General features: G+C 63.6%; 221 protein-coding genes and 1 tRNA gene (2 of these 222 running past the window's edge). 121 read left to right on the top strand and 101 right to left on the bottom strand.

What is annotated here, in order from left to right:
• The 6 genes from HV765_RS08850 to HV765_RS08825 form a co-directional block, all read right to left on the bottom strand.
• Positions 1-718 carry the 5' portion of an ABC transporter permease gene (locus tag HV765_RS08850; protein WP_054424801.1) on the bottom strand. 206 nt of this gene lie to the left of the window's left edge, so only the first 718 of its 924 coding nucleotides appear in the window; the start codon lies at positions 716-718; the stop codon falls past the left edge of the window.
• Between the two features lie 143 nt (positions 719-861).
• On the bottom strand, positions 862-2,394 hold the full coding sequence (locus HV765_RS08845; protein WP_054424803.1) for an ABC transporter substrate-binding protein: 1,533 nt from the start codon (positions 2,392-2,394) through the stop codon (positions 862-864).
• Between the two features lie 52 nt (positions 2,395-2,446).
• A complete protein-coding gene (locus HV765_RS08840) occupies positions 2,447-4,300 on the bottom strand; it encodes an ABC transporter ATP-binding protein (RefSeq protein ID WP_054424806.1) in 1,854 nt (617 codons plus the stop codon).
• Positions 4,301-4,309: 9 nt separating this feature from the next.
• Positions 4,310-4,822 carry a winged helix DNA-binding protein gene (locus tag HV765_RS08835; protein WP_054424809.1) on the bottom strand — a complete coding sequence of 171 codons (513 nt, stop codon included), beginning with the start codon at positions 4,820-4,822 and terminating at the stop codon, positions 4,310-4,312.
• A gap of 45 nt (positions 4,823-4,867) precedes the next feature.
• The gene (locus HV765_RS08830; protein WP_175169422.1) at positions 4,868-6,613 is read right to left on the bottom strand and encodes an ABC-F family ATP-binding cassette domain-containing protein; all 1,746 of its coding nucleotides are present in this window, start codon (positions 6,611-6,613) and stop codon (positions 4,868-4,870) included.
• A 246-nt stretch (positions 6,614-6,859) separates the two neighbouring features.
• A complete protein-coding gene (locus HV765_RS08825; protein WP_054424814.1) occupies positions 6,860-7,345 on the bottom strand; it encodes an Lrp/AsnC family transcriptional regulator in 486 nt (161 codons plus the stop codon).
• 151 nt (positions 7,346-7,496) lie between these two features.
• Between HV765_RS08825 and HV765_RS08820 the strand changes: the two genes are divergently transcribed.
• Positions 7,497-8,984 (top strand): aminotransferase class V-fold PLP-dependent enzyme, encoded by a 1,488-nt coding sequence (locus HV765_RS08820; protein WP_054424817.1) that lies wholly within the window; start codon positions 7,497-7,499, stop codon positions 8,982-8,984.
• 6 nt (positions 8,985-8,990) lie between these two features.
• Here the strand turns inward: HV765_RS08820 and HV765_RS08815 are convergent, their stop codons facing one another.
• Entirely contained in the window at positions 8,991-9,368 is a 378-nt protein-coding gene (locus tag HV765_RS08815) for a hypothetical protein (RefSeq protein ID WP_175169421.1), read from the bottom strand.
• A 315-nt stretch (positions 9,369-9,683) separates the two neighbouring features.
• On the opposite strand from HV765_RS08815, the gene fmdA reads away from it, so the two are divergent.
• A complete protein-coding gene (fmdA, locus tag HV765_RS08810) occupies positions 9,684-10,913 on the top strand; it encodes a formamidase (protein ID WP_175169420.1) in 1,230 nt (409 codons plus the stop codon).
• Positions 10,914-10,923: 10 nt separating this feature from the next.
• Complete coding sequence (locus tag HV765_RS08805) at positions 10,924-11,256, top strand: FmdB family zinc ribbon protein (protein WP_054424827.1); 333 nt, start codon at positions 10,924-10,926, stop codon at positions 11,254-11,256.
• Between the two features lie 202 nt (positions 11,257-11,458).
• On the opposite strand, the gene HV765_RS08800 is transcribed toward HV765_RS08805, so the two are convergent.
• Together HV765_RS08800 and HV765_RS08795 are read right to left on the bottom strand one after the other, a co-directional pair.
• Positions 11,459-12,208, bottom strand: a complete 750-nt coding sequence (locus tag HV765_RS08800) for an ABC transporter substrate-binding protein (RefSeq protein ID WP_175169419.1) — start codon at positions 12,206-12,208, stop codon at positions 11,459-11,461.
• 88 nt (positions 12,209-12,296) lie between these two features.
• A complete protein-coding gene (locus HV765_RS08795) occupies positions 12,297-12,722 on the bottom strand; it encodes a copper resistance protein NlpE (RefSeq protein WP_175169418.1) in 426 nt (141 codons plus the stop codon).
• A gap of 194 nt (positions 12,723-12,916) precedes the next feature.
• Here HV765_RS08795 and HV765_RS08790 point away from each other — a divergent pair, with 194 nt between their 5' ends.
• Together HV765_RS08790 and HV765_RS08785 are read left to right on the top strand one after the other, a co-directional pair.
• Positions 12,917-13,150: a DUF3820 family protein gene (locus HV765_RS08790; RefSeq protein ID WP_054424837.1), complete on the top strand. Its 234-nt coding sequence runs from the start codon at positions 12,917-12,919 to the stop codon at positions 13,148-13,150.
• Between the two features lie 179 nt (positions 13,151-13,329).
• Positions 13,330-13,668: a hypothetical protein gene (locus tag HV765_RS08785; protein ID WP_175169417.1), complete on the top strand. Its 339-nt coding sequence runs from the start codon at positions 13,330-13,332 to the stop codon at positions 13,666-13,668.
• A gap of 195 nt (positions 13,669-13,863) precedes the next feature.
• Here the strand turns inward: HV765_RS08785 and tssM are convergent, their stop codons facing one another.
• From tssM to tssH, 5 genes are read right to left on the bottom strand one after another with little or no spacing between them, the layout of a single operon-like run.
• Entirely contained in the window at positions 13,864-17,814 is a 3,951-nt protein-coding gene (gene tssM / locus HV765_RS08780; RefSeq protein ID WP_175169416.1) for a type VI secretion system membrane subunit TssM, read from the bottom strand.
• Between the two features lie 15 nt (positions 17,815-17,829).
• Positions 17,830-19,287 carry a type VI secretion system protein TssA gene (gene tssA / locus HV765_RS08775; RefSeq protein WP_175169415.1) on the bottom strand — a complete coding sequence of 486 codons (1,458 nt, stop codon included), beginning with the start codon at positions 19,285-19,287 and terminating at the stop codon, positions 17,830-17,832.
• The gene (locus HV765_RS08770) at positions 19,275-20,039 is read right to left on the bottom strand and encodes a type VI secretion system-associated protein TagO (RefSeq protein ID WP_175169414.1); all 765 of its coding nucleotides are present in this window, start codon (positions 20,037-20,039) and stop codon (positions 19,275-19,277) included. The genes tssA and HV765_RS08770 overlap by 13 nt, the downstream gene beginning before the upstream one ends.
• Positions 20,036-21,604, bottom strand: coding sequence for a sigma 54-interacting transcriptional regulator (locus tag HV765_RS08765; protein ID WP_175169413.1), 1,569 nt, complete (start codon positions 21,602-21,604; stop codon positions 20,036-20,038). The genes HV765_RS08770 and HV765_RS08765 overlap by 4 nt, the downstream gene beginning before the upstream one ends.
• 9 nt (positions 21,605-21,613) lie before the next feature.
• Positions 21,614-24,214, bottom strand: coding sequence for a type VI secretion system ATPase TssH (tssH, locus tag HV765_RS08760; protein WP_175169412.1), 2,601 nt, complete (start codon positions 24,212-24,214; stop codon positions 21,614-21,616).
• A gap of 240 nt (positions 24,215-24,454) precedes the next feature.
• Here tssH and tssB point away from each other — a divergent pair, with 240 nt between their 5' ends.
• The 12 genes from tssB (at position 24,455) to HV765_RS08700 (ending at position 36,849) form a co-directional block, all read left to right on the top strand.
• Positions 24,455-24,964, top strand: coding sequence for a type VI secretion system contractile sheath small subunit (tssB, locus tag HV765_RS08755; protein ID WP_054424850.1), 510 nt, complete (start codon positions 24,455-24,457; stop codon positions 24,962-24,964).
• A gap of 47 nt (positions 24,965-25,011) precedes the next feature.
• Positions 25,012-26,484: a type VI secretion system contractile sheath large subunit gene (gene tssC, locus HV765_RS08750; protein WP_054424852.1), complete on the top strand. Its 1,473-nt coding sequence runs from the start codon at positions 25,012-25,014 to the stop codon at positions 26,482-26,484.
• 13 nt (positions 26,485-26,497) lie between these two features.
• Positions 26,498-26,926: a type VI secretion system baseplate subunit TssE gene (tssE, locus tag HV765_RS08745; protein WP_054424854.1), complete on the top strand. Its 429-nt coding sequence runs from the start codon at positions 26,498-26,500 to the stop codon at positions 26,924-26,926.
• A gap of 28 nt (positions 26,927-26,954) precedes the next feature.
• Positions 26,955-28,721: a type VI secretion system baseplate subunit TssF gene (gene tssF, locus HV765_RS08740; RefSeq protein ID WP_054424856.1), complete on the top strand. Its 1,767-nt coding sequence runs from the start codon at positions 26,955-26,957 to the stop codon at positions 28,719-28,721.
• Complete coding sequence (tssG, locus tag HV765_RS08735; protein ID WP_175169411.1) at positions 28,685-29,704, top strand: type VI secretion system baseplate subunit TssG; 1,020 nt, start codon at positions 28,685-28,687, stop codon at positions 29,702-29,704. The genes tssF and tssG overlap by 37 nt, the downstream gene beginning before the upstream one ends.
• Entirely contained in the window at positions 29,701-31,092 is a 1,392-nt protein-coding gene (gene tagH / locus HV765_RS08730) for a type VI secretion system-associated FHA domain protein TagH (protein ID WP_175169410.1), read from the top strand. The genes tssG and tagH overlap by 4 nt, the downstream gene beginning before the upstream one ends.
• The gene (gene tssJ / locus HV765_RS08725) at positions 31,089-32,198 is read left to right on the top strand and encodes a type VI secretion system lipoprotein TssJ (RefSeq protein WP_175169409.1); all 1,110 of its coding nucleotides are present in this window, start codon (positions 31,089-31,091) and stop codon (positions 32,196-32,198) included. Before tagH ends, tssJ begins: the two co-directional genes overlap by 4 nt.
• Positions 32,195-33,532 (top strand): type VI secretion system baseplate subunit TssK, encoded by a 1,338-nt coding sequence (gene tssK / locus HV765_RS08720; protein ID WP_175169408.1) that lies wholly within the window; start codon positions 32,195-32,197, stop codon positions 33,530-33,532. The genes tssJ and tssK overlap by 4 nt, the downstream gene beginning before the upstream one ends.
• A 1-nt stretch (position 33,533) precedes the next feature.
• Entirely contained in the window at positions 33,534-34,361 is an 828-nt protein-coding gene (icmH, locus tag HV765_RS08715) for a type IVB secretion system protein IcmH/DotU (protein WP_175169407.1), read from the top strand.
• A gap of 94 nt (positions 34,362-34,455) precedes the next feature.
• The gene (locus HV765_RS08710) at positions 34,456-35,709 is read left to right on the top strand and encodes an Hsp70 family protein (RefSeq protein ID WP_054424864.1); all 1,254 of its coding nucleotides are present in this window, start codon (positions 34,456-34,458) and stop codon (positions 35,707-35,709) included.
• A 177-nt stretch (positions 35,710-35,886) separates the two neighbouring features.
• Positions 35,887-36,474, top strand: a complete 588-nt coding sequence (locus HV765_RS08705) for an NUDIX domain-containing protein (RefSeq protein ID WP_175169406.1) — start codon at positions 35,887-35,889, stop codon at positions 36,472-36,474.
• 39 nt (positions 36,475-36,513) lie between these two features.
• Positions 36,514-36,849, top strand: coding sequence for a 2Fe-2S iron-sulfur cluster-binding protein (locus tag HV765_RS08700; RefSeq protein WP_054424869.1), 336 nt, complete (start codon positions 36,514-36,516; stop codon positions 36,847-36,849).
• Between the two features lie 107 nt (positions 36,850-36,956).
• On the opposite strand, the gene HV765_RS08695 is transcribed toward HV765_RS08700, so the two are convergent.
• From HV765_RS08695 to HV765_RS08660, 8 genes are all read right to left on the bottom strand, one after another.
• Positions 36,957-37,427, bottom strand: coding sequence for a hypothetical protein (locus HV765_RS08695; protein ID WP_254600500.1), 471 nt, complete (start codon positions 37,425-37,427; stop codon positions 36,957-36,959).
• Positions 37,378-38,079, bottom strand: a complete 702-nt coding sequence (locus tag HV765_RS08690; RefSeq protein ID WP_175169405.1) for a DUF899 domain-containing protein — start codon at positions 38,077-38,079, stop codon at positions 37,378-37,380. Before HV765_RS08690 ends, HV765_RS08695 begins: the two co-directional genes overlap by 50 nt.
• A 95-nt stretch (positions 38,080-38,174) precedes the next feature.
• Positions 38,175-38,639 (bottom strand): SRPBCC family protein, encoded by a 465-nt coding sequence (locus tag HV765_RS08685; protein ID WP_175169569.1) that lies wholly within the window; start codon positions 38,637-38,639, stop codon positions 38,175-38,177.
• On the bottom strand, positions 38,525-39,001 hold the full coding sequence (locus HV765_RS08680) for an ArsR/SmtB family transcription factor (RefSeq protein ID WP_175169404.1): 477 nt from the start codon (positions 38,999-39,001) through the stop codon (positions 38,525-38,527). Before HV765_RS08680 ends, HV765_RS08685 begins: the two co-directional genes overlap by 115 nt.
• 67 nt (positions 39,002-39,068) lie before the next feature.
• Positions 39,069-40,370: an MFS transporter gene (locus tag HV765_RS08675; RefSeq protein ID WP_175169403.1), complete on the bottom strand. Its 1,302-nt coding sequence runs from the start codon at positions 40,368-40,370 to the stop codon at positions 39,069-39,071.
• Positions 40,371-40,465: 95 nt separating this feature from the next.
• Positions 40,466-41,713 (bottom strand): hypothetical protein, encoded by a 1,248-nt coding sequence (locus HV765_RS08670; protein WP_175169402.1) that lies wholly within the window; start codon positions 41,711-41,713, stop codon positions 40,466-40,468.
• 14 nt (positions 41,714-41,727) lie between these two features.
• Positions 41,728-42,456: a helix-turn-helix domain-containing protein gene (locus tag HV765_RS08665; RefSeq protein ID WP_054424877.1), complete on the bottom strand. Its 729-nt coding sequence runs from the start codon at positions 42,454-42,456 to the stop codon at positions 41,728-41,730.
• Positions 42,457-42,555: 99 nt separating this feature from the next.
• Positions 42,556-42,993, bottom strand: coding sequence for a gamma-glutamylcyclotransferase family protein (locus HV765_RS08660; protein WP_175169401.1), 438 nt, complete (start codon positions 42,991-42,993; stop codon positions 42,556-42,558).
• A 208-nt stretch (positions 42,994-43,201) separates the two neighbouring features.
• On the opposite strand from HV765_RS08660, the gene clpB reads away from it, so the two are divergent.
• On the top strand, positions 43,202-45,808 hold the full coding sequence (clpB, locus tag HV765_RS08655; RefSeq protein ID WP_175169400.1) for an ATP-dependent chaperone ClpB: 2,607 nt from the start codon (positions 43,202-43,204) through the stop codon (positions 45,806-45,808).
• Positions 45,809-45,898: 90 nt separating this feature from the next.
• On the opposite strand, the gene HV765_RS08650 is transcribed toward clpB, so the two are convergent.
• Positions 45,899-47,560, bottom strand: a complete 1,662-nt coding sequence (locus tag HV765_RS08650; RefSeq protein ID WP_175169399.1) for a CehA/McbA family metallohydrolase domain-containing protein — start codon at positions 47,558-47,560, stop codon at positions 45,899-45,901.
• Between the two features lie 101 nt (positions 47,561-47,661).
• Positions 47,662-48,309: a TetR/AcrR family transcriptional regulator gene (locus HV765_RS08645; protein WP_175169568.1), complete on the bottom strand. Its 648-nt coding sequence runs from the start codon at positions 48,307-48,309 to the stop codon at positions 47,662-47,664.
• 162 nt (positions 48,310-48,471) lie between these two features.
• Between HV765_RS08645 and HV765_RS08640 the strand changes: the two genes are divergently transcribed.
• The 3 genes from HV765_RS08640 to HV765_RS08630 are packed head-to-tail and all read left to right on the top strand — an operon-like array spanning position 48,472 to position 50,995.
• Positions 48,472-49,686 carry a Tm-1-like ATP-binding domain-containing protein gene (locus tag HV765_RS08640; protein WP_175169398.1) on the top strand — a complete coding sequence of 405 codons (1,215 nt, stop codon included), beginning with the start codon at positions 48,472-48,474 and terminating at the stop codon, positions 49,684-49,686.
• Positions 49,687-49,697: 11 nt separating this feature from the next.
• Positions 49,698-50,528, top strand: a complete 831-nt coding sequence (locus tag HV765_RS08635; protein ID WP_175169397.1) for a phosphoenolpyruvate hydrolase family protein — start codon at positions 49,698-49,700, stop codon at positions 50,526-50,528.
• Between the two features lie 11 nt (positions 50,529-50,539).
• On the top strand, positions 50,540-50,995 hold the full coding sequence (locus HV765_RS08630) for an SRPBCC family protein (RefSeq protein ID WP_054424890.1): 456 nt from the start codon (positions 50,540-50,542) through the stop codon (positions 50,993-50,995).
• Between the two features lie 70 nt (positions 50,996-51,065).
• Here the strand turns inward: HV765_RS08630 and HV765_RS08625 are convergent, their stop codons facing one another.
• Entirely contained in the window at positions 51,066-52,037 is a 972-nt protein-coding gene (locus HV765_RS08625) for a LysR family transcriptional regulator (RefSeq protein WP_175169396.1), read from the bottom strand.
• An 89-nt stretch (positions 52,038-52,126) separates the two neighbouring features.
• Here HV765_RS08625 and HV765_RS08620 point away from each other — a divergent pair, with 89 nt between their 5' ends.
• Both HV765_RS08620 and HV765_RS08615 read left to right on the top strand, forming a co-directional pair.
• A complete protein-coding gene (locus tag HV765_RS08620) occupies positions 52,127-53,575 on the top strand; it encodes an N-acyl-D-amino-acid deacylase family protein (protein ID WP_217483348.1) in 1,449 nt (482 codons plus the stop codon).
• Positions 53,576-53,690: 115 nt separating this feature from the next.
• The gene (locus HV765_RS08615) at positions 53,691-54,650 is read left to right on the top strand and encodes a tripartite tricarboxylate transporter substrate binding protein BugE (RefSeq protein ID WP_175169395.1); all 960 of its coding nucleotides are present in this window, start codon (positions 53,691-53,693) and stop codon (positions 54,648-54,650) included.
• Positions 54,651-54,727: 77 nt separating this feature from the next.
• Here the strand turns inward: HV765_RS08615 and HV765_RS08610 are convergent, their stop codons facing one another.
• The 5 genes from HV765_RS08610 to HV765_RS08590 form a co-directional block, all read right to left on the bottom strand.
• The gene (locus tag HV765_RS08610) at positions 54,728-56,191 is read right to left on the bottom strand and encodes a sulfite reductase subunit alpha (protein WP_175169394.1); all 1,464 of its coding nucleotides are present in this window, start codon (positions 56,189-56,191) and stop codon (positions 54,728-54,730) included.
• Positions 56,192-56,195: 4 nt separating this feature from the next.
• Positions 56,196-57,158 carry an FAD:protein FMN transferase gene (locus tag HV765_RS08605; RefSeq protein ID WP_175169566.1) on the bottom strand — a complete coding sequence of 321 codons (963 nt, stop codon included), beginning with the start codon at positions 57,156-57,158 and terminating at the stop codon, positions 56,196-56,198.
• Between the two features lie 79 nt (positions 57,159-57,237).
• The gene (locus tag HV765_RS08600; RefSeq protein ID WP_175169393.1) at positions 57,238-58,038 is read right to left on the bottom strand and encodes a DUF4198 domain-containing protein; all 801 of its coding nucleotides are present in this window, start codon (positions 58,036-58,038) and stop codon (positions 57,238-57,240) included.
• Between the two features lie 32 nt (positions 58,039-58,070).
• On the bottom strand, positions 58,071-58,586 hold the full coding sequence (locus tag HV765_RS08595) for a DUF2271 domain-containing protein (protein ID WP_054424901.1): 516 nt from the start codon (positions 58,584-58,586) through the stop codon (positions 58,071-58,073).
• Positions 58,587-58,614: 28 nt separating this feature from the next.
• Positions 58,615-59,241: a PepSY-associated TM helix domain-containing protein gene (locus tag HV765_RS08590; protein ID WP_175169392.1), complete on the bottom strand. Its 627-nt coding sequence runs from the start codon at positions 59,239-59,241 to the stop codon at positions 58,615-58,617.
• A gap of 240 nt (positions 59,242-59,481) precedes the next feature.
• Here HV765_RS08590 and crcB point away from each other — a divergent pair, with 240 nt between their 5' ends.
• Positions 59,482-59,874, top strand: coding sequence for a fluoride efflux transporter CrcB (gene crcB / locus HV765_RS08585; RefSeq protein ID WP_054424905.1), 393 nt, complete (start codon positions 59,482-59,484; stop codon positions 59,872-59,874).
• Positions 59,875-59,922: 48 nt separating this feature from the next.
• On the opposite strand, the gene hpnE is transcribed toward crcB, so the two are convergent.
• The 3 genes from hpnE to hpnC are packed head-to-tail and all read right to left on the bottom strand — an operon-like array spanning position 59,923 to position 62,952.
• Positions 59,923-61,245 (bottom strand): hydroxysqualene dehydroxylase HpnE, encoded by a 1,323-nt coding sequence (gene hpnE, locus HV765_RS08580; protein WP_054424906.1) that lies wholly within the window; start codon positions 61,243-61,245, stop codon positions 59,923-59,925.
• Positions 61,242-62,105 (bottom strand): presqualene diphosphate synthase HpnD, encoded by an 864-nt coding sequence (hpnD, locus tag HV765_RS08575; protein WP_054424908.1) that lies wholly within the window; start codon positions 62,103-62,105, stop codon positions 61,242-61,244. The genes hpnE and hpnD overlap by 4 nt, the downstream gene beginning before the upstream one ends.
• Positions 62,106-62,121: 16 nt before the next feature.
• On the bottom strand, positions 62,122-62,952 hold the full coding sequence (gene hpnC, locus HV765_RS08570; protein WP_054424909.1) for a squalene synthase HpnC: 831 nt from the start codon (positions 62,950-62,952) through the stop codon (positions 62,122-62,124).
• A 199-nt stretch (positions 62,953-63,151) separates the two neighbouring features.
• On the opposite strand from hpnC, the gene alr reads away from it, so the two are divergent.
• Positions 63,152-64,279: an alanine racemase gene (alr, locus tag HV765_RS08565; protein ID WP_054424911.1), complete on the top strand. Its 1,128-nt coding sequence runs from the start codon at positions 63,152-63,154 to the stop codon at positions 64,277-64,279.
• 164 nt (positions 64,280-64,443) lie between these two features.
• Complete coding sequence (locus HV765_RS08560; protein WP_054424913.1) at positions 64,444-65,163, top strand: SDR family oxidoreductase; 720 nt, start codon at positions 64,444-64,446, stop codon at positions 65,161-65,163.
• A 66-nt stretch (positions 65,164-65,229) separates the two neighbouring features.
• On the opposite strand, the gene hpaI is transcribed toward HV765_RS08560, so the two are convergent.
• Genes hpaI through HV765_RS08540 form a run of 4 tightly spaced genes read right to left on the bottom strand, consistent with a single transcriptional unit; the run spans position 65,230 to position 68,681 of the window.
• Positions 65,230-66,030 carry a 4-hydroxy-2-oxoheptanedioate aldolase gene (gene hpaI, locus HV765_RS08555; protein ID WP_175169391.1) on the bottom strand — a complete coding sequence of 267 codons (801 nt, stop codon included), beginning with the start codon at positions 66,028-66,030 and terminating at the stop codon, positions 65,230-65,232.
• A gap of 15 nt (positions 66,031-66,045) precedes the next feature.
• On the bottom strand, positions 66,046-66,849 hold the full coding sequence (gene hpaH / locus HV765_RS08550) for a 2-oxo-hept-4-ene-1,7-dioate hydratase (RefSeq protein ID WP_175169390.1): 804 nt from the start codon (positions 66,847-66,849) through the stop codon (positions 66,046-66,048).
• Positions 66,850-66,868: 19 nt separating this feature from the next.
• Positions 66,869-67,618, bottom strand: a complete 750-nt coding sequence (locus HV765_RS08545) for a fumarylacetoacetate hydrolase family protein (RefSeq protein WP_175169389.1) — start codon at positions 67,616-67,618, stop codon at positions 66,869-66,871.
• A 10-nt stretch (positions 67,619-67,628) separates the two neighbouring features.
• Positions 67,629-68,681: a fumarylacetoacetate hydrolase family protein gene (locus HV765_RS08540; protein WP_175169388.1), complete on the bottom strand. Its 1,053-nt coding sequence runs from the start codon at positions 68,679-68,681 to the stop codon at positions 67,629-67,631.
• A 257-nt stretch (positions 68,682-68,938) separates the two neighbouring features.
• On the opposite strand from HV765_RS08540, the gene hpaE reads away from it, so the two are divergent.
• Together hpaE and hpaD are read left to right on the top strand one after the other, a co-directional pair.
• Complete coding sequence (gene hpaE, locus HV765_RS08535) at positions 68,939-70,405, top strand: 5-carboxymethyl-2-hydroxymuconate semialdehyde dehydrogenase (protein WP_175169387.1); 1,467 nt, start codon at positions 68,939-68,941, stop codon at positions 70,403-70,405.
• 26 nt (positions 70,406-70,431) lie between these two features.
• Entirely contained in the window at positions 70,432-71,283 is an 852-nt protein-coding gene (gene hpaD / locus HV765_RS08530; protein ID WP_054424925.1) for a 3,4-dihydroxyphenylacetate 2,3-dioxygenase, read from the top strand.
• Positions 71,284-71,286: 3 nt separating this feature from the next.
• On the opposite strand, the gene hpaR is transcribed toward hpaD, so the two are convergent.
• Positions 71,287-71,751 (bottom strand): homoprotocatechuate degradation operon regulator HpaR, encoded by a 465-nt coding sequence (hpaR, locus tag HV765_RS08525; RefSeq protein WP_175169386.1) that lies wholly within the window; start codon positions 71,749-71,751, stop codon positions 71,287-71,289.
• A gap of 188 nt (positions 71,752-71,939) precedes the next feature.
• Positions 71,940-72,590 carry a hypothetical protein gene (locus tag HV765_RS08520; RefSeq protein WP_175169385.1) on the bottom strand — a complete coding sequence of 217 codons (651 nt, stop codon included), beginning with the start codon at positions 72,588-72,590 and terminating at the stop codon, positions 71,940-71,942.
• Positions 72,591-72,932: 342 nt separating this feature from the next.
• On the opposite strand from HV765_RS08520, the gene radA reads away from it, so the two are divergent.
• From radA to HV765_RS08505, 3 genes are all read left to right on the top strand, one after another.
• Positions 72,933-74,294 (top strand): DNA repair protein RadA, encoded by a 1,362-nt coding sequence (radA, locus tag HV765_RS08515; protein ID WP_054424929.1) that lies wholly within the window; start codon positions 72,933-72,935, stop codon positions 74,292-74,294.
• A 13-nt stretch (positions 74,295-74,307) separates the two neighbouring features.
• The gene (locus HV765_RS08510) at positions 74,308-75,117 is read left to right on the top strand and encodes a sulfite exporter TauE/SafE family protein (protein WP_054424932.1); all 810 of its coding nucleotides are present in this window, start codon (positions 74,308-74,310) and stop codon (positions 75,115-75,117) included.
• 173 nt (positions 75,118-75,290) lie between these two features.
• Positions 75,291-75,530: a hypothetical protein gene (locus HV765_RS08505; protein ID WP_050730069.1), complete on the top strand. Its 240-nt coding sequence runs from the start codon at positions 75,291-75,293 to the stop codon at positions 75,528-75,530.
• Positions 75,531-75,654: 124 nt separating this feature from the next.
• Here the strand turns inward: HV765_RS08505 and HV765_RS08500 are convergent, their stop codons facing one another.
• The 3 genes from HV765_RS08500 to HV765_RS08490 all read right to left on the bottom strand — a co-directional run bounded on the left by HV765_RS08500 (position 75,655) and on the right by HV765_RS08490 (position 78,823).
• On the bottom strand, positions 75,655-76,611 hold the full coding sequence (locus HV765_RS08500) for a 2-hydroxyacid dehydrogenase (RefSeq protein ID WP_175169565.1): 957 nt from the start codon (positions 76,609-76,611) through the stop codon (positions 75,655-75,657).
• A gap of 115 nt (positions 76,612-76,726) precedes the next feature.
• Positions 76,727-77,698: a Bug family tripartite tricarboxylate transporter substrate binding protein gene (locus HV765_RS08495; RefSeq protein WP_175169384.1), complete on the bottom strand. Its 972-nt coding sequence runs from the start codon at positions 77,696-77,698 to the stop codon at positions 76,727-76,729.
• Positions 77,699-77,821: 123 nt separating this feature from the next.
• Positions 77,822-78,823 carry a Bug family tripartite tricarboxylate transporter substrate binding protein gene (locus HV765_RS08490; protein WP_175169383.1) on the bottom strand — a complete coding sequence of 334 codons (1,002 nt, stop codon included), beginning with the start codon at positions 78,821-78,823 and terminating at the stop codon, positions 77,822-77,824.
• A gap of 226 nt (positions 78,824-79,049) precedes the next feature.
• On the opposite strand from HV765_RS08490, the gene HV765_RS08485 reads away from it, so the two are divergent.
• From HV765_RS08485 to garL, 5 genes are all read left to right on the top strand, one after another.
• Positions 79,050-79,979: a dihydrodipicolinate synthase family protein gene (locus HV765_RS08485; RefSeq protein ID WP_175169382.1), complete on the top strand. Its 930-nt coding sequence runs from the start codon at positions 79,050-79,052 to the stop codon at positions 79,977-79,979.
• Between the two features lie 104 nt (positions 79,980-80,083).
• On the top strand, positions 80,084-80,857 hold the full coding sequence (locus HV765_RS08480) for a FadR/GntR family transcriptional regulator (RefSeq protein WP_175169381.1): 774 nt from the start codon (positions 80,084-80,086) through the stop codon (positions 80,855-80,857).
• A 65-nt stretch (positions 80,858-80,922) separates the two neighbouring features.
• A complete protein-coding gene (locus tag HV765_RS08475) occupies positions 80,923-82,035 on the top strand; it encodes an Ldh family oxidoreductase (protein ID WP_175169380.1) in 1,113 nt (370 codons plus the stop codon).
• A 94-nt stretch (positions 82,036-82,129) separates the two neighbouring features.
• Positions 82,130-83,143 (top strand): Bug family tripartite tricarboxylate transporter substrate binding protein, encoded by a 1,014-nt coding sequence (locus HV765_RS08470; RefSeq protein WP_175169379.1) that lies wholly within the window; start codon positions 82,130-82,132, stop codon positions 83,141-83,143.
• A gap of 97 nt (positions 83,144-83,240) precedes the next feature.
• Positions 83,241-84,008 (top strand): 2-dehydro-3-deoxyglucarate aldolase, encoded by a 768-nt coding sequence (garL, locus tag HV765_RS08465; RefSeq protein WP_054424946.1) that lies wholly within the window; start codon positions 83,241-83,243, stop codon positions 84,006-84,008.
• A 148-nt stretch (positions 84,009-84,156) separates the two neighbouring features.
• On the opposite strand, the gene lysA is transcribed toward garL, so the two are convergent.
• The gene (gene lysA / locus HV765_RS08460) at positions 84,157-85,389 is read right to left on the bottom strand and encodes a diaminopimelate decarboxylase (RefSeq protein ID WP_175169378.1); all 1,233 of its coding nucleotides are present in this window, start codon (positions 85,387-85,389) and stop codon (positions 84,157-84,159) included.
• A gap of 113 nt (positions 85,390-85,502) precedes the next feature.
• Here lysA and HV765_RS08455 point away from each other — a divergent pair, with 113 nt between their 5' ends.
• Entirely contained in the window at positions 85,503-86,408 is a 906-nt protein-coding gene (locus tag HV765_RS08455) for a LysR family transcriptional regulator (protein ID WP_175169377.1), read from the top strand.
• 104 nt (positions 86,409-86,512) lie between these two features.
• Here HV765_RS08455 and rpsT read toward each other — a convergent pair whose 3' ends face one another.
• The 7 genes from rpsT to HV765_RS08420 form a co-directional block, all read right to left on the bottom strand.
• Positions 86,513-86,776, bottom strand: coding sequence for a 30S ribosomal protein S20 (gene rpsT / locus HV765_RS08450; protein WP_025135824.1), 264 nt, complete (start codon positions 86,774-86,776; stop codon positions 86,513-86,515).
• A gap of 292 nt (positions 86,777-87,068) precedes the next feature.
• Positions 87,069-88,040 carry a FecR domain-containing protein gene (locus HV765_RS08445; RefSeq protein ID WP_054424951.1) on the bottom strand — a complete coding sequence of 324 codons (972 nt, stop codon included), beginning with the start codon at positions 88,038-88,040 and terminating at the stop codon, positions 87,069-87,071.
• A 193-nt stretch (positions 88,041-88,233) separates the two neighbouring features.
• Positions 88,234-89,793 (bottom strand): murein biosynthesis integral membrane protein MurJ, encoded by a 1,560-nt coding sequence (gene murJ, locus HV765_RS08440; RefSeq protein WP_054424953.1) that lies wholly within the window; start codon positions 89,791-89,793, stop codon positions 88,234-88,236.
• Positions 89,794-89,900: 107 nt separating this feature from the next.
• A complete protein-coding gene (locus HV765_RS08435; protein WP_054424954.1) occupies positions 89,901-90,659 on the bottom strand; it encodes a 3-hydroxyacyl-CoA dehydrogenase in 759 nt (252 codons plus the stop codon).
• A gap of 133 nt (positions 90,660-90,792) precedes the next feature.
• Positions 90,793-91,449, bottom strand: a complete 657-nt coding sequence (adk, locus tag HV765_RS08430) for an adenylate kinase (RefSeq protein ID WP_054424956.1) — start codon at positions 91,447-91,449, stop codon at positions 90,793-90,795.
• A 91-nt stretch (positions 91,450-91,540) separates the two neighbouring features.
• Positions 91,541-92,305, bottom strand: coding sequence for a 3-deoxy-manno-octulosonate cytidylyltransferase (gene kdsB / locus HV765_RS08425; protein WP_175169376.1), 765 nt, complete (start codon positions 92,303-92,305; stop codon positions 91,541-91,543).
• Between the two features lie 12 nt (positions 92,306-92,317).
• The gene (locus HV765_RS08420) at positions 92,318-92,500 is read right to left on the bottom strand and encodes a Trm112 family protein (RefSeq protein WP_054424959.1); all 183 of its coding nucleotides are present in this window, start codon (positions 92,498-92,500) and stop codon (positions 92,318-92,320) included.
• A gap of 194 nt (positions 92,501-92,694) precedes the next feature.
• Between HV765_RS08420 and HV765_RS08415 the strand changes: the two genes are divergently transcribed.
• Entirely contained in the window at positions 92,695-94,944 is a 2,250-nt protein-coding gene (locus HV765_RS08415; protein WP_175169375.1) for an IgaA/UmoB family intracellular growth attenuator, read from the top strand.
• Here the strand turns inward: HV765_RS08415 and lpxK are convergent.
• The 3 genes from lpxK to HV765_RS08400 are packed head-to-tail and all read right to left on the bottom strand — an operon-like array spanning position 94,941 to position 97,020.
• The gene (lpxK, locus tag HV765_RS08410; RefSeq protein WP_175169374.1) at positions 94,941-95,990 is read right to left on the bottom strand and encodes a tetraacyldisaccharide 4'-kinase; all 1,050 of its coding nucleotides are present in this window, start codon (positions 95,988-95,990) and stop codon (positions 94,941-94,943) included. The two genes, HV765_RS08415 and lpxK, sit on opposite strands and share 4 nt — an antisense overlap.
• Entirely contained in the window at positions 95,987-96,400 is a 414-nt protein-coding gene (locus HV765_RS08405) for an ExbD/TolR family protein (RefSeq protein WP_054424966.1), read from the bottom strand. Before HV765_RS08405 ends, lpxK begins: the two co-directional genes overlap by 4 nt.
• On the bottom strand, positions 96,397-97,020 hold the full coding sequence (locus tag HV765_RS08400; RefSeq protein ID WP_054424968.1) for a MotA/TolQ/ExbB proton channel family protein: 624 nt from the start codon (positions 97,018-97,020) through the stop codon (positions 96,397-96,399). Before HV765_RS08400 ends, HV765_RS08405 begins: the two co-directional genes overlap by 4 nt.
• A gap of 352 nt (positions 97,021-97,372) precedes the next feature.
• On the opposite strand from HV765_RS08400, the gene xseA reads away from it, so the two are divergent.
• From xseA to pcaF, 6 genes are all read left to right on the top strand, one after another.
• Positions 97,373-98,740, top strand: a complete 1,368-nt coding sequence (xseA, locus tag HV765_RS08395) for an exodeoxyribonuclease VII large subunit (RefSeq protein ID WP_175169373.1) — start codon at positions 97,373-97,375, stop codon at positions 98,738-98,740.
• 137 nt (positions 98,741-98,877) lie between these two features.
• The gene (locus HV765_RS08390; RefSeq protein ID WP_254600499.1) at positions 98,878-101,919 is read left to right on the top strand and encodes an ankyrin repeat domain-containing protein; all 3,042 of its coding nucleotides are present in this window, start codon (positions 98,878-98,880) and stop codon (positions 101,917-101,919) included.
• Positions 101,920-102,060: 141 nt separating this feature from the next.
• Entirely contained in the window at positions 102,061-102,639 is a 579-nt protein-coding gene (gene sodB / locus HV765_RS08385; RefSeq protein WP_006227881.1) for a superoxide dismutase [Fe], read from the top strand.
• Between the two features lie 282 nt (positions 102,640-102,921).
• Positions 102,922-104,628, top strand: coding sequence for a methyl-accepting chemotaxis protein (locus HV765_RS08380; protein ID WP_175169372.1), 1,707 nt, complete (start codon positions 102,922-102,924; stop codon positions 104,626-104,628).
• Positions 104,629-104,746: 118 nt separating this feature from the next.
• A complete protein-coding gene (locus HV765_RS08375) occupies positions 104,747-106,168 on the top strand; it encodes a chloride channel protein (protein WP_054424974.1) in 1,422 nt (473 codons plus the stop codon).
• A gap of 214 nt (positions 106,169-106,382) precedes the next feature.
• Positions 106,383-107,588 carry a 3-oxoadipyl-CoA thiolase gene (pcaF, locus tag HV765_RS08370; protein WP_054424976.1) on the top strand — a complete coding sequence of 402 codons (1,206 nt, stop codon included), beginning with the start codon at positions 106,383-106,385 and terminating at the stop codon, positions 107,586-107,588.
• Between the two features lie 113 nt (positions 107,589-107,701).
• Here the strand turns inward: pcaF and HV765_RS08365 are convergent, their stop codons facing one another.
• A complete protein-coding gene (locus tag HV765_RS08365; protein ID WP_156336713.1) occupies positions 107,702-108,220 on the bottom strand; it encodes a DUF192 domain-containing protein in 519 nt (172 codons plus the stop codon).
• A gap of 91 nt (positions 108,221-108,311) precedes the next feature.
• Positions 108,312-108,557, bottom strand: a complete 246-nt coding sequence (locus HV765_RS08360) for a cold-shock protein (protein ID WP_054424977.1) — start codon at positions 108,555-108,557, stop codon at positions 108,312-108,314.
• A gap of 227 nt (positions 108,558-108,784) precedes the next feature.
• Between HV765_RS08360 and clpS the strand changes: the two genes are divergently transcribed.
• The 13 genes from clpS (at position 108,785) to HV765_RS08295 (ending at position 131,857) form a co-directional block, all read left to right on the top strand.
• Positions 108,785-109,099, top strand: coding sequence for an ATP-dependent Clp protease adapter ClpS (gene clpS, locus HV765_RS08355; protein ID WP_006220276.1), 315 nt, complete (start codon positions 108,785-108,787; stop codon positions 109,097-109,099).
• 151 nt (positions 109,100-109,250) lie between these two features.
• A complete protein-coding gene (locus HV765_RS08350) occupies positions 109,251-114,476 on the top strand; it encodes an alpha-2-macroglobulin family protein (protein WP_156336716.1) in 5,226 nt (1,741 codons plus the stop codon).
• Positions 114,473-116,692 carry a penicillin-binding protein 1C gene (gene pbpC / locus HV765_RS08345; protein ID WP_054424979.1) on the top strand — a complete coding sequence of 740 codons (2,220 nt, stop codon included), beginning with the start codon at positions 114,473-114,475 and terminating at the stop codon, positions 116,690-116,692. The genes HV765_RS08350 and pbpC overlap by 4 nt, the downstream gene beginning before the upstream one ends.
• A gap of 37 nt (positions 116,693-116,729) precedes the next feature.
• Positions 116,730-119,060, top strand: a complete 2,331-nt coding sequence (gene clpA / locus HV765_RS08340; RefSeq protein WP_245636393.1) for an ATP-dependent Clp protease ATP-binding subunit ClpA — start codon at positions 116,730-116,732, stop codon at positions 119,058-119,060.
• On the top strand, positions 119,060-120,394 hold the full coding sequence (locus tag HV765_RS08335) for a paraquat-inducible protein A (RefSeq protein WP_175169371.1): 1,335 nt from the start codon (positions 119,060-119,062) through the stop codon (positions 120,392-120,394). Before clpA ends, HV765_RS08335 begins: the two co-directional genes overlap by 1 nt.
• 42 nt (positions 120,395-120,436) lie before the next feature.
• Positions 120,437-122,101 carry a PqiB family protein gene (locus HV765_RS08330; protein ID WP_054424983.1) on the top strand — a complete coding sequence of 555 codons (1,665 nt, stop codon included), beginning with the start codon at positions 120,437-120,439 and terminating at the stop codon, positions 122,099-122,101.
• Between the two features lie 6 nt (positions 122,102-122,107).
• Positions 122,108-122,758 carry a PqiC family protein gene (locus HV765_RS08325; protein ID WP_254600498.1) on the top strand — a complete coding sequence of 217 codons (651 nt, stop codon included), beginning with the start codon at positions 122,108-122,110 and terminating at the stop codon, positions 122,756-122,758.
• A 155-nt stretch (positions 122,759-122,913) separates the two neighbouring features.
• The gene (putA, locus tag HV765_RS08320) at positions 122,914-126,735 is read left to right on the top strand and encodes a trifunctional transcriptional regulator/proline dehydrogenase/L-glutamate gamma-semialdehyde dehydrogenase (RefSeq protein ID WP_054424988.1); all 3,822 of its coding nucleotides are present in this window, start codon (positions 122,914-122,916) and stop codon (positions 126,733-126,735) included.
• 268 nt (positions 126,736-127,003) lie between these two features.
• Complete coding sequence (locus HV765_RS08315; protein ID WP_175169370.1) at positions 127,004-128,149, top strand: branched-chain amino acid ABC transporter substrate-binding protein; 1,146 nt, start codon at positions 127,004-127,006, stop codon at positions 128,147-128,149.
• A 156-nt stretch (positions 128,150-128,305) separates the two neighbouring features.
• Positions 128,306-129,235, top strand: coding sequence for a branched-chain amino acid ABC transporter permease (locus HV765_RS08310; RefSeq protein WP_054424991.1), 930 nt, complete (start codon positions 128,306-128,308; stop codon positions 129,233-129,235).
• Complete coding sequence (locus tag HV765_RS08305; RefSeq protein ID WP_175169369.1) at positions 129,232-130,320, top strand: ABC transporter permease subunit; 1,089 nt, start codon at positions 129,232-129,234, stop codon at positions 130,318-130,320. Before HV765_RS08310 ends, HV765_RS08305 begins: the two co-directional genes overlap by 4 nt.
• Positions 130,317-131,120 carry an ABC transporter ATP-binding protein gene (locus HV765_RS08300; RefSeq protein WP_054424995.1) on the top strand — a complete coding sequence of 268 codons (804 nt, stop codon included), beginning with the start codon at positions 130,317-130,319 and terminating at the stop codon, positions 131,118-131,120. Before HV765_RS08305 ends, HV765_RS08300 begins: the two co-directional genes overlap by 4 nt.
• On the top strand, positions 131,117-131,857 hold the full coding sequence (locus HV765_RS08295) for an ABC transporter ATP-binding protein (protein WP_054424997.1): 741 nt from the start codon (positions 131,117-131,119) through the stop codon (positions 131,855-131,857). The genes HV765_RS08300 and HV765_RS08295 overlap by 4 nt, the downstream gene beginning before the upstream one ends.
• Positions 131,858-132,096: 239 nt before the next feature.
• On the opposite strand, the gene HV765_RS08290 is transcribed toward HV765_RS08295, so the two are convergent.
• On the bottom strand, positions 132,097-133,380 hold the full coding sequence (locus HV765_RS08290) for an MFS transporter (RefSeq protein WP_175169368.1): 1,284 nt from the start codon (positions 133,378-133,380) through the stop codon (positions 132,097-132,099).
• 126 nt (positions 133,381-133,506) lie between these two features.
• Here HV765_RS08290 and HV765_RS08285 point away from each other — a divergent pair, with 126 nt between their 5' ends.
• Positions 133,507-134,124, top strand: a complete 618-nt coding sequence (locus tag HV765_RS08285) for a TetR/AcrR family transcriptional regulator (protein ID WP_175169367.1) — start codon at positions 133,507-133,509, stop codon at positions 134,122-134,124.
• Positions 134,125-134,304: 180 nt separating this feature from the next.
• Positions 134,305-134,526 (top strand): XRE family transcriptional regulator, encoded by a 222-nt coding sequence (locus HV765_RS08280; RefSeq protein WP_175169366.1) that lies wholly within the window; start codon positions 134,305-134,307, stop codon positions 134,524-134,526.
• A 68-nt stretch (positions 134,527-134,594) separates the two neighbouring features.
• Here the strand turns inward: HV765_RS08280 and HV765_RS08275 are convergent, their stop codons facing one another.
• The gene (locus tag HV765_RS08275; protein WP_054425005.1) at positions 134,595-135,884 is read right to left on the bottom strand and encodes an Nramp family divalent metal transporter; all 1,290 of its coding nucleotides are present in this window, start codon (positions 135,882-135,884) and stop codon (positions 134,595-134,597) included.
• Between the two features lie 152 nt (positions 135,885-136,036).
• The gene (locus tag HV765_RS08270; protein ID WP_054425007.1) at positions 136,037-136,462 is read right to left on the bottom strand and encodes an OsmC family protein; all 426 of its coding nucleotides are present in this window, start codon (positions 136,460-136,462) and stop codon (positions 136,037-136,039) included.
• A gap of 292 nt (positions 136,463-136,754) precedes the next feature.
• Between HV765_RS08270 and HV765_RS08265 the strand changes: the two genes are divergently transcribed.
• The 6 genes from HV765_RS08265 to HV765_RS08240 all read left to right on the top strand — a co-directional run bounded on the left by HV765_RS08265 (position 136,755) and on the right by HV765_RS08240 (position 142,349).
• Entirely contained in the window at positions 136,755-137,909 is a 1,155-nt protein-coding gene (locus HV765_RS08265; RefSeq protein WP_175169365.1) for an ABC transporter substrate-binding protein, read from the top strand.
• A 179-nt stretch (positions 137,910-138,088) separates the two neighbouring features.
• Positions 138,089-139,003, top strand: a complete 915-nt coding sequence (ehuB, locus tag HV765_RS08260; RefSeq protein WP_175169364.1) for an ectoine/hydroxyectoine ABC transporter substrate-binding protein EhuB — start codon at positions 138,089-138,091, stop codon at positions 139,001-139,003.
• A 12-nt stretch (positions 139,004-139,015) separates the two neighbouring features.
• Positions 139,016-139,669, top strand: a complete 654-nt coding sequence (gene ehuC / locus HV765_RS08255; protein ID WP_054425014.1) for an ectoine/hydroxyectoine ABC transporter permease subunit EhuC — start codon at positions 139,016-139,018, stop codon at positions 139,667-139,669.
• Entirely contained in the window at positions 139,666-140,337 is a 672-nt protein-coding gene (ehuD, locus tag HV765_RS08250) for an ectoine/hydroxyectoine ABC transporter permease subunit EhuD (RefSeq protein WP_175169363.1), read from the top strand. The genes ehuC and ehuD overlap by 4 nt, the downstream gene beginning before the upstream one ends.
• Positions 140,334-141,104, top strand: a complete 771-nt coding sequence (gene ehuA, locus HV765_RS08245; RefSeq protein ID WP_175169362.1) for an ectoine/hydroxyectoine ABC transporter ATP-binding protein EhuA — start codon at positions 140,334-140,336, stop codon at positions 141,102-141,104. Before ehuD ends, ehuA begins: the two co-directional genes overlap by 4 nt.
• Before the next feature lie 132 nt (positions 141,105-141,236).
• Complete coding sequence (locus tag HV765_RS08240) at positions 141,237-142,349, top strand: NADH:flavin oxidoreductase/NADH oxidase (protein WP_175169361.1); 1,113 nt, start codon at positions 141,237-141,239, stop codon at positions 142,347-142,349.
• 71 nt (positions 142,350-142,420) lie between these two features.
• On the opposite strand, the gene HV765_RS08235 is transcribed toward HV765_RS08240, so the two are convergent.
• From HV765_RS08235 to HV765_RS08225, 3 genes are all read right to left on the bottom strand, one after another.
• Entirely contained in the window at positions 142,421-143,071 is a 651-nt protein-coding gene (locus HV765_RS08235) for a dUTPase (RefSeq protein WP_175169561.1), read from the bottom strand.
• A 137-nt stretch (positions 143,072-143,208) separates the two neighbouring features.
• Positions 143,209-143,742 (bottom strand): hypothetical protein, encoded by a 534-nt coding sequence (locus tag HV765_RS08230; protein ID WP_175169360.1) that lies wholly within the window; start codon positions 143,740-143,742, stop codon positions 143,209-143,211.
• A gap of 15 nt (positions 143,743-143,757) precedes the next feature.
• Positions 143,758-144,396: a DedA family protein gene (locus HV765_RS08225; RefSeq protein WP_175169359.1), complete on the bottom strand. Its 639-nt coding sequence runs from the start codon at positions 144,394-144,396 to the stop codon at positions 143,758-143,760.
• A gap of 107 nt (positions 144,397-144,503) precedes the next feature.
• Between HV765_RS08225 and HV765_RS08220 the strand changes: the two genes are divergently transcribed.
• Positions 144,504-145,544 (top strand): metal-dependent hydrolase, encoded by a 1,041-nt coding sequence (locus tag HV765_RS08220; RefSeq protein WP_175169358.1) that lies wholly within the window; start codon positions 144,504-144,506, stop codon positions 145,542-145,544.
• Positions 145,545-145,554: 10 nt separating this feature from the next.
• On the opposite strand, the gene HV765_RS08215 is transcribed toward HV765_RS08220, so the two are convergent.
• Together HV765_RS08215 and HV765_RS08210 are read right to left on the bottom strand one after the other, a co-directional pair.
• The gene (locus HV765_RS08215) at positions 145,555-146,190 is read right to left on the bottom strand and encodes a CerR family C-terminal domain-containing protein (RefSeq protein ID WP_175169357.1); all 636 of its coding nucleotides are present in this window, start codon (positions 146,188-146,190) and stop codon (positions 145,555-145,557) included.
• A 31-nt stretch (positions 146,191-146,221) separates the two neighbouring features.
• Positions 146,222-147,472: a M24 family metallopeptidase gene (locus HV765_RS08210; protein ID WP_175169356.1), complete on the bottom strand. Its 1,251-nt coding sequence runs from the start codon at positions 147,470-147,472 to the stop codon at positions 146,222-146,224.
• A gap of 232 nt (positions 147,473-147,704) precedes the next feature.
• On the opposite strand from HV765_RS08210, the gene HV765_RS08205 reads away from it, so the two are divergent.
• From HV765_RS08205 to HV765_RS08185, 5 genes are all read left to right on the top strand, one after another.
• Positions 147,705-148,472, top strand: coding sequence for an IclR family transcriptional regulator (locus HV765_RS08205; protein ID WP_175169355.1), 768 nt, complete (start codon positions 147,705-147,707; stop codon positions 148,470-148,472).
• A gap of 112 nt (positions 148,473-148,584) precedes the next feature.
• Entirely contained in the window at positions 148,585-149,289 is a 705-nt protein-coding gene (pepE, locus tag HV765_RS08200; RefSeq protein WP_175169354.1) for a dipeptidase PepE, read from the top strand.
• On the top strand, positions 149,286-150,215 hold the full coding sequence (locus HV765_RS08195) for a DUF1177 domain-containing protein (protein ID WP_054425034.1): 930 nt from the start codon (positions 149,286-149,288) through the stop codon (positions 150,213-150,215). The genes pepE and HV765_RS08195 overlap by 4 nt, the downstream gene beginning before the upstream one ends.
• Positions 150,212-150,901, top strand: coding sequence for an AroM family protein (locus tag HV765_RS08190; protein WP_175169353.1), 690 nt, complete (start codon positions 150,212-150,214; stop codon positions 150,899-150,901). The genes HV765_RS08195 and HV765_RS08190 overlap by 4 nt, the downstream gene beginning before the upstream one ends.
• A gap of 115 nt (positions 150,902-151,016) precedes the next feature.
• On the top strand, positions 151,017-152,009 hold the full coding sequence (locus HV765_RS08185) for a Bug family tripartite tricarboxylate transporter substrate binding protein (RefSeq protein WP_054425038.1): 993 nt from the start codon (positions 151,017-151,019) through the stop codon (positions 152,007-152,009).
• A 177-nt stretch (positions 152,010-152,186) separates the two neighbouring features.
• Here the strand turns inward: HV765_RS08185 and coaBC are convergent, their stop codons facing one another.
• The 4 genes from coaBC to HV765_RS08165 form a co-directional block, all read right to left on the bottom strand.
• Positions 152,187-153,383 (bottom strand): bifunctional phosphopantothenoylcysteine decarboxylase/phosphopantothenate--cysteine ligase CoaBC, encoded by a 1,197-nt coding sequence (gene coaBC, locus HV765_RS08180; RefSeq protein WP_054425040.1) that lies wholly within the window; start codon positions 153,381-153,383, stop codon positions 152,187-152,189.
• A 212-nt stretch (positions 153,384-153,595) separates the two neighbouring features.
• Positions 153,596-154,129, bottom strand: a complete 534-nt coding sequence (lspA, locus tag HV765_RS08175) for a signal peptidase II (protein ID WP_054425042.1) — start codon at positions 154,127-154,129, stop codon at positions 153,596-153,598.
• A 2-nt stretch (positions 154,130-154,131) separates the two neighbouring features.
• The gene (gene ileS / locus HV765_RS08170) at positions 154,132-156,993 is read right to left on the bottom strand and encodes an isoleucine--tRNA ligase (protein WP_175169352.1); all 2,862 of its coding nucleotides are present in this window, start codon (positions 156,991-156,993) and stop codon (positions 154,132-154,134) included.
• Entirely contained in the window at positions 156,983-157,948 is a 966-nt protein-coding gene (locus tag HV765_RS08165) for a bifunctional riboflavin kinase/FAD synthetase (protein WP_054425045.1), read from the bottom strand. Before HV765_RS08165 ends, ileS begins: the two co-directional genes overlap by 11 nt.
• Before the next feature lie 168 nt (positions 157,949-158,116).
• On the opposite strand from HV765_RS08165, the gene purN reads away from it, so the two are divergent.
• Together purN and HV765_RS32115 are read left to right on the top strand one after the other, a co-directional pair.
• On the top strand, positions 158,117-158,782 hold the full coding sequence (gene purN, locus HV765_RS08160; protein WP_054425047.1) for a phosphoribosylglycinamide formyltransferase: 666 nt from the start codon (positions 158,117-158,119) through the stop codon (positions 158,780-158,782).
• A 1,318-nt stretch (positions 158,783-160,100) separates the two neighbouring features.
• Complete coding sequence (locus tag HV765_RS32115) at positions 160,101-161,573, top strand: RsmB/NOP family class I SAM-dependent RNA methyltransferase (RefSeq protein WP_175169560.1); 1,473 nt, start codon at positions 160,101-160,103, stop codon at positions 161,571-161,573.
• Positions 161,574-161,597: 24 nt separating this feature from the next.
• Here the strand turns inward: HV765_RS32115 and HV765_RS08150 are convergent, their stop codons facing one another.
• Positions 161,598-161,939: a hypothetical protein gene (locus HV765_RS08150; RefSeq protein ID WP_420840105.1), complete on the bottom strand. Its 342-nt coding sequence runs from the start codon at positions 161,937-161,939 to the stop codon at positions 161,598-161,600.
• Between the two features lie 414 nt (positions 161,940-162,353).
• Between HV765_RS08150 and HV765_RS08145 the strand changes: the two genes are divergently transcribed.
• From HV765_RS08145 to HV765_RS08135, 3 genes are read left to right on the top strand one after another with little or no spacing between them, the layout of a single operon-like run.
• The gene (locus tag HV765_RS08145; RefSeq protein ID WP_054425049.1) at positions 162,354-163,562 is read left to right on the top strand and encodes a DesA family fatty acid desaturase; all 1,209 of its coding nucleotides are present in this window, start codon (positions 162,354-162,356) and stop codon (positions 163,560-163,562) included.
• Positions 163,559-165,853, top strand: coding sequence for a UvrD-helicase domain-containing protein (locus tag HV765_RS08140; protein ID WP_054425050.1), 2,295 nt, complete (start codon positions 163,559-163,561; stop codon positions 165,851-165,853). The genes HV765_RS08145 and HV765_RS08140 overlap by 4 nt, the downstream gene beginning before the upstream one ends.
• A 2-nt stretch (positions 165,854-165,855) precedes the next feature.
• Entirely contained in the window at positions 165,856-166,161 is a 306-nt protein-coding gene (locus HV765_RS08135; protein ID WP_054425052.1) for a chorismate mutase, read from the top strand.
• 65 nt (positions 166,162-166,226) lie between these two features.
• On the opposite strand, the gene HV765_RS08130 is transcribed toward HV765_RS08135, so the two are convergent.
• The 9 genes from HV765_RS08130 to dapC form a co-directional block, all read right to left on the bottom strand.
• Positions 166,227-167,534, bottom strand: coding sequence for a cytochrome-c peroxidase (locus HV765_RS08130; protein ID WP_175169350.1), 1,308 nt, complete (start codon positions 167,532-167,534; stop codon positions 166,227-166,229).
• A complete protein-coding gene (locus HV765_RS08125) occupies positions 167,534-170,167 on the bottom strand; it encodes a TonB-dependent receptor (RefSeq protein ID WP_175169349.1) in 2,634 nt (877 codons plus the stop codon). The genes HV765_RS08130 and HV765_RS08125 overlap by 1 nt, the downstream gene beginning before the upstream one ends.
• Before the next feature lie 123 nt (positions 170,168-170,290).
• Entirely contained in the window at positions 170,291-171,217 is a 927-nt protein-coding gene (locus HV765_RS08120; protein ID WP_175169348.1) for a FecR family protein, read from the bottom strand.
• The gene (locus HV765_RS08115; RefSeq protein WP_175169347.1) at positions 171,217-171,705 is read right to left on the bottom strand and encodes an RNA polymerase sigma factor; all 489 of its coding nucleotides are present in this window, start codon (positions 171,703-171,705) and stop codon (positions 171,217-171,219) included. Before HV765_RS08115 ends, HV765_RS08120 begins: the two co-directional genes overlap by 1 nt.
• Positions 171,706-171,831: 126 nt before the next feature.
• Positions 171,832-173,766, bottom strand: a complete 1,935-nt coding sequence (locus HV765_RS08110; protein WP_175169346.1) for an ABC-F family ATP-binding cassette domain-containing protein — start codon at positions 173,764-173,766, stop codon at positions 171,832-171,834.
• Entirely contained in the window at positions 173,763-174,659 is an 897-nt protein-coding gene (gene prmB / locus HV765_RS08105) for a 50S ribosomal protein L3 N(5)-glutamine methyltransferase (RefSeq protein WP_054425063.1), read from the bottom strand. Before prmB ends, HV765_RS08110 begins: the two co-directional genes overlap by 4 nt.
• Before the next feature lie 89 nt (positions 174,660-174,748).
• Entirely contained in the window at positions 174,749-175,888 is a 1,140-nt protein-coding gene (dapE, locus tag HV765_RS08100) for a succinyl-diaminopimelate desuccinylase (protein ID WP_175169345.1), read from the bottom strand.
• Positions 175,889-176,710: a 2,3,4,5-tetrahydropyridine-2,6-dicarboxylate N-succinyltransferase gene (dapD, locus tag HV765_RS08095; protein WP_054425067.1), complete on the bottom strand. Its 822-nt coding sequence runs from the start codon at positions 176,708-176,710 to the stop codon at positions 175,889-175,891.
• Between the two features lie 24 nt (positions 176,711-176,734).
• Positions 176,735-177,931, bottom strand: a complete 1,197-nt coding sequence (gene dapC, locus HV765_RS08090; protein WP_175169344.1) for a succinyldiaminopimelate transaminase — start codon at positions 177,929-177,931, stop codon at positions 176,735-176,737.
• 47 nt (positions 177,932-177,978) lie between these two features.
• Between dapC and HV765_RS08085 the strand changes: the two genes are divergently transcribed.
• Positions 177,979-178,065, top strand: a tRNA-Leu gene (locus HV765_RS08085).
• A gap of 140 nt (positions 178,066-178,205) precedes the next feature.
• Entirely contained in the window at positions 178,206-179,189 is a 984-nt protein-coding gene (locus tag HV765_RS08080) for a tyrosine-type recombinase/integrase (RefSeq protein WP_175169343.1), read from the top strand.
• On the opposite strand, the gene HV765_RS08075 is transcribed toward HV765_RS08080, so the two are convergent.
• Genes HV765_RS08075 through HV765_RS08030 form a run of 10 tightly spaced genes read right to left on the bottom strand, consistent with a single transcriptional unit; the run spans position 179,163 to position 184,495 of the window.
• Positions 179,163-179,405 (bottom strand): helix-turn-helix domain-containing protein, encoded by a 243-nt coding sequence (locus HV765_RS08075; protein WP_175169342.1) that lies wholly within the window; start codon positions 179,403-179,405, stop codon positions 179,163-179,165. The genes HV765_RS08080 and HV765_RS08075 overlap by 27 nt on opposite strands.
• Entirely contained in the window at positions 179,402-180,532 is a 1,131-nt protein-coding gene (locus tag HV765_RS08070; RefSeq protein WP_175169341.1) for a hypothetical protein, read from the bottom strand. Before HV765_RS08070 ends, HV765_RS08075 begins: the two co-directional genes overlap by 4 nt.
• Positions 180,529-180,963 carry a hypothetical protein gene (locus HV765_RS08065; protein ID WP_175169340.1) on the bottom strand — a complete coding sequence of 145 codons (435 nt, stop codon included), beginning with the start codon at positions 180,961-180,963 and terminating at the stop codon, positions 180,529-180,531. Before HV765_RS08065 ends, HV765_RS08070 begins: the two co-directional genes overlap by 4 nt.
• A 1-nt stretch (position 180,964) precedes the next feature.
• On the bottom strand, positions 180,965-181,219 hold the full coding sequence (locus HV765_RS08060; protein WP_175169339.1) for a hypothetical protein: 255 nt from the start codon (positions 181,217-181,219) through the stop codon (positions 180,965-180,967).
• A complete protein-coding gene (locus HV765_RS08055; RefSeq protein WP_217483347.1) occupies positions 181,219-181,746 on the bottom strand; it encodes a hypothetical protein in 528 nt (175 codons plus the stop codon). The genes HV765_RS08060 and HV765_RS08055 overlap by 1 nt, the downstream gene beginning before the upstream one ends.
• Entirely contained in the window at positions 181,743-182,477 is a 735-nt protein-coding gene (locus HV765_RS31705) for a hypothetical protein (RefSeq protein ID WP_217483346.1), read from the bottom strand. Before HV765_RS31705 ends, HV765_RS08055 begins: the two co-directional genes overlap by 4 nt.
• The gene (locus HV765_RS08045) at positions 182,474-183,427 is read right to left on the bottom strand and encodes a ParB/RepB/Spo0J family partition protein (protein WP_175169338.1); all 954 of its coding nucleotides are present in this window, start codon (positions 183,425-183,427) and stop codon (positions 182,474-182,476) included. The genes HV765_RS31705 and HV765_RS08045 overlap by 4 nt, the downstream gene beginning before the upstream one ends.
• Complete coding sequence (locus tag HV765_RS08040) at positions 183,424-183,711, bottom strand: helix-turn-helix domain-containing protein (RefSeq protein WP_175169337.1); 288 nt, start codon at positions 183,709-183,711, stop codon at positions 183,424-183,426. Before HV765_RS08040 ends, HV765_RS08045 begins: the two co-directional genes overlap by 4 nt.
• A gap of 2 nt (positions 183,712-183,713) precedes the next feature.
• Complete coding sequence (locus HV765_RS08035; RefSeq protein WP_175169336.1) at positions 183,714-183,959, bottom strand: hypothetical protein; 246 nt, start codon at positions 183,957-183,959, stop codon at positions 183,714-183,716.
• A complete protein-coding gene (locus tag HV765_RS08030) occupies positions 183,956-184,495 on the bottom strand; it encodes a hypothetical protein (RefSeq protein WP_175169335.1) in 540 nt (179 codons plus the stop codon). The genes HV765_RS08035 and HV765_RS08030 overlap by 4 nt, the downstream gene beginning before the upstream one ends.
• A gap of 423 nt (positions 184,496-184,918) precedes the next feature.
• Between HV765_RS08030 and HV765_RS08020 the strand changes: the two genes are divergently transcribed.
• A complete protein-coding gene (locus HV765_RS08020) occupies positions 184,919-185,269 on the top strand; it encodes a hypothetical protein (RefSeq protein ID WP_175169333.1) in 351 nt (116 codons plus the stop codon).
• A 40-nt stretch (positions 185,270-185,309) separates the two neighbouring features.
• On the opposite strand, the gene HV765_RS08015 is transcribed toward HV765_RS08020, so the two are convergent.
• From HV765_RS08015 to HV765_RS08005, 3 genes are all read right to left on the bottom strand, one after another.
• Positions 185,310-185,546 (bottom strand): hypothetical protein, encoded by a 237-nt coding sequence (locus HV765_RS08015; protein ID WP_175169332.1) that lies wholly within the window; start codon positions 185,544-185,546, stop codon positions 185,310-185,312.
• 237 nt (positions 185,547-185,783) lie between these two features.
• Positions 185,784-186,005, bottom strand: a complete 222-nt coding sequence (locus HV765_RS08010; protein ID WP_175169331.1) for a hypothetical protein — start codon at positions 186,003-186,005, stop codon at positions 185,784-185,786.
• A 39-nt stretch (positions 186,006-186,044) separates the two neighbouring features.
• Positions 186,045-186,320, bottom strand: a complete 276-nt coding sequence (locus HV765_RS08005; protein ID WP_175169330.1) for a hypothetical protein — start codon at positions 186,318-186,320, stop codon at positions 186,045-186,047.
• Positions 186,321-186,435: 115 nt separating this feature from the next.
• On the opposite strand from HV765_RS08005, the gene HV765_RS08000 reads away from it, so the two are divergent.
• Entirely contained in the window at positions 186,436-186,795 is a 360-nt protein-coding gene (locus HV765_RS08000) for a hypothetical protein (RefSeq protein ID WP_175169329.1), read from the top strand.
• 411 nt (positions 186,796-187,206) lie between these two features.
• Here the strand turns inward: HV765_RS08000 and HV765_RS31835 are convergent, their stop codons facing one another.
• Positions 187,207-188,235 (bottom strand): S24 family peptidase, encoded by a 1,029-nt coding sequence (locus HV765_RS31835; protein WP_254600495.1) that lies wholly within the window; start codon positions 188,233-188,235, stop codon positions 187,207-187,209.
• A 70-nt stretch (positions 188,236-188,305) separates the two neighbouring features.
• On the opposite strand from HV765_RS31835, the gene HV765_RS32055 reads away from it, so the two are divergent.
• From HV765_RS32055 to HV765_RS07940, 12 genes are all read left to right on the top strand, one after another.
• The gene (locus HV765_RS32055; protein ID WP_175169328.1) at positions 188,306-188,548 is read left to right on the top strand and encodes a transcriptional regulator; all 243 of its coding nucleotides are present in this window, start codon (positions 188,306-188,308) and stop codon (positions 188,546-188,548) included.
• Between the two features lie 151 nt (positions 188,549-188,699).
• Positions 188,700-188,867, top strand: coding sequence for a phage regulatory CII family protein (locus HV765_RS32170; protein WP_254600494.1), 168 nt, complete (start codon positions 188,700-188,702; stop codon positions 188,865-188,867).
• Positions 188,864-189,142 (top strand): phage regulatory CII family protein, encoded by a 279-nt coding sequence (locus HV765_RS31820; RefSeq protein ID WP_254600493.1) that lies wholly within the window; start codon positions 188,864-188,866, stop codon positions 189,140-189,142. Before HV765_RS32170 ends, HV765_RS31820 begins: the two co-directional genes overlap by 4 nt.
• 26 nt (positions 189,143-189,168) lie before the next feature.
• Positions 189,169-189,444, top strand: coding sequence for a hypothetical protein (locus tag HV765_RS07980; protein WP_175169327.1), 276 nt, complete (start codon positions 189,169-189,171; stop codon positions 189,442-189,444).
• Positions 189,437-189,742, top strand: a complete 306-nt coding sequence (locus tag HV765_RS07975; RefSeq protein WP_175169326.1) for a hypothetical protein — start codon at positions 189,437-189,439, stop codon at positions 189,740-189,742. The genes HV765_RS07980 and HV765_RS07975 overlap by 8 nt, the downstream gene beginning before the upstream one ends.
• Positions 189,733-190,227: a nuclease domain-containing protein gene (locus tag HV765_RS07970; RefSeq protein ID WP_175169325.1), complete on the top strand. Its 495-nt coding sequence runs from the start codon at positions 189,733-189,735 to the stop codon at positions 190,225-190,227. The genes HV765_RS07975 and HV765_RS07970 overlap by 10 nt, the downstream gene beginning before the upstream one ends.
• On the top strand, positions 190,224-191,081 hold the full coding sequence (locus HV765_RS07965; RefSeq protein ID WP_217483345.1) for a helix-turn-helix domain-containing protein: 858 nt from the start codon (positions 190,224-190,226) through the stop codon (positions 191,079-191,081). Before HV765_RS07970 ends, HV765_RS07965 begins: the two co-directional genes overlap by 4 nt.
• Complete coding sequence (locus HV765_RS07960) at positions 191,053-191,817, top strand: replication protein P (RefSeq protein ID WP_175169324.1); 765 nt, start codon at positions 191,053-191,055, stop codon at positions 191,815-191,817. The genes HV765_RS07965 and HV765_RS07960 overlap by 29 nt, the downstream gene beginning before the upstream one ends.
• A gap of 8 nt (positions 191,818-191,825) precedes the next feature.
• On the top strand, positions 191,826-192,239 hold the full coding sequence (locus tag HV765_RS07955) for a putative PDDEXK endonuclease (RefSeq protein WP_175169323.1): 414 nt from the start codon (positions 191,826-191,828) through the stop codon (positions 192,237-192,239).
• Complete coding sequence (locus tag HV765_RS07950; protein WP_175169322.1) at positions 192,239-192,883, top strand: hypothetical protein; 645 nt, start codon at positions 192,239-192,241, stop codon at positions 192,881-192,883. Before HV765_RS07955 ends, HV765_RS07950 begins: the two co-directional genes overlap by 1 nt.
• 208 nt (positions 192,884-193,091) lie before the next feature.
• Positions 193,092-194,081, top strand: a complete 990-nt coding sequence (locus tag HV765_RS07945) for a hypothetical protein (protein ID WP_175169321.1) — start codon at positions 193,092-193,094, stop codon at positions 194,079-194,081.
• 12 nt (positions 194,082-194,093) lie between these two features.
• Positions 194,094-194,669, top strand: coding sequence for a hypothetical protein (locus HV765_RS07940; RefSeq protein WP_175169320.1), 576 nt, complete (start codon positions 194,094-194,096; stop codon positions 194,667-194,669).
• A 34-nt stretch (positions 194,670-194,703) separates the two neighbouring features.
• On the opposite strand, the gene HV765_RS07935 is transcribed toward HV765_RS07940, so the two are convergent.
• From HV765_RS07935 to HV765_RS07915, 5 genes are all read right to left on the bottom strand, one after another.
• Positions 194,704-194,937, bottom strand: coding sequence for a hypothetical protein (locus HV765_RS07935; protein ID WP_175169319.1), 234 nt, complete (start codon positions 194,935-194,937; stop codon positions 194,704-194,706).
• 262 nt (positions 194,938-195,199) lie between these two features.
• Positions 195,200-195,433, bottom strand: a complete 234-nt coding sequence (locus HV765_RS07930; RefSeq protein WP_175169318.1) for a hypothetical protein — start codon at positions 195,431-195,433, stop codon at positions 195,200-195,202.
• Positions 195,434-195,580: 147 nt separating this feature from the next.
• On the bottom strand, positions 195,581-195,943 hold the full coding sequence (locus tag HV765_RS07925) for a response regulator (protein ID WP_175169317.1): 363 nt from the start codon (positions 195,941-195,943) through the stop codon (positions 195,581-195,583).
• A gap of 14 nt (positions 195,944-195,957) precedes the next feature.
• Entirely contained in the window at positions 195,958-196,371 is a 414-nt protein-coding gene (locus HV765_RS07920) for a type II toxin-antitoxin system HicB family antitoxin (protein ID WP_175169316.1), read from the bottom strand.
• Between the two features lie 69 nt (positions 196,372-196,440).
• Positions 196,441-196,626, bottom strand: coding sequence for a type II toxin-antitoxin system HicA family toxin (locus HV765_RS07915; RefSeq protein ID WP_175169315.1), 186 nt, complete (start codon positions 196,624-196,626; stop codon positions 196,441-196,443).
• Between the two features lie 262 nt (positions 196,627-196,888).
• On the opposite strand from HV765_RS07915, the gene HV765_RS07910 reads away from it, so the two are divergent.
• From HV765_RS07910 to HV765_RS07800, 23 genes are all read left to right on the top strand, one after another.
• A complete protein-coding gene (locus HV765_RS07910) occupies positions 196,889-197,230 on the top strand; it encodes an HNH endonuclease (RefSeq protein ID WP_217483344.1) in 342 nt (113 codons plus the stop codon).
• A gap of 234 nt (positions 197,231-197,464) precedes the next feature.
• Positions 197,465-197,983, top strand: a complete 519-nt coding sequence (locus HV765_RS07905) for a terminase small subunit (RefSeq protein ID WP_175169314.1) — start codon at positions 197,465-197,467, stop codon at positions 197,981-197,983.
• 3 nt (positions 197,984-197,986) lie between these two features.
• Positions 197,987-199,690 carry a terminase large subunit gene (locus HV765_RS07900; protein ID WP_175169313.1) on the top strand — a complete coding sequence of 568 codons (1,704 nt, stop codon included), beginning with the start codon at positions 197,987-197,989 and terminating at the stop codon, positions 199,688-199,690.
• Positions 199,690-201,030 (top strand): phage portal protein, encoded by a 1,341-nt coding sequence (locus HV765_RS07895; RefSeq protein WP_175169312.1) that lies wholly within the window; start codon positions 199,690-199,692, stop codon positions 201,028-201,030. The genes HV765_RS07900 and HV765_RS07895 overlap by 1 nt, the downstream gene beginning before the upstream one ends.
• Positions 200,996-201,736, top strand: coding sequence for a head maturation protease, ClpP-related (locus HV765_RS07890; protein WP_175169311.1), 741 nt, complete (start codon positions 200,996-200,998; stop codon positions 201,734-201,736). The genes HV765_RS07895 and HV765_RS07890 overlap by 35 nt, the downstream gene beginning before the upstream one ends.
• Before the next feature lie 68 nt (positions 201,737-201,804).
• Positions 201,805-203,043 carry a phage major capsid protein gene (locus HV765_RS07885; RefSeq protein WP_175169310.1) on the top strand — a complete coding sequence of 413 codons (1,239 nt, stop codon included), beginning with the start codon at positions 201,805-201,807 and terminating at the stop codon, positions 203,041-203,043.
• Positions 203,044-203,107: 64 nt separating this feature from the next.
• Complete coding sequence (locus HV765_RS07880; RefSeq protein ID WP_175169309.1) at positions 203,108-203,443, top strand: hypothetical protein; 336 nt, start codon at positions 203,108-203,110, stop codon at positions 203,441-203,443.
• 2 nt (positions 203,444-203,445) lie between these two features.
• Positions 203,446-203,865 (top strand): head-tail connector protein, encoded by a 420-nt coding sequence (locus tag HV765_RS07875; protein WP_175169308.1) that lies wholly within the window; start codon positions 203,446-203,448, stop codon positions 203,863-203,865.
• A complete protein-coding gene (locus tag HV765_RS07870; protein ID WP_217483343.1) occupies positions 203,862-204,212 on the top strand; it encodes a phage head closure protein in 351 nt (116 codons plus the stop codon). The genes HV765_RS07875 and HV765_RS07870 overlap by 4 nt, the downstream gene beginning before the upstream one ends.
• Positions 204,202-204,705, top strand: coding sequence for an HK97 gp10 family phage protein (locus tag HV765_RS07865; protein WP_254600492.1), 504 nt, complete (start codon positions 204,202-204,204; stop codon positions 204,703-204,705). Before HV765_RS07870 ends, HV765_RS07865 begins: the two co-directional genes overlap by 11 nt.
• On the top strand, positions 204,695-205,051 hold the full coding sequence (locus tag HV765_RS07860) for a DUF3168 domain-containing protein (RefSeq protein ID WP_175169307.1): 357 nt from the start codon (positions 204,695-204,697) through the stop codon (positions 205,049-205,051). Before HV765_RS07865 ends, HV765_RS07860 begins: the two co-directional genes overlap by 11 nt.
• A 62-nt stretch (positions 205,052-205,113) precedes the next feature.
• Entirely contained in the window at positions 205,114-205,767 is a 654-nt protein-coding gene (locus HV765_RS07855) for a phage tail protein (RefSeq protein WP_175169306.1), read from the top strand.
• Positions 205,767-206,078 (top strand): phage tail assembly chaperone, encoded by a 312-nt coding sequence (locus HV765_RS07850; RefSeq protein WP_175169305.1) that lies wholly within the window; start codon positions 205,767-205,769, stop codon positions 206,076-206,078. Before HV765_RS07855 ends, HV765_RS07850 begins: the two co-directional genes overlap by 1 nt.
• A complete protein-coding gene (locus HV765_RS07845; protein ID WP_254600491.1) occupies positions 206,078-206,386 on the top strand; it encodes a DUF1799 domain-containing protein in 309 nt (102 codons plus the stop codon). Before HV765_RS07850 ends, HV765_RS07845 begins: the two co-directional genes overlap by 1 nt.
• A gap of 2 nt (positions 206,387-206,388) precedes the next feature.
• Positions 206,389-209,187 carry a phage tail tape measure protein gene (locus tag HV765_RS07840; RefSeq protein ID WP_175169304.1) on the top strand — a complete coding sequence of 933 codons (2,799 nt, stop codon included), beginning with the start codon at positions 206,389-206,391 and terminating at the stop codon, positions 209,185-209,187.
• Entirely contained in the window at positions 209,184-209,675 is a 492-nt protein-coding gene (locus tag HV765_RS07835; protein WP_175169303.1) for a hypothetical protein, read from the top strand. The genes HV765_RS07840 and HV765_RS07835 overlap by 4 nt, the downstream gene beginning before the upstream one ends.
• On the top strand, positions 209,668-210,186 hold the full coding sequence (locus HV765_RS07830) for a DUF1833 family protein (protein WP_175169302.1): 519 nt from the start codon (positions 209,668-209,670) through the stop codon (positions 210,184-210,186). The genes HV765_RS07835 and HV765_RS07830 overlap by 8 nt, the downstream gene beginning before the upstream one ends.
• Positions 210,183-210,527: a hypothetical protein gene (locus HV765_RS07825; protein WP_175169301.1), complete on the top strand. Its 345-nt coding sequence runs from the start codon at positions 210,183-210,185 to the stop codon at positions 210,525-210,527. The genes HV765_RS07830 and HV765_RS07825 overlap by 4 nt, the downstream gene beginning before the upstream one ends.
• Positions 210,524-213,409, top strand: coding sequence for a host specificity factor TipJ family phage tail protein (locus HV765_RS07820; RefSeq protein WP_175169300.1), 2,886 nt, complete (start codon positions 210,524-210,526; stop codon positions 213,407-213,409). The genes HV765_RS07825 and HV765_RS07820 overlap by 4 nt, the downstream gene beginning before the upstream one ends.
• An 85-nt stretch (positions 213,410-213,494) precedes the next feature.
• Entirely contained in the window at positions 213,495-216,017 is a 2,523-nt protein-coding gene (locus tag HV765_RS07815; RefSeq protein WP_175169299.1) for an SGNH/GDSL hydrolase family protein, read from the top strand.
• 93 nt (positions 216,018-216,110) lie between these two features.
• The gene (locus HV765_RS07810; RefSeq protein WP_175169551.1) at positions 216,111-216,554 is read left to right on the top strand and encodes a hypothetical protein; all 444 of its coding nucleotides are present in this window, start codon (positions 216,111-216,113) and stop codon (positions 216,552-216,554) included.
• Between the two features lie 2 nt (positions 216,555-216,556).
• A complete protein-coding gene (locus HV765_RS07805) occupies positions 216,557-217,051 on the top strand; it encodes a hypothetical protein (RefSeq protein ID WP_175169298.1) in 495 nt (164 codons plus the stop codon).
• Positions 217,035-217,301, top strand: a complete 267-nt coding sequence (locus tag HV765_RS07800; protein WP_175169297.1) for a hypothetical protein — start codon at positions 217,035-217,037, stop codon at positions 217,299-217,301. The genes HV765_RS07805 and HV765_RS07800 overlap by 17 nt, the downstream gene beginning before the upstream one ends.
• 147 nt (positions 217,302-217,448) lie before the next feature.
• Here the strand turns inward: HV765_RS07800 and HV765_RS07795 are convergent, their stop codons facing one another.
• The 4 genes from HV765_RS07795 to HV765_RS07780 form a co-directional block, all read right to left on the bottom strand.
• Entirely contained in the window at positions 217,449-217,700 is a 252-nt protein-coding gene (locus tag HV765_RS07795; RefSeq protein WP_175169296.1) for a hypothetical protein, read from the bottom strand.
• 783 nt (positions 217,701-218,483) lie between these two features.
• Positions 218,484-218,702 carry a hypothetical protein gene (locus HV765_RS07790; protein ID WP_175169295.1) on the bottom strand — a complete coding sequence of 73 codons (219 nt, stop codon included), beginning with the start codon at positions 218,700-218,702 and terminating at the stop codon, positions 218,484-218,486.
• 49 nt (positions 218,703-218,751) lie between these two features.
• Positions 218,752-219,417, bottom strand: a complete 666-nt coding sequence (locus HV765_RS07785; protein ID WP_175169294.1) for an SOS response-associated peptidase — start codon at positions 219,415-219,417, stop codon at positions 218,752-218,754.
• Positions 219,418-219,655: 238 nt separating this feature from the next.
• Complete coding sequence (locus tag HV765_RS07780; RefSeq protein ID WP_175169293.1) at positions 219,656-219,841, bottom strand: hypothetical protein; 186 nt, start codon at positions 219,839-219,841, stop codon at positions 219,656-219,658.
• 212 nt (positions 219,842-220,053) lie between these two features.
• Here HV765_RS07780 and HV765_RS07775 point away from each other — a divergent pair, with 212 nt between their 5' ends.
• Both HV765_RS07775 and HV765_RS07770 read left to right on the top strand, forming a co-directional pair.
• The gene (locus HV765_RS07775) at positions 220,054-220,257 is read left to right on the top strand and encodes a cold-shock protein (protein ID WP_175169550.1); all 204 of its coding nucleotides are present in this window, start codon (positions 220,054-220,056) and stop codon (positions 220,255-220,257) included.
• Between the two features lie 165 nt (positions 220,258-220,422).
• Positions 220,423-220,668, top strand: a complete 246-nt coding sequence (locus HV765_RS07770) for a hypothetical protein (RefSeq protein ID WP_054425071.1) — start codon at positions 220,423-220,425, stop codon at positions 220,666-220,668.
• 113 nt (positions 220,669-220,781) lie between these two features.
• Here the strand turns inward: HV765_RS07770 and HV765_RS07765 are convergent, their stop codons facing one another.
• On the bottom strand, positions 220,782-221,018 hold the full coding sequence (locus tag HV765_RS07765) for a hypothetical protein (RefSeq protein WP_054425073.1): 237 nt from the start codon (positions 221,016-221,018) through the stop codon (positions 220,782-220,784).
• Positions 221,019-221,473: 455 nt separating this feature from the next.
• Here HV765_RS07765 and HV765_RS07760 point away from each other — a divergent pair, with 455 nt between their 5' ends.
• The 4 genes in view from HV765_RS07760 to HV765_RS07745 are tightly spaced (each overlapping or abutting the next) and all read left to right on the top strand, a layout consistent with a single transcriptional unit that may run on beyond the window.
• On the top strand, positions 221,474-222,931 hold the full coding sequence (locus HV765_RS07760; protein WP_175169292.1) for an MFS transporter: 1,458 nt from the start codon (positions 221,474-221,476) through the stop codon (positions 222,929-222,931).
• Positions 222,928-224,469, top strand: a complete 1,542-nt coding sequence (locus HV765_RS07755; RefSeq protein WP_175169291.1) for an FGGY family carbohydrate kinase — start codon at positions 222,928-222,930, stop codon at positions 224,467-224,469. The genes HV765_RS07760 and HV765_RS07755 overlap by 4 nt, the downstream gene beginning before the upstream one ends.
• Positions 224,466-226,145 carry a glycerol-3-phosphate dehydrogenase/oxidase gene (locus HV765_RS07750; protein ID WP_175169290.1) on the top strand — a complete coding sequence of 560 codons (1,680 nt, stop codon included), beginning with the start codon at positions 224,466-224,468 and terminating at the stop codon, positions 226,143-226,145. The genes HV765_RS07755 and HV765_RS07750 overlap by 4 nt, the downstream gene beginning before the upstream one ends.
• A protein-coding gene (locus tag HV765_RS07745; RefSeq protein ID WP_175169289.1) for an FAD-binding oxidoreductase crosses the window boundary here: on the top strand, positions 226,142-226,164 show its 5' end (the start). The gene runs 1,534 nt beyond the window's last position; only the first 23 of its 1,557 coding nucleotides appear in the window; the start codon lies at positions 226,142-226,144; its stop codon lies beyond the right edge, outside the window. The genes HV765_RS07750 and HV765_RS07745 overlap by 4 nt, the downstream gene beginning before the upstream one ends.

Genomic DNA, 226,164 nt, shown 5'->3' with positions numbered 1-226,164 from the left:
ATTGCAGGCCCAGATACGTGATGAGCGGAATCGCGCAATTGCGCAGCGCATGCTTGTACAGCACCACGCGTTCCTTCAGGCCCTTGCTGCGCGCCACCATGATGTATTGCGCCGACAGCGTTTCCAGCATGGTCGTGCGCACCAGACGGATGTTGGTGGCGCTAAGAATGATGGCCATCGTCAGCGACGGCAGCACCAGGCTGGCCGGGCCGCTCCAGCCTGAAGGCGGCAGCAGCGGGAACGTGATCGACAACAGCAGCACCAGCATCAGCGCCAGCCAGAAGTTGGGAAACGACAGCCCCACCAGCGACAGGATGCGAATGGCCTGGTCGGTGGACTTGCCGCGCTTGATGGCTGCCTGGATGCCCAGCGGCAGCGAGATCAGGATGGACACGATCAGCGACGTGAAGGCCAGCATCAGCGTGGCGGGCAGGGCGTCGCCGATCAGCTTGGCGACAGACGTGCCGCCCATGAAGCTGCGGCCGAAATCGCCGTGCAACAGGCCCTGCATGTACGACAGGTATTGCTCGTGGAATGGGCGGTTCAGGCCCAGCGCCTGGCGGATGTTGGCCAGGTCTTGTTCGGTGACGCTGCCCGAACCCTGGCTGAGCATCAGCGCGGGGTCGCCGGTCAGGCGTACGGCATAAGAGACAAGCAGTGTCACGGCGACAATCACGAAGACGGCCTGCAACACGCGTTTAATGAGAAATCCGGTCATGAGGCGCCGCCCCGGTTTGCACCCGGGCGGATCAGTAATGTTAATGCTGCAAGTGCCCCGCTAGCGGGATGCCGCGGAGCCGGCTTTGCCGGTCCGCAGGCATGCCCCTTTGAGGGGGAAGCGCGGTAGCGCTTCGGGGGGATTTACTCCACGCTGGTTTCAAGGAAACGGAAGCGGATGTCGCCCGGAACTTCCAGATTCTTCACGCGCTTGTTCACGCCCACGATCGTGTTCAGGCTGTACAGCGGCAGTTCCAGCGCCTGGTCGGCGACGTACGCGGCAATTTCCTGCAGCATGGCTTCGCGCTTCTTCACGTCATAGACGGTGCGTTGCGCTTCCAGCATGCCGTTGAGCTTGGCGTCGTTGTCATACGGGTTCCACTTCTGGCCCGTGTGATACATCAGGTACGCGGTGTTGTCGTAGTCATACGTCCAGCCGCCCCATTGGTTCTGCCACATCTCGCCCGTCTTGCCACCCGGGATGATGTCGTTCAGCAGCACGCCGGTTTCATACGGCTTGATGGTGGCGCGCACGCCCACGGCTTGCAGGTAGCCCGACACGGCTTGGGCGACTTCACGGAAGTTGGAATCGCTGCCGCGCACGTCGATCTGCACGGTGGCGCCCGGCTTCACGCCGGCCGAGGCCAGCAGCTTCTTGGCTTCGGCGGGGTTGAAGGGCAGGGGCTTTTGCTCGGGGTTGTAGCCGAACGATTGCGGGCCCTGGAAGCTGGCGATGACTTTGGCCTGGCCCAGCAGCAGCTGCTTGACGATGGCTTCGCGGTCAACGGCCATGATCAGTGCGCGGCGCACGTCACGGTTCTGCGTGATGCCGCCCGTGGTCTTGTAGCGCAGCGCGAAAGCGACGGGGCCGCCGGTCGAGATGACGTCGGCGTTGCCGGACTTCTTCACGGTGTCGATCAGGCCCAGCGGGATCAGCGTGGCCACGTCGATGCGGCCGGCCTGCAGCTCGGCGACTTGCGTGCCGGGTTCGCTGATGAAGCGGTAGACCACCTTGTCCAGCTTGGGCTTGCCGCCCCAGTATTCGTCGTTGCGGGCCAGCGTTACGTTGACCTTGGGCTGGTAGCTTTCAAACTTGAACGGGCCGGTGCCGACCGGGTTCGTGTTGAAGAAGTCTTCGCCCTTTTCCTTGATGTACTTCGGCGGCACGATCATGGCGCCGTAGCCGGCCAGCTTGGTCAACAGAACCGGGTCGGGCTGCTTCAGAATGAAGTCCACGGTGTATTCGTCCACGACCTTGATCTCGCCGATGGAGTCGTAGTTGGACTTTTGCGGGCCCTTGGCGCCTTCGGCGCCCAGCAGGCGTTCGAACGTGAACTTCACCGCTTCGGCGTTGAAGGGTTCGCCATTGTGGAACTTGACGCCTTCGCGCAGCTTGAAGCGCAGGCGCTTGTTCTCGTCCAGGTATTCCCAGCTGGTGGCCAGGCCCGGTTGCAGCTTCAGGTCGGCGCCGCGCATCGTCAGGCCGTCATACAGGTTGCCGCCGACGGAACCCCAGAAAGTCACGAAGGTGTCGATGGGGTCCCAGCTGCCCGGGTCCTGGTTGATGGCCACGCTGAGCGTGCCAGCGGCATGCGCGGTCGAGAAGACGGCGGGCAGCGCGCCGCCCAGCGCCAGGGTCAGGGCGGTGGCGGTGAAGGTGGTGCGTAGGAATTGCATGTTCGCTCCAGGGACGGGAACTCGGATCACACCGAGGAAAAGAGGGTTGTCTTCAAGCCGCGCGGGCCACTTGATGGCCGGGCGCGAATTCGATCAAGGGAATGATGGCCGGCTCGTCGCCCACGCGGCGCACCGGGCTGGGGATTTCGCCTTCGATCAGCGACGTATCAATATGGCGGCCGGGTTCGGCCACCGGCACGGCGGCCAGCAGCTTGCGGGTATAGGCATGCTGCGGCGATTCGAAGATCTGCCGGCGCGTGCCCAGCTCCACGATCTGGCCCAGGTACAGCACCGCCACGCGATGGCTGACTTTCTCCACCACCGCCATGTCGTGCGTGATGAACAGGTACGACAGGCCGCGGTCTTTTTGCAGATCCATCAGCAGGTTCAGGATCTGCGCCTGAATGGACACGTCCAGCGCCGACACGGATTCGTCGGCAATGATCAGCTTGGGGTTGCTGGCAAGCGCGCGCGCGATGCACACGCGCTGGCGCTGGCCGCCCGAGAATTCATGCGGGTAACGCTTGGCGTGCTCGGGCTTCAAGCCCACTTGCTCCAGCAGTTCGCCCACGCGGCGGGCGATGGCGTCTTCGCCACTTAACAGCCCGTGCGTGCGGATGGGTTCGGCAATGCTGAAGGCCACCGTCTTGCGCGGGTCGAGCGACGCGTACGGGTCTTGGAAGATGTACTGGATTTCCTGGCGCAGGCGTTGGCGGCCTGCGGCGTCCATCGAGAAAATATCCTGGCCGTTGTAGCGCACGGCGCCAGAGGTCGGCGCGACGAGCTGCTGCAAGGTCTTGCCGATGGTGGACTTGCCGCTGCCCGATTCGCCCACCAGCGCCAGCGTTTCGCCGGGGTAGACGTCAAAGCTGACTTCTTCCACGGCGTGCACGCGGTGCGTGACGCGGCCAAACAGGTTGTGGCCCACGTCAAAGCGGGTGGTCAGCTTGTCCACGCGCAGAACGGGTTCGTCGTAACGTGCGGTGTCTTGCTCGCGGGTTTCGCCCACTTCGCGCAGCGTGTCGCCGTCCAGCACGGTTTGCGGCGTGCGCAGCGGCAGGTCGCGGCCGGTCAGGCTGCCCAGACGCGGCACGGCGGCCAGCAGCGCACGCGTGTACGGATGCTTGGGCGCGTTGAAGATCTCATCAACGGTGCCTTGCTCGACCTTCTTGCCGCGCAGCATCACGACCACATCGTCGGCCATCTCGGCCACCACGCCCATGTCGTGCGTGATGAAGATGACGGCGGTGCCCAGGTCGCGCTGCAATTCGCGGATGGTGTTCAGAATCTGCGCCTGGATGGTGACGTCCAGCGCGGTGGTGGGTTCGTCGGCAATCAGCAGGCGCGGCTGGCACGACAGCGCCATCGCAATCATCACGCGCTGGCGCATGCCGCCGGACAGTTGGTGCGGGTAGCGGTCCAGCAGTTGTTCGGCGTCGGGCAGGCGCACCTTGTCGAGCAGCTTGCGCGCCGATTCGCGCGCGGCGGAACGCGACAGCTGCTGGTGCAGCATGATGGCTTCGATGATCTGGTCACCGATCGTGAACACCGGGTTCAGCGACGTCATCGGCTCCTGGAAGATCATCGCGATGTCGTTGCCGCGGATGGCGCGCATCTGCTCGTCGCTGGCTTTGGTCAGATCGGTTTCACGGCCGTCGTCGCCGCGAAACAGGATCTGGCCCGTGGAGATGCGGCCGCTGGAGTAATCCGTCAGCCGCATGATCGCCATGGACGTCACGGATTTGCCCGAACCGGACTCGCCAACGATGGCCAGCGTTCTGCCCGGCCGGACATCGAAATCCAGGTTGTCGACGGCGCGGAACACACCGTTGTCGGTATTGAAATCAACCGAGACGCCGCGCACGGATAGCAGCGGGGCGGAGGAGGCGGGGGTGGTGCTAGACAACGTGGATTCTCACAGCGAGGTGGCGGCGCGGGCTGCCTGGTCGTACAGGCCCGAGAGCGCGCGCAGGGTGTTGGCCAACTGGTGGCTGGCGTCGTCCGCCGCGGGCGAGTCGATGAACGATTTGACGAGGCATTGCTCGCGCACTTCGGCGTAACGCTGAATGGCGGCGGCGCCGGCATCGGTGGTGGTGTAGATGACTTCTTTGCCCGTCTTGGCGCTTTGCACCACGCCCAGCCGCTCCAGTTTCTTCAGCGAATAGTTCACCAGGTGGGTGTCTTCAACATTCAGCGTGAAGCAGATGTCGGCCAGCTTCTTGCCGCGTCCGCGATGGAACACGTGGTTCAGCACCAGGATGTCCAGCGAGGTCAGATCGGGCAAACCGGCGCACGCCATGCAACGCACCATCCAGCGATTGAAGGCGTGGGACGCGATGATCAGGCCGAACTCCACCTCGGACAACTGCGGGGCGGAGGTGGCCAGATGGGCTGAGGAAACTATGGCGTCCCGAAGGGAAACAGACATGGGCAAGACGGACCAGGGACGGATCGATGACAAAATGTTGGCGAATTATTGACGATTTGTTGGTATGGCGGCATTCGGGATAACCCCAGGAAATATAGGATCGTCTTCGAACAGCGTCCATTTGCCGTCCTGCTCCCATCGCAATTGGTGCGTGGGCGCCAGCGCCGCCAGGAACTGGGTGTCATGCGACACCACGATCAGCGCGCCGGGGTATTCCGCCAGCGCTTCCTCCAAGGCTTGCGTGGCGGCCAGGTCCAAATGGTTCGTGGGTTCGTCCAGCAGCAGCAACTGGGCGGGGTGTTGTCTCCATAGCGCGCAGGCCAAGGCGGCCTTGATGCGTTCGCCACCGCTTAGCGTGGCGGCAGGCGCATCAACGAGCGCCGGGCCCAGCCCCAGCAAGGCCAGCCGGCTGCGCAGTTCGCCTTCTGGCAGCGGCGCATGCAATACGTTCAGCGTTTGCAATAACGACTGTGTGGCGGGCAAGCCGGAGGCTCGCTGGTCCAGCAGGGCGGTCGACACGCGCACGTCGCACGTGCCGCGCAGGGGTTTCAGGTCCCCCGCCAGCATCGACAGCAGCGTGCTCTTGCCGCAGCCGTTCGGACCAAAGATGGCGAGCCGGAACGGGCCGCTCAGGCTTAGCGTCAAGGGCTGCGCGTGCAGCGGATAGGGCGGCGTGGCGTCTTCCAGGTGCAAGACCCGCCGTCCGCGAGGCACGGCCGTGTCGGGCAGTGCCAGCGCAACACCCGGGGTGGCGGCGACGCGCTTGGCGGCTTGCGTGACTGCGTCGTCCAGCGCGGCGGCGGTTTCCTGGCGCCGCAGCCGGTCACGGCCCGCATGGCCTTCGGCGCTGGCTTTCTTCATGCCAAGCAGGATGGCCGCCTGATTGGTATCGCGGGCGTTTCGCGCATTGCGGGCGCTGCGCTGCTGTTGCGCGTCGTGCTGGGCCCGTAGTGCGCGCCGCCCTGCCGCGCGTTCGTTGCGGGCATGCGCCAGCGCGGCCTCGGCGGCAGACTGCTGCATGTCGCGCTGCGCACGCCAGACACGGTAGTTACCGGCATGCCCGGACAGCGCGCCGCGGTCCAGTTCGACAATGGCGGACATGGCGTCCAGCAGGCGGCGGTCATGGCTGACGACGATCAAGCCGCCGCGCCATGCGTGGATTTTCTCCATCAGCCAATCGCGCGCGCGGGCGTCCAGATGATTGGTGGGTTCGTCCAACAGCAGCCCGTCCGCGTGTTGCAAGAGTGCGCCCGCCAGCGCCACCCGGGTCAGCTCGCCGCCGCTGGCTGCGTGGGCAGGGTGTTCCGGCGCCCAGCCGGGCAGACCCGCGTCGGTCAGCATCCGCGCCCAGTCTTGGCGGATCAGCCAATGGCCTTCGGCTAGATCGAAATCCGCGCTGTGGGTGCTGCCGGCTTCAATGCGCGACAGCGCACGCAGAATCGTGCCGATGCCCGCTACGTCGGCCATCGTGGCGTCTGGGGCAGGCATTTGAATTTGGGGAAGATAGGCGATTTGCCCGTGGCGCACGACGCTGCCCGATTGCGCGGGCAAGCCCCCTTGCAGCACGCGCAACAGCACGGACTTGCCCGCGCCGTTGTGGCCGATCAAGCCATGCCGCGTGGGCGCGAAGTCATGGCTGACGTCATCCAGCAAGACGCGGCCATCGGGCAGCGCGAAGCTGACGTGCCGCAAACTGATGAAGGAAGGCGCGGAAGACGGCGTGGAACGTGCGGAAGACGGCGTGGAATGCGCCGCGTTCGGCGGGGTGGGTGCGTAGGAAGACTGGGCCATGGATAGCTCTCCGGGTCGGCAAGACGCTTTGCGCGCAATGCGGCAAAGGGCGACAGGGGGGGAGGGCTTAAAGAATCATGGCCGTGCGGGTCTCCAGGAGGGCAGTCGTAAGGGTGGGCGGTCGTGAGTGTGGGCAGTCGTGAGTGTGGGCACTCGTAAAGGTGGGCAGTCTCACGCTTGCACAGTTTGAACGCGTGGGCAGTTCGAACCCGCCTGTTCGGGAAAGTTCCCCAGCTACCGGCTCGTTCAGTCTTCCAGCATCCGAAGATCCGGCGGCCGGTTTTCAATAATGGCCTCCATGCTAAAGAACCCGGTCACGGTCGACAACTCAAAATCCGTAATCAGCCTTTGATAGAAGCGGTCATAGCCCGCCATGCCCCGGCAGACAACCTTGATCAGATAATCCCAGTCGCCGCCGATGCGATAGAACTCCGTCACTTCAGGCAGGCGTTCAACGTGCTGGCGGAACCCGTCGGCCCAGGCCTTGGCGTGGTGGCTGGTTCGGATCATCACGAACACCGTCAAGTCCAGGCCCAGCGCCACCAGACTGACCTCGGCGCGCGTGCCACGAATGATGCCGACCGCGTTCAAGCGCTGAAGCCGGCGCCAGCAGGCGTTCTGCGACAAGCCCACCCGATCCGCCAGCTCGCGTTGCGACAGCGCGCCGTCTTTTTGCAGGCAACTAATGATGCTTAGATCAAGCTTGTCTATTTTTTCAAGTTTGTCGTTCATATGATCTGTTTTGGCCGGTTTTAAGCAAAAAAACGGTGATGTTTCAACTTGGCATCCATCGTATGATATTTCGCATCACATCGCACATTGCGCGTTCCCCCGCGCCTGACATCGCGAACCTCACCGCGCACCGCTCCGGATACCCCATCTCATGACTACGCACCACGCAACGGCTCCCGTATTGACCGGGCCATTGCAGCAGTTTCAAGACAGCCTCAACACCGGCGATATCGCCGCCGCCCTGGCCGATGGCCTGATCGGCAAGGACGCGATGATGGACGGCCCCTTTGGCGCCAAGCCGCTGGTCTACGCCGACTATGTGGCGTCAGGCCGCGCGCTGATGCAGGTTGAGCGCTTCGTGCTGGAACATGTGCTGCCGTACTACGCGAACTCACACACCGAAGCCTCCTACTGCGGCGGCTTCATCACGCGCTTGCGCCGCGAGGCGCGCTCGGCCGTTGCCCAATGCTGCGGCGCCAGTGAAGAACACGCGGTGATTTTCGCGGGCTCGGGCGCCACGGCCGGCATCAACCGCCTGGTGCATCTGTTTGGTGTAGACGCCGCAGTGCGGGCGGGCAGAAAGGTCCGCGTCATCATCGGCCCGTACGAACACCACTCCAATATCCTGCCCTGGCGCGAATGCGGCGCCGAGATCATCGAATTGGCGGAAAGCCCCGAAGGCGGGCCAGACCTGGCCGAACTGGCCACGGCGTTGGCCGTCTCGGACGACACGCTGGTGGTCTGCGCGCTGTCGGCCGCTTCCAACGTGACGGGCATCGTCGCCGACGTGCCCGCCATCACGCGGATGGTGAAGCAATCGGGCGCGAAGATGCTGTGGGACTACGCGGGCGGCGCGCCCTACCTGCCCATCCGCATGTCGCCCGCCAGCGATGCGCAGATCGACGCCATCGTGTTCTCGCCGCACAAGTTCATCGGCGGCCCCGGCGCGTCTGGCGTGCTGATCGTGCGGCGCGATGCCGTGGTGACGGCAACGCCCACCTGGCCGGGCGGCGGCACCGTGAAGTTTGTGTCACCCACTGGCCACGATTACAGCGGCAGCCTGGAATCCCGCGAAGAGGCGGGCACGCCGAATGTGGTGGGCGATATCCGCGCGGCGCTGGTGTTGCTGGTGAAGCACGCGCTGGGCGCGGACGTCATGCAGCAGCGCAACGCGCACTTCGTGCAGCAGGCGCTTGCCGCCTGGAAAGACAACGAACACCTGGAATTGCTGGGGTCCTTGACCGCCGCTCGCCTGCCGATCTTCTCGTTCCGCGTGCGCAACGGCAAGGGCGGCTATGTGCATCAGCAGCTGGTGACGCGCATGCTGAGCGACCGTTTCGGCATTCAGGCTCGTGGCGGCTGCGCGTGCGCGGGGCCGTACGTGCATCGTCTGTTGGACATTGACGCTGAACAGTCGCAGCAGATGCGTCAGGCCATTCTGGATGGCCGCGAAATTGAAAAGCCCGGCTTTGTCCGCTTGAATTTCAGCGTGCTGCTGTCGGACGCCAAAGCGGCATTCATTCTGGAGTCGGTGCGGGCGCTGGCCTCGGATGCGACTGAATTCGAAAGCCTTTATGGATTCGACCCCAGCCGCGCCATCTTCAAGCCGCTGAGCGCCCGCCTGGAAGTCGCGGCCTGAGTCGGATCAGTCCTGCATTTGCTTGCCGCACGTGCGTATCCAGGCGGCTTTCAGATCGGTAAGTTCGTCTGACGCCTGGGTCAGCGTGCGCACAACGCGATCTGAAAACGTCACGCCCTTGCGGCGGCACGCTTCGAAGTCATCGCTAAGCGCGAAGCGGGCATCCAGCAAGTCCAGCCGGCCTTGGCAGAGTTCGCGGTTCAGTTGCAAATCGTTGGCGGCTTCGCGCGTGCGCTGCACGTCTTGCGCACGCTTGATGCTGGCCAGGCCGTCATCAATGCGGGCGGCGCAGTCGTCGGCGGCGTGCGTGGGCGCTGCGGAAAACGCGGCGAGGGCGGCGATGATCAGAAGGCCGGCCAGGGGCCGGCGGGGCGTTGCTGCCATGCGTAAAACCTTGGTGTCGCGGTAAGAATGCTCTGCATCATAACTGCTGCGAAATGGCGTCGCGTCATGTTGCGCTGCGCGGCTGACACTGCATGGAAAACCAGTATGGCAAAACGCGGCAACGCGTCTACCATCGCTGACAGGTCAATGATTCATATCGGTTGACCGAGAGATCCCACGAAGAGATCCCGCCAAGGGAGCCCACTAAGAGATCCAACCCAGAGATCCAACCCAGAGATCCAACTCGCAAGGGATTGGACGCGCATCCGGCTGAAGTTCTGTTTTATCAACACGTTACGTTGGAGATGAAAGAGAATGGCGAACACGCTCATCGAAGTCGATCTGGAACAATCCCCTTACGAGAACCCGAAGATCCACAACCGTTGGCATCCCGACATCCCCATGGCCGTCTGGGTGAAGCCGGGCGACGATTTCGTGCTGGAAACCTATGACTGGACCGGCGGCGCAATCAAGAATGACGACAGCGCCGACGACGTGCGCGACGTGGATTTATCGACCGTGCACTTTTTGTCTGGCCCCGTCGGCGTCGAAGGCGCTGAGCCCGGTGACTTGCTGGTGGTAGACCTGTTGGATATCGGCGCCAAGCCCGACAGCCTGTGGGGCTTCAACGGCTTTTTCAGCCGCAACAATGGCGGCGGCTTCCTTACTGAACATTTTCCGCATGCGCAGAAGTCCATCTGGGATTTCCACGGCATGTTCACGTCTTCGCGTCATATTCCCGGCGTGAACTTCGCGGGCCTGATTCATCCCGGCCTGATCGGCTGCCTGCCCGACAAGAAGTTGCTGGACACCTGGAACCGCCGCGAACAGGCGCTGATCGACACCAACCCTAATCGTGTTCCGCCGCTGGCGAATCCGCCTGCGCCCAAGACGGCGCACATGGGGGCGCTGCAAGGCGCCGAGCGTGACAAGGCGGCGGGGGAAGGGGCACGCACGGTGCCGCCGCGCGAACACGGCGGCAACTGCGACATCAAAGACTTGTCGCGCGGCGCCCGCGTGTTCTTTCCGGTGTACGTCAAGGGCGGCGGCCTGTCGGTGGGCGACCTGCACTTCTCGCAAGGCGATGGCGAGATCACTTTTTGCGGCGCCATCGAAATGGCGGGGTGGGTGCACATGCGCGTGTCGCTCATCAAGGGCGGCATGGAAAAGTACGCCATCAAAAACCCCATCTTCAAACCCAGCCCGATCACGCCCGCCTATAAGGATTACCTGATCTTCGAAGGCATTTCGGTGGACGAAGAGGGCAAGCAGCACTACCTGGACGTGAACGTGGCCTACCGGCAAGCCTGCCTGAACGCCATCGAATACCTGAAGAAGTTCGGCTATTCAGGCGCACAGGCGTATTCGCTGCTGGGGTGCGCGCCGGTGCAGGGGCATATCAGCGGGGTGGTCGATATTCCGAACTCGTGCGCCACGCTCTGGCTGCCCACTGAAATCTTCGACTTCGATATCCAGCCCTCGGCGTCGGGGCCCATCAAGCACATCAAGGGCGGGGTGGACATGCCGCTGTCGCGCGACCGCTAGGAGACTCACGATGCCCATGTACGACTACGCGTGCGGCGGCTGCGGCGAATTTGCCGCGTTGCGTCCGCTGGCGCAATGGCGCGACCCGGCCGCCTGCCCGCAATGCGGGGAAATGTCTGGCCGCATCATCGGCGGGGCGCCTGCCATCTCGGCGCTATCTTCCGCCGTGAACCGGGCGCGCGCCGTCAACGAGCGCAGCGCGAACGAGCCACGCAGCTCGCGCGCCGGCCACGGCATGAATTGCGGATGTTGTTCGGGCGGACGCGCATCGGGCAAAACGCGCACCACCGCCGACGGCGCAAAGTCATTCGCGGGCGCCAGGCCCTGGATGATCAGCCACTAGCCTTGCGGCCAGGCAATCGCTGGCCAGCCCGCAGCGGCGCGTACCGGCTTGTTGCCGGGCGTGCCGTTTTTCGTTCCGGTGATGGACTCGCGCGCGGCGGCCTGCGGGGCGTCTTTGTGCTTCGGCTGATTCTTGGAGCGTTCAGGCCGACGCCGCGCTTACCAGCGGCGCAAGTTTGTGCTTCGGCTGATTCTTGGAGCGTTCAGGCCGATGCCGCACTTTCCAGCGGCGCCACCGCCGCGCCCTGGATCTTGTGGCGCGCCAGTGCGTCGGCCACGAAGCCTGATTTCTTCATGGCTTCCACATACGCGGCCAGATACGCGCTGGCCTTGTCGCCACGGCTCTTGGGCACACCCATGGCCTGGCGGATCAGCATGAAATGGCCGTCCAGCAAACGCAGCCCGCCCAGGCGCTGCGCGTCGGCTTCCAGCTGCTGCTTCACGCCGGCGGCCACTTCCATGTTTTCCTGCATGAACGTGTCCACGACAGCGGGCGAGGTCGGAGCGCGGAAGATCTCGGCATGCTTGAGTTCGCGCGTCAGGTAAAGGTCATAGGCGCTGCCTTTGCCGACCACGACGCGCTGGCCCTGGGTGTCGACCTGATCCATGGCGGTGATCGGCGAATCTTGACGCACCAGATACGCGCCTTCGATCACCACATAGGGCGCGGTGAAGGCGATCTGCTCGCCGCGCAACGGGTCGATGGCGAAGAAGCCCACGTCCGCCTGTTCGGCGGCCACCGCGTTGACGGATTCGCCCGCGGACTTGAACACCACAAGTTCCAAAGTCACGTCCAGGCGCCGCGCAAGCTCCGTAGCCAGGTCCACCGACACGCCGCAGGGCTTGCCGGTGGCAGGGTCGGTGTTAGCCAGGATGGGGTTGCCCAGGTTGATGGACGCGCGCAGCGCGCCGGTGGGGGCGAAGGCGGAGAGCAGCTCGTGGTCGGTCTTCATGGCTTCCTTGGGGGTGGGCCGCACGCCAGGGCGCGGGCGATTGCAGAAGAATAGCCGGAAGCGTGGGCGTTGCGCGATGGCCGTTTTGCTATTGCGCGCGGCGCAGCACGTAGTGCGGGGCGAGCGGGCCAGTGGGCCGGGTGCCATCGCGATACAACATCGTGACCTGGTTCTCACCCACGAAGTAGCGCTGGCTGTCACCCGCGGCGTCCAGGCGTATCGTGCTGCCATCCGACTCCCAGCTGAACGTGCCGGTCACGATTTCCGGCTGCGGCTCGCGGTCCAGATATTGGGTCTGGCGTTCGTAGCGGTCATCCTTGAACAAGGTCAACCGGGTCTTGATGCCCGGGCAGTCCGCGCAAGGCAGCGTGCCGTCATAGCTGCCCGGCCAGTCCAGCGCGTTGCGCGCCGTGTGATTGTCCGCCGGCGTATCGCGGGCATTCGGACTTTTTGGCGGGGCGCAGCCGGCAAGCAAGGCAAGACTCAGGGTGCAGGTCAGGGTGGTTTTCATCATGGCGAGCTCCTGTGGGTAGACGCGTTCACGATACGGACAGCAACGGGGCGATGCTGAAACGGGATGTAAAGCGGAATTGCGCTACGCTTGGCGTCTTTTCTGCCAGACTGGCGCTTGCCCGCGAGCCATCATGACGAAAGCAAAAGGCGAACGCCGCAACATCGTCACCCGGCCTTTCGGAATGCCCCGACCCTATGGACCCTGAACTGTTGAATTTGCTGGTGACCCGCGACATGCCTTTTGGCAAGTACAAGGGGCGCCTGATCGCCGACCTGCCCGGCCCGTATCTGGCCTGGTTTGCGCGCAAGGGGTTTCCGCCCGGAGAACTGGGCCGCTTGCTGGCCTTGATGCATGAGCTGGACCACAACGGCTTGTCATCGCTGCTGGCGCCGTTGCGAAAATCCCGGCCCGCTTCGCCGCGCGGGTAGGACGGCTTGGGTATCGCCGGCAATGCGTGGCCGGCCCATGCTGCTCCGAAACGTAGGGAAACAACTCTAGGGGGCGCCGCCGCATTTTGGCCTGTGCCCGGCGCTACGATAGGCCGGCGCGCCAGGGCGGACCCTTGCTTCTCCGTCTCCGCGCGCTTGTTCATTGAAGAGAGGTTGCCATGAAGAAACGCCACATCACCGCCTTCCTGTTTGCCGCGTTGTGCGCCGCAGGCGCCGCGCAGGCCCAGTACGCCCCGGCCGCCCCGGGGTCGCAGGAAATGCAGTTTCCCAGCTTGCCGTCCAAGGATGGCAGCCAATCGCCGCCGTCGACCTTGCGCATGACCGTCACGCCTGAACAGGCCCCGCCCGCGGTGATCCGGGACTCGGCGGAGAGCCAGGCGCAGTATGTGCGCTGCCGCGAGGTGTCAGACCGCGCAGCGGTGTCGAACGCGCAGATGCAGGCGGGCGTGGCGCAATGCCTGAAAGAACTGGAACAGCGCCGCCAGCAACAACAGTAGCAGCGCCGCTAGCAATAACGGTAGCAGCGCCGCCAGCAATAACCGTAGCAGCGCCGCCAGCAATAACGGTAGCAGCGCCGCCAGCAATAACCGTCGCGCCGCCGGCGATAACCAGCAGCGCCACCTGGGATATCCGGCGGTGCGACAGCAGAAATCCCGCGGCGTGGCGAGCCATCGCCCGCGGTTTGATTGCGATTACCGCGCCGCCATTTTGATTTCTCTTTCGGCATGCCCCGCATCGGCCTTGGGGGGAGACTTCATCGGCCCCTTGGGCGGCGCCGCGCGCGGGCCCGCGTTGGTGCCGGTGACGGGTGCCGGCTTTTGGGCGCCGCGCGGCATGGTTTTTGGCACGGCCGGCACGGGCGGCGCAGCCGGCGTGGCCACGGAAGCCTCGGCCAGCAACGTGCGCGGCAGCGCGAAGCCGTCGAAGCTCGCCTGCGTAAACGGGTTGTTGGATTTTTCAGCGGTGATCCGGTAGCGCATGGCCCCGTCATTGGCCGAAAAACTCAAATCAACGCTGTTGGCCGTCGCGCTTTCCAGCCGCGCCTGACTCAACAGGCGGAACATCGACCACGACCCCCGGTACGCCAGACCGCTGCTGGTTCCCGTCGCGCCAACCAGCGTGATGCGGCTTTCGGTGGAATCGCCCAAGTTGTTGGGCCAGATCAGGCCGACGCTGTTGCTTGCGCCGTGGCTATAGGCGATCAGTTGGCCTTCGACGCTTAGCACGCTGCTGCGCCGGCTCGCGGTCAGCCCCAGCGGCGTGATGCTGAACTGCACGCCCAGCGCGCCCCGGCTGTTGAAGAAGGCGTCGCGGATACGGTCGGCGGCTTCCAGCTGCGTCAGCACATCCATACGTACCAAGTAGCCACCGCGCCGTTCCGAATACAGCGCCTCAAGGTTCTCGTCAAAGAACAGCTTCAGATATTGCTCTTTGAACTGCGCCAGCCGGCCCTGCGGTCCGAACAGCGCGGTGAAGTCTTCCAATGACGCATCAACGCGGCTGCCCGGGTTGAACGGATAGCGGCTGGCCAGGCGCTCGTGGTAGTAGCGGTACACGTCGGTTTCCCAGCGCCGCTCCAGCTCCTTCAAGGCTTCGATCAACAGCACCTGCGACGACTCGTCGGCCAGTTTCTTGACCTGCCGGTTCAGGGGTTCAGGAAGCCCCGCCGCCACGCGTTGCAGGTTGGCGATGGGGTCGGCGCCCTTCAGCGCGAAGCGGTCCAGTACCACTGCCAGCGCCGCCTTGCCCGGTTCGGGGCTGTCGTGCACACGCTTCATGGTTTCGTGCACGCGCGCCACGGCGGCCATGCTCTCGTCCAGGTAGGAAGGCTTGTCGCCTTTGGCCACCAATAGTTCGGATAGCGGCGCAAAGGGGCGCGCGATAGCCGCCACCTGCGGCACATTGGCGCCTGCTGACGCGGTCGCGGTCGCGGATGCGGACGCAGATGCTGACATCGACGCCGCCGCACCCGCCGCCACGTCCGGGCTCTTTTCGGCGGTATCGCCTGCGGTGGCGACAGCAGGCAGTGGCGGATTCAGCACGGTGTTGTCGCGCACGGTTTCCACCAGCCGGCGCAAGGGCGCCGCGGGGCTCGTCACGCTGCCCAGCACATCCACCGCCTGGCCCAGATCGTCAAAGTCCACCACTTCCAGATGGTTCAAGCTGCGCTGCCACGTGTTGATGTAATCGCTGCTGTAAAGCGCGCGCACGCGTTCGGCCAGCACCTGTTTGTCGGCTTCCGAATAATCAATGCGCTGGCGTTCGCCCAGCGTCCAGCGGTCGATCAGGGCCAGGTCGGTGAAGTCTTTGCCGTGCGCCGCGAAGTAGCTGTGATAGCCCGTGGCCGTCAGCAGCGGGTCTATGCGTGTGGCGGGATCGGTTTGGGCGTCCAGGGGCGCGGCGGCCTTGTACACGATGTCGAAGGCGGGGCCCACTTCATTGCGCAAGTCCAGCGGCGTGTGCAGAATTTTTCCCGCCTGTTCGCGCATCGTCATGTAGACGCGCTGCGGCATCGGGATTTGACGCAGGCGCTGCTGCACTTCCTCGACCCGTGCGCGATGCTGCGGCAAGACCGCATCCGCGTACGTCAAGGCGTAGTCCAGATGGCGGCGCAAGCCGTTTTGCACCGCGCCTTCGCCGGGGAACGCGGCTTGCCACTGCTGCGTCATCCAGTCTTCCACGATGGGTGAACGGCGGTTGTGGCGGTCTTCGATCATGCGGTAGACGCGCAGTGCCGCCAACTGCTGATTGCTGCCCGAGGGCGCACTGTTGATGGCGTTCATGACACCGCTGGCCAGCTCGGGCAGAAAGCGCTTGGACAGCAGCTGCAGATAGGCCTCGTCAACCTTGGGGCCGATCTTGCGGCCTTGGTACAAACCCAGCTCGGATACCAGCGGCCACGCCTGACGGTAGTCTCCCACCACGGCGACCGCGCTGCGGATCTGATCCAGCGGTTCGAGCAGATTGCGTCCCGTCGGGTCGCTGCTGCCGTCGATTTTGTGCGTGCTGAATTCGCGGCTCTTGTCCAGCACCGACATCGCCATTTGCCGGTTGACACCGTGGTAGTGATACCAGCCGCCCGCCAGCAACAGGCTGCCCAAGGCCGCGACGCCAAAGCCAACCATCAGCGTGCGGCGCTTGTCGGCCATCACCTTCAGGTTGTCGCCGGCCAAGCCGGCCTCGGGGTAGATGATGCGCTGGAACACTTGCTGCGCGAAGTACACCGCCGAGCGGCCGCTGGGCTTCACATTGGTGGCGGGGGGCGTCAGGCTGTAGGACGCCGCCGCCGCGCTGATGAACGCGTCGCACAACAGGCCTTGCTGATACACCGACGAAAAATACACGCCACGCGGCAAGGCGGGCGTGATGTAGCGGTCGCTGCCCAGCACGTCTTCCAGGAAGCCCAGCAGCACCGGCCGCATACCCGCCAATTGCCGGACCAGCGAGAACAGCGCTTCTCGGGCTTCCATGTTGGCTGCCTCGGCCATGGCGTCGAAGATCTGTTCGTTCAGATGCTGGATGAAGCCGTCATAGCGTCCGGCCAGCTCATCAAGCCAGGCATCGTAGTCATGCACGGAATCCAGCGTGAACGTAAAGCCGAAAATGTCTTCGCGCACGTTGCGCGGCAGCCGCGCGAAGAAGGGCTCGAAGCCATTGAGCAAATCGAATTTGCTCAGCACCACGTACAGCGGCGGGCGGGTCCCCAAATGGCGGCTCAGTTCGGACAAGCGCGTGCGCAGCAGAATCGCCAACGCCTTGCGGTCGCTGGCTTTCTGGTTCAGCAGCGTCACCAGATCCACCATCAACACCACGCCGTTGAGCGGGCGGCGGCTGCGGTTGCGGCTCAGCCAATCGACCAGCCCAACCCACAGGCGCGCGTGCGCGCCGATAGGCAGCGCCACCCGCGAGGTGGCACGGGCGGGTGCGGCGTCGGCGGTGGAGTCTGGCGGCGAGCTGCGGACCGGATCGGGCGTGGCCGCCGAGCTTGGGCCGGGGTCAGGCCCGGCTGCGGTTTGGGCCAGGGGCTCCGGTGCAGACGCGGCTTCGATCTGGCTGATCAGTTCGCCCGGCGGGTCGATCAGCACGGCCTCGTCGCCCATCCACCAGTCGATGTCGTACGCCAGGTCCGGGTCGGTAAACGCGCGCCTGGCGCCAGCCTTGACCTCGTTACTGAGCGAGAAGCTTTGGCTGGAGCGGTTGATGAAGCTCGTCTTGCCGGTATTTTCCTGGCCCAGCACCAAGTACCACGGCAGTTGGTACAACGCGTTGCGGCCCTTCAAGTTGCTGCGCAACACATGCAGGCTCTGGTCCAGCGCGCGGTCCTGCGCCTGCACAAAGCGCAGCACCGGATCTTCTTCGCGCTGCTCGGCTGCGCCGCGTTCGGCTTCCAGGCGGCGGTTGCGGCGGCGAAGCGTCCAGACCCAGGCCAGCACCGGCAGCATCAGAACGACGAGCGTGCACAGGACGCGCATGGACAGATCCGCCAAGGGCTGGTGATTGCGCCACGTCCAATGCGGACCCAGCCACCAGATGCCGATCAGCACGAAAGTGATCGCCAATGCGGCCAGCACGGGCATCGCGCTCTTGAAATGGCTCGCTACCGGCAGACCGTAGCGCTTGAGGTACGACCACACATTCTTCATCGGGAGACTCCTTCCTTAGCTCTTGCGGTCCGCCTCGGCGGGCGGACGCGCGGGCAGGTATTTGTTCAACTGTTCGGACAACTCAGGCTCCCATTCGTGGGCGGGCAGCGTGTGCAGCGTGATGCCGACGTTCGTATATAGGGTGTCTGCCAGCCACGACAGTCCGCGCGCGGCCAGCAGGTCGGCCGCGATGACGGCCGCGTACGAGCGCTGGCGCGGCGATTCCGAATGGCCCTGCATGTCTTGCAAGCGGCGCAGCACGGTTTCCACGCCTTCGGTGTCCAGCTGCGCAACCAGCTCTTCGCGCAACGCACCGAATTCCTGCAAGGGGCCGCTGGCCGCGCCTTCGGCGTCCGCACCGCTCAGCCACGCCAACGTCTCGCTGTCCACAAAGGGGCGGCCGTCGTTGAAGCTCAGATCGACCAGCGACGGAATGCGGCGTACGAAGCGTTCCGTGGCCAGACGGATCGCCGTTGCCACGTCTTTCATTTCCAGCCGCGCCGCCATACCTGCCGCCAGAAAGCTGCCGCGTATCCAATAGGGCGAGGCGACGACGCTTTTCTCTACGCGCTGCAACAACGCGGGGTTGACGGCATTGCCCGCCAACGCCTCGCTGTAGCCGTCCGCGATGTCGGCCGGCACCGCCATGAGTTCCGTGCGCGTGCCATGCCGCGTGGGCGGTGCGGCATGCAGATGCGCCCAAAGCGCGAAGCGGCGCAGCTGATAGCCGGTGGGGTCGTACGCATCCTGCTGGTTGACGAAGTCGGCCACCCCCAGCAGCGACCGCCGGTTCTCGCGTTCGTCACCCGGCTTCAAGCGGGTGTTGTCCGTGTTGAAGAACGCTTCGGTGATGGCCTGCCCGCCTTGTTGGCCAGCACTTCGGGCGGGCGCGGGGCTTTCCGGAAACCGGGTTTGTTCGACGCGGCGCGAGAAGTGCGCCTCGAGCCCGGTCAGTTGCGCTTGATCCAGTTGGGCGGCAACGGCGCAGGCTTGCAGGCGGTCAAGCGCTTGTTGCGCCCGGGCGTGATCCGCCTTGCTGAAACCGGTGGCGGACAAGGCGTCCAACGCGCTGCGCAGACGCTCCGCCTGCACGGCCACCAGCCGGCGCTTGCCCAGATAGCCGGTGGGGCCGGGCTTGGGGTGTCCGGTCTCCCAATAGTGTTCGACCATGCCCGCCAATACCTCCGCGGCCTCGGCCCAGCGTGGCCAGGAGGGGGCCTTCAGGCGCGCGGATATCAAATGGCCGGCGATGCGGAAATGCTTGCATTGCGTGCTCAGGTATTGGCGCGACGCTTCATCCACGTACAGCCAGTCCAGCCGCGCTTCCTGCAAGCCGCCCAGCTTGATCATTTCGTGGTCGATCGCCTGAAAAGTTTCGTCTTCGGGATCAAAGTGGCCCGCCGGATGGCGCGCGTCCAACGGGGCCAGCAACGCGTCGAGTGCAAGAGGGGCGTAGTCCGTCACCAGTGACATGCCTCGCGCTGGCGGGACAGCAGGGCCTGCAAGCCGGTGGCGTTGAACGTCAGGCCATTCAGCGGGGCGTAGTCGCTTTCCACCCGCAACTGCGCGCCCGCCACGAAGGGGCGCAACTGTTCAATGGCCACCAGGCCCCGGCCCGCATCCACGACGTTGCCTTCATCCAGTACGCGCCATCGCCGGGCGGCGGACAGCGGGCGTTCATCGATGTGAAGACGGATGCTGATTTGATTGCGTTCGAACGGCTGCTCGGCCACCAGTTGCAGGCGCGAGATGTTGGACAGGCAACTGATCGCCAGATACGTGGGTGGGCCGGCGGCTTGCGCGGGCGCGGAGATCATCACCCGGTGTTGTCCCGCGTGCTCGTCTTGCGTGTGAGACAGCAGAAAGGCGGTGTCGCCGGCTTGCCGGGCGGCTTCGTTCATGCGGACAAGATCGGACGCCAGGGTGGGCGCCGGCAAAAAGGGCGGCGGCTGCTCGGCGGCGACGGGCGGTGCGATGTCGAGGGCGGGCGCCGGCTCATCTGGCAGCAGGCTCGGCGGACTCATCGGCGCAGGGTCGATTGACACGGTGCGCGCGGGGCGCTCAACCGGGCGGGGTGGCGTGCCCGCCAGAGCGTCAAAGCAGGCCAGCCGTTCAATGGCCGAGATGATCTGCGTGCAGGCGGCGGCGTCGGGGCCGGACACGGACACCGCGTGGCTGGCCAATGGCGCCAGCAACAACAGGGGCAGAAGGGTGAAACGCTTCATAAGGGGTGGTCCTCCCGGTCCAGATTCCAGGCCTGGCAGCGGCGTGCCAGCGTGCGTTTGGGGATACCCAGGCTCTGCGCGGCGCGGCTGCGAGACCCATTGACCTGGCGCAGCCGGGCTTTGATCACCAGGCTTTGGAACGTGTCCAGCGCCTGGGGCAGGTTGTCGGTATGCAGCAGCCCTTGCAGCATCGCGCTGCCCGGGTCGGCAAGCGGCGGGGCGTCCAGGTCCGGTTGCGACAAGTCCAGCATGCCGGCACTGATGCGTTGCCCGGGGGGCGTGCGTTCTGCCGCCACCAGCACCACGCTGCGCAACTGGCGCACGTTGCCGGGCAAGGGCTGTGCCGCCAACATCGCCAGCGCCTCTGGCGTGATGCCCGCAACGCGCGACTGGCGTTCACGGTTGTGCTGCAACACCGTATGAAAGGCCAGCGCGGGAATGTCCTCGGGGCGGTCGCGCAGCGCGGGCAACGCCAGCGTCAGTTGCCGGATGCGGAAATACAGGTCTTCGCGGAAATGCCCGTCGCGCACCCGTTGGGGCAGCGGCTGATGGGTCGCGCAGATCAGGCGGAAGTCGGAACTCAGTTCACGCGTGGCGCCCAATGGCCGATATTTCTTTTCGTTCAACAGACGCAGCAGGGTGCCTTGCAGCGCCAAGGGCATGTCGCCGATTTCGTCCAGGAACAGCGTGCCGCCATCGGCTTCGGCAACCAGCCCGGACCTGGCCTGCAAGGCGCCCGTAAAGGCGCCGCGCACATTGCCGAACAGCTCCGCTTCAATCAGCTCCTTTGGGATGGCGGCGCAATTGACGGGCACGAACTTGCCTCGGCGCGGCGAGGCTTGATGAATCAGCCACGCGGCATGGTCTTTGCCCGTGCCGGTTTCGCCGGTCAGCAGGACGGCCAGCGCGGAATCCGCAAAGCGCAGCATGTCTTCGCGCATACGCCGGGCCGCAGGGCTGACGCCGATGAATTCGGCCGCCAGCAGGCGCGCAGCGCGCATCCGGCTTTGTTCGACGGCCGGCTCTGCGTGCTGGCTGCGTTGGTAGCGCGCATCATCGGCCACGTTGGCCTGCCGATGCAGACGCGCGTAAAGGGATTCGTGGGCCGCAAGCAGCGCGCGCCAGAGGGAATCATCGCGCCACGCCGACAGCACCGCGGGCGGCCCGGCCAGCGCCAGTACGGTCAAGGGCTGGCGGCGCTCGTCGCGCAGCGGAATCGCCAGCAACCCGAATTGCGCACCCAGTTCATCGCGCAGCCGTTCATACCCCGTGCCCACATCGACCAGCCCGGACATCTGATCGATCAGACAAGACTTTGCACTGGTCATGGTGTAGACGAGGGGGTCGTCAAGCGCGTCCATGCTGATGTCGGGAAGGGGATTGGCCGCCGACCCCGCCTGCACAAGCGGAAACAGCCGGTCTCCTGTGGCGTCTCGCGCGTACAGGCATGCGCCGGCCATGCCCGGCACGTTCAGGCACGCGTCGAGGAACACGCGTGACAGCGCGTCCACGCGTGAAGCCATGGCCATGTCCCGGGCGATGTCCGCCACGCTTTGCGCATCCATCGCGGACCTTTAATCCAGCGTGGCGGCGAAGCCGCCTTGCGACCATTCCAGCCGGGCGCTGCCAAAGGCGAGCCCGGCGGCCAACTGTTGCAGCACCGCCAGCGAAAGGGGGGGCAAGAGTTCGCCATCGATGGTGGCGTCCAGCAGACGCGCGCCGTTCTCGTGGCGCGCGCAGCGGCCACGCAGTTCATCGCGCGCGCTGGCGCTGAGGTGCAGCGTGGCGTTGTAGCGCGTCGCGAATTGGACGCGCAAACGTTCCAGCCGGCTTTGGATGATCTGGTCCAGCACACTTTCGTCCAGATACCGGTATGGCACCACCTGCATGCGCGCAAGCAGCGCCGGTTTGAAGAATGCGGCCAGCCGGATGCGCAGCGCGTCTTCGGACAGATCGGCCAGATCGCCGTCTTGTTGGTCGAATCCGAGGTTGGAAGTCAAGAAGAACAGGACGTTCTTGCAATCAATCTGGCGCCCTTCGCCGTCAGCCAGTTCGCCCTTGTCGAAGGCCTGGTAGAACAGGCTCATGACCTCGGGGTGGGCCTTCTCGACTTCGTCCAGCAACACCACCGAATAGGGCTGCCGCCGGATTGCCTCGGTCAGCACGCCGCCTTCGCCGTACCCGACATAGCCGGGCGGCGCACCCAGCAGGCGCGACACCGTATGCCGCTCCTGGAATTCGGACATGTTGATCGTGGTCAGGAACTGCCTGCCGCCAAATAGTTCGTCGGCCACCGCCAACGCGGTTTCGGTCTTGCCAACGCCGCTGGGGCCAACGAGCAGGAACGCGCCCAGGGGCGTGCCGGGGCGGCGCAAGTCGGCCATGGCCGTCAGCAAATGCTTGTGCAAGCGATCAATGGCGCCATCCTGGCCCTTGATACGTTCACCCAGTACGGCAGGCAACCGGGCCAGGCGTTCTATCTGGCCACGATTGAGCGTGGTGGCGGGAATGCCGGTCCAGTCGGAAATGACCTGGGCGATCTGCGCGTGGCCGACATCGGCATGCAACAACGCGCCATCGCGTTGGAGCGCGGTCAGCGCCGCCACCTGTTGGCGCAATTCGTCGGAGGCAGGGTGGCCCGGCGAATCCGGGTCATCGTCATCCAGCGCGCCGCGCAAGCGCAAGATGTCATCGACCAGCGCCTTCTGCTGTTCCCACGCCTGTTGCAGCTGTGTGATGCGGCCGGCAACCGCGGCGGCATCGGCCTGGAGTTCGGCCAGACGGCGCGGCGCGGCGTCGCGGCCGGCGCGAGCATCGCGATGCAACTGCTGGAGTTCGGCTGCGATTTGCAATTGTTCATGTTCCATCGCCGTGAGCCGGCGCGGAGGCTCTGCCAACGCCGTCGCCACGCGGGCGCTGGCGGTGTCCAGCACATCAATGGCCTTGTCGGGCAATTGCCGGCCCGACAGGTAGCGTGCTGACAACGTCACGGCCGCCTGCAAGGCGTCGTCGCCGATGTAGACACGATGCGCCTGTTCGTAAATGCGGCGCAAGCCACGCAAGATGTGAACCGCCTGTTCCTGGCTGGGTTCATCCAGCTTCACCAGCTGGAATCGTCGCGTCAGGGCCGGGTCTTTCTCGAAGTACTTTTTGTATTCGGTCCAGGTCGTGGCCGCGATGGTGCGCAATTCGCCGCGCGCAAGCGCGGGCTTGAGCAAGTTGGCGGCGTCGCTGCCGCCGGCGGCATTGCCCGCGCCAATCAGCGTATGCGCCTCGTCGATGAACAGGATGATGCGCTGGGCCGATGCCTTGACCTCGTCAAGCACGGCCTTCAGGCGCTTTTCGAATTCGCCCTTGACCGACGCGCCCGCCTGCAACGCGCCCAGGTCCAGCCCCCATAGCGACACATGACGCAAGGGCGCCGGCACACGTTCTTGCACGATGCGCAACGCCAGGCCCTCGACCACGGCGCTCTTGCCGACGCCCGCGTCGCCCACCACGATGGGGTTGTTTTTGCGGCGGCGTGACAGGATGTCGATCATCTGGTCGATCTCGGCATCGCGGCACAGCACGGGATCAATCTTGCCGGCACGCGCCTGTGCGGTGAAGTCGTGCCCATACTTCGCCAGCGCGCTGTCGGACGACACCGATGATGCGTGAATCGCGTCGGCATTGCCTGCCGCGGGTTCACCGGCCGGTGATTCGCAGGAGTGTTGAAACACGCTGCTGAATTCTTTGCGCAAGGCCTCGCGGTTGATGTGTTCGAACAGCGTGATGGCGGAAAGGGGAAGATAGCGCCCCGGATTCAGCAGCGCGGCCAGCGTCAGGCTGCCCCCGCGCAACTGTGTATGGCCGAGCTCCAGCGACGCCAGCAGCCACGCTTCCTGTAGCCACTCGATCAGCAGCGGCGAGAACGTGGGGTATTGGCCCGGCGTTTCACTGCGATAAGGGCTGGCGTTAGCCAGCGCCTGGCGGACCGAATCCGGGTCGAGTTCGGCGTGCTTGATCAGCATGCGCATATCCGACAAGGGCTGGTCGACCAGCTTGAACAGCACGTGCGCCACGGTGATCTCGGCGCAATGCTGGCTGATGCACAGACTGGCGGCTTCTTCCAGGGCCTGGCGGCTGATCGGATTCAAGCGTTCGATCAGGGCGGAGAGGTCAATTCTGATCATGGCGTCACACGCGTTCGAGGAATCCACAACGAGACCATGCCACTCAAATTAATTCCATAGGAGGACTATGAAACCGCGCCCGGAACGCGCTCACCGTGCCAAAGATGTCTCACTTGGCGCACGTGCTCAAGCACATTTAGTAGTCGTCCTATTGCGACTCATCCTTCAGCCCTCTTAGCATCAGCCCACTGGTTCGAGGCCGCCAAAAACGGCTTCCCAAACTCTCCAAAGGAGCTTGTCATGGCGAAGAAATCGGTGTCCGTCGCCCCGCCGGAACGGATCAACATCAAGTACGTGCCCGCCACGGGCGACCAGCAGGCTGAGATCGAGCTTCCCCTGAAATTGCTGATCACGGGCGACTTCAAGGGGCACGGCGAAGAGACGGCGCTGGAGGAGCGGCCGGTGGTGCGCATCGACAAAGACAACTTCGACGATGTCATCGCGGAAGCCGGCATCGCCTTGACGATGCAAGTGCCGTCTCGGCTGGGTGAAGCAGGCCAGGAAGACGACACCTTGAATGTGTCGCTGGACTTCAAACGCATGCGTGATTTTTCGCCGGATGCCATTGCGCGGCAGGTGCCGGAATTGAACAAGCTGCTGGAATTGCGTGAAGCGCTTGTCGCGCTCAAAGGCCCCCTGGGCAACGTGCCGGCGTTTCGCAAGCAGCTTCAGACCTTGCTTGCCGATGACAAGGCGCGCACCGCGCTGGCCAAGGAACTGAATCTGGTCCTGGAAAAGCCGGCCGCCTGAGCCTGCCGTTTCGCTGCAACGCCAACCCGCAAAAAAAGGATACGAGCATGAAGGCTCAAGCTGCCGCCAAGTCAGAAGACAACCCGTCGATCGGCCTGTTGGACCAGATCATGGCCCAAACCCGCATCGAACCCAGCCACGAAGGTTATGCCGTTGCCGAACGCGGCGTCGCGGCGTTCATTTCAGAAATACTGAAAACACAGGAACGCGAGCAGCCCGTCAACAAGCAGCTGGTGGACCAGATGATCGCGCAGATCGACCGCAAGCTTGGCTTGCAGATGGACGCCATCTTGCACCAGCCGCCGCTGCAAGCGCTGGAGTCCGCATGGCGCGGGCTGAAGCTGCTGGTAGACCGCACCGACTTCCGCGAGAACATCAAGATCGAAATCCTTCACGTCACGAAGGAAGAGATGCTGGAAGACTTCGAAAGCGCGGGCGACATCACGCGCAGCGGTCTGTACAAGCACGTTTACACCGCGGGCTATGGCCAATTCGGCGGCGAGCCGGTGGCCAGCATCGTCAGCAACTACACGTTCGGCCCGTCGTCGCCCGACATCAAACTGCTGAGCTATGTGGCGTCTGTGGGCGCCATGGCGCATGCGCCGTTCCTGGGCGCGGCGGGCGCCGAGTTCCTGAACATCGACGGCTTTCAGGAACTGCCCAATCTGAAGGAAGTGCGCGACATCTTCGAAGGCCCCCGCTTCACGAAATGGCGCGGCTTGCGCGAGTCCGAAGACGCGCGCTATCTGGGCCTGACGATGCCGCGTTTCCTGCTGCGCCAGCCCTACGATCCGCTGGAAAACCCCACCAGCAGTTTCGTCTACCGCGAAACCATCGACGGTCAGCACGACAACTACCTGTGGGGCAATACGTCGTACCTGCTTGCCAGCCGCATCACCGACAGCTTCGCCAAGTACCGCTGGTGCCCCAACATCATCGGCCCGCTGTCCGGCGGCGCGGTGGACGATCTGCCGGTCCACCTGTACGAGTCGCTGGGTCAGCTGCAAGCGAAGATCCCCACCGAAGTGCTGGTGTCCGACCGCAAGGAATTCGAGCTGGCCGAAGAAGGTTTCATTGCGCTGACCATGCGCAAAGACAGCGACAACGCTGCGTTCTTCTCGGCGAACTCGGTGCAAAAGCCGAAGCTGTTCCAGAAGACGCCCGAAGGTCAGGCCGCACAGACGAACTTCAAGCTGGGTACGCAATTGCCCTACATGTTCATCGTCAACCGTCTGGCGCACTACATCAAGGTGCTGCAGCGCGAGCAGATCGGCAGCTGGAAGGAACGCCAGGATCTCGAACGCGAATTGAACACGTGGCTCAAGCAGTACATCGCGGATCAGGAAAGCCCGTCGGCGGATGTGCGCAGCCGCCGCCCGTTGCGCGCCGCGCAGGTGCAGGTGCAAGACGTCAGCGGTAACCCCGGCTGGTATCAGGTGTCGCTCGCCGTGCGTCCGCACTTCAAGTACATGGGCGCCAACTTCGAACTGTCGCTGGTCGGCCGTTTGGACAAGGAATAAGGAGGCGCTCCGCATGCCGAGGTCGCGGGGACAGGGCAGTTTGTTTGAACGGCTGGTGCCCGACGCCTTGCCTCGGCGCAGCCGCTCCCGGCAAGAGCTGGCCGCCGAGCGCGTCCTTGCCATCAAGCGGCATCTGGAACGCATCCTCAACAGCCGCCGGGGCTGCTCAATGAGCAGCCCCGGGCTGGGCTTGCAGGACTTCAACGACGCGTCGATGGGCAGCGCCGACTTGCTGTTGCAGGTCAGCCAGGACATCCGGGCCTCGGTCGCGGCTTACGAACCCCGCGTCAAGGTGATGAGCGTGCGATCGCGGCCCGATCCTGCCCAGCCGCTCAGCCTGAACTTCAGGCTGGATTGTCTGGTGCCTATCTTCAATAAGGAAGAGCAGGTGGAGATCGATCTGGTGATTCACCATCAGGACGGCTATACGCGGATCGTTTGATCCCTGTGGGCCACGGAGGCAGGAAAACATGCCGTTGCGAGGAAAATTCCGCGAGGAGATCGACTATCTGCGCAGGCTCGGACGCGAGTTCGCGCGCGACAACCCGCAGCTGTCGCAATTCCTGGGGGACGAGGCTGCCGACCCGGATGTCGAGCGGCTGCTGGAAGGGTTTGCGTTTCTGACGGCCAAGCTGCGCCTGAAGATTGAAGACGACCTGCCCGAACTCACCCATTCGTTATTGCAGCTGCTGTGGCCCAACTACTTACGGCCCTTGCCCAGCGCGACGATCATGCGGTTCGACCCGGTGGAACGCGCCATCACGACGCGTCAAGTCATCCCGAAGGGCACGCGCGTGTTGTCGCGCCCCGTGGACGGCACGCGTTGCCAGTTCCGGATCAGCACGGATGTGGTGATTTATCCGCTGCATATCGTTGACGTCAGCGATGCCCACACGCGCGAGAAATCCATCCTGCGCGTGGATCTTGAACCCATCGCTGGCAACGCCATCGATACGTTTGACTGCGACAAGCTTGATTTCCACCTGAGCGGCGACGACACCACCGCGTTGACGATGTACCTGTGGCTGTCTCGCTATCTGGGCGAAATCCGGCTGGAGATCGGCGGCCAAACGCGAACGCTGTCCGCCAGGCAGGTGACGTTTCCCGGGTTCTCGCCCGAAGAGTCCTTGTTGCCGTATCCCAAGAACGTATTCGACGGCTATCGGATTCTTCAGGAATATTTCATCTTCCCGAGGCGGTTTCTGTTCTTCAGCTTGGCTGGCCTGCGCGCGCTATGGCCCGAAGGCACCACGCAGCGCGTGCGCTTCGAATTCCATTTCAACCGGCCCATGCCGGTTGACATCCGGCTGCGCCCAAACGACTTGTCCTTGTATTGCGCGCCCGCCGTCAACCTGTTCGAGCAAGACGCCGAACCCATCAACTTGAACGGACGGGCGGTAGATCAACGGCTGATGCCGGGCGGGCAAGACCCCGGCGCCTACGAGATCTTCAGTATTGACGATGTCACCGGCTGGCAGCGGGTGGCGGACGGACAGCGCGGTCGCTTTCTGCGCACGTTTCATCCCTTTGAATCCCTGCAACACGAAATCGAACATGCGCAGGGACGCAGCGCGCTGTACTACCGCAGCCGGATCGAGAACGCGATGAGCGAAGAGGGCGTTGTGCACCGCATTGCCTTCATTCGGGGCGACGAAACCGATTACATCGACGAGGATGAAACCGTGTCGTTGGCGCTGACCTGCACCAACCGCGATTTGCCGCTGGCGCTCGGCGTGGGCGACATCTGTGTGCAGACCCAGACGACGCCCACCTTCGCCACCTACACCAACATCACCCGGCCCACCCCGCCTTACCGGCCCGTGTTGGACGGCGCGCTGCAGTGGACGCTGATCTCGAATCTGTCGCTGAACTACCTGTCGTTGCTGTCGACCGAACCCTTGAAGGCCGTGCTGCGCGCCTACGACTTTGCGGCGCTGCATGACATTCAGCACGCGCGCGCCGGCAGCAAGCGCCTGGACGGCATCGGCGATGCCGTGACGCAGCCGGCCGATCTGTTGATGAAGGGGCTGCCCATACGCGGGCTGAAAACGCGTTTGAAGCTCGACCCTGCCGCGTTCCTGTGTGAAGGAGACCTCTACCTGTTCGGCACGGTGCTAAGCCATTTCTTTGCGCTGTACGCAAGCATCAATTCCTTTCACCTGCTGGAAGCCACCAACACCGGCAATAACGAGCACTACGAATGGCCATTGCAGACCGGAAAACAACCGCTGATCTAGCGGACCTTCTGCTGGCCAGTGCGAAGAACTATGACTTCTTCAGGTTGCTTGAGCAACTGCACGGCCTGCACGAAGATGACCTGGAATCCCGGGACACCCACGAGCCCGAGCATCAGCGTGTCCGCCTGAGCAGCTATGCGGGGCTGGGGTTTCCGGCGTCGGATGTGGCGGTGGCCGAACGCATGCCTGAAGGCGCCCGCAGCCACTATCACGTGCAGGCCACGTTCTTCGGCATGCATGGCCCGGACTCGCCCCTGCCGGGCTACTACCTGGACCGGCTGGCATACGAATACGGCCAAGGCGTCGGCATTCGACCCGCGTTCCTGGATTTCTTCAACCATCGCCTGCTGACGCTGCTGCATCAAGCCTGGCGCAAATACCGCTACTACGTGCGCTTTCGCCGCGAGGCGCACGATCGCTTCTCGCGTTATGTGTTTGCCATGGTGGGCTTGGGTGACGTTGAGCTGCGCGGCGTGACGCCGATTCCCTGGAGCCGCCTGCTGAGCTACGCGGGCGTGATCGCCAGCCGCAGCCGTTCACCGCAGGTGGTGGCGGGCATCGTTTCGCATTGCTTCGACTTGAAGCAGGTGCAAGTGCGCGAGTTCGAGCTGCGCTACATGCATGTGGCCGAGCCGCAGCGCTTGGGGCTGGGGCGGCGCAATGGTGTCCTGGGCGACAGCTTTGTCATCGGCAGCCGCGTCCGCACCCGCTACAGCAAGTTTTCGATTGTTATTTCCAACCTGGATCAATCGCGTTTCCGGGAGTTCCTGCCTAGCGGCGAGAACTTCGAACGCTTGCGCAAGCTGATCGATTTTCTGCTGCGCGACCCCGCGGCCTATGACCTTGAACTGGGGTTACGGCATGACCAGGTGCCGCCGTTCAATCTGGGGCGCGACACCGGCGCGCATCTGGGCTGGACAAGCTTCGTCCAGCACACGGCGGCGCGCCGGCCGTTCATCGTTCGCATAAAGGCCCGTCTATGAAACCCGAATCGCTTCCGAGCCGGCTGGCGCTTGTGGTCGCCAACCCCGAACACCTGCAACATGGCAGCACGCCCCGGCACGGCTTTGATGCCGCGGGCGGAACCATCGGCGGCGAGGGCGCCGATTGGGCGCTGACCGACCAGGCGGGCCGCATCGAGCGCATCCACTGCGAAATCCGCTATGAAGACGCCGCGTTCTGCATCGTTGACCGCAGCGGGAAAACGCGCGTCAACGATGCCAACGAGCCACTGGGCGCTCTGGTGATGGCGAAGTTGCGGGATGGCGACGTCTTGCACATCGGCCCTTACCGTGTCGCCGTGCATTTGCACGATCCCCATCAAGAGCTGCTGGAGCCGGGGCGGCATCTGGCGCAATACGGGGTTGGCGAATTGTTAAGCAACGCGGCGGACGGCCATGACGGCTTGCCGACTGGCGCCTATGTCTTTGAAACCGAGCACGTGTCGGCCCCCCTGGATGCCACCTACCAGGCCCTGAGCGCGCCGCACGACGCTCGCGCGGACACCGACCCCTTGCGTGCCTTGGACGCGGCCGAGCGCACAAGCGAACTCCCGCCTGTCGTGATGGACCCTTGGGATGTGCGCCGCGGCGGCGCCTTGGCCCCGACCCAGGCTGATCTTGCCTCGACCCGGTTTGAAGCCGTGACCGGAACGCCCCTGCCATTTCCTGGAGATTCCCGTATGCCGAAGTCACATGACCGACCCGATGTCCACAGCGGAACCCACAGCGGAACCCGCACTGGGTCCCCCTATCGATTGCGCAACCGGCAGGCCATGGCGGGAGACCCCACCGACGCTGTGGATGCATTGATGCAAGGCCTGGACGTTCCGTTGGGGCCGCTTGACCCGCAAGCGGGGCAGGCGCTGCTGCTGGAAGCCGGCCAGGCGCTGAATGCGGCCATCAAGGGCATCGCCGGGTTGTATGCGGACCAGGCGGGTTCGGCTGCGCCGCGCAAATTGCTGGGACGCAGCTTGCAGCCCATTGAAGACAACCCGCTGCGCCTGGGCCAAAGCTACGCCGACACCGTGCGGGCAATGTTCGCCGCCAATCGCAGTGTGGTGCACCTGTCTCCCAAAGATGCGGTCGACGAAAGTCTGGCGCAGTTGCGCACGCATCACGACGCGGTCACACAGGCGATCGAAGCAGGTCTTCAAGCGTTGTTACGCGCCTTTGCGCCGTCGGTGCTGATGCAGTGCTTTCGCCGCTACCGCCCTGATCAAGATGCGCCGGCCGCCGACGATTGGGCATGGGGCATGTATACGCACTACTACGACGAGTTGGCGTCAGCACGTCAACGAGGGTTCGAGAAGCTGTTCTGGGAAGTGTTTGAACAAGCCTACGACCGGGCTTTGCGGGTGGAGGCCGAATGAAGCGGATGGTTCCTGCTTTGCTGGCGACAACGCTGCTGGCGGCGTGTGGCACGGTTGCCGATGTGGTGACGAAGACAGGGATGGTGCTGATGGACCCGTCCATCCAGATCGGGCCACCCGACGAACAGCTGTCGCTCATCGGGCTCAGCCTGTACGCGGCGGCAGACGTCAATCCCAACCCGGCAAGCATGCCCGATGAAGAACCCGAATCCGCAGCGCCGCCGTCGAACCGGGAAGCGGGGCCTTACGAGGTCAAGCTCAATAGCGGGAATCGCGAAGAGCTGATCGAGCATCTGCGCGGATTGCTGGACGAACTGGAAGAGGGCCGGCCTTCGTTGCATCCGTTGCGGCGGGTGGACACCGGCCCATCGACGATCCAGCGCATGCCGGGTGAAACCGCCGCAGAACCTGGCGCGGCGGATGCCGTGGCGAAGCTGGACCTGTTGCTGGCGATAGGCGTGTCAGAGCACTTCGTGCCGGGCCGGCAGTTTGGCGCGGGCAAGCAGGTAATCGAGCAGGGGTTCTCGGGGGTGCCGCTGCCGCTGGGCGGATTGGCCGCGCCAGGACCGAAAGGCATGGGCGGGTCAGAAAGTCTTGGCGGGCAGGGCGGATTTGGCATGTCCAGCGCGTCCAACGAGTTCAGCGGGGCCGGCGAGTCCGACGAGGCCGCCGGGCTGGGCTTGGGGCAGTACAGCCGCGCGCACAGCCTCCCAACCATGGAACCCACGCCCGCGCCGCGCGGCGCGCCCACCCCGATTGCGTTCAAGGTGCTTCAACTGAAAGACGATTCCCTGCTGCTGAACGCCGACCCGGACCAGCTGGCCAAGGATTTGAAGAAGGCGCTGGGCAGCACCTATGTGGTTGAAGACGATTACGTGCTGCAACCCGGCCAGTTCAAGTTCATTGACTTCGCCCGGATCGAACCCGCCACCCGCTATGTGGCGATCATCGCCGACTTCCATGATCCGAATGGCGCGGTCTGGAAGCACGCATTCCGGCTGGAGCCCACGGGCCGGCGCTACGCCTTGCTGATGACGCTGCATGGCAACCGCGTGGCCATCACCGATGAAAGCTACCGTCCGCCGCAACCGAGATCCCAACCATGACCTCCCGCAATCCCGTTATCTGGAGTGAAGGGCTGTTCGTCAAGCCCCAGCACTTCCAGCAGCAGACCCGCGCGCTTGAACACCATGCCAACCAACGCATTGCGGGCGTCAGTGAGCATCTCTATGGCTTGAGCGAGCTGGAGCTGAACCAGGAATACCTGAGCTTTGGCAAGATCGCCATCGTGCGCGCGCGCGGCGTCATGCCTGATGGCACGGTGTTCGACATCCCGAACGATCAGCCGCCGCCGACACCACTGGCGGTGACCGATACCTCATCCGTCAATCAGACCGTCTACCTGACCTTGCCGCTGCGCTCGGACGGCGTGCTGGAAGTGCAATGGCCAGACACCTACGCCAATGCGCGCTACGTGACGCGTAGCGAAGAGGTGCGCGACACGCATAGCCACGAAGGCGATTACGTGTCGATGGATCTGGCCGCCCCGAACTTGCAGCTGACGCTCGAGCGTGAAGACCGCAGCGCATTTACCGGCATGGCGTTGTGCCGGCTGCTGGACCGTCGGCCTGACGGCAGCCTGCTGCTGGACGACGCGTTCTACCCCACGGGCATGTCCATCAATGCGATCCCGCCGTTGAAACGCTACTTGGGGGAAATCGCCGGCCTGATGCGGGAACGCGCGAAGAACATTGCCGAACGCATCGGCTCGCCCGGGCAGGCCGGCGTGGCGGACGTAACGGACTTCAATCTGCTGCTGGCGTTGAACCGGCTGCATCCGTGGTTTCTGCACTTGTCGCGCCTGCGCCATCTGCACCCCGAGCAGCTCTACATCGCGTTTAGCCAGGCCTGCGGCGAACTGGTCACATTCACCGACGAAGGGCGGCTGCCGCAGGAATATCCGGCCTATCGGCACGACGATCCCCGCCAATCGTTCCGCATGCTTGAGGACACCTTGCGGCGCACGCTCAGCACCGTGTTGCAGCCGCGCGCCGTGTCGCTGCCGATCGAACGCCAGCAGTACGGCGTGCTGACCGCGGCGGTGCACGACCGCAGCCTGTACGCAGACGCGGATTTCGTTCTGGCCGTGCGCGCCCGCATGCCGCTTGACCGGTTGCGTCAGCAGTTCATGCAGCAGGCCAAGGTGGCCTCGATGGAAAAGCTGGGCGAGCTCGTCAGCCTGCAACTGCCCGGCATCCCGCTGCAGCCGCTGCCGGTCGCGCCGCGCCACCTGCCGTTCCATGCCGGCTTTACCTATTTCCAGTTCGACCGCAGCCATCCTTCGTGGCAGATGCTTCGGGATACGGCGGGCTTCGGCCTGCATATTGCCGGCGACTACCCCGAGCTGGAGCTGCAGCTGTGGGCCATCAGGAGCCAATGACATGAACACGACCTCTACCGCCGAGCGCGGCGAAGCCGAATTCCTGCGCACGAGCGTAACGGCAGCCGTCCACGACAAAGAACAGATCGGCTTCAACACCATTCAAAACCTCGATACGGACGAAGACCTGGCGTTTCAGCTTCGGGGCCATGGCTACAACCCGTTGGTGGATGCAGCCTTGCCACTCTTCGGCATGGTGATCCGCGTACGCAAGATGACCAACTACGAATCCATCGGCAAGCTGTATTCCACGGTGCGGGACCAGATATCCGCGCTGGACGAAGAAATCCGCCAGCACGGCTATGACAGCGCGACGCAATTGGCGTATCGATATGCGCTGTGTACGTTCATCGATGAAGCGGTGATGGGAACCGCATGGGGGTCCAACTCGATCTGGGCCGAGCGCTCGTTGCTGAGCGTCAACCATAGCGAGACCTGGGGAGGCGAGAAGTTCTTCACGGTGCTGTCGCGCATGATGATGGACCCCGCCCGATACCGCGACGTCCTGGAATTCAAATACCTGTGCCTGTGCCTGGGGTTCAAGGGCAAGTACGGGTTGCAGCACAACCAGAACGATGCGTTGCAGACCATCCTCGTCAAGCTTCACCGCATCTTGCGCGAGCTGCGCGGAGACACGCCAGAGTCGCTGACCGACGCCGACGCCAACATCGCATCGCGCCGCTATCGGGTGGGACGCCAATGGCCGTGGTGGACACCCTGGGCCAGCGCACTGGTCGTGCTCTCGGGGGTGTACGCCGCCTTTGCGCTGAACCTGGGAAGCACGACGGATGTCGTCCTGCATGCGTTGGACGGCATTTTGAAGAATTGAACAATTGGCAGGGTGGGGGACGGGTCATGACCGCTTCGCCCGCTCGAAGCGAGTACACTTGTCCGCCGTTTTGCTTTCAGCCCCAGAATTCTCCATGATTTCCTCCGCATGCGGCGTCGACTTCGGCACCTCCAACTCCACCGTAGGCTGGAGCCGCCCCGACCAGCGCGCGCTCCTCGCCCTGGAAGACGGCAAGACCACCTTGCCGTCGGCCATTTTTTTTCATGACGAAGACGCCGAGGTCAGCTATGGCCGCGCCGCCATTTCCGACTATCTGGCGGGCTACGACGGGCGCTTGATGCGGTCAATGAAAAGCCTGTTGGGCAGTTCGCTGATCGATGGGTCCACGGAAGTGCAAGGGCGTTCGATTCCGTTTCGTGTGCTGTTGACGCGCTTTATCGCGGAATTGAAGCGGCGCGCCGAAACCGCCGCTGGCCGGGATTTCACGCGGGCGGTGCTGGGCCGGCCGGTGTTCTTTGTGGATGACAACACCGCCGCCGACCAGACCGCGCAAGACACGCTGGGCGAAATTGCGCGTAGCGTCGGCTTCACCGATATTGAATTCCAGTTCGAGCCGCTGGCCGCCGCATTTGATTACGAGTCGCAGATTGACCGGGAAGAGCTTGTACTGGTCATCGACATCGGTGGCGGTACGTCGGACTTTTCTTTGATTCGTCTGGGACCGGACCGCGCCGGCAAGGCGGATCGCCGTGAAGACATCCTGGCCTATGGCGGTGTCCACATCGGTGGGGTGGATTTCGACAAGCAACTGAGCCTGGCGCACGTCATGCCCTTGCTGGGTCTGGGCAGCCAACTGCGCAGCGGCAAGGATGTGCCGTCCACGCAGTACGGCAACCTGGCTTGCTGGCACACGATCAACCAGGCTTACACGCGTAAGGCCGCAGAGCACTTTGCGTACATCCGGGCTGAAGCCGGCGACCGCGAGAAGATCGATCTGCTGTTGAATCTGGTCAAGCAGCGCGCCGGCCACTGGGTGGCGGTGCAGGTGGAAGAGGCCAAGATCGCGCTGTCGGAAACGCCGTTGGCACGCATTGATTTGTCGCGCATCGCGCCGGAACTTGGGGTGGACGTGACCCGTCCGTCGTTTGACGCCTGCGTGGGCCGGCTGATCGAAAAGGTCGAAACCACCGTGGGCGCGCTGCTGCGCGATGCGGGCGTGGCCACGGCCGACGTGGACACGGTGTTCTTCACCGGCGGCTCCAGCCGCGTGCCGCGCTTGCGCGAAACGGTGTCGGCACTGGTGCCGGGCGCGCGCAGCGTGGAAGGGGACCTGTTTGGCAGCATCGGCGCCGGTCTGGCGCTGGACGCCCGCCGCAAGTTCGACTGATCGGCCCAACGCCGAGGGCGGCGGGTGGCGGGTGACGGAGCAAGCAGCATGCGGCAGGCAACAAGTAGCAAGTAGCAGGCAGCGCGCAGCAGTTACCCCGCCAGGCAGATGGTAAGCTCCTTGGCTTGGTGCCCGCCGCGCTGCGCCGCGCGTTGTTTACGATTCCGACACGCCCTCATGACCCGCCCATCCGAACCCCATCTTGTTGAAACGCTGGTCACCAGCGAAGCCCCCTACGAGGGCAGTTTCCTGAAGATCCGCCGCGACACGGTCAGCCTGCCCAATGGCAACACGGCTACGCGCGAGTACGTCGTGCATCCCGGCGCGGTCGTGGTGATTCCCTTGCTGGACGATGGCCGGGTGTTGCTGGAGCGCCAGTTCCGCTACCCCATCGGGCGCGTCATGACGGAATTTCCGGCTGGCAAGCTCGACCCGGGCGAAGACCCGCTGGTGTGCGGCAAGCGCGAACTGCTTGAGGAAACCGGCTATACGGCCGATCAATGGGCGCATGCTGGGGCATTGCACCTGGCTATCGCTTACTCGACAGAAATCATCCATATCTTCTTCGCCCGCGGCTTGCGCGCGGGGCCGCGCCAGCTGGACCAGGACGAATTCCTGGATGTGATCAGCGCCGACCCTGCCGAATTGCTGGCGGCTTGCAGCAAGGGCGAGGTCACCGACGCCAAGACCTTGACGTGCGTGCTGTGGATGCAGAACGTGCTGTCGGGCGCCTGGAAGCTGGACTGGCAGGACAACGCGGGCTGACGGCCGTCCGCGTCCACGTTCCGCTTATCTGATTGCGCCATGGCCGCTTTTCCCGTTCTGGTCCAGCCCGCCGGCCTGCGCTTTGACGCGGGTGAAGACACTTCCTTGCTGATGGCCGCGCAAGCGGCGGGCGTGAAGCTGCCGAGCTCATGCCGCAACGGCACTTGCCGGGCCTGCATGTGTTTGCTGCTGGAAGGGGCCGTGGATTATCTGATCGAATGGCCAGGCCTGTCGCGCGACGAAAAAGAAGAGGGCTGGATCTTGCCCTGCGTGGCGCGTGCGGTCTCGGCGCTTGAGATCCAGGCGCCGCTGGCCGCGCCAATCGAACCGGCGGTGACGCCGGCTGATCGGCCGCTGACGGGCGCTCGGCGCTAAGACGGCATTCAGCATCAAGCACGCATCCCGTACCAAGCGGCGATCTGTCGCCAAGCAGCAATCTTTTGCCATGCCGGCATCCAGCGCCACGGAGCTATCTAGCGCTCCTACGGCAACCGGCCGGCTCCCCTCCAAATGCCTAGCCCCGCCGGTAACAGGCCCGCCGCCATGCCGGCCGCCATGCCTATCACCATGCCCGCGAAGGGCGGCGCGGTCCAAGCAAGCGCCGCCATGGCACCCAGGCGGGCGCCCAGCACCATCCCGATCGCCATGAACACAGCGCAGAGCAACCGCCGGCCAGCTGCTGGCGCATGCCGGCGCGGCCAGGGCGCCAGCGCGGCCAGCATCATCGCCGCGCTGCTGGCGGGCATGAGGGTGGTGTGCCGCCATGCCATGTCCCACAGGCTTCCGGGCGCGCCGCACTCACTGGCGAGCAGCGCCGCAGGCGTCTGGCGGGTGTCAAGCCACAGGCCTAGCGCCATGGCCGCCAGACAGGCCAGCCACAGCGCCGTCATCGCGCGCGCCGGGCTATGCGCAGGCGTGGCAGGAGGCGGGCTTGGCGTCGTCGTACCGGTCATGGTGGCGCACCCAGTCGCCCAGGTTGAAGTGCGGGCCGTTTTCGTTGCGTCCCAGCGGCGCGAAGTCCAGATAGTTGTACGCGCCAACCAGCCGTTCCACGCCGCGCTCGAAGGCGGAATAGGTGTGGAAGATTTCGCCATCGGGGTCACGGAAAAACGCGCTGGCGCCTGAGCGTTCTTCGACACTGCCGTCGGCAAGCGGCACCGACGCGTGCATGTCGAAATTGAAGTCGCAGCCCTCGGAAGACAGCCAGTCAAACCGCCAGCCCATGCGCCGCTTGAAGGCGTCCAGCTTGGCGAATGGCGCGCGCGATACGGCTACGACGGACACATCGTGATGGCGCAGATGCGTGATGGCGCTGTCCAGGTGGTCGGCCAGAAACGAGCAGCCCACGCAGCCTTCTTCCCAGTCCGGGCCATACATGAAGTGGTAGATGATCAGTTGGCTATTGCCGCCAAACAGGTCGGCCAGGCCGAGCGGCCCGTGCGCGCTTTGAAATTGATACGCCTTGTTCACCAGAACCCAAGGCAGGTCAAGGCGTTCACGGGCCAGCGCGTCCTGGCTGCGGGTCAGCGCTTTCTCACGGCTGAGCAGGGTCTCGCGGGCGGCCTCCCATTGGGGGCGGGATACGACGGCGTGTTGGGTCTGCATGGTGCGGCTCCTTCTTGGATCGGGCCAATGCGGCCCGTGAACGGTAAGCGGCAAGCGGTGCGTAGAAAGTGCAGTCAGACTGCGCTTAAGTGAAGTCAGACTGCGCTTGCCAGATGGTCCGCCAGCCGGTCCATGGCGCCCGCCCAGCCGGTTTCATGGCCGTCACGGGTGGCTTGATCGACAAACGGGGTTTGCAGGAAGGCGAGGTCGGTGCCGCCCTGCGCAGGGGTCAATTCAAGGGTGATCAACGAGGTTTCGTCGGGGGTGTCGCGCCAGGCCCAGGTGAACACCAAGCGGCGCTGGGGCTCGACTTCGCGGTACACGCCGCTGGCGTAATGGGCCTGGCCGTCGTCGGTGACAAAGCCCACCTGGTAGACGCCGCCCACCCGCACATCGGTTTCCGCCAGCAGCACGCGCTGGGTGCCGGCGGGGCCGAACCAGCGCATCAGCGCTTGCGGGTCCGTCCAGGCGCGCCAGACGCGCTCGGCGGACGCGGTGAAGCGGCGGGTGAGCCGGAGCTCAAGGGGGGCGTTGCCAGAGGTGCCGTGGGGGCTGGGGATGTCTTCGGGGCGTTGGGTGGCCATGGATGGATCTCCTCGTCGTGATACAGGTATCGGGCCAGTGAATCCAGTTGGCCATTCCAGAACTTCTCGTAGCGCGCCAGCCAGGTGGATGCGGCCTGCATGGGTTCGGGCGACAGCGTGCAGCTGACGACCCGGCCGTCCTTGGCGCGGGCAATCAGCCCGGCGTCTTCCAGCACCCGCAAGTGCTTCAGGAAGGCGGGCAGGGACATGGCGTGAGGCCGGGCCAGGTCGCTGACCGATGCCGTGCCTTGTTCCAGATCGGCCAGTACCCGCCGCCGGGTGGCGTCGGCCAGGGCGGAGAAGATGCTGTCCAGCGTGTCGTCGTTTAAGTTAACCATAAGGTTAAGTATTGATCCGAAAAACTGCCGGCGTCAAGCCGGCAGCATTGGGAATTTCCCGAAGGGCTCAGTCGTGCCGGTGCATGGCCGATTGATGTTTGGTGTCGCGCATCGTGGCGTAGACCAGCAGAGACACAAAGATCACGCCGGCCAGGTAGTAGTAGAACCACTCTTCATGCCCTTGCTGCTTGAAGAACAGCGCAATGGCCGGGGCCGTGCCGCCGAAGATGGACACGGTCACGGCGTAAGGCACGGCCACGCCTGTTGCGCGGATGTTCGTGGGGAACAGTTCGGCCTTCACCACCGCGTTGATGGACGTGTAGCCCGCCGTGAACACCCACGCGCCGCAGATCAGCAGGAAGGCGATGAACGGCGAACGCGTATGCGACAAGGTCATCAGGATGGGCACGGTCAGCAGCGCGCCCGCCACGCCGAAGAAGATCAGGAGCGGCTTGCGGCCGACCTTGTCCGACAGCGCGCCATACAGCGGTTGCAGGATCAGGGCGAAGATGAGCGAGGCCGCGATGATGTAGGTGGTGGTGATGTCGGAAAAGCCCGACGTCTGGCGCACGAAGGTCTGCATGTACGTCGTGAACGTGTAGAAGGCCGCGGTGCCGCCCGCGGTCAGCCCGACGACGATGGCCACTTCACGCGGATACTTCGTCAGGCCGCGCAGCGAACTCGTTTTCGGCTTGGTCTTCTGGGCTTCCTTGTACGAGTCGGTCTCGGGCATGTCGCGCCGCATCAGCGCGGTCACAATCGCCAGCATGGCGCCGATCACGAAGGGAATGCGCCAGCCCCATTCGACCAGTTGTTCGTGGGTCAGGAACACGTTCTGCAAGAGCAGCAGCACCAGGATCGCGCAGAGCTGTCCGCCGATCAGCGTCACGTACTGGAAGCTGGAATAAAAGCCGCGATGCTCGGGGTCGGCGATCTCGGTCAGGTAGGTGGCGCTGGCGCCGTACTCGCCGCCCAGGCTCAAGCCTTCGATCACGCGGGCCAGCGCCAGCAGCGCGGGCGCGGCGAAACCGATGCTGGCGTAGGTAGGCGTGACGGCGATGATCAGCGAGCCCACGCACATCATCACCACCGACACCATCAGCGATATTCGGCGCCCGTGCCGGTCGGCAATATGGCCGAACAGCCACCCGCCCAGCGGACGCACGATGAAGCCGGCCGCAAACAGCGTGGCGGCATTCAGTTGCTGGACGACGGGATCGTGCGACGGGAAAAAGGCGGGGGCGAAGTACAGGGCGAAGGCGGTGTAGGCGTAGAAGTCGTACCACTCAACCAGGTTGCCCATGGAGCCGACGAAGATGGCCTTGATGCGGCGCTTTGCGTCGGGCATGTCGAGATACGTTTGCGTCATAGCGGCTCTCGGGAGGAACTCGTTGACGTATCTTGCGCCTGCCCGGCGCGAAATGCAGCACCGGTAAATAGTTGTTATTCAGGAAAATGTCAGGCTTAGCGGCCGCGCGGCTTGATGATGTCGCACGCGGCGGCGCGGTCGCCTGTTTGCGCGCCGCTGCCCAACAGCGCTTGTGCGCCGCAGACCGAGCCGAACATGCGCGCGTTGTCGTGCCCCACGCCGCCCACTTCGAAGCTGCTGCGATGCAGCGTGACGGGTTTGGGGCCACGGGCGGCCAGCACGTATTCGTATTGCAGGTAGCCCGTGCCGCGAGCCAGCCGCGTGGCGCCTTGCGCTTCGGCGCCGCAGGTCTTGTCCAGCAGCCGGTGTTCGGGGTTGTTGTCGGCGCCGCCCAGCAGATAGATGACGTCGCGCGCGGCGTAGCGGACAAAGAGCCGGGTGTCGTCGGTGTCGCGCGCATTGGGAGATACCGACCCCGACACATAGGCGGATACGTACGCGGGCAGCTTGTCCGTGCCGTACTTGTACTGGTTGTAGGTGGGGCAGATGCCGCGTTCGTAGGGCGCGTAGCCCTTGCCATCGGCGCGCGGCCGTTCGTTGGTCAGGTACAGGTAGGACGAGGGGTTGGCGATGACGTAGCGCAGGGCCAGGCCATCGCGCCGCAGCGGGCCGTCGACGTTGTTCAGCACGGCATAGCGCTGCACCAATTGGCCGCCGGCCGAGTGCCCGGCCAGCACGATGCTGGCCAGCGTGGGCAGGCGCTTGCGGTCGTCCAGACTGCGCAGCAGGTCGTCCAGCACCTGGAACGACGAGACGGGCGCGGGGCGGCCGCTGGCCTGCACGCTTTCATCGCCGTCTTCCCAGCTGGACTTGCGCCACGCGGCCATGCCGCCAAACCCTGAATCAATGGAGCCGGAGAAGCGCGGCGCCAGAATCAGCGTGTCGCGCGCCCGGTCGGGGTTGTGCGTCAGCAGCTCGGCGGCGGTTTCGTAATAGCGGTCGGCATCGCGTTTGACGCCGTGGATGATGACGATGACCTGCTTGATGTCGCGCAGGTCGTCTTTCGTCAGATTGCGATTGGCGTAGACCGGAATTTTGTATTTATGGCCGGGTTTGCCCAGCTCTACGGTTTGCCAGCGCAAGGGCGCGGCGCGTTTGGGCGCGGGCACGGCCTCGTCGTAATCGTAGGGGTCAGGCAGCGGCGTCTGCGCATGCGCGGCCCAGGGGGCGAGCACGGCAATCAAGGCCAGCGCCGCACCCAGCCGGCGCCCGGACGCTCGGCGCGCTGCGGCGTGTGTAGCGTGGGAGCGGTGGGAGACGGAAGAGGCAGGTGCGCGGCGCATGGCGCGGCGGGTAATCAGCAGCCCTCGTGACCCAGCAGCTGCTTGAGCGCGGGCAAGTCCAGGATGCGGACTTCGCGCTGGTTGATCTTGATCAGGCCCTCACGTGCGAAACGCGAGAACAATCGGCTGACGGTTTCCAAGGTCAGGCCCAGGAAGTTGCCGATTTCTTCGCGGCTCATGCGCAGCACGAACTCGGTCGACGAGTAGCCCAGCGAGGCATAACGTTGCGACAGGTTCAGGAGGAAAGCGGCCAGGCGCTGTTCAGAGCGCATCGAGCCCAGCGACGCCAGCATCTGATGCGAACGCGTGATTTCGCGGCTCATCAGACGGCGGAATTGCTGTTGCAGCGACGGCAGGTGCGTCGCGACGCGGTCGACTTCGGTCAGGCGGATGACGCAGACTTCGGAGTCTTCCAGCGCCACGGCGGCGGACACGTGCTTGCTGTCCAGCATGCCGTCCATGCCGACGATTTCGCCGGGCAGGTGAAAACCGGTGATTTGAATCTGGCCGGTGGCGTCTTCGAGCTGAGTCTTGATGCTGCCGAAACGCACGCCATAAACGGCGTCCAGCGGTTGATCCAGCGAATACAGCGTTTTGCCCTTTTCCAGGCGCACACGCTCTTTCACCAGCTCGTCCAGCTTTTCCACTTCGGCGGCAGCCATGCCCACGGGAACACACACGTGGCCCAACATGCAGGTGGAACAGTGGGCGGCATCAGGGGCAACGGGAACCCGTTTTTGCATACGATGACCTCTAGAGTGCCCGTCGCACCGCAAAGGGCAGGGACGGGTGTAAAAGCGTGAAGACAAATTCCATTGTAGTCGGTTGTTACTACGCCCGTCTTACGGGGCGTCTCCACCGGTTCGGCTGCGGCGGTGCGCGATCCAGTCGTCGCCCGCGATATCGATGGCTGCGGCTCGCAGCGCGGGGTCGATCGGGTAGTACTGGCAGGCGATGTCATGGACGCCGTCGGCGGGCGTATCCAGGCGCGCGGTGACGTCGCGGCGCACAAAACAGCAGGGCTGGCCGGGCACATATTCTTCGATCTCGTCCATCAAGGCGATCAGGCCGGGATCGACCCGGTAGACGTCGCCGCGCACCCGCCGCCCATCGGCCACCGGGATCAGCCCGGGCCAGTCGCCGAAGTCGACCAGCACGCCCGGCACGGTGGCCGCGCCGACCCATTCGGCGGCGGGCAGCCCGCGCTGGGCGGCGGCTTTGGCCAGGTCATTGATTTCGCCGGCACGTAGGGTGCCGTAGACAAAAACGTATATGCTCATAGGTCGGTTTATTGATCCATGTCCGGATGGATGTCTGGATAGATGTCTGGATCTGCGTCTGAATGCACGTCTGAATGCACGTCTGAATGAATGTCGAAGCAAACCCGTGTGCGGCAGGTGTTGAAATTCTCTCATCCGACCGCATATTCAGGATATCGAGCCAGCCGGCACGTATCGGTCAGGCTCCCCAACAAGCCAAACGACCATTATGCGATTCGACAAACTGACTACCAAGTTCCAGCAAGCCCTGGCCGACGCCCAAAGTCTGGCCGCCCGCAACGACCACCCCTACATCGAGCCCGTACACGTGCTGTCGGCGCTGTTGTCCGATCCGGACAGCGGAGCAAGCAGCCTGCTGGCGCGCGCCGGTGTGGCGGTGAACCGCCTGCAACCCGCCTTGGAAAGCGCCCTGAAGTCGCTGCCCCAGGTGCAAGGCGACGACAACGTCCAGGTCGGCCGTGACCTGAACGCCGTGCTCACGCGCACCGACAAGGAAGCCGCGCGCCGGGGCGACACCTATATCGCCAGCGAATTGTTCCTGCTGGCGCTGGCCGACGACAAGGGCGAAGCCGGCCGCATCCTGCGTGATGCCGGCCTGCAAAAGAAGGCCCTGGAGTCCGCGATCGACGCCGTGCGCGGCGGCGAAAACGTCTCGGGCGCCGAAGGCGAATCCAACCGCGAAGCCCTGTCCAAGTACACGATGGACCTGACCGAGCGCGCCCGCCAAGGCAAGCTCGACCCGGTGATCGGCCGCGACGACGAAATTCGCCGCACCATCCAGATCCTGCAACGCCGCACGAAGAACAACCCGGTCCTGATCGGTGAACCCGGCGTGGGCAAGACCGCCATCGTCGAAGGCCTGGCGCAGCGCATCGTCAACGACGAAGTGCCCGAGAGCCTGCGCGGCAAGCGCGTGCTGTCGCTGGACCTGGCTGCGCTGTTGGCCGGCGCCAAGTTCCGCGGTGAATTCGAAGAGCGCCTGAAGGCCGTGCTGAAAGAGCTGGGCCAGGACGACGGCAGCAACATCGTCTTCATCGACGAGCTGCACACCATGGTGGGCGCGGGCAAGGCCGAAGGCGCGATGGACGCCGGCAACATGCTCAAGCCGGCGCTGGCGCGCGGCGAGCTGCATTGCATTGGCGCCACCACGCTGGACGAATACCGCAAGTACATCGAAAAGGATGCGGCGCTGGAGCGGCGCTTCCAGAAGGTGCTGGTCGACGAACCCGATGTGGAATCCACCATCGCGATCCTGCGCGGTTTGCAGGAACGCTATGAAATCCACCACGGGGTTGAAATCACCGACCCGGCAATCGTGGCCGCGGCCGAGCTCTCGCACCGCTACATCACCGACCGCTTCCTGCCCGATAAGGCCATCGACCTGATCGACGAAGCCGGTGCGCGCATCCGCATGGAAATCGATTCCAAGCCCGAGGTGATGGACAAGCTTGACCGTCGCATCATCCAGTTGAAGATCGAACGCGAAGCCGTCAAGAAGGAAACCGACGACGCGTCCAAGCGCCGCCTGGGCGTCATTGAAGACGAACTGGAAAAGCTGCAACGCGAATACAACGACTTCGAAGAAATCTGGAAGGCCGAAAAGGCCGCCGTGCAAGGCACGCAGGCCATCAAGGAAGAGATCGACAGCGTGCGCGCCGAAATGGCGGAGTTGCAGCGCAAGGGTCAATTCGACAAGCTGGCTGAACTGCAATACGGCAAGCTGCCGGACTTGGAATCGCGCCTGAAGGCCGCCGAAGTGGGCGCTGCGCAGGCCGCTGAAAACGCCGAGGGCGACGAAAGCCGTCCGCGTCTGCTGCGCACCAAAGTCGGCGCCGAAGAAATTGCCGAAGTCGTGTCGCGCGCCACCGGCATTCCCGTGTCGAAGATGATGCAGGGCGAACGCGAAAAACTGCTGCACATGGAAGAGTTTCTGCACAAGCGTGTGGTGGGCCAGGACGAGGCCGTGCGGCTGGTGTCCGACGCCATCCGGCGTTCGCGTGCGGGTCTTGCCGACCCGGCGCGGCCTTACGGTTCGTTCCTGTTCCTGGGCCCTACCGGCGTGGGCAAGACCGAACTCACGCGGGCGCTGGCCGAGTTCATGTTCGACTCCGAAGAGCACCTGATCCGCATCGACATGAGCGAGTTCATGGAGAAGCATTCGGTGGCGCGGCTGATTGGCGCGCCGCCGGGATACGTGGGCTACGAAGAGGGCGGCTACCTGACCGAAGCCGTGCGCCGCAAGCCGTATAGCGTGGTGCTGCTGGACGAGGTCGAAAAGGCCCATCCGGACGTGTTCAACGTGCTGCTGCAAGTGCTGGACGACGGCCGTCTGACCGATGGCCAGGGCCGCACGGTGGACTTCCGCAACACGGTGATCGTGATGACGTCGAACCTGGGTTCGCATCACATCCAGAGCCTGGCCGGCCAACCGTATGACGTGGTGAAGGAAGTGGTGTGGGGCGAGTTGAAGCAGACGCTGCGGCCCGAATTCCTGAACCGTATCGACGAAGTGGTCGTGTTCCACGGACTGGAAGCGCAGCACATCGAGTCCATCGCCCGCATCCAATTGCGCCGCCTTGGCGCGCGGTTGGAAAAGCAGGAGATGCGCCTGGAAGTGACCGAGGCCGCCTTGGCGGAACTGGCCCGCTCCGGTTTCGATCCGGTGTTTGGCGCGCGCCCCTTGAAGCGCGCGATCCAGCAACAGATCGAGAACCCGGTGGCGCGCCTGATCCTGGAAGGCAAGTTCGGGCCGCGCGATGTGGTGCCGGTCGATTGGCAAGACGGGGAATTCATCTTCACCCGCACCTTGCAGTAAGTGCTGCAAACGAAAAAGCCCAGCGCCATGTGTGCGCTGGGCTTTTTTTTGCCTGCGACGGGATTCACATCCAGTCTGCTTCCACCAGCGTTACTGCGCGACCGTCACGAACACCGGGTTCGAGTAGAACCACAGGTCGTTGTAGTTGCGCGCGTTGATGGCGTTGAAGCGGGCGGCGTTATCCGCCAGGTCCACCTTGGCGTCGGGCAGCGGTTCGCCCGCTGCCGTTTCGCCCGCCACGTCCACGCCCAGGTTCGTGCCGCGCAAGCGCAGGTACTGGCTCTTGTCCGCCGTCACCGTCGTCTTGATGACGTTGTAGCCTTCGGCGTCCACCGTCCAATCGGCGCGCGTGAAGCGAGCCAGCACGCGGGTCGTGGGGTTGGTGTCGGCGTCGTAACCCGCGGTGCCGGCGGCGGCGCGCGTGCCCACGTCGCCCACGATCAGGTCCACGTGGTTGACGGTGGGCTTCACGTAGGTCGGGTTGCCGCTTTCGATCGGGTATTCGTAGTGGTTGCTGTCGGGGCTGCGAAAGCGGATGGTGACTTCCACTTTCTCGCCCTTGGCGGCTTGCAGTTCGCCGCCCATGTGCACAGCGCCCGCCGCGCCCTTGGCCTGGAAGTCCAGCGCGTCGATCAGGTCGCCGAACACACCGAACACGCGGCCGCTCTTCAAGCCCGCGACCACGGCCGCCATGTCGTTGCCGTCTTTCCAGACGTGCGTCTTGGCGTATTCGCCGGGCGCGTAGCCAGAGCTGTACAGGCCCGATGCGGTGCGGAAGTGGAAGTCGGAATCAGCCACCGTCCAGATGCGCCGGCCTTCACCCAACAGCGCGTCCCACGTGCCGCCCAAGTGCGCGACCAGATAGTCCACGCCGCCATACGTGCGGTTGGGCAGGAAGGCGTTGGTGTAGGCCGTGGCGTAGCCGCCGCGGTCCGGCTCCATCTGGTTGCCCACCATGCCTTCAATGGCGAAGAAGACGGACGGAGCCAGGTCGTTCATCTCGCGCAGTTGCGCGACCGTGTACTTGCCGGCATAGCGCGACGGGTGATTCAGCAGCATGTAGCTGTCGGGGTGCTTGTCGCGCAGCCACTTCAGCGCGGCCAGCGAATCGGCATGCGTGGTGAACGCGCGGGTTTCGCCCGACAAGCGCGATACCAGCAGCGGGTCGAACAGCGCGGGGTCGCGGTTGGTGAACAGGTATTCGAATTCGGCCACCGCTTGCAGCGACTTGGCCGACATCGGGTCGTTTGTGCCAATGCCGATGTTCACGTGGTCATGCGTGGGCATGTCCCATTCGAACGACGAGAAGATGATCTTGCCGACATAGCGGCCTGCGGCCTGCGCGCTTTGGATGAAAGGCACTTCGTACTGCGCCATGCCGCTGGAAAACGGAATGGAGCCGCCTGCCAGCGCGGTGCCGGTGTGGTCACGGCCAGACAGGCGCAAGTGGTTCGAAATGGCGGCCCAGTCCAGCTTGTAGCGGTCAAAGGCCTGGTCCAGCGCGCTTTCCAGGCTGACTTGCGCGTCGTCCGATTGGTACGTGTGCACATGCAGGTCGCCCGCGCTCCAGGCGCCGGTTTCAACCGGCGGCTTCGGCTCAACGGGCGGCGCGGGTTCGGTGACGGCCGGCGGGGTGGGCGCTGTCACGGTTTCGTCATCGTCATCACTGCCGCCGCACGCGCTCAACAGGGTGACGCAAGCCAGCGACAAGGGCATGATGGCCCGCCGCAAGCGGGATACTTCGAACTGCATGGACACACTCCAACGTTTGGCGGCATGCGAAAGGCATGGCCGCAAAACGCGGAACTATGCAGGCGGCGGGTGACGCGGCCATGACAGCCGCGCGTCAGGGGCTACGGCTTCGCTGCGTTCGCGTCCGCCAGCGCCTGGTTGATGATGGCGTTGGCCGTCCAGCGCACCACGTCCGTCACCGCGGGCAGGTCCAGATTCCAGATGTCTTTCAACACCAGAAACACCTCCGTGCCGTACACCAGCGACAACGCTTGCGCCACGCGCGCCTGCTCGGCCGCCGACAGCTCTGCCGCCAACGGCGCGATGGCGCGCTTCAGGATGTCGACACGGTGGCCGCGCACCAATCGCGGTTCGGCGGTGGACTTGCCCGCAGCGGCTTCGGCGTGCTGCTGCAAAGACACCATGATGGCGGCGCGCAGCGGCGCTTCGTGCGATGCCAGCCGGGGGTAGGCAAAGCGCAGCAGCTCATCGACCCGCGTCGCGGCATCCGGCGCGGTGGAGTCCCACGCCAGGATGGGGCCCAGGCTCTCGTCCACCACGGCGGCGATCAGCGCGCTTTGGCTGGGAAAGTAGCGGTAGGCGGTGGCGCGCGATACCTGGGCGTGTTCGGCCAGTTCCGCGACCGATGGCGTAATGCCTTGAGCCATCAACTGCTGCGCGGCGTCCAGCAGCGTCTTGCGCATGCGGGCGCGCGGGCCGTGAGGCGGTTCGCCGCTGGCCGCGGCCTGCGGGCTGGCGGGTGCGATCAGGCGGGCAGCCGCGCCCGATCCGGCGGCGGGTTTGGCAGGGGCTAAGGTTTGACGTGAGACAGGTGTCTCAGTATGATTCTTTCGTCTCATTTCTTGATTCTACAGGCCTAGCGGCCTCACATATCGAGGCGCGCACCGAGTGTAGCCGCCCGCGGAGGAGCCATGACGCATTCGAATCGGCGGGTCTTTGTTGCCGCCACCTACGACACCAAGGGCCACGAAGCCGAGTACGTCGTGAATCTGCTCAAGCGCGACGGGCTGGACGTGGTGTCGGTAGACGTGTCCACCTCGGGCGCCGCCAGCGCGGCGCAGGTGCAGGCGCAAGAGGTGGCGCGCAGCCATCCCGATGGCGTTGACGCCGTCTTCACCGGCGACCGCGGCACCGCAATCGCCGCCATGGCGCTGGCCTTTGAGCGCTATGCGGCCGGCCATGACGGCATTGGCGCCATGCTGGGCCTGGGCGGCTCGGGCGGCACCGCGCTGATCACCCCCGCGATGCGAGCCATGCCCATCGGCACGCCCAAACTGATGGTGTCGACGATGGCCTCGGGCAATGTCGCGCCGTATGTCGGGCCCTCTGATATCGCCATGATGTATTCCGTGACCGACGTGGCCGGTCTTAACCGCATTTCACGCCGCGTGCTGGCCAATGCGGCAGGCGCCGTCGCAGGCGCGTTCCGGATGGCGGATAGCATTGCTGCCGAAGACGACAGCCGGCCTGCCGTTGGCATCACCATGTTCGGTGTGACGACCGCCTGCGTGCAGCAGGTAACGCCTTTGCTGGAATCGCGCTACGACTGCCTGGTATTTCACGCCACGGGCACGGGCGGGCAGTCGATGGAAAAGCTGCTGGACAGCCATCTGCTGGGCGGCGTGCTGGACCTGACGACAACGGAAGTGTGCGACTTCCTGTTCGGCGGCGTCTTGGCCTGCACCGAAGACCGCTTCGGCGCGGTGGCGCGCACGGGCGCGCCTTATGTTGGATCTTGCGGCGCGCTGGACATGGTGAATTTTGGCGGTATGGAGACCATTCCCGAACGCTATCAAGGCCGCCAGTTCTATCCGCACAATCCGCAGGTGACGCTGATGCGCACCACGGTCGAGGAAAACACGCGGCAGGGCGAATGGATCGCCGCGAGGCTGAATCAATGCAACGGGCCGGTGCGCTTTTTGATTCCCGAAGGCGGCGTTTCGGCGCTGGACGCGCCGGGCCAGGCGTTCTGGAACCCCGAGGCCGATGCCGCCTTATTCGCCGCGCTGGAAGCGCATCTGGTGCAGACGCCCAACCGCCGCCTGGTGCGCGTGCCGTGCCACATCAACGACCCGCTGTTCGCCAAGACGGCGGTCGATCACTTTCTTGACATTGCTACACACTAAGGATTGCCGTCATGCCGCGTTTTGACCGTAACGAGCTGCTGGACAAGTTTCGCGCCATGGTGCGCGCGCGCACGCCCATCGTGGGCGGCGGCGCAGGCACGGGGCTGTCAGCCAAGTGCGAAGAAGCGGGCGGCATCGACCTGATCGTGATCTATAACTCGGGCCGCTACCGCATGGCCGGCCGGGGCTCGCTGGCCGGCTTGCTGGCCTACGGCAACGCCAACGAGATCGTGGTCGACATGGGCCGCGAAGTGCTGCCGGTGGTGAAGCAGACGCCGGTGCTGGCCGGCGTGAACGGCACCGACCCGTTCTGCGATTTCGATGTGTTCCTGGACGACCTGAAGCGCCAGGGATTTTCCGGCGTGCAGAACTTTCCCACCGTGGGCTTGATTGACGGCACCTTCCGCGCCAACCTGGAAGAGACCGGCATGGGCTATGCGCTGGAAGTCGACATGATCCGTCTGGCGCACAAGAAGGGCATGCTGACCACGCCCTACGTGTTCAACGAAGACGATGCGGTGGCCATGGCGAAAGCGGGCGCCGACATCATCGTCGCGCACATGGGCCTGACCACCGGCGGTTCCATCGGCGCCGAAACGTCGCAGACGCTGGACGGCTGCGTCGCCGCCATCGACCGCATCGCCGAAGCCGCACTGGCCGTGCGCCCGGACATCATCGTGCTGTGCCATGGCGGCCCCATCGCCACGCCTGACGACGCCGCGCACGTGCTGCGCGCCTGCAAGCATTGCCACGGTTTCTATGGCGCCAGCTCCATGGAGCGCCTGCCCACCGAACAAGCGCTGACCGCTGCCACGCGCGAGTTCAAAAACCTGACCTTCTAAGAGGCGTTCCCATGCCGCACACCGTACACGTCAGTGCCATCATCCACGCGCCGCTGGACAAGGTTTGGCCCTTGTTCCGTGACTTCAACGGCCTGGCCGGGTGGCATCCGGGCATCGCGCAAAGCCGGCTGGAAGCCGACGGTCGCCACGACGCGGTGGGCAGCGTGCGATATCTGGCGCTCAAGCCCTCGGGCTTTGTGCGCGAGCAGTTGCTGATGCTGGACGACCCCGGCACGGCGCTGCGCTATTCCATCATCGAGACCAGCTTGCCGATGCGCGACTACATCGCCGGCGTGTCGCTGCGCCCCATCACCGAAAGCGGCCATACGCTGGTGGAATGGTGGGCGGACTTCCGCGTGGAAGGCGCCGAACTCGCCGACGTGGCCAAGGCCGTGGGCCAGGGCGTTTTCGCGGCGGGGCTGGCGGCGCTGGATGAGAAGGTGCGCGCGGGGTCAGTGCAGGGTTGATCGCGAATTGAGCTGCGGCCCGTTCCGCCTGGCGATCGCCGCTACGCTGCCCGAGCCTTCCTGTTCGCCGCTACACCGCCAAGGTCTTTCTGTTCGCCGGCACGCGCTTGCAGCCGGCGGGCAGCACGGCGCCCCGCAGATAGTCATGAATGGCGCGGATCAGCGCTTGCGCGGCGGGGCTTAGCGGATATTCCTTGTGCCGGATGATGCACACCGTGCGCACGACGGTGGGCCGCGCCAGCAAGGCGTACGCCAGGCCGGGTTCCAGTACGCGTTCCGCGGCCAGCGCGGGCAGTAGCGCCACGCCCAGGCCCGCCTTCACCAGCGCCGCTTGCGACGTTGTGCTGGACGCTTCGTAGAAGGGTGCGCCAGCCTCGATCGGCAAGTCGGCGCGGGCGCGCAGCAGCGCCATGATGCCGGTTTCGTCCACCACGCCCACCAGCTTGCGTTGCGCCAGATCCGACCAGCGCATGGTGCCGTCGCGGCCCGGGCGCAGGCTGTCGTCGTCGGCGCGGTACAGCACACCGAAGCGGTCTTCCAGCAAGGGATCAAAGCGCAGGCCGGGGGCGTCGGCCCAGCGGCTGGTCAGCCCGAAGTCCACCTCGCGCGCGGCCACTTTGCGCTGGATGCGGCCGGAGTTGTCGTCGCTTAAGTACAGGCGCACGGCCGGGTACTGCGCCGCAAACGCCGCCGCCGCAGGAGCGATGATTTCCGTAATGGCCGATGGCGCCGCCGCCAGGCCCACGCGCCCGCGCTCCAACGCCCCAAAGCGCACCACGTCTTCGATCACGCCATCAAAATCCGCCAGCAACCGCATCACGCGCGGCAGGAATTCTTCGCCCGCCGCCGTCAGCAACACGCGCCGGCTGGTGCGCGCAAAGAGCTGGGTGGCGAGCGCGTCTTCCAGTTGGCGCACCAGGCTCGTCACCGACGACTGCGTTTGGAACAGGCGCTTGGCCGCATGCGTGAAACTGGATTCCTGGGCCACCGCGACAAACGCAGTCAAGTGCTTCAGGGTGACGTGCTTGGGCAGACGATTCATTTCAAACCACGATAGATGGATCAATAAAAACAATTTTTCCAGATTGATCACGCCGACGATACTAGGGGCTTCATCCAGGCAGGGCGATCATGCAACAGGAAAAATTCGATCTGATCATTGAAGGCGGCTGGGTTATTGACGGCTTGGGCGGAGCACGCCAGCGCGCCGATGTGGCGGTAGCGGGCGAGCGCATTGCGGCCATCGGTGACTTGTCCCATGCCGCCGCCACGCGCCGGCTGGACGCGCGCGGCAAGATCGTGGCGCCGGGCTTCATTGATTCGCATGGCCACGATGACCTGATGTTCGTGGAAAAACCCGGTCTGGAATGGAAGACCAGCCAGGGGATTACGTCGGTGGTGGTGGGCAACTGTGGCGTCAGCGGCGCGCCCGCGCCCTTGCCCGGCAACACCGCAGCGGCGCTTGCGCTGCTGGGTGAGACACCCTTGTTCGCCGACATGCACGCCTATTTCGATACGCTGCGCACGCAGCAACCGATGATCAACGTTGCGGCGCTGGTCGGCCACGCCAATCTGCGTCTGGCCGCCATGCGCGACCCGGCGGCCGCACCCACGCCTGACGAGCAACGCGCCATGGAGCGCATGCTGGCCGATGCGTTGGCGGCAGGCGCGGTGGGCTTCAGCACGGGTCTCGCGTATCAGCCCGGCGTTGCGGCCGAGCAAGCGGAACTGGACGGCTTGGCACGCGTGGCCGCCGCAGAAGGCGCGCTGCACACGAGCCACATCCGCAACGAGGGCGATGACGTCGAAGCGGCGGTAGACGAAGTGCTGTCCGTGGGCCGCAACACCGGCTGCGCGACCGTGCTGTCGCACCACAAATGCATGATGCCGCGCAACTGGGGCAAGAGCCGCGCCACGCTGGCCAACATCGACCGCGCGCGCGCCGAAGGCGTGGACGTGGCGCTGGACATCTACCCGTACCCGGGCAGCTCCACCATCCTGATCCCGGAACGCGCCGACAGCATTGATGACATCCGCATTACGTGGTCGGTGCCGCATCCCGAATGCAGCGGGGAATCGCTTGCCGACATCGCGGCGCGCTGGGGGTGCGGCAAACAGGAAGCGGCAGAACGGCTTTGCCCCGCAGGTGCCATCTACTTTGCGATGGACGACGCCGAAGTACAGCGCATCTTCCAGCATGACTGCTGCATGGTGGGTTCAGACGGCCTGCCCAACGACGCGCATCCGCATCCCCGTTTGTGGGGCAGCTTCACGCGCGTGCTGGGCCGCTACGTGCGCGAGGCCGAACTGCTGACGCTTGAGGCCGCCGTCGCCAAGATGACGGCCTTGCCCGCGCGTGTGTTCGGGCTGTCGGGCCGGGGCCAACTGAGCCCGGGGGCGTGGGCGGACGTTGTGGTGTTTGACGCGGATACCGTGCTGGATTGCGCCACGTGGGAATCGCCCACGTTGCCCTCGGTGGGCGTTGAGCACGTGCTGGTGAATGGGCAGCCGGTGTTTCCCGCCGTGGAAGGCATGGCGCGGCCGGGCAAGATTTTGCGGCGCGAGGCCGCGGCAGGGTGATCGCGCGCCAACGTGCGCACCGTCATCACGCCAATAAACAATCAATAACAACCCAATAACAACCCAATAAAAACCCCAATAACAACCCCCCTATCCCGTAGGAGACAACCCCATCATGATGCGCAAAACCTGTGCCGCTGTGTTGCTCGCGGCCGTGCTGCCCGCCGCCCACGCCGCTTTTCCCGACCACCCCATCACGCTGATCGTGCCGTTCCCGGCGGGCGGTCCCACTGATATCGTCGGCCGTTTGGCGGCGGCGAAGGCGGGCGAGATCCTGGGCCAGCAGATCGTGGTGGAGAACCGCACCGGCGCGTCTGGCACCATCGGCATGGCCGCCACCGCGCGCGCCAAGCCCGACGGCTACACCGTGGGCCTGGCCACGGTCAGCACGCACGGCACCGCGCCGCACCTGTTTCCCAACCTGGCGTATGACCCGGTCAAGGACTTCACCCCGATCAGCAACCTGGTCACCAGCCCCAACATCCTGAGCGTGAATCCGAAATACCCCGCGCAGACGCTGGCCGACTTCGTCACGCATGTGCGCGCCAATCCCAACAAGGACGGCTACGCCAACGCGGGCGCAGGCGGCGTGAACGATCTGGGCATGATCTGGTTTCTGCAACTCATCGGCGGCAAGATGAACAGCATTTCGTACCGGGGCTCGGCGCCCGCGCTGACCGATACGGTGGGCGGCGTGGTGCCGGTGATCTTCGACAACTTCCCGTCGTCGTTGCCGTACCTGAAGAGCCAGCATCTGCGCGCCTTGGCCATCACCGGCACCGAGCGCAACCCGCGCCTGCCGGACGTGCCGACGTTTGCGGAGCAGGGCTACAAGGATTACGACGTCACCGCGTGGTACGGCGTCGTCGGCCCGGCCGGCATGCCGGAAGACGTGCGCGACAAGCTGGCGAAGGCATTCGCGCAAGCCGTGCGCGACCCCGCCACGGCGGCCAAGATGGAAGAAACGGGCGCGTTTCCGCTGGGCAATACGCCGGCGGAATTTGGCGATCAGATCCGCACGGAACGCGACCGCTGGAAGACGGTGATCGACCGCGCGCAGATCAAGCTGCAATAAGGAAGCGGGGGCGGCATCCGCGCCGGACGAAGCGGCTGTAAACGCCGCGTCGGTACTGACGGCTTCAGACGGCGTTGCTAGTAAACGTCGCGCCGGTACCGGCCGTCGTGCTGCAAGGCTTGCAGGCGGTCGTCGCCCAGGATGTCTTGCAGCGCGGCGTCCACGCCGCCCGCCATGCCTTGCAGGCTGCCGCACACATAGATGGCGGCGCCGTCTTCTACCCAGTCCCGCAGCGTGCCGGCTTGCTCGCGCAGCAGGTGCTGCACGTAGCGGCGCTGGGGCTGGTCGCGGGAATAGACGGTGTCCACGCGCGCCAGCGTGCCGTCGATACGCCAGGCCGTGATCTCGTCTCCGCAGAACGCGTCATGCGCCGCGTTGCGTTCACCAAACACCAGCCAGTTGCGGTGATGGCCCCGCGCGCGCCGCGCCTTGATCAGCGCGCGCAGGCCCGCCAGCCCTGTGCCGTTGCCGATCAGGATCAACGGCCGGTCATCAATCGGCGCATGGAAATTACGGTTGGTGCGCACGCGCAGGTCGATCTCGTCGCCCACTCGCGCAATGTGAGTCAGCCAGCCGCTGCCTACGCCCAGCCCGCCATCGGCGCTGCGCATCTGGCGCACCAGCAGTTGAATCGAGCCATCTTCAGGCACCGACGCAATGGAGTATTCGCGGTGCGCCAGCAGCGCGCCGCCACGTTCCTGCCGGGGGCCGATTTCAGCGATATCGCCCGCGAGCCAGTGCGGCGTTTGCCCGGCGGGCGGCGTCAACGTCAGCAGATAGCACGGGCCGCCTTGGCTGTCGGGGTTGAGCAGCTTGCGCCCGGTGAGCCGCCAGGTTTCATAGACGGGCGCTTGCCAGTCGGGCAGGTCGCTGCGGCCGGCCAGCAAGCCCAGGTGATGCTGCCAGTGGCGCAGCGCGGCGGGGTCGCCATTGTCCACTTCGACCAAGTCGAACAAGGGGGTGGCGCCTTGCTCATGCAGCCAGTCGTTGAGCCGATGGCCGAAGCCGCAGAACTGCGCGTATTCGCTGTCGCCCAATGCCAGCACGGCGTATTGCGCGCCTGAGAGGGCGGGGGCGGTTGCGTCGGTAGCGGTGGTTGCGGCAGTGGCTGCGGAAGTGGTTGCATTCCTCGCTGCGGCTGTGACTGCGGCTGCAGGCGGGGAAGAAGCTCGGGGCTGCATCTGGCCCGCGAACGCCGCCGCAGCATCCGGCGGGTCGCCTTCGCCGTACGTGCTGGCCACGAACAGCATGCGCCGGTAGCCAGACAGCCGCGCCACATCCAGCTGATCCAGGGCCGCCACGCGCACGCTTAATCCGCCCGCGCGCAGCGACTCTGCGGTCTGCGCGGCGAGCGATTCGGCATAGCCCGTTTGCGTGGCGTAAGCGACAAGCATGGTGTCGTCGGGTGCCGGGGCATTCAAGGCGGCTAGCGCCTGCGCCTGTTGGGCGTCGTGCTGACGGGCGCGCCGCCACGCCCACAGGCAGAGCAGCAACCACACGCCCACCACGCACGCCGCTGCAATCAATCGGGTCAGGCTCATAAGTTCAGCGGGGCAGCGCCAGCGCCTGAAAGGCTGGGGTGGCGATGACGCGGTAAGCGTCGGCATCGGCATCGCGCAAGATGAACAACGCCGCCAGATCGTGACGGCGGGCGTAGGCCAGGCCGTCCGTTTCGCCCAGCACTGTCAGCACCGTGGCCAAGGCGTCGGCCTGCATGCACACCGGGTGCAGCACGGAGACGGATGCGACGTTGTTGCGCACGGGCTGGCCGGTGCGCGGGTCAATGGTGTGGGCATAGCGCGCGTCGCCGCTGCCAGCGTGGCGGCGGTAGTCGCCTGATGTGGCGATGCTGCGGTTTTCCAGCGGCAAGGCTAGCACGTGGTCATCGCTGGCGTCGGGCACTTCAATCGCCACGCGCCAGGGCTGCCCATCGGGCCGCAGGCCGCGCGCACGCAATTCGCCGCCCACTTCCACCAGGTATTGCGAGATACCCAACGCGTCCAGCGCCATCGCGGCGCGGTCCACGCCGTAGCCTTTGGCGATGGAAGACAGGTCGATATACGCGCCGCCCGGTTGCCACGCGGCTTGGGCGGCGGCGTCCAGCGTCACGCGCTGCCAGCCGCAACGGGCGCGGGCGGCGTCGATCGCAGCAGAAGAGGGCGGTTCGAATGCGCGTTGGTGCGGACCAAAGCCCCATGCGTTCACAAGCGGCCCCACGGTGGGGTCGTAAGCGCCGCCGCTGTCTTCCGCCAGCGCCAGCGCGTGGCGCAGCACATGGAAGAAGCCGTCGGGCAAGGCCCGCCAGCCGGGCGCCGCTTGATTGAAACGCGTGATGTCCGAGTCCGCTTCCCACGTGCTCATCTGCGCCACCACCTCGTCCAGCGCGGCCTGGATGGCGCGCCGCGCGGCGTCGCTGCCGCAGCCGGCGGGCAACGCCATGCGCGCGGACCAAGTCGTGCCCATGGTCGCGCCCGCCAGCGCGGCAAGCTCGGGCAGCGGCGCGGGCATGGTGCCGTAAGCCACGCGGACGACGGGAGCCGCCGCGCCGCGTGGCGCGTAGGAAGGGGGCGTGGACACGCGTGTCCGCTTAGGGTTGCAGCACTTCGACGGTGCCGGCGTACGACAGGCGGCGCTTCTTCGCTTGCGGCACGGTGACCTTCGCGTCTTCCAGACCGGCTTCAATCCAGTACAGGCCCGGCTGCGCCCACTTCACTGCGAACTTGCCGTCCTTGTCGGTCTTCAGCTTGATTTCGCCGACCTTGTCGCGATAGCGGCTGCCGCCCGGCACGACGTTCAGTTCCAGTTCGGCGGCGGGCTTGCCGTCAATCAACATCTGGAACGTGGCTTCTTCGCCCGTGAACAGGTCGTTGGGATGCGTGACCGGCGCAAGCTCCAGGCCACGGCCCACCGGCTTGACCGGCGTGGGCTTGCCCGCCGTCACGAACGTTTCGACGCGGCCCAGGCTTTGCGACACTTCCAGCTCTTGCGCGTTGGCCGGCACGGCTTGGGCCATGCCTTCCACCTTGCCGAAGTAGCGCTTGTTCTTGCCGTCTTCTTTCCAGCGTGCGAACACGCCGTCGTTGACGACCGCCACGCGGTAGGTGCCGCTTTGCTTCAACTGCAAATCAAACGTGCTGCGCAGCTTGCCGCGGTTCAGGTTTTCGGCTTCGGCGGCGCTGCCATCGGGCGCGACGACGGCCAGGCCGTCCAGGCGCAGCGGCGCGTGGTTGAAGTAGAACTTGTCGTTGCCAACAGCGGCATCGACGGTGATCCAGCTGTCGGTGCCCGACAGCACGGTGGACGACGGCACCATCCACACGTCATGCGCGTGGGCGGCGAAGGGCAGGCACAGCGCCAGGGCGGCGGCCAGTTTGGCGGCGGATTTCATGGTTGCGCTCCTTGAAGGCGTGTAGGGGGGCATCAGGGTTTGAGGTCGAGCGCGATCGCGCCCAATTCGTGTTCGCCGCGCACCGTCAGTTGCTCAGCCTTTTGCGGCGGCCACTGGAAGGGAATGCGCAGCAGCTCGCGGCCGCCGACTTCGCGGGCGGCTTCAACCACCACGGCGTACTGGCCGGGCTTGAGCGCGGCCAAGGGCTTGGACGCCGCATCAAAGCTCAGGGCATGCTTGCCCACGGGCTTGGTCGCGCCGCTGACGCCGTCCACCGGAAACTGCTGGTTGCGGCCGCTGCGGCGCCACCATTGGCGCATGTCTTTCAGCCACTCGGTGCCTTCGTTGTTCTTCTTGGCCACGTCGTACCAAACGGCCAGATCGGTGGCGACGCTTTGGTCGGGGTTCTCGATCCAGATCGCCACATACGGGCGGTGGTACTCGGCCACATCCAGGCGCGGCACCTCGATGGATACGCTGATGTCGGCCGCGTTGGCCGTTCGGGCGATGGCGCCGGCCAAAACGGCCGACAACAACAGTTTGCGCATGGAATTCTCCAGGGGCGGATCGATGGAATCAGTGGATGAAGAGCAGGGCCAGAACCACGGGGATCACGACGCCCAGCCCCACCATGGGCCAGGTCGCGCTGCGGTTACCGGCGTGCATCTTGAGCAGCACCAGTCCGGTCAGCGAAAAGACCAGACAGGCGACGGCGAAAATATCAAGGAACCAGCTCCACGCCAGGCCGGTGTTGCGGCCCTTGTGCAGATCGTTCAGGTACGACACCCAACCGCGGTCGGTGCGTTCGTATTCGACTTCGCCACTGGCCCGGTCGATGGACAGCCAGGCGTCGCCACCGGCGCGCGGCAACGACAAATACACCTCGTCGGCGGACCATTCAGCGGTTTTGTTGGCGGTGGCGGCATCCAGCGTGTCGTCCAGCCATTGGGCAACGGACGCGGGCAGCGGCGCCTTTTTTTGCCCGGCGGGGGCGGTCAACTGCTTCAACACGGGCTCGGGCAACTGCGCCTGGCGGGTGGCGACCACCGCCTTCGATTCAATGTGCGACGCGTTGTTCAGCGTGAGGCCGGTGATGGCGAACAACAGCATTCCCAGCAGGCACAGGGCCGAGCTGATCCAGTGCCATTGATGCAGCGTTTTGAGCCAGTAGGCGCGACGCCGGGGAGTAGGTTGACTGTCCATGCGGGATTCGGTTTGAAGCGGCGGATTCTAACATTTAATGAGAATTACTCTTATAAAAGACCGCATTAACGCGCCGGCAAAGCGAAGAAGAAGATTTCAATCCATTTCTAAGCACGTCGTCAGGTGCAAGACGCCGCCCGGCGATAAGATAGGCCACTTATTTTTTGCTTCGTCCTTGCTTTTCGTCCTTGCGTCGTTCCTGCTTCGTTCTTGCCAAGTCCCTGGTATATCCACACGCCCATGTCCGTCTACCAAACCCTGATTCCCCTGAATTTTCTGGCCGTGGGCCTGGGCGCCGTCTTGGGCGCGTGGGCGCGCTGGCTGGTCAGCCTGTGGTTGAACGTGGAGTCGTGGCCATGGGGCACGTTCGCGGTCAATCTGGCGGGCGGGTATCTGGTGGGGCTGGTGCTGGCGCTGGTGGCCGGGCATCCGGAATGGCCCGCATGGGTGCGGCTGGGCGTCATCACCGGGTTCATGGGCGGGCTGACCACGTTCTCGACCTTCTCGGCCGAAACGGTCGCCATGCTGGAACGCGGCGCGTATGGCACCGCGCTGAGCTATGCGGGGTTGAGCCTGATCGGGTCGTTGGCGCTGACGGCGGCGGGTCTGGCTACCGCGCACTTGCTGCGCTGAGCCGGCGGCGGACGGGCGTCCGCCGCACGGGCCCAGGCATTGATACGGTCAGCTGGCGTGCGGGTTCAGCACGCGGGCGGCTTGCAGGCCGCTGCGTACCGCGCCTTCCAACACGCCGGGGTAGCCGGTGTCGGTCCAGTCGCCGGCCAGGGCCAACGTCGGCCACGGCGTGGTGTTTAGTGGACGGGTCAGGCCCGGCACCGCGGCGAAGGTGGCGCGTTTTTCAATCAGCAATTCCGCTGCCGACACCTCTGGCATGGCCGGCAGGCGCGCGGGATGGCGCGCTGCCTGTTCCGCCACCTGGTCGATCAGCGCTTCGATCACCTGCTGGCGATTGCGTTCGGCGATGCTGGTGGCGGCGCTGGCCACCACCGCCAGTTCGCCCGAATTGGCGTCACCCGCCAATTGCGCGCGGTCGAATAGCCATTGGCCGACGTGGCCGCGGGCGGCTTCTTCACGCAGCATCATCATGGGTTCGGGCAGCCGCCACGGTTCGGCCAGCCGCAGGTTCAGGGTGGCGATGGGCAGGTAGTCGAACGCTTTCAGGGCTTCTAGCAGGCCGGTCGCACCGGCTTCGCGCAAGGGGGCGTCCAGCAGGCGCGCGGCGTAGGTGGGCGGCACGGCCAGCACGGCGGCGTCAAAGCGTTCCTGGTTGACGACGATGCCGTCATCCGACGGATGCAACTGGCGCACGGTGCTGCCGTAGCGCATCGTGACCTGGCGCGCGGCGGCGTCGGGCCACAGCGCGGACAGGTCGGTGCAGGGCAGCAGCAGGTCGCTGTCTTCACGCACGCCGGCCAGGCTGTCGCGCAGCACGCGGGCAAACAACGTGGCGCTGGCCGTGGCCGTGGGCGTGTTCAGCGCGGCCAGGCACAGCGGTTCCCAGATTTGCCGGATCAGCACATCGGATTGCGCGTGATAGTGCAGCAATTGCAGCACCGTCCAGTCGCGCGGCGGCGACCACGACATGGCTTTCAAGCCGCGCATCAGCCGCAGCGAGGCAAAGCGGTCGGACCACGACAAGCCGCGCGCGCGCAGGATGGCAATCGCCATGTGCAGCGGAGCGGGCAGGCGGGGGGCAGACAGATGGAAGCGGCCGTCCAGGCTGGCCAGCCGCAACGGGCGGCGCATCAGCAGCGCGTCGGGGTTGCGGCCCACGCGGCGCATCAGCGCCAGCGTTTGCCGGTAGGCGCCCGACAACAGATGCTGGCCGTTGTCCAGCGGGGCTTCAAAGGCTTCGTGGAACACGCGGCGGGCGCGGCCGCCAGGCGTGTGGCCGGCTTCGAATACGGTGACTTTGGCGCCGGCTTCACGCAGGGCCACGCTGGCCGCCAAGCCAGCCCAGCCCGCGCCGATTACCGCCGCCTTCACCGCGCCAACCGGCGGACCAGTCCGCGTCCGCCGCCCACCCAGGTTTTCCAGGCCAGCCACAGTTTGCGCAGCGGCGTGAGCGAGATGCGCTGATGCAGCACCTGCCAGTTGTCGCGCTCGATCTCGTCAAGCAGCGCGTAATAGATCGCCGCCATCATCAGCCCAGGGCGTTGCGACCGGCGGTCAACTTCGGGCAGATTGCTCATGGCCTCGCGGTAAAGCTCACGGGCGCGGTCGGCCTGGAACTTCATCAGCGCGCTGAAACGGTCCGAGTATTCGCCGTTCAGAATGTCCGAGGCCTTGACCTCGAACTGCTGCATGTCGTTCACCGGAATGTAGATGCGGCCGCGGCGCGCATCGTCGCCAACGTCACGGATGATGTTGGTCATCTGGAACGCCAAGCCCAGCTTTTCAGCGTAGACCAGCGTCTTGGGATCGCTGTAGCCGAACACGCCAGCCGAGAGTTCGCCCACCACGCCAGCGGCGTGCCAGCAGTATTTGCGCAGGCCAGGCCAGTCCAGATAGCGGGTCTGGTCCAGATCCATTTCCATGCCATCGACCACAGCCAGCAGGCGCTCGCGGGTGATCGAACAGCTTTCCAGATGCGGCTGCAACGCGCGCGTCACGGGGTGATCGGGCTTGCCGTCGAACATCTGGTCGACCTGCGTGCGCCACCACGCCAGCTTGATGCGCGCCAGCGACGGGTCGGTGCATTCGTCCACCACGTCGTCCACTTCGCGGCAGTAGGCGTACAGCGCCGTGATCGCGCGGCGGCGTTCGGGGGGCAGGAACAGGAATGAGTAGTAGAAGCTGGAACCGCTTTTCGCGGCCTTTTCCTGGCAGTATTCGTCAGGGGTCATAGATAGGCAGGGCCTGTTACTTGATAGAGCGCCACAGCATGATGGCCCAGTCTTTGGCGCCCAATTCGGGGCGATTCATGAATACATCGTAGCTGCTTGCCTCGATACGCTCCAGCACGCGCAGCCCGCCTTGCACCACCAGGCGAAGCTCCAGGCCGATGCGGCCCGGCAGGCGGCGCGCCAGCGGAGCGCCGAAGTGTAGCAGCGCTCGCGTGCGTTCGACCTGGAAGGCCATCAACTCGCGCCACGCGGGCGTCAGGCGGCAGGCGGCCAGGTCGTCATCGGTGACGCCGTGGCGGCGCAGGTCTTCCTGTGGCAGGTAGACGCGATGCTTGTGCCAGTCCACCCGCACGTCCTGCCAGAAGTTCACCTGTTGCAGCCCGGTGCAGATGGCGTCGCTTTCGGCGATGTCCTGCGGGCTGGTGGCATTGAACAGATGCAGCATCAGGCGGCCAACCGGGTTGGCCGAGCGCGTGCAATAGTCGGCAAGCGACGCGTAGTCTTCGTAGCGTTTGACGGTGATGTCCTGCTCAAAGGCGGACAACAGGTCGTAGAACGGCGTGATGGGCAACTGGTGCTGGGCGATGGTCTTGGCCAGCGGCGTGAAGACGTCCGACAACGGCGGCAGGCCGGGCGGGGGCACCGTGCCGGGCTCCGCGCCAATGCGGTGCAGCTCGGTGCGGTAGGCGGCCAGCTGCGCCAGACGTTCGGCGTCAGACGCGCTGCCTTCGTCGGCGATATCGTCCGCCGAGCGGGCGAACCGGTAGATATCGGTCACGGCGCCGCGAAGCCTGCGCGGCAGCAGCAGCGAGGCGACGGGAAAGTTTTCGTAGTGATCGATGGACATGGATAGCGGTGCAGATCGGGTCCGGTGGACCGTGTTCGACGCATTTTAGAGTAGTCGCTTTTTTGGGCGGGGCGCTATCCCCGTCAGGGCGTACCGGCGAGGGCATCCCTGCGAGGGCATCCCTGCGAGGGCGTCCCTGCGAGGGCGTCCCCGCGAGGGCGTCGATCAGTTAGACTTAAGCGCCACAGGATCTCACACCATGCCGCGCCCCATATCAGCCACTGTTTCCGTCTCCGCGCTTGCGCACAATCTTGCCACCGTGCGCCACCATCTTGAACAAACCGCCGCCGCCGCGTCCGGCCTGCCGCCCTCCATCTGGGCGGTCATCAAGGCCAACGCGTATGGACACGGCATTGAGCAAGCGGTCACGGGGTTCTCCAAGGCGCAAGGCCTGGCGATGCTGGATCTGGACGAAGCCGTGCGCTGCCGCGAAGCCGGTTGGGGCGGCCCCATTCTGCTGCTGGAAGGGTTCTTCAAGCCGTCCGACCTGGATCTGGTCGACCGCTACCATCTCAGCACCACCGTACACAACCGCGAACAGCTGGACATGCTGGCGCGCGCGCGTTTCACCCGCCGCGTGGACGTCATGCTGAAGCTGAACAGCGGCATGAACCGCCTGGGCTTCAGCCCCGCCGCCTATCCCGCCGCCCATGAACGCGCGATGCTGCTGCAACAGCAGGGCACGCTGGGTTCGGTGGGCAAGATGACGCACTTTGCCTGCGCGGACGGCCCCCAAGGCGTGACCGAGCAACTGGCCGTGTTTAATTCGGTGACGCATAAGATGCCGGGCGCAATCAGCGTCTGCAACTCGGCCGCCACCTTGCGCTTTGCCGACATCGCGGTCAGCACCCCGGCGCAAACCCATTGGGTGCGCCCGGGCATCTGCCTGTACGGCGCGTCGCCGTTCGCGGATGCTGAAGCCACGTCGTTCGGCCTGAAGCCTGCCATGACGCTCAGCTCCGAGATCATCGCGGTGCAAGAGCTGAAGGCGGGCGATTCGGTGGGCTACGGCGCCATCTTCCGCGCCGAACGCCCCATGCGCGTGGGCATCGTCGCCTGCGGCTACGCCGACGGCTACCCGCGGCACGCCACCACCGGCACGCCGGTTGTCGTGGCCGGCATCCGCACCCAGCTCTTGGGCCGCGTATCCATGGACATGCTGATCGTCGACCTGGACCCGATTCCCGCCGCGGGCGTCGGCGCGCCCGTCGTGCTGTTCGGCGAAGACGGCCCGTCGGTGGACGAAGTGGCCATGGCCGCCGGCACCATCGGCTACGAGCTGCTGTGCGCACTGGCGCCCCGCGTACCCGTCACCCGCGACGCCTGAACGCGCTGATTTCGCCGCCTGCCGTCCCGGGCGGCAGGGTGTCCGCCGGGCAAGATTTGCTACGCAATTTACAAGACAGCCATCTCAGGATGGTGTCTACTGGGAACACCGGGCGCCCAAGCGCCCGTTTTTGACCAAGCAAACAGACTACGAGGTTTCGATCCATGAAGGACAAATGCGTGCTCATTACGGGTGCCACCAAGGGCATAGGCTGGGCGCTGACGCAGCGGCTGTCCGACATGGGTTGTCATGTGGTGGGCATCGCGCGCAACACGACGGATGTCGATTTCCCCGGTTATCTGTACGCCTGTGACCTGGCCGACGCTGGCCGCACCGAAGAAGTGCTGCGCGAAATCCGCGAGAAATTCCCCGTCGACGCCGTCGTCAACAACGTCGGCATCGCGTCGCCGCAACCGCTGGGTGAAATTGATCTGGCCACGCTGTACAACGTGCTGGACTTGAACGTGCGCGTGGCGGTGCAAGTCACGCAGGCCTTTATTGAATCCATGAAAGTGCGCCGCGCCGGCCGCATCGTCAACGTCGTCAGCCGCGCCATTTATGGCGGCCTGGACCGCACTGCGTATTCCGCCGCCAAGAACGCGCTGGTCGGTTGCACCCGCACCTGGGCGCTGGAGCTGGCCGAGTATGGCGTCACCGCCAATGCGGTGGCCCCCGGCCCGATCGAAACCGAAATGTTCCGCGCCACGCGCCCGGCTGGCAGCGAAGGCGAAAAGCGCGCGCTGGCTTCCGTGCCCATGAAGCGCCTGGGCACGCCGGCCGAAGTGGCCGCCGCCATCGCCTTCCTGCTGTCCGATGACGCGGGCTTCATTACCGGCCAGGTGCTGGGCGTGGATGGCGGGGGCAGCCTGGGCGGTCGTTCCTGATTGCGTTCCGTCGGCCCCAAGAGAAAAGCGCACAAGGTGCGCTTTTTTTATTCGTGAATACCGCGGTCAGTACGGACCTTTGCCCGCTGCCACCGGCTTCACATCCTTGAATTGCGCCGCCAGGTTTTCGGCGGCGCGCGCCAGCAGAATGGCGTCCACGCCCACGGCCACAAAGGTGGCGCCCAATTCCAGATAGTGCTTGGCTTGCGCCACGCCGCCGTGCAGGATGCCCGCGGCCTTGCCCGAGCGCACGATGCGGGTGATGGCGTCGTCGATGGTCTTCAAGACCTCGGGGTGGTCAGGCTGCCCCAGGTAGCCCATGCCCGCCGACAGGTCGGCCGGGCCGATGAAGGCGCCGTCCACCCCTTCCACCGCCAGGATCTCATCCAGCGCGGCGAGGCCGGCCGGCGTTTCGATTTGCACCAGCACGCACATCTGGTCGTTCGCGCGCTCCAGGTAATTCGGGATGCGGTTCCAACGCGACGAACGCGCCAGCGCGCTGCCCACGCCACGAATGCCTGCGGGCGGATAGCGCACGGCGGCCACCGCCGCGCGCGCTTCGTCGGCGGACTGAATCATCGGCACCAGCAAGGTCTGCGCGCCGGTGTCCAGAATCTGCTTGATCTGTACCGGGTCGTTCCAGGCGGGGCGCACCACGGCGGCTACCGGGTAAGCGGCCACCGATTGCAGTTGCGACAGCGTCGTCTGCAAGGTGTTGGGGGCGTGTTCGCCGTCAATCAGCAGCCAGTCAAAGCCGGCGCCGGCGACGATCTCGGAGGTGTAGGCGCTGGCCAGCCCGGCCCACAGGCCGATCTGGGGTTGGCGGTCGCGCAAGGCTTGCTTGAAGGTGTTGGTCAGGATGTCCATGGACGGCATGCCGTGTTAGATGAAATGACAGTTGACGGAACCCAGCACGCCGTAGTCGACATTGAAGGTGTCGCCGGGCCGGGCTGCGATCGGGCGCGTGAACGAACCCGACAAAATGATCTCCCCGGCTTCCAGCGCCACGTCGTGGGCGGCCAGCTTGTTAGCCAGCCATACTACGCCATTGGCCGGGTGATTCAAGACGCCTGCGGCCACGCCGGTTTCCTCGATGACGGCGTTGCGCGACAAGATGGCGCCCACCCAACGCAAGTCCAGCTCGCCGATCTTCACGGGCCGACCGCCCATCACCACGCCCGCGTTCGCGGCGTTGTCGGCGATGGTGTCGAACACCTTGCGCGGGCGCTGCGTGGCGGGGTCGATGCCGTGTGAGCGCGCGTCGATGATCTCAAGCGCCGGGATCACGTAATCCACCGCGTCATACACCTGGAACAACGTCACGTTCGGGCCTTGCAGCCGCTTGCCCAGCACAAACGCCAGCTCGACTTCCAGGCGCGGCAGGATGAACCGGCTTGCGGGAATGTCGCTGCCATCGGCAAAGAACATATCGTCCAGCAGCATGCCGAAATCGGGTTCGTTGATTTGCGATGCCTGCTGCATGGCGCGCGACGTCAGCCCAATCTTGTGCCCGCGCTTCACGCGGCCTTCTGCCAGCTTGATGTCCATCCACGCGCGCTGAATGGCGTACGCGTCGGCGATGGTGATGTCCGGGTGTTCCAGTGAAATCTGGCCGATCTGCTGCCGGCTGCGTTCGGCGTCGTGCAGGCGCGCGGCAAGGTTGCGCACCGTTTGGGTGTCTAGCATGGGGTGTCCTGTAGAGGGCTCACGAGGGGTAGGGAACAAGCGTGTTGACCAGCCGGCCGATGCCTTCGATTTCAGTGACAACTTCGTCACCCGGCGCCACATTGACGATGCCGTCGGGCGTGCCGGTCAGGATCAGGTCGCCCGCGGAAAGCGTCATGAAGCTGCTGAAGTATTCGATCAGGGCGGGTACGTCGAACACCATGTCGCGCGTATTGCCGCGTTGGGTTTCGACGCCGTTGACGGTGGTGCGCAGATTCAGGTTCATGGGGTCTGGCACGTCGTCGCGGTCGACCAGCCAAGGGCCCAGTGGCGTGCAGGTGTCGCGGCTTTTCACGCGCAGGTTGGGGCGATACCAGTTTTCCAGGTAGTCGCGCAGCGCGTAATCGTTGGCCACCGTGTAGCCCGCCACGTAGTCGTAGGCTTGATCGCGCGAGACGCCGCGCGCCGTTTTGCCGATCACGACAGCCAGCTCGCATTCATAGTGCATGAAGCCGACGTCGGCCGGGCGCAGCGTTTGCGCGCGGTGCCCGACGAAGGTGTTGGCCGCCTTCAGAAAGCCCAAGGGTTCGTCGGGCGCCTTGAAGGCCAGCTCTTTGGCATGGTCCGCGTAATTGATGGCCAGCGTGAAGGTCGTGCGCGGTTCGATGGGCGGCAGCCACGTCACGGCGTCTTCGGCCAGGACGCGGCCGTCGGCCAGGCGGACGTGGCCGGGCTGCGCTTCGGTGGCGGCGTGGATAGCGCCTTCATAGGCGATGCGTGCGTGTTTCATGGATTCGTCCTTAAACCGTGGCGGCGGCCAACGCGTTGCCCAACGTGCCAACCTGCGCGATGCGGATGTCGTAGCGCTGCCCGGCGCGCAGGCGCGGCGCGTCGTGCGGCGTGCCAACCAGCAGCATGTCGCCCGCCTCAAAGCTCATGAACTGCGTCACGTCGGCGATCAGGCGGGCAACGGGGCGGACCAGGTCGGCGGTGCTGGCGCGCTGCGCGACCACGCCATCCACCCACACCTCGATGTCGAGCGCGTCGGGGTTGGCAATGGCAGAGGCGGGCGCCAAATCACGGCCAATAGGGCAGAATCCGTCGCGGCATTGCTGTTTGAGGGCGGGGCGGAAGTAGCTCGCGTGCGGCACAGACAAATCGGCCACTACGCGATACCCCGCCACCACGTCCAACGCTTCCGACTCGCTCAGCCGTGTTGCGCGGCGTGCGAACACCACGCCCAAGGTGGCGCCCACTTGCACTTCAGTGATGTCCGCCGGCAGCGTGATGACGTCGCCGTCTTGCGCATAGGTGTTTGCGGGTTTGATGTAGAGCACGGGCGCCTTGGGCGCGGCCTTGTAGGGCGGGGCGTCCACGGCGCTGCCCAAGGCGGCCAACGCTTGCCGCGTGTTCAGCGCCGCACCCACCACGCTGCGCGGCGGCGCGGCGAGCGCGGCACTTGTCTGGGCGGCTCTGGCCGCCAGATAGTCGCGGTAGTTGTTCAGCTTGTAGTTCAGCACGGGGTCTGCCTCTTCGATCTGCATCGAAATCCCCAAGGGGCGCGCGGCCATCTGCGGCGCCAGCACCGTGGTCAGCGCCTGGAAAACGCGTTCACCCAGCGCGGCCTTTTGCGCGTCGTTGCGGCCATGTCCGATGCGCAGCACCACATGGACGAACGCATTGTCTGGGTGGCCATCGACGATCAGGCAATCATCCACCCGCAAGGCGCGGGTGCGGGCGCCGGCCAACGGAAACAGGCTGCCGTCACCCACGGCGGCAGCCTGTACGGTGCGCATCAGGGCGCGCGTATCCAGGGCCAGATTGCCCGAGTACTCAATCCAGATATGGGGCATGGGGTCTCCCGCACAATATTGTTAGCATGTTAATTAGCATAATGAAATCCGGAGTGAGCGGCAACGGGGCTGCAACGGGGCTGCAACGGGGGCGGCAACCGAGGAGCAACCGTGCCGCAACGCCAAATGCGAGCAACCCCGCTTGCCCTCCGCTAGTGGTTTTCAGACGTTGACAGCCTGCCTTTCGCCGGCATAATGTTAACGTGTTAATTAAAAAGTGGCGGCCATCACCGCCGAGCACGGGACGAGGAGCCGCGATGAGCATCAAGCACTGGATCAATGGGGAGCAGGTCGACAGCCAAGACCGCTTCATTACCTACAACCCGGCCACGGGCGACGCCATCGACGAAGTGGCGTCGGGCGGCCAGGCCGAAATCGACGCCGCCGTGTCCGCCGCGGCGGCCGCCTTTCCAAAATGGGCCAACACGCCCGCCAAGGAACGCGCGCGGCTGATGCGCCGGCTGGGCGAACTGATCGACCAGAACGTGCCCATGCTGGCCGAACTTGAAACGCAGGACACCGGCCTGCCGATCTCGCAAACCCGCAAGCAGCTGATTCCGCGCGCCTCCGAGAATTTCAATTTCTTCGCCGAGGTCTGCACGCGCATGAACGGGCATACCTATCCCGTCGATGACCAGATGCTGAACTACACGCTGTACCAGCCGGTGGGCGTGTGCGCGCTGGTGTCGCCGTGGAACGTGCCTTTCATGACGGCCACGTGGAAAACCGCGCCATGTCTCGCGCTGGGCAATACGGCAGTGCTGAAGATGTCTGAACTCTCGCCACTGACGGCAGATCAGCTGGGCCGCCTGGCCCTTGAAGCCGGCATCCCCGCCGGCGTGCTGAACGTGGTGCAGGGCATGGGCGCAACGGCGGGCGACGCGTTGGTGCGCCACCCCGGCGTGCGCGCTATCTCGTTTACCGGTGGCACCGTCACCGGTAAAAAAATCATGACCAGCGCCGGCGGCATCAAGAAGTTCTCGATGGAACTGGGCGGCAAGTCGCCCGTGCTGATCTTTGATGATGCCGATGTCGAGCGCGCGCTGGACGCCGCGTTGTTCACCATCTTTTCGTTGAATGGTGAACGCTGCACGGCGGGCTCCCGCATCTTCGTCCAAGAAACCATCTACGCCGACTTCGTGCGCAAATTCGCCGCGCGCGCCGAACGGCTGGCGGTGGGTGACCCGATGAATGACGCCACGCATGTGGGCGCGATGATCACGCGCCAGCATTGGGAAAAGGTAACGGGCTACATCCAGCTGGCCGAGCAAGAGGGCGCGCACATCCTGGCCGGTGGCGCAGGCAAGCCGGCCGGGCTGCCGGCGCATTTATCGGGCGGCAACTTCGTGCGCCCGACCGTGCTGGCCGACGTCGACAACCGCATGCGTTGCGCGCAGGAAGAAATCTTCGGCCCCGTTGCCTGCCTGATCCCGTTCAAGGACGAGGCCGAAGGCTTGGCGCTGGCCAATGATGTCAAATACGGCCTGGCGTCCTACATCTGGACAAGCGACATTGGCCGCGCCCACCGTCTGGCGCGCGGCATCGAGGCCGGCATGGTGTTCATCAACAGCCAGAACGTGCGCGACTTGCGTCAGCCGTTCGGCGGCACCAAGGAATCCGGCACGGGGCGCGAAGGCGGCGAATACAGCTACGAGGTCTTCGCCGAAATCAAAAACGTCTGCGTGTCGATGGGCAGCCACCACATACCGAAATGGGGCGTTTGAGCCCCTGCACCAAGGAGACAACCATCATGGGCAAGCTTGCGCTGGCGGCGAAAGTGACGCACGTGCCGTCGATGTATCTGTCGGAACTTCCCGGCAAGCACCACGGCTGCCGCGAGGCCGCCATCCAGGGCCACCGCGAAATCGGCCAGCGTTGCCGCGATCTGGATGTGGATACGATTGTGGTGCTGGACGTGCACTGGCTGGTGAACGCGGGCTATCACGTGAACGCCAATGCGCGCTTTGCGGGCCGCTACACCAGCAACGAACTGCCGCACTTCATCAAGGACATGGACTACGCCTACGGCGGCAACCCTGAACTGGGCCGCCGCATCGCCGAATGCGCCAACGCGGCGGGCGTGGGCACGCGCACGCACGAGATCGACAGCCTGGAACTGGAATACGGCACGCTGGTTCCCATGCGCTACATGAACGGCGACGGCCGTTTCAATGTGGTGTCGGTGGCGGCATGGTGCGCCTGGCATGGTCTGGATGAAAGCCGGCGCTTCGGCGCCGCCTTGCGTCAGGCGATCGAAGCCAGCGATAACCGCGTCGCCGTGCTGGCCAGCGGTTCGTTGTCACATCGGTTCAACGACAACAACAGCCCAGAAGCCGCCATGCACCAGATCAGCCGCGAGTTCCATCGTCAGGTGGATCTGCGGGTGGTCGATCTGTGGCGCCAGGGGGATTGGAAGACGTTCTGCGCCATGCTGCCGGAGTACGCCGAGCTGTGCGTGGGCGAGGGCGGCATGCACGACACGGCGATGCTGCTGGGCTTGCTGGGGTGGGACGCTTACGACAAGCCGGTGGAGATCGTCACCGATTACTTCACCAGCTCCGGCACGGGGCAGATCAACGCGATCTTCCCGGTGCCCGACTGAGTTTCAGCCTTCGTCGGCATCGCGCGATGCCGGCGTATTCTGCTTGATCAGGTCGACCATGGTGTCGACGTCGCGGTACAGGCGGTCAAGCAATTCCTTGCCGATCTTGGCTTCGATCTCTTGGTACTTCGCATCCACGTGCGGACGCATCCGGTCGATCAGCTTGTTGCTCTTGGGGGTCAGCGAGATTTCCTGGCGGCGCTGGTCGGCGCTGGAGCGCACGCGCTTGATCAGGCCTTGTTCTTCCATGCCGGCCAGCATGCGGGTCAGGCTGGGGCTAAGGATCTGACAGCTGCGCGCGATCTGGTTCGGTTCCATCGAGCCGACTTCGCTCAAGGTGCGCAACACCCGCCATTGTTGTTCGGTGACGCCGGCCGCGTGCAATACGGGTCGGAAATGCGCCATCAGGGTTTCGCGTGCGTAGAGCAGCAGGTGGGGAAGATTGCGGTGGTGGAAGCTCGGACTCATGGCGGCTATGTTAGCAAGAAGCCACCCTTTTTTTGACCACTGTTTCTTGATCCTGAACGGCTTGCGGCGGGGATGCAACACGGCCCCCGGCGCCGCCGTAATGGGCGGGGCCGGGGGCCGGATCAAGGACGTAAGGTCAGGACGGAAGGTCAGGCCGTGAGTTCGAGCCGTGAGTTCGGGCCGTGAGCTCAGGCCGGGTTTTGCTGGGCCAGTTCCTGAAGGTCGTCAGGCAAGGTCAGGTCGGGCGCGCCTTGCTGCAATTCGCGCAGCGCTTGCACGGCGTCGTCCTGCTGGTCGTTCTGCATCAGCGACCGGATGTGAGCCACGCGAGCCTCGATATCTTCTTCGCTGAACGCGACGACGTCGGTGGCCGTCGCCTCGGCGGGCTGTGCCGTACCGGCGGCAGCGGCTTCCGGGGCCGGAGCCACTTGAGCCGCCTGGCTCTGGATGGGCTCGGCCGTTGACTCCGACGCCGATGCGGAAACAGAAACGCGCTGGGTGACGGCGGGCGCTGGGGATTTTCCGGCCAGCGCATCGGTCAGGGCGACGGGGGGCGGCGAACGTTCGGCGCTGGTGCCAACTTCATGCGGGGCGACAAGCTGCGCGTTCAGCTCGGGGGCGTCGGCGCTTTCGCGCATGTCCGTCCAGGCGAACAGGCCCGCCACCATCGCGGCGCATGCCGCTGCAGCCCAGCCGGGGTGCCAGCTGTGGCCAGGGTGCCAGGCTCGGCGCACCGCGGCGTCAAGTTCGGGACTGCTCCCGGGTCTGGGCTTACGGTACAGGGCGCGCAGATCCCGTTCATCGTCTTCATCGAAAGGGGGGCGATAGGTAATGCTCATGCGCGTACTCCTCGCGCATACGCCCGGTGGGAGGACGTATTCGCGTTTGACCTTTGCTGGGCGCCGCGCCGGTGGTCCGGCGATCTCGTCGGGGCTGGGGTCTTGTTCCGGTTTATGCGGCTTGTGAGAAGCAGGCCGCGCTGCATCCGTCGATTATGCGCGATTTGCGGGATTCCGGCAGGGAATTTCTTCTATTTGCATGATGTAACTTTGGCCCGTCCCTAATACTGAAAGCAGAATGACAGACTCGTGCCCCGCAGCACGTCAATGTGGCCGTTCAATGCGCATTTTGGTCCCGGTTCTGCGCCCCGGGACGCGAGGGTTGCCAGTACACTTTCGCGCATGGCCAAATCCCGAACCGTATATGTGTGCGCCGACTGTGGCGGCACGACCCCGAAGTGGCAGGGCAAATGCCCGCATTGCAACGCCTGGAACACGCTGGAAGAAACGGTGGAGTCGTCGTCGCCCGCCGCGTCCGCCCACCGCTATGCCCCGCTGGCCTCGGCCAGCCCGGTGCGCAGCCTGTCCGAAATCGAAGCCCGCGAAACGCCGCGCCAGCCTACCGGCCTGGACGAATTTGACCGCGTGCTGGGCGGCGGTCTGGTGGCCGGCGCCGTGGTGCTGATTGGGGGGGACCCCGGCATCGGCAAATCCACGCTGCTGCTGCAAGCGCTGGCTTCGCTGTCCGAGACCACGCCCGTGCTGTACGTGACGGGCGAAGAGTCCGCCGAGCAGGTCGCCTTGCGCGCCCGCCGCCTTGACTTGCAGACCGGCAACGTCAATCTGCTGGCCGAGATCCGGCTGGAAGCCATTCAGGCTGCCGTGTCCGAGCAGAAGCCGACCGTTGCCGTTATCGATTCCATTCAAACCCTGTACAGCGGTGAACTCAGCGCCGCGCCGGGCTCCGTGTCGCAGGTGCGCGAGTGCGCCGCGCAGTTGACGCGGCTGGCCAAGCAGACGGGCATCGCCATCGTCATGATCGGCCACGTCACCAAAGACGGCGCGCTGGCGGGTCCGCGCGTGCTCGAACACATCGTGGATACGGTGCTGTATTTCGAAGGCGATACGCATTCGTCGTTCCGCCTGGTGCGCGCCTTCAAGAACCGTTTTGGTGCAGTGAATGAACTTGGCGTCTTCGCCATGACCGACCGCGGTCTGCGTGGCGTGGCCAACCCGTCCGCGCTGTTCTTGTCGCAACACGAACAGCAGGTGGCCGGTTCCTGCGTGATGGCCACGCAGGAAGGCACGCGCCCGCTGCTGGTTGAAATCCAGGCATTGGTCGATAGCTCGCACGCGCCCAACCCGCGCCGGCTGACGGTCGGGCTGGAAGGCAACCGGCTGGCGATGCTGCTGGCCGTGCTGCACCGGCACGCGGGCGTCACCACGTTCGACCAGGACGTGTTCGTCAACGCCGTGGGCGGCGTGCGCATCACGGAGCCCGCGGCCGACTTGCCGGTGCTGCTGGCCATCATGTCGTCGTTGCGCGACAAGCCCTTGCCGCGTGGCCTGATTGCATTCGGTGAAGTGGGGCTGGCAGGTGAGATCCGGCCCGCGCCGCGCGGCCAGGAACGTTTGCGCGAAGCCGCCAAGCTGGGCTTTTCGATTGCACTCATCCCCAAGGCCAACGCGCCGCGCCAGCCTATCGAGGGTCTGGAGATCTGGGCGGTGGACCGCCTGGACGCCGCGCTGGACAAGCTGCGCTGATCGGGAGCATGTTGTGAGTCTGTTAGTGATCGCCGCGTGCCTGGCCGCGGGTGGCCTGATTGGTTTCATGGGCGGCGTGCTGGGCATCGGGGGCGGTCTTATCGCCATTCCCGCGCTGGTGCTGTTGATGGGCATGTCGCAACAACTGGCGCAAGGCACCGCGCTGATCATGGTGTTGCCCGCCATCACGATGGCGGTGCGCAAGTACAACCAGCAGACGCGCATCGACAAGCGCGTGGCCGCCGCAGGTGCGGCGGGCGCCGTGCTGTTCACGTGGGTGGGCGCGCGTTTGGCGCTGGGTATCGACTCCAGTGTCTTGCGACGAAGCTTCGCCGTGTTCCTGTTCTTCATCGCCTTGTTCTATGTGTGGCAGACGTGGCGCGCGGGCCGCGTTGCCGCCGGCAATCAGAAACACAAAGAAAAAGCGGCAACGCAAACGCAAAAGCCAACGCGTGCAGCGCCTGCTTTCACGCCCCGTCGTGCGAGCGTCTTGGGCATGTTGTGCGGCACCTTGGGCGGCTTCTTTGGGGTGGGCGGCGCAGTGCTGGCGGTGCCCATCATCACGTCGGTCTTCCGGCTGCCGCAGACCACGGCGCAGGCGCTCGCGTTGAGCATGGTGATTCCGGGTTCCACGATTGCGCTCATCACCTACGGATGGGCGGGTCAGGCGAACTGGATGGTGGGCCTGCCCATGGCGATTGGCAGCTTGCTGTTCGTGCCGGTTGGCGTGCGCTTGGCGTACAAGCTGCCTGAACGCAAGCTGAGAGCCAGCTTCGCGCTGATGCTGTTCGCCACCGTGGCGTTGCTGGCGTTTGAAAGCTGAGTGCGGCGCTGTATTAACACCCCCTGTATTAGCAAACGTTAGCGTCCGAAAGTTTGTGGTTCCGCGTTGAACCTTCCGCGTGCCGGCTCTTCAAACGGAGTACGGGGTAAGCGGCGATGTTGCCGCCCCGTGTCGGATAGGCTTTTAGCCTTGCACATTCAGGAGTTCATGAAATGACGACTCACTCCCGTATCGCTGCGTTCTTATCCACCTCGGCCTTGTGCCTCGGTCTTGCTGCTGCGCCTTCTGCGTTCGCGGCCGGCGCCGATGCCACGACCAAGGCGGGTGATACCAAGACCCACGCGCAGCACAAGCATCACAAGTCTGACAAAACGTCCGCCAAACCGGCGGCCGCGAAATCAGGCACTGCATCAAAGATGGACCATTCCGGCGCCACGACGCCGGCCAAGTAGCAAGCGGCTGAAAAGCCTTAAGTAGTTCCTTTGCAGGAAGACTGCCGATCCCGCGGGGCCGGAAAGTCGAAAGCCTCTCGGTATGGGCACCGAGAGGCTTTTTCGTTTTTGCAGCAGGTGTTTTTTATTCGACCGGCGTAATCACACGGCCCGTATCGAAGTAGGCCTGCAAGTTATCCAGCATCAGGTTTTCCATGCCCAGGCGTGTTTCCAGCGTGGCGCTGCCGATGTGCGGCAGCACGACAGCTTTGTCGCTTTTCTTCAGCGCGTCGGGCACTTTGGGTTCGTGTTCGAACACGTCCAGGGCTGCGCAACCGAGCTTGCCGGATTCCAGCGCCGCCACCAGCGCCGCTTCATCAATGACCGGGCCGCGCGCGATGTTGACGATGATGCCGGTTGGGCCCAACGCTTCCAGCACGGGCTGATTCACCAGATGGCGCGTGCTCGGGCCGCCCACGGTGGCGACCATCAGGAAGTCGGCCCACTTGGCCAGATCCACCAGCGACGCTTCGTAGCCGTACGCGATGTCGTCGCGCTTTCTGCGGTTGTGATAACGCACGTCCATGTCGAAACCCGTGCCACGCTTGGCAATGGCTTCACCGATGCGGCCCAGGCCCACAATGCCCAGCTTCTTGCCGCTGACGCGCTGGCCCAGCGGGATGCTGCCATGCACCTGGCCCCATTGGTCAGCGCGCACAAAGCGTTCGCCCTGGCCCATGCGGCGGGCGCCGGCAATCAGCAGGCCCCAGGCCAGGTCCGCCACGCAATCCGTCAGCACGTCAGGCGTGTTGCTGACCTGTACGCCCCGTTTCTTGGCGGCTTCCACGTCGATGGTTTCGTAGCCCACGCCCCAGCTGCAAATGGCTTTGAGGTCGGGCAGGGCGTTGATGAGTTCCGCGTCGGCGCCGAAGTTGGCCGACGTGACAACCGCGGTGATGCCCTTGCCGTGTTCGGCCAGCGCCGCCTTGCGATCGGGAAACTTCCACAGTTCCACGACGTCATAGCGGTCTGCCAGGCTCTTGTTGGCGGTGGGGGAGCCGGCCAGCGAGCCGACCTGGATGATGCGTTGCTTGGTGGTCATGTTGTCGTACGGGTGGGTGGCGAAAACGGTCATGCTACTTGATTCGGCCTGGGATCAGGCACCGGGGATGCCCGCAGGCATCCCCATGAGCTTATGCCGCGGCTTTAGCCACGGCTCATTCCAGCTGGATGTTGGCTTTCTGAATGACGTCCTTCCAGCGCTTGACCTCGCCTTGCTGGAATTGCGTGAACTGCTGCGGCGTGTTGGCCACCACTTCAAAGCCTAAACCTTGCAGCGTTTGCTCGGTCTTCGGGTCGCGCAGCGCGGTTTGCAGCGCCTTGGACAATTGCTCCACGACGGCCGGCGGCGTGCCCTTGGGCACGGCGAAGCCTTGCCAGGAATACACCACCATGTCCTTGATGCCCGCTTCCGCCAGGGTCGGCACGTCGGGCAGATCCGGTGCGCGCGCATCGCCCGTAATGGCCAACGCTTTCAGCTTGCCGGCCTTGATGTGGTTCTGCACCGCACCCAGGTTCTGGAACGACACGTTGACTTGTCCGCCGATCAGGTCGGCAATGGCCGCGCCGCCGCCCTTGTAGGGTACGTCGACACCCGTGCTGTCCGTGCGCTGGCGAAACAGCACGGCGGACAGGTGGTCGGACGAACCCGTGCCAGACGACGCGTACGACACGCTGCCCGGATTCTTCTTCGCGTACGCAACCAGCTCGGCCACGGTGGCGGCAGGGAAGGTGGGGGCGGCGACCAGCACGTTCGGGTTGCGCACCGCTTGCGTCAGATACGCAAAATCCTTGCTGGGGTTGTAAGACAGGTTCTTGTACAGCGCTTCGTTGATGGCGAAGGTGCCAATCGACCCGACCATCATCGTGTAGCCGTCAGGCGTGCTGCGAGCCAGCGCCTGCGCGCCAATGGCGCTGTTGGCGCCCGGCTTGTTTTCAACCACGAAGGTCTGGCCCAGGATCTTCGACAGCGCGGGCGTGACCGAACGCGCCGTGATGTCGGACGAGCCGCCGGGCACGAACGGCACGATCATCGTGACGGGCTTGTCGGGGTAGCCGGCCGCTTGTGCAGCCGGCCCGCCAAGTAGAACGGCGCTCGCCGCGGCGGCGGCGCAGATCAGTTTATTCATGGTGTCTCCTGGTTCGCGTGGTGATGAAAAACCCGGCGCTCACGCGTTGCGGCCGGGCCTGAATCGGGGGGCTGAATGTGGACCTGAATCTGAGTCTGAATGTGGAGCGTGATTCGCGTGGGGTCAGTCGACTTTTGCGCCGGAGGTCTTCACCACTTCCGCCCACTTGACGGTTTCCTGCGCCATGAATTGCTTGAACTGCGTGGGCGTATTGCCGGATGGCGTGGCGCCTTGCGCCTGCAACTGCGCCCGCACGGGTTCCTGTTGCAAGGCGGCCGCCACGTCGCGCTGAATTTTTTCAACAATGGCGGGCGGCGTGCCGGCAGGCGCCAGCAAACCGAACCAGCTGGATGCCTCATACCCCTTCACGCCCGCTTCGGCCATCGTCGGCACATCGGGCAGCGCGGGCGAGCGCGCGGCGGTGGTAACCGCCAGCGGCCGCAGCTTGCCGCCCTTGATGTAGCCCATGGACGAGGGCAGGTTGTCGAAGATCAGGTCGGCGGACCCGCCCATCACATCGGTCAGCGCGGGGCTGCTGCCCTTGTACGGCACATGCGTCATGCGCGTGCCCGTCATGCTCTGGAATAGTTCGCCCGACAGGTGCGTGGACGTGCCGTTGCCGGTGGACGCCATGTTGACGCTGCCCGGGTTGGCCTTCAGATACTTGATCAGGTCCGCCACCGTGCGGATGCCGTGCTTGTCGGCGAACTTGGGGTTCAGTTCCAGAATGTTCGGCACGGGAATGACGAGCGTGACCGGCACGAAGTCCTTGACCGGGTCGTAAGGCAGCTTGCTGTAGACCGATTGGTTGATGGCGTGCGTGCTGACGGTGCCCATCAGCAGCGTGTAGCCGTCAGCGGTGGCGCGCGCCGCCTCGGCCGTGCCGACGTTGCCGCCCGCGCCAGCCTTGTTGTCCACCACCACCGGCTTGTTCCAGCTCTTGCCCAGCTCAGCCGCCACGACGCGCGCGGCGATGTCCGCAGTGCCGCCTGCGGGGAAGGGCACGATGATCTTGACGTCGCGTTCGGGATAGTCGGCGTGGGCTTGGGCTGCGGGCAGCAGCAGCGCCGTCGCCATCAAACAGACGGCAGTGATCAGCCGGCATCGCACGATGGGGGCTTGCATGATGGGTTGTCTCCTCGGTGTGCGCGTGGCCGCGCATCGTTTGTGGGGATGTTGCGCGCCCCTGGCATCGCCCGAGGCGTGTTGCAGCGGGGCGCTCATCGCGCCCCGCATTGTTGATGCCTTTCCACTTGTCAAACAAATATAGGTATTGAGAATTTGCTTGTCAACCAAGTATACTTTTTTCCCATCACTCATCTGACAAGTGCAACCGCCAGGAGCCCCGTTCATGAAAACTACCCCGGTCACCGCCCAGGACCTGCAACGTTCGGTCATCGCCGTGCCGCCGCTCGCCCGCCACGACGATCTGTCCTTGAACGAAGCCGCCAACAAGGCGCTGCTGGGGCATCTGGAGGCCGGCGGCGTGCGCAACGTGATGTACGGCGGCAACGCCAATTTCTACAACGTGGGCGTGAGCGAATACGCGCGCATCGTGGACATGCTGGCAGGCCTGGCGGGATCGGACACGTGGATACTGCCGTCGGTTGGCCCCGACTACGGCAAGATGATGGACCAGGCCGCCATCCTGCGGTCGCGCGCGTTTCCCACCGCCATGCTGCTGCCGATGGCGTTCCCGTACACCGATGACGGTCTCGCCGAAGGCGTGCGCCGCTTCACCGATGCGTTGGGCAAGCCGGCCGTGGTCTACATCAAGTCGGCCGACTACCTGGCGCCGGAAACCGCCGCGCGCCTGATCGAAGAAGGCCGCATCGCCGCGTTCAAGTACGCCGTGGTGCGCGACAACCCGGCAAAAGATGCGTACCTGTCGTCGTTGCTGGAATCCGTGGATTCGCGCTGGATCGTCAGCGGCATCGGCGAACGTCCGGCCATCGTCCACTACCGCGACTTCGGTTTGAAAAGCTTCACGTCGGGCTCCGTGTGCGTTGCGCCGCGCGGTTCGATGCGCCTGCTGCACCTGCTTGGCGAAGGCCGTTACGACGAAGCCGAAGCCGTGCGCGAACACTATCTGGGCCTGGAAGATTGCCGCGACGGCATCAGCCCCATCCGCGTGCTGCATGACGCCGTTACGCTGTCGGGCGTGGCGGACATGGGCCCGATGCTGCCGTTGTTGACGGGCATCTCGGCCGCCGAACGAGAACGCGTGGCGCCGGTCGCGCGTGCGTTGGCGGCATGGGACAAGGAAGCCGTGGCGGCCTGAGCGTGAACGGGTTCGCTGCATACCGCTCATTGCATCGCCTGTTGGCGGTACGATGAGCGCTGTTCGCGTCAAGGCGAGCAGGCCCTAAGCATTCAGGAGGTTTCGTGGCCCGATCCAAAGCATCTTCTTCGTCCGAGCCGCAGACGCCCGTCGAGTCCGACGCGTCAGCTTCCCAACCGCTTGAACGCGGGCATCGGGTGCGGCTGGCGGATCAGGTCTACGGACAGATCTTTGAACAGATCGTCTCGGGCGGCCTGAACGTGGGCGACAAGCTGCCATCTGAAAACGAAATATCGGAACGCTTCGGCGTGTCGCGTCCGGTCGTGCGCGAAGCATTGCTGCGTTTGCGTGCAGATGGCTTGATCACCGCGCATCAAGGCTTGGGCACGTTTGTCAGCCATCAGCCCGCGCCGCGTCTGAAAACCTTCAACGATGTGCAAAACGTCAGCGCGTATCTGCGCGCGCAAGAGGTTCGCGTGGCGTTGGAGGGAGACGCCGCGCGTCTGGCGGCGTTGCGCCGCACAGACGAACAACTGAAGAAGATCGCCGATGCGCATGCGGCTTTTGCCGACAGCCTGACGCACGGCCAGGTGTCGCCCGAAGCGGACCTGGCTTTTCACGCCAGCATCGCAGAGGCCAGCGGCAACGACTTCTATCTGGGGGTGCTGGAAAGCATCCACGAATCCATCAACGGTTTCATGCGGCTGACGTTGAGCCTGACGCGCACCGGCTCGCGCCAACGCGCCCAGCGCGTCGTGGATGAACACGCCACCATCCTGGACGCCATCCGCGAACAGGACAGCGAGCGCGCCCGCGTGGCCATGCAATTTCATCTGGGGCAGGCGCGCCATCGGCTGGTGGACCGCGAACGGGACTAGGCGCGCAGCCCCTTCCCGCCGCCGCGCCCGGCATCGCACTACCCATAACGAACGGAGACGACTCAGTGCAAGGCAACGTAGCAACAGGAACGGACGTGCAGGTGGAGCAGGTTCGCGAGCAGATTTTGCAGGTGCTGCAAGCGTGGGGCATGGATGAAGATCTGGCGCACACCACGGCGGGTCTGATGGCGCAAACGGATTTGCTGGGCATCGATTCGCACGGCATTTCGATGCTGCCTTCGTACGAAGAAAAATGGCGCGCGGGGTCGCTGCGGCTGGATGCGCGCGCGAAGATCGTGCGCGACAGCGGCGCCAGTGCGTTGATCGACGGCATGGGCGGGCTGGGTTATCCGGTGGCTGCGCAAGCCATGCACTTGGCCGTGGACAAGGCCCTGGAACACGGGGTGGGTGCGGTGTCGGTCTGCAACTCGCATCACTTCGGCGCAGCCGGCGTGTACGCACGCATCGCGGTTGAGCGCGGCGTGGTCGGGCTGGTCACCAGCAGCGCCAACGGCGTCATCATGGTGCCCACGCGCGGCGCCATGCCCATGCTGGGCACCAACCCCATCGCCTTCGGCGCGCCCGCGGCTCACAACGAACCCTTTGTGCTGGACATGGCAACCACCACCGTCGCCGCCAACAAGGTCAAGGTCTACGACTTTCTGGGTAAGCCTTTGCCCCCGGGCTGGGCGGTGGACGGGCAGGGCGGGGCCGTCACAGACGCCGACGCCGCCATGCAGTTCATCTTCAAACGGCCCGAAGGCGGCTTGACGCCGTTGGGCGGTACACCCGCAATGAGCAGCCACAAAGGCTACGGCCTGGCGATGATGGCGCAGATTCTGGGCGGCACGTTAAGCGGCAGTGCGTTCGCCGCACGCCGCGCGCCCACGCGTCAGCCGGGTGAACCCGATGACGTCGGGCATTTCTTCCTGGCCTTGAATCCCGATGCGTTCCGTGCGGCCGGGTCGTTTGAGTCCGACATGGATGACTTGATCGATTCGATGCACGACACCCCGCCCGCGAATCCCGACGAACCCGTGTTGGTGGCGGGCGAACCCGAAGCGGCTGAGCGTGCGCGCCGGCTGCGCGCGGGCATCCCCATTTCCGCGGCCTTGGCCGAGCGTTTGCGCGGCATCTGCGAACGCGCGGGCACGCCTTACCTGCTGGACGACAAGTAGGCGGGCGCAGGCCTTTGCATAGCCGTGTTTTTGCAAGACAACAGCAGACCCGGACACCGGGCGCCATACCTAGAAAAACCACGAGGAGACAACCATGCAACAACACAAACCTTTGGCGCGCAGACGCTTTGCCATCCTGACCGCCGCGCTGGCCGCCACGACGATCGGCGTGCTGGCGATGGCGCCGAACGCCGCCCGCGCGCAAGCGGCCACATGGCCCGCCAAACCCGTGAAGCTGATCGTGCCGTTCCCGGCGGGCGGCAGCACGGATTCCGTGGGCCGCTTGCTGGCCGCCGAATTGTCCAAAGAGCTGGGCCAGAGCGTCATCGTCGAGAACAAGGGCGGGGCCAACGGCAACATCGGCTCGGACGTGGTGGCCAAGGCGGAACCCGACGGCTACACCTTGCTGCTGTCTGGCGTCGGGTCTAACGCCATCAGCTACGCGGTCTACCAGAACATGCCGTACCGCAACAGCGACTTCGCGCACATCTCGCTCTTGGCAACTGGCCCCAACGTGCTGGTGGCCAACATGGAGTTCCCGGGCAAGACCATCGAAGACTTCATCAAGCTCTCGCGTGAGAACCCGGGCAAGTACACGTTCGCCAGTTCGGGCAGCGGCTCGTCGGGCCATCTGGCCATGGAGATGTTGAAGCAGGACGCCAAGATTGATCTGGTGCATGTGCCATACAAAGGCGGCGCTGCGGCAATTACCGACATGATCGGCGGCCGCGTGTCGGTGATGTTCCTGAATCAAGATACGCTGCTGCCGCAGGTCACGTCCGGCAAGCTGCGCGCCTTGGCCGTGGCAAGCGCCAAGCGCAACCCGGCCTATCCCGACACGCCGACAGTCGCGGAGTCCGGCTACCCCGGCTTCTCGGCAGAATCGTGGTTTGGATTGTCGGCCCCTGCGAAGACGCCGCCTGCGGTCATCCAGCGTCTGAATCAGGCCACGGTGAAAGCGCTGGCGTCACCCGACATCCGCAAGAAGCTTGAAAGCGTGGGCTTCGTGGTGGTGGCGGACGACCCGAAATCGTTCTCGGCGTTTGTCGATAACGAAATCACAAAGTGGGGCAAGGCCGCGAAAGCGTCCGGCGCCCGCATGGATTAAGGGCATGCCCTAGTGCTTGCCCGCTGTACCGCCGGGCTTCGGCCCGGCATGATTCCTGTATTCCCGTATTCCCTTTTCTGCAAACACGAAGGCGGCAATGAACTCACCCTTACCCAATCGCTTCCGGCAACGCATCCTGGCCCGCGAGCGCCTGATCGGATTCTGGATGTGCATGTCCAGCCACATTACGGCCGAGCTCGTCGGGCTGGCGGACTTCGACTGGTTGCTGCTGGATGGCGAGCATTCCCCCAATGAAGTGCCGATGTTCCTGCAACAGTTGCAAGCCTTGCAGGGCAGCGCCAGCGCGGCGGTGGGCCGGCCGTCGTGGAACGACCCGGTGCAGATCAAGCGCCTTTTGGATATCGGCTTCTATAACCTGCTGATTCCGTTCATTGAATCCGAGGCCGATGCGCGCCTGGCGGTGGCCGCCACGCGCTATCCGCCGCAAGGTATACGTGGCGTGGCGGGCGCGCAGCGCAGCAACCGTTACGGCACCGTGCCGGATTATTTGCAGACCATCAACGACAACATCTGCGTGCTGCTGCAGATTGAAAGCCGCCCGGGCATTGATGCGGTGGATGAGATCGCGTCGGTGGAAGGCGTGGATGGCGTGTTCATCGGGCCGTCGGACTTGGCCGCGGCCTTGGGCCACATCGGCAATCCGGGCCACCCCGAAGTGCAAGAGGCCATCCGCCATCTGCATGCGCGCGTGTCGGCGCAAGGCAAGGCGGTTGGCATCCTGGCGCCGGTGCATGCGGACGCGCGCCGCTACCTGGACATGGGCATGCACTTCGTGGCGGTGGGCACTGACCTGGGCGTCTTCAAACAAGCCACCTTCGCGCTGCGCGACGCGTTTCCGACCTGATCGCATCAACGTCCCAGCGATACGCATAAAAAAGCCCCGCCGTGTGTTGATCGGCGGGGCTTTGTTGTTCAGGCTTGCGGCGTCTTTCTGCTGCGTCGTTATCTATGGTCCGGTTCTATTGCTTCATGCTATTGCAGCGTCCGGCCGCTTAGTCTTCCAGCGCCAGCAAATCGCGAATGGTCTGGCGGCGGCGGATCAGCCGGGCGCGGCCCTCGTCCAGCAACACTTCCGGCGCCAGCGGCCGGCTGTTGTAGTTCGAAGACATCGACGAACCGTAGGCGCCCGCGTTGTGAAAGACCATGTAGTCGCCAATGCGCGGCTGCGGCAGAAGCTGGTCGGACATGACGCCGCCTTCTTCTTGCGTGAACACGTCGCCCGATTCGCATAGCGGGCCGGCGACGGCGATGCGCGTTTCGGCCACGCCTTGCGGCGCGGAGCCGTCGGGCGCGTGCACCGAGATGCGGTGGAAGCTGCCGTACATGGCGGGGCGCATCAGGTCATTGAAGCCCGCGTCCACCAGCGCGAAGTCGCGCTCGGGGCGGCGGTTGATGGCATGCACTTCCGACACCAGCACGCCGGCTTCGGCAACCAGGAAGCGGCCCGGTTCGATCTCAAGGCGAATGTCGTGGCCCAGGAATTGTTCGATGCGCTTGCGGGCGGCATCCCACTGTTCAAAGTAGTGGTCGCAGTCGATGCGCGGCTCGCCGTCGCGATAGGGGATGGACAGCCCGCCGCCCGCCGAGATGGCTTCGATGTCGTGATCCAGCGAACGCACCACGTCCACCATGGCGTCGCAGACGCTGGACAGGTGGCCGTAGTCCACGCCCGAGCCGATGTGCATGTGCACGCCCACCAGCTTCAGGCCGTGGCGGCGCACGATGGACACGGCTTCGGCCACGTCATCGATCCAGATGCCGTGCTTGCTTTGCGGGCCGCCGGTGTTGGTCTTGTTGCTGTGGCCGTGGCCAAAGCCGGGGTTGATGCGCAGCCACACGCGATGGCCGCGCGACGCCTGGCCCACGCGGTCCAGCATGTCCAGTGAGCCGGCGTTGACCGTGATGCCGTGCTTGAGCACGGTGGCCAGCGTGGCGTGGTCGATCAGGTCGGCCGTGAAGACCATGCCTTCAGGCTCGCCCTTGGGGTCGAAGCCGGCCGCCAGGCTGCGTTCGATCTCGCCCAGCGACACCGCGTCCACCACGGCGCCTTCCTCGCGCATCAAGCGCAGGATGTGCAGGTTGGAGCAGGCTTTCTGCGCAAAGCGGATGGTGTCGAAGCGGCGCAGTTGCGCGATGCGTTCGCGGATGACGGCGGCGTCATAAACCCACAGCGGCGTGCCGTGTTCGGTGGCGAGTTGGGTGAGTTGGCGCGGATCGAATGCCATGTCGTGCGGACCTTGAAGGGGAAGGGAAACCAGGCGGCATGATGCCGGTTTCAGGGCATCCAGTAAAATGCTTATATGTTGAAGATCCATTCATTGCTGATATAGGGTGGTCCATGCTGACGCATCGGCATATCGAAGTGTTCCGCGCGGTGATGATTGCGGGCAGCGTGACGCGGGCGGCCGAGCTGCTCAGCACGTCGCAGCCCACCGTCAGCCGCGAACTGGCGCGCATGGAGCAGGGCATTGGCTTTGCGCTGTTCGAGCGCGTGCACGGGCGGCTGCGGCCCACCATGCCGGCGCTGGCGCTGTATGACGAGATTCGCCAGTCCTATGCGGGGCTTGAGCGCGTGGCGTCGGCGGCGGCGCGGCTGCGCGAATTCCGTGGCGGGCAGCTCTCGGTGATTGCCTTGCCCGCGTTTTCGCATTCCATCCTGCCTGACGCGTTCCGGCGCTTTCATGGCCAGCATCCGGGCGTGAGCCTGTCGGTTGAGACGCAGGAGTCTCCGTTTCTTGAAGAGTGGCTGACGGCGCAGCGCTATGACCTGGGTCTGACCGAACACGATGCGGCGCCTGCTGGCACGCGGGTGCAGCTGCTTTTGCAGGTGGATGAGGTGTGCGTGTTGCCCGATGGCCATCCGCTACTGGAAAAGGCCGAGATCGATCTGGCTGATTTCGAAGGCCACGCCTTTGTCAGCCTGTCATCCAGCGACCCCTACCGCATTCAGATTGACGAAGCTTTTGCGGAAGCAGGGGTGCTGCGGCGCTCGATCGTGGAAACCCCGACTGCGGTATCCGTGTGTACGTTCGTGCGCCAGGGGCTGGGGGTTGCCATCGTCAACCCGCTGACCGCCTTGGATTTCGTGGGCCGGGGCTTGCATATCCGGCCGCTGCGGCGCGCGTTCCCGTTTCGCGTCAATGTGGTGTTCCCGGAGCATCGTCCGGCCAATCCGCTGGTGGAGACGTTCATGGCGTCGCTGATCGAGGCCGCTCACGCCATCAAGGCGCGGCTGGGGGCGTAGAAGGGCGTAGCAGGTTGGAGCAGGCAACAAAAAAGGATGCCCTAGGGCATCCTTCTTCATTTGCCGTATTCATGACGCCCCAAAAAAGCTGGGGCGGCAGAATCTTAGGCCAGCGCCTTGATAGCGGCAGCCAGGCGGCTCTTGTGGCGAGCAGCCTTGTTCTTGTGGATGATGTTCTTGTCAGCCACGCGATCGATCACGCTCGAGGCCTTCTGGAACACGTCGCCAGCCGCAGCCTTGTCGCCAGCGGCGATGGATTGGCGAACGCGCTTGATGGCGGTGCGCAGCATCGAGCGCAGGCTGGAATTGTGCTTGTTGCGCTCAACGGATTGGCGAGCGCGCTTGCGGGCTTGGGCGGTATTGGCCATGTTGCTATATAAGTTGAATTCGGCAAAGTCGAACATTGTAGCAAGTCCCTATGGGATTGCAAGCTTTTAATGTTTGATCTGTCGATGGAGCGCCCGTCAACCGGGCGGGGGGCGCAGGGGGGAAAGCGTTCCTGGGCTGGAGAGTCCTAGCTAGAGAACCCTTTCGGATGATCCTCTGTAAAGCCTAGAACCACAGCCTTGAGGAAAACCCGCGGCGCCTACTGGATAAAAACACGGTACTGAGTATACAACGAAGCGGGCCGCAGAAACACAGGCCCGGGACTGAGCGTTGTCAGGTCGCGACGCTGATCGACACGAACCAAGGCGTGAAACGGCGTACTTGGATGGGCATCATGTCTTGCAGTGTGTCGAGTGCGGCGTTGGTGTCGTCCAACGGGAAATGGCCGGAAACGGGCAAACCGCCCGCTGCCATCGATACGCGCAGCGTCCCGGTGCGATACGGGCGCAGCGCGGCAATCACTTCCGCCAGCGGCCGGCCCCGGGCGTCCACCCAGCCCGATTCCCAGGCAGCTTCAGCCATCAGTTCCGCGCGCGGGGTGTCCATGCGGGAAATGTCGAACCGGGCGCCGGTGCCCGCGCGCACGGTACCGTGAGCGCCCGCCATGGTCTCGACTTCGACTTCATGCTCATGCACCACGACAACTGTGCGCTGGGCCTGTTGGCGGACCATATAACGGGTGCCGAGCGCACGCACGGTGCCTTCAGCGGTTTGCACCAGGAACGGGCGGCGCGCATCGGGCGCCACCGAAACCGTCACCGCGCCATCCAGCAGGCGGACCTGGCGGTAGGCGGGGGTGAAATCCAGGTTGACGCGGCTGCGCGCATCCAGCAGCAACTGGCTGCCGTCTGACAGCATATAGCGGCGGCGTTCGCCGGTAGCCGTGGCGGCATCAGCCGCCACGTTGTTCAGCGGGTAGAAGGCGTTGCCGACATAGGCGGCGCAGGCGCCGGTACTGGCGAGCGCAAGCGCGCCGGTCAGAAAGCGGCGGCGGGGCGGCACGATGGCCGGGGGCGGCGGGATCAGCGACGATGCGGTTTGCGAGGCAGTACTGGTGTATCCCGCTGCGGGATATGCGTCACCAAGCCGGCCAAATGTCGACCCTGCGAGGGTGCCTGTCAGTTGTTGCCAGGCATTCTCATGAACGGGGTCAGCCGCACGCCACGCCAGGAAGTCGTTGTAGTCCTGCGCTGTCGCTTTACCTGAGCGCAGCAGTAGCAACCAATTGATCACCTGGTCCGCCATGGGTTGTCCTTGGGCGTACTTCACTTCTTCTCCCTGGCGGCGGCGCCGACAGGAATCCTTTCGATGGCAATTTGTAAATAATAAAGGTTTTTTACCAAAGATTACCGGGTGGTTGTCAATTCTTGACGAATCTAATGCAAAAAGCCGGCAGGTAGCCGGCTTTTTGGGGGGAATGTTGCCCTGAGGGTGGAAATCAGCGGCTTGGACGTCGTCCAAAGTCCTTAAGACGGAAGCCAAAGAGTAACAACATTCCGAAGTAGACCACGCCGCTGGCGGCCAACACGCCTGCTAGCCAGGCCGCGCGCAGGCCTGCATGGGCCTGCAACCCGAGCCAGTCGATACGGCCATCCGCGTACCAAAGCAGGGCGGCCAATGCGGCCAGCGCAGGCAGCAAACGCAGCGCAAACACCGTCCAGCCCGGCCCGGGCTGATACACGCCACGGCGGCGCAGGCCAATCAAGAGCGCCAGCGCGTTCAGGCAGGCGCCCAGCCCGATGGCCAGGGCCAGGCCGGCGTGCGCCATGAAGGGCACCAGAATCAGGTTCATCACCTGCGTCAAAATCAGCACGCCGATGGCGATTTTCACGGGCGTGCGGATGTCTTGCTTGGCGTAGAAGCCCGGCGCCAGGATCTTCACCGCCAACAGGCCGATCAGCCCTGCGGAATAGGAAATCACGGCAAGGCGGGTCTGCAGCACGTCCTGGGCGGCAAAGGCGCCGTAGTGGAACAGCGTGGCGACCAAGCCATCCGACAGCAGCGCCATGCCCACTGCGGCGGGCAGGCCCAGCAACAGCACCAGACGCAGGCCCCAGTCCAGCAGCGCGCTATAGCCGCCGTGGTCATCGCGGGCGTGGGCCGCCGACAGGCTGGGCAGCAGCACGGTGCCCAGCGCCACGCCCAGCAAGGCCGTCGGAAATTCCATCAGCCGGTCGGCGAAAGACAGCCAGGTCACGCTGCCCGGGGTGAGCCAGGTGGCGATATTGGTGTTGATCAGCAGCGAAATCTGCGCCACGGACACCCCAAGCGTGGCGGGCGCCATCTGCTTGAGGATGCGCTGCACGGTGGGGTCGGCCCAGGCTTGGCGAAAACGCAGCGAAAAGCGCGGCGTCAGCCCAAGGCGGGCCAGCGCCACCCATTGCACGGCCAGCTGCGCCACGCCGCCGATCATCACGCCGATGGCCAGTGCGTAGACGGGGACGTCCATGCGCGGGGCCAGCCAGATGCAGGCGGCAATCATCGACAGGTTCAGCAGCACCGGCGTGAACGCGGGCACGGCAAAGCGCCGCCAGGTGTTCAGCACGCCCGAGGCGAAGGCAATCAGCGACATGCAGAAGATGTACGGGAACATCATCCGCGTCATCCAGACGGCGGCCCCGAACTCCGTATCGCGGGCCGCCCCGCGCAGGCCGCTGGCCATGGCGGATACGACCCAGGGTGCGGCGACGATGCCGATCAGCGTGATCAGCATCAGGGTGGCCGTCAGCAGCAGGGCCACACGGTCCAGCAAGATGCGGACTTCTTCTTCCGACCGCTTGTTGCGCGCGGCGCCAAGAATCGGCACGAACGCCTGGGCGAACGCGCCCTCGGCGAACAGGCGGCGCAGCAAGTTGGGGATACGGAACGCGACCCAGAAGGCGTCGGTGATGGGGCCGGCGCCAAAGGCGCGGGCAACCAGGATGTCGCGGATCAGGCCGGAAATGCGGGACAGCAACGTGAAGCTGCTGACAGTGGCCGCCGAACGAAACAGGCTCATGGATGGGACTACGTAAAAAGTGCGGGCCGGCCCGAGACGGACTACGAGAAAAAGGCGGTCAAACAAAAAAAGGCAGGCCCACGTCGTGGGCCTGCCTTTGTACTACATCACTTCGGCGGCATGCGGATGGCGCCGTCCAGACGAATCGTTTCGCCATTCAACATATCGTTCGTGACGATGCTGTAGACCAGCTTGGCGTAGTCTTCCGGGCGGCCCAAACGGGCGGGGAAGGGGATGCTGGCGGCCAGCGAATCCTGCACTTCCTGCGGCATGCCGAAAATCATCGGCGTGCCGAAGATGCCCGGGGCGATGGTCATGCAGCGGATGCCCGTTTTGGCCAGATCGCGGGCGATCGGCAGGGTCATGCCGGCGACACCGGCCTTCGACGCGGCATAAGCCGCCTGGCCGATCTGGCCGTCGAAGGCGGCAACCGATGCCGTATTGATCATCACGCCGCGTTCGCCGGTGGGCTCGGGCGTGTTGGCGCTCATGGCTTCAGCGGCCAGACGCATCATGTTGAAGCTGCCGATCAGGTTGATCGACACGACCTTCTGGAACAGGTCCAGCGGGTGCGCGCCGTTCTTGCCCACGATCTTGGCGGCGGGCGCGACGCCCGCGCAGTTCACCAGACCGAACAGCGAGCCCAGTTCCAGGGCAGCGGCAACGGCGCTCTTGCCGTCGGCTTCCTGCGTCACGTCGCAATGCACGTAGCGCTGGCCCAGTTCCTTGGCCAAGGCCTGGCCGGGCTCGTCCTGCACGTCGGCGATGACGACCTTGGCGCCATTTTCCACCAGCATGCGCACGGTGCCTGCACCCAGGCCGGACGCGCCGCCCGTAACGATGAATACCTTGTTCGCGATTTCCATGTCTCTACCACCAGATCAGTTCAAGGGAAGTTGTGCGGCGCGGCAGGCGCCGAATGCGACAAGGCCTTCGGGCCGGTGCCGGAGCGCAATGCGTCCAGCCGGCGCCGAAGGCCTTTGGCCATCAAGGCGCCAATCAGCTCTTGACGGCTTCGAACAGGCGCGACTTGATTTCGTCGACAGCGCCCACGCCCGAAATCTTGCGGTACTTGGGGGCTTCGGCGGCGCTTTGCTGCGCCCAGGTCGAGTAGTAATCGACCAGCGGACGGGTTTGTTCGCGGTACACGGACAGGCGATGGCGCACCGTTTCTTCGCGATCGTCGTCGCGCTGGATCAGGTCTTCGCCGGTGACGTCGTCCTTGCCTTCAACCTTGGGCGGGTTGAAGCGGACGTGGTAGCTGCGGCCGCTGGGCTGGTGCACGCGGCGGCCGCTCATGCGTTCGATGATGTCTTCTTCGGGAACTTCAATTTCCACCACGTAGTCCAGCTTGACGCCAGCGCTCTTGAGCGCATCGGCTTGCGGGATGGTGCGGGGGAAACCGTCGAAGAGGTAGCCGCTGGCGCAGTCAGGCTGCTTCAGGCGGTCTTGAACCAGGCCGATGATGATCTCGTCGGAAACCAGACCGCCGGCATCCATGACCTTTTTGGCTTCAATACCCAGCGGCGTGCCTGCCTTCACCGCGGCTCGCAGCATGTCGCCGGTGGAGATTTGAGGAATGCCGAAGTGTTGGGTGAGAAACGCGGCCTGGGTGCCTTTGCCGGCGCCGGGGGGTCCGAGCAAGATAAGACGCATGAGTGCTCCTGATGGGGTTTATTTTTTGTGATCCGGGGGATTATGCCGCAACGCAGCAGCCAATGCGGGGCTGCGCCATGCGAAATAACCCTTACATCTGTTTGCTGTAGATCAGCCGGACGCGTTCCAGATCCGCCGGGGTATCTACCCCTGCCGCGGGAGGGCTGGACGCCCGGTGTACGACGATTTGATGGCCATGTTCCATGGCGCGCAGTTGTTCCAGCGACTCGAACCGTTCCAGCACGCCTTGCGGCAGGGTCGGGAAGCGGCGCAGGAATGACACGCGGTAGGCATACAGCCCGATGTGATGCCAGGCGGGCAGGCCGTCGGCCAGCACGCGTTCGCCCGAAGCCAGCGCGTCGCGGGCCCAGGGGATGGGGGCGCGCGAGAAATACAGCGCGCGGTCGTCGGTGGCGCAGACGAGCTTTACGACATTCGGGTTGAACAGCGCCTCGGCGTCGGCCAGCGGGCAGGCGCAGGTGGCGATATCGGCCTCGGGGCAAGCCTGGAGCTTGGCCGCGACGGCGTCGATGAGTTCGGGTTCGATCAGCGGTTCGTCGCCCTGCACGTTCACCACGATGGCGTCATCGGGCAAGCCCAGCTGGTCCACCGCTTCCGCCAGCCGGTCGGTGCCGGTGGGGTGATCACTGCGCGTCATCAGGGCGGTCAGGCCATGGGCCTGCACGGCCGCCTGGACGCGGACGTCGTCGGTCGCGATGAACAATTGCGACGCGCCCGACAGGGCGGCACGCTCGGCAGTGCGCACGACCATCGGCTTGCCGGCGATGTCGGCAAGCGGTTTGTCGGGCAGGCGGGTCGAGGCGGTACGCGCCGGGATCAGGGCGATGAAGCTCACGGTAGCGGCGTGTCAGTGGGCAGCGGGGGCGTCGTCCAGCGCGCGCGCTTCGGACTCAAGCATGACGGGGATGCCGTCGCGCAGCGGGAAGGCCAGGCGGTCGGCGCGGCAAACCAGTTCGGCTTGCTGGCGGTCGTGTTCGAGGCGGCCCTTGCACAAGGGGCAGACGAGGATGTCGAGAAGTCGGGATTCCATGACCGCGATTCTAAAACAGTTTAGGTAGCCGATGGACCGGCACGTCCTGGGAGAAGTCCGATTTTTGCGGGTCTGCAAACGCCGTCCTTACTCGTTTGGTTAATTAATGTCATGAATTGAATCGGCATTTTCAAAATTCGGGACGCATCCCCGCTATGATCCGCCGCGTTTCTACGCAAAGGGAAAGTAGCGAGATGGATTCCAACACCCTCAAACTGGGGTTGATGCTGATCATTCTGGTGTGGTCACTGATCAGCTGGATTACGTACATGATGCGGCGCAGCGATAACAAGGGAGCGCTGCGCGAACTCAAACATGAAGGTCAGGCGTTGCGGACGTTGTCGGCGCAAGAAGCCGCCATGGTGCAGCCGTTCCTGGTGTCGCCCGCGAATCCCAAGAAGACGGCCAGCCTGGTCAATGACAGCGTTTTCCCGCTCAAGGGGGCGTTCGTGCGGCACGGTCTTGAGACCGGCCAGGGCGGGTCCACCATGCATGACACCCTGGGTGGCGTGGATGTGGTGCTGCCCTATGACGCCCGCGACTTCCTGCGCGAAGACAATGTGGCCGAAGTCGTGATGACCGAGAAATTCGCCATCGTCGTCGCCTTGAACGGCGAGTTCGACCTTGCGGGCGGGCGCGAGCGCGAACAGCGCCGCCAGAAGCAGGACCAGCAATGGGCCAGCGGAAAAATCGGGGCGTTGCAGGATGTGGCGCCGTTGGACACGCCTGAGCCGCAGGCCGAGCTGCACACAGATCGCCCCACCGGCACGCCGGCAGGCAAGGCCTCCGAGCATGACCTTGCCGAGGCCGTGCGCGTGGACATTCTGAACCAGCGCGACGAAACGCCCGCCGAAATCGCAGAGCGCCAACGGCCGGGTATCGCGTTCTGGATTGCCATGGTGTGGCTGTTGGCTTTTATCGGCTTGGCGATAACGGCGGCGGATGGCGGCGTGGCGTTCGCGGGCGCCGCGGCTGCGCTGGCGGTGCTGGCCCTGTGGCTGACCTGGCGCCGTCGCAAGCCCGATGCGCCGCAGAAAGTGAATCGGGCGCGCGGCGAGCTCAATGTCATCGTGCTGACCAACCCTGAAAACTCGCAGGCCGTGTCAACGCAGCTTTTCCTGGGCGACAAGTTGCCCATCAAGCTGCCCGACCATTGGCGCAGCACGATGACTTTGCCCGACGACGGCCGCATCGACGTCGACATGCGGGTGCAGGATTACTCCGTCGTGCGCATGGACAGCAACTACTCGCTGGACGAAGAGCAGCGCCTGTTTCCGCGCGTATTCTGGGGCAGGCACGCCACGCTGACGCTCGTGGGCCTGTTGGCGGGCGGGGCGTTGTTGCTGACTGCAGACAATTTGAACGGCGACGCCGCACTCACCAGCGCCTGGGTACGCGGCGCGCAACCGCAGCAGTTTGATTCGGCCGCCGCGTTGGCCAAGGATCTGCCGGCGGTCGGCACGGTCGTGTCGCTGCGGGGAAGCGCGCGTTGCGAATTGCAGTCTGACGAAGCCGTGAACCGGGTGGCGTTCGATTGCAGCCAACTGCGCTGGGAGGGCAGCCCGCCCACACTCGCCCCGCTGGCCGTCGACGAGCCACTGCTGCGGCTGTACACCGGCGCGTTCCTGAAAACCAAGCCCAACCCGATGATGGATATGTTGATCCGCAGCCAGGCGCTGGGGCAATCACGCAATGACCCGATGGCGCTCTACAGCGCGCGATCGGTCACGGCGGCGAACGTGATCGGGTTGACCAAGACGGTGCAGGGCATCGAGGCGGCGTGCGAGTCGGTGACCGGCGACGCGATCTCGGCGTGCGACGCGCTGAAGCATGAATTTGTGGAAAACATCATGCTGGCCAGGGAAGAGCCGGAATCCTGGCTGGAACTGCTGAAGCTTGCGGAAGCGGGCACGTTCACCGCCAAGGGCCGTAACGACGAAGGCGTGATGCTGTCCCCTTCGATCAAGGCCGTGCAGAGCCGCGCGCGAGCCAGTGCGGAACCCGCAGTCAGGGCAGCGTTGGACCGGGCGTCCGGACTGGCGAAGGCATCGCAACGGGGCGGGGCGGTGCTGCGGGTGTTGCCTGGCCCGCATGCTGTGTTGCCCGAGCTCAAGCACAGCGGCATGAATGACCCGCTGGCTGCATGGGAACAGCAAAAGCGCATGTTTTCGCCGGAAGGCGCCATGCCGTTCTCGGTTAACGGCCTGGTTGTGCACGTGGGCAGCGACGCCTCCGGCGCGCCAGAAATCACCATCGACGCCACGCGCAGCCTGGACAACCCGTGGCCGTCTGCCGCACGCATGGCGTGGCTGCTGCTTGCCGCATTGCTGGTGCTGGTGCATGCGCCGTTAGCCGTGATGCGCAAGCGCGCCGCGTCCATGCGCGAGAAAGCCCTGCTGGAATACGCACAACGCCGCAGCGCCGCGAAAACCGCGTTCTTTTAACGCTGGACGCGGGCGGGCTGGCGCAGAGCCTGCGCCAGCCAATCAAACAAACCCGGGTCTGAAAACGCGGCCTCGACCGGCACTTCCCACAAACGCGCGTCGTGCAAGGCGGCGCACTTGATGGCGTCCTTGGACGTGACCAGGATGGTGTCCGCCGCCAGTGTCTGGAAGGGGGACTCGGCGTAATCGTGGTGGTCGGGCAGGGGCAGGGTCGCGTCCAACGTGATGCCCGCTACACGCAGCGTCGTGAAGAAGCGTTCCGGGTTGCCAATGCCGGCGGCCGCCGCGATGCGGGGCTGCCCGGCATAAGCAGACAAGGGGCGCGTGGCGCCCGTTTCGATCTGATGCGTATCGCCCGGTTCCAGCCACATTCGCACCTGGCGGGGCCGGCCATTGCCGGTGTTGGCCGGCCGGCCGTCCGCCGTGCCGATGTTCGTCACCACCACATCCACATCCTGCAAACGGCTGGCGGGTTCGCGCAAGGGGCCGGCGGGCAGCAAACGCCCGTTGCCCACGCCGCGCGCATCCTGCACCACGATTTCGATGTCTCGGGCCAGCGCCAGATGTTGCAGGCCGTCGTCAGAGACGATGACATCGACCTCGGGGTGGGCCTTCAACAAGGCCTGCGCCGCCAGTGCGCGCTTGGGGTGTACGGAAATGGGGGCGGCCGTGGCGCGGGCGATCAATGCGGGTTCATCGCCAAAACGGGCCGCTTCCAGCGCGCCGGCCCCCACGCGCGCGTCGGGGCCGATCTTTACGCCGTACCCCCGGCTGACGACGCCCGGCGTGTAACCGCGTGCGCGCAGGCCTTCAACGGTGGCGATGACCATGGGCGTCTTGCCCGTGCCGCCGACGTAGACGTTGCCCACCACCACCACCGGCACGGGGGCGCGGTAGCTGGGTTTGGCCCCGCTGAGATAGGCGGTGCGCTTGCGCGCCACTGCCCACGCGGTCAAGGCGGACAGCGGCAGCAGCAAGGTCGACAGCCAGCCGCCATGCTGCCACTGGCGGGCCAGCAGCGAAGGGGACGAACGCGGATTGCTCACCGGGTGGTCTGGGCGGCGAAGTTGACGCGGCCGATGCCCGCCAGGCGGGCGGCTTCCATGATGTTGATCACGGATTGATGGGTGGCTTGGGCGTCGGCATTGATGACCACCAGCGCATCGGGCTTGCCGGCGGCGGCCTGACGCAGCGCGTCGGCGATTTCGGGCGGCGTGGACACGTCGATCAGCGTGCCGTTCAACGCATAGCGCCCATCCTGGCTGACGGCCACTTCCAGCGCGGGCGGGGTGTCTTGCTCGGACGAGGCTTGCGGCAGCGTGACTTTCAGCTGCGTGAAGCGTGCGAACGACGTGGTGGCCGCCAGGAAGATCAGGATGACCAGCAAAACGTCGATGAGCGGAATCAGGTTGATGTCCAGCTCGTCGCGATCACCCCGTGAGCCGCGGAAATTCATGAACGCCCCTCGCGGGCCGCAGAATGCGACGACACGGCGCGCACCAGGCGCGACGCGGATTGCTCCATGGCGCTTAGATAACCGTCGACGCGGCTGCGCAGGTAACGGTGCGCGATCATGGCGGGAATGGCGATCAGGATGCCAAAGCCGGTGTTGTACAGCGCCATCGAGATGCCACGGGCCAACTGCGCCGGGTCGCCGCCGCCAGGGGTGTAAGAGCCAAAGATTTCGATCATGCCGACGACGGTGCCGAACAGGCCCATCAGCGGCGCCACCACGGCAATTGTGCCGATGGCGGGGATGTAGCGGCTAAGGTCGTGCGCAACGGCGCGGCCCGTGTCTTCGACCACGTTGCGCAGTTCTTCGCGGGGCAGATGACGGTGACGCATCACCTCAGCCAGCACGCGGCCCAGCGGGGAATTGCGTTCCAGCCGGTTGATGGATTCCGGGGTGTCCTGATGATTGCGCAGCATGTCGGCGACCTGTTCATTCAGGCCACGCGGCAGGATCAGGCTGCGGCGCAGCGACAGGAAGCGCTCGAAGATCAGCGCCAGACCCAGCACGGAGGTGGCCAGCAGGGGCCAGATAGGCCAGCCGGCCTCGCGCAGAATGGATAGCAAAGCGTTCAACTCCTGGGGGAATCCGGGCGCGCAGGACGGCGCGTGCAGACGTCTGATCAAGACGAAACTGTAACGGCGCGGCGGGCTTGTGGCAAGGCGGACAAGTGCCGGAATTATCCACAGAAGTTGTGGATAATTCTGTGTAAAACTCTGCCGAAACGCTTGTGGGCACGGGGCTGGCGCTTGTTTGCTTCAATTGAGCGCAACTGGGTTTTTATAAAAATCCTATAAAAATCAGCACCTTGTGCGGAATTTATTGGCTGTCAGGGCCGCCGCTGCAAAAATCTGTGAACGCGGTATCATTGCGGCCCGCTACGTATGCCCTGTGGACAGGTACGCATCGGAAAGCCCCATGACAATTGAATTTGCAGTCACAAACAACGCATTCACGCGGGATATCCTGACAGTTGCCCAGCTAAACCAAGCAGTGGGGCAGTTGTTGGAGCGCAGCATCCCGGCGTTATGGGTGCGCGGAGAGATTTCCAACTTCACGCAGGCGGCATCCGGGCATTGGTACTTCACGCTCAAGGACAGCCGGGCCTCGGTGCGGGCAGTCATGTTCCGAAGCCGCGCCAGTGCAGTCGGTTTCGTGCCGCGCGCAGGCGACCAGGTCGAAATTCGGGCCAGGGTGTCGCTGTACGAGCCCCGGGGCGACTACCAGTTGCAGGCCGACGCCATGCGGCGCGCCGGGCTGGGCAATCTATATGAAGCATTTCTGCGGCTGAAAGAGCAATTGGCCTCTGAAGGCCTGTTCGATCCTGCCCGCAAGCGCGAGCCCGTCCGGCTGCCGCGCGCTATCGGGGTGATTACCTCGCTGCACGCCGCGGCGCTGCGCGATGTGTTGTCGGCGCTGGCCCGGCGTGCGCCCCAGGTGCCCGTCATCATCTATCCGGCCCCGGTTCAGGGGGCGGACGCGGCCGGCAGGCTCGCCGCCCAGGTCCGCCTGGCCAACGAGCGTGCCGAAGTTGACACGCTGCTGCTGGTGCGCGGCGGGGGCAGCATCGAAGACTTGTGGAGCTTTAACGACGAAGATCTGGCGCGTCAGGTCGCGGCCAGCGACATTCCCGTGATCAGTGGCGTAGGCCACGAAACCGACTTCACCATTGTGGATTTTGTGGCGGACGTGCGTGCACCCACCCCCACTGCCGCCGCCGAACTGGCTTGCGTGCCCAGGTCAGAGTTGATGGGCCGGGTCATGCAATCGGCCCAGACCATGGTGCGAGGCCAGCAACGCCGCCTGGAACGCGCCGCGCAGCGGCTGGACCGCGCGTCGGGCCAGCTGGTGTCGCCCGCGCAACGGCTTGAGCATCAGCGCGAACGGTTGAATGGCCTGCGCTTCCGGTTGGCGTCTGCGTGGTCGGGTCCGCAAGGCCGGCGCACGGCGCGCGTCAATCTGCTGGCGCAGCGTTTGACGCATCGCGTGCCTGATACCGGCCGCGCGGCCGATCGCCTGGCCAGCGCCACGCGCCAGCTCGGCCAGGCGCATGCGCGTCTGCTTGTCCAAGGCCGTAACCGGCTGGCGGCAGCCTCCGCTCAACTGCGTGCGCTGGACCCCGGCAATACCTTGTCGCGCGGTTACGCCATTGCGCGCGACGCCGATGGCCATATCGTGCGCGACGCGTCTGCCTTGGCGGCGGGCCAAGCACTGGACCTGAGCTTTGCGCAAGGCGGCGCCCAGGTTGAAGTTCAGCAAACCCGCAAGACGCGCGACCCCGGCTGATGCTTTCGTCGGGTTGAACCCGGCCCAGTAATCCGCGACCCACGGGCTGTCCGACCCACTGACTTTTCAATGCACTGACTTTTCAACGCACTGTCTTTTCAACGCACTGACTTTACGACGCACTCTAAGGCGACGCGATGCAGCACAAGGCAAGCAAGGCTTGGATAACCGGCGTTCTGGCCGGCGCGGCAATCGCGATGGGGCCCCCGGTATTCGCACAGGCCGAAGCGGCTGCCTCTGAAAGCGTAAAGGTCGACCCGACCGCCGTGGAATCCAGTAAAGCCCAACAAGTGGCGGACCAGCCTCCAAGCAAACCCTGCGACTGCGAATCGCTTTACCGCGAATACAAAACCGCCGATACGCCGCAAACGCAGGCGCTGTTTGCCGCCGTCCGTGCAAGCGACGCCGACGCGTTCCTTGCCGCGCTGCCTGCGGTGGATCATCCCGGCAACTACGCCCTGGATGGCATTCCGCTGCTGCATGCCTTGCTGATGCCGCCGCGCGCCTTGCGCGCCAAAGACGTGTACTGGAGCATCACGCCGGAAGACGCCGCCAATATCCGCAAGGCGTATCAGGCGATCTTGCCGGCCCGCACCCGCATGCTGGCCGCGCTGCTGGCCACGAAGCCCGCGCTGGATGACGTCACCTACGAATCGCGTCGGCCGCCTCTTCATCTGGCCTTGCTGTATGGCACGCCCGAGATCATGGACAGCCTGCTTGCCGCTGGCGCAAAGCCAAACCAGCGCGGCGATGAAAACCGCACGCCTTTGGATTTCCTGCTGAACCGCGATTTTGAATTTGCCGTGCGCATGACGTATCTGCCGCGCATGGTGGATCGCGCGTCGATGACGCAGATGGTGCTGGCCTTGTTCAAGGCCGGCGCGGCCAAGCCCTTTGCGGATTTCGAACCTGACGTGGCGGACTACCTGGCGTGGGGGCCGATGGTGGAATTGACCGAAGGCGCCGCGCCCTTGAAAGCCTTGGCCGCAACCGGCAGCAAGCCCGCCTATGAAGACGGCCTGACCGCATTGGCGTTGGCGGCCTACCTGGGTAACGCCGGCGCGGTACCCGTGCTGATGGAGTTGGGCCCGCGCCATATTTCCGCAACGAGCTACGGCGAAACCGGCGGGCGCGACGTCTGGCTGGATGCCGCACAAGCCGCGGTGGCAGGCGGCCACCCCGACATTGCCGCGCAATTGCTGCGTAAAGGCATGCCGTTTACGCAGCATGGCCCGCAGACGCGAGGCAGCGCCATGGTGTTCACGAAGTTGGAAATGCAGGCGCGGCCGATCATGAATCTTGCCGCGCGGCAGGGTGACGTGAAGACGCTGCAACGCCTGCTGGAATTGGGTGCAGCCGTGGACGGCGATCCGCTCGATGAGTATGGCAACACGCCGCTGGCCGAAGCCGTCCAGGCCCGCAAGCCTGATGCCGTCAAGCTGCTGCTGGCGGCGGGGGCGGACCAGCGCGTCAAGCGTGACGGCTACGACGTGAAGTCGGCAGTGGATGTTGCCCTTGAAGCCGGCGATGCGGCCACGCTGCGGCAGTTCGCCGATGCCGGATTCGATTTGAAGTCGTTGGGGGCGAACGCCATTCGTCGTGCGCTCGAGAACCGCGACACGGCGCTGGCCTTGATGCTGATCGACGCGGGCGCGTCCATCGAACTGCCGCGCGACAGCGCCGGCGACCCCACGCCCTTGTTGATATTGGCCGCCACCTCCGGCCAGGCGCCGGTCGTCGACGCCTTGCTGGCCAAGCGTGTCGACCCGGCAGGCCTGGCGCCCCATGGCGAAAGCGCCTTGTATTGGTTGATTGGCCGGCAGGACACCGCGATGTTGGATCGTCTGCTGCGCGCAGGCGCCAAGCTGGACGACCCGCGCCTGCCGCGCGCGCCCGCGCGGTATGCCTTGTTGAACGCGGCAGTGGCCTCGGGCGATATGGCGCTGGTGCAGCGGGTCAGTCAGGCCACGGGGCAACGCATCGCGGACGCGTGCGTGCCGGAACGCGGCGAGCTCAATCTGTTGGACAAGCCGGGTTTCTTTGCGCAATTGCGGGCGGCGGGCTTTACGGGCGAGCAGGGCGCGTGCGCGCGCGACGCCGCGCCGTTGCCGCAACGCATCGTGTCGCAGTTGCTGCACAGCCGGCAGTTGATCGTGGCGCGGCAGGGTGAAGTCGTGCCCATGCTGCAATGGGTGCAGGCGTCGCACGGGGCATTGGACGCGGTGCTCGACAATGGCCAAACGCCCTTGATCGCCGCCATCGAGCTGGGCCGCGAAGACCTGGCCGACGCGATGTTGAGCGCGGGCGCGCAACCGGATTTGGCTGACGCGGCGGGCCGCAGCCCGGCTTGGGTGGCGCTGGAAACGGGGCAGCCCCGCATGCTGGCCTTGCTGGCGCGTCACCATGCCCGTTTCGACAATGCGTCTGCGCCGCCGGGGCAAACGTTTTCGTACACGCTGGCGTGCCAGTCTGCGCCCGCGTTCGCAAAGGTCTTGCAAGACGCTGGCGTGTCATTGACTGCCACGTGCGCACCGCCCGCGCCAGCGCCGCGTGGCAGCGCCAAAGCCGCCAGCAAATCCACCGATGCTTCCGGTTTGCCTGGCCACTACTCACTGCGTGGCGTGCGGGAAGTGGGCAGCGAATTGTTGTTGTCGCATGATGGCAGCTTCGACTACATCATGAGCTACGGCGCGGTCGATATCTCGGCGCGCGGCACGTGGCGCAGCGACGGCAGACAGGTGTTCCTGGACACGCCGCCGATACAACCGGATTCCCCCATCGCGGCGGTGCATGCCGAGGCGGGGGCGGCAAGCGCCGATCCCCTGACTGTGCGCGTGTACTACCGCGACCGTCCCGTCAAAATCGATGTCGCGATGTCGTCGACGGATGCCGACTATGGCGGCGGGCCCCGCTCCTCGGAAGGCGCGGATGGCGTCACGGCGCCGATCGCGCCGGGTACGTTGAAGGCCTTGTCCGTGTTCCTGCCGCTGCCCTCGGGCGCGCGCTGGCATCCGGTTGATATCAGCAAGATTGATGCCGGCGCACGGGCCATCCGCATCGATGTCGAGGTGCCTGAATCGGCCGCCGGCACGCCGATGCACAAGACGTTCACGCGGCACAAAGACGGCGCGCTGGTGGAGTTTAGCGCGGGCAGGGAACTGCGATACGAGAAAGAGTAGCGTTTACAAAATCAATGCGCGCCATCGCATAAGCACATGCATCCGTTAACCCCGCACAGGCGCGGGTTTAACAAGGTATCCTCATTAGTTGCCGATACAATTGAACGGCTTGATCGTGCACTCAACAGAAGGAACCAACACATGGCACATACTCTTCCCCCCCTGCCTTACGAACTGGACGCGCTGGCTCCGCACATCTCCAAGGAAACGCTGGAGTTCCACTACGGTAAGCATCACCAGACGTACGTCACGAACCTGAACAACCTGATCCCGGGTACGGAATTCGAAACGCTGTCGCTGGAAGACATCGTGAAGAAGTCCTCGGGTGGCATTTTCAACAACGCCGCTCAAATCTGGAACCACACGTTCTACTGGAACAGCCTGGCCCCCAAGGCCGGCGGCGCACCCTCGGGCAAGCTGGCTGACGCCATCAACGCCAAGTGGGGCAGCTTCGACGCTTTCAAGGAAGCGTTCAACAAGTCGGCAGCCGGCAACTTCGGTTCGGGCTGGACCTGGCTGGTCAAGAAGGCGGATGGTTCGGTTGACATCGTCAACACCAGCAACGCTGCTACCCCGCTGACCACGGCCGACAAGCCGCTGCTCACCTGTGATGTCTGGGAACACGCGTACTACATCGACTACCGCAACGCGCGTCCCAAGTATCTGGAAAACTTCTGGGCCCTGGTGAACTGGGAGTTCGCCGCCAAGAACTTTGCCTGATCGGTAAAGCGGGGCGACGCCGCGACCCTTGCGTCGCGGCCCCCGACCAAACCCCTTGCGCACCGCAAGGGGTTTTCTTTTTGCGTTCAGGAAAAATTCAGCTGACAAAAACCTGTCGATTGTCGAATTCATTGCGAAGAAATGACGAAGAAACACCCTTTTCTTTAGGGTTCTCCCTAGGATTTCGTCCCGCTATTGTTGCCATCGGTCTGAGACTGAACCACGGGGCCCAGGACTGCGGCTTGCCCGCCATAAACCGGGGTATCTACAGGGAAGGGAAGCATGTTGCGGTTATTTTCGGGCTTGCGCATTGGGGCGCGCCTGTCGGGCGCGTTTTTGCTTGTGGCGCTGATCGGCGGCGCGATCGGGGCGTTCGGCGTTTGGGGGCTGTCTCGGATCAATGAATTGAATGATCGGCTGTATGACACCGAGCTGCGTGGCATATCGGATCTGAAAGAAGCCAATATCAACCTGATCTACGCGGGCCGCGCCCGCAGCGGCTATCTGGCCGCCACCACCGAGCAGGATCGTCAGGCGTTGAAGAAGCAGTTTGACGATGCGGTAAAGAACATGGTCGTGCTGCGTGAGAAGGCTGCGAAGAACTTCCATGAAGAAGACGGCAAGCGCCTGCTGGCCCAGTTCGTGGAGACCGAGCAGGTCTGGAAGCGTGAGTCTGAAGCGTTCTTCGCGGCAGCGAAATCGCAGTCGATGACGCAAACAGACCCGAAGGTGCTCGAGATCGAAAAGCGCGTCATTGCGTCGTCGCAAAAGCTTGATGACTTGATGACCGACCTGGCCGTGGGCAAGGAAAAGTCCACGGCGCAGTCCGTCGACCAAGCCACGAATCTGTACGACACCGTGCGCTTGATCATGATCGTGCTGGCCGTGATGGGCGTGGCAATTGGCATGCTGCTGGGCTGGCTGGTGACGCGCGGCATCGTGCGTCCGTTGCAGCAAGCGGTATCGGCCGCGCGCCAGGTTGCCGCAGGCGACCTCACGACTGATATCCAGGTCGCCACGCGCGACGAAACGGGCGAGCTGATGAGCGCGCTCAAGGCCATGAACGAAAGCCTGGCCCGCATTGTTGCCGATGTGCGTGACGGCTGTGAGAGCATCGCCTCGGCCTCGTCGCAGATCGCGCAAGGCAACTCCGACTTGTCGCAACGCACGGAAGAGCAGGCGTCGTCGTTGGAAGAAACCGCCGCGTCGATGGAAGAGCTGACCAGCACCGTGCAGCAGAACGCCAACAACGCCAGCGAAGCCGACCGTCTGGTCACGCAGGCCTCCAGCGTTGCCGTGCGTGGCGGTGAGGTGGTTGAAGGCGTGGTGCAGACCATGAGCGCCATTTCCGACAGCTCGCGCCGCATCGCCGATATCACCGGTGTGATCGACGGTATTGCGTTCCAGACCAACATCCTGGCGCTTAACGCTGCCGTAGAAGCCGCGCGTGCGGGCGAGCAGGGCCGTGGCTTTGCGGTGGTGGCAGGCGAAGTGCGCACCTTGGCGCAACGCTCGGCCGTGGCCGCCAAGGAAATCAAGGCCTTGATCGATGAATCGGCCACGCGCGTTGAAGGCGGCACGCGTCAGGTCGATGAAGCCGGACGCACCATGCGTGAAGTGGTCGACAGCGTGCGTCAGGTGGCAATTCTGGTGCGCGAAATTGCCAGCGCGTCGGAAGAGCAATCGTCCGGCATCGGCCAGGTGAACCAGGCCGTGGCGCAGATGGACACCGTGACGCAGCAGAACGCGGCGCTGGTGGAAGAAGCGGCAGCGGCTGCGGCCAGCATGCAAGAGCAGGCCGGCCGACTGGCGCAGGAAGTGCGCCGCTTCAAGGTCGACGCCAGCAGCGGTTCGGCAGGCCATGCACAAGCCCGCCTGGTGCAGGCCGTGCCGGTCGTGACGAGGAAACCGGTGGCATCGACGGCACGCCCGTCGCAAGCGCGCCCCGCGCTGGCCAACGCGTCGGACGACGACTGGTCGACCTTCTAAGCCGGTGGCAGAACGAGCGCGGCGGCGGATTCGCCGTGCTCGTTTTGTCTCGGTTTTTGAGCTGCGGGTCAGGTTGGAATGGTAAGGTTAGCCACTTTCCGCCGTCTGCCAGCAGCCCATGAGCCTGACTGATTCTTTCCGCCGGACCTCCGCCGGCGTCCGCCGCCTGATGCGCCGAAAGGTGCGCCAAATCAATCGTCTGTCACGCAAGAGCCTGCAAATGGCGCTGTTGCTGGGCGGTGCCGGTTTGGTGGCGTTGATGTCGCTGGGCTTTGCGTATCTGGCCGACAAGGCCTTGGACTGGAACCGCGAATGGGTGGGCCACAACGGTTGGCTGGCCTTGATTGTGTTGCCGTTCAGTCTGGCCGCTTTGCGCTGGCTGACGCTGCGCTTCGCGCCCAATGCCGCGGGCAGCGGCATTCCTCAAGTCATTGGCGCGCTGTCACTGCCGCCCGGCCCCAGCCAAAGCAGTCTGGTGTCCCTTCTGCAAACCCTTTGGAAAATTCCCCTGGCGTTCTTCGGCATGCTGGCCGGCGCATCAATCGGCCGCGAAGGCCCATCGGTGCAGGTGGGCGCGGCGCTGATGCTGGCCTGGGGCGACTTCTGGAAGCGGCGCGGCGTGCAACTGCGCGGCTTTCACGCCAACGAACTGATCGCCGCAGGGGCCGCAGGCGGCCTGGCCGCTGCCTTCAACGCGCCGCTTGCCGGCGTCATTTTCGCGATTGAAGAACTGGGCCGTGGCACGGTGCTGCGCTGGCAGCGGCTGGTGCTGATTGGCGTGCTGGCGGCCGGCTTTCTGGTGGTGGCCGTGCAAGGCAACAACCCGTACTTCGGCGTGTTCGGCGGCGCGCCGTTGGCGCACGGCATGGTCATGTGGATTGTCGTGTGCGGTGCGATCAATGGCGCGCTGGGCGGCATTTTCGCGCGCTTGCTGGGCAAGGGCGCAGCTGGGGCAGCGCCCGCCGCGTGGCGCGCCTGGATACGCACGCATCCCATCTGGACGGCGTTCATCATGGGGCTGATTCTGGCCGTGATCGGCCTGTGTACCGCTGGCACCGTGTACGGCACGGGCTACGGCGTGGCGGCCAATCTGCTGTCGGGCCAAGACACCGCGCCGGCCGGTTTCGGCCTGGCCAAACTGGCGGCGACCGTCGCGTCTTATTGGGCAGGCATTCCGGGCGGCATCTTCACGCCCGCGCTGACCACGGGCGCGGGCATCGGCCAGCATATCTGGGAATTGGCGGGCGAGGGCGTGGACCAGCGCGTGCTGGTGCTGGTGTCGATGGCGGCGTTCCTGGCCGCAGCCACCCAGGCGCCGCTGACCGCCAGCGTGGTGGTGATGGAAATGACGGGCAGCCAGCCGATGCTGTTCTGGCTGCTGGTGTGCTCGCTGCTGGCCTCGGGCGTGTCACGCCAGTTCTGCCCGCAACCGTTCTACCATCTGGCGGCAGGGCGCTTCCGCCGGCAAGCCATTGTCGAGGCCGGCCGGGCCGCGAAGGGCGATGCGGGCGCATCGCAAGCGAAGGCGCCGGCGGGCTGATGGGGCGTGGCTCAGCCCGCTGTTCCAGCCACGCAACGACAGCCACGCACCTTCATTACGCACCGAAGCCGTGCGTGCGCGGTGCACAATCAGGGTGAACACCTACTGGACACTGTCCGTGTGGCGGACATCCTGGTCGTGCACCAATATGGCGCGAAAAGCGCTGCGTTAAGATCGTCCGATCCTGTTTTTCTCACTTCACTCCGAGCTTCTCATGACCGTGAATGCCTTTATTTGTGATGCGATCCGCACTCCCTTCGGCCGCTACGGCGGCGCGCTGGCTTCGGTGCGCCCCGACGATCTGGCCGCTGTCGCCATCAAGGCGCTGGTAGCGCGCAACCCCGGCGTGCGCTGGGAAGAACTGGATGACGCGATCATGGGTTGCGCGAACCAGGCTGGCGAAGACAACCGCAACGTCGCCCGCATGGCCACGCTGCTGGCCGGTCTGCCGATCGAAGTGCCCGGCGCCACCGTCAACCGCCTGTGCGGTTCGGGCCTGGACGCCATCGGCACCGCCGCCCGCGCCATTCGCGCCGGTGAAGCCGGCCTGATGCTGGCTGGCGGCGTCGAAAGCATGAGCCGTGCGCCGTTCGTCATGGGCAAGGCCGACAGCGCGTTTTCGCGCAACGCCGCCATCTATGACACGACGATCGGCTGGCGCTTCATCAACAAGCTGATGAAGGCGCAGTACGGCGTGGATTCCATGCCGGAAACGGCCGAAAACGTCGCAGACGATTTCAAGATCAGCCGCGAAGACCAGGACTTGTTCGCGCTGGCCAGCCAGCAGAAGACGGCTCGCGCGCAGAAAGAAGGCGTCTTCGACGCCGAGATCGTGCCGGTCTCGATCGCACAAAAGAAGGGCGACGCCATCGTCGTGTCGAAGGACGAGCACCCGCGCGAAACCAGCCTGGAATCGCTGGCCAAGCTGAAGGGCGTGGTTCGTGAAGGCGGTTCCGTCACGGCCGGCAACGCCTCGGGCGTGAACGACGGCGCCGCTGCGCTGCTGCTGGCTGACGAAAAGGCTGCCGCTCGCCACGGCCTGACCCCGCGCGCTCGCGTGGTTGGCATGGCAACCGCTGGCGTTGCGCCGCGCATCATGGGCATCGGCCCGGCGCCCGCCACGCTGAAGGTGCTGGCGCAAACCGGCCTCACGCTGGACCAGATGGACGTCATCGAACTGAACGAAGCGTTTGCCGCACAAGGCCTGGCCGTGATGCGCCAACTGGGTCTGGCCGACAACGATCCGCGTGTGAACCCCAACGGCGGCGCGATCGCCCTGGGTCACCCCCTGGGCGCCTCCGGCGCGCGTCTGGCCACCACCGCGATCAACCAACTGCACCGCACGGGCGGCCGCTACGCACTGTGCACGATGTGCATCGGCGTGGGTCAAGGCATTGCGCTGATCATCGAGCGCGTCTGATCCCTGAAGTGTTGTTTTTTCCGCCGCTTCGTCCGGGGCGGAAATGAAAAGGGAGCCCCGCGGGGCTCCCTTGCTGTATCTGGCGGGGGTGTGGCCGCCTCTGAGCGGGCCGTTCAGGGCAGGCCGTCGATTTTCCGGCCGGCCTTGATGCCATGCTGGTCGAACCAGCCTTGGGCCATTTCCAGGGCGTAGCGCACGGGCTTCTTCGCGCAATGCGGGTCTTCGGTCTGGGGCGCCATGTCATCGATGTTGACGATCGTGCCGTCGTCGGCGATAAAGGCAATCGAGAGCGGCAGCAGGGTGTTGCGCATCCAGAAGCACTGCACGTCGGGCTGCTCGAACACGAACAGCATGCCGTCGTTACCGGGCAGCTCTTTACGGAACATCAGTCCGCTTTGGCGGGTGGCGTCAGTATTGGCGACTTCTGCGCGGATAATATGGATGCCCGCCGACAGTTGCGTGGTGGGCAATTGCGGTTGCGGTCCGGTTTGTGCGTGGGCGCTGGCAGACAGTGCGAATGCGGCGGCGGCCAACGCCGCTGATAACGCTTTCAACCATGCGGGTTTAACGATTGAGGACGCTGTCTTAAACAACGTGCGACTGACAGGGAACAACTCGGCATTCTTCAGCATGGCCTGGCGCAGTAATTAGAAAATAACAAGGCGGGGCTCGAAAGCCCCGCCTGATAATGGTGCAACCTTACCGTTGCACTTTAAGGGTAACTCAGGCAGCCGTGATATTAAGTGCCTGTTTACCTTTGGGCCCCTGGATAATTTCGAAGGCCACTTTCTGGCCTTCTTTCAGGGTTTTAAAACCATTCATCTGGATGGACGAAAAGTGGGCGAACAAATCTTCACCGCCGTCGTCGGGCGTAATGAAGCCAAACCCCTTTGCATCGTTGAACCATTTGACGGTGCCCGTCGATTTGGGATTGTCCCCTTGGACGGCGGTTGCGGTCGGATCAGACATGCGGACTGCCTCATTGAATCGTATGTTGACAGAAGGGCATCGCGGTCTAGACCTCTGTCCCCCCCTCCGGCTTCCTGGCAGATTTTCGATGAGTTGAAAACCCCAGAATGCGCTGATAATGCGCCGCTTTTCTTCGTGTCGTCAAGTATGGAAACTACGTATTTCTGCGTGTAATTTTGCGTAAGTTGCGCGTTAGGCGTCCCCAGTTTAAATAGAATAGCCGCCCTATGAGTTCTACCTTGGATACCCAGCATGATTTGGCCGTCGAGAAGGCACCGGCACGCGCCGCGCCGCCTCCGATGTATCAAGTGCTGTTGTTGAACGACGACTACACGCCGATGGAATTCGTCGTGAAAGTCTTGCAGAAATTTTTCAATAAGAACCACGAAGAGGCCACGCGGATCATGCTGCAAGTGCATCACGAAGGGCGCGGAGTATGCGGGGTGTATCCCCGCGACCTCGCGGCGACCCGTATTGCGCAAGTGGGCCAGTATGCGCGGGCGCGTCAGCACCCGCTTCAATGCGTGATGGAACCCGTTTAATACTAAGAATGAAGACGCCGCCAGCGATGGCGGCGTTGTGCTGTCCATGATTTGAACAGCAGTATCCGCGCACCGGGAAGCGCGCGGATCGCGTTGGTCGGCAGCTCCGCCGCTAAGGAGCGTTGTGGTTGAGTAGGCGGAGGGGTTTGCCGTGAGTGGAAAGATCAGTAAGACCTGGCTGGCGGTTGCCGGCGTTGCGGTATTAGCGGGCGCGATTGGCGCGGGTTGGTGGATGGGCAAGGATCGCCAGGCGGCGAGCCCGGCGCCGGCGCCTGTGTCGGCCCCTGCGGCCAGTACGGCGACGCCGGCCACGCCGGCCGCGGGCGAAGCCAAGCCCGTGCTGCCTGCCAGCGCGACAGTGGGCGCGGCAGATCCTTTTGCGGCATTGACGTGCCAGCCGCGCCAATACAACGATGCGTTGGCGCTATCCGTCACCTTCACGCAGCCGGTTGACGCCAAAGGCAACCTGGACAATTTTCTGCAGGTCACCGACCTGGGCGCGTCTTCGGGCAAGGACGGCGAAAGCAGCGAGTCTGCAACGTCCGACCAGCCCGCCTCGGTCAAGGCAGGCGACTCCGCGCCTAAAGGCAAGATCCTGAAGGGCAACTGGATCGTGGGCGAAAACCCGCGCATGGTGTATTTCCCCTTCATCCAGCCGCAACGCAAGTACGCGATCACGGTCCGCTCCGGTCTGGCCGGCGTGGGCGACAAGGTCGTGCTGGCGGAAACGACCAACTGCGAAGTGAACACGCAGGCCATGCCGCCTTCGTTCTACTTCGCCAGCCGCGGCGTGGTGCTGCCGGCCGGTCAGAACGGCGGTTTGCCCGTGGCGACCGTCAACGTGTCGGAAGTCGACGTGCAGTTCCTGCGCGTGGCGCCTGACCGCGTGCCCGAACTGTTCGAAACCGTGTTGGGCATTGGCCGCAACACGGCCACCGAGTCCGAGGACGACGAGGGCGGCTACAACGAAGATGATGGCTGGCGCTATTCCGACAACCGCAGCCTGAAGGGTTCGGTCAGCAACTGGGATCTGGACCGCCTGAATTCGTTGACGACCAGCGTCTACCAAGGCCGCTTCCTGACGGACGACAAGCCCAACCGCCGCCATGTGACGTTCCTGCCTGTTGAAGGCGTGAAGGAACTGCAAGAGCCCGGCATCTACATCGCGGTGATGAGCCAGCCTGGCCGTTTCCGCTATGAATACCAAGTGACGTATTTCTACGTCAGCGACATCGGTCTGCATGCGCGCCGCTACAGCGACCGCATCGAAGCCTATTCCGTGTCGCTGAAGTCCGGCCAGGCGATCTCTGGCGCCGTGTTCGAACTGGTGGACGGCAGCGGCAAGTCGCTGGCCAAGGCGGCCGCCGACGGGCAAGGCCATGTCCGCTTTGAAGGCAGCTTCACCAATGCGCGCGTCATCCGCGCCTCGCGCGACAAGGAAATGACGGTGCTGGCGCTGGCCGAGCCGGCGTTGGACCTGTCGGAATTCGACACGGGCGGCCATTCCTCGCGCCCGAACAACCTGTTTGTCTACGCCGGCCGTAATCTGTACCGCCCGGGCGAAACGTTCAACGTGTCGGTGCTGCCGCGCGATCTCGACGGCCGCATGCTGACCCCCGCGCCGCTCACCGCCACCATCAAGCGCCCCGATGGCCGTGTGGTGCAGACCACGTTGTGGCAGCCGAACAAAGATTTGGTGGGCTATGTTGAGCGCGCCATTGATCTGCCGCTGGATGCGCAAACTGGTACCTGGCTGCTTGAGCTGCGTGTCGACCCCGCGTCGCGCGCGCCGGATGCGTCGTGGAAATTCCAGGTCGAGGAATTCCTGCCTGAGCGCATGAAGATGGCGCTGACGTCCGAGCAGGAAGTGCTGTCGCCCGACGAAGAATTGACGGTGGATGTGCAGGGCGACTACCTGTACGGCGCACCGGCTGCCGGCAACCGCCTGCTGTCGACCTTCCAGGTCAAGCGCGACCGTTTCGCGCTGGCGCAGCAATGGCCGGGCTTCATCTTTGGCGACGTGGCCGATGATTCCCGCCGCACCTTTGGCGAACTGCCCGAAGCGGCGCTGGACGACAAGGGTTACGCGCAACTGGAAGTGAATCCGAACACGGCCGGCACGCATTCGCCCATGAAGGTGCGCGTGTCCGCCAGCCTGCTGGAATCGGGCGGCCGCCCGGTCGTGCGTTCGATCGAGCGCAGCGTCTGGCCCGCCGACAAGCTGATTGCCGTGCGTCCGCAATTCGACAGCGACGTGGCCCGTGAAGGCGCGCCCGCCGGATTCGAAGTGATCCGCGTCAACGCGCAAGGCAAGGTCGAACCGCTGGCCCAGGCCCAGATGCGTCTGTTCCGCGAAGAGCGTCAGTACTACTGGCGTTTCGACGACCAGCGCGGCTGGAACAGCGGCTATACCGAAACCGAAGAACTGCTCGATTCGCGCGAGATCGCGCTGAAAGATCGCAGCCAACTGACCGTGCCGGTCAAGTGGGGCCGCTACCGTCTGGAAATTGCCGACCCGGAAACGGGCGAGACGATGCGTTACCGCTTCTATGCGGGCTGGAATGCGCAGGACGCCGATTCGATGGGCAACCGCCCCGACCGCGTGCAGATGAAGCTTGAAGGCGTGCCGGCCAAGCCGGGCGATACCGTCAAGGTCACGCTGACGCCGCCGCACGACGGCCAGGCGCTGGTCACCGTGGAAGGCGACCGCATGCTGTGGTCCAAGTGGGTGTCCGTGAAAGCGACGGGCACGGAAGTTGAAATTCCCATCGACAAGGACTGGAAGCGTCACGACCTGTACGTGGCCGCCGCCGTGTTCCGCCCGGGTAGCGAAGGCGACCGCGTCACGCCGGCCCGCGCGTTGGGCTTGGCTTTCCTGCCGATCGCCAGCGCCGACCGCAAGCTGGACGTCAAGCTGACCGCGTCGCCCAAGGCGGTGCCCGAAACCAAGACGACTGTGCGCGTCAAGGTGGATGGCGCCCAGGGCAAGCAGGCCACGGTGACGCTGTCTGCCGTGGACGTGGGCATCCTGAACATCAACCAGTACGCCACGCCCAATCCGCTGGATTATTTCTTCGGCAAGCACCGTTACGCGCCCGAGTTGCTGGACATGTACGGCAAGCTGATCGAAAAAATGGACGGCACCAAGGGCAAGCTGAAGTGGGGCGGTGACGCCGCCATGCGCGGCGACAGCAAGAGCCTGCCCAAGAAGGTCAAGCTTGTTGATCTGTTCTCGGGCCCGGTGACGCTGAACGCGCAAGGCGAAGCGGACATTCCGCTGGACCTGCCTGATTTCAACGGCACGCTGCGCCTGATGGCAGTGGCCTTCACCGCTGACAACTACGGCAGCACCGACACCGAAATGGTGGTGGCGGCGCCGATCGTGGCCGAACTGAACACGCCGCGCTTCATCACCCCGGGCGACCAGGCCGCGATTGCGCTGGACGTATCCAACCTGAGCGGCTCCGATCAGAAGATCACGATCAAGCTGGAAGCGCTGGACCCGCTGGCCATTCCCGATGGCGTGCGCACGCTGACGCTGAAGGACAAGCAACGCACCACCTTGCGCTTTAACGCCACCACGACGGGTTCGTATGGCCTGGGCCTGATCCGCCTGACCGTTGATGGCCAGGGCGCGGGCAAGCCCGTGCACCTGGTGCGCGAATCGGTGCTGCAAGTGCAGCCGGCCTACGCGGGTGAACGTCAGGTGCGCCGTCTGCGCCTGAATCCGGGCGAGACGAACGCGGCGCAAGCGTCGTGGGTGTCTTCGTACTATCCGGATTCGGCGCTGGTCAGCGTGACGGTGTCGAACCGCCCGCCGTTCAACGTCAACCGCCTGGTTGAAGGCCTGCTCGCGTATCCGTACGGATGCACGGAACAGACCATCAGCCGTGCCTTGCCGTGGGTGCTGATCGATGCAGACGTCGCCAAGCAATACGGCCTGAAGCCGCATTCGCAAGCTGAACGCGCGGCGCAGGTCTCGACCGCTATCGCGCGCTTGTCGGGCATGCGCAACGCTGTGGGTTCGTACAACCTCTGGAGCGGCTCGACGTCCCGCGATGTCTGGCTGACGGCCTATGCCGTGGGCTTCCTGCAAGACGCGCGCGACAAGGGCTTTGAAGTGCCTGAAGCCACGCTGGACCGTTCGCGTCAATGGCTGCTGGAGCAAGTGCAGCAGACGTCCAATGGATTTGGCACGTGGTCGGTGAACCTGCGCCGCAACGTTGAAGCCGGCCGTATCGACGGCAGCGACGCCAACATCCTGCGCGAAGACCATCGCCGTTTCGCCGGTCTTGCGACCGCGGTGCTGGCATTGGCGCGCGACAAGAAGGCGCCGCTTGCCACGGTGCGTCAACTGTTCGACAACTACCAGGAACGTGCGCGTTCGCCGCTGCCGCTGATCCAGCTGGCCGCCGCATTCAAGCTGATGGGCGATGAAGGGCGCATGAAGTCTGCGCTGGATGCCGCCATGACGCGCGAATATGGTTTCCCGCGCCGCGACTACAACGCCTATTACGACGAATGGCTGGGCGACTACGGCAGCAGCGTGCGTGATTATTCGTTGGCCTACGCGCTGGCGAACCAGTACGGCCTGAAGCATGACCGCCTGGAAAACCTGCTGACGCAACTGACGGCGCGACTGGGCAACCGCTCGTACCTGTCGACCCAAGAACGCATGTCGCTGTTGTTGGCCGCGCGCGTCATGGGCGGCGACAAGAGCACGCCGTGGTCGGCGGCGCTGCTGGTCAATGGCAATCGCAAGGAGCTCGATGGCGGCAAGAGCGATCAGATGGTGTCTGTGCCGGCTGCTGATCTGGCCAATACGCAGATCATCAACACGGGTGCGCAATCGCTGTTTGTTGAATACGACATCCAGGGCAGCCCGACGGTGGCGCCCAAGCCGCGCAACGACGTGATTCAGTTGAAGCGTGGCTGGTATCGCCCGGACGGCCGTCCGTGGGATGGCGGCAGTCTGCAAACCGGCGACATGCTGGTGGTGTGGGTGCAGGCCAGCGCCAACCAGATCATTCCTGATGCCTTGATCGAGGACCGCGTGCCGGCAGGTTTCGAAGTTGAAAACCTGAACCTGTCGCAAAGCCCCGAGATGCAGGAATGGACGATTGGCGGCCGCCGCGTGGCGGAAGCGATGTCGGATTCCAACATCAAGCATCGCGAGTTCCGCGACGACCGCTACGTGGCCGCCGTGTCGTTGGGCCGTGGCAAGGTGGATGTGTTCTATCTGGTGCGCGTCGTGACGCCGGGCCGCTATGCGGTGCCGTCGACGGTGGCCGAGGATATGTACCGCCCCGAAATCCGCGGCGTGGGTGAGCAGTGGAGCACGGTCGACATCCGCGATCGCGGCGCCAAGCGTCCTTGAACGCCGCCGCTACCTCAACGCCAGGCGCCCAGCGCGCCCGGCGTTGGCGGCGGCGCGGCATCATCGCGGCCAGCGTGTTGTTTGCGCTGGCCGCGTTGTTATTCGTGCTCGACCGCTTGTATCCGCTTCCCCGTATCGACTCGGGCGGCGCGGCCGTGGTCGTCGCTGCCGACGGCACGCCGCTGCGCAACTATCCCAGCCGCGACGGCATCTGGCGTTATCCCGTCAAACCGGACCAGGTTTCCGACCGCTATCTGGAAACCCTGCTGACGTACGAAGACCGCTGGTTCTACTGGCATCCTGGCGTGAACCCGGTGGCGCTTGCGCGCGCCGGCTGGCAATGGGCCACGAACCGCCGCATCGTGTCGGGCGGGTCAACGCTCACCATGCAGGTGGCGCGCCTGATTGACCCTCAACTAGCCGGCAAGCCGTCGCGCTCGATGTCTGCCAAATTGCGGCAAGCGTGGCGCGCGGTGCAGCTGGAGATGCACTACAGCAAGGACGAAATCCTGTCGCTGTACCTGACGCATGCGCCGATGGGCGGCATTGTGGAAGGCGTGGAAATGGGCTCGCGGCTGTGGCTGGGCAAGTCGGCCCGCAACTTGAGCCCGGCCGAAGCCGCGATGCTGACGGCTTTGCCGCAGGCCCCATCCCGGCTACGGCCCGACCGTCATCCCGACGCCGCTCAAGCTGCGCGAGACAAGGTGCTGGACCGCATGGCCGAGCTGGGCCGCTGGACGCCAGCCGAAGTGGCCGACGCCAAGATCGAAAACGTGATTGCGCCGCCGCTGCGTGCGCGTTGGCTCGCGCCGCTGGCCGCGCAACGGCTGTTGCAAGAGGCGGGCGGCAAGGCTGCGTCGCGCCGTCCGGGCGAACGCCCGCCGTTGGTGTCGTCCACGCTGGATGCCGACATGCAGGCGTCGGTGGAACAAATGTTGCTGGACCGCGTTGACGGCCTGCCGCCCAAGGTGTCCATGGCCGTGCTGGTCATGGATAACGATACGCTCGAGGTCAAGGCCTACGCCGGATCGGCTGATTTTTCCGACGATACCCGTTATGCGCATGTGGATATGGTGCGTGGCGTGCGCTCGCCGGGTTCTACTCTGAAGCCGTTTCTGTACGCGCAGGCGCTGGACGAGGGGCTGATTCACTCGGAAAGCCTGCTGATCGATGCGCCCATGTCGTTCGGCGGTTACGCGCCCGGTAATTTCCAGGCGGCATTTTCGGGGCCGATCAGTGTGGCGCAGGCGCTGCAGCGTTCGCTGAATGTGCCCGCCGTGGACTTGCTGGACCGTGTTGGCCCCGTCAGTTTTGCATCGATGATGCTGTCGGGCGGGGTACGGTTACGTTTGCCCGCGGGTGCAGATCCAAATTTGAGCTTGATTTTGGGCGGGGGTGGCACCACATTGGAAGAATTGGTGGGTGCTTATCGGGCCTTGGCCCGGGGCGGCATCTCTGGGCGGCCCCGTCTGCGGGCGGAGCAGCCTCGGATTGAGTCCCGTATGATGAGCCCTGGAGCCGCCTGGATCGTTCGCGATATTCTCGAAGGCGGCGGGCACCCTGACCGGCCGTTTTATCAGTCGGGCAGTCCGGCCCGGCGGCTGGCCTGGAAGACCGGAACCAGCTTCGGATTCCGCGACGCCTGGGCCATTGGGGTGACCGACAGATGGACGATTGGCGTTTGGGTCGGCAGGCCCGATGGAACGCCGAACCCCGGATTTTTTGGGGCGAATGTGGCGGCGCCGCTACTGCAGGATATTGTGGCGGCATTGCCAGAAGGCGCGCAGCAGGTGCGCAGCCGGCCCGAAACGGTGCAGGCAGCGGTCACGTGCTGGCCCTTGGGTTACAGATTGGGCAGCGTGCCCTCGGGGGAATGTCCCGAACAGCGCGCGGCCTGGCTGCTGAATGACACGGCGCCGCCGTCGTTTGCCGGTTATGCCGACGCCACGCAAGGGCCTTTGCGCTTGGGTGGTGTTGCAAATGGATCGGTGCTGCGGCCCGTGCCAGGCAGCAAGCAAGTGGCGCTGGATGTCGATGTGCAAGGCGCCGAAGGCGAAGTATGGTGGATGCTTGATGGGCGTGTGGTGAAACACGGCGCGTCGAGTCATCCGTTTAATTTAGTGCTGGCGCAAGACGGCCGGTATACGCTTACCGTCATGGACACGCAAGGCCGCCACGACAGAGTGGTTTTTGAAATCTCTGGCGTTACGCCATGATCGGCATAGAATATGAATCGTGTATTTGACCGCTTCGATGCAATACGGAGGAAGCGTGATTTCTCAAGAGCTTGAAGTCAGCCTGCATATGGCTTTCGTCGAGGCCCGTTCGGCCCGGCACGAATTTATTACGGTTGAGCATCTGCTGCTGGCATTGCTTGACAACGCTTCGGCAGTCGAGGTTCTGCGCGCATGCGCGGCGAACCTGGACGACTTGCGCCGCAACCTCCGCCAGTTCGTTTCGGAAAACACCCCGGTGATTCCAAGCGGCGCCGAGGTCGACACGCAGCCGACGTTGGGCTTCCAGCGCGTGATTCAACGCGCAATCATGCACGTTTCCGCAGGGGGTACTGGCAAGAAGCCAGTGACCGGCGCAAACGTGCTGGTGGCCATTTTCGGTGAAAAGGACTCGCACGCCGTGTACTACCTGCAACAGCAGGGCGTCACGCGCTTGGACGTCGTCAATTTCCTGTCGCATGGCATTACCAAACAGCCCCAGGTGGAGTCCGCCGCCGTGCAGAAAGAGCAGCAGACCAATGGTGAAGAACAGGGCGAATCGCGTCAGTCGCCGCTGGATCAATATGCCACCGACCTGAATGCCGCCGCACTGGCGGGCCGCATCGATCCCCTGATCGGACGCGAGCACGAAGTCGAGCGCGTCATTCAAGTGTTGTGCCGCCGCCGCAAGAACAACCCGCTGCTGGTGGGTGAAGCGGGCGTGGGCAAGACCGCCATCGCCGAAGGCCTGGCGTGGCGCATCACGCGCGGCGAAGTGCCTGAAATTCTGCAAGCGGCTCAAGTCTTTTCGTTGGACATGGGTGCGCTGCTGGCCGGCACCAAGTACCGCGGTGATTTCGAACAGCGCCTGAAGGGCGTGCTCAAGCAGATCCGCGGTAATCCCGACGCGATCCTGTTTATCGACGAAATCCATACGCTGATCGGCGCCGGTTCGGCCTCGGGCGGCACGCTGGATGCGTCCAATCTGCTGAAGCCGGCGCTGTCTTCCGGCCAGCTCAAGTGCATTGGCGCCACCACCTATACCGAATATCGCGGCGTCTTCGAAAAAGACCACGCGCTGTCGCGCCGGTTCCAGAAGATTGATGTGCCGGAACCCAGCGTCGAGCAAACCGTGCAGATCCTGCGCGGCTTGAAGAGCCGTTTCGAAGAGCATCACAGCGTGCGCTACTCGGCCGCTGCGTTGTCGGCTGCCGCCGAATTGTCGGCCCGCTTCATCAATGACCGTCATCTGCCGGACAAGGCGATTGACGTGATCGACGAAGCCGGCGCCGCACAGCGTCTGCTGCCGCGTTCGCGCCAGAAGAAGGTGATCGGCAAGGTCGACATCGAAAACATCGTGTCCAAGATTGCGCGCATTCCGCCGCAGTCGGTGTCCAACGATGACCGCAGCAAACTGGCCACGCTCGACCGCGATCTGAAAACCGTGGTCTTCGGCCAGGACGGCGCCATCGATGCCTTGTCTGCCGCCATCAAAATGGCGCGCTCGGGGCTGGGCAAGCCGGAAAAGCCGATCGGCGCATTCCTGCTGTCGGGCCCCACGGGCGTGGGCAAGACCGAAGTGGCTCGCCAACTGGCGTTCACGCTGGGCGTCGAGCTGCTGCGCTTCGACATGTCGGAATACATGGAACGTCATGCCGTGTCGCGCTTGATCGGCGCGCCGCCGGGATACGTTGGTTTCGACCAGGGCGGTTTGCTGACCGAAGCCATCACCAAGCAGCCGCACTGCGTGCTGTTGCTGGACGAAATCGAAAAAGCGCACCCGGATGTGTTCAACATCCTGTTGCAGGTCATGGACCACGGCACGCTGACCGACAACAACGGCCGCAAGGCAGACTTCCGCAACGTCATCCTCATCATGACGACGAACGCGGGCGCCGAAACCTTGAACCGTCCGTCGATCGGGTTTGCCAATTCGCGGATGCTGGGCGACGAAATGGCGGAAATCCGCCGCATGTTCACGCCTGAGTTCCGCAACCGCCTTGATGCAATCATTCCGTTTGCCGCGTTGGACCGCGAGGTCATCCTGCGCGTGGTGGACAAGTTCCTCATGCAACTCGAAGACCAGTTGCACGAGCGCCGCGTGGAAGCCGTGTTCACCACGAAACTGCGCGAACACCTTGCCAAGGAGGGGTTCGACCCGCTCATGGGCGCGCGTCCCATGCAACGTCTTATCCAAGACACCATCCGCCGCGCGCTGGCCGACGAGCTGCTATTTGGCAAGCTGGTTGACGGCGGTTCGGTCACGGTGGACCTGGACGATTCGGGCAAGGTGACGTTGGACTTCGACGACAACGGGAAACCGCCGTCATCGGATGCGCCGGATAAGCAGGAAGTCGAACTAATCGATTAATGACCGCGGACCACCAGCCGCTGATCGAGTGCGAACATTGCGCAAGCGTTTATCGCCGACATCAGCTTGAACCTGGAGAGACCGCCAATTGCGCCCGCTGCGGAGCCATACTCTGGCGCTACAGCGGGCTTACTTTGTCCAATTGGCTGGCCCTCGCCCTCACTGCCCTGATCGTGTTCGGGGTGGCTAACGCCTACCCGGTCGCTTCCATGTCCGTGCAGGGCATGGTGCAACAGGCGTCCTTGCTGGACGCCATTTCCATTACGTGGCGCCAAGGCCATTGGGTCGTCGCCGTGATGACGGGCCTGGCTGGCTTTGCGTTGCCGCTGCTGCAGCTGACCGTGTTGTTGTGGGTGCTGGGCCCCTTGTCCCAAGGCCGCGAACCGGTCGGCTTCCGGGGCGCCATGCGCCTGCTGGGCATTCTGCGTCCGTGGTGCATGATTCCGGTGTTTTTGCTGGGCGTGCTGGTGGCGGTGGTGAAGCTGGCCGGCATGGCGGCGGTGTCGCCCGGCATTGGCCTGGGCGCGTTCGGCGCACTGACCATTTTCCTGACGATGCTGGGGCGCCTGTCGCCGCATGTGTTGTGGCGCTATGCCGAAACTGCCGGCGTAGCCCCCGTGCACATCCCCGAGACCGGGCCGGATACGGTGCTGGCCGGCTGCCACGTCTGTGGTCAGGTGCAGGCGCTGCCGCGTGAGGCCGACCCCGAAGAAGAACACCACTGCGTGCGCTGCGAAGCCGTCGTCCACTACCGCAAGCCGGATCACCTGGCGCGCACGTGGGCGTTGCTGCTGGCGGCAGTCGTTTTCTACATCCCGGCTAACGTCCTGCCTGTGATGAAGGTCAGTTCCGTGTTGGGCGACAGCGCCCATACCATTCTGGGCGGCGTGGTCGAACTGTGGCAGATGGGGTCGTGGGACATCGCGCTGATTGTCTTCATTGCCAGCGTGGCCGTGCCGCTGACCAAGCTGCTGGCGCTGATCCTGCTGCTGTTGACCGAACAGTGGCGTAGCACGACCAACTTGCGTCCGCGTACCCGCTTGTATCAAATGGTGGAGTTCATTGGCCAGTGGTCGATGCTGGATGTTTTTGTCGTTATATTGCTGGCGGCCCTGGCAGATTTTCAGGGACTGATGGAGATCAGCGCCGGCGCAGGTGCGGCGGCGTTTGGCGTGGTAGTGATTTTGACGATGTTGGCGGCCATGAGCTTCGACTTGCGCCGTAGTTGGGACCTGGAAGGCGAAAGTGAAATCGATGCGCCCGAGGTCGAGGGCGCCAGCCTCTCGCGCCCAGCGGATCGCGCGGCGCCCCTTGCAGGCAAGGAAGTGGGTTAGCAACAACGATGGTTTCCCGCTCAAGAATAAAAAGGAAAGTAGATGTCCGATCAAAAGCCCGAAGCCGGTGAAGAGAAGTTCAAGTCGCCAGCGATCTCGCGCAAGCAGAAGAGCCGGATCTCGTGGATCTGGCTGGTGCCCATCGTGGCCGCGCTGATGGGCTTGTCGCTGGTGGTGCGGACCTGGATGCAGGCCGGCCCGGACATCTCGATCTCGTTCAATACGGCTGAAGGGCTGGAAGTCGGCAAGACCCAGCTGCGCTACAAAGACGTGAACATCGGCACGGTGAAGTCCATTGGCTTCAATGGCGACCGCAGCAAGGTCGTCGTGCAGGCCGAGCTGGCCAAGGACGTGTCGGACCTGGCGCGCGAAGGCACGAATTTCTGGGTCGTGCGGCCGCGTCTGGACGTCAGTGGCGTGTCGGGCCTGGGCACCTTGTTGTCGGGCGCCTACATCGGCGTGGACGCCAGCGAAGGCAAGAATGGTTCCGCCAAAGCCACCAAATTCAGTTTTGAAGGCCTGGAGATTCCGCCTGCGGTCACGCATGACCGCGCAGGCAAGCGCTTCAAGCTGAAGGCATCCGACCTGGGGTCGCTGGACATCGGCTCGCCTGTCTATTTCCGCCGCATCAATGTGGGCCGCGTCATCGGCTATGAGCTCGACAAGACCGGCACCGCCGTGAACGTTGAAGTATTCGTGGATGCGCCCAACGACAAGTTCGTGACCAACGGCACGCGTTTCTGGAACGCCAGCGGCGTGGACTTCAGCGTCAATGCAGACGGGTTGAAGGTGCGTACGCAATCACTCGTGTCAATGGCGATTGGCGGCGTGGCCTTTGAATCCGTGCAGAGCGCGCGCGACGGCAGTGCGCCCGCGCCTGCGGACGCCAACTTCGACTTGTATTCGACCGAAGCGGCCGCCAAGGCCAACCCCGACGGCGAAGCCTTCCCGATCCGCATGCGCTTTGACCAGTCGATCCGTGGCCTGACGGTGGGTGCGTCAATTGACTTCAGCGGCATTACGTTGGGCAACGTCACGCAGATCACCCTGGACTTTGATCCGGCCACCAAGCGCTTCTACTCGATCGTGGACGCGACCTTGTATCCGGAGCGCCTGGGCCGCGTCTATGACGAAGTGCGCGAACGGGCGACCAAGGATGGCGATGTGGCGGGCACCCGTTTGCTGGGTGTGATGATCAAGCATGGCCTGCGCGCGCAGTTGCGCACGTCCAACCTGCTGACCGGCCAGTTGTATGTGGTGCTGGACAACTTCCCGAACGCCAAGCCGGTGGATTTCCAGCCGTCTGACCCCGCCGTGATCCCGACCATCCCGGGCAACCTGGATCAGTTGCAGCAGCAGGTCAGCAACATCGTCGCCAAGATCGAGAAGATTCCGTTCGACAAGATTGGCGAAGACCTCCGCACCACGCTGGCCAGCACGTCCAAGCTGATGAACCGCCTGGACAAGCAGGTGGCGCCGGAAGCGCAAAGCATGCTGAAGCAGGCCAAGGAATCGATGGCGAACATCAACGCAATGCTGGCGTCCGACGCATCCTTGCCGGTCAACACCGAAAAAGCGATGCAGGAACTCGGCCGCGCGGCTCGTTCGTTGCGCGCCTTGGCTGATTTCCTGCAATCCAACCCCGAAGCCTTGTTGCGCGGCCGTGGCAACGACCCGATTCCCGGTTCAGGCCCTGTCAGGAACTAAAGAACCATGACTCTTACCCACATGCGTCCCGTCCTGTCTTTGCTTGCCTTGTCCGCCGCGTTGGCGGGCTGCGGGTCATCGCCACCCGTGAATTACTACACCTTGCAGGGGCCGGCGGCCCAAACGCCGGCGTCGTCCGCCACTGCGCCCGCCAGCTATCTAATCGAGGTTCAGGGCGTCACCCTGTCTACCCAGGCCGACCAGCCGCAGTTGATGGTGCGCACGGGTGATGGCAGCGTGTCGGCGCTGTATTCCGAGCGCTGGAGCTCGCCGCTGGGCGATGAGCTGCGCGGCGCCTTGTCCGATGCGCTCAAGCGCGAATTGGGGGCGCTGGATGTGCAGGCGGTCAAACCTGGCCCGGGGGCGCCTGTGTGGCGGGTGCAGACGGACGTGCAACGCTTTGACCTCGTGTCCGGAAAAATGGCGCAGCTGGACGCCACCTGGCGCGTGCGGCCCGTCAATGCCAAAGGCACGGGTCTGTTGTGCCGCAGCGTCGTCACGGAAAACGTGACGGAAGCCGGCGTGCCAGCGTTGATCGCCGCGCAGCAGCGGGCGGTCGTCAGCTTGGCGGGGGTGATGGCATCCGCGATCCGGGGTCAAACCCCGGCGGGACCGGCTTCGGTGCAGATGTTGGGCTGCTCCGCGCTCAAGGATTAAGAAACCTGCACGATCTCAATTGGTTAACCGGGGTCTAACCTAGGGTTAACCTTAATACAAACGCGGTTGCAACCTGTCTAGCATACGGTCCTACCCATACTGGGATTCATTCGAATCCAGTATTACCTTTGCCATGCGACAGGAAGCAATCTCTTATGGCCAGCACGACCCTCGGCGTCAAAGTCGATGACGCACTACGCGACCGCCTGAAAGCCGCCGCGAACAAACTCAATTGCACGCCGCATTGGCTGCACAAGCAGGCCATCTTGTCTTATCTGGACAAGATCGAGCGCGGCCATCTGCCCGCCGAAATGTCGCATCTGGGCATGGATACCGGGGCGGACGAAGAGGGCGGCGACGCCCATGCCGCCCCGACGCCGCCGTTCTACGAGTTTGGCCAGGACGTGCAGCCGCAGTCGGTGCTGCGCGCGGCGATCACCGCCGCCTACCGCCGCCCCGAACCTGAATGTGTTCCGCTCTTGCTGGGCCAGGCCCGCATGCCCAACCTGGAAAAGGTGCATGCGATGGCGACGGACCTCGTCAAGAAGCTGCGCGGCAAGCGCAGCGGCGGCGGGGTGGAAGGGCTGATCCAGGAATTTTCCTTGTCGAGCCAGGAAGGCGTGGCGCTGATGTGCCTGGCCGAAGCGCTGCTGCGTATTCCTGACCGCGCCACGCGCGATGCGCTGATCCGCGACAAGGTCGCCCGTGGCGACTGGAAGTCGCACATGGGCGGTTCGCAATCGCTGTTCGTCAACGCCGCCACCTGGGGCCTGATGATCACCGGCAAGCTCGTGGCCGTGAGCAGCGAACAGTCGCTGTCCAAGGCGCTGACGCGCTTGATCGGCAAGGGCGGTGAGCCGCTCGTGCGCAAGGGCGTGAACATGGCCATGCGCATGATGGGCGAACAGTTCGTCTCGGGCCAGACCATCTCTGAAGCGCTGGCGAACAACCGCAAGATGGAAGCGCGCGGTTTCCGCTATTCGTACGACATGCTGGGCGAAGCCGCCACCACGGCCGAAGACGCCGACCGCTATTACGCGTCGTACGAGCAGGCCATTCACGCCATCGGCAAGGCCGCGGCCGGCCGTGGCATCTACGAAGGCCCGGGCATTTCGATCAAGCTGTCGGCGCTGCACCCGCGCTATTCGCGCAGCCAGCGCGAACGCGTCATCGCCGAACTGCTGCCGCGCGTGAAGGCGCTGACGGCATTGGCCCGCAGCTACGACATCGGCCTGAACATCGACGCCGAAGAAGCCGACCGTCTTGAAATCTCGCTCGACCTGCTGGAAGCGCTGTGCTTCGCGCCCGAGCTCGACGGCTGGAACGGTATTGGTTTTGTCATCCAGGCGTATCAGAAGCGTGCGCCGTTCGTGATCGATTACGTGATCGACCTGGCTCGCCGCAGCCGCCACCGCGTGATGGTGCGTCTGGTGAAGGGCGCCTATTGGGACAGCGAGATCAAGCGCGCCCAAGTGGATGGCCTGGAAGGCTACCCCGTCTATACCCGCAAGCTGTACACCGATGTGGCCTACCTGGCGTGCGCCCGCAAGCTGCTGGGTGCGCCCGAAGCCGTGTACCCGCAGTTCGCCACGCACAATGCGTACACGCTGGCGGCCATCTATCAATTGGCGGGGCAGAACTACTACCCGGGCCAATACGAATTCCAGTGTCTGCACGGCATGGGCGAACCGCTGTACGACGAAGTGGTCGGCCCGCTGGCCCAAGGCAAGCTGAACCGCCCGTGCCGCATCTACGCACCGGTCGGCACGCATGAAACGCTGCTGGCGTACCTGGTGCGCCGCCTGCTGGAAAACGGCGCCAACACCTCGTTCGTGAACCTGATCGGCGACGACAGCATTCCTGTCGAAACGCTAGTGGCCGATCCGGTGGAAGCGGCCTCGCGCATCGTGCCGCTGGGTGCGCCGCACGAAAAAATTGCACTGCCGCGTGAGCTTTACGGCAACGTGCAGCAGGGCGCTCGCGCCAACTCGGCCGGGCTGGACCTGACCAACGAACACCGCTTGGGCTCGTTGTCCGCTGCGCTGCTGGCCAGTGCCGGCACGCCGTGGCGCGCCGGCCCCATGCTGGGCGAAGGCGAACAGGCCTGGGACCCGGCGCGTGCCGTTGAAGTGCGCAACCCCGCCAACCTGCGCGACGTGGTGGGCCACGTGGTGGAAGCGCAATCCGAAGAAGCGGACGCTGCATTGCGTGCTGCCGCCAACACGGCGCCCATCTGGCAATCGACCCCGGTGGCCGAGCGCGCGCAATGCCTGCGCCGCGCCGCGCAATTGCTGGAAGAGCAGATGCAGACCCTGTTGGGCCTGATCGTGCGCGAAGCCGGCAAATCGCTGCCCAACGCCATCGCCGAAGTGCGCGAAGCCGTGGACTTCCTGCGCTATTACGCCGATCAGGCCGAGCAGGAATTCAGCAACGACACGCACCGCCCGCTGGGCACCGTGCTGTGCATCAGCCCGTGGAACTTCCCGCTGGCCATCTTTACCGGTCAGGTCGCGGCTGCGCTGGCCGCCGGCAACACCGTCGTGGCCAAGCCCGCTGAACAAACCCCGCTGATCGCCGCGCAAGCCGTGGCCATCCTGCGCGCGGCCGGCGTGCCGGACGGCGCGGTGCAACTGCTGCCGGGCCGTGGCGAGACCGTGGGCGCGCAACTGGTGGCCAGCCCCGCCGTGCGCGGCGTGATGTTCACCGGTTCGACCGACGTAGCCCGCATCATCGCGCGCACGCTGGCCGACCGCCTGGATGACGACGGCCACACCATTCCGCTGATCGCTGAAACCGGCGGTCAGAACGCGATGGTGGTGGACTCGTCCGCCTTGTCTGAACAGGTTGTGTTCGACGTGCTGAGCTCGGCCTTTGATTCGGCCGGCCAACGCTGCTCGGCGCTGCGCGTGTTGTGCGTGCAGGAAGACAACGCCGACCACGTGCTGACCATGCTGCGCGGCGCAATGCGCGAACTCAGCGTGGGCAACCCCGACCGCCTGTCGGTCGACGTTGGCCCCGTGATCGACACCGACGCCCGCAATGGCATCCAACGGCACATCGAAACGATGCGCACGGCGGGCCATCGCGTGGATCAAGTGGAACTCAACGGCGAATGTCGCCACGGTACTTTTGTGCCGCCGACCATCATTGAAATCGACCACATCAGCGAACTGACGCGTGAAGTGTTCGGCCCGGTGCTGCACGTGGTGCGCTACAAGCGCGACGAGCTCGACGCCTTGCTGGACGCCATCAATGGCACGGGCTACGGCCTGACCTTCGGCGTGCACACCCGCATCGACGAAACCATTGCGCACGTGACGGGGCAGGTCCATGCCGGCAACGTCTACGTCAACCGCAACATCGTGGGCGCCGTGGTGGGCGTGCAGCCGTTTGGCGGCGAGTGCCTGTCCGGCACCGGCCCCAAGGCCGGTGGCCCGCTGTACATGTACCGATTGCTGGGTACGCGCCCGGCCGGCTTGCCGCCGGCGCTGGACGCTGCTGCGCCGCTGCCGCAACGCATTGCGTTGCCGGGCCCCACGGGTGAAACCAACACGTACATGGTTGAGCCGCGTGGCGCGGTGTACTGCGTGGCCGCCACCGAGGCCGGTGCGCGTGCGCAGTGGTCTGTGGCGCGTCTGACGGGCAACCACGCCTGGTTCGCGGACACGCCTGCGGCGCAAGCGCTGCTGGCCAAGCTGGACGCCGAGCAGCAAGGGCAGGCGGGCATTCTGGCTGATGACGAAGTCGATCAGGCCGATTACCAGGCTGTGCTGTTCGAAGGCGATGGCGACGCGCTGCAAGCGCTGAACCAGCGCATCGCGCAGCGTCCCGGCGCCATCCTGTCGGTGCATGGCTTGACGTCTGACGCCCTGGCGGCGGGTGCCGGTTATGTGCCGGAACGCCTGCTGACTGAACGCTCCATCAGCGTCAACACGGCCGCCGCAGGGGGCAACGCCAGCCTCATGACCATCGGCTGACGTGACCGTCTGGGAACCCTCTGGGGACTGAGGGTTATCTCCAATATCGGGCAAGGTTGCACTGGAACGAAAATCCGGTCGCACCTTAAGTCTGGATGTCGCAACCCGGCATCCAGACTTTGCAGAAAATGCATACGCGGGACCCGGCCACCGCTGGGCCCGCGGTAGTAGAAAAAACCAAAAGCCTGGCTAAAAGCTCAGGTATAACAAGGCCTTAAGTGCTAGAACAAGTACACGGCCAGTAGTCCGACATCCCGGAGGATTCCCCATGAAGTTCCGCACCACTTTGAAGCTTCTCGCCGCCAGCGTTGCTGCTGTTGGCATGACGGCCGCCGCACAGGCTGCCGATATCAAACTCGGTTTCGCCGCGCCCCTGACCGGTCCGCAATCGCACTACGGCGAAGACATGCAGAACGGCCTGAATCTGGCGCTGGAAGAGGCCAACAAGAAGGGCATCAAGGTTGACGGCCAGCCCGCCAAGTTCGTGCTGGTGTCGCGTGATGATCAAGCCGACCCGCGCGTTGGCGTGCAGGTGGCGCAGCAACTGGTCGACCAGGACGTCGTCGGCATTCTGGGCCACTTCAATTCCGGCACGACCATCCCCGCATCGCGTGTTTACCATGAAGCCGGTCTTCCGCAGATCGCCATGGCCACGTCGCCGGAATACACCAAGCAAGGCTACGAAACCACGTTCCGCATGATGACCAGCGACACCCAGCAGGGCGCCGCGGTGGGCAAGTTCATGGTGCAGAACCTGAAGGCCAAGAAGGTTGCGATCATCGATGACCGCACCGCTTACGGCCAAGGCCTGGCCGATGAAGTCGAAAAGGCCGTGAAGGCCGCCGGTGGCGAAGTGGTCCGCCGCGAATACACCACCGACAAGGCGAACGACTTCACCGCCATCCTGACCAACATCAAGGGCGCCGCGCCTGACGCCATCTTCTACGGCGGCCTGGATGCGCAGTCTGGTCCCATGAAGCGCCAGCTGGCCACGCTGGGCCTGAAGGCGCCGCTGGTCTCCGGTGAAATGACCCGCAGCGACACCTTCATCAAGCTGGCGGGCGACGCTGCCGACGGCACCTTTGCCTCGCTGGCCGGCGTGCCGCTGGACAAGATGACCGCAGGCAAGGACTTCGAACAACGCTATCAGGCGCGCTTCAAGAAGGCCCCCGGCGTCTATGCACCTTACGCGTATGACGGCGCATGGAACATGATCACGGCCATCGAACAGGCCGGTTCCGCCAAACCCGAGAAGTACCTGCCCGTGCTGGCCAAGCCTGACCGCAAGGGCGCCACCAGCGAGCACATTTCCTACGACGCCAAGGGCGATCTGAAGGAAATCTCGGTCACCATCTACGAAGTCAAAAACGGCAAGTGGGAGATGGTTGAAACGATGGTCAGCCAGGCCAACTAAGGCCGGTTGAACGCAGGGTGGGCCCGGCGTTGCCGGGGGCCACCCGCTCCGTCCGCCCACGCCGACCGGCGTGGCGGCGCGCGCACCGCACCCGGCCCATGATGGCTCGGGCCGCGTGTCCGGCGCGATTTTTCCAGGCTTATTTCCGCGGCCCCTATGGATATCTTCATTCAACAACTGATTAACGGCGTCACGCTAGGCAGCGTGTACGCCCTGGTCGCCCTTGGCTACACCATGGTGTACGGCATCATCGGGCTGATCAACTTCGCGCATGGCGACGTCGTCATGATTGGCGCAATGGCGGCCACGACGATCGCCATTTCGCTGGTGGGCGGCGACCCTGGCGTGTCCGCCTTCGTGGTGCTGGGCGTAGGCCTGCTGGTGTCCGTGCCGCTGTGCATGGCGGTGGGCTGGACGGCCGAGCGCGTGGCGTACCGGCCACTGCGCCGTGCGCCGCGCCTGGCTGCGCTGATCACGGCAATTGGCGTGTCCATCATTTTGCAGAACGTGGCGATGATGGCCTGGGGCCGCAACTATCTGAACTTTCCGCAGGTGCTGTCGCCGCGCGTGTTCGAGTTTGCTGGCGCCCGCATGAGCACCTTGCAGATCGCCATTGTGGTGATTGCATCGCTGATCATGGGCGGCTTGCTGGCGATTGTGCACAAGACCCGTCTTGGCACGGCCATGCGCGCCACCGCGCAGAACCGCGAGGTAGCGGGCCTGATGGGCGTGAACATCAACACCGTGATTTCGGCGGCGTTCCTGATCGGCTCGGCGCTGGCCGCGGTGGCGGGCATGATGGTCGCCACCTACTACGGCGTGTCGCAATACACCATGGGCTTCATGCTGGGCCTGAAGGCGTTCACGGCCGCCGTGCTGGGCGGCATCGGCAACATGGTGGGCGCAATGGCCGGCGGCTTGCTGCTGGGCATTATTGAATCGCTGGGCGCAGGCTACATCGGCGACATCACCGGCGGCTTCTTGGGCAGCCATTACCAGGACGTGTTTGCGTTCTTCGTGCTGGTGCTGGTGCTGATCTTCCGTCCGTCTGGCCTGCTGGGCGAACGCGTGGGAGACCGCGCATGAGCCCCTCTTTGAAAAACAGCGGGCTGTCGGCCCGCAACCTGATTGGCATTGCGCTGATCGGCATTGTGCTGGCGGTGCTGCCCTTTGTCATCGGCATGGCCGGGCAAAGCTGGGTGCGCATTCTGAACTTTGCGCTGCTGTATGTGATGCTGTCGCTGGGCCTGAACATCGTGGTGGGTTTCGCCGGCCTGCTGGACTTGGGCTACATCGCGTTCTACGCGGTCGGCGCTTACACCTGGGCGCTATTGGCCTCGCCGCATTTCGGGCTGCATCTGCCGTTCTGGGCGATTCTGCCGATTGCGCTGGCGGTGGCGTGCCTGTTCGGCGTCTTGCTGGGGGCGCCCACACTGAAGTTGCGAGGCGACTATCTGGCCATCGTGACTTTAGGCTTTGGGGAAATCATCCGTATTTTCCTGAACAACCTGAACGCGCCCATCAACATCACCAATGGGCCGCAGGGCATCAACCGTATCGATACGTTCAAGGTGGGCGAATTCACCTTCGGGCGAACGGAAACCCTGATGGGCATCCGGTTTACGGGGCCAGAGAAGTACTACTACCTGCTGCTGGCGCTGACGTTAATCATCATCGTCGTGTGCGTGCGCTTGCAGAATTCGCGCATCGGGCGCGCATGGGAAGCGATTCGTGAAGACGAAATCGCGGCCAAGGCCATGGGCATCAACACGCGCAACATCAAGCTGCTGGCGTTTGCGATGGGCGCGTCGTTTGGCGGTGTGGCGGGCGCGTTGTTTGCGTCGATGCAAGGCTTTGTCAGCCCCGAGAGCTTTTCGTTGATGGAGTCGATTTCGATTCTGTGCATGGTGGTGCTGGGCGGCATGGGCCATATCCCTGGCGTGATTTTGGGCGCGTTGATTCTGGCCGCCTTGCCTGAGTTTCTGCGCGCGGTGGTCGAACCCGTTCAGCACATGCTGTTTGGCGCCGTCGTGCTGGACCCTGAAGGCATACGCATGCTGTTGTTCGGCTTGGCGATGGTGTGCGTGATGTTGTTCCGCCCGGCGGGCTTGTGGCCATCGGCCGTGCGCAAGCGCGAGCTGGCGACCAAGACCCAAGGGGGTGCGGCATGAGCAAACTGCTGCAAGCGCAAGGGTTGGGCAAACGCTTTGGCGGCCTGCAAGCCTTGTCGGACGTCAGCTTCGATATCGAGCAGGGCGAGATCTACGGCCTGATCGGCCCCAACGGCGCGGGCAAGACCACGCTGTTCAACGTGCTGACGGGGCTGTACATCCCGGAAGATGGCAGCTGCACCTTCAACGGCGAATCCATGTCGGGCAAGAAGCCGCATGAAGTCGCTTTTGCGGGGCTGGCGCGCACGTTTCAGAACATCCGCTTGTTCGCCAATTTGTCGGCGATTGAAAACGTGATGATCGGCCGTCACATGCGCACGAAGGCGGGGGTGTTCGGCGCCGTGCTGCGCACGCGCGGCACGCGGGCAGAAGAGGCGGCCATCGAAGCGCGGGCGCAAGAGCTGCTGGACTACGTGGGCATCGGCCATCGCGCCAATGACGTGGCGCGGTCGTTGCCGTATGGCGATCAGCGCCGCCTGGAGATTGCGCGCGCCTTGGCCACCGACCCGAAGCTGCTGGCGTTGGACGAACCCGCTGCCGGCATGAACGCGTCGGAAACGGTGGTGCTGCGCAAGCTGGTCGAGAAGATCCGCGATGACGGCGTTACCGTGCTGCTAATCGAACACGACATGAAGCTTGTCATGGGCTTGTGCGACCGCGTGCTGGTGCTGGAATACGGCAAGGTGCTGGCCATGGGCAAGCCCGCGCAAGTGCAGCGCGACCCCAAGGTCATTGAAGCGTATCTGGGCGCGGGCGCGGCCCAAGACCCGCTGATTCACAAGGAGAGCCCCGCATCATGACGGCATCCACACCCCTGTTGGAATTGCGCGGTCTGCAAGTGGCGTATGGCGGAATTCGCGCCGTGCGCGGCATTGATCTGCGTGTGGACGAAGGCGAACTCGTTTGCCTGATCGGCGCCAATGGCGCGGGCAAGAGCACGACGTTGCGCGCCATCTGCGGGCTGGTCCCGATGGCGGGCGGCGAAGTGGTCTATGCCGGCCAGTCGATCGGCGGCCAGAAGTCGCACGAGCTTGTGCGCCGCGGGCTGGTCATGGTGCCGGAAGGCCGGGGCATCTTCGGCCAGCTGACCATCGAAGAAAACCTGGCGATGGGCGCGTACATCCGGCGCGATGCCGCGCAAGTGCGCCAGGACACTGACCGCGTGTTCACGTTGTTCCCGCGCTTGGCCGAACGCCGAAAGCAGGCGGCAGGCACCTTGTCGGGCGGCGAACAGCAGATGGTGGCGATGGGCCGCGCGATGATTGCGCGCCCCAAGCTGCTGTTGCTGGACGAACCGTCCATGGGCTTGGCGCCGCTGATGGTGGAGAAGGTCTTCGACGTGGTGCGCACCATCGCGAGCGAAGGCGTCACGATCTTGCTGATCGAACAGAACGCGCGCCTGGCGCTGGAAAACAGCCATCGCGGTTATGTGATGGAGTCGGGCGAGATCATTCTGTCGGGTCCGGCGCGCGACATGCTGCATGACCCGAAGGTGCGCGCCGCGTATCTGGGCGAAGTCGAGGAAGCGTCGGCATAGCCTTGGTATCGCGGTTCGTCAGCAATAAAAAGCCCGGCATTTTTCGATGCCGGGCTTTTTCGTCGTCGGAGCTTGTCGTTGTCGGAGCTTGTCGTTGTCGGAGCTTGTCGTTGTCGGAGCTTGTCGTTGTCAGAGCTTGTCGTTGTAGGAGCTCGTCGTTCTCGGAGCTTGTCGTTGCCGGATCTTGTGGTTGTAGGAGCTTTACGTCGCCGGAGGTTTTCGTAATCAGCGGGCCGGATTCAGGCAGGTTGTGGCGTGACTTGCTTCTTGCCGATTCTTAGCGCGATCACCGCAGCGATCAGGCCGGTCGCGCCCGAGATCACAAACGCCATCAGGTAGCTGCCTTGCGCTTCGCGAATGGCGCCCGCCATCCACGCGGCGCTGGCCGCGCCCAACTGGTGGCCCGCAACGATCCAGCCAAACACGATGGCCGCATCGCGTTCGCCGAAGGCTTCGGTCGTCAGGCGCAGCGTGGGCGGCACGGTGGCAATCCAGTCCAGGCCGAAGAAGATGGCGAAGATCGACAGGCTGTAGAACGAGAAGTCGGAATAGGGCAGGTAGATCAGCGACAGGCCGCGCAACGCGTAATAGACGAAGAGCAGCTTGCGCGGGTCGTAGCGGTCAGTCAGCCAGCCGGATGCCGTGGTGCCGACCAGATCGAATACGCCCATCAGCGCCAGCAATCCGGCTGCTTGCACCTCCAGCATGCCGTGGTCGCCGCACAGCGCGATCAGGTGCGTGCCAACCAGGCCGTTGGTGGTGAAGCCACAGATGAAAAACGTGGCGAACAGGAACCAGAAGGTCGTCGTCTTCGACGCGCGGGCCAGCGCGCCGAAGGTTGCGGCCACCATGCCGGTGCGCGGTGCAGCGGGGGCGGGCGGGGCGTGCGGGTCGCTGCCGTAAGGCACCAGGCCCACGCTGGACGGGCGGTCTGGCACCAGCCACCAGGCCAGCGGCACCAGCGCGGCGGCGGCGGCTGCCACCGTCCAAACGACGCGCGTCCAGTCGCCGGATGAGGCCAGCGTGGCCAGGATGGGCAGGAACACCAGCGTGCCGCTGGCGGTGCTGGCGGTCAGTAGCCCCATCACCAGGCCGCGATGCTTGGTGAACCAGCGGTTCACAATCGTCGCGCCCAACACCGAGGCGACGGCGCCCGAGCTGATGCCCGAAAACACGCCCCAGCTCATGAGCAAATGCCAGGGTTCGGTCATGTAGGCGCTGACAGCGCTGGACGCCGACATCATGATCAGCGCGCTGATCAGCACCCGGCGCAAGCCAAAGCGTTCCATCGCCGCGGCGGCAAACGGACCAACCAGGCCGTACAGGAAAATGCCGGCGGCAGCGGCAAACGAGATCGAGCTGCGGCTCCAGCCGAAGCTTTCTTCCAGCGGCACCAGCAATACGCTGGGCGTGGAGCGCAGCCCCGCCGAAACCAGCAGCGCCAGGAAAATCACCGCGACGACGACAAAAGCGTACTTTTGGCCGGCACGCCGAAACGGGATGGGGAGGTGGGATATACTCATGTTACTGACCGGTACGTATTGGGATTTGCGAATAGTACGTACCGGTCAGTAACATCGTCAAGCGGTATTTGATTCCGCCCCGATTGATGTTGTCCGTTTGATGCATCACCTTTGAAGGAAACGTCCATGGCCAGTAAACCTTCCACCTCGTCCGGCGCCGCGCCGCAGCCCGCAGCCAAGCCGCTGCTGGCCGCCGACCGCATCCGCAAGACCGCGCGTGAAATGTTCTACCGCGATGGCATCCGCGCCGTGGGCGTCGACGCCATCGTCAACCAGGCCGGCGTGACCAAGCCCAGTCTGTACCGCAGCTTTTCGTCCAAGGACGAGCTGGCGGCCACCTATTTGCGCGATTACGACGCCGAATTCTGGGCGCGCTTTGACGGCGCGTGCGCGGCCCACCCGGGTGACCCGCGCGCGCAATTGCTGGAGTACCTGTCGGGCTTGAGCCAGCGCGCCGTGCAGAACGGCTACCGGGGCTGCGGCCTGACGAATGCGGCCGTCGAGTACCCGGAAGCGGGGCACCCGGCGCGCGCCGTGGCGGTGCAGCACAAGCTGGAGTTGCGCCGCCGCTTGAACGAGATGGCGGCGGGCATGGGGGCGGCTGACCCCGAGGCGCTGGCCGATGGCCTGCTGCTGCTGATCGAAGGCGCTTTCGTGTCGAGCCAGTTATTCGGAGAGGGCGGCCCGGCCGGACGGGTGGCGGACATGGCCGATAAGCTGATCCAGGCGCATCTACCCCGCTGAAAGCCGTATGGCGCTGCACAAGACTAGTGCTTAATGTGGTGCCGCATGCACCGTTATGGTGGTGTTTGTACCCATTGCGCAACGAACAAAATAATGGTTGAAGTTTTTATTGCAACGCAACAAACGCGGATCTAACATGAATTCGTGTTGTTCCACATCGCCTTTCTCAAGGAGAGAATCATGAGCGATACCGCGTTGAAAAATGCCCGTATGTCGGATGCGCTGGAGCGGTCCTTGATCCGCGAGGCCGTCAAAGCGGAAACCCTGTCCGGCCCGTTCAACCGTGGCATGTGGCTGCGTTTGAAAGTGCGCCTGGCCTCGTTTGGCGGTGCCGTCGGCGAAGTCCTGCACGACATGGACGTCGGCCGACAGCAACACCCGGTTGTCTCCGCCCGCCACTAAGCGCAAGCGGTCAGCCAGAAAAAACGCCAGCGATATTGCTGGCGTTTTTTTTGCGTTTTTCCTGGCGCTTAGACCACCATGTCCACCAGCAGGTAGCCATCCAGAATCACGATGCCAACGGTGGCGCTGATGGCGGCCAATGCCCAGGCGCCACGCAGCGCGTACTGGCCCATCAGCTTTCTGCGGCAGGCCAACAGCACCAGCGGACCCAGCGCGAAGGGCAGGGCCAGGCTCAGGATGACCTGGCTGAGCACCAGCAGTTCGTCCGGGTCTTTGCCGCCCGTGAAGATCAGCAGGCCCACGGCGGCGGCGCCTGCAATCAAGCGCGTCATGAGCGCGCGGCGGCGGTCTGACCAGTTGCTGCGGATCTGAAAACCTTTGGACAGAATGCGGCCGGCCAACACGCCTGTGATCGTGGAGCTTTGGCCCGCGGCGTAGAGCGCCACGGCGAACACGATGGCGGCGCCGACGCCCAGCGTGTGCCCAATGACGGCGTGGGCATCGTCCAGGCTGGACACGATCAGGCCCGAGCCCGACAACGACGCCGCCGCCACAATCATGATGGCCGAGTTGATCAGCATGGCGATGCCCAGCGACACGATGGTGTCATTGCGGGCGACGCGCATGGCCATGTCGCGGGCGGAGTCAGGCAACGCTTTCGCGCGTTCAGCCAGCGAGCCGGAATGCAGGTACAGGTTGTGCGGCATCAGCGTCGCGCCCAGGATGCCAAGCGCGATCAGGAAACCTTGCGGGTCGCGCAGCGCGCGGCCGGTTTCCGTGACGCCGTGCGCCACGGCCGTCCAGGCAGGATTCGCCTTGAACAGCAGGAAGACGAACGACGCGGCCACCACCGCCAGCAGCAGGGCGATCACACGCTCATGGCGGTCGGCGTTGCCACGGGTGAGCGCCAGCACGGCGAACGTGCCGACGCCGGTGACGGCCACGCCCGCAATCAGCGGCAGGTTGAACAGCAAGCGCAGCGCAATGGCGCCGCCGATCAGTTCCGCCAAGGCGGTCGCCAGAATGGCCGCTTCACCCGCGAGCCATGCGGTCTTGGACCAGCCGGGAGACAAATGCTGCGCGGTCAGCGAGGCCAGGTCCTGGCCCGTGGCCAGCGCCAGGCGCGACACCAGAATCTGAAAGCCCAGCGCCAGAAAGGCGGAGGTGATGACGACCATCAGCAGGCCATAGCCGAAGCCGCTGCCGCCTGCGATGTCAGTGGCCCAGTTGCCCGGATCGATGTAGCCCACAGCGACCAGAATGCCGGAACCGACCATGCGGCGCAGGTTCGCCGACAGCTGGGCGTCTTGCGCAAGGGCGGCTTTGCCGCCTGATATCGCGTAGATGAAACCGGTCATACGACACTCCTGAGAATGGTTCTCATTTTCCAGAAGCGATCGCCGACCGTCAAATTGATTTTCAACAAGCCGGGGATAGGTCCGCCCAATGGGGGCCTGCCCCGGCTTCTGGCGCGCCCCTGGTGGACGCACCCATCTTCAACCGTTCGGGATCAAGACTTGAGCTTGGCGTCCATGGTGATCTTGGCCTTCAGCACCTTGGACACCGGGCAACCCGTTTCGGCCTTGCGCGCGGCTTCCTCGAAGGCTTGGGCGGTGGCGCCGGGAATGACGGCTTCCACGGTCAGGTGGACGGCGGTGATGGAAAAGCCATCGTCCACCTTGTCCAGCGTGACTTCGGCTTTGGTGTCCAGGCTGGTCGCAACCATGCCGGCTTCGGACAGGATATTGGACAGCGCCATGGTGAAGCAGCCCGCGTGGGCCGCGCCCAGCAGTTCTTCGGGGTTGGTGCCCGGCGTGTCGCCAAAGCGCGTGTTGAACCCGTAAGGCTGAGCCTTCAGTGCGCCGCTTTGCGTAGAGATCGTGCCCTTGCCAGTCTTCAGATCGCCCGACCAGGCGGCGGATGCGGTTTTCTTCATAGTGACTCCTTGTGAGAGGGGACGCGTCCCGTGGCGGGCGCGTCCGGTGCAGGAATGCGCACCCCGGAAAAGGGCGGTGCGCGTTGCCTGAGCGGCATCGTCGATGATACGGCGAGCCCGAGGGGCGGGCGCGGAATCCAGCGGTGCGCAACGGCAAGCCGATGTAACGGCGGGCGGCAGGCCGGCGGGCAGACATAGAACTGCCGGGCTCAGAGCCGGATGCCCGGCCTGGGCGCCATCCGCATCAGGCAAAATAACGGCATCTCTACACTCCTTCCCAAGAGCTGCTGTCATGTCTCGCAATTTTCTTCGCATCGCCTGCGCCGCCGCGCTGGTCATCCCCGCCTTGTCCGCCCATGCCGAAATCGTGATCGGCGTGGATGTGTCGACGACGGGCCCCGCCGCCGCCATCGGCATCCAGACCAATAACGCGATTCGCCTGTGGCCCAACACCCTGGGCGGCGAACCGGCGCGCTACGTGGTGCTGGACGACGGCACCGACGTCAGCCGCGCGGTGAAGAACATGCGCAAGCTCACGTCCGAAGACAAGGTGGACGCCATCGTCGGCCCCAACACCACGGCCGCCGCCCTGGCCGCGCTGGACGTGCTGGCCGAGACCAAGACGCCGATGATTGCGCTGGCCGCCTCCAGCGTCATCGTTGAACCCTTGTCCGACCCCAAGCGCGCCTGGGCGTTCAAGATGCCGCAGAACGATTCGCTGATGGCGACGGTGCTGGTCGAGGACATGAAGAAGAAGGGCCTGAAGAACGTGGCCTTCATCGGATTCGCGGATTCCTACGGCGACAGCTGGTGGAAGGAGTTCACCGCCGCCGCCGGCAACGACTTGAAGATCGTGGCGCAGGAACGCTTTCAGCGCACGGACGCATCGGTGGTGGGCCAGGCGCTGAAAGTCATCGCCGCCAAGCCGGACGCCGTGCTGATTGCGGGGGCGGGCACGCCGTCGGCCTTGCCGCAGAAGACGCTGCTGGAACGCGGCTACACCGGCGCCATTTATCAGACGCATGGCATCGGCACGCTGGAATTCCTGCAAGTGGGCGGCAAGGACGTGGAAGGCACCTTGTTCCCGACTGGCCCGGGTGTGGTGGCGCGCGAGCTGCCCGACAGCAACCCGGTCAAGAAGGTGGCCGTGGCGTTTGCCGACAAGTATGAAGGCCAGTACGGCGCCAACACGCTGACGCAGTTTGCGGGCGACGCGTACGGGGCCTGGATGCTGCTGGATTCCGCCGTGGCGCGCGCGCTGAAAACGGGCGCCAAGCCCGGCACGCCGGAGTTCCGCAGCGCCCTGCGCGACGCCCTGGAAAACACCCGCGATCTGGTCGTGCCCAATGGCGTGCTGAATATCTCGAAGGCCAACCATCAGGGGTTCGACGAGCGCGCCCGCGTGATGGGCATCGTCAAGAACGGCCGGTTCTCGTACGCGCAATAGGGCGCTTGCATGGATTTCTACGGTTCGTAACATTTGCTGACGCCCCATAGGGGATCAGTCCCTAAAAGCAGGCTTAGGCCTGCTTTTTCACGCCTTAATGATTCGTATAGAAATCATTTCTTAGCGTATTATTTTTAGCGAAGCCATGTACCTAGAAATAAATACGGGAGAAATGATTCATGACCTTGCTACGATCCAGACGCTTGCTGTTGGCCCTGAGCCTGGGCGTATTGGCCGCATGTTCCGACTCGGGCGCCGATAAGGGCGCGCCTGCGGCTGGCGGTGCAGCGGCAGGCGCCGCCAATACCCTGGAAGCCGCCAAGGCGGCTGGCAAGATCCGCATCGGCTACGCCAACGAGGCGCCGTTTGCCTACATGGACAGCAAGGAAGCCAAGGTCACGGGGGAATCCGTCGAGATCGCCCGCATCGTGCTCAAGCGCATGGGCATCAACGAAGTGGAAGGCGTGCTGACCGAGTTCGGCTCGCTGATTCCGGGCTTGGCCGCCAAGCGCTTCGACATCATCGCAGCCGGCATGTACGTCACGCCCGAGCGCTGCCAGCAGGTGGCGTTCTCGGACCCGACCTACGGCGTGGGTGAAGCCTTTCTGGTGAAGCAGGGCAACCCGAAAAACCTGCACAGCTATGAAGACGTGGTGAAGAACCCCGACGCCAAACTGGGCGTGGTGGTGGGCGCCATCGAAGGCGATTACGCCCAGAAAGTGAAGATTCCCTCAGGCCAGGTGGTGGTGTTTCCCGATGCGGTCAGCGCCTTGTCCGGCGTGCAGGCCGGCCGCGCCGACGCCTATGCCGCTACCGCCCTCACCATCAATGACCTGATGGGCAAGACGCAAGACGGCAGCGGCTTGGAAAAGGCCGACCCCTTCACCGACCCGGTGATCGACGGCAAGGGCGTGCGTGGCTATGGCGCCTATGCGTTCCGCACCGACGACAAAGCGTTTGCGGATGCGTTTAACGCGGAACTGGCCAAGTTCATCGGCACCGACGAGCACAAGAAGCTGGTGGCGCCGTTTGGCTTCACCGATCAGGAGCTGCCTAACGGTGTCACCGCCGCCAAGCTCTGCGCCCGACAGTAAAGGGGGGCGCCGATGCAGCTCGTATCCGAACATATCGCGGAGCTGGTGCCGCCCCTGCTAGAGGGGCTGGTCGTCACGCTTGAAATCATGGCGGGGGCCGTCGTGCTGGCGGTGCCGTTGGCGCTGCTATCAGGCATCGGGCGGCTGTCGCCGGTGCGGCCGGTGCGCTGGCTGGCATCGATTTACGTCGAGGTCTTTCGCGGCACGTCAGCGCTGGTGCAGCTGTTCTGGTTCTATTTCGTGCTGCCGCTGTTTGGCGTGCAACTGCCTGCGATGCTGGTGGGCATTGTGGTGCTGGCGCTGAACGCGGGCGCTTATGGCGCAGAGGTGGTGCGCGGCGCTATTCGCGCCGTGCCGCCGGGGCAGCGCGAAGCGGGCGTGGCGCTGAACCTGACCCGCGCGCAAATCATGCGCCGCATCGTGGTGCCGCAGGCCATACCCGCCATGTTGCCGCCTGCCGGCAACCTGCTGATTGAACTGATGAAGAACACCGCGCTGGTGTCGCTGATCACCATCACCGACCTGACGTTCCGCGGCCAGCTGCTGCGCAGCGAAACCCTGCGCACTACCGAGATCTTTACGCTGATGCTGCTGCTGTACTTCGCGGTGGCGCTGCTGATCACGGCGGGCGTGCGCATGCTTGAGCGGAGGGTTCGCGTCCGATGACACCGATATTCGATTGGTCTTTCGCACTGGAAATTCTGCCCACGCTGGGCTCGGCGCTGGTCATCACCATTGAAGCGACCGTGCTGGGCATGCTGGTCGCGGTGACCTTGGGCTTGGTCCTGGCGATGCTGCGCCGGTCGCGGCCGCGCATTGTCTCGTTGCCCACGGCGTTCGTGATCGAGTTCATCCGCAGCACGCCGCTGCTGGTGCAGATGTATTTCCTGTTTTATGTGCTGCCGCTGACTGGCGCGCAGATGTCGCCGCTGGTGACCGGGGTCATCGCGCTGGGCCTGCACTACGCCACGTATTGCGCCGAGGTCTATCGGGCGGGCATTGAAGCAGTGCCGCGCGGGCAATGGGAAGCAGCCACTGCATTGAACATGTCGCGCTGGCGCACCGCCGTCGGCGTGGTGCTGCCGCAGGCGATTCCGCCCGTGGTGCCGGCGCTGGGCAATTACCTGGTCGCCATGTTCAAGGACACGCCGCTGCTGTCGGCCATCACCGTGGTTGAACTGCTGCAGCAAAGCAAGATGATCGGGTCGGCAACGTTCCGGTACACCGAGCCCCTGACGCTCGTGGGCGTGCTGTTCCTGGCGATGAGCCTGGTGGCGGCATGGGGTGTGCGCGGCCTGGAGGCCCGACTGCAACGATATGGAGGAAAGCGATGAGCGCCAGCTTGAACATCAAGAATCTGCACAAGCGTTACGGAGAGCTGGAGGTGCTGCGCGGCATCAATCTGGAGATTCCGGCGGGCCAGACGGTGGCCGTGATCGGGCCGTCGGGCTCCGGAAAATCCACCTTGCTGCGCGTGCTGATGACGCTGGACCAGCCCACCAGCGGCGATATCGAAATTGACGGCCAGTCGATGTGGACGGACGAGCAGGGCCGGCCGGTTGGCGTCAATTCCGAACACCTGCGCCGCGTGCGGGGCAAGATCGGCATGGTGTTCCAGCACTTCAATCTGTTCCCGCACATGACTGCGCTGGGCAACACCATGGAAGCGCCGGTGCATGTGCTGGGCATGACGAAAGACCAGGCGCGCGAGCGCGCCGTGGAGTACCTGGACATGGTGGGGCTGGGCGACAAGCTGGACGTCTATCCGGCACAGCTGTCGGGCGGGCAGAAGCAGCGCGTGGGCATTGCGCGCGCGCTGGCGATGTGCCCGGAGATCATGCTGTTCGATGAAGTGACGTCGGCGCTGGACCCGGAGCTTGTCGGCGGCATTCTGCAAATTCTGCGCGACTTATCGTCCCGGCGCAGCATGACGATGATCATCGTGACGCACCAGATGAAGTTCGCCGAACGCAGCTCGGACCGCACGCTGTTCTTTGACCAGGGCAATATCGTTGAAGACGCAGAATCGTCCGTGCTGTTCAGCCAGCCCAAGGAGGCGCGCACGCGCCAGTTTCTGGATTCGGTGATCGAAGGGCAGTAGGCGGGCGATGCGTGGCGCGCCCGGCAGGCAAGGGCAGAAGGGCTGCGGTTTAACCCTGCCGGGGGCGTTGGGATTGGCTTTCCGGTCATGGGCGGTTGCTATGCTGTCGCGTTCAATCTGCTGGAGCCGCCCATGAGTCACCTGTTCAGTCCCACGTCAGTCGGTAACGTCCCACTGGCCAACCGCATCGTCATCGCGCCCATGTGCGAATACTCGGCGGAAGACGGCCGCGCTACCGATTGGCACATGATCCATCTGGGCCATCTTGCCCTGTCGGGCGCCGCGCTGCTGTTCACGGAAGCCACGGCGGTGGAAGCCGATGGCCGTATTTCTCCCGGGGATCTGGGCCTGTGGTCTGACGAAACCGAGGCTGCACTGGGCCGCGTGGTGGCCGCCATACGCCGCTATTCGCCGATCAAGCTGGGCATCCAATTGGGCCACGCCGGCCGCAAAGCCTCAAGCGATGCGCCGTGGAATGGCGGCCAGCTGGTGCCACCCAGCGCGGGCGGCTGGCAAGGCTGGGCGCCTTCGGCCATTGCGCACAATGCATCGGAACCGCCGCCCCATGCGTTGGACGACGCCGGCCTGGTGCGCGTGCGAAACGCCTTCGTCGATAGCGCCCGGCGTGCGATTCGTTTGGGCTTTGACGCGATTGAACTGCATGCGGCGCACGGCTATCTGCTGCATCAATTCCTGTCGCCCTTGTCGAACCAGCGTCAGGACGCCTATGGCGGCTCGCTTGAAAACCGTATGCGCTTTCCGCTGGAAGTGTTCCAGGCCGTGCGCGAGATCACGCCGGACCACGTGGCGCTGGGCGTGCGCGTGTCCGCCTCTGATTGGGTCGACGGCGGCTGGGACCTTGAACAGACCATCGCGTTTGCGCAGGAGCTGAAAGCGCGCGGCTGTGAGTTCATCGACGTATCCAGCGGCGGCGTGTCGTCGCAGCAGAAGATTCCCGTGGGGCCGAACTACCAGGTGCCGTTCGCCGACGAGATCAAGCGCCAAGTCGGCATGCCCACCATCACCGTGGGTCTGATCACCGAGGCGCAGCAGGCCGAAGACATCGTGGCGCAAGGCAAAGCGGACATGGTCGCGCTGGCGCGAGGCATGTTGTATGACCCGCGCTGGCCGTGGCATGCCGCGGCGCAGTTGGGCGGCCAGGTCACCGCGCCACACCAGTACTGGCGTTCACAACCGCGCGATCAAAAAGACCTGTTTGGCGAAACGCGCTTCGGGCAGCGCTGATCGCAGACGTTCACGTCAAACAAAAACGCCGCTTCGATAGCGGCGTTTTTGCTTGCGGGAACGCGCAGCGATTACAGGCGCGAATACGCCAGTTCCAGCTCGCGTTGCATCGCGTCGGCAAAGTCGGCGCTGGCGGGGTCCAGCTGCGACAGCAGGCGGGCCAACACCACGTTGTCTTCTTCGCCGTTCCAGATCTTGATATACGTGCCTTCCTTGTAGCCATGCTGCTGGCGGAAGATGTTCAGCACGTTCTTCGACACGTACTGCGTGTAGGCGTCGTTCCAGGTCATCTCGCACGCCGTCATGGTCTGCTCCAGCACCTTGTAGCTGGCGCGGCCGCAAACGGCCAGGCCGCCAATCAGCTCCAGCAGTTCAGGCACGGTCAGGGCGCCAAGCGCATAGGCCTTGCCGTCCAGCGTGACCGTTGCTTCCGTGGCCAGATCGGCCATTAGCGCGTTCGCGGCGCCGTCTTGCTGGCCTTGGGCCTGAACAATCGTGTGCGACAGGTAGAAGTGCAGGATGTCGACCAGTTCCATCTGCACTTGGGGCAGGTCAATGGTCTGCTTCTTCCACCACTTCCAGCCGTAGTGCTCAAGCGCCTCGGCGGACTCGACGAAGGCGGCGCGCAGGAAACGGGAACCGCCATTGACCCAGTCAGGATTGATCATGCTGTTCAAGTGGTCCTGCAACTTCAGCATCGTGGCCGCCTGGGCCTGGTTCAATCCGACAACGTTATTCACTTTCACTCCGGGGGTCTTTAGGGGGTCTGCTCAATTGCGGCGGAAATGTTAGCACCAATGGTCAGCACCATTGGGTAGCCCACCATGGGTGAGCATGAATGTCCGCCAGCCTGGGCCGCTTACTTGCCGTCCTTGCGATACGACGAGGTCTTCAGCGGCGGCAGTTTGCCCATCCCATTGCGCGGTTTGCGCGCATTGCCCGCCGCCTTGAGCAGCATGAACGCGAAGAAGCCCAGGAACACGGCCGGCATCAGTTCGCCGAGCTCAAACTGGGGGCTGCGAAAGGCGCGAATCGCGATGTTCACCGCTGACCACCCAGCCAGAATGCCGCCCACCGTCAGCACAATGCCGATCTTGCGCAGGCGTGCGCGCTGCGCCATCGACGCCTCGCCGGTGTCGGACTGCGCGGTCGAACCGGGCGCCTGGGCGTGGGACGGGGGGGACGGCGTGCGCGACGCCGTATTGCCCCAGGGGGCGGTGGACAGGGAATCAGACGTGACGGGGGGCGGGACGGGTACGGCCACCTTGGACGAAGCCTGCCGCGACGCCTCGCGCTTGTCGGGAACCCGGCCGGGCGTGACGCCCCCCGCGCGCGTCAGGTTCTCGATGTAGCGTGCGAAATCGCCGTTCTTCGGCTCCAAATCAATCGCCATGACTCTCTCTCTGGTTCAATTGCCGCGCCGGACGCGCGCCGGCTGACGGCGCTTGCGCATCATGGCGAGCAGAAGTCCGCATCCTAGCAGCACTGAGAAGCCTGCGCCGATCATCATGGCGATCTGCTGCGCGTTTTCGGCGGTGCCCAGACTGCGCGCGGTGATATAGCCCGGGGCCAGCATCAGCGGCATCCACAGCAGGGCCGACAGCACATTGGCCAGTTGGAAGCGGCTTTGCGCCATGCCCATGACGCCCGCAACCGTGGGAATAGTGGACCGGATTGGCCCCAGAAAGCGGCCAATCAGTACCGAGGCGAACCCATAGCGGTAGAAGAACAGCCGGGCGCGCGCCACGCCGGTGCGCTGTTGCTTGAGCGGCCAGCGGCGCAAGACGCCGGGGCCGGCCCAACGGCCCAGCCAGTAAGACAGCGCGTCGCCGACGATGGCGCCTGCAATGCCCCATATGATGACGCCCCAGGGGTCGAGCGTGCCGGCGCCAATCAGGCCGCCCGTCAGCAGCATCAAGGCGGTGGCGGGAATGAACAGGCCCAGCAGCACCATGGATTCGCCCAGGGTCAGCAGGAAGGTGATTGGGCCGGCCCAGATCTGGTTGGCCTCGATGAAGAGGCCGATCTTGTCGATATATTGGTCCATGAAGGCGGAGTCTGAAAATTAGCTGAATGCAATCGGGTATCTTAACGCCTGCTTTAATGGCCAAGTGTTATCTAGGCTTTCTGATTGATGCGTACGACTGGGGAACTATGGATTCGGTAACACAAGCGGTGCTGGGTGCGGGGATACAAGGGGCAATGCTGGGGCGCTTTCAGGGGCGCCGGGCGCTGATCTACGGGGCGGCCCTGGCGACGGTGCCTGACCTGGACGTGCTGATGCGCTATCCCGACCCCGTGTCGCTGATGACCTATCACCGGGGCTTTTCGCATTCCATCTTCGTGCTGACCGGGCTGGCCTTGCTGCTGACCTGGCTGATACGCAAATATTGGCCGCAAGCGCCCTACGGCGGGCGAAGGTTGTTCTTGACCTTATGGCTGGTGCTGGTGACCCACCCGGTGCTGGACGCGTTCACCGTCTATGGCACGCAGCTGTTCTGGCCGCTGGCGGCCATTCCCGAAAGCTGGTCGGCCATTTTCATCATCGATCCAATCTATACCGTGCCCTTATTGCTGGGCGTGGTCTATGCGATTGCCGTGGGCATGACGAGCCGCGCGCGCCGGTTCCTGGCGGGGGCGTTGATCTTCAGCACCGCCTATCTGGGCTTCGGGCTGGCCAGCCGTATCGTCACCGAAGACCGCGTGCGCGACGCCATGCAGCAGCAGGGCATCGCCGTGACCGAGCTGCGCGCGGTGTCGATGCCGTTCAACACGCTGGTGTGGCGCGTCATCGCCAAGACCGCGGATGGTAATTACTACGAATCCGTCAGCAGCCTGTTCGACCGCGGGCAGCCGGAATGGCTGCGCCAGCCGCTGAATCTGGATCTGGGCCAAGCACTGGAGAACGTGCCGCTGCACGCGCGCCTGCGCTGGTTCACGGACAACTGGCTGCGGTATGACGCCATTGGCGATGCGCTCGTTGTGACGGATCTGCGCATGGGCATGGCGGGGCATTACACGTTCCGCTTCAAGATGGCCGAGCGCGCGCCGGATGGCAGCTGGACGCCCGTTACGCCATCGAGCTGGCCTAGCGAACGCGGCGGCTGGAACGAACTGAAGCTGGTGCTGGCGCGCATTCTGCACGCGCAGCCGCCGCTGCCGCTGGCGGAGTGGTCGGAATTGTCGACGAAGTAGAGGGGGGCGGTCAGGAACAGGCGCTAATCGCCATGTTCCCGACCATCTGCACGATGTTCTGGATGTCCTTGGGTGACAAGCTTTGGACACCCAGCCGGCGCAGCAGCGCCTCGCGCGCTACTGCGAAGGCAAGCGCCTGGCCCAGGATGGCGTGGGCGCGCAGAATGGCGTCGCGATCCCCATGCGTTTGCCCACGGATGTCCGCTACCAGGTTTGCAATGGTCTCGTGCAGCGGCTGGAACAGTTGCCCATACAACGCGTCGAATTGCTCAGTGGGTTGCAGCTGCTCGCGCGCCAGCAGCAGACTGCTGGCGGCCGACGCTTCTGAATCCAACAGTGCCGATACAAAATCCTGCATCAGCAACTGAAGCGCCGCACGGGCGGAATCAGGCGACGTCGCTGCCGGGCGCGGCAGGCCCAGGCGCTCGGTGATGTGGGCGGCCACCTGCTCAAGCACTGCCGCATACACCCCGTCCTTGCCCCCGAAATGATAGGGAATCGCGGACTGGTTCACGCCTGCCTCGTCGACCAGTTGCCGGGTCCGCACGCCGTCCAGCCCATGGCGGCTGAACAGCGCCAGGCCCGCCCGGATCAGCCGGTCGCGCGTTTCGCGGGAGCGTGCGTTGAGAGTGTCTTGATCGTGCATCGATGTCTTGGATTTGGCTGCCCGCGTGGGACTAGTCGTCTGCGTGCATCAGCCACGTTGAGTTCTGGTTCAGTTCCACCCCGGCCGTGCGGCCGACGAGAACGGTGCCGCCGATATTAGCCAGGTGGCGACCAAAGGCGCAATTCGGTTCGAAGGCAAAGCACATGCCTTCTTGCAGCGGCACGTCGCGCCCCACGGTGGGCAGGCGCCGCAGGTCTGCATAGCGAGCGGCTTCGGGCAGCGATTCTATGCCAGGGGCGGTGCCAAAGCCTACCGGACCATAGGGATTGATGCTGTGAATCAACGGATGCACATGCCAGCCGCCGGCCTCAAGCAGCGGCGCTTCCATGGCGTCGACCACATCGCCAAATGTATTGCCCGCCTTTAACGCCGTGACCCCGGCCTCGTAGCTGGCGCGGGCAACAAAGGCCGCGCGCAGGATGTCGGGATGCACCGTGCCGATCGCCACCGCCGCCTGATGCTGAGTTTCCATCATGCCGTACAGCGCAAAGATCTCTGACAACACCACGTCTCCCTGTTGCAAGATCCGGGGAGCTTGCGCGCGGTACTGCCAGGCGGCCGGCCCCCATCCCACGTATTCCGGCCCGGAACCCAGCAGGATCTCAGCGGTATAGCCGCCCATGGAAAAGCACGTGGCGGTAACGGCGGCGACCAGGTCCGCCTCGGATACGCCCGGCTTGGCCGTAGCGCGCAGGGTTTCGCTCATGGCTTCGCCAATGCTGGCGGCGTGCCGGATCAGGGCCTGTTCTTCTTGGCTCTTCACCGCTGCGCGCTGAAAGAACGGGCGGAACACGGGCACGAATACCGCATCCGGCAACGCAGCTTCCAGCCCTTGCAGCGTGCGCGCGGGCATGGCGCCGTCGAAATAGAAGGGAGGGTAAGGCTCCAGGCCGATCACGCCGATGCGGGCGCCGTTCAATTGCCGGCTGGCGAGCCAGGCGCCGACGTCGCGGCCCGTCTTGCCGACAAACAGCTGTTCCGGAGCGATCCATTGCAGGTCTCCTCGCAGTGCAGCTTGCAGGTGGTCGGCCACCATCAGCGAGGCAAAGGTATAGACACGCGGCGCGTCGTTGCCGATGAACACCACGATCGATCCCGGGCGGTCGTTGGTGAAGTAACAGTCATGGGCAAAACCTGCCGGGGCGGCGGCTTCGCGATCGCCGTACACGATCAGGGCGTCCAGGTGTTCGGCCGCCATCAGGTCGCGGGCCAGCTGCCAACGTCTGTCGCGCTCGGTCAGGGAAAGGGGGGCGGGGGACATGGGTATGTTGCTCCATAGGGGGTGTCAGTGAACGGCGACTATAAATCATTCATATGAATGAATCAATCAAATGAATTAATTAATGAATAAATAAAGGGGATGAGAGCGAGGCAGCCCCCTTGGGCACACATCCATTTCCATGTCCCAACAATCCTCATATTGACCACTTCCTGCCGCATGTTTTATTCTTGTTCGATATTAAGGAACTTAAGTTCCGTTTTATGGAACATTCATGAGCATTCTAGATGGAGTCCAACGCGTGCTGTCGCTGTACGCGGAAGGCGCGACGGAGCTGAGCTTTACCGACGTCGCCGCGCGGCTGGCCATGCCCAAGAGCACGGCCTCTCGCTTGCTGAACCAGATGCAGCATTACGGCATGCTGGACCAGGACGCCGCCACGCGCCGCTACCGCGCCGGGGCCTTGCTGGCGCAGGCCGTGCGTGCCGGCATGGTCGCAACGCCGCTGGATGAAGCCTGCCGCGCGGTGTTGACTCGCCTATCCGACGACAGCGGCTTGACCGCGTATTTGTCCACCTTGAACCAACGTGAAACCGTGGTGCTGCAACGCCTGAATGGCTCGCATCCGGTGCAGGTGTTGTCACCGCCTGGCTCGCGCCGCAATGCGTCCGGCACGGCGATGGGCCGGGCGCTGTTGTCGCGCTTGAACGATGCTGAATTTCAAGCGCTGTACGGTGCCGACCCGGCCCAGCCCCTGCCGATGGAAGGCCGTGATTGCCCGGCCACCGTCGGCGACCTGGCCCGCCTGGTCGAGCAGACGCGCGCAGACCATTGCGGCGTGGCGATTGACCAGGCCATGCCCGGCATTGGCGCCGTGGCGGCTGCGGTGCGTGACCCGGCCACCGGCGAATTGCGCGGCCTGTGTCTGTCGTTTGTGTCGTTCCAGGCCGATGCGGCGCGCGTGGCGCGCTTGCGCGATTCGGTGCTGCAACAGGTGGCGGCGTTGGGCCGCGAACTGCACGACCCTTATTGGCTGGCGTGAACCCTTTGGCTTGAACCCATTGGCCTAAACCCTCTGGGTGGCTTGAATCCTTTCTCTTGTTGACGCGCCCACGCGGGCGCTCCCCCGAACATCCCCTGACGGAACCTCTCCCATGAACCTCTTGCTACTTAGCAATTCCAGCAGCGACGCCGGTTATCTGGTCCACGCCATGCCGGACATCCGCGAACTGATCGCATCCTTGCCGCAAGGCGCGCCGGCCGTGTTCGTGCCGTTCGCCGGCGTCACGCGGGATTGGGACGACTACACCGCGCTGGTGGTATCGGCCTTGGCGGACACAGGGCTTGCCATTCAGGGCCTGCACCGTGCCGAAGACCCGGTGGCCGCGCTGGAAAACGCCGCTGTCATCATCGTGGGTGGCGGCAACACGTTCAATCTGTTGGGCCAGTTGCGCCGTCAAGGCTTGCTGGACGTGGTGACGCGCCGCGTGCGTGCGGGGGCCGCTTATCTGGGCTGGAGCGCTGGCTCAAACCTGACGTGCCCCACCATCTGCACCACCAACGACATGCCCATTACCGACCCGGGCGGCTTCGACGGTCTGGGCCTGATCCCGTTCCAGATCAACCCGCACTACACCAACGCGCACCCGCCCGGCCATCGCGGCGAAACGCGCGCCCAGCGTCTGGCTGAGTTCTGCACGCTGAATCCCGCGATGCCGGTTCTGGGCCTGCCGGAAGGATCGGCGCTGCGCGTGCGCGGCGGCAAGGTTGCGCTGGTCGGCCCGCATGATGCGCCGCTGTTCCTGGGCCACACCGAACCGCGCGTGTTCCGACCCGGCCCGCTGGAGATCCCAGCATGAAGCATGTGATCGACACCATCGAGCTCTTGTCGTCCGCCCACATCACGGGTGACGCGGTTGCGCAGGTGCTGCGCGAGGCCGGCGAGTGCGAGGTGGAAGTGACCCGCCTGGAACGCGATGGCGCCGCCACGGATTTTCTATCCATCGTCATTCCCGGCCTGGACGCATCGGCGCCGCAGCTGGGCATTGTTGGTCGCCTGGGCGGCATCGGCGCGCGTCCCGCCGTGACGGGCCTGGTGTCCGATAGCGACGGGGCGGTGGTGGCGATTGCCGCGGCGCTCAAGCTGATGGCCATGGCGCGTCAGGGCGACGTGTTGCCTGGCACCGTGCGTATCCGCACGCACATCTGCCCGCGCGCCGGCACGCGTCCGCACCACCCCGTGCCGATGATGCGTTCGCCGTTTCCCATGCGCGAAATGATGTCGCACGAAGTCGACCCGCGCATGGACGCGATTCTGTCGGTGGACACCACGCGCGGCAACCGTCTGGTGAACAAGCGCGGCGTGGCGCTGACGCCGGTGGCCAAGCAGGGCTATCTGCTGCGCATTCCCGAAACGATGCTGGATGTGATGGGCTGGGTCAGCGGCGAACTGCCGGTGACCTTGCCGCTGACGACGCAAGACATCACGCCATATGAAAACGGGCTGTGGCACGTGAACTCGCTGATGCAGCCGGCCATCGTGACCGATGCGCCCGTGGTGGGCGTGGCGCTGACCGCGCAGACTGCCGTGCCGGGCTGCGCCACGGGTGTGACCAACGCCGTGGATGCGGACGTCGCCATGCGCTTCTGCATCGAGATCGCCAAGATGTTTGGCCAGCGCACGATGGCGTTTTTCGATGACGCGGAATGGCGTGCGCTGCAAGGCCGTTATGGCTCGATGGCGCATCTGCAAACCGTGGGCCGCGAAGATGGCGGTGCGGCATGAACGCGCTGCAATCGCGCCGCGTGGCCTTCTTCACCATTGGCCAATCTCCGCGCAGTGATGTCGTGCCGGAAATGGCGCGGCTGTTGGGCGACTCGGTACGCATTGACGAGTTCGGCGCGCTGGACGGCCTGGACGCCGCGGCACTTGCCGCAATGGCGCCGCGCGATGGCGAGTACCGCTTCGCCACCCGCATGCGTGACGGCGCGCAGATCGAACTGGACGCCGCCCGCGCGGAAGCGCGGCTGGCCGACGTGATGCGCCAAGCGGATGACGCGGGCTATGACGTGCTGGTGCCACTGTGCACCGGTACGGCCATCGCGCGGATGCGCACGCTGGTTATCGAGCCGCAGCAGGTGGTTGACCATCTGGTGGCCGGGTTGTCCGCGCACTGCCGCAAGGTGGGGCTGGTGGTGCCGCTGGCCGAACAGGTCGATTTCTTTCACATGGCCGTGCCGCTGGCTTGCGCGACCGAAGTTGTGCACGCATCGCCCTACGAGGCCGACGCCGACCAAGCGGCGCGCAACTTCGCGCAAGCGGGGCAGGCGCTGGCGTCCTGCGATGTGATCGTCATGCATTGCATGGGTTACGCCGAGCGCATGCGCGACGCCGTTGCCCAGGCCTCGGGCCGCCCGGTGCTGCTGTCCAATCGCCTGGTGGCGCAGGCGCTATCGCAAATTCTGGAATAAAGCCGCCTAGGCAAACCGATGCGTCGTTGCAGCGGTGACACGCCGCGACGACGCCGGTAGAGCGGCAAGGGGAGACGAAGCCGTCTTCGTCAATTTATTGTTTGGAGTGTTCTTCATGTTCAGCCTTACCCTGCATCGCGCCGTGGGCGCTCTGTTTGCCGTCACGGCCCTGACGGCCGCCTCTTCGGCGCTCGCTGCCGACGCGTGGAAACCCACCAAGCCGGTTCGTCTGCTGGTCGGCTTCGCGCCGGGCGGGTCGGCCGATACGCTGGCGCGCCTGTTGGCCGAGCCGCTGTCCAAGCGTCTGGGCCAATCGGTCGTCGTTGAAAACCTGGCGGGCGCGGGGGGCAACATCATGGCCTTCCGCCTGTCGCAGTCGCCCGCTGACGGCTACACCATCGGCATCGCCGCCGCCGGTTCCATGGCCATTACGCATGTCCTGAACCCGAAGGGCACGAACTACAAGCCCTCGGACTTCACGCCGATCACGCTGGCGGCCGTGCAGCCCAATGTGGTCATCGTGAACAAGGACGTGCCGGCCAATAACCTGGCCGAACTCAAAACGTATTTCCAGAACACGCCAACCGCCACATATGGCACCGCAGGCGTGGGCATTTCCAACCACCTGATCGCTGAGACCATGCTGTACAAGATGGGCGTGAAGGTGCCGCACGCGGCCTACCGTGGCGCGGCCCCGGTCATCACCGACCTGCTGGGCGGCCATATTGCGATGACGATGGACAACATCTCTACCGCCGCGCCGCTGGCCTCGCAAGGCAAGGTCAAGGCGATCGCCGTGGCCTCGATCAAGCGCGCGCCTCAATTGCCCAACGTGCCGACGCTGGACGAGCAGGGTCTGAAGGGTTTTGACATGCCGACATGGCAGGGCGTGTTCGCGCCCGCAGGCTTGCCGGCGGATGTGCAGGCGGCTTACTACGCGGCGCTGCAAGACGTGCTGAAGGAGCCGTCAGTCATTGAGAAAATGGCAGGACTGGGCTCGGAACCGGTCACGGACATGACGCCGGAGAAGACCGCCGCGTTCCTGGAAAATGACCGCAAGCAATGGGCGGACATCGTGAAGGCTGCGAACATCAGCCTGGAGCAGTAAAAGCAAAAGGGCCCCGACAAGGGGCCCTTTTTTTGCCGGTGGTAATCGGCTGGCGGTATTGGCCCGGATGCTGCGTCAGGCGGGAAGTGGCATCAGGCGGGAAGTGCTATCAGGCAGGAAATGCTAGCAAGCGGGAAATGCTATCAAGCGGGAAATGCTATCAAGCGGGAAATGCTATCAAGCGGGATACCGCGCTGCGATTTCCGCGATCAGACGGCGTGCGGCATCGAGCTTGTCGCCCGCCGGCAGCGGGTGCGCGCCTTGCTCGTCGAACAGCACCAGTTCGGTGGTGTCGGCATCCATGACCTTGTGCGCCAAATTGCCCACCAGCAGCGGAATGCCCTTGCGCTGGCGCTTGGCTTCGGCGTGTTCGGCCAGCTTCTCGGTTTCCGCCGCGAAGCCCACGCACCAGGGGCCGTTTTCCAGCTTGGCCACTTCGGCCAGGATGTCCGGATTCGGTTCGAATTCCATCAGCGGTGCGCCGCCGCCTTCGCTGGTTTTCTTCAGCTTTTGCGTGCTGACGTTCTTCACGCGCCAATCCGCCACGGCGGCTACGGCGATGAAGATGTCGGCGTCGGTGGCGCTGGCCATCACGGCGTCATGCATCTGACGCGCTGTGGTAACCGACAGGGAGGTCACGCCGCGCGGCACGGGCAGGAACGTGGCGCCGGTAATCAAGGTGACGCGGGCGCCGGCTTCGCGCGCGGCGCGGGCCAGGGCATAGCCCGTCTTGCCCGACGAGCGGTTGCTGAGCACGCGCACCGGGTCCACGGGTTCGGACGTGGGGCCAGCGGTCAGCAGCACATGGCGGCCGGCCAGCAGCTTGGGCTGGAAGAAGGCGATCAGGTCGGTCAGCAGTTCATGCGCTTCCAGCATGCGGCCGTCGCCCGTTTCGCCGCAAGCCTGTTCGCCAGCCGAAGGGCCCAACACGCTGATGCCGTCCGCGCGCAGTTGTTCAACATTGCGCTGCGTGGCCGGGTTGGCCCACATTTCGCGGTTCATGGCAGGCGCCACCAGAAGCGGACAGGCGCGCGCCAGGCACAGCGTGGACAGCAAGTCGTCGGCCATGCCATGCGCCAGCTTGGCCATGAAGTCGGCGCTGGCGGGTGCGATCAGCACGGCGTCCGCGCCACGCGTCAGGTCGATGTGCGCCATGTTGTTGGGCACGCGTGCGTCCCAGGCATCCACGAACACGGGCCGGCCGGACAGCGCCTGCATGGTCACCGGCGTAATGAAGTGCGTGGCCGCCTCGGTCATCACCACGTCGACGGTGGCGCCTTGTTCGGTCATGCGCCGCACCAGCTCGGCGATTTTGTAGCAGGCGATGCCCCCGGTCAGACCGAGGACGATGCGTTTGCGGGCGAGATCGAGCATGAGGGCGTGGCGGCGGGTTCAGCGCCGTGAAAACGAGGAATGGAGGGTGATTTTATTCTGCATTGCGGCATTGCGCCGTTCGCCATGCATTCAGGGGGTATCAAATAGGACAAAACCCTGTGTGAAGCAGGGCGGCCGGGGCATTGCGCCCCGGTTCGCCGTCCGGCTCGCCGTGCGGCTCAATCCAGGTTTTGAATCCTGGCTGGCGTCGGTCAGGCCTGCGGCTTCTTGCGAGCGCGCAGCAGTTCGTCCAGCACCAACAGCACGGCGCCGCAGCTGATGCCCACGTCCGCCAGGTTGAAGGCGGGGAAGTAGGAGTCGTTCCAGTAGAACAGCAGAAAGTCCACCACGTGGCCATACACCACACGGTCGATGACGTTGCCGATGGCGCCGCCCAGGATCAGCGTCAGCGCCAGGCTGAAGCGCGGCTGGCCGTGCGTGCGGCGCAAGATGATCGTGATGACGATGGCGGCCGCGATGCCCAGCCCGGTGAAGAGCCAGCGCTGCCAGCCTTCTTCGGACGCCAGGAAGCTGAACGCAGCCCCCCGGTTGTACATCAGCGTGAAGTCAAACACCGGCAGCACGTTGACCCGTTCGCCGTACTGGAACGAGGTGTTGAAATACACCTTTGTCACCTGGTCCAGCACGATGATCAGCAAGGCCAGCGCCAGCCAGCCGCCCACGCGCGCAGGGGTTGCGCGGGCGGGCGCCGTGCCCGTCACTCCCGAATCGGAGGGGCGGGCCATGTTCAAGCCTTGTCGCGGGCTTCGCCCGTGCCGAACAGGTTGGACACGCAACGGCCGCAGATCTCGGGGTGATCCGCGTCTTGGCCAACGTCCAGGCGCCAGTGCCAGCAGCGTTCGCACTTCTTGTGCGCCGACGGCGTGACCTCAATGCGGGTCTCGCCTTCGCCGGCATGCACGGTGGCGCGCGACACGATCAGCACGAAGCGCAGGTCGTCGCCCAGGCTGGCCAGCAGTTGCTGGTCGTCGCCATTGGCGTAGAGATCAACCTCGGCTTGCAGCGACGAACCGATGTCGCCTGCCGTGCGCACTTCTTCCAGCTTGCGCTGGACGTCGGCGCGAATGGCGCGCAGGCGCGTCCACTTGGCCGACAGCGCATCGGCGTCGGCAAACGGCGGCAGCGTGTGATAGACCTCGGTGAAGATCGTCGTGCGGGCGGCGTCGGCCTGAGCTTTAAGCGCGGAGCCGACCAGTTCCTTCCAGGCTTCTTCGGCCGTGAAGGACAGGATCGGGGCCATCAGCTTAAGCAGCGTCTGCGTGATGTCCAGCAGCGCCGTCTGCGCAGAACGGCGCGCCACGCTGCCGGGGGCCGACGTGTACAGGCGGTCTTTCAGGATGTCCAGGTAGAACGCGCCCAGGTCTTCCGAGCAGAACGTCTGCAAACGCGAGACGGCCGGGTGGAAGTCATAGCGTTCGTAGTTGGCCTGCACTTCGGACTGCATCTGCGCCGTCATAGCGAGCGCGTAGCGGTCGATTTCGAAGAGCTCGCCGTACGGCACGGCTTGCGACACGGCGTCGAAGTCAGCCACGTTGGCCAGCAGGAAGCGCAGCGTGTTGCGGATGCGGCGGTAGCCTTCGACCACGCGCTTCAAGATTTCGTCCGAAATCGACAGCTCGCCCGAGTAATCGGTGGAGGCGACCCACAGGCGCAGGATTTCCGCGCCCAGCGAGTCCGACACCTTTTGCGGGGCGATCACGTTGCCCACCGACTTGCTCATCTTGCGGCCTTGGCCGTCAACGACGAAGCCGTGCGTCAGCAGCGCCTTGTAGGGCGGCTGGCCGTACAGCATGCAGCCGGTCAGCAACGACGAATGGAACCAGCCGCGATGCTGGTCGGACCCTTCCAGGTACAGATCGGCAGGCCAGCCGAGTTCAGCGCCGTGGGAACCGGCGAACTCGCCGTCCTTGCCGCCCAACACCGTGGCGTGCGTGCTGCCGGAATCGAACCACACGTCGAGCGTGTCGCGGTTCTTTTCGTACTGGTCGGCCTCATCGCCAAGCAGGTCGCGCGGTTCAATGGCTTGCCAGGCTTCGATGCCGTCTTTCTCCACGCGCTGCGCCACTTGTTCCAGCAGTTCAGCCGTACGCGGATGCAGCTCGCCGGTTTCCTTGTGCACGAAGAACGCCATCGGCACGCCCCACTGACGCTGGCGCGACAGGGTCCAGTCCGGACGGTTGGCGATCATGGCGTGCAGGCGGGCGCGGCCCCAGGCCGGGTAGAAGGCCGTGGCGTCGATGCCGGCCAGTGCCGATTCGCGCAGGGTCGGGCCGCCATCCTTGGGGGCTACGTCCATGCCGGCGAACCATTGGCTGGTGGCGCGGTAGATGATCGGCGTCTTGTGGCGCCAGCAGTGCATGTAGCTGTGCTTGTGCTTTTCAACGTGCATCAGGGCGCCGGCTTCGGTCAGCGCTTCGACGATCTTGGGGTTGGCGTCCCAGATGGACAGGCCGCCAAACAGCGCCAGGCTGTCCACGTACTTGCCATCGCCCATGACGGGGCTGATGAAGTCGGTGTCTTTCATGCCGTGCGCCTTGCACGACACAAAGTCTTCAATACCGTAGGCCGGAGCCGAATGCACAACGCCCGTGCCCGAGTCGGCCGTGACGTAGTCGCCCAGGTAGATGGGCGCGCGGCGGTCATAGGCGGGGTTGAACTGCGCCAGCGGGTGGCGGAATTCAATTTCCGACAGGGCGGCGCCAGGCGCCGTGGCGATGACTTCGCCTTCCAGGTTCCACGACTTCAGGCACGCTTCGACGCGGTCTTTCGCAACCAGCAGCAAGGGGCCGAACTTGGGCGCCGGCGACACACGCACCAGCGCGTATTCGATTTCCGGATGCACGTTCAGCGCCTGGTTGGACGGGATGGTCCAGGGCGTGGTCGTCCAGATGACGATGGCGCCATCGTCTACCGAATCCAGCCCGAAGGCGGCCGCCAGCTTGGCGGGTTCGGCAAACGGGAAGGCGACGTCAACGGCCGGGTCAACGCGGTCGGCGTATTCGACTTCGGCTTCGGCCAACGCCGAACCGCAGTCAAAACACCAGTTCACGGGCTTCAAGCCGCGGAACACATAGCCCTTGTCCAGGATGCGGCCCAGCGCGCGGATCTCGTCGGCTTCATTGCTGAAGTTCATGGTCATGTACGGGCGATCCCACTCGCCCAGCACGCCCAGACGCTTGAAATCCTTGCGCTGGCGGTCGATCTGCTCAAGCGCGTAGGCGCGAGCCTTCGACTGCACTTCCGCCACGGGCAGGTGCTTGCCGTATTTCTTTTCGATCTGGATTTCGATCGGCATGCCGTGACAGTCCCAGCCCGGCACGTAATGCGCGTCATAGCCGGCCATGTTGCGGCTCTTGACGATGATGTCCTTCAGGATCTTGTTGACCGCGTGGCCGATGTGAATGTCGCCGTTCGCATAGGGCGGGCCGTCGTGCAAGACGAAACGCGGCCGGCCGCGGCTGGCCGCACGGATCGCTTGGTAGACGTGGTTTTCCTCCCACTGCGAAATCCAGGCGGGCTCGCGCTTGGCAAGGTCGCCCCGCATGGGGAAGGGGGTATCGGGCAGGTTGAGGGTCTTTTTATAGTCCATGAACGGCAAAATAGGCGCGCGCGTTTCGCGCGTCTTCGGCGATGGCGGCAGTCAGGGAAGGGAGGTCAGGAAATTTTTCTTCGTCCCGCAGCTTGTGCAGGAATTCGACGCGTACGAGTTTACCGTAAGCGTTGAGGGTGTCGTTGAGCAGGTGTGACTCTAACAGCACGCGGCCACGGTCTTCGACCGTCGGGCGCACGCCCAGGCTGGCCACGGCGGGCAGGGGCTGGTCAGCCAGCCCATACACCTGCACCACGTAAATGCCCGAGCGCGCGGCGCAGCGTTCGGCCACGCGCAGGTTCATGGTGGGATATCCCAGCGTGCGGCCCAGCTTCTGGCCATGGATCACATGGCCGCTGATATGAAAGGGATGGCCCAGCAGATGGCGGGCGCGGTCCAGGTCGCCAACCGCAAGGGCCGTGCGCACTTCAGAACTGGAAATGCGGTGGCCTTGCTGGTCGGTGACGTCGGCAAGCGTTTGCACTTCGAACCCATGCCGCATGCCGGCTTCGCGCAGCAGATCAATGTCGCCGCTGCGTTTGTGGCCAAAACGGAAGTCTTCGCCCACCAGCAGCCATTTGGTCTGCAAGCCTTGCACCAGCAGGTTTTCGATGAAGGCGTTGGCCGACATTTCCGCCAGCCGGGCGTTGAAGCGTTCGACGACGACTTGGGATACGCCATAACGCGCCAGCGCCGCGAGCTTGTCGCGCAGCCCGGAAACCCGGGTGGGCGCCAGTTCAGGGCGTTGGTTCAGCGTGGCGAAATACTCACGCGGATGGGGTTCGAACGTCATGACGGACGGCACCAGGCCACGTTCGCGGGCGACTTGGCAGACGCGCGCCAGCATGGCCTGATGTCCGCGATGGACGCCGTCGAAATTGCCGATCGTCAGCGCGCAAGGAGCGCGCCGGTCGGGCGGGGGCAGGGATCGGTAGATACGCAGCGATGGTTTCACGAGCGAGAGTTTACAATTTTGGATTCCGGGTTTGTTCTAATCCCCCCAACCATTTGTGCGCCGACGGGTTTTCCGGGGTGCGCAATGGTGGCGGACAAGCCCTTTGCGCCAAGCAAAGCGCGTCCCTGGCGGGGCGCCTCGGGGGCTAAATATTTGGATTCTTCTATCTTGCCGGAAACACAACTTTCTAAGCGCCGACTCGTCATCCTGATTTCGGGGCGGGGCAGCAACATGCAGGCGTTGGTCGAGGCCTGCCGCGATGAGGGCTGGCCCGCCGACGTGGCCGCCGTCATCGCAAGCCGCCCGGATGCGGGCGGCCTGGAATGGGCCGCCGCCCAGGGCATTCCCACGGCCGCCCTGTATCACAAGGACTACGCCAGCCGCGAAGCCTTTGACGCCGCGCTGGCTGCCGAAATTGACCGCTACGCGCCGGATTACGTCATCCTGGCGGGCTTCATGCGCGTGCTGACACCGGGCTTCGTCAACCACTACGCGGGCCGGCTGGTCAATATCCATCCGTCGCTGCTGCCGGCATTTCCGGGGCTGCATACGCATGCCCAGGCGCTGGCGACTGGCGTGCGCGTGCATGGCTGTACCGTGCATTTCGTGACGCCGGTGTTGGACCACGGCCCCATCATTGCGCAAGGCTGCGTGCCGGTTCTGGCGGGCGACACGCCGGAACTGCTGGCCAATCGCGTCCTGGCAGTGGAACATCAGGCTTTTCCGGCCGCAGTGCGCTGGCTGGCCGAAGGCCGGGTTACCCTCACAAACGACCACCGGGTGGACGTGCAGGGTGACCCCGCACGCCTGTTCACCTGGTCGCCGGCCGCTTGAGCGGCCCTGAATCGCTTTTACCGGGCGGAACCCTTCCGCCCCACTGGAACACACCATGAATAAACCCCAATCTCCGCGTTCTCGTCCGGCAGGCTCCCCGAGGGCAGCCTCCGAAGGGCGCGACGGTCGGTCCTTTTTCTCGCGCCCCAAGGGCGAGGCCCGCGAAGCCCCGCCGCGCGAGCGCAACGAGCGTGTGCGGGAAGAGCGCCCCAGCCGCGACAGCGGCCGTCCGGGCCCGCGTCCCTCGTTTGACGCCCCGCGTGGTGAAGGCCGCAGCGAACGCGGCTCCTTCGGCGGCGACCGCCGTGAAGGCCAGGGCCGTCCGGCTCCCCGCCCGTCCTACGATGCGCCGCGAGGCGATAACCGCGGCGGCCCGCGTGGCGACAGCCGTGGCGGTGAGCGCGGTTCTTATGGTTCGGAACGCGGTTCCGAGCGTCGCGAAGGCCAAGGCGGCCGTCCGGATTCGCGTCCGTCGTATGGGAACGGCCCGCGCGGCGATAGCCGTGGCGGTGAACGTGCTTCCTACGGTTCCGATCGCCGTGAAGGCCAAGGCGGCCGTCCGGATTCACGTCCGTCGTATGGCAATGGCCCGCGCGGCGATAGCCGTGGCGGTGAGCGTGCCTCCTACGGTTCCGAGCGCCGCGAAGGCCAGGGCGGCCGTCCGGATTCACGTCCGTCGTACGGCAACGGCCCGCGCGGCGACAGCCGTGGAGGTGAACGTGCTTCCTACGGTTCCGAGCGCCGCGAAGGCCAAGGCGGCCGTCCGGATTCACGTCCGTCGTACGGCAACGGCCCGCGCGGCGACAGCCGTGGCGGTGAACGTGCTTCCTACGGTTCCGAGCGCCGCGAAGGCCAAGGCGGCCGTCCGGATTCGCGTCCGTCGTACGGCAATGGCCCGCGTGGTGACAGCCGTGGCGGTGAGCGGGCTTCCTACGGTTCCGAGCGCCGCGAAGGCCAAGGCGGCCGTCCGGATTCGCGTCCGTCGTATGGCAATGGCCCGCGCGGTGACAGCCGTGGCGGTGAGCGTGGTTCCTATGGCTCCGAGCGCCGCGAAGGCCAAGGCCGTCCGTCCTTTGACGGCCCCCGCGGTGAAGAACGTGGTGAACGCGGCCAATACGCCGGCCCGCGTGGTGACGATCGTGGCGAACGCGGCCAGTACGCCGGCCCGCGCGGTGAAGATCGTGGTGAGCGCGGCCAGTACGCCGGCTCGCGTGGCGGCGATTCGTCGCACGGCCATCGCGATCAGGCGCCGCAAAAACCCCAGTTCAATCGTCCGCGCCAGTCTTACGCCGCTATCCGCATCGATCAGGTGCAGCGCGTGCTGGGCGAAATCCTTCAATGGACGTACCCGGCTGACTCCGCGTTGTCGCATTGGCTGCGCCACCATCCGAACCTGGGCGCGCGCGATCGTTCCGAAGTCGCCGAAGCCGTTTACGACGTATTGCGCCATCTTCGCCGTTACCGCCAATTCGGCGAAAGCGGCGTGGGTCCCGCATCCCGCCGCCTGGCCATCCTGGGCCTGAACGCGACGCTGGGCGCCGAGGCGCTGGAAGAGGGCATGGATGCCGCGGAAGCCGAATGGCTCAAGCGCGTGTCGCAGATCGATCTGGCCACCTTGCCCCGCGCCGTGCGCGGCAGCATCCCGGATTGGCTGGACGAGCGCCTGGCGCTGATGGACAGCCCGGAAACCCTGGTCGAAGCCTTGAACCGCCAGGCCAGCCTGGACTTGCGCGTCAACCCGCTGAAGGCCGAGCGCGATGCCATGTTGACCGAATTGCAGCAAAGTGCGGGCCGTTATGAACCCGTCGCCATGCCGTTTTCGCCCTGGGGCATCCGCATGGAAGGCCGTCCGGCGATCAACCGCTGGCCGCAATTCGAAAACGGCAGCATCGAAGTGCAGGACGAAGGCAGCCAATTGCTGGCCCTGCTGGTCGCCCCGCGCCGTGGCGAAATGATCATTGATTTCTGCGCTGGCGCGGGCGGCAAGACGCTGCTGTTGGGCGCGCTGATGCGCTCAACCGGCCGCCTGTACGCGTTTGACGTGTCGGCCGCCCGCCTGGCACGCGCCAAGCCGCGCTTTGCCCGCAGTGGCTTGTCGAACGTTGTGCCTGTCGTCATCGACAGCGAAAACGATGCCCGCGTGAAGCGCCTGGCCGGCAAGGCCCAGCGCGTGCTGGTTGACGCGCCGTGCAGCGGTATCGGTACCCTGCGCCGCAACCCCGACCTGAAGTGGCGCCAGCACCCCGAGGCGCTGGCCGAACTGGGCCAGCTGCAGGAACGCATCCTGAATAGCGCCGCGCGTTGCGTAGCCCCGGGCGGTCGCCTGGTGTATGCCACTTGCAGCCTGCTGGCCGAAGAAAACGAAGTGCAAGCCGAGCGTTTCCTGGCCAGTCATCCGGATTTTGAACGCGTCGACGCGGCTGAAATCCTGGCTGCGCGTTGCGAAACACTGAAGCTGGAAGGCCCTTACGTCCAACTGCGTCCCGACGTGCATGGCACCGACGGCTTCTTCGCCGCCGTGTTCGAACGCAAGAAGAAGGGCGCTGCGGCCGAGACGGCTGAAGCGGGGGTGGCGGCTGATGCCGATGCGGGTGTCGATGCTGATGTTGACGTTGACGTTGACGTTGACGTCAAAGCGGATGCCGAGGCAGAAATGCCGGCCGAAGTCATCGCTGACGAGGCAGAAGCCAAGCCCGTGGCAGAGCCGGTGGCTCAAGCCGAAGCTGAGCCCGCTTCAGTGGGTGAGTCGGCCGAGGAAGCGAAGCCGGCCCAGGAAGTGAAGCCAGCCTAAGTGCCCATGCTGCGCCGCGCTGGCTCAGGGAGCCGGCTTGACGCCGACCGTGGTGCTGTAGCGGCGGGTGCCCAACGCCTTGGTCTGGTATTTCACTTCCCAGCCCAAGGTGTCGGTGCCCGGCTGATCCGCCTGGTACACCACTTGCGACACCGCCACTGCCTTATAGGCGCATCGTCCAGACGCGGCGGATTGACCGCGCGTTTGCACGATGCTGGCCTTGCCAAGCTGGGGTTGCTGAGTGATCAGCACCCGCGGCGCTCGCAGCGCCAGGCAATCCGACCCCCGGATCTCGTAGTAAGAAGCCAGCACGACCACATCGCCCGACTTCATCGTCTGGGCCTGGGCGGGCGCGGATAGCGCCATCCCAAGCAAGGCTATGGCGGAAAATAAACGGGGTCGGAACATTTTGGGTGACATCAGTGGGACAAAAGAGACAGTTTGGTCTGCGGTAAGGGCGGAAAGTGTGCGCCACGCGTGTGGCGTTCTCAAGACGAAATTCCTTTGCTGACAGGAACTTTAGTAGCGAAATGTAGCCAAAACCTGGTGCCATTGCGAATACCCCCCACTTTCATGGGGTAGCCGGCCCAAGTGCCGGATGTCCGCAAGGCCCGGCCTCGCGATTTGCCTGAACGGATCGCGAGAGTGGCTTTTTGTGCGCTCAAACTGGGGCTTAGTCCTTGATTTCGCTCAAAAACTATTTTGAAACTCCCTTGTCATAAGCAGACAAAGGTAAGCTAAACTTCAGGCACTTCATCTAGCGAGGCTCATAACAGCTTTATGGATTACATCCTCTCCTTCATTGCCGGCGGTCTGACCCAAGCCACTTGGTGGCAGGTCGTCGTATTCACCTTGGTCGTGACGCACATCACGATTGTTGCGGTCACCGTCTTCCTCCATCGCAGCCAAGCGCACCGCGGTCTGGATTTGCATCCGGCTGTCATGCACTTCTTCCGTTTCTGGCTCTGGATGACGACCGGCATGGTCACCAAGGAATGGGTCGCCATTCACCGCAAGCACCACGCCAAGTGCGAAAAGGAAGGCGATCCTCACTCGCCCATGCTGTTCGGTATCTGGAAGGTGCTGTTCCGCGGCGCGGAACTGTATCGCGAAGAATCGAACAACAAGGAAACCATGGCCAAGTTCGGCCACGGTACGCCTGACGACTGGCTCGAACGCAACGTCTACAGCAAGCACAGCTTGTGGGGCGTGCTGTCCATGCTCGCCATCGACGTTGCCCTGTTCGGCGCAGTCGGTGTCACGGTGTGGGCGGTTCAGATGGCCTGGATTCCCTTCTGGGCGGCTGGCGTCGTGAACGGTATCGGCCACTACTGGGGCTACCGCAACTACAACAGCCCGGACACCAGCACCAACGTGTTCCCGTGGGGCATCGTGATTGGCGGCGAAGAGCTGCACAACAACCACCACGCCCACGGCACGTCGGCCAAGTTCTCGGCCAAGTGGTATGAGTTCGACATCGGCTGGTGCTACATCAACATCCTGAAGTTCTTTGGCCTGGCCAAGATCAAGAAGGTTGCGCCGAAGCTGAAGCTGGACGACACCCGCACCGGCATCGACCTGCGCACGCTGCAAGGCGTGATCACCCACCGCTACGAAGTCATGGCCCGCTACGCGGACGTGATCAAGAGCGCGGCTCGTGAAGAATTGAGCAAGCTGAAGGCCTCGCGCCAGGAAGGCAACGCGGATTGCGACTACACCAAGCTGCATCAAGTGCGCCGCGCCATCCACCGCAACGAAGACATCCTCCAGCCGGAACAGTTGGCTGCCGTGGATAGCGCCATTGCCCAGAACAAGTCGCTGTCGACCCTGGTGCAGATGCGCCGCGAACTCGGCCGCATCTGGGAAAGCTCCAGCGCCAGCAGCGAACAGCTTCTTCATGACCTGCAGGCCTGGTGCCAGCGCGCCCAGCAAAGCGGCATCGCCGGGCTCGAGCAATTTGCTCAACATCTGCGCCGCTACGCGGCATGATGCTAGAGAAGCTCAACCCTGAACAACGCGCCGCAGTAACGTTAGAACCGCAGCACGCCCTGGTCTTGGCCGGGGCGGGCAGCGGGAAGACCCGGGTACTTACCACCCGCATGGCCTGGCTGATTCAAACCGGCCAGGCTTCGCCTTTTGGGCTTCTCGCGGTCACGTTCACCAACAAAGCCGCCCGCGAAATGCTGGCGCGCATGTCGGCGATTCTTCCGATCGATACGCGCGGCCTGTGGATCGGTACGTTCCACGGCCTGTGCAATCGCATGCTGCGTGCGCACCATCGCGATGCCGGTCTGCCGCAAAGCTTCCAGATCCTGGACGTTACCGATCAGCTTGCCGCCATCAAGCGCCTGATGAAGGCCAATGGCGTCGACGACGAAAAGTACCCGCCCCGCGATGTACAGCGCTTCATCAACGGCGCCAAGGAAGAGGGCCTTCGTCCGCAAGACGTCGAGGCCTATGACGCCCATCGCCGCCGCCTGATCGAGATCTATCAGCTCTACGAAGCCCAATGCCAACGCGAAGGCGTGGTGGATTTCGCCGAGCTGTTGTTGCGCGCCTACGAACTGCTGTCGCGCAATGCGCCCGTACGCGAACATTATCAGCGCCGTTTCCGCCACATCCTGGTAGACGAGTTCCAGGACACCAACACGCTGCAATACAAGTGGCTGCGTCTGTTGGCCGGTGGCGGCGCGGCCATCTTCGCCGTGGGCGACGATGACCAGTCCATCTACGCCTTCCGTGGCGCGAACGTCGGCAACATGTCCGACTTCGAGCGCGACTACGCGCACGGCACCGTGATCCGTCTGGAACAGAACTACCGTTCCTTCGGCCACATCCTGGATTCCGCCAACGCGCTCATCGGCCACAACAGCGGCCGCCTAGGCAAGAACTTGTGGACGGACCAGGGCGAAGGCGAACCGGTGCGCGTCATCGAACAGCCGTCCGATGGCATGGAAGCCCAGTGGATCGTGGACGAAATCCGTTCGCTGATTCACGAAGGCAGCTTGCGCCGCGAGATCGCCGTGCTTTACCGCAGCAACGCGCAGTCGCGCGTGCTCGAACACGCCATTTTCTCGGCCGGCATTCCGTACAAGGTTTATGGCGGCCTGCGCTTTTTTGAACGCCAGGAAATCAAGCACGCGTTGGCGTATCTGCGCCTGATGGCCAACCCCAACGACGATACGTCGTGGATGCGGGTCGTCAATTTTCCGACGCGCGGCATTGGCGCGCGTACGTTGGAGCAACTGGCCGACGCGGCCCGTGCGCATGACACCAGCCTGTACGCAGCGGTGGCGTTGGTGGGCGGCAAGGGCGGGTCCAACCTGGCCCAGTTCGCGCAACTGATCCATCGCCTGATCGACGAAACGCGCGACTTGCCGCTGCCGGAAATGGTCGAGCACATGCTCGAAGCCAGCGGTCTGAATGCCCATTACAAGGCTGAACGCGAAGGCGCCGAGCGGCTGGAAAACTTGAACGAACTGATCACGGCCGCCGCCGTGTTTGCGTCCGAAGAGAATTACGACGGTATGCCGGCCGGTGTGGTGCCTGAACAAGCCACCTCGTCGACCTTGATGCCGGGTGTGGTCGATGCGCCCATCGTGGCGTCTGACGGCCTGACGCCGCTGGCAGGGTTCCTGTCTCACGCGGCGCTGGAAGCGGGTGACAACCAGGCCCAGCAAGGCCAGGACGCCGTCCAGCTCATGACGGTACACGCCGCCAAGGGTCTGGAGTTCGACGCCGTCTTCATTACCGGCCTGGAAGAGGGGCTGTTCCCGCACGAGAACAGCATTCTTGAGCAGTCCGGGCTGGAAGAAGAACGCCGCCTGATGTATGTGGCGATTACGCGCGCACGTCAACGCCTGTACATCAGCCTGGCCCAAAGCCGGATGCTGCATGGCCAGACGCGCTACGCCATGCGCTCGCGCTTTTTGGATGAGATTCCCGAAGAGCATCTGAAGTGGCTGTCGCCCAAGGCCGGCCTGGCGCCGGTCAGCAGCACGGGCGCAGGGTGGGGCGGCGGCAACCGTGGCGACGCCTTTGGCCGCAAGGCCACCAACACCATTGCGCCGCGTCAACCTCGTGGCATTGCGAGCGGTGTCACGGTGGGCGACAAGCAGTATCGTGTGGGTCAGGGCGTGCATCACGCGCGGTTTGGCGATGGCACGATTATTGGCTTGAGCGGCGCCGGTCAGGACGCCCAGGCAGAAATCCAGTTCCGCGATGTGGGCGCCAAGACCTTGGCGCTGGGTATCGCGAAGCTTGATATTGTTCAGGGTTAAACATGGCTAACAATGAGTCCCCGAAAGCCGAGCTGGCGTCACTGCGCGCTGAGGTCGACGAAATCGACCAGCAGATCATGCTGCTGCTGGGCGTGCGGTTCCGCTGCACGGACATGATCGGCGAATTGAAGACCAACCACGGCATGGATCTGGTGGACCCCGTCAGGGAATCCCAGCAGGTCGAGCGCATCCGCCGCTTGGCCGAAGAGGCGGGCGTGCCGCCTGCCTTGGCCGAAACCATCCTGCGTGAAGTGATCGACACGGTGGTCGATCATCACACCCGCCTGCGCGAGCGCCCGTACTCGTAACGGCAGGCCAGCGGCGTTTTCGGACTGGCTTCGCGCCAACTCCGGGACGCCGCTTTCCCCTTTCTCTACAAGACGTTCAAGAACGCCAACAAGGCGTCGATGTCATCCGCGCTGAGCGCCAGCGGCCGGATGTGCTCGGACTTGCGCGGCGCGTAAGCGTCAGGCGGCGCGGCTTGCGCCGCGTCCCGTCCCATGCCGGCGTTGTACATGCGCAGCAGACCCTTCAAATCCGTGAACAGGCCGTTGTGCATCCACGGCCCGGCTTGCGAGACATTGCGAAGGCTGGGGGTGCGGAATGTGCCAAGATCGGCAAGATCGCGCGTGACTTCAAACCGCCCCAGGTCCTGATTGCGCCGGCCGTAGAACGACAGCCCGATGTTATGGAATTGATGGTCCGTCAGTAGCGGGCCGTTGTGGCAGTTCATGCATCGGGCTTGAGTACGGAACAGATGCAGGCCCAACAGTTCGCGGTCGTTCAGGACGTTGTGATGGCCATTCAGAAACGCATCGAAGCGCGTGGCCTGCGGGCGGATCGTCGCGACGAACGCCGCCAGCGCACGGGCGAGCCGATCAGTGTCGACCGCAGCCGTATCGACCGCCACGCCATCAACCGTCACGCCATCAACCATCACACCATCAACCATCACACCATCGACCGCCACACCATCAACGGCCACAGCATCAACGGCCACAGCATCAACCGCCTCGTCCTTCCCCACATCACCCGGCCCGAATGCCTTGAGAAACTGCGCGGGATACGGCGGCAAATTCCGAAGACGAGCGATCGCGTCCGTCAGATCGTGGTTCATCTCTCGGCTGTCCTGTACGGGTCCCAGCACCTGTGCTTTCAGCGATTCCGCGCGTCCATCCCAGAACAGGCGCGTTGCAAAAGGCGCAGCGAACAGCGGCGTTGAACGCCGCCGCCCCATCAGGCGGTCTTCACCAACGGCAAGCGGACGCCCGTCCGTGAAGGCGCGTTGCGGTTGATGACAGGACGCGCATGACACCTGCCCCTTGCGAGACAGGTGCGCGTCGAAGAACAACATTTGCCCCAAGGCCACGACGTCGGGCTTCTGAATGTCTTCTGCCAGCTGCGTTCGGCCGGCATTGGCCGCCAGCCATGTCGATGGTGGCGCGCTGGGCGGCGGCACGGTGGTCCATTCGGTCCACGCGATGCCGGCATCAATGTCCGGCGCGGGCCAGTGGCTGGCCGGGCCGGCATATTGCGTGCGCAAGCAGGCAATGTTCCATTGCCCGCCATCGAAGCAAGCGCCGGACGAGTCCGCTGGCTCCGCCCGCACAGCCAGCCCCCCACCCACGGCGACAACAAACGCCGCGCCCAAGAGACCACGTTGAATAGGAGTGCGGCGCATCAGAAGCGGTAACTCGCCTGGACCCAGATCTCGCGGCCGACCTGATAGGTGCTTCGGTTAGTCGACAGATTCGGGTTCGTGGCGGTAATAGCAGGCGTCTTGTTCAAGACGTTCAGAACATCCACCGTGAAGGCAACATTGCGCGCAAACGTGGGTTCCCAAATCAGCCGCGTGTCCCACGTCCAGTACGATGCCAGCCGGGCGCTGCGGTAGCTTTGCAGCGATTCCGGGCGCGGGCCATAGCCCACATATACCGACGACATGCGCGAACTGCGCCACTGGATGCTGTTATCCCAGGTCAGGCCGGCCTTGGGCCAGATGCCCGTCAGGCTTACCGACGCTTTCTGGGGTTGGTAGAACGACGTCGGCGGGCGGTCGATGGCGCGCATGCGTTCGCCGTCATAAAGAATGTACTCGTCCGGGTCACGCGCGCCGCCCTCATAGCCTTCGACCAGATCTGCGTTGACCTTGCGCTTCTGATAGCTCCAGTCGGCGCGCGCCGTCCAGCGTGTGTCCAACAGCCGCCACGGTTCCAGCGTGCGCAGCGTGAGGCTGATGGTGTCGGTGGTGGACTTGCCATCATTCAGATAGCGATAGCCCTGTACGCTGTCGCCCGACTTGCTCACCTGGTCGCGGCCGTTGCGGTGCACGTAGGCGGCAACGCCTTCCATGCTGCCCATGCGCTGCCTGACCGACAGCGCCCACTCGTCGTCATACGGCGTGCGCAAACCCTCGTACGACACGTAGTACGGCTTGGAGCCGTCGGCCACCGGGTTGCCATAGCGATCCAACACTTGGCGCCGCAGCGTGTTGATGCGTTCTTCCAGCGCAATGTTCAGCACGTCGGACCCGTAGTAGCGGGCCCAGCCGCCGCTGACCACCGTATTGCCGTCGCCGAACGCGTCCCAGTCCAACCGTGTGCGTGGCGACACATTGGTGTTGTTCAGGAAGGTTTCTCGGTCGGCGCGCAGGGCGCCGGTGAAGGCGACGCGGCCCAACTCCACGCGGTCTGACAGGTAGACGGACGCCGTGTTGTACTTCGTCGCAACCGTGCCCTGAATGTTGTGCACCTTGCTTGCCTGACGTTCGGTGCCGTTGGACAGGTGCGTGGCAATGTACGAATACGAATCGCTGAAGCGCTCGAAATTCACCGCAACGCGCTGCACGTCTATGCCGGCATAGGGCGTATGGGTGAAGGGGCCGGTGCGCATCGGGTCCAGGTCAATCCGGCCTTTCAATGTCCAGGTGTCCTGTTCCTTCTGTTCTTTGCCGTAGCCCCCCGTGGTGAATAGGGGAATGGACGGGAATTTGTGCGTGACAAGCTCGGTGGCGTCGGATGACCGGTTGCTAAGCGCATTGTCCCAACCCGCCTGCACGGATGCGCGGCCGCCCTGGAAAGCGTGGTCCAGGTTCCAGCCGATACCGCGCGCTGCGTGCGTGTTGTCCCATTGCGTGTTCCGGAACGTGTCGCTCGCCAGCGTTTCGCGGCGGTCGCTGTACTTCAGGGTCAGGTCGGAAATGGTATTGGCCGTGGCGCGCACCGTGAACTTGCCCAGGAAGTTGTCGATGCGGTCGGTGTAGTTGTCTTCGCCTTGCGTGGGCTGGTCGGCAGCTACCCCCATGTTCCACCGCCGGATGCTGGATTCGCGCCGCGACATGCTCAGCACCGCGCCGGTTTTGTCATTGATGGCGATGTCGCCAATGGCGGTATAGAAGCGCTTCTTCCATTCCGGCGAAAAGCCCGGCTTGCCCTGGCCCCATCCATTCTCATCGCCTTCGGCAATCTTCTGCTGGGTCATTTTCGACGTGTTCCAGCGATAGTCCAATTGCAGATGGTTTTCACCCGTTGGCCGGCGCAGGCGGGCATCCACCACGCCGCCGGTGAAGCGGCCATATTCCACGGGCACAAAGCTGTCCATCACGCGCACTTCGCCCAGCAGGTTCGTGTCCACGAAGTACGACTGCGAATTGCTGGGGATGTTGCCGATCTGCAAGTTCAGGTTTTTGCTGGCGGGATCAACGCGGTTGGTCGCATCCATGCCGTCGATCTGGAACAGGTTCTGATACGGGCTGGAACCGTGGAAGGAGATATCTTCCACATTCATCGATCCACGGTTCGTTGAGCCATTGGCCGTTGCGTTCGTTCGCACGGCGGGGTGGGTGGCCACCAGCGATGTCAGGTCTTGGTTGGCGGTCGGCGTGGTGGCGATCTCTTCCTGCGTGTAGACGCGTTCGTCGCTGTGCTCGCCATAGACCTTCACCGCGTCCAGCCGCAGCGCCGAAAACTGGTTGGTCTTGTCGACGTAGATGATGTAGCGGCCCGGGCCATCACTGCGCAGGGCGAGACCCGAGCCGCGCAGCAACTGGTCCAGCGCGTCCAGTGGCGACAAGGTGCCATGCAATGCGGGCGCCGATTTGCCTGCAACGGCCGCCGGCACGAACGACACTTCCAGGTTGGCCTGCTGCCCCAGCGCAAGCAGGGCGGAACCCAGCGCCTGAGCGGGAATGTCGAACGTGACAGGCGTGGCGCGCGTTTGGGCCAGCGCCGGGTTCGCCAGTGTCAGCACCAGGCTCAAGGTGGCCAGGGCGGCTGCGCCAGCGGGCAGGCGGCGGAGGGAAGGGCGGGAAGACATGCGTAAGTCCTAAGCAGTAATGTCAGCCGTAGGACGTCGGCACTGCCCAAACCCCTCATCAAATTCGTGATGAATAATTTATATCGATTCTCATTTACCAATTGAGAATCCGCGTGGCGCGTGTCAACGCAAGATCAGCAAACCAGGCAGATCCGTCACCTGCACCGGCGTCTGGGCCAACAACAACTCAAGCGCGCGGCGGGTGTCCGCCACATTGGCCGTGCCTGATACGCGTTGCGCCCGGGCTGCATCGCCCATCACCACGATGTGCTTGCCGCTGTAGCGCGCCAGCGCCTGTACGGCGGCCGGCAAGGGCACATCGTCAAAGCTCAACAGGCCACGCGTCCAGCGGGGCGATGCGGTGCCGGCTTCAGCGCGGTGCTTCACGCCCGCCTTGGACACCTCGACGGCTTCGCCCGCCGACAGCGTCACGCCCTGATCGTCGGCGCAAGGCAGGCAGCGCACCGCGACCTGATGCGATTGCACGGCGACCCGGGTTTCACCGTCTTGCACGTCAACGGTGAACCGCGTGCCAAGCGCCGTGGCGGAAGCGTCGCGGGTAAGGACGGAGAACGGCGCCATGCCGTCTTGGCGGGGCGTTGGTTCGAACTGCGCGCGGCCCGCCAGCAACCGGACTTGCCGCCGGCCATCGGCGTAGTCCACCGCCAGCGCGCTGTGCGCGTCCAGCACCACGGTTGAACCGTCGGGCAGGGTGACTGGCAAGACGCTGGAGCCGGCCAGATAATCAGCTTGCTGCGCCGGGTTGGTTGACCCGAACCAGCCCGCAAACGCAGCCGTCAGCATCGCCAGCATGGCAGTTGCGCGCAGCTTGCGGGCGGGGCGCTTCGCGAGCTTGCCGCGGTCAATTTCACCCATGCGCCGCCACAGCCGAGACAAGCGGTCATACGCCGCTGCGTGTTGGGCATCCGCGCGATACCAGGCTTCAAACGCCGCATGCTCCGCATCGTCCAGGCGCTGGCCGCTATGCCGGATAACCCAGCGTGACGCTTCTTCAACCGGGTTGGCGGGGCGCGTGCGGGACGTGCCCATCAGTGGGCCAACGCCACATCGCAGGCCAGCAGGATGCGCATCATGTGCTTTTCGACGGCGCTGATTGATATGCCAAAACGTTCGGCAATCGCGCGATACGTCAGCCCTTCATGGCGATGCAGCACGAAGACGTCCAGGCTGCGCCGGGGCTGGGCGAGCAGGGCCGTTTCCAGGCGGCGCAAGATCTGATTGGCCGAGGCGATGTCGAAGGTGTCGGCCGCAAAGGCCACGGGCTGGGCGGCGGCGTAGTCAGCGGTGGCCGACATTTCGCGTGTGCGGCGGCGATGCCAGTCAGTGGCAATGTTCGCGGCCACCCGAAATACGTACGCGCGGTCATTGTCCGGGCGGGTGCGGTCGTTGAATTCCGCCAGTTTGATCCAGGTGTCTTGCGCGCAGTCTTGGGCCACATCGCGCGAGCCCGTGCGCATCGAGAGAAAGCCCAGCAGTTCGCGGTAATGGCGGAGAAATACGTCCGTAAGCGTCGACATGTCGCTGGCGTCCGGCGCCAGATGGAGTCAAATTCGCGACGAAGTATAAATGATAATGGTTATTATTAATAGATAGAAAACATCAGCGATGGACGGCGGGCAAACCCGCCCGTCCATCGCCGTGCTTCAGGCTTCGCTCTGGTCGATCTCTTCCAGAGAACCCTGGATTTCAAGCCATTGCTCTTCGAGCTCGTCCATGCGCTTGCCGTGTTCGCCATGCTCGGCCATGACCTTTTGGCGTTCGGCGCGGCGTGCATCGGAATACAAGTCCGCGTCGGCAATGATGGCGTCCAGCGCGTGCAGTTTGGCGCGCAGTTTTTCCATCTCGGTCTCGACCTTGGCCAGCTTCGATTCCAGCGGCTTGCGCAGGGCGGACAGGCGTTGGCGCTGTTCGGCCTCGGCCCGGCGTTGGGCCTTGCGGTCCACGACCGGTTCGCCGCTTTCTGCGCTTTCGCGAGCGGCTTCTGCGCGTTCGCCGGCGTTGCGGGCGGCCAGCCAGTCTCGATAGTCTTCAAGGTCGCCGTCGAATTCGCGCACGGCGCCATCCGCGACAATCCAGAAACTGTCCACGGTGGTGCGCAGCAGGTGCCGGTCGTGCGAGACCAGCAGCATGCTGCCGCCAAAGTCTGCCAACGCGGCGGCCAGGGCCTCGCGGGTTTCGACGTCCAAGTGGTTGCTGGGTTCGTCCAGCAGCAGCAGGTTGGGCTTTTGCCAGACGATCAGCGACAGCGCCAGACGTGCCTTTTCGCCGCCCGACATCGGGCCGACTTTGCTGGTGACGGTGTCGCCTGAAAAGCCGAAACCGCCCAGATAATTGCGCAGCTCTTGCTCGCGCGTTTCGGGCGCCAGCCGCGCCAGGTGGGCAATCGGCGTGCTGTCCACGTCCAGCATGTCGAGCTGGTGCTGATGGAAGTAGCCGATGGCCAGTCCGCGCGAGGCGCGGCGTTCGCCCGCCTGCACAGGAATTTCTTCCGCCAGCGTCTTGATCAGCGTGCTCTTGCCAGCGCCGTTCGCGCCCAGCACACCCACGCGGCTGCCCGCGCGCACCATCAAGGTCACGTCGCGCAGGATGGGAATCGCATTGCCCGCCGCATCCGTATAACCGGCCGACAGATGCTCAAGCGTGAGCAGCGGGTCAGGCACCTGATCGGGCGAGGGGATGCGGATATCAATGCCGGCTTCGGCGTGCAGCGGCGCCAGCACCTGCATGCGCGCCAGCGCCTTCACGCGGCTTTGCGCCTGCTTGGCTTTCGAGGCCTTGGCTTTGAAGCGGTCGATGAACCCTTGCAGGCGCGCGGATTCGCGGGTCTGGCGTTCGTAGGCGATATTGGTCTGGCGCAGGCGCTCGGCGCGTTGCGTCAGGAAGTCGCCATAGCCGCCGCGATAGCGCACCAGCTTGGCGTGGTCGAAATGCAGGATGGACTTGGCCACCGCGTCCAGAAACTCGGTGTCGTGGGAGATCAGCATGACGGTGCCTGGATAGGCGCCCAGCCATTTCTCCAGCCACAGCATTGCGTCCAGATCCAAGTGGTTGGTGGGTTCGTCCAGCAGCAGCAATTCCGACGGCGCCATCAGCGCGCTGGCCAACGCCAGACGCATGCGCCAGCCGCCCGAGAAGCTCTCAACGGGCAGCATCCATTCGCTGGGCTTGAAGCCCAGGCCGGCCAGCAGCTGCTCGGCGCGCGAGGCCGCGCTCCAGGCGCCGGCTTCGATCAGCGCGGCTTCCACTTCGGCAATCTGCGTGCCTTGGTCGTCCGTCAATTCGGCGCGGCGCGCCTGCAATTCGCGCAGGTGCGTGTCGCCGTCGATGACGAATTCGCGGGCAGGGCGGTCGTCGGCGTCGAGCTCTTGCTTGACGCTGGCAATGCGCCAGCCAGCCGGCAGGTTCACATTGCCGGCGTCCAGGTCCAGCGCGCCCGTCAACAGCGCGAACAGCGATGACTTGCCCGCGCCGTTCTTGCCGACGATGCCTACGCGCTCGCCCGGGTGCACGACGAATTCAGCGCCGTCCAACAACACTTTCGTGCCGCGGCGCAGGGTCAATCCAGTAGCGCGTATCACAGGGTGAGTTGCTCTCGGGTCAGCAGCAGAAGCTGGTCGGACGCTTCTTCCGTATCCAGCCAGACGGGCGACAGCTGCGGGAAGGCGGCTTCGAAGAAGTCGCGCTCGTGGCCGATCTCGAGCACGATCACGCCGTCGGGCGTCAGGTACTGAGGAGCCGCCGCCAGAATGCGCCGCACGAGGTCCATGCCGTCTTCGCCGCCGGCCAGCGCCAGATGCGGTTCGTGGCGGTATTCCTGCGGCAGCACGTCCATGGAACCACTGTTCACATAGGGCGGATTGCAGATAATGACGTCGTACTGGCACGCGGGCAGGCTGTCGAACAGATTGCTTTCATGCAGGTCCAGACGGTCTTGCAGGCCGTAGTCGTCCACGTTGCGGCGGGCGACTTCCAGCGCGTCAGCCGACACGTCCACCGCGTCAACATGCGCGTAGGGGAAGGCCATGGCCGACAGGATGGCCAGGCAGCCCGAACCGGTACACATGTCCAGCACGTTTTCCACGGCCGTTGCGTCCTGCACCCAGGGCGACAGCCCTTGGTCCAGCAGTTCGGCGATGGGCGAGCGCGGCACGATGACGCGCTTGTCCACGTAAAAGCGGTGACCCCGCAGCCAGGCCTCGTTGGTGAGGTAGGCGGCCGGCACGCGTTCGGTGACGCGGCGTTCCAGCAGATCCAGCACGCGGTCGCGCTCTTCGCGGACGACGCGGGCGTCCAGGAACGGTTCCAGCGTGTCCAGCGGCAGGTGCAGGGCGTGCAGCGTCAGGTAGACCGCCTCGTCCCAGGCGTTGTCGCTGCCGTGTCCCAGCGCCACCTGGGCGCCATTCAGGCGCGACACCCCGTAGCGGATGAGGTCGCGCAGGGTGTGCAATTCTTGGCGGGCGGATTGATACATAACAGGCCTTTTGTTCCCGGTTCAGCATGCCGGACCGGGAAAAAACACCCCCCTCTGAAAGGGGGGCAGAGCGTCCGCGTAGCGGCGTTTTACTTGGGCAGCAGCAGGTTTTCCAGCGTGCGCCGATAGATGTTCTTCAGGGGTTCCAACGAGGCCACTTCAACGCGTTCGTTGACCTTGTGGATCGTGGCATTGCCCGGGCCGAACTCAATCACTTGCGGACAGATCTTGGCGATGAAGCGGCCATCCGACGTGCCACCGGTGGTGGACAGTTCGGCGGTCACGCCCGTTTCGGCGTGAATCGCCTGCACCAGCGCGTCCGTCAACGAACCGCGCGGGGTCAGGAACGGCTCGCCGCCCAAGTCCCAGTCCAGGTCGTATTCCAGGCCGTGCTTGTCCAGCACCGCATGCACGCGGGCCTTCAGGCTTTCAGGCGTGCTGGCCGTCGAGAAACGGAAGTTGAACAGCGCAACCGCTTCGCCAGGCACCACGTTCGTGGCGCCGGTGCCCGAGTTCAGGTTCGATACCTGGAACGTCGTGGGCGGGAAGTACTCGTTGCCCTGGTCCCATTCAATGCTGACGATCTCGGCCAGCGCCGGCGACAACTGGTGCACCGGGTTGCGCGCCAGGTGCGGGTAGGCCACGTGGCCCTGGATGCCCTTGACCGTCAACTTGCCCGACAACGAGCCGCGGCGGCCATTCTTGCAGGTGTCACCCAGCACGTCGCCCGAGGTCGGCTCGCCGACGATGCAGTAGTCCAGCTGTTCGCCGCGTGCTTTTAGCGCGTCGCAGACGATGGCGGTGCCGTCGATGGACGGGCCTTCTTCGTCGGACGTGATCAGCAGCGCGATCGAACCGTCATGTTGCGGGTGGGCCGCCACGAACTCCTCGGCCGCCACCACGAAGGCGGCGATCGAGCTTTTCATGTCGGCCGCCCCGCGGCCGTACAGCCAGCCGTCGCGTTCAGTGGGCACGAACGGATCGCTTTCCCACTTTTCGCGCGGACCCGGAGGCACCACATCGGTGTGACCGGCGAACACGGTCAGCGGCGCGGCGCTTCCGCGCCGGGCCCACAGATTGGTGACGCCGCCCTGTGCGATGGTCTCGCACGTGAAGCCGATGCGCTCGAGCCGGGCGGCAAGCGCCGCCTGGCAGTCTTCATCCGCCGGCGTGACCGACGGGCGGGCGATCAGGTCCTTGACCAGATCCAGTACGGCTGACGTGCTCATTTACGCCCTCAGCAAATCATTGATGCTGGTCTTGGCGCGCGTTTGCGCGTCAACACGCTTGACGATGACGGCGCAAGCCAGGCTGTGCGAGCCATCGGCCGACGGCAGCGAACCCGGAACAACGACCGAACCCGAGGGCACGCGGCCATAGGTGATCTTGCCGGTGGCGCGATCAAAAATCTTGGTGCTTTGCGACAGGAACACGCCCATGGCCAGCACCGAGTTTTCTTCCACGACCACGCCTTCCACGACTTCCGAACGGGCGCCGATGAAGCAGTTGTCTTCGATGATGGTGGGGTTGGCTTGCAGGGGTTCCAGCACGCCGCCGATGCCCACGCCGCCCGACAGGTGGACGTTCTTGCCGATCTGGGCGCACGAACCGACGGTGGCCCAGGTGTCGACCATCGTGCCTTCATCGACGTAGGCGCCGATGTTCACGTAGGAGGGCATCAGGATGACGTTGCGGCCGATGAAGGCGCCGCGGCGGGCGACGGCCGGCGGAACCACGCGGTAGCCGCCTTGCTTGAAGGCGTTGTCGCCGTATTCCGAGAACTTGAGCGGCACCTTGTCGTAGAACTGCAGCGGGGCCTGGCCCATGATGGCGTTGTCGTTCAGGCGGAACGACAGCAGCACGGCCTTCTTGATCCACTGGTGCACAACCCAGTCGTCGTTGATTTTCTCGGCCACGCGCAAGCGGCCCAGATCCAGGCCGTCGATGGTGTGTTCCACCGCTTCGCGCACTTCGGCGCTGACGTCGACGGGCGACAGGTTGGCCCGGTCGTCCCAGGCTTTTTCGATGGTGGTCTGCAGGTCGAGAGTCATATCGGCTCAGCTTTTAAAGGTTGATCAAACAGAAGTATGTACAAAATGGGCGATGCGTTCGGCTGCCTGTACGCAGTCAGCCAAAGGCGCCACCAACGCAATGCGGATGCGGCCGTGGCCGGGGTTCACGCCATGCGCTTCCCGCGCCAGGAAGCTGCCCGGCAGAACGGTAACACCGGTGCGGCCATAAAGGTCGCGCACAAACGCCGTATCCGAGCCCGGGGTGGCCGCCCATAGGTAAAAAGACGCTTTCGGGCGTGACACATCCAGCACTTTTTCCAGGATGGGCACGACCGCGTCGAACTTTTCACGGTACAGGCGGCGGTTGTCTTTTACGTGCGCCTCGTCCGTCCAGGCGGCGATGCTGGCCGCGGACACCAGCGGGCTCATCGCACTGCCATGATACGTGCGGTACAGCAGGAAGCGCCCAATCAGCGCAGCGTCGCCCGCCACGAAACCCGAGCGCAGGCCCGGCACGTTGGACCGCTTGGACAGGCTGGAGAACGCCACCAAATTGCGGTATTCGTCCCGGCCCAGGCGGCGCGCGGCTTGCAGGCTGCCCAGCGGCGCATCGCCTTCGTCCAGGTAGATTTCGGAATAGCACTCGTCTGACGCAATCACGAAGCCGTAGCGGTCAGACAGCTTGAAGAGCGTTTCCCATTCGTCCAGCGACATCACGTTGCCCGCCGGGTTGCCCGGCGAGCACACGAAGACCAGGCGCGTCTTCTTCCAAACGTCGTCCGGCACCTGATTCCAGTCGCTGGAAAAATTGCGCAGCGGGTCGGCATTAACGAAGTAGGGCGTGGCGCCCGCCAACAGCGTGGCGCCTTCGTAGATTTGATAGAACGGGTTGGGGCAGATCACCACCGACCCGGCCGACGGGTCAATCACCGTCTGCGTAAAAGCAAACAGCGCTTCACGCGAGCCCAGCGCCGGCAGCACCTGCGTGTCGGCGTCGGGGGCGGGGATGCTGTAGCGGCGCGCCAGCCAGCCGGCAATCGCCTGCCGCAACGCGGGGTCGCCCTTGGTCGACGGGTACACCGACAGCCCGCCCATATGGTCGCGTATCGCTTGCGCAATACGCTCCGGCGCGGCGTGTTTAGGCTCGCCAATCGACAAGTTGATGGGCGTCAGACCGTTCTGTTGCGCGGCGGCGGAAGCCAGCAACGCACGCAATTTTTCGAACGGATAGGGGTGTAAAGCATCGAGGCGCGGATTCATGACGCAAGATTTTAACAAGCAAGCTACAATAGCGGGCTTGACCTTTAGCGAAGGTGGCGAAATTGGTAGACGCACCAGGTTTAGGTCCTGACGCCGTAACAGGTGTAGGGGTTCGAGTCCCCTCCTTCGCACCATACAACTGAGAACCATTGATTCCCTATAATCAGGGTCTTTTAAATCAATGGTTTAGCGGCAAGGGTGGGTGATCGGTTGACTGCTAAAAAGCAAGAATTCGCAGCCTCCAGCCCCATCCTGGCCCCATCTCAGGCCCCACATGGCAAGCATCCAAAAGACGGCAAAAGGGTATCGGGTCCAGATCAAATTATCGGGCCAACGCGATAGCCAGGTGTTCCCCACGCGGCGCGAAGCTGTCGAATGGGGTGCGAGGCGTGAGGCGGAAATCCGCGACAAGGCCACAAAACCGGCCGGCGACCTGCACACGTTGCGTGAAGCGTTGCGAAAATACAGCGATGAGATTTCACCGCACCGAAAGGGCGAGCGGTGGGAGCAGGTCCGCCTGGCTGCATTCGAAAGTTACCTGCTGCCCTTGGATCTGCCGATTTCCAAGGTTACACCCCAGCACGTTGCAGCATTCCGGGACGCCCGGGGCAAAAAAGTTGGCCCCTCTTCCGTGCTGCGCGAATTGAGCCTGTTGGCGTCCGTATTTGAAGCCGCGCGCCTTGAGTGGGAGTGGGTGGACGTGAATCCATGCAGAGGCATTAGAAAGCCACTTAAGGGCAAGCACCGCGAACGAACAATACATATCTGGGAAATTCGAAAGATGCTCCGGGCTATGGGGTATGACCGTCGCGCCCGTGTTGCGAGCATGGGTGAGGCCATCGCCCATTGTTTCCTTCTGGCGCTCCGCACTGGAATGCGCGCTGGCGAGCTTTGCGGCCTGACCTGGGAGCATGTCTATGACCAGCATGTCCACCTTCCAAAAACAAAAAGCGACCGTCCGCGTGATGTGCCTCTATCCACGCGGGCGGTCGCAATTCTGAAAAGAATGAAAGGGTGGGACGATAAGCTGGTGTTTGGCGTCAAGTCGGCTTCGCTGGACGCACTCTTTAGGAAGTATCGGGGGCGGGCTGAGGTGGACGGATTTACCTTCCACGACAGCCGCCACACCGCAGCAACGATGATTTCCAAGAGAATTGACGTGTTGGACCTGTGCAAGATGTTTGGCTGGACAGACCCAAAGATGGCGATGGTCTACTACAACCCGCACGCATCAAGCATTGCCGCGCGACTGGGTTAGATACCGGCGGAGTTCGGCTCCGGTGATTCTCCCATCGACGGGTCGAATCTTCCCTTCGAGAATGCGTTTTTGCAGGGTGTTATAGCTGACGCCAAGGCGCGTGCAGGCATCTTTCAGGTGGTAGCACACCATGTCCTCAATTGCGTGGTTCGCGCCGATCCTCGCGGCTTCGATGAGCATGCTTTGTAGTTCGTGTTGTTCGATTGTCAGGGTCATTGACGTTCCTTGCTTTTTACGCCGGCTTGCCAGCTGATCCGGTGGCCGTTGTGCTCGGGGTTCGTGGGATCGAACACGCCGAATTGGCGCATGTGCCAGGCGATAAATTTCTCCCAATCGGCTTCCCATGAACTTGTCGGCAATTCCTTCCCGCCGTCCTTGTCAGCCTGGGTCTTGAGGGCGCGGATGGCCGCGATCGCCTCCGTCATCACTTCCTGACCTGAACGGCTAACAATTAGATTGGTGGGGCCTTCCGGCGAGTCGCAGAATTCGAAGTGACTCACGGTAATGTGGTTTTCTAGAAGCGTGATCACTTCCTCGATTGCTCCGTTGCGCGCGGCCTCCAGCTGCTGAACTCGCACCGCCTCGCTGGCCTGGGGCGCGGCATAGGCCAGCTCTAGGCTGTATCCCTTCGCGAGCAATTCCGTCTCGTCAGGTGGTGCCGCCTTGCGCGCGTCGCACCAGGCTGTCGCGCCGGGAGTCGGCAGCGTCCAGACGGCGCGCCACGCCACCGGCTGCGCCTCCCCGGCTACAGGGGCGCTTGCCCGCACCATAGGCCGCAACAGCGCGAGGATGGCGGGGCGGCGCTCAAGAAGCTCGTTCCAATCCTCGGCGCGCCAAGTGTCCAGGTTATCCAACACGCGGACCAGGAAATCCACCTCGGCGATTTCTGGATCTACAGGGGCGCTTGCCAGGGCGGCCACGGTCGCCTTTAGCGATTCCGGCAAGCGTATGAAACGCGGATTTTGCCCCTTGAATGCAAGGGTGCTTGCCAGGGCGGCGTCATGGTCGGCCATCAGTCGCGTAATGGTGTAGAGCCGTCCGCCGATACGCTCGCAAAGTCCGGCCTTGATCGTCAGCAACGGAAATTTATCTTTGAGCCAATCGACGGCCGAACGTTTAACCGCGACAAACCCGCACGAGTCCACGGCCGCCCGCTCATCGCCCTCCGCGCGCAGCTTTGACAGGTGCTGTGCGAGGGCGCAGGCGAAGTCCGCCGCGAGCGTGCTGTTGATGTACCGGGCGAAGTCGTGCCGGCGCAGCTGCGTGGCGAAGTATTCCGCGATGTAGGCGCGGCCTCCGCTGCTGGTGCCGAGGTCAAGGGCGGCGTTGTTCTGCTCTGTCATGCTGCCTCCGTGCCTGCTCGGCCGTGGTATTCGTCTATGTCTTCCTGCGTGACTTTGAACGTCTGGATCTGTTTCACGCTGAAGAAATTGACCTGCGGGTTGACCGAAGACAGCCAGGCATTGACAACCTGGCGTAGATTTTTCACCTGATCTTCGGTCAGGTCGGCCAGGTAATCTTCGGCGAATTCGCCGCCCACGTCGTGGGCGCACTCTTGCATCTGTTCAATCAGATGATTCACATCGAAAAAATCGGCGGGGTCAGGCCTTTCTGCAACGCCCAGGCGGTATTCGGTGCCAAGAGTCAGCCGCCCATCGTCGTCAAGGGCCTGAAGGGCTTCGCTTGCGCAGCCTTCTTGGAAATCGTCGCCGTTGAGGCTATAGCTGTCAAAAGCGGGTTCCGGCATTACCGGTGCGCGGGTGTGGTCGGTCATTTCATCCACCATTGAGCATGAGTTCGTGGTACGCGGCGCGTAGCAGTTCGCGGCCCCGCTTGAGGACAGCGCCATTAGCGCCCGTGAGCTTCAGGCCGATCATGATTTGCGTGAGGGTGTGCCCGCAGTGGGAGCCGCAGGCCTTCTTTAAAACGCCGATTTCGATCAGCTTGCGATGGTCAGCGCCGCCGAAGTTCGTTCCGAGAAAGGCAACTTCTAGATCCCGTTCGCTGACAACGTGCGTGGTATCGGCCATCACGCCTCTCTCTGCTGCGGGACCTGGGTGGCATGGCGTACCCAGACGCAGACCGGCCCCCAATCTTCCGTATCGTGGATGGAGAGGATGAACCACCCCCAGCCCTTCGGCTTGGGCGGCTGCCATGCGCTTATGTCAATGGCGGCGCCTTCATTACCCCAGTAGCTGGCGCATGCCGGGTGGGCGTCATCTTCGCTTTCGAGGTAGGCGATGGAGGATTCAAGCCGCTGGGACTTGTACCAGGCGTTAGCGGCAGCGCTTTGCCCTTCGTCGAACGAGGGGAACGCCGGATGCGTCCAGTACCCATCCCCATCGCGTTGGATGGGGGCGGGCTGAAGTCGTCCATCGGATATGAAGGCGCGGTAGTTCTTCCATGCAATGCGCCCGAGTGCCGCTGAGCAGATCGCAGCGATGCTGAATAGCACCGCCATCAAGTATTCAGCGTCTGCCAGGCAGTAGAAAACCAGAATGCACTGCACAGTAAAGGCGGCGATATGCAGTGCCATGTAGCGGATGAAGTTCTTCATTGCGCGTTTCCTTTGCCCGGTTGGGCGGCAATGGCGGCGCGGTCCAGGCGTTCGATTTCGGCCAGGATGAGCGCGCCCGCTTTGACGAGGTTGCGGCGCGGGTCGGTGCTGGGCTTCCACCAGTATTCAGACCACGGCCAGTTTTCGACATAGGGCGCTTTAAATGCGTTTTCGCACACTGCACCTTCACGCTGAAGGCCAGCGCACTGCGCGTAGGAGGCCGCAGCGGAGGCTAGTTCTCCGGTGTCGTGTTGGTCATCGTGGTCCGGCGTCCAGCCTTCGGCGGTGATTTGCCTCTGGCGCTCCGCAAGCACATCGCGCGCGGCAGAGGTTTGCGAGTCGCCAGAGGCGGGAGCGGGGCGCTCGGGTCGCTCCGGCGGGTACGCTTCGGCGGTCATTGCCTGTTCAAGCGCAGCGCGTACGTTCTCGCTCCAGTCCTCGCCAATCACGCGTTCATGCGGCGCGCCCATGAAGTGCGCCACGATTTCAATGCCGATGTTGCAATCGCCCGCGTCACCATTCGATGTGGTGATAAAGCGCACGTCCCAGCATGCGTTCTGGATGGCGTCCAGCAGTTCGCTACTACGCTTCCAGCGTGCTATCTGCTTTTCATCAGGCGCGGAGGGGGGCGGCGAAGAGGCGAGGCGGGAGTATTCGGGGCTGCTGATGACAGCGCCCATCAAGCTGCTTAGTGCTGCGTCTGCGCTGGTCGGTGACTTGGGGGCGCTCATGCGGTGGCTTCCTGTTCGGTGGGGATTTCGGCCTGGCCGGCAGCTGCTGCGGCTTCGGCCTGTAGGCGCTGCTTTTCGGCTTGCTTGGCGCGGGCGGTTTCGACGGCACCGTGTGCGTCGAACAGGTCGATAAGAGCGGCGGTCGGAATGGTGATCGTCTCGCTGGCTACGCGGCCTTCCTTGATGTCCACGAGGGTTGCGCGCTGGTTGGCGTCCAGGCTCTTGATGAAGGCGTCTACGCCGCTGATGAGCGGGGAGACGACCTTGCGGGGCAGGGCGCGGCCGTGGATCGTGCTGGCAGTGACCTTTGCCTTGCCTGCGGCTTTGGCCTGGCCGACCTTGCCCGCTAGGAACTCGCCGGCTTTGGCTCCGAGTTTGCGGACGGCTTCGATTGCTACTTCGGCTGCGACCTGGCTGGAGCGGACCAGTTCTTGGACGTCGCGCTCCGCATCGGCCAGCACCAGATAGTTTTCGACGTGGGTCCGGCTGAAATGAACGATGGCGGCGATTTCGGCGCTGTCCAGGCCCGCGCCTCGGAAGCGCTTGAACCCTCGCGCGGCCTCGAGGGGGCGCAGCTGCGAATTCTTGTTGCTGGTGTATACGCGCGCCATGCGATCAATCTTGTTGCCCTGGAAAGCAACAATCGAAACCCAGTTGATCGGGAAGCCTTGGGCGATGGCGCGCCCCATGGCGTCGAAGCGCCGATGCCCATCAACAAGCTCCACGCCGGAGCCGTCAGCCATTGCGACGACCTCCAGCGGCGGCAGCAGGCCGCCAGCCAGGATGTGGGCGAGCAGGTCTTGAATCTCTGCTTCGTACTGCTCATCTAGTTCACGCAGATTGAAGTCGGGGACGACGTAGATCCTGCTGTACTCGATCTTCATCGCGTCAGCGCGCTTGATCGTCTTGTCATTGATCATCGTCTTGAACGATGCGGGGGGATTGGTCATGCTGACACCTTGAGTGACTTGGGGCGGCGACCCGGCCGCTTTCCGGAGGGTTGGAGGGGATGGCGGCGGCCTTCCCAGATGTTGCGGATCGTCTGCGCCGTGACCCCATAGCACCGCGCCAGGTCGGCGCTGTTGAGGATTCCCTTTGCAGAGCGGATGAAAGCAATTTCAAAGCGGGTGAGCGGCTTGGGCTTCGAATCAACCCAACGAAACCGGCTTCGGGGGCGCGGGAGCGTCGGACTCCAGCCCGACCGATCACGCAAAATGAATTCGATACCGTTCATGGTTAGAAGCCTGCCCCGCGCCCCAGCCAGGGCAGCACCACCAGAAAGGCGATGCTGAACAGGGCCGCATAGAGCCACGCAATCGCAGGGATGGACGCGTTGTTGTCCCACGCGCCTTTGCCGGCGTGATCGCGGGGTGCCACCATGTCTGCGAGGCGGCGGGCAGTGATGGCCGGCGTTGTCGCCTTGGCGCCGACCTCGGCATGCGGTGGCGATGCGCTAATCGCGTTGCGGAGGGTGCTAGTCATCGCACGGCCCCTGCGGAGTATTCGAGCGGGCGGCGTACAGAGGTACGCGGCATGCCCTTCATCATTGCGGTGGCTGCGGCAAGATCCTCGGCGGAGTACTTAGGCGGAGCGCTGTCTGCGTCCTGCACGCCACTGAAAATGTCATTGCGGGTGATGAACGCGACAAAGGCCAGTTCTAGGATTTTCTTTAAATCCTGGTTGAACGCGCGGTAGTGAAGTTCGATTTCAAGAAACTGGGCCTTCGTGACCTCGATCCAGACATTCTTTTTCCCGCGCTGCTGCCGCAGGTCCAATGAGTTGGATTTCAGGACCATGCCGGCGACTTGGACGAGTAAGCGGCGGTCCTGGGCAGTCTTGATCGGAAAGCACTTCCATTCGGCTTCCTGGCAATCTTCGTCCAGATCGGCAAGGGTCATGCCGTGCTTCTTGAGCATGGATTCCAGAAAGCGCTGGGCGTTGTCTCGTTCGCCGCCTTCGCCGCGACGGGCGAGAGCCAGCAGCTTAAGCATCCGCTGGCGTGCTTTGTCGTTGTTCATTTCGATTCCAGGGGTCGGCCGCGACATAGCGGCGGTTGAGGTATTCGCCGAAAGGGGCCAGGGCCACCGCCGCCAAGGCGAGCAGGGCAAGGCCCCACCAGATGGCGGGGATGGTTGAGGGCATGGGGATGTGCGCGAACGCGCGGTGATGGGCTTTGGAGAGCGGGCCAGTAGCCCGGTAATCCCAGAAAGTCACTTTCAGCGCCGGTGACGATGCGGCGCTGGCCCACTCTCCAAAGCCGCCCCGGTGAGGCGGGGCAGGCGCGGCATTACTTGTTGATGCTGCTGCCGAAGTTGAAGGCGTCGATGAGTTCTTCGATGAAACGGATGATCATGGCGACCATGGGTAGCTCCGTTGGTTAGGGGTGGGGGATCGCGGCGGGTAATATGGCCGTCAGTTCAATGACTTCGAGGCGCATTGGTATGAGCGGTTCAGGCGAAAAACTCACAGATGAAGGTCTGGTAGCGCTTCAGGAGCGCTTTCCAGAGTTGCCGCCCGGGTACTTTGAGTACCTCAAGGCATACGGCTGGGGGATGACGCCGAGTGGTCGGATGCTCTACAGCGCTCCGATCGAGCCGGAAGAAATCTTCGGTGAAGCTCACGGTCTACAGGGCGTCGTGTTGCTCGGTGACGATCTGGCCGGGTATTTTTTCTCGTTCCGCCTTGCGACAAAGCAGTACGGCGAGGTCGACCAGCGAGGGAGCTGGCAACCAGCGTTGACCGCGAAGGATGTTCACGCATACGCCCTAGGTGATTCGCAGGGAGCCGCGTAGCTCGGCCGATACCCCGCACGCGGGGCATGAGCCGGGGCTGTCAGGACTTGCGTGCCAGGGCTGGCACTTTTATGGCTTGGCGTATGGATTGCTTTACCCGCTCACCATTGACCATGCGGCGCTTGACCCATGTTTCAACGAAGACCAGATCGCTACCGGGATATGTCGTGACGTGATAGACAGCGCCGATCGTCATTGCCGTGCTCGGAAATTGCGCCTTCCATCGGGTCGCATTCTGCGTTTCTTCCAGCTTTGTCATGGTTGGGAGACGCTTCATGGTCATTTCCTCAGTGCTGGGGCGGACGGGGAGGGCGCGGGACGGGCACAAGCGTGCCGTAGTCGTCCATGACGCCGGGGTGGCAGTCGGTGGGGGCAAGCCGGTCTGCCCGTGCCCAGGCGGTCCAATAGCGCCGGTCGCGCCCGTACCGTGAACCGAAGACGCCTCCCGGGTTCTCGTCCATGAAGCAGCTAGTGCTGTCGTGGGTTTCGATAGTGGCCATCGGGGGTGCTCCTATCACGCTGCAACCAGCTTGCAGTGGCTGACGGCCACGCAGCCGCGCTTGCCTTCCAGCCACACGACAGCGGTATGCCCGCTCAAGACTTCGGCCTCGGTCTTGGTCTTGAATGTCTGCGCCTCGGTGACGCCTTGCACCTCTTCGTACTGGACGGTGTCGCCGACTTTCACGCGGGCATTCCAGGCGTCCACTTCCTTTTGCGGGTTGGGTCTACGGTTCATAGTTGATTGCTCGGTGTTGCCCGCTAGGCAGGCAGTGGGTTATTCGGCCGCTTGTTCAAGCGAGGTGGTGGCGTCATCTAGGGCAGTGCAGACTTCATCCAGCGCGTCTATGGCTTCCTGCATGGCGTCGAGCGCTTCTTGCGCTTTCTCGCCCTTCTCTCCGTTCTGGAGCGATTCCGGCATGTTGTCGAAGGCGTCTTGCTCGTCGCTGTGCGGCCCGCTTTCCAGATCGTCTTTAAGGCTTTCGGCTTCGGACTTGAGCGTTTCGATGCGTTGGCGCAGTGCGTCCAGCTGCTTGCGGCGGTCTTTGTTCATGGCGGGAATTCCTGTGTGAGTTGGCTTCGGTAAGCGCTGACTCGCAGCGCTGGCCGAAGCCGCCTAATGCGGCAGTTGGATAGAATCGCCGCGATGTCCACTAACTGAGGTAAGTATGAAAAAGAAGCATGTGGTAGGTCTTGGCTTAGCTGCGGTCATAGCAGTTGTCGCGGCAGCTTTGCTCTACACGTCTAGCGAGTCGGCGACACCCTCGGAAGATGATCTGGAGCGATGCGGCCTCGTATCTCTCTGGGCGCATGGCACGATGGGCATGCGGCAAGAAGGGTTCAGCATGTCTGAGTTGATGGACCTGTCCAAACATGAAGAAGACCCTAATTTGAGAGCCATTCGCCAGAGGAGCATTCAGTTGGCCTACGAGCAGAAGCGGTATGAAACCCCGGAAGCAAAGGAACGCGCGGTATCGGATTTTGAGAACGCGGCTTATCTCGCTTGCTTGAAGGGCGTTAAGCGCTGAGCGGTGCCGGGGTTATCGTCGCCACGCCCGGCTGGGCGTTGCCTGGCTGTGGAAGCCCAAGCACACAGGGTCCGGGGGCGCGCTTGCGCCTGGTTGTCCTGTTTCGCCCATCCTCCCTCTCGGGGGCGGGCGGCCTAAGTTGTTAAAGAGCGGTTCTCGCCTTCCCCAATCCGACTTTGTGGCGGTGACGTCTCCCGCTTGAGGCGATGGCCTGACTGCTGCCTGCGGGTCCGTGGGGGCTTTGCTTGCAGCGCTGAGCTGCGTTAAGACGGATATTAGTAAACACTAAACTTATCGTCAAGTAAAAACTAAACTGTCAGGCGTGCGGAGTGAACTCATGGGATGGACTGAGGGGAGTTAGGACGAAAAAAAAGCCACCCGGTTGGTGGCTTCTCTAGCGTGGTGGAGCGGCTAAGTGCGGGTCCACTGACCGGATTCACTATCGCTTAAGCGAGACCCTGCCCAGACCACTTGGCCGAGGACGCGAGTGGGGGCGCCATTCTCCAACGGGATGTCTGGGTATGCGGGATTGAATGAGCGGGCCACCCATCGCTTTGTCAGTCTGTCGCGCGTGACAGTCTTGACGATCATCTTGCCGTCGTAGTTGATCGCGTAGACGCCGCCGGCAGCCACGTCGTGAAACGTCAGGCTTTCATTCGGCACGACCAGTAAAGCCGCGCCATCCCTAATGATCGGTTCCATGCTGTCGCCCTTGGCATAGACGACGCGGGCCTTTCCTACGCCAGCGCCGACCGACCGAAGAAAGGACCGGCGAAATTGGACTGTGCCTGTTTCCTCTTCTGCAAGGTTCTCGATCCCGTCGCCCGCAGCCAGACGCACATCAGCCATCTCCGGCACTTTCTCGAACTTGTCATTGGCTGCGTGCGGTTCGCCCGGCCCGACGTTGGCTGCGACGCCGATTTGGGTGCTGATTCGAATCCGGCTATCTCCCTCCGCCTGCAATGTCGTTTTGCCGGCTTCCCTGGGGGCCGCAGGCAGCCCATCGATACGCGTGGCGAATGGATCGTCGGCCGCGTCCATGTCGACCAGTGTGCCGCGATTAACGGGCTGGGGACGCGCTTGGGTCGGCAGCGCAATGTTTAGGCCCAGCTTCAGCTGCGCGATGGCGAGTGCAATAGCGCCCTCAAGTGCGCTCAGTTGGCTGGGCGGCAACGCGCGGACTTCCGATTCTGCTATTGAGGCAAAAGGCCAAGGGGATGGGGGCGCCACTTCGGGGGTCGCCTTGGTGTCGCCGTGCTGGGTCGTGTCTAGAAAGCCCTCGCCCATCCGGTAATCCCGCTCAAGCCTGCGCGCGGCTCGTTCCCCAATAGGGGCCGTTCCGGATAGCACTTGCGAGAAGTAGCTTTTCTCCTTGCTGGGCGCGCCGTTCTGCTGCACCCAGGCACGAAGATTTGCCCGTCGAATTTCTTGGATGGTCATAGCGAAAGTTTATAGGACACTAAATTAGTAAACACTTGACCTTACGGTTTAGTTCTCACTAAACTTGGGCATGGACCTTAAGACCTACATCAGCACTAGCCCACGTGGCACCGCGGCGAGCTTAGCTAAGGCAATTGGCGTCTCGCCTTCTTATCTATCGCAGATGGCATCTGGGCAATCGCCCATTTCGCCGGAACGCTGCGTGGCAATCGAGAAAGAGACCAGGGGCGTCGTCAGCCGCCGTGATCTTTGGCCCGATGGCTGGGACCGGATATGGCCCGAACTCAAGGAAGCCGCATATGCACACCACTGACACCCCTTCCAACCCAGTACAGCCGACTGCGCCCGCCCCCCAGCAGGATGACCGCGTGCAGATTGGTCCGCTGGACGTTTGAAGTTCGTTCCCCCATGCAGCGCATCGTAAAGCCGCTGCTTTGCAATAGATACGTTCAGGAATGCTTGAAATGAACATCACCACTGCGGCCGATTTGACGGTGCACGAATACAAGGGCGGCAGCGAGTCGCTGGGGCCGCTGGTTGGCATATCCGCGGCTGTGCTGCGCAACAAGTCAACCCCAACAACACCACGCATCACCTCACGCTTGCTGAAGCTGACCGCGTTGTGCGGATGACGGGTGACGCGCGGATTTTGGCTGCGTTTGCGCACAGCAACGGCTATCTGCTGGTCAAAGCACCCGAGAACTGCGCCGAAAGCGACGTTTCCGTGTTGGAACAGGTGGCCGCGCTGATGGTCGCCCACGGCTCCTTTGGTCAGGAGGTCTACGACGCTTTGGCAGATGGAGGTGTCGATCAGCAAGAAATGATGCGCGTGAATGCGGCCGGCCGTGCCCTGATGGAAGCGGTGGCTGGTGTGGCGCGCCGCCTTAGCGGGATGGCCGACCAATGATGCAGCGTGGAACTTCTGGTGTACCCGTGCGGGCGCGTATCGCGTCCACGGATCGTAAGGGGGCGGCGCTGTCGCGCGCGGCTGCAATGATGTGCAACGGCGCGAAGTTTCAACGGTGGGTTGTCTCCCGCGTTGGCGCCGCCCCCGAGGGCGTGTCGGCCCAGCAACATGCAGCGCAGTTTGTCCGCGATGCATGTGGCATCACCAGCCGAGCCGAGCTTGATCACAACGCCAAAGCGGCCACGCTCTTTCATGAGGCCGTGCGCAAGCCCTTTGTGGACTGGAGCGGCGTCTATGACTGACTGCCTCCACATGTTCCGCGGCTACCGCGTGCCGCCCAAGACGGTGGAAGCCGTCAAGCAAGCCATCATCGATACGCCGCGCCGCGTTGATGTAGTGGCGCTACGGGCCATTGTGCTGCCCGCCTTGGTGGCGGTGGACCCTTGGCCCAGCACGCCGCGCGCTGATGCTGCCGCCCGTGCCGTTGATTCGTTTCTGTTCGATGCTGCCCGCGCTGGCCTGATCAAACGTCGCGCAAACGCCTGGAAATTTCCGTACTGGTGGCGAGTCAAGACGAAGCCGGAGGCGGTATGTCGCTGACGCGCCGCACGCCCCTCAAGAACAAGACCCCCATGAAGCGCCGCGCCACGCCGATGATGCGTGCCGCGCCGATGCGGACCACCCCTATGCCGCCCCCACGCGCAGCCATCAAGGCGCGCAAGAAGGGCAAGAAGCCGCCAAAGACGATCTATCGCAACCAGGCGCTGCTGGACCTTGCCGAAGGCGAGGAATGTCTCTTACGCGTTCCCGGGTATTGCCGGTACGACAAAGAGACGACGGTGGCCTGTCACTCGAACCGTTTGCGCGATGGCAAGGGAAAGGGAATCAAAGCGCATGACTGGTGTATCGCCTTCGGCTGCGGGCCGTGCCACTGGTTCATTGATCAATCACGGGCAGCGGCAGCGCTGAAGCTTAGCTATTTCATCCCCGGCTTGCGCCTTACGCGCCTGCGCATCATTGCCTTAGGCAAGTGGCCTGATGAGGCCGAGCAGGGGTTTCAACTTTTGTATGGAGAGTCGTCATGAGCGTTCAGGCGATGACATGGGCCTTGGCGCAAAGGGTTGTGACCGAGGCATCCGCCCGTCACGTGCTGTTGTGCCTTGCCAATTACGCGGGGTCAAAGGGTGAGGGCGCATTTCCCTCTGTGGCTACTCTGGCGGAAGACACCGGGCTGTCCACTCGAACGGTGCAGAACAAGCTGCGTGAGTTGGAAACCCAAAAGGTAATTCAGCGCGGCAATCAGGATCTGGTCAAAGCCTACATCCGGCGTGCCGATCAGCGTCCGGTTTGCTACGACATTGATCTTTCACGGGGTGCACCAGTTTCACCCCGCGTGGAACATTCCAAAGATGACGAGCGGGGCGAACCTGCTGCACCCCGTAACGAACGGGGTGAATCTGACGACGCTACGGGGTGCAGCTCACGACGTCACGGGGTGAATCTGACGACGTCACGGGGTGAACGTGCTGCACCCGAACCGTCATTGAACCGTCAAGGAACCGTCAATGAACCTAAAGGCGTGCGCAAGCGCTCGCCGGGGTTCGACCCGATGAGCGTGGAATTGCCGGACTGGCTGGATGCGGACCTGTGGGGGCGCTGGGTCCGTCACCGCGTGCAGATCCGGAAGCCGTTGACCGAAGAGGCCGCCAAGCAGCAGATCACGGACCTGGATGAATTCCGCAAGCAGGGCCACACGCCGCAGGCGGTCATCACGAATGCCATCGGCAAAAGCTGGCAAGGGCTGTTTGCCCCGAACGGTGCAGCAGCTGGTGGCGCACAGCGTTCTAGCAAGTTCAACCCCACGGCCCACGTAAACCGCAACCGCACCCGCGCCCAAGGAGGCAATGACTATGACGACGGTCGCACAATCGACGCCTGAGCAGGCTGTCAACGCCTGGCTGGTGCCTCGCACGAAGCTCGAAGGCATTTCGGCAATCGATCACCTTTGGAATCGCCTCTCTGGCACGTATGGGGGGCGCTGGCTCAAGGACTTCCCGGACATGGACAGCATCGAAAACTGGAAGACCGCGTGGGCCGAGGCGCTGCACGATGATCATGTCACGCCGCATGAGGTGGCGGATGGGTTGCGGGCCTGCCGTCGAATGTTCCCGGACTGGCCTCCCGCCGTGGGTGAATTCATCCAGGCATGCCGCCCTGCGCTGGAACCCGAGGTTGCGTTTTACACCGCTGTTACCGGGATGGCAGCGCGACACAACGGCGAGCAAGGCACGTGGCCGCACCCCGCTATTTTTTGGGCAGCAGTGGAAGTGGGGGCGCACGACCTCCAGCACTGCCCGTACACGACGATGAAAGCTCGCTGGGAGCGGTCGTTGAATGAAGTGTTGGCCCGTGGCGAATGGAAGCCGGTTCCGGCCATGGTCAAGGCGTTACCCGCGCCGCCGGTTACGGCGCAGACGCGCGCCCAGGCAGAAGAGCAGATGCGCAAGATCGGCGCGACTGGAATCATGAACCAGTCCGGCCGTGATCCGATGCGCGGGTGGAGACGGGTGATTGCTGAAACCGAGAACCCCAAGGGCAAGCGTTACTCGCCGGGGATTGTTGCGATGGCGCGGAATGCGTTGCGCCTTGACGCAGGGCAGGGGGGGCAAGCATGAGCGGCGCAATGGCACGCAACAAGGGCGCGGCTTATGAGCGCAAGGTGGCCAACATGCTGACCGAGGCGACCGGCAAGGTGTGGCGGCGGCGCGTGCGCAACGCGGCGGACGATAGCGACGTGGTGGCGGACGATCCGGCCTTCGCGCGCATCAGCATCGAATGCAAGCACGCAAACACGCTCTGTCTGCCTGCATGGTGGCGTCAGGCGCAGCAGCAGGCAGGCGAGCAGGGCGTACCGGTGCTGATCTACAGGCAAACGGGGGCGCGTGGCGAATCGGTGATGGTCGATGCCCACGACGTGAACCCAAAGATTTTTCCTGTCCGGGGGCGGCACACCGTAACCCTCGGATGGGAAGCGGCAATGCAATGGATGCGGGAAATGCTGCCCGCGAAAGTGACTTTTTCCCCGGGGATTTATTGATGACTACCTTGACCCTTTCCCGCCTGGCCTCTACCCCAGTCGTAGAGGCGAAACCCAGCCGACTGTTCGCTACCGCTCATGCGGCGCTGACCTTCGCCTACAACCACACCGACCAGGTGTACGACAAGCCCATGATGGCGCGCATGGGTGAAACTGCCGGCGCATCCGGCAAGGGGCTGGGCGGGACGGATGGCGCTGGGCAGTCCGCGTACATCTTCAGCGCGCTGGAGAAGTTGCCGCGTCTGTATCGCGCAATCCTTGTCGCACGGTTTGCGCCCCGGACGGACCGCTGCAAATGCTGCCAGGGCACGGTAGACCGGCATGACTGGCTTGCGGCGGTACGCGAGATATCCGACGCCGCGGCGTGTGATGCCTTGTCGGCACATCCCACCCCGCGTGTCCTACGTGACGCCATCGTGGCGCGGTACTTCGGCAAAGACGTGAAGCTGTCGGAAGCGGCGGAACGTGCGGGCGTGAGCGCAGCTACGGCGACCAACCACAACGGCAAAATCAAGCTCTGGCTCTATGGCACGCGCACCACGAAACAGAAGGGCGGCGAACGGAGCGCGGGGCAGAAGGGCGTCGAGGCGCTGGCGATGGAATATGCCGCAGACCTGCTATCGGCAAAAGGCCTTTGTGATTAACCTATTGCAAGCTTAAATTTTCTCTGATAAAGTTCGTCCTGTTTAGTCACTTTGAATAAGTGCGCACGGAGAAGGCCCGTTTGCAAATGCATACGGGCTTTTTGTTTGTGGCCTACGGCGATAATTTTGTGTTGACGTCGCTCGCTTTCTTTACTTTTTGTCTTCTCTGTTACGATTGCCAAAAATAAACGGCATCCGAGGCAGGGATATGAGCGACCACGGCGAACGGCAAGTATTGTTTTTCGACTTGTACGTCGAAGCGAACGGCTTTGAGGGGCGGTATGGAGTCGTACGGGGCCTGTCCCCGGTTCCGATGGAACGACTCGGCGAGATGATCGGTCAATTGTTCAAGCATAAGAAGCTTCCGATGCGCTCTAATCGCTCAGATTCCGAGACCACTTATTTGAGCGACATGGGCTTCCACGACGGGAAAAAGCTCCTTTGCCTTTTGTTCAATCGGTCCGATACGCGGGCGGCCGACTTGGTAATTACGGACCCTCGCAAGTCATCAAGAAGGCGCGTTGTGAAAGACACAGGAGAAGGCCACGACTATTCGGCGCATCTCCTGATCAAAACGGCGCCTATCAAGCCCAACACGTATCACTGTTTGCTGGAAGTGGCGAACGGCCTACCGGGCTCACGGGTTCAAAAATTCTTGAATCTCCTCGCGCGTTTGCTTTCCAAGGAGTTCAAAGCCGAAATGTCGGTTCCGCACATTAACGGCGCAACTGACAAGAACGGTAAGCCAAAAATGCTAAACCGTCGGCACAAGATAAAACTGAAGGGTCATCCCAGCCCGTCTTTCCTTCTTGAGCTCCAGCGGGGCGAACTCGGATCCGTGGACTTGATTGAAGACCGTAAGCGTGTGCAGAATTGGGATGGAAATAATTACCTTGTCGAAAAGTCGAAAACGGTCAAGCTTATTCCGGCTGGCCAGACGAAGCCTGGACAAGTTGTCGATGTGATCAAGGGTGTGGCGGCGTTGGCGGATACACGGAAATATGACCGAATGCGTATTCGCTACAAGACGCTTGAGGGCATGCGGCGCATCGCGGCCATTGAGACCCAGACATTTCAGATGGCCGCGGATGAACTCTTTATTCGGAAAGAACCCATTCGGAATTTTACGGACAAGCTCCCAACTTCCTTTGACAAGATGCATTTGGAAGTAGTGCAGAGGATGGCCGTATACCTATAAGGTGCTGGCGCCATGATTCTTTCGCAGCTTTCTCGGCCATTCGCATATTTGGCGATCAGCCACCCGGAAAAGCGATGGGTTGACTTTATTTTGCCCTCCGTGCTTGCCGTTCTCGGCACGGGGGTAACGTGGTACTTGAACGGAAAGGTCAATTTTTTCGGTGCTGGAGGAGTCGTAGCATCGATCCTTGGATTCGTTCAAAATCTTCCGGGGTTCTACATAGCCGCCCTAGCCGCCATCGCAACGTTCGGTCGCGCTGACATCGATCAAGAGATGCCGGGCGATCCGCCGCCGATGTTGAAAACGCGCACCGTGAACGGTGTTGCCAACAACATGCGCCTCACCCGACGGCGTTTTTTGTGCTTGCTGTTCGCATTTCTCACTGTCGAGTGTGTGGTGCTAACCCTTTTTTCGATCGGCCTAAATAGCTTGGCTCCTGCGATGCAAGAAGCGCGCAATGAGGTTTGGTTTACGGGCGCCCGGCTCGCTGCGACCTTTGTCTACTGGTTCTTGGTCGCACAAATGCTCATTGCAACGTTATGGGGTATCTACTACTTGGGCGAACGAATTCACCTTTCAGACTCATAGATCATCAGCGCGATGTTGTAGAGACGTAGTGTGATCAAAGCCCGCCAGCGAAAGCAGCGGGCTTTTTGCATTTCCAGCGGGCTTCAGTTGGAGTCGGTGAGACGACAGGCAACTGCGAGAAGAACCGTGCCATCCGATAGCTGATAATGGTTTTGACCCAACCAGGACACAGCGCTCCCGTCTGGCAGGCAGCAATAGAAAAACGCCTGCTCCCCATCATCGCAAGGCAGCGATCGGCATCGGCGCTGAATAACGTACGTGATTCCATTTGGGCTTACCGCAATCAACTCGGTAGTGCGCTTTGTGTAGACCGTATGCATGGCACGCCTCCATTCGACTAGGTGGCCGATCCCGCCCTGTCCTCATTGGGTCACTCTGACCTATGACGGTCAATACGTCTTTAGCCCACATCCGCCGCCCACGCGGGGCAGGGGTTAGGGTTTGTTCCCAGATTTGCGGGCACGCTCAAGGCGAGCTGCCGGCCTTCCAAGCCCCATACGCAGGTTCGATCGGCGCAGCCCGCTCCAAAGCTAATTCCGGGACGAGTGCGCGCCCACGGCCTTGGCGATCTTGCCGTCGGGCATTTTGTAGATTCCTTTCCCAAGCCATTCGACTGGTTGCCCATCGGGGAGGCAGCAATAGAAAAACGCATCCGGTCCTTCGTCGCCGGTCAAACTTCGGCTTCTTCTCTCGATGCGGTACGTTGTTCCATCTTCAGCCATTGCAATTACTGCAATCAAGCGCTTGTTGTGATTTGCCGGCACTCGTTCCCTCCTTGTTGTACAGGATTTGGTCTTCGAGTTTCGCCCGGCACGCTGGGCTTGTGAATCCGACTTTTGGCCTCGTCCGGTCCAATTGAACGAAAGCCTCGGTACGGATTAACCGGCCGGGGCTTTGGCTGCCGATGCAGCTTAGATGGAATCGGACGTCCCTTTAATACACGCTTGGATTTCCTCAAGGTGTGCAGGTTTGGCGAGCCAACCGTCTATGCCTGGCGGCAGAGATCCTAAGTCAGATCTAGGAACGGTCCCGCTGAAGATGACGATGCGGGCACGTCCGCGGCTCAGGACCTTTAGCTCGATAGCCAAGTCAAGGCCGGAGCCGTCACGAAGCTCGACATCCAGCAAAATTGCATCGGGCGCAAAATCGGCAACCGCGCGTAGCGCAGCCTCTCCGTCGCTGGCAATCTGCACGGTGGCGTCGCTATCCAGCATCAGACATTCGGCCGTCAGTTCGGCGGTATCCGAGTCGTCCTCAACGATAAGAACACGCATAGATCCATCCTGATTCAGACGATAGAAATATCAAGGCGGCGGCCGAGTTCTCGAAACGCAGCCTCCACCGCTTCGAGCTTGGAACTGTGCGTCAGATCCAGAAGGCGGTCAACCTGCGGGTTGTGGATGCCGAGTCGGCGTGCCAGTTCGGTTTTTCGCACGCCTTGGCGCACCATTTCGTTTGAGAGAAAGACCTTTGCCGTGTCCAGGGCGCCCAACGTCACGCCGCCGTCCCCTACCGCTTCAGGCAAGGGAATGGGGCGGCGCGCGTCGATGTACAGCTGCAAGACGGCTTCAAGGCCTTCGGCAGCATTGGCTTGCAGGTCGTGTTCGCCTTCGCTAACAGACGCACCTTCAGGCAGATCCGGGTATTGAATCAAGTTCGTGCCGTTCGTGTCCGGCGTCAGGGTGTAGCAGTAGGTCAACATGGTGTGTCCTCTGTGATTGGGGAGGCATTCATACAACGGGTGAGAGGCAGCCCTTTCGGGCCACCTCCTTTACTTCAGTCCAAGATCCTTTTTGATCTTCTGCACCAGCCCCGTACCGATTTCTTTACTGCCGTGGTCTGGAAAGCTGGTTTGCAGATCGCCAAGGGTTGCTTTGAAGTGGCTGCTTCCTGACTTGTGGGGTTCTAACTTCACACCCTGTTTCAGCAGCCACCGCCTGAACTCGCTGTATTTCATTACCTCCCCTTCGTTGAATCGATAAGGAATTATACATCATAAATGATGCATAAAGCATCTGTTTTGATGTTTATTTATTTTGCGCGTGGCAGCGCACATCGGCCGCTTCGACCGCTCAGGTCACCGGCCACCGCCTGCGCTACCGCCCGGACAAGCCTGCGAGTGTCCGCAAGAAACCAGGCAGCGCACCACGAGCAACACGCCACTGCCTACGGGTGGCGAGCGTGCCAGGGGTGCGCATCATCGAATCAAGGTAAATCAGATGGCAAAGCTCAAGCTCTCAACCCTCAAGCCGCGTCTGTCTATGGTCGGCCCAAGGCTGGCCGTCGCGCCAACGCCCAGCGCCAAGCGCATGACGGGGCGGCGCTTGCAAGATCGTCGCTTGCGTATCTGGTCGGCTGATCCTCACTGCGCGCACTGCGGCAGGTTGACGATGTTCCCTGGCGGCTTCGAACTGGATCACAAGGTGGGCCTATTCGATGGCGGGGCGGACTCGGACGAGAACACGCAAGTGCTGTGCGTTTACCGCGCTGACGACGGACCAAAGACGGGATGCCATGACCTGAAAACGCGGGCGGATCTCGGCTACCGGAGCAAGGCATAGGCCACGAGGCCGCCAGAGGCCGCATATGCGTTCAAGCGCCGAGGCGAAGCGGCGGGTGCTGGCGTCGTGCTGATCGCCCCGTGGCGGGGCTGTGGACGGCTGTCGCGGCCCGTTGGGAGGGAGGGGGGGGTGAAAGTCTGAGCGGCCTCCGCATCGGAAACCACCTGTTCCCTCACGCACAGAAAATTTCCCCGTTTCGGAAAATTGTTAACCCACTTTTGTTAACCAAAACCTATGGCATTAACCGACAAAAAGCGCCGCTTCGTCGATGCGCTGCTGTCGGGTCTATCCGGTGCGAAAGCCGCTATCCATGCGGGTTACAGCGAAAACGGGGCGGCCCAAGCAGCCGCTCGATTGATGCGTGACAAGCATGTGCTGGCCGCTCTGGGGCGGACTGCCCAAGTTAACAAAAGAGTTAACAAAAATTCGGTTAACAAAAAGCCGGATTCTGCACCGCCGTCTGACGTTCCCAGTGACGAACCAAGCGCCGCCGACTCCGGCGAAAGCATGGGCCTAAAGGCGCTGGGCCTGACCTCAGACCCACGTGCCGTGCTTGTGGCGATCATGAACGACCTCGGCGAAGAACCAAAGCTGCGGATGGAGGCTGCGAAGGCTCTGATGCCGTTCACGCACGGAAAGATTGCTGAACAGGGCAAGAAGGGCGCCAAACAGGAGGCAGCGACCAAGGCGGCGGGCGGTCGGTTTGCGCCACCGCCGCCGCCTACGCATCTGCGCGTTGTCGGGAAAGGCTAGGTCATGACCTGGACAACCGCTTGCCCGGATTGGGCGGAACGTCTGCGCACGCGCAAGTCGATCATTCCGCCGCCCGTCTATCCCGACCAGGCCGAATATGCGCTGGGCATCTTCAAGCAGCTCAAGGTCGTTGATCTGGCCCAGGTCTATGACGAAGCCATTGGGACGTACCGACACCAGACCTTCGGGGAATGCTCCGAAGAATGGGTTTTTGACTTTGTGCGGGCGATCTTCGGCGGATATGACGTCGAAACCGGAAAGCAACGTATCCGGGAATATGGGCTGCTCATCAGCAAGAAGAACACGAAATCGACTATTGCCGCCGGCATCATGTTGACGGCGGTAATCATCTGCTGGCGCCAGGAAGAGGAACACTTGATCCTGGCCCCAACCAAGGAAGTCGCAGACAACAGCTTCAAGCCGGCGGCGGCAATGGTTCGGGCGGATGAGGAGCTGTCGGACATGTTCCACGTCCAGGACCACATCCGCACCATTACCCATCGCACGACTCGCAATAGCCTTAAGGTGGTAGCTGCCGACACTGACACGGTGTCGGGCAAGAAGTCCGGTCGCATCTTGGTGGACGAATTGTGGCTATTCGGCAAGCGTGCTAACGCTGTGGCGATGTTCCTTGAGGCGCTTGGCGGCCAAATATCGCGTGATGAAGGCTGGGTGATCTACCTGACCACTCAAAGCGATGACCCGCCCGCAGGCGTCTTTAAAGAGAAGCTGGCGTACTGGCGCGATGTCCGTGACGGGAAGGTGGTCGACCCGAAGACATTGGGCATTCTGTACGAGTTCCCGGAGGATATGTTGGAGGCAAAGGCCTATCTTGACCCGGCCAATTTCTACTTCACCAATCCCAATATCGGCCGCTCAGTCAGCGCCGAGTGGCTGGAGGATCAGCTCAAGCTGCTGCGCGCCAGGACGGACGGCGCGTTCCAGCAGTTCCTGGCAAAGCACCTCAACGTCGAAATCGGCCTGAATCTGCGGTCTGACCGTTGGGCTGGGGCGGACCACTGGCAAGCGCATGGCGACCCGAGTCTGCGCCACCTTGATGATTTCCTGCTTCGCGTGGAGGTCATAACAGGAGGTATCGACGGTGGCGGCCTAGACGACTTATTGGGGCTTGGATTGGTAGGCCGAGAGCCTGGGACGGGGCGCTGGTTGCATTGGGGGCGAGCTTGGGCGCATCCGTCCGTGTTGGAGCGCAGAAAGGAAATAGCGCCGCGTTTGCGGGACTTCGAGCAGGACAAAGACCTGGTCATCGTCAACCGGATTGGGGACGACGTGGCCGAGTTGGCCGAGATCGTCAAGAGGGTGTATGACGCCGGGCTATTCCCCGAAAAGGAAGGGGTCGGGGTTGACCCTAGTGGCATCACGTTTGCGGAAGCATTTGCAGATGCGGGCATCCCTGACAACGTTCTTGTCGGTGTTTCGCAAGGTTGGCGCCTTGGAGGCACCATCAAGACCGTGGAGCGCAAGCTCGCGGAGGGGGCCTTTTCTCACGGCGGACGGCCAATGATGGCGTGGGCCGTCAGCAATGCGCGCATCGAGCAGCGCGCGAATTCAATTCTCATCACGAAGCAGGCCAGCGGCACGGCAAAGATTGACCCGCTGATGGCGCTTTTCGATGCCGCGCAACTGATGGCGCTGAACCCATTGGCCGGCCCCAAGAAAATTCAACAAGGATTCGTGGTGATGTGATGGGACTACTTTCCAGATTCTTCGGCTCGGACGGCCAGGCAGTACAGCCAGACAGCCGACAAGAGCCAGCAATAGGCAATATCGCCGACGGCGAGACGGTCTCATCGTCCGACATCCGCATGTTTGAGATTTTTGGTGATCCTCGGACAGCGGCCGGCGCTGTGGTCAATGACCAGACCGCAATGCGGGTGTCGGCCGTGTATGCGTGTGTCTCGCTGATCGCCGGATCGATCGCCCAACTGCCGCTTCCCGTCTTTGAGCGCGTGGGCGGGGCACGTCAGCAAGTGGACCACGCGTATTGGTGGACGCTGAACGAGCAGTTTTGCCCCACCTGGGTGGCGTCTGCGGCGTGGGAATTCTTGGTGACGCAGATGCTGCTGCGGGGCGATGGTATTGCATACATCGTCCGCAATCGTGCCGGCACTATGACGAACCTTATTCCCTGGCCCCGCTCTCGTGTGGAGATCCGGGAGCAGGAGCGCGAAAGCCCGCGCGAGCTGCGGCGGTTGCAATACACCTTCTACGACGACAAGGGATTCTTCACGGTCGATCAGGATGACGTGATCCACATTCCCGGATTCGGATTCAACGGCATCAGTTCGATGTCCGTAATTCAGTGGGGCGCGCGCAACGGCATTGGCATCGCCATCCAGGGTGACGAGCATGCCGGGAAGTTCTTCAGCGAAGGGGGCAAGCCCGAAGTCGCCATCAAGGCGCCAGCAGCCATGTCTTTCGACATGCAGGAAGACTTCCGCGCCGCCTGGGTTGCCAAGTATGGAGGTATCCAGGGGAACCGCCGTATACCGCTGATTCTGACCGAAGGGTTGGACATCAAAGAATTGACTATGTCGGCGGTGGACCAGCAGCTGCTGGAGTCTCGGCAATGGCAGGTGATCGACATGGCGCGCGCCTTTGGTGTCCCGCCGCACATGATCGGTGAAATGACGAAGTCCAGCAGCTGGGGTAGCGGTATTGAGCAGATGGGTATCGGCTTTGTGAAATACACATTGGCCCCTCACTTGAAGCGGATCAAGGGCGAGTTGAACCGAAAGCTATTCCGCACCGCGCGGTATTTCACCGAGCACAACACAGATGGGCTCATGGCCGGCGATTCCAAGGCTCAGGCGGAGTACTTCGCTAAGGCACTGGGTGGGCCAGGTGCGCAGGGCTGGATGAGCGTAGATGAGGTCCGCCGCGTGAAGAACCTCCAGCCCTTGGGCGGCGAGTTTGACCGCCCGACGCGGGCGGGCGAGCAAGCGCAACCTGAACACGAGCACGACAACGATCAAGACAGGGAAACCCAGAATGAAAATTCCGAAACTGCTTCAGATGGCGCGTGACAACGCCTCTGGGTCGAAGCCGCTGCGCGCCGAGTCGAGCAACGGTGAGCATACGATCTACCTGCATGGGGTTATAGGCGGTTGGTGGGGCGATATCGACGCGACCGAATTTTCCAAGGCCCTTTCCAGCATCACGGCCGATACGATCCACTTGCGCATTAACTCGCCGGGGGGCGACGTGTTCGACGCCCGCGCGATGATGACCGCCATCCGCCAGCATTCGGCGAAGGTAGTTGCTCACGTGGACGGCTTGGCCGCTTCTGCGGCGACGGACGTTTGTATGGCATGCGATGAGGTAGAGATATCGCAGGGGGCGTTCTTCATGATCCACAACGCCTGGACCGTTGCCATCGGCAACAAGGCGGACATGCGCGAAACGGCCGATCTGCTTGAAAAGGTGGACGGCGCGATCACGGCTGACTACGTGGCCCGCTCCGGCCAGTCGGCGGATCAGGTCAAGACCTGGATGGACGCGGAGACCTGGTTCAGCGCCGACGAGGCGCTGGAGCATGGCTTTGTCGATCGCATTGTTGACGCCGCTGCAAAAAAGTCGACCACATCCAACGCATGGAATCTGGCGGCTTACCAGAATGCGCCCAAGGCGCTGACCGAGCCGAAATCTCCCGTTGTGGATGATGCCCAGGTCAAAGCCTTGCGAAATGATCTTGAGCGGCGGTTTTCGCTGATCGAGGCCACCCCTGCATAAGCGGCTCCCGCACGCAGGACAACCCACCGCCTTCGGGCGGTTTTTTTTCGACTGAAGGAACCTAAGTTATGGCTTTCAATCTTCAAGCCGAGCGGGAGCGCCGCAACGCGCTGGCCAAGGAAACCCGCGCCCTGCTGGACAACAACCCCGGCGCCAACTGGAACGCCGACCACCAGAAGAAGTACGACGACAACACGGCTGAAATCGACCGTATCGACGCCTCCATCGAGCGCCATCAGAAGATGATGGACCTGACGGCCGAAAGCGACCTGCATGGCGCTGGCGTGCGTGAACATGATGCCCGCCCCGGCGCCAAGGGCAATCGCGGCACCGACGTGGCACTGTTCGATAAGTGGTGCCGTGGTGGCGACAACGCACTCAGCGCCGAGGACTGGACGCATATCCGTGGCGCCATGAGCGGCAATCCGGCGGTCAACCCGGAGCAGGGTGGCTATACCGTGCCCACCACTGTGGCCAGTTCCATCCTGGATGCGCTGAAGGCGTTCGGCGGCATGCGCGCCGTGGCCAACGTCTTCACGACGGGGGGCGGCGAGCCCATGCAATATCCGACCAGCGACGGCACCAACGAAGAAGGCGAAATCGTTGCCGAGAACCAGTCGGCGACCGACCAGGACGTAAGCTTCGGCACGAAGGGCCTGCAGGTCTACAAGTTCAGCTCCAAGGTTGTGACCGTGCCCTGGGAACTGCTGCAAGACAGCTCGTCCGACATCGAAGGTTTTATCACGCAGCGCCTGAACACCCGCCTCGGTCGCGTCACCAACCGCCACTACACGATCGGAGCCGGCACGTCCGGCCCCATGGGCGTGGTTACAGCCGCCGGAGTCGGCAAGATCGGCGCCGTCTCGGCAATTCCGGTGATCACCTACGACGACCTGGTGGACATCGAGCACAGCGTGGACCCGGCGTACCGCCTGGGCGCGAAGTGGATGTTCCACGACGACATGCTGAAGATGATTCGCAAGATCAAGGATGATCAGGGGCGACCGATCTTCGTGCCGGGCTATGAGCAGGGGAACCCCGGCGGCGCGCCGGATCGCTTGCTGAATCGTGACATCCAAATCAACCAGCACATGCCGGTGCCGGCGGCCGCCGCCAAGTCCATCGCGTTCGGCGATTTCAGCCTGTACAAGATCCGCGACGTGATGGCGATCACGCTGTTCCGCTTCAACGACTCGGCCTACGTGAAGAAAGGCCAGGTTGGCTTCCTGGCGTGGATGCGCTCGGGCGGCAATCTGATCGACGTGGGTGGCGCAGTGAAGCTGTTCCAGCACGGCGCCGCCGCTTAAGCGGCCCCGGGTGATCGCAGGCCGGCGGGTGATCCCGCCGGCTTTCTCTTTCAAGGAAGAAACCATGGCACGAAAAACGACAGCCCAGGCCGCGCCGAGTGACGATCCGCCGGCCCCGTCCGCTCTGTCTGACCAAGTGGACGCAACGTCGCCCGCTGCCGCTTCGCCTGGGGTTGGTGAGGCCGGAGGCACCGAACCGGCGGCGACACTGCCGGGTCCGCCCGATGCGCCGGCTCCCGAGCCGGACACCCGGGAGCGGGTGAAAGCTCTGGTGTTGCACGACAGCATCTACGGCAAGTGCGGCGAAGTGCGCGAGTTTGACGCCGACCATGTTTCCGCGCTGAAAGGCGCTGGCTACATCGACCCCCACCCGAAAGCGGTTGAATCGGCAGGAGGCTGACCATGCTGCGCCTGATTACTGCCGCGTCGGTTGAACCCGTGAGCATGGCGCTGGTAAAGCGGCTTCTGCATATTGACCACGACGCACTGGACGAGGATATCCCCGGCGTCATTACCGCCGCGCGCGAACTGGTCGAACGCAGAACGGGCTTTGCATTGGCCGAGGCATCGTATGAATGGACGCCGGTCGGCGGCCGAGTGTCCCCGCTGCCTATCTGGCCCGGTGAAGCCACCAGCGAAGCCGGCGCTTTCCCGATTCTGTTCACGAGCAAGCCGGGGCCAGTGCCGGAGCCGTTAAAGCTCGCGATTGTCATGTTGGTGGGAGACATGCTTGAAAACCCCGAGGCTGCGGGCGAAAAGGTACTCCATGAGAACCCAGGATTCGCGCGCCTCGTCTTTCCCTACACGCGAGTATTGCCATGACGGCTCGAGAGCGGAATCGCCGAATTCTGGTGCAACGCCGCTCCGGCGCGACTGATGAAGCAGGCCAGCCCCTTGACGACTGGGAGGAAGCTGGCTCGCTTTGGGCTGGCATCGCGAACGAAAGCGGCCTCGGAGCTATTCGGTCAAGCCTGCAAGGCAATGTGTCGCCGTCAATCGCGCGTTACAGCTTTCTTGTGAGCTTCGACGCGGCCAAGGCAGTGGGTATTGATGAGGGAATGCGCGTCATTCACGATGGAGCCATTTTCGAGGTCATAGGCATCACACGCGACTTCCGAGACCGAAAGAAGGCGTTTGTTATCTGCGAGCAGGGCGGCAATGATGGCTAATGGCATACAGGCGAAGTTCGACACTTCAGGCTGGGCCGCTGGTCTCGACCGGCTGTTGGGGCCGGCGCGCGTCAGCCTGGCGCGCTCCATGGCTGTGGCTGGCGGCGAGGTGTTACGGGACGAAGCCAAGACGCGTGTGAACACGCATAACGGCGTACTGGCCGGTGCCATTTACCTTGCGTTCCGCGATAAGCACTCATCCGAGCGGGAGGTGCAGTACGCCGTCACCTGGAACAAGAGCAAAGCTCCCCACGGCCACCTCGTGGAGTTCGGACACTGGCAAATTTACGCGGTGGTGCGGAAGCCGGACGGGAGCTATGTCACGGATAAGCGCCGAAAGCTGGCGACGCCTAAGTGGGTGCCTGCATATCCGTTTTTGCGACCTGCGTATGAGGCTTCGGCACCTCGAGCGCGGGCGGCAATGATTCAGCGGGGGCGCGAACGGCTGCCGCAGTTGCTAGCCGGTCAAAAAGGGGGAAGCGATGAGCCTTGAAGCGAAGCTGAAGGCGCTTTTGGGGCCCTTGGTGGACGGGAGGGCATACGCGGACGTCACGCCGGACAAGCCTGCGTTTCCGCTGATCGTCTATCAAGGCGCTGGCGGGGCCGAACAGTGGTACGTCGAAGGAAAGCGCCGCGAAAAGCGCCACCAACGCGTCCAAGTTTACGTTTGGTCCACAAGTCGCATGGAGGCCAGCGCCATTGCGGACCAGATCGGCACGGCGCTTTGCGAAAGTGACTTTCCAGCAGTTGAGCCGTATGGCGCACCGACCAGCCTCTATGAAGAGGCAATCAAAAAGTACGGCACACGCCAGGACTTCGGTATCTGGTATCTCCCCTGACTTTTCCCCCTGTTTAAACACCAGACCCGGCGGCGCGCCGGGTTTTTCTTTTGAGGAAAGCTATGTCTTCCATCTTCATCAACGGCACCCGCTATTCCATCTCCACGGGGCTGGGTGCTGCGGTGGCCATCACCGCCATTTCCAATGCAAACCCCGGCGTAGCCAGCTCCGCTTCGCCTCCGGTCGACAAATCCGTGCTGGTTGTTAAGTCGGCCTGGACCAATTTGAATGAAACGGTTGCTCGTTCGGCCAACGCCGATGCGGACAGCTTCGAGCTTGAAGGCGTCGATACCACCAGTACCCTCCTGTACCCGGCGGGTGGTGGCGCGGGAAGTGTGCAAGCGGTCACAACGTGGGTGGACCTGGACCAAGTGCGCGATGTCGTGATGGCCGGCGGCGATCAGCAGTTCTTCAACTATCAGTACGTTGAAGACCCGACCAGCCGGCAGCGTCAGAAACCGACTTTCAAGAACGCCATGACCATGACGGTCTCGCTGGACTACGACCCGGCCAAGCCGTGGTACGCGGCCCTCATCGAGGCGGATCGCCTGCGCGAGCCGATTGTGGTGCGCGGCGTGCTGCCGAACGGCTCCACGATGTTCTATTACGCCTACCCGTCGTTCAACAAGGTGCCGGTGGGTCAAGTGAACGAGAACTTGCAGAACTCGGCAGTGTTTTCGCTCATCGCCGACCCCATCCGCTACGAGGCCGCGTAATGACGTTCATCATCAAAGCAGCGCCGACTATCGATGCGACTCTCACCATCGTCGGTCAGGGTCGTGAGCAGCAGCTGAACGTCACCTATCGCCACAAGACCAGCAAGGAATACGCGGCGCTGATGAAGCGCCTCGCGCAGGAAAAGATCACGGTTTCGGATCTGCTCCTGGAGCTGGTCGAAAAGTGGGACGCGGATCTGCCCGTCAGCAAGGCCGCGATTGACCTGTTGTGCGAGCACCAGCCCGGCGCGGACTTGGCTATCGCCAGCGCCTACAACGAAGCGCTCAAGGTCGAACGAAAAAAAGCCTGATGCGGGCGGTGGCGGCCTTCCTGTGGGAGCCGCCGCCGGCCGCCACGCTTGCAATGGCCGGTCTGAAGGTGAGCGACTTTCCCCGGCCGAGCGCGGAGCTTTGGCACGAACACGTAACGGCGTTTGACCTATTCGTCCGCAATTACACGCAGTGGCGTGTAGGAGCTGGTGGGCCGGTTGGGCTTGATTACGCCGTTCTTTACCTGGACATGGACCGTTCAGGAGTGCCGAAGAAACAGCAGCGCGAAATCATGGACGTTCTTCGGATCATCGAACGGGCGGCCCTGGAAATACTTCACAAGAGCTGAACATGGCACAGGAAAGCATTGGCACTGCGCGGCTCGACGTCGTTGTCGATACCTCGCAATTCGATAGCGCCATCGCCGCAGCCAAGCGCGGCACCAGCGATATGTCGCAGGCGGCGCAGGCGGATTACGGGAAGCTCGCCGCCGTGGAGCGGCGCCGCGTTGATGCCCTGGTGAACCAGGCCAACACAATCGGGATGACCCGAAAGGAGCAGATCCTTTACAACGCCGCCTTGCGGGGTGTGCCGACTTCGATCCTTGACGAACTCAAGGCCAAGCTGACCGCAACAGGTGCGGCGGCTGCGGTCGCGGGCAAGCAGCTGAACCAGTACGGGATGACTGCGGCGCAGCAGGCGGCAGCGTTGCGTGGCGTGCCAGCACAGATGACCGACATCATCGTGTCCATCCAGGGCGGCCAGCAGCCGTTAACGGTGCTGTTGCAGCAGGGCGGCCAGCTGAAGGATATGTTTGGCGGCGTGGTGCCGGCGGCGCGTGCGCTTGGTGGCGCGCTCATCGGTCTCATCAACCCGTACACACTGGCGGCCGCCGGTGTTGCTGCGCTGGCTGTAGCGTACATAAAGGGTTCGTCGGAAGCTCAGAACTTCCGCGACGCGCTAATTCTCACTGGCAATGCTGCTGGGGTGACCGCCGACAACCTGGTTGGCCTGGCGCACGGGCTGGGCGAAATCACGGGCAGCCACTCGCGAGCGGTACAGGCTTTGAACGCGGTAGCGGCTTCGGGAAAGCTGTCAGGCACCGCGCTGCGTGACGTGGCGCTCATTGCTGCCGAATGGCAGCGCGCGACAGGCACGGAGATCGAAAAGACTGTGGAAGCCTTTTCCAAACTTGGGAAAGACCCAGTCACTGCCGTCGTTGAACTGAATGAGCGCTATGGGATTCTGACCGGCGCAATCTACGCACAAGTCAAAGCGCTGACGGACCAAGGCCGCGCGCAAGAGGCGGTTGAACTCGTCGCTCGTCAGGCAGCAACGGAGCTCACAGGGCGCACGACTGCGCAGAAGGCCAATCTCGGGACGCTTGAGTCAGCGTGGAACAAGTTGGGGGCAGCTGCTGCCTCGGCATGGGACAAGATGCTCGACATCGGCCGAGAAAATACGGTCGAGGAAACCATACGGGGGCTGGAGCGCGAGGTTCGTCAGCGCGCGGAGAACATCCGCATCGCTGCCGAGGCTGGCGCCACGATCAGCGAAAAGGAACGGCAAGGCCTTAAGAACGCTGAGGGGCGTCGTGACGCCGCAATCGCGGAAAAGAAGGAAGCCGAGGACGCGGCCAAAGCTGCGGCAGAGCTGGTCAGGATCAATCGGGAGGCAATTCAGTCCCGCCAGGAAATCTCTAAGCTCATCGATGAGGGCGCGTCCAAAGCAGAAAAGCGCCTGAAGGACTTGAAGGACTTAGACGACCGTATTGCCAAGGCGCAGAAGGATGGAACAACGCTTGATGCGTCGGTCATCAAGTCGGCGCGCGCCGCCATCGAGCGCCGGTACGAGGACAAGAGTTCCAAGAAATCTTATACGGACGACAGTGCGACGCGCCTGCTGGCGGAATATGCACAGGCCGAAGCCGCTCTGCGGGGTCAGCTGGTTACGCAGGAAAAGCTGGGCGCTTGGGAAAAGCGCCGCCTGGAGTTCGAACAGCAAATCTCCGACCTCAAGACCAAAAAGACCCTCACGGCAGACCAGAAGAGCCTGCTTGCTCAAGAAAGCCAGTTGCGCGTGGCGTTGGAAAAGAACGTCGCGGCCGAAAAGTCGGTGCGCCTCGCGCAAGAGGCGGCGCGCGTGGAGGTCATGCGCGCCAGCCTGAGTTCGTCCCGTGAGGTCGAGCAGCGCCAGTACGACGACCAGCTGGCCGGCATGGGAATGGGCGACCGCGCGCAGGAAGAATTGCGCGCCCGCCAATCCATCGTGCGGGACTACCAGCGGCAGCTGGACCAGGCCACCCGTGATAACACGGTGGGCAAGACGTCGGACGACACGTACAAGGCCGAAACGGCGTTGCTTAGCGAGCATCTACGCCAGCGGATGGAGATGCAGCAAGCGTACTTCGACAACGTGCGCAAGGCACAAGGGGACTGGAAGAACGGCGCGAAATCCGCGCTGGACAACTACCTAGACTCGGCCGCGAACGTGGCGGATCAGACCAAAGGCATGTTCTCCAACGCCTTCCAGGGCATGGAAGATGCCATCGTCAAGTTCGCAACAACTGGCAAGCTCTCGTTCACTGACTTTGCCACCTCGGTCCTGGCGGATTTGGCTCGCATTGCCGCGCGCCAGGCCATCGTGGGCCTGGTGGGCAGCATCGTCGGGGCTGCCGCTGGAGGGATTACAGCGGGGGCGAGCTATCAAGGAATGGGCGGCTCGGCTGTTGGCAGCGTCGATGGAATGGCCGGAGTTCCGTCGTCGTGGGGATCGGTAGCTGGCGCGCGCGCTTCAGGTGGGCCCACAGCAGCGAATTCACTCTATCGAGTGCGCGAGCTTGGCCCCGAGCTGTACTCCGAAGGCGGGGAGACTTATCTCATGTCTGGCAGCGGCGGCGGGTTTGTCACACCTTTGACGAAATCCGCTGCGCCTACTCCCTCTCAGCAGGCCCCTCGGGTGGTCATCAATAACAACGGAACACCGCAGGACTACGAGGTCGAGCGGTTAACTCGTGATGAAGTGGTGTTGATTGCACGTGATCAAGTTTATGCGCAAGGGCCGCAAATGATGGCGTCCCAACTAGGCAGAGCGAATTCCCGTGCATCCAGCGCTTTGACGAAGAACTTTAAGACTGAGCGAAAGCGATGACCTATCCAGTTTTGCCATTCCTACCGATTCAGTCCGGCTATGGTGTCAAGCCTGGAGACGGCACCCAGCGCATTGCATTAGATGGGGGCAGCGGCCGCTATCGCGCCGGCTTGCGCGGCACTCCCCACATGATTACGGCTACATACGCACTGTTCGGTGAAGAGTACGACGCTTTCATGGGCTTTTTACGCAACATCGAGCGCGCCGGGGGCGAACCTTTCCAGGCCGATCTAGTGATTGACGGAACCCGAAAGCGCCGCTATGTCGCTCACTTAATACCTGGCAGTGCTAGCGCGTCGATATCCGGAAACGTTTTCACAGTATCGGTCACTTTGGAGGTTGACCGTCTGCCTGACTACGACGACGCGACCCTGGATTATTGGGGGTCGCTCGTCATGATGCTGGCCATCTACGGCAGCATCCCGGCGGCGAAGGAAATACTAGATCTGCTTGCCAAGCTGGCAAACGAGGACTTGCCTCATGCTTGACGACATCGACTCGCAATACATTGACTTCTATTTCGGTGCACCCCAGAGCATGGCCGAGCTGGAGACGGTGGAAATCTCCCAACCGAGTTTTTCACAAGTTTGGCGAATTCAGTCGCATTACCGCGAGGGCTTCTGGGCGCGCCTGGAGTCGGGTGAGTTGGTTTTCTGGCAGTACGTGCCCATGCAGCTGCGGCCGCTGGGCGACCGGGGAAATCTGGATTTTGGGATCTCGGTGACCCTGGGCGATCTGGGCGAGATCCTGCCCGATGAGATCAATCGCGCCAGGCAGGCCGGCACGCTGCGCACCATCCCGCCGACCGTCAGGTACAGGGCCTATCGATCGGATGACCTGGAGTCACCCATGGTCGGCCCAATCACACTTCAGGCGTGGAAGATCACCAGGAACCGCGACGGCGCGCAATTTGACAGCACGGCGCCGCAAGCGAACGCCACGAAAACCGGCATGCTGTATCGCACCGACCTCTTTCCTATGCTGTTGGGGTACCTGTGAGCATCGACTTTTTGCTGGGCAGGGTCTATGACCGGAAGACCAACAACTGCCTGCACTTCGCCGCCGACGCTTGGGAACATTTGACGGGTGACCGGCGGCTGCACCAGGTCAAGGAAGAAGATTTTGCAGCCGGGCGGTTGTCGACGTTGTTCCGTGGCATGCGCAAGCTGTCAGGCCCTTCTATGTTTCCCTCCATCGCCCTGATGGAAACGCTTCACGGCGACGCCCATATCGCCGTGTGCGTGCGTGGGCGGTTGCTTCACATCAATGAATCGGGCGCTTCGTTCTTCCCGGTTGAGGCGCAGACGGCGCTGTATCGCAACATGAGGTTCTACGCATGACGACAGTTCACCTGTACCGGGCACCTGACGGCAAGCGCGAGACGTATCGGGTGGCGGACCTGCATGCCTTCCTGAAGGCGGAGCTGGGGCCGCGCCTCCCGGCGGGCTGCCGCATCACTGACATGGCTACGGGGCGTTCCGTGCGGCCCGAGAAGCCTGCTGATATCGCCGATCTGCGCGCACTGCCTGGCCCGTTCGTTGTGGAAGCGTATCCGCTAGGGCCGCAGTTCCTGCCCGCGCTCGCCGTCGCGCTGGTGACGACTGCTGCGTCCATGATCTTGACGTCCATCCTGGCGCAAGATCCACCGAACCAGACAGCACGGAACGTACAGAAGGAATCGCCAAACAATGGCCTTTCTGAGCGCACCAACCGGGTGCGCGTCAATGGCCGGGTGCCTGACATTTATGGACAGGTCCGATCAACCCCGGACTTGCTCGCACAGCCCTACCTGGTGTTTGAGAACCATGTGGAAAAGGAAGTCTCGTTTATGTGCGTCGGGCGCGGTGCCCACGAGGTGTACGACGTGCGCGACGACACCACGTTGATCGCCGAAATCCCTGGGTCTTCGGTGGAGGTCTACGCGCCGTTCACGTCGCCGAATAGCGGCCATGCTCCGCAGCTCCGGATCGGGAACGCGATCAATTTGCCGGTAACAACGGCGAAGCGCGCCAACAGCGTCAACGGCCAGTCCCTACAGCCGCAGGACTATGGCAGCGTAATCCGACGCGGCATGGTGTTCAGGTCTCCGAACGAGATCGTGTCGCAGGACGCGGATTTAGACTTTTCTGAGCTGTTTATCCCAGGTGACGTGATAGCGGTGCAGAACGCCGCGCAGACTCAGGGCACGTTCTCATATTCTCCGCCCGATGGCGCAACCTTTCGTACAGATGGCAGCCTGCGCCCGGCCTGGGGCGAAGTGGTGTTTGAAGGTGATCATTCCGCCGAATGGTCTGTCGGTCAAGTTGTCACCCTTTCCAACGGCGCTGTCCAATGGACCGATTCGACCGGGGGCGGGAGCGACTTCCCGTACACCGCCTACAGCAATGTGACGGGCGTCTATGGGGTTCTTTCGGTGAGCTTCGGCCTGAGTGGGACCACAATCCGCCTAGATGTGTCGCAAAACTACGCCGCCTGGGCAGCATTCCGCGCCGCGCCCACCGAGGTCACCGGCTCGCCGACGGTCACACGCCCCTCAGACATCGTGCAGTTCGATTTGTCGGGCCAGTACACAGTAACCACCGTCACCAGTTCATTGCTTACCCTGAACAACCCCGCCGGCACGAATCCCGCCTGGACTGTGATGCAAACCGAATATGGAGGCCAGTCCACTGTGCTGAATCCGACCATCACGACGACAGGAGAGCGCTGGGTGGGCTGGTTCATTGTGGAGAGCGTGCGACCCATTACCCGCATCATCTCCAACGTGATCGCGCTGAATGGCCTGTACAAGGACAACGGGCGCCAGCAGTACCGCCTTGACGTAACTTATCGCATAGAAGCCCAGCGCGTGGATGCTGCTGGCACGCCCTACGGGGATGTGCTGGCATTCGATAGGACCATTCTGGGGTCCGCAGTAACGCGCTCGGTGCGGGCAGATTCGGTGGATGCCCAGCTCACGGGTGCGGCCAGCGCGCGCTGGCGATTCAGGGCCCGACGACTGACGAATTCGGATACCGACTTTGAGGGGTCGGTGGTCGATGAAATCAAGTGGCGCGACTTGTATGCCTGCTCGTCGGTAGATCAGCCGCACTTTGGCGACGTCTCTACCGTTCAGGCCGTGACGCTGGCCACGGACGGCGCGCTGGCCGTCAAGGAACGCAAGCTGAATCTGCTGGTGACCCGCAAGCTGCCACAGCGGATTTCTGGCTCGACGTTCACGACCGAGCTGTATCCGACCACCAATGTGGCCGACATCATTGCGGCGGTCTGCCTCGACCCGCTCATCGGGAATCGGCCGCCGGCCGAGGTGGACTTCGACAACATCTACGATACGGCGCAAGAAATCCGCGTTTACTTCGGCGTCGATGTGGCGCGTTTCGACTACACCATCGACAGTGACAACCTCAGTTTTGAGGAGACGCTTTCGATGATTGCGGAGGCGGTGTATTGCCGGGCCTATCGTCGCGGCAGCGTCATCCGGCTGTTCTTCGAGCGAGCCACGGAAGACTCGTCCATTTTGTTCAACCACCGCAACAAGCTGCCAGGGTCGGAACAGCGCACCGAAGGAAGCGACGACGAGTACGACGGCGTCGAGTTTCAATGGATCGACCCGGCCAACGATGCGCCGGTGACGATCTACCTGCCGGCGGACAGGTCCGCCGTGAATCCGCTGCGCGTGGAGTCGGTGGGCGTGCGGATGCAAGCGCAAGCCACCATTCATGCATACCGGCGCTGGAACAAGATCCGCTTTCACGATGAATCCACGGAGTTCGATGGGTTGCCGGAGGCGAACCTGCTGCGCGTCAGCGAGCGGATTCTTTGCGCTGACAACACGCTGGCGCGGAGCCAGGACGGCGACATCGTGGAAGTCGATGATGAAAACGGGCGCTTGGTGACCTTGTCCCAGCCGTTCGAATGGGGCGTCGGCCCTTACGTGGTCTTCCTGCAGAACAGCGACGGCTTGGTCGAAAGCATGGGCGTAAGCCCGGGTGGTGCCGCACGGCTGGCGCTGCTGGAGCGCGATCCGCGCACACCGGTTATTTGTCGCGGCGATGGCTACAACGCTACCGGCTACATCATCACCGAGGCCAGCGAAACGCGGGCCGCCAAGCCTTTCATATTGACCGAGAAGGATGCGCCCAATGACGACGGGACCATCCCGCTGAAGGCGATCAACTACGACGCCAGGTACTACCAGAACGATCTGGATTTTCACGCTTAGATTTCACCAAACCCTTTGAGCCCCGCCAAGTGCGGGGCTTTTTCATTGTGAGCGCCAAATGGCTGGATACCTTAGCAGGCTAGATTTGCTCAACGGCAGCACGGACGCTGGAACGCTGGCGGAGTTCGCCAATGGCGTCGCCGGTGTGCCGAACGTCAACCGTGCGGGAAACGATGTCAGCAATCTTGCAAGCATTCGTGCGGCAGCCTTGGAGGCCGCCTCGCAAGCCGCGAACCTGAAAACGTACATCACTCGTGCGGCTATGGTTGCGGATACTGCGCAGCCGGTGCCGACCACGGGGCGCGTCACGAACGATCCGACAGCTTCCAACAATGGGGACTGGGTTTGGAACGGAGCGGCGTGGGTATGGTCGGCGATTCAACCCGCCAGCGTCGCGACGGTTAACGATCTGGTGGCCCGTGCGAACTCGGCGGGCATTCAGCCCTGGTACCGAACCGATGCAACAACTATTGGCCTTTCCGCCTCTGCCGGCTACACACGGACAGTTGTCGATGGTGTGATGCGCTTCACGCCCAATGGAATCACCGCGACGATCGGGTATTTCCAACGGTCGTTCACGGCCCCGCAGCGTTTTTCGCCTGTAACGCAGACTCGTGTCGCGTATCGCATGCGGCATTTTTCAGGCAATGCGTCGAATCGGCTGTATGCACTGCAACTGGTCGACACTAACGGTGTCTCTTACGTTTACCCTTCAGCGACCATGGACGGGCCGAATACGCCAATTCTTGATGGATGGGTAACCTACATCATTGATATCTCCCGCAAGCCTGACGGCAGCGCTTGGGGTGCCGAGGTGATCGCGACGGCATATGTCGCCCTGTACGTGGCAACCAATCCGGCTGTGCTCGATGTGGAATGGTTTGCTGTTGGCAACACCATGGCAGATTTCCCCACTAATGCTGAGCTTGAGCGCGAGCGCGCGACACTCGCGCGCGGAATCTCCCTGGGCGATGCCTATCAAATGTCCAGTCTGGCGCTGGAAGTGCTTGGGTCAAACCCGTCATTCTGGGCCGGTTTGAGCGGCTTTTCGCGTATGGCAGATGGTCAGTTCACACGCTTTACGCCACTGGGGGTGAGTTCCGCTTTAGGCTATACGTCGCGGACGCTGACGACGCCCATCAATCCGACCGTCAACACGCGCCTTCGGTACAAGATCAAGGCGGAAGGGGGCGCAGATGCGCGCGGGTACATTGTGTTCCTCCAGGACAGCACTGGAGCAGGCTGGTATTACACATCTAACGAGGGGATGGGTCTTCAGGATTCGAGCGAAAAGGCGGTGGTGTATGACGTAGACATTTCGCGGCGTCCTGACGGGACGGCTTGGCCTGTAGGCGTCACCATTACGCAGATCTGGCTTTCATTGTCGGCAGGAAATGGGGCGACGTCATGGCTGCTGCAATGGCTCGTTGTTGGCGTTCCTACGGGGATTTCTGCCGCGAGCATGCCCGTTGACAATCTCAAGGCCCGAGTTGCTGCGCTCGAAGCCAAGGCACCCGCAAGCGGCTCGATGTTGCGAGACCTGCTTACGGCGATGTGGAATCCCCTGCACAGCCCTGAGATCCTGTTGATCGGTGATTCGATCACAGTGGGTGTTGGAGCTTCTGGCCCGGAAAAGTCCTGGGCAGGATTGTTTCATCGGTGGCTGGGTGAGAGCTTCGTCGACGGGCCGGTCGTGCAGAGTGGCACTGATTTCACTTATTCGGAAACGGCAATGGCAGTGCCTTCGAACCCGTTCAGCCTGAACGAGGACATCGGCTTCCTAATCGAGTTGAACGGCTCTTTTTCTGTTCCGGCGCCCACCTACAACGCATCGGCCTTCGCATACTCGAACTTCTGGGAGTTGTCGCCCGCCGGCGGGGCGGGCAAGAACAAGGGCGAAATGCGCTTCACGATGACCGGGGATAACTTGACGCTGCGGTACTGCGCGATTGATGCGGCTGACCCGACGGGGTCTATCGTAGAGCTGTGGGGCAATGGCTCCAAGTTGGGCGAGCTCGATTTCTATGGCCCCGAAGCTTGGGGGAAGCTCGCGTCGTTCTCGTTCGCATTCGGGCGGTATGACATACGCCTAGTGCCAAAATCCGCTTCGAATGTGTTCCGGCTTGAAGCCATCCACCATGCTCGCCGTGTGAAGGTCATGAATATGGCCGTAAGCGGATCGAGTACCGGTTCTTGGTTGCCCGGCAGTGCCAACTACACGGCGGCACTTGCAAAGCGGTCGGAGTTTGCGTTCGTGCAGCTCGGGACCAACGACCGCAACAATCCCGGCGCGCAGTTTGTCACCTACTTTTTCGCGACGCGGATTGCGATGGCATTGCGTGACGCGGGCAAGAAAACCTGCTTGATGGTTTCGAACGCCGTAAGCAATGCCGAGGATGCCCGTTTGTTGTTCACGCAGCGCAAGGTGGCCTGGGCGATTCGTCAGGTGGCCGAAGACATGGCACTCGATTTCATTGACAACTACCAAGCGACTGTGCCGGCGAAGCTGTACGGGGAAACCTGGGCGCCTGATGGTCTACACCCGAACAACGACGGCCATCTGTTGATGTTCGAGAGCGTCAGGGAACGCATCGTCCGCTCTGTTTGACGTGAGTTCGTTTAACCAATGCCCGCTTATGCGGGCTTTTTTTCGTCCAAACGGGAGGCAATCATGCGCACCGTCTACAGGAGCAGTGCAACTATGGAACCAGGTACTACGGGGCTGGGAGGCCTCGCCGCCTTGAAGGTCGCGGCCGCGTATGGCGTGCCGGCGGCGGTTGCGGCCATGCTTGGCCTGCTCATCATGCCGCCGCGATCAGCGCGGGAATTCACGGTCCGAACCATTTCGACTGTGGCGTGTTCATTCATGTTCGGCCCGGCTCTGGCTGGCGCAGTCATTGCGTGGAAGCCCGGATTGATGGAAGCGATGACGTGGCTTGCCCATCACGGGGCCGGTAGCGATGACGCTCTACTGGCGAAGTTCTATGTGCTGGGACCGAGCATGTTGCTGGCGGGGCTTCCTGCGTGGTGGGTATTGGGGGCGTACATGCGATGGATGGCAAGCATGCGCCAGAAGGGGCTGCTTGAGTGGCTGGCCGAGGTCCGCGCGAAGATCTTGGGCGTGCGGCCTGGTGGGGAGGGGTGATTGTGGATCTGAAGACGGTTATCGATACCGCGATCGCGCCTGCGCTTGGGCTGCTGCCGGCAAACCGCGACACCCCCGAGGCGCGCGTGTTGCTGCTGGCCATTGGGCTGCAAGAAAGTCGCTTTCTTCATCGCCGGCAGATCAAAGGGCCGGCCGTGGGATTCTGGCAATTCGAACGTGGGGGCGGGGTGCTTGGCGTGTTGTCGCATCCGTCGAGCTGGGCGGATGCCCGTTCAGTCTGCGCCGCTCGGGATGTCGAGCCGACCACGACGGACGTGTACAACTCGCTGGAGCACGATGACATCCTGGCGGCAGCTTTCGCGCGCCTCCTGTTGTGGACCGACCCCCAGCGTCTGCCTTCGCTCGGTGACGCGGACGGCGCGTGGGCGCTTTATCTGCGGACCTGGCGCCCGGGGAAGCCGCATCCGGAGACGTGGCCGGCGCTGTACGCCCAGGCTCTCGCGGCAGTAGGGGGTGGCAATGTCCGCATGGCTTGAGCGGTTTAAAGGCGTCCTGCTGCTGATCGGCTTCGCGGCTGCGGCATTGGTCAGCGTGTTCTATCGGGGGCGCGCTACGGGGCGGCAGGCGGAGCGCCAAGAAAGATCCGACCAAATCAACGAACAGTGGGCCAAGGCCCGTCAGGAGGTGCGCAATGTGGAGCTGGAAACGGCGCAAATGGACGATGGCGCTATTGCTGATGAGCTTAAGCGTGACTGGGTGCGTGGCACCGGCAAGAGTGGGCGTTGAGTATTGCGAGCATGCCCGTCCGATCTATTTCCACGACGCGGGGCAAGTTGACGAAACACCAACATCGGTTCGCCGGCAGATCCGTGAGGTCAATGCAGTCTGGCGGAGTCTTTGCACTATCTAGCAATGCATCTAGCGGCGGAGGGGCTACCGCGATGCGGTATCGCCTACTCTGGCGGCCATCAGACGAAGCAGGGAGGCAGTTTCATCGTACAGATCCTCCGCACCTCGCATCTCGGCCTCCTCTGCCCGGCGGGCAAGTTTCTCTTGCAGGCGCTTGCGGCCGGCGTCGTCAAATAGTTCACCAACTGCGCAGGCCAGAAAAGAAATCGCCAACCTTTGCGCGGCGACCTTTGTTGCAATCCCTGATGACGCTTCATTATTTTCGTTATACGACACGCGGAACTCCCCGGCGGATTACTGAATGAAGGCCCATGTTACCAAAATTCTTCTGGATGAAGCCCAGCACGTGACGACGAAATCGGCGGGATGCTAGGAGCGTCGGCTATAGAGCGCCGTTGATGCCCGAGGCTACTGGCGTCCACTATTGAACTCGCACGCCCGGCCACATCTCGAACGCTGTTGTTCTGACCAATAACATGGTATTGAGACGACTTGAGATCGATTTCTCGGTTCCATGTTGCGCTAACCACTCGTTCGTCGCTTGTATGAACTCTTGGCAGAAACGACGTACGTCAAGCTGTAGGACGTTATTTACGCGTATTCGGTGTGAGCCAGTGACACTGAAGACGAAGCGTGCAAGGTCCCTTCGGGCCCTCTCCCCAGAGACATCATCTTGCCCTGAGTGCAAGAACGAGCAACGAAGCGCCCAGCAATCACTGCTGTTAAGGAACACGGGACCGGATTCTGATGCGTAATACCGAGCTATGTTGTCGTCAAACCAGCGCCTGTATCTAGCTCCGGTGCCGAGATCAGGATAATGGGCCCAACCTGCCATATCTGGGAGCGTGAGGGTGGTTGATAAAGCTGCCAGCCAGTTCTGGGTATCCAAGCTGGATTGAATCGAAGTGAGGAACTGGCGCAAAGGTCGTCTCCAGCGAGAGATTAAGCACTGAGGGATTCAACGCTATTTGTGGCTGCTCATAAATCTACAGCAGCCAGCGCTTCCGATAGTAGCGCTGGCGAACATAGGCAGCCCGTCCGCTTTCCAAGAACAAGCCCTTAGACCCTCTCAGCGCGCTGGGCAAGCCAAAACCAATGGCTGTGCTTGGCGCGCTTGGCCTTGTGCTTTCGGAAGGTGATGCGCACGGTGCCCAGGTGGCGGGCCTCAATCACCACGTCGTAATCGCGGTCATCGGCGGTGGCCGCTGGCGGAAGCGTCTGGGATGCCTGGGCGGTGAATTGGCCGGGGACTTGGGCTAGAATTCCGTTGCTTTCCATGGTGAGAAAGTGCTGTGTGAATAAACAGTATATTCCAGCGGCATCGAGGTCACTTCATCGGTGTGGCGACGAGCTTGTCGGAGGGGAAGGGGACCAGGAAGTCCCGGGTCGCCTCGGTCGGCGCGGTCAGCCAGTCGCCGTAGGCGCCTTCCGGCAGGATGACGACCATGCGCTTTTCCTTGCCGGCCTGGTGGTAATGCCGAAAGAGCGGGTCATCGTCCGCGTTGATGGTCAGCATGGTGTAGCTCTCTTGCCATTGGCCGGCCGCATCTCGCCACCGGTCCCATAGGCCCGCGATGCCCAGCGGTGCGCCATCAGCGCGGGTAAACCGCGTGGGCACGGCAGAGCCGGATCGCCAGTCGGGTTCGAAGATAGCATCCGCCGGGATGATGCAGTGTTGAGCGCGACGCCACGCGTTGCCGAAGGTGAAGGACTTGGGGGCGGTCTCGCTGCGAGCGTTGAAGGTGGACAGCTTGCCGGCTTTGTCCAGCCCTTCGGGCTTGGTCATTGCGCTGATGAGACCCCAGCGGCCGGCCACGGCTTCGCGCTCCGGCACCGCCTCGTCGCCCGCGTCATGCTCCACGGGCCGGCGCACGAATACCCCCTGATACCTGGGCCACATGTCGTACTTGCCTACGGCGGGCGGCTTCTCGCGCACTCCAAATTTCTTGAGCAGCAATTCGGCGTCTTTCAGCGTCTGATAGTGGCTGCACATAGAACCCTCGCTATTGAACGCCCAGTATATGAGGTTGCCCCATGCCGCTAAAATGGATGGCCACGCTATGGCGTCATTGGCGAGCGATGCTGACCGACTGGGGGAACGCTTGGGGACTGGGGATTGTCCCCGACGAAGTTTGATCGAGTGGCCCCAAATTGGCCCCAAAATCCCCAAAAAGCCGCGCCAATGCTAGCTTTTCGAGTCCCCTCCTTCGCACCACTTTTTCCCAATGAGATCAACGGCTTAGATTTTTAGCTTCGTTGATCTGGAATCTGGGAAGTGTTTTGGGGCCGTTCTGGCTCCAGAATGTCACCGTAGTACTTGTCCTTGATGCCCGCTTTTCCCGCCACAGGCCCACGGCCTTGCCTTCGGCACCGGGATCAGCGGTCGGCATCCATTTCCCGTAGTCGCCAATGATCATGGCCCCGTTCTTTGGGCCCATTTGTTGCGCATCCGAAGGATGCGGGCATGCAGACGCTTTGCGTAAAGATACTCGGCGGCGGCCGTCTCGCAGCCGCCCGAGAGGCGAGGGCACATGTATCATTTGGAAACGGTTATATCTTTACTGCCCCCAAGCGCCCATAGTCTGCCCGGGAATATTTTTTCCCTGAACATCTAGGACTTACATTGAAGATTGAAACAGGTATCGTGAAGTGGTTTAACAATGACAAGGGCTACGGCTTCATCTCGCCGGAACTTGGTGGTAAAGACCTCTTTGCGCATTACTCGGAAATTCAGGGTGACGGGCACAAATCTCTAGAAGAGAATCAGCGCGTTTCATTCGTTGCCGGCCAAGGACAAAAAGGTCCTCAGGCGACAATGATCAAATCGATTTAAGCACTGAGCTGCTTGCTGTAAAGCAGGCAGCTTGGTAGCTCGTGTGGGGCCGAATCCTTTGAAACATTGGATTCGGCCCTTTCGTTTTGGGCGGCAGTATCGCTACCTCGCAGCATCCCCGTCCGGTAACATCCGGGCTCGATCAACCGTTTGTGGGGTGTCAGGATGCTGCGCGATCTGGGCTGGTCGTTCTCTAGTGTCTGCGCGCTGATCTGCGGCGCTGCGACCGCCTTCCTGCACTGGTGGGTGGTGATGCACCTGGGCCTTTGGCCGTACATCATCTTTGAATTGATTCCCGGGTTGCCCGGGCTGGCCTTCGGCTTTTATGCCATCCACCAATCGAATAGCAAAATTGCCTGGCTAGGCCTGTTGCTATCGCTATCGCCGCTTGTGACCTGGTTGAGCATCTGACGCTAGGGCGTACGCGCTTCAGGTGGTTATGAATCGTGGTCCAGAGGCCGTTGGCTTTTGGGGTGTACAGCGCCCCAATCACACACGCCGTATAGGCCTCCGGAAGCCTTCACTCAGTTCTTGACCTTGATGCGGTCGCGGCGCTTCTCGGTTTTGGGCTCGACGTCACGGCCCAGTTCCACGTCCATCAAAATTGCCGCATGGACTTTTGCGCGGCTGGCTTCGATGCGATGCGCGCATGCCCAGCCCCGGTCGGCGGCCACCGACAACTTCTTATCCAGCTCGTGATGGCGGCGACGCTTATTTTCCGTCGACATATTGCTGAGTTCTTGATCGGTGATTAAACGCATGGGTTTCTCCTTGGTGAAACGCGAGGGTTGCGAGACTGAAACGGGCGAGCGCCCGCATGGCGCGCGTGGTTATCACGTCGGGCCACGATGTGTTTTTTTGTTATTCAGTGATTGGGCTGGCTTCGAATATCGAGACCTGCGCAGGGAAGGCAAGATCAAAGAGCGGGCGTAGTTTGACAGCTTAAATATTTATTGCAAGTCATTGAAAAATAAAGAGAAAAAGATATAAAAATTCGCCGTTCCATATACTTTTAAGCGACTTTGGATACTTTTCCAGCGCCGAAAAAAGCCGCGGGAAATAGGGTTTGTCCTGATGCCTGGGTGCCTTGACACCCCCAAGCGCAACCCATAAAGTCACCGCACAGATTTAGATAAAAGACCATCTGTAGGGTGGTCTTTTATTGCGCGCAGTTTGCGTCGACCTCTTACAGAAATAATTCCAAGAGGAGACGACTGTGCAATCATCGACCGTAAAAATACGTGGCATCGACGATGTCATCGCTTTTATTGATTCACGCCCGGGTATTACTGGCCGAGCCGGCCTGATATGGTGGCTGGCGTTGGGCGGCCTGTTCCTGGACGCCTTCGCAAACTCTGCACTGAGCGCGGGCCTGGGGCCCATGACGCGCGACCTGGGCTTGAAAGCCGGTCAAGTCGCGTTGATGACGTCGTTCGCTGCCTGGGTCGCCATTGCGTTCAACCCCATCGGGGGCTGGATGGCAGACCGGTGGGGCCGCATCCGGCCGTTGATCATCGCGAAGTTCCTGGCCGTCATCGGCGCCCTGCTGGTGATGTTTGCGCCCAGTTTCGAAGTCATCCTGGTGGGCCGCTTCTTTGTCGGCGCGGCGTATGGCATTGACTTCGCGATTGCCATGGCCGTGCTGGCCGAATTCACGCCGGTGAAGTTCAAGAGCCGGCTGAACACCTGGCAGGGCATGTGGTACACGGCGGTCTGCACGAACCTGCTGCTGGCCTTGCTGTTTTTCTCGTGGGACGTGGGTGATTCGATCTGGCGGTATTCGGTTGCGGCCACGGCCATTTTTGCCGTCGTGATTCTGGTGCTGCAACTGAGCTACATGGTTGAAAGCCCGATCTGGCTGGCGCGCAAAGAGCGCGTGGAGCAAGCGGCGCTGGCCATGACCAAGATCTACGAGCAGCCATTCGCCGCCGCGCCCCTGCATGAGCGCATTCCTGTCACGAACCAGGCCAAGCGCGGTATCGCTAACGTGCTGCTGATCTTTCGCGGCGTCTACCTGCCGCGCACCATTCTTGCCGCCACGGTCCAGATCGGCCAGTCGATCCAGTATTTCGCGGTGGGCTGGTATCTGCCGCTGATCAGCGCAGCGCTGTTCGGCAAGGATTTCGTCTTCGCCACCATCGGTGCGCTGGTGTTCAACGTGTTCGGCATCTTCGGCGGCTTTTTGTCGCCGTACATCGGCCGCAAGCTGGGCCTGCGGCGCGCGTCGGCGTTCGGCTTTGCGGCCGTGTTCCTGATGCTGCTGATTCTGGGTACCTTCCACGGCAAGATGCCGCTGTGGCTGGCCGTTGTGGTGCCGTCGCTGTTCATTTTGTTCCACTCGGGCGGGCCGGGCGCCAATGGCAAGAGCCTGTCGTCGCTGTCGTTCCGCAGCGAGCTGCGCGCGGGCGCCAACGGCATCATCGGCGCGCTGGGTTCCACGGGCGCCGCGATCGGGCTGCTGATTTTTCCGCTGTTCCGCGAAAACTACGGGCTGGAAAAGACCTTCCTCATCCTGTCTATCGTGCCGCTAGTCGCCAGCATTATTTGCTTCGTGATCAAGTGGGACCCCACCCGCACCCCCATCAACCCGGATAACGAAGCCGATGCGCCGCAGTTCAAAGACGACGCCGTGCTGCCCGCCTTGAACCCCGTCATTGGGAAAGCCTCGCGATGATGAATAAAAAAGTAATTCTGGCCATTGACGAAGGCACGTCCGGCACGCGGGCGGCCACCGTCGCGGCCGATGGCCATGTGTCTTGCCTGCAATACCAGACGCTGCATGTGGAGTCGCCGCGGCCGGGTGTTGTGGAGCAGGACGCCAACGAGATCCTGGATCGAACCATTGACGTTTGCCGCAGCGCTATCGCGCAGGCCCAGGCCGATGGCCAGGAGATCGTTGCGCTGGCACTTGCCACGCAACGCGCCACGGCTGTGTTGTGGGACACGCAGACGGGCCGGGCGCTGGTGCCGGCCATGGTCTGGCAGGACACGCGTTTTGTGGACGAGCTGTCGCAGATGGCGCCTGAGTGGGATGCGCGCCTGCGTGATCGCGTGGGCCGTCCTGTCGGTGTGCGTTCGCTGTACCTGTGGGCTGCGCGTCACCTGCGCGACACGCCGGACGTCGCCCGCGCCTGGGCGGAGAAACGCCTGGCGTTCGGTACGGTTGACACCTGGCTGCTCTGGCATTTTTCGCAACGCCGCGAATGCGTGACCACGCCCACCAACGCCACGTCAGCCGGCGCCTATGTGCTGGCCGACCATCGCTACTACCTGGAATGGGTACAGGAGCTGGGCTTTCCGCATGAACTCTTGCCCGTCTTGCGCCAGGATGCCGACGACTTCGGGCGTACCCGCTCGGACGTCCTGGGCATCGATGTTCCGATCCTGGCCTCGGCGGGGGATCAACACGCGGGCGCGATTGGGCTGGGTTGCCTGGACCGCGGGCAGGCGATGTGCGTGCATGGCACCGGCAGCTTCGTGGACCTGATCGTCGGCACCGAACCGCCTGCCCATCCCGGCATGGCGGATGGTTCGCTGACGATGACGGCGCGCCGCCAGAATGGCGCGTCGCACTTTGCCGTCGAGACCTTTGTGGCAACCACGGGTTCCGCGTTGGACTGGGTCTGCGAAAAGCTGAAGTGGTTCAAGGACGCGCACGAGATCAGCGCGTTGGCGCAAACGGTGACGTCGTCGCAAGGCGTCACCTTCGTGCCGGCGTTGACGGGCTTGCGCGTCCCGCGCATGGAGACCGGCGCGCGCGCGTCGCTAACCGGCGTGTCGATGGCCACCACGCAGGCCGAAGTGGCCTACGCCATTCTGGAAGGCATTGCGCATTCGGTCGCCAGTTGCATCGAAGCGGATGAAGAAGCGTCGGGCGTGCGGGTGTCGGAATTGGTGGTGGGCGGTGGCCTGTCGCGCAGCGACCCGCTGCTGCAGATTCAGGCGGACCTGATCGGCATTCCCATTCGCCGCATGCAGGAGGCGGACCGCGCCAGCCTGCGTGGTATCGCCTACTTGGCAGGGTCATCGGGTTTGCTTTGGCCGTCGCTGCAAGACGCCCGCAAAACCATCGTGGCCGACGCCGTATTCCACCCGCTGGCCAATGCATCGGAACGCGCGCACCGCCGCGCCTTGTGGCACGCCCGCGTGGGGTCGGAGCTGGGCCACGTGAAGCAATTCAAGCAGGACAACGAGGAGGCATTGCAGAAATGATCGGTTGGCTATCCAGAAGGCCCAGCAAGGACCGGGCCGACATGACCAGCACCGAACCGTTACGCCTGATACGCCAGGAGCAATTGGACCGGTTGGGCAGTGAGCAATTCGACATCCTCATCATCGGCGGCGGCATCACTGGCGTGTATGCCGCACTGGACGCCAGCCTGCGCGGCTATCGCGTGGCGGTCGTGGAAAAAGACGATTTCGCATCCGGCACATCATCGAAATCCTCCAAGATGGTGCATGGCGGACTGCGCTATATCGAACAGGGAAACCTGGGCCTGGTGCGCCATTCGCTGCATGAACGCCAGCGGTTGCGGCGCAATGCGCGGCACCTGGTGCAGCGTCTGCCGTTTCTGTTTCCCATCCTGGAACGCGATGGCGTGTTCGACAAGCGTTTGTCCAAGGCCTTTGAAAGCCTGCTATGGACGTATGACGTGGCGGGCGGCTGGCGTGAAGGCATCCTGCATCAGAAGCTGACGGCGGCAGAAGTGCTTTCGCATTGCCCGACGTTCAAGGAAGATGGCCTGTTGGGTGGCTTCCTGTATTACGACGCCCGCGTGGACGACGCCCGGCTCACGCTGGCGGTCGCGCGCACGGCGGCCTTTCACGGCGCGACTGTCATCAACCACGCCAAGGCAACAGCCGTCACGCGCGATACGCACGGCAAGGTGGATGGCGCCGTCATCCAGGCTGGCGAACGCGAAATTCGCGCTCGCGCACGCGTGGTCATCATGGCCACGGGCGTCTGGCTGCGCGATTGGACGGGCGCCAAGACTGGCGAGCAGCCTGCCTTGCATGTGCGCCCGGCCAAAGGGGTGCACGTGGCGGTGCCGTGGATGAAGATCCGCAACGATTGCACCGTGACCATCCCGGTGCCGGGCCGCAGCCGCCGCGCCACCATCACGCGCTGGGGCGACGTGTCGTACCTGGGCACAACGGACGAAGACTACGAAGGCGATCTTGACGACGTGTACTGCACGCGCCGCGAGCTGGACTTCCTGCTGGAAGGCGCGCGCTCCGCGTTGAAGACGGACCTGCAAGCCGAGGACGTCGTGGGCAGCATCGCCGGGTGCCGGCCATTGGTTGCGCCGCCTGGCGGCAAGACGCTGGAGATCAAGCGCAATCACGAAATCCGCGTGGCCGCCGACGGCTTGGTCACGATTGTGGGTGGCAAGCTGACCACATCGCGGCACATGGCTGAACAGACGATCGACGCGGCGCAGCAGGTGCTGGGCCAGCGCAACACCTGCCTTACCAAGAAGGCGTATCTGTTAGGCGCGGCGGGCTACGACCCGCAGGCCATTGTGGCCTCGGGCGGCATGTCGGCGCATCTGGGTGAACGCTACGGCACCGAGGCGCGCTTCGTCAGCGACTTGATGCAGGCGCAGCCCGCGCTGCTTGCGCCCATTGTCGAAGGCTTGCCCTACACCGAAGCCGAGGTGCTTTATGCGGTGCGCCATGAACTGGCCGGCACCGTCGAAGACGTGCTTTCGCGGCGCATGCGGGCGCGCCTGATGGCGCGTGACGCTTCCGCGCGCGCCGCCGAACGCGTCGGACAACTCTTGCAGGCGGAACTCGGTTTGCCGCCTGCCACCATCGCGCAGCAGGTGAGCGACTACCTGGCTGCCATCCAGCACGAAAAATCCGTACTCATGGGAGACAAAGAATGATCAGCAAAGAAGCCATCAA

The sequence above is a fragment of the Achromobacter kerstersii genome (assembly GCF_902859595.1).
GTDB classification, from domain to species: domain Bacteria; phylum Pseudomonadota; class Gammaproteobacteria; order Burkholderiales; family Burkholderiaceae_B; genus Achromobacter; species Achromobacter kerstersii.
The sequence above is the reverse complement of the archived record's forward strand: the minus strand, read 5'-3'. Positions and strand labels throughout refer to the sequence as shown.

Bases quoted from the DNA above. Each gene is read 5' to 3' on its own strand.
- HV765_RS08365 (WP_156336713.1), bottom strand. From the start codon at position 108,220: ATGCTGAAGAATGCCGAGTTGTTCCCTGTCAGTCGCACGTTGTTTAAG.
- murJ (WP_054424953.1), bottom strand. From the start codon at position 89,793: ATGAGCCTGTTTCGTTCGGCGGCCACTGTCAGCAGCTTCACGTTGCTG.
- lysA (WP_175169378.1), bottom strand. From the start codon at position 85,389: ATGGCATTCGATCCGCGCCAACTCACCCAACTCGCCACCGAACACGGC.
- HV765_RS07905 (WP_175169314.1), top strand. From the start codon at position 197,465: ATGGCATTAACCGACAAAAAGCGCCGCTTCGTCGATGCGCTGCTGTCG.
- HV765_RS08150 (WP_420840105.1), bottom strand. From the start codon at position 161,939: ATGGCGCTATCCGCGCCCGCCCAGGCCCAGACGATGAAGTCGGGCGAT.
- HV765_RS08300 (WP_054424995.1), top strand. From the start codon at position 130,317: ATGAGCAAACTGCTGCAAGCGCAAGGGTTGGGCAAACGCTTTGGCGGC.
- HV765_RS08195 (WP_054425034.1), top strand. From the start codon at position 149,286: ATGAAGCATGTGATCGACACCATCGAGCTCTTGTCGTCCGCCCACATC.
- HV765_RS08360 (WP_054424977.1), bottom strand. From the start codon at position 108,557: ATGTCTGATCCGACCGCAACCGCCGTCCAAGGGGACAATCCCAAATCG.
- HV765_RS07885 (WP_175169310.1), top strand. From the start codon at position 201,805: ATGGCTTTCAATCTTCAAGCCGAGCGGGAGCGCCGCAACGCGCTGGCC.
- HV765_RS08005 (WP_175169330.1), bottom strand. From the start codon at position 186,320: ATGAACAAAGACCGCCGCAAGCAGCTGGACGCACTGCGCCAACGCATC.
- sodB (WP_006227881.1), top strand. From the start codon at position 102,061: ATGGCACATACTCTTCCCCCCCTGCCTTACGAACTGGACGCGCTGGCT.
- crcB (WP_054424905.1), top strand. From the start codon at position 59,482: ATGTCCGTCTACCAAACCCTGATTCCCCTGAATTTTCTGGCCGTGGGC.
- HV765_RS07950 (WP_175169322.1), top strand. From the start codon at position 192,239: ATGACTACCTTGACCCTTTCCCGCCTGGCCTCTACCCCAGTCGTAGAG.
- HV765_RS08215 (WP_175169357.1), bottom strand. From the start codon at position 146,190: ATGCACGATCAAGACACTCTCAACGCACGCTCCCGCGAAACGCGCGAC.
- HV765_RS07790 (WP_175169295.1), bottom strand. From the start codon at position 218,702: ATGGAAAGCAACGGAATTCTAGCCCAAGTCCCCGGCCAATTCACCGCC.
- HV765_RS08225 (WP_175169359.1), bottom strand. From the start codon at position 144,396: ATGGACCAATATATCGACAAGATCGGCCTCTTCATCGAGGCCAACCAG.
- HV765_RS07895 (WP_175169312.1), top strand. From the start codon at position 199,690: ATGGGACTACTTTCCAGATTCTTCGGCTCGGACGGCCAGGCAGTACAG.
- dapC (WP_175169344.1), bottom strand. From the start codon at position 177,931: ATGAATCCGCGCCTCGATGCTTTACACCCCTATCCGTTCGAAAAATTG.
- HV765_RS08220 (WP_175169358.1), top strand. From the start codon at position 144,504: ATGGATTCGGTAACACAAGCGGTGCTGGGTGCGGGGATACAAGGGGCA.
- HV765_RS07865 (WP_254600492.1), top strand. From the start codon at position 204,202: ATGATGGCTAATGGCATACAGGCGAAGTTCGACACTTCAGGCTGGGCC.
- lspA (WP_054425042.1), bottom strand. From the start codon at position 154,129: ATGGCCCGCCCCTCCGATTCGGGAGTGACGGGCACGGCGCCCGCCCGC.
- HV765_RS08145 (WP_054425049.1), top strand. From the start codon at position 162,354: ATGGATTACATCCTCTCCTTCATTGCCGGCGGTCTGACCCAAGCCACT.
- HV765_RS08335 (WP_175169371.1), top strand. From the start codon at position 119,060: ATGACCGCGGACCACCAGCCGCTGATCGAGTGCGAACATTGCGCAAGC.
- HV765_RS08705 (WP_175169406.1), top strand. From the start codon at position 35,887: ATGACCCGCCCATCCGAACCCCATCTTGTTGAAACGCTGGTCACCAGC.
- HV765_RS08650 (WP_175169399.1), bottom strand. From the start codon at position 47,560: ATGCAGTTCGAAGTATCCCGCTTGCGGCGGGCCATCATGCCCTTGTCG.
- HV765_RS08690 (WP_175169405.1), bottom strand. From the start codon at position 38,079: ATGCAGACCCAACACGCCGTCGTATCCCGCCCCCAATGGGAGGCCGCC.
- adk (WP_054424956.1), bottom strand. From the start codon at position 91,449: ATGCGTCTTATCTTGCTCGGACCCCCCGGCGCCGGCAAAGGCACCCAG.
- HV765_RS07755 (WP_175169291.1), top strand. From the start codon at position 222,928: ATGATGAATAAAAAAGTAATTCTGGCCATTGACGAAGGCACGTCCGGC.
- dapD (WP_054425067.1), bottom strand. From the start codon at position 176,710: ATGACTCTCGACCTGCAGACCACCATCGAAAAAGCCTGGGACGACCGG.
- HV765_RS07840 (WP_175169304.1), top strand. From the start codon at position 206,389: ATGGCACAGGAAAGCATTGGCACTGCGCGGCTCGACGTCGTTGTCGAT.
- HV765_RS08125 (WP_175169349.1), bottom strand. From the start codon at position 170,167: ATGTCTTCCCGCCCTTCCCTCCGCCGCCTGCCCGCTGGCGCAGCCGCC.
- HV765_RS07850 (WP_175169305.1), top strand. From the start codon at position 205,767: ATGACGTTCATCATCAAAGCAGCGCCGACTATCGATGCGACTCTCACC.
- HV765_RS08070 (WP_175169341.1), bottom strand. From the start codon at position 180,532: ATGACAGAGCAGAACAACGCCGCCCTTGACCTCGGCACCAGCAGCGGA.
- HV765_RS07765 (WP_054425073.1), bottom strand. From the start codon at position 221,018: ATGCGTTTAATCACCGATCAAGAACTCAGCAATATGTCGACGGAAAAT.
- HV765_RS07800 (WP_175169297.1), top strand. From the start codon at position 217,035: ATGTCCGCATGGCTTGAGCGGTTTAAAGGCGTCCTGCTGCTGATCGGC.
- HV765_RS08820 (WP_054424817.1), top strand. From the start codon at position 7,497: ATGACTACGCACCACGCAACGGCTCCCGTATTGACCGGGCCATTGCAG.
- HV765_RS08130 (WP_175169350.1), bottom strand. From the start codon at position 167,534: ATGCGCCGCACTCCTATTCAACGTGGTCTCTTGGGCGCGGCGTTTGTT.
- HV765_RS07970 (WP_175169325.1), top strand. From the start codon at position 189,733: ATGTCGCTGACGCGCCGCACGCCCCTCAAGAACAAGACCCCCATGAAG.
- HV765_RS08605 (WP_175169566.1), bottom strand. From the start codon at position 57,158: ATGCCCGCGCCGCTGCCCGAGCTTGCCGCGCTGGCGGGCGCGACCATG.
- HV765_RS08625 (WP_175169396.1), bottom strand. From the start codon at position 52,037: ATGAATCGTCTGCCCAAGCACGTCACCCTGAAGCACTTGACTGCGTTT.
- HV765_RS08010 (WP_175169331.1), bottom strand. From the start codon at position 186,005: ATGAACCGTAGACCCAACCCGCAAAAGGAAGTGGACGCCTGGAATGCC.
- HV765_RS08765 (WP_175169413.1), bottom strand. From the start codon at position 21,604: ATGGATGCGCAAAGCGTGGCGGACATCGCCCGGGACATGGCCATGGCT.
- HV765_RS07935 (WP_175169319.1), bottom strand. From the start codon at position 194,937: ATGGAATCACGTACGTTATTCAGCGCCGATGCCGATCGCTGCCTTGCG.
- HV765_RS08055 (WP_217483347.1), bottom strand. From the start codon at position 181,746: ATGAAGAACTTCATCCGCTACATGGCACTGCATATCGCCGCCTTTACT.
- tssF (WP_054424856.1), top strand. From the start codon at position 26,955: ATGCCGTTGCGAGGAAAATTCCGCGAGGAGATCGACTATCTGCGCAGG.
- HV765_RS08290 (WP_175169368.1), bottom strand. From the start codon at position 133,380: ATGAGTATATCCCACCTCCCCATCCCGTTTCGGCGTGCCGGCCAAAAG.
- HV765_RS08700 (WP_054424869.1), top strand. From the start codon at position 36,514: ATGGCCGCTTTTCCCGTTCTGGTCCAGCCCGCCGGCCTGCGCTTTGAC.
- HV765_RS08785 (WP_175169417.1), top strand. From the start codon at position 13,330: ATGAAGAAACGCCACATCACCGCCTTCCTGTTTGCCGCGTTGTGCGCC.
- HV765_RS08835 (WP_054424809.1), bottom strand. From the start codon at position 4,822: ATGTCTGTTTCCCTTCGGGACGCCATAGTTTCCTCAGCCCATCTGGCC.
- HV765_RS07785 (WP_175169294.1), bottom strand. From the start codon at position 219,417: ATGTGCAGCCACTATCAGACGCTGAAAGACGCCGAATTGCTGCTCAAG.
- HV765_RS08490 (WP_175169383.1), bottom strand. From the start codon at position 78,823: ATGCAAGCCCCCATCGTGCGATGCCGGCTGATCACTGCCGTCTGTTTG.
- HV765_RS08800 (WP_175169419.1), bottom strand. From the start codon at position 12,208: ATGAAGACCGACCACGAGCTGCTCTCCGCCTTCGCCCCCACCGGCGCG.
- HV765_RS08035 (WP_175169336.1), bottom strand. From the start codon at position 183,959: ATGACTAGCACCCTCCGCAACGCGATTAGCGCATCGCCACCGCATGCC.
- HV765_RS08795 (WP_175169418.1), bottom strand. From the start codon at position 12,722: ATGATGAAAACCACCCTGACCTGCACCCTGAGTCTTGCCTTGCTTGCC.
- ehuD (WP_175169363.1), top strand. From the start codon at position 139,666: ATGACACCGATATTCGATTGGTCTTTCGCACTGGAAATTCTGCCCACG.
- garL (WP_054424946.1), top strand. From the start codon at position 83,241: ATGAACTCACCCTTACCCAATCGCTTCCGGCAACGCATCCTGGCCCGC.
- HV765_RS07770 (WP_054425071.1), top strand. From the start codon at position 220,423: ATGCTGCGCGATCTGGGCTGGTCGTTCTCTAGTGTCTGCGCGCTGATC.
- HV765_RS08675 (WP_175169403.1), bottom strand. From the start codon at position 40,370: ATGACGCAAACGTATCTCGACATGCCCGACGCAAAGCGCCGCATCAAG.
- HV765_RS07780 (WP_175169293.1), bottom strand. From the start codon at position 219,841: ATGATCATTGGCGACTACGGGAAATGGATGCCGACCGCTGATCCCGGT.
- HV765_RS08815 (WP_175169421.1), bottom strand. From the start codon at position 9,368: ATGGCAGCAACGCCCCGCCGGCCCCTGGCCGGCCTTCTGATCATCGCC.
- HV765_RS08375 (WP_054424974.1), top strand. From the start codon at position 104,747: ATGAGCCTGACTGATTCTTTCCGCCGGACCTCCGCCGGCGTCCGCCGC.
- xseA (WP_175169373.1), top strand. From the start codon at position 97,373: ATGACAATTGAATTTGCAGTCACAAACAACGCATTCACGCGGGATATC.
- HV765_RS08560 (WP_054424913.1), top strand. From the start codon at position 64,444: ATGAAGGACAAATGCGTGCTCATTACGGGTGCCACCAAGGGCATAGGC.
- HV765_RS08065 (WP_175169340.1), bottom strand. From the start codon at position 180,963: ATGACCGACCACACCCGCGCACCGGTAATGCCGGAACCCGCTTTTGAC.
- HV765_RS07945 (WP_175169321.1), top strand. From the start codon at position 193,092: ATGAGCGACCACGGCGAACGGCAAGTATTGTTTTTCGACTTGTACGTC.
- tagH (WP_175169410.1), top strand. From the start codon at position 29,701: ATGAAACCCGAATCGCTTCCGAGCCGGCTGGCGCTTGTGGTCGCCAAC.
- clpB (WP_175169400.1), top strand. From the start codon at position 43,202: ATGCGATTCGACAAACTGACTACCAAGTTCCAGCAAGCCCTGGCCGAC.
- HV765_RS08265 (WP_175169365.1), top strand. From the start codon at position 136,755: ATGTCTCGCAATTTTCTTCGCATCGCCTGCGCCGCCGCGCTGGTCATC.
- tssK (WP_175169408.1), top strand. From the start codon at position 32,195: ATGACCTCCCGCAATCCCGTTATCTGGAGTGAAGGGCTGTTCGTCAAG.
- HV765_RS08190 (WP_175169353.1), top strand. From the start codon at position 150,212: ATGAACGCGCTGCAATCGCGCCGCGTGGCCTTCTTCACCATTGGCCAA.
- clpS (WP_006220276.1), top strand. From the start codon at position 108,785: ATGAGTTCTACCTTGGATACCCAGCATGATTTGGCCGTCGAGAAGGCA.
- alr (WP_054424911.1), top strand. From the start codon at position 63,152: ATGCCGCGCCCCATATCAGCCACTGTTTCCGTCTCCGCGCTTGCGCAC.
- HV765_RS08120 (WP_175169348.1), bottom strand. From the start codon at position 171,217: ATGGGCACGTCCCGCACGCGCCCCGCCAACCCGGTTGAAGAAGCGTCA.
- HV765_RS08295 (WP_054424997.1), top strand. From the start codon at position 131,117: ATGACGGCATCCACACCCCTGTTGGAATTGCGCGGTCTGCAAGTGGCG.
- HV765_RS08325 (WP_254600498.1), top strand. From the start codon at position 122,108: ATGACTCTTACCCACATGCGTCCCGTCCTGTCTTTGCTTGCCTTGTCC.
- HV765_RS08590 (WP_175169392.1), bottom strand. From the start codon at position 59,241: ATGGACAGTCAACCTACTCCCCGGCGTCGCGCCTACTGGCTCAAAACG.
- ehuA (WP_175169362.1), top strand. From the start codon at position 140,334: ATGAGCGCCAGCTTGAACATCAAGAATCTGCACAAGCGTTACGGAGAG.
- prmB (WP_054425063.1), bottom strand. From the start codon at position 174,659: ATGTATCAATCCGCCCGCCAAGAATTGCACACCCTGCGCGACCTCATC.
- HV765_RS08610 (WP_175169394.1), bottom strand. From the start codon at position 56,191: ATGAGCCTGACCCGATTGATTGCAGCGGCGTGCGTGGTGGGCGTGTGG.
- HV765_RS08405 (WP_054424966.1), bottom strand. From the start codon at position 96,400: ATGAATTTCCGCGGCTCACGGGGTGATCGCGACGAGCTGGACATCAAC.
- rpsT (WP_025135824.1), bottom strand. From the start codon at position 86,776: ATGGCCAATACCGCCCAAGCCCGCAAGCGCGCTCGCCAATCCGTTGAG.
- HV765_RS08310 (WP_054424991.1), top strand. From the start codon at position 128,306: ATGGATATCTTCATTCAACAACTGATTAACGGCGTCACGCTAGGCAGC.
- HV765_RS07810 (WP_175169551.1), top strand. From the start codon at position 216,111: ATGGAACCAGGTACTACGGGGCTGGGAGGCCTCGCCGCCTTGAAGGTC.
- HV765_RS08330 (WP_054424983.1), top strand. From the start codon at position 120,437: ATGTCCGATCAAAAGCCCGAAGCCGGTGAAGAGAAGTTCAAGTCGCCA.
- tssH (WP_175169412.1), bottom strand. From the start codon at position 24,214: ATGATCAGAATTGACCTCTCCGCCCTGATCGAACGCTTGAATCCGATC.
- HV765_RS08805 (WP_054424827.1), top strand. From the start codon at position 10,924: ATGCCCATGTACGACTACGCGTGCGGCGGCTGCGGCGAATTTGCCGCG.
- HV765_RS07940 (WP_175169320.1), top strand. From the start codon at position 194,094: ATGATTCTTTCGCAGCTTTCTCGGCCATTCGCATATTTGGCGATCAGC.
- HV765_RS08040 (WP_175169337.1), bottom strand. From the start codon at position 183,711: ATGAACGGTATCGAATTCATTTTGCGTGATCGGTCGGGCTGGAGTCCG.
- HV765_RS08270 (WP_054425007.1), bottom strand. From the start codon at position 136,462: ATGAAGAAAACCGCATCCGCCGCCTGGTCGGGCGATCTGAAGACTGGC.
- pcaF (WP_054424976.1), top strand. From the start codon at position 106,383: ATGACCGTGAATGCCTTTATTTGTGATGCGATCCGCACTCCCTTCGGC.
- HV765_RS08665 (WP_054424877.1), bottom strand. From the start codon at position 42,456: ATGCAAAAACGGGTTCCCGTTGCCCCTGATGCCGCCCACTGTTCCACC.
- HV765_RS07955 (WP_175169323.1), top strand. From the start codon at position 191,826: ATGGCACGCAACAAGGGCGCGGCTTATGAGCGCAAGGTGGCCAACATG.
- HV765_RS08305 (WP_175169369.1), top strand. From the start codon at position 129,232: ATGAGCCCCTCTTTGAAAAACAGCGGGCTGTCGGCCCGCAACCTGATT.
- HV765_RS08315 (WP_175169370.1), top strand. From the start codon at position 127,004: ATGAAGTTCCGCACCACTTTGAAGCTTCTCGCCGCCAGCGTTGCTGCT.
- HV765_RS07830 (WP_175169302.1), top strand. From the start codon at position 209,668: ATGCTTGACGACATCGACTCGCAATACATTGACTTCTATTTCGGTGCA.
- HV765_RS08280 (WP_175169366.1), top strand. From the start codon at position 134,305: ATGAGCGATACCGCGTTGAAAAATGCCCGTATGTCGGATGCGCTGGAG.
- hpaH (WP_175169390.1), bottom strand. From the start codon at position 66,849: ATGCTAGACACCCAAACGGTGCGCAACCTTGCCGCGCGCCTGCACGAC.
- HV765_RS08205 (WP_175169355.1), top strand. From the start codon at position 147,705: ATGAGCATTCTAGATGGAGTCCAACGCGTGCTGTCGCTGTACGCGGAA.
- HV765_RS07860 (WP_175169307.1), top strand. From the start codon at position 204,695: ATGAGCCTTGAAGCGAAGCTGAAGGCGCTTTTGGGGCCCTTGGTGGAC.
- HV765_RS08080 (WP_175169343.1), top strand. From the start codon at position 178,206: ATGGCAAGCATCCAAAAGACGGCAAAAGGGTATCGGGTCCAGATCAAA.
- HV765_RS08420 (WP_054424959.1), bottom strand. From the start codon at position 92,500: ATGGAATCCCGACTTCTCGACATCCTCGTCTGCCCCTTGTGCAAGGGC.
- HV765_RS08390 (WP_254600499.1), top strand. From the start codon at position 98,878: ATGCAGCACAAGGCAAGCAAGGCTTGGATAACCGGCGTTCTGGCCGGC.
- HV765_RS07835 (WP_175169303.1), top strand. From the start codon at position 209,184: ATGACCTATCCAGTTTTGCCATTCCTACCGATTCAGTCCGGCTATGGT.
- HV765_RS31835 (WP_254600495.1), bottom strand. From the start codon at position 188,235: ATGACCATCCAAGAAATTCGACGGGCAAATCTTCGTGCCTGGGTGCAG.
- HV765_RS08445 (WP_054424951.1), bottom strand. From the start codon at position 88,040: ATGGCGGACCAGGTGATCAATTGGTTGCTACTGCTGCGCTCAGGTAAA.
- HV765_RS07875 (WP_175169308.1), top strand. From the start codon at position 203,446: ATGCTGCGCCTGATTACTGCCGCGTCGGTTGAACCCGTGAGCATGGCG.
- HV765_RS08015 (WP_175169332.1), bottom strand. From the start codon at position 185,546: ATGAAGCGTCTCCCAACCATGACAAAGCTGGAAGAAACGCAGAATGCG.
- HV765_RS31820 (WP_254600493.1), top strand. From the start codon at position 188,864: ATGACGGGTGACGCGCGGATTTTGGCTGCGTTTGCGCACAGCAACGGC.
- ehuB (WP_175169364.1), top strand. From the start codon at position 138,089: ATGACCTTGCTACGATCCAGACGCTTGCTGTTGGCCCTGAGCCTGGGC.
- HV765_RS08500 (WP_175169565.1), bottom strand. From the start codon at position 76,611: ATGACCACCAAGCAACGCATCATCCAGGTCGGCTCGCTGGCCGGCTCC.
- HV765_RS08495 (WP_175169384.1), bottom strand. From the start codon at position 77,698: ATGAATAAACTGATCTGCGCCGCCGCCGCGGCGAGCGCCGTTCTACTT.
- HV765_RS32055 (WP_175169328.1), top strand. From the start codon at position 188,306: ATGGACCTTAAGACCTACATCAGCACTAGCCCACGTGGCACCGCGGCG.
- HV765_RS32170 (WP_254600494.1), top strand. From the start codon at position 188,700: ATGAACATCACCACTGCGGCCGATTTGACGGTGCACGAATACAAGGGC.
- HV765_RS08680 (WP_175169404.1), bottom strand. From the start codon at position 39,001: ATGGTTAACTTAAACGACGACACGCTGGACAGCATCTTCTCCGCCCTG.
- HV765_RS08135 (WP_054425052.1), top strand. From the start codon at position 165,856: ATGGCTAACAATGAGTCCCCGAAAGCCGAGCTGGCGTCACTGCGCGCT.
- HV765_RS08540 (WP_175169388.1), bottom strand. From the start codon at position 68,681: ATGCCCCATATCTGGATTGAGTACTCGGGCAATCTGGCCCTGGATACG.
- HV765_RS07920 (WP_175169316.1), bottom strand. From the start codon at position 196,371: ATGTTGACCTACTGCTACACCCTGACGCCGGACACGAACGGCACGAAC.
- HV765_RS08635 (WP_175169397.1), top strand. From the start codon at position 49,698: ATGCCGCGTTTTGACCGTAACGAGCTGCTGGACAAGTTTCGCGCCATG.
- HV765_RS08285 (WP_175169367.1), top strand. From the start codon at position 133,507: ATGGCCAGTAAACCTTCCACCTCGTCCGGCGCCGCGCCGCAGCCCGCA.
- HV765_RS07855 (WP_175169306.1), top strand. From the start codon at position 205,114: ATGTCTTCCATCTTCATCAACGGCACCCGCTATTCCATCTCCACGGGG.
- HV765_RS08545 (WP_175169389.1), bottom strand. From the start codon at position 67,618: ATGAAACACGCACGCATCGCCTATGAAGGCGCTATCCACGCCGCCACC.
- hpaI (WP_175169391.1), bottom strand. From the start codon at position 66,030: ATGGACATCCTGACCAACACCTTCAAGCAAGCCTTGCGCGACCGCCAA.
- HV765_RS07870 (WP_217483343.1), top strand. From the start codon at position 203,862: ATGACGGCTCGAGAGCGGAATCGCCGAATTCTGGTGCAACGCCGCTCC.
- HV765_RS08640 (WP_175169398.1), top strand. From the start codon at position 48,472: ATGACGCATTCGAATCGGCGGGTCTTTGTTGCCGCCACCTACGACACC.
- HV765_RS07925 (WP_175169317.1), bottom strand. From the start codon at position 195,943: ATGCGTGTTCTTATCGTTGAGGACGACTCGGATACCGCCGAACTGACG.
- HV765_RS31705 (WP_217483346.1), bottom strand. From the start codon at position 182,477: ATGAGCGCCCCCAAGTCACCGACCAGCGCAGACGCAGCACTAAGCAGC.
- HV765_RS08620 (WP_217483348.1), top strand. From the start codon at position 52,127: ATGCAACAGGAAAAATTCGATCTGATCATTGAAGGCGGCTGGGTTATT.
- ehuC (WP_054425014.1), top strand. From the start codon at position 139,016: ATGCAGCTCGTATCCGAACATATCGCGGAGCTGGTGCCGCCCCTGCTA.
- dapE (WP_175169345.1), bottom strand. From the start codon at position 175,888: ATGAGCACGTCAGCCGTACTGGATCTGGTCAAGGACCTGATCGCCCGC.
- HV765_RS08825 (WP_054424814.1), bottom strand. From the start codon at position 7,345: ATGAACGACAAACTTGAAAAAATAGACAAGCTTGATCTAAGCATCATT.
- HV765_RS08600 (WP_175169393.1), bottom strand. From the start codon at position 58,038: ATGAAATCCGCCGCCAAACTGGCCGCCGCCCTGGCGCTGTGCCTGCCC.
- tssB (WP_054424850.1), top strand. From the start codon at position 24,455: ATGGCGAAGAAATCGGTGTCCGTCGCCCCGCCGGAACGGATCAACATC.
- tssC (WP_054424852.1), top strand. From the start codon at position 25,012: ATGAAGGCTCAAGCTGCCGCCAAGTCAGAAGACAACCCGTCGATCGGC.
- HV765_RS08710 (WP_054424864.1), top strand. From the start codon at position 34,456: ATGATTTCCTCCGCATGCGGCGTCGACTTCGGCACCTCCAACTCCACC.
- HV765_RS08615 (WP_175169395.1), top strand. From the start codon at position 53,691: ATGATGCGCAAAACCTGTGCCGCTGTGTTGCTCGCGGCCGTGCTGCCC.
- HV765_RS08435 (WP_054424954.1), bottom strand. From the start codon at position 90,659: ATGGAAATCGCGAACAAGGTATTCATCGTTACGGGCGGCGCGTCCGGC.
- HV765_RS08020 (WP_175169333.1), top strand. From the start codon at position 184,919: ATGAGCGGTTCAGGCGAAAAACTCACAGATGAAGGTCTGGTAGCGCTT.
- HV765_RS08030 (WP_175169335.1), bottom strand. From the start codon at position 184,495: ATGAACAACGACAAAGCACGCCAGCGGATGCTTAAGCTGCTGGCTCTC.
- HV765_RS08595 (WP_054424901.1), bottom strand. From the start codon at position 58,586: ATGCGCAAACTGTTGTTGTCGGCCGTTTTGGCCGGCGCCATCGCCCGA.
- HV765_RS08240 (WP_175169361.1), top strand. From the start codon at position 141,237: ATGAGTCACCTGTTCAGTCCCACGTCAGTCGGTAACGTCCCACTGGCC.
- HV765_RS07965 (WP_217483345.1), top strand. From the start codon at position 190,224: ATGAGCGTTCAGGCGATGACATGGGCCTTGGCGCAAAGGGTTGTGACC.
- HV765_RS08060 (WP_175169339.1), bottom strand. From the start codon at position 181,219: ATGGCCGATACCACGCACGTTGTCAGCGAACGGGATCTAGAAGTTGCC.
- HV765_RS08140 (WP_054425050.1), top strand. From the start codon at position 163,559: ATGATGCTAGAGAAGCTCAACCCTGAACAACGCGCCGCAGTAACGTTA.
- HV765_RS08485 (WP_175169382.1), top strand. From the start codon at position 79,050: ATGAAAACTACCCCGGTCACCGCCCAGGACCTGCAACGTTCGGTCATC.
- HV765_RS08770 (WP_175169414.1), bottom strand. From the start codon at position 20,039: ATGAAGCGTTTCACCCTTCTGCCCCTGTTGTTGCTGGCGCCATTGGCC.
- HV765_RS07750 (WP_175169290.1), top strand. From the start codon at position 224,466: ATGATCGGTTGGCTATCCAGAAGGCCCAGCAAGGACCGGGCCGACATG.
- pepE (WP_175169354.1), top strand. From the start codon at position 148,585: ATGAACCTCTTGCTACTTAGCAATTCCAGCAGCGACGCCGGTTATCTG.
- HV765_RS08505 (WP_050730069.1), top strand. From the start codon at position 75,291: ATGACGACTCACTCCCGTATCGCTGCGTTCTTATCCACCTCGGCCTTG.
- HV765_RS08415 (WP_175169375.1), top strand. From the start codon at position 92,695: ATGGATTCCAACACCCTCAAACTGGGGTTGATGCTGATCATTCTGGTG.
- HV765_RS07975 (WP_175169326.1), top strand. From the start codon at position 189,437: ATGACTGACTGCCTCCACATGTTCCGCGGCTACCGCGTGCCGCCCAAG.
- HV765_RS08115 (WP_175169347.1), bottom strand. From the start codon at position 171,705: ATGTCGACGCTTACGGACGTATTTCTCCGCCATTACCGCGAACTGCTG.
- hpaD (WP_054424925.1), top strand. From the start codon at position 70,432: ATGGGCAAGCTTGCGCTGGCGGCGAAAGTGACGCACGTGCCGTCGATG.
- HV765_RS08075 (WP_175169342.1), bottom strand. From the start codon at position 179,405: ATGACCCTGACAATCGAACAACACGAACTACAAAGCATGCTCATCGAA.
- HV765_RS08790 (WP_054424837.1), top strand. From the start codon at position 12,917: ATGGACCCTGAACTGTTGAATTTGCTGGTGACCCGCGACATGCCTTTT.
- HV765_RS07880 (WP_175169309.1), top strand. From the start codon at position 203,108: ATGGCACGAAAAACGACAGCCCAGGCCGCGCCGAGTGACGATCCGCCG.
- HV765_RS07915 (WP_175169315.1), bottom strand. From the start codon at position 196,626: ATGAAATACAGCGAGTTCAGGCGGTGGCTGCTGAAACAGGGTGTGAAG.
- HV765_RS08695 (WP_254600500.1), bottom strand. From the start codon at position 37,427: ATGACCGGTACGACGACGCCAAGCCCGCCTCCTGCCACGCCTGCGCAT.
- hpaR (WP_175169386.1), bottom strand. From the start codon at position 71,751: ATGAGTCCGAGCTTCCACCACCGCAATCTTCCCCACCTGCTGCTCTAC.
- HV765_RS08660 (WP_175169401.1), bottom strand. From the start codon at position 42,993: ATGAGCATATACGTTTTTGTCTACGGCACCCTACGTGCCGGCGAAATC.
- HV765_RS07900 (WP_175169313.1), top strand. From the start codon at position 197,987: ATGACCTGGACAACCGCTTGCCCGGATTGGGCGGAACGTCTGCGCACG.
- HV765_RS08185 (WP_054425038.1), top strand. From the start codon at position 151,017: ATGTTCAGCCTTACCCTGCATCGCGCCGTGGGCGCTCTGTTTGCCGTC.
- hpaE (WP_175169387.1), top strand. From the start codon at position 68,939: ATGAGCATCAAGCACTGGATCAATGGGGAGCAGGTCGACAGCCAAGAC.
- coaBC (WP_054425040.1), bottom strand. From the start codon at position 153,383: ATGCTCGATCTCGCCCGCAAACGCATCGTCCTCGGTCTGACCGGGGGC.
- HV765_RS08470 (WP_175169379.1), top strand. From the start codon at position 82,130: ATGCAACAACACAAACCTTTGGCGCGCAGACGCTTTGCCATCCTGACC.
- HV765_RS08045 (WP_175169338.1), bottom strand. From the start codon at position 183,427: ATGACCAATCCCCCCGCATCGTTCAAGACGATGATCAATGACAAGACG.
- ileS (WP_175169352.1), bottom strand. From the start codon at position 156,993: ATGGACTATAAAAAGACCCTCAACCTGCCCGATACCCCCTTCCCCATG.
- HV765_RS08455 (WP_175169377.1), top strand. From the start codon at position 85,503: ATGCTGACGCATCGGCATATCGAAGTGTTCCGCGCGGTGATGATTGCG.
- hpnD (WP_054424908.1), bottom strand. From the start codon at position 62,105: ATGACCCCTGACGAATACTGCCAGGAAAAGGCCGCGAAAAGCGGTTCC.
- HV765_RS07960 (WP_175169324.1), top strand. From the start codon at position 191,053: ATGACGACGGTCGCACAATCGACGCCTGAGCAGGCTGTCAACGCCTGG.
- tssA (WP_175169415.1), bottom strand. From the start codon at position 19,287: ATGTCACTGGTGACGGACTACGCCCCTCTTGCACTCGACGCGTTGCTG.
- tssM (WP_175169416.1), bottom strand. From the start codon at position 17,814: ATGAAGAATGTGTGGTCGTACCTCAAGCGCTACGGTCTGCCGGTAGCG.
- clpA (WP_245636393.1), top strand. From the start codon at position 116,730: ATGCAATACGGAGGAAGCGTGATTTCTCAAGAGCTTGAAGTCAGCCTG.
- tssE (WP_054424854.1), top strand. From the start codon at position 26,498: ATGCCGAGGTCGCGGGGACAGGGCAGTTTGTTTGAACGGCTGGTGCCC.
- HV765_RS08000 (WP_175169329.1), top strand. From the start codon at position 186,436: ATGAAAAAGAAGCATGTGGTAGGTCTTGGCTTAGCTGCGGTCATAGCA.
- HV765_RS08845 (WP_054424803.1), bottom strand. From the start codon at position 2,394: ATGCAATTCCTACGCACCACCTTCACCGCCACCGCCCTGACCCTGGCG.
- HV765_RS08520 (WP_175169385.1), bottom strand. From the start codon at position 72,590: ATGAGCATTACCTATCGCCCCCCTTTCGATGAAGACGATGAACGGGAT.
- HV765_RS08210 (WP_175169356.1), bottom strand. From the start codon at position 147,472: ATGTCCCCCGCCCCCCTTTCCCTGACCGAGCGCGACAGACGTTGGCAG.
- HV765_RS07820 (WP_175169300.1), top strand. From the start codon at position 210,524: ATGACGACAGTTCACCTGTACCGGGCACCTGACGGCAAGCGCGAGACG.
- HV765_RS07890 (WP_175169311.1), top strand. From the start codon at position 200,996: ATGAAAATTCCGAAACTGCTTCAGATGGCGCGTGACAACGCCTCTGGG.
- fmdA (WP_175169420.1), top strand. From the start codon at position 9,684: ATGGCGAACACGCTCATCGAAGTCGATCTGGAACAATCCCCTTACGAG.
- HV765_RS07845 (WP_254600491.1), top strand. From the start codon at position 206,078: ATGCGGGCGGTGGCGGCCTTCCTGTGGGAGCCGCCGCCGGCCGCCACG.
- HV765_RS08275 (WP_054425005.1), bottom strand. From the start codon at position 135,884: ATGACCGGTTTCATCTACGCGATATCAGGCGGCAAAGCCGCCCTTGCG.
- putA (WP_054424988.1), top strand. From the start codon at position 122,914: ATGGCCAGCACGACCCTCGGCGTCAAAGTCGATGACGCACTACGCGAC.
- HV765_RS07910 (WP_217483344.1), top strand. From the start codon at position 196,889: ATGGCAAAGCTCAAGCTCTCAACCCTCAAGCCGCGTCTGTCTATGGTC.
- HV765_RS08670 (WP_175169402.1), bottom strand. From the start codon at position 41,713: ATGCGCCGCGCACCTGCCTCTTCCGTCTCCCACCGCTCCCACGCTACA.
- HV765_RS08830 (WP_175169422.1), bottom strand. From the start codon at position 6,613: ATGGCCCAGTCTTCCTACGCACCCACCCCGCCGAACGCGGCGCATTCC.
- icmH (WP_175169407.1), top strand. From the start codon at position 33,534: ATGAACACGACCTCTACCGCCGAGCGCGGCGAAGCCGAATTCCTGCGC.
- radA (WP_054424929.1), top strand. From the start codon at position 72,933: ATGGCCAAATCCCGAACCGTATATGTGTGCGCCGACTGTGGCGGCACG.
- HV765_RS08380 (WP_175169372.1), top strand. From the start codon at position 102,922: ATGTTGCGGTTATTTTCGGGCTTGCGCATTGGGGCGCGCCTGTCGGGC.
- tssG (WP_175169411.1), top strand. From the start codon at position 28,685: ATGGCCATTGCAGACCGGAAAACAACCGCTGATCTAGCGGACCTTCTG.
- hpnC (WP_054424909.1), bottom strand. From the start codon at position 62,952: ATGTCCATCGATCACTACGAAAACTTTCCCGTCGCCTCGCTGCTGCTG.
- HV765_RS08230 (WP_175169360.1), bottom strand. From the start codon at position 143,742: ATGGCGATTGATTTGGAGCCGAAGAACGGCGATTTCGCACGCTACATC.
- HV765_RS08630 (WP_054424890.1), top strand. From the start codon at position 50,540: ATGCCGCACACCGTACACGTCAGTGCCATCATCCACGCGCCGCTGGAC.
- tssJ (WP_175169409.1), top strand. From the start codon at position 31,089: ATGAAGCGGATGGTTCCTGCTTTGCTGGCGACAACGCTGCTGGCGGCG.